The organism is Cytobacillus stercorigallinarum, from assembly GCF_014836495.1.
Classification (GTDB): Bacteria; Bacillota; Bacilli; order Bacillales; family Cytobacillaceae; genus Cytobacillus; species Cytobacillus stercorigallinarum.
The window spans coordinates 461,371-692,056 of the sequence record NZ_JACSQT010000001.1 but is presented as its reverse complement, the minus strand read 5'-3'; the positions used below and the strand labels follow the sequence as shown (position 1 = coordinate 692,056).

General features: G+C 36.7%; 244 protein-coding genes, 1 other RNA gene, 8 pseudogenes, 2 riboswitches and 1 other annotated feature (2 of these 256 running past the window's edge). Of the genes and pseudogenes, 40 read left to right on the top strand and 213 right to left on the bottom strand.

The annotated features are described in order from the left end of the window. The 5 genes in view from bshA to H9655_RS03510 are tightly spaced (at most 17 nt apart) and all read right to left on the bottom strand, a layout consistent with a single transcriptional unit that may run on beyond the window. Positions 1–713, bottom strand: the 5' portion of a protein-coding gene (bshA, locus tag H9655_RS03530) for an N-acetyl-alpha-D-glucosaminyl L-malate synthase BshA (protein WP_191810907.1). 427 nt of this gene lie to the left of the window's left edge; 713 of the gene's 1,140 nt are visible here — the first part of the coding sequence; its start codon is at positions 711–713; its stop codon lies off the left edge, out of view. A gap of 2 nt (positions 714–715) precedes the next feature. Continuing rightward, a complete protein-coding gene (gene bshB1, locus H9655_RS03525; RefSeq protein ID WP_191810905.1) occupies positions 716–1,426 on the bottom strand; it encodes a bacillithiol biosynthesis deacetylase BshB1 in 711 nt (236 codons plus the stop codon). A 2-nt stretch (positions 1,427–1,428) separates the two neighbouring features. Next, positions 1,429–1,833 (bottom strand): methylglyoxal synthase, encoded by a 405-nt coding sequence (gene mgsA, locus H9655_RS03520; RefSeq protein WP_191810903.1) that lies wholly within the window; start codon positions 1,831–1,833, stop codon positions 1,429–1,431. 17 nt (positions 1,834–1,850) lie between these two features. Beyond that, the gene (gene dapB, locus H9655_RS03515; protein ID WP_191810901.1) at positions 1,851–2,651 is read right to left on the bottom strand and encodes a 4-hydroxy-tetrahydrodipicolinate reductase; all 801 of its coding nucleotides are present in this window, start codon (positions 2,649–2,651) and stop codon (positions 1,851–1,853) included. Next, complete coding sequence (locus H9655_RS03510; protein WP_191810899.1) at positions 2,638–2,988, bottom strand: nucleotide pyrophosphohydrolase; 351 nt, start codon at positions 2,986–2,988, stop codon at positions 2,638–2,640. Before H9655_RS03510 ends, dapB begins: the two co-directional genes overlap by 14 nt. 242 nt (positions 2,989–3,230) lie before the next feature. On the opposite strand from H9655_RS03510, the gene H9655_RS03505 reads away from it, so the two are divergent. Beyond that, entirely contained in the window at positions 3,231–4,100 is an 870-nt protein-coding gene (locus H9655_RS03505; RefSeq protein WP_191810897.1) for a YitT family protein, read from the top strand. Between the two features lie 66 nt (positions 4,101–4,166). On the opposite strand, the gene H9655_RS03500 is transcribed toward H9655_RS03505, so the two are convergent. From H9655_RS03500 to H9655_RS03345, 32 genes are all read right to left on the bottom strand, one after another. Further along, positions 4,167–4,844: a zinc metallopeptidase gene (locus H9655_RS03500; RefSeq protein ID WP_191810895.1), complete on the bottom strand. Its 678-nt coding sequence runs from the start codon at positions 4,842–4,844 to the stop codon at positions 4,167–4,169. Between the two features lie 385 nt (positions 4,845–5,229). Then, the gene (locus H9655_RS03495) at positions 5,230–6,021 is read right to left on the bottom strand and encodes a sporulation protein YpjB (RefSeq protein WP_191810893.1); all 792 of its coding nucleotides are present in this window, start codon (positions 6,019–6,021) and stop codon (positions 5,230–5,232) included. Between the two features lie 178 nt (positions 6,022–6,199). Further along, positions 6,200–6,805 carry a DUF1405 domain-containing protein gene (locus H9655_RS03490; protein ID WP_191810890.1) on the bottom strand — a complete coding sequence of 202 codons (606 nt, stop codon included), beginning with the start codon at positions 6,803–6,805 and terminating at the stop codon, positions 6,200–6,202. A 76-nt stretch (positions 6,806–6,881) separates the two neighbouring features. Then, on the bottom strand, positions 6,882–7,649 hold the full coding sequence (locus H9655_RS03485) for a menaquinol-cytochrome c reductase cytochrome b/c subunit (protein WP_191810888.1): 768 nt from the start codon (positions 7,647–7,649) through the stop codon (positions 6,882–6,884). A 36-nt stretch (positions 7,650–7,685) separates the two neighbouring features. Further along, positions 7,686–8,360: a menaquinol-cytochrome c reductase cytochrome b subunit gene (qcrB, locus tag H9655_RS03480; protein WP_191810886.1), complete on the bottom strand. Its 675-nt coding sequence runs from the start codon at positions 8,358–8,360 to the stop codon at positions 7,686–7,688. A 13-nt stretch (positions 8,361–8,373) separates the two neighbouring features. Continuing rightward, positions 8,374–8,871: a ubiquinol-cytochrome c reductase iron-sulfur subunit gene (locus H9655_RS03475; protein WP_191810884.1), complete on the bottom strand. Its 498-nt coding sequence runs from the start codon at positions 8,869–8,871 to the stop codon at positions 8,374–8,376. Between the two features lie 149 nt (positions 8,872–9,020). Then, on the bottom strand, positions 9,021–9,485 hold the full coding sequence (locus tag H9655_RS03470) for a YpiF family protein (RefSeq protein WP_191811370.1): 465 nt from the start codon (positions 9,483–9,485) through the stop codon (positions 9,021–9,023). A 349-nt stretch (positions 9,486–9,834) separates the two neighbouring features. Beyond that, positions 9,835–10,377: a ReoY family proteolytic degradation factor gene (locus H9655_RS03465; RefSeq protein ID WP_191810882.1), complete on the bottom strand. Its 543-nt coding sequence runs from the start codon at positions 10,375–10,377 to the stop codon at positions 9,835–9,837. Between the two features lie 75 nt (positions 10,378–10,452). Next, a complete protein-coding gene (locus H9655_RS03460) occupies positions 10,453–11,715 on the bottom strand; it encodes a tetratricopeptide repeat protein (protein ID WP_191810880.1) in 1,263 nt (420 codons plus the stop codon). 21 nt (positions 11,716–11,736) lie between these two features. After that, positions 11,737–12,636, bottom strand: coding sequence for a hypothetical protein (locus H9655_RS03455; protein ID WP_191810878.1), 900 nt, complete (start codon positions 12,634–12,636; stop codon positions 11,737–11,739). A 148-nt stretch (positions 12,637–12,784) separates the two neighbouring features. Next, positions 12,785–14,077, bottom strand: a complete 1,293-nt coding sequence (gene aroA / locus H9655_RS03450) for a 3-phosphoshikimate 1-carboxyvinyltransferase (RefSeq protein WP_318245439.1) — start codon at positions 14,075–14,077, stop codon at positions 12,785–12,787. A gap of 26 nt (positions 14,078–14,103) precedes the next feature. Further along, positions 14,104–15,210 (bottom strand): prephenate dehydrogenase, encoded by a 1,107-nt coding sequence (locus H9655_RS03445; protein WP_191810876.1) that lies wholly within the window; start codon positions 15,208–15,210, stop codon positions 14,104–14,106. 150 nt (positions 15,211–15,360) lie between these two features. Continuing rightward, the gene (gene hisC, locus H9655_RS03440; protein ID WP_191810874.1) at positions 15,361–16,461 is read right to left on the bottom strand and encodes a histidinol-phosphate transaminase; all 1,101 of its coding nucleotides are present in this window, start codon (positions 16,459–16,461) and stop codon (positions 15,361–15,363) included. A gap of 20 nt (positions 16,462–16,481) precedes the next feature. Then, on the bottom strand, positions 16,482–16,859 hold the full coding sequence (gene aroH / locus H9655_RS03435) for a chorismate mutase (protein ID WP_191810872.1): 378 nt from the start codon (positions 16,857–16,859) through the stop codon (positions 16,482–16,484). After that, positions 16,856–17,944: a 3-dehydroquinate synthase gene (aroB, locus tag H9655_RS03430; RefSeq protein ID WP_191810870.1), complete on the bottom strand. Its 1,089-nt coding sequence runs from the start codon at positions 17,942–17,944 to the stop codon at positions 16,856–16,858. Before aroB ends, aroH begins: the two co-directional genes overlap by 4 nt. 1 nt (position 17,945) lies before the next feature. After that, positions 17,946–19,118: a chorismate synthase gene (gene aroC, locus H9655_RS03425; RefSeq protein WP_191810868.1), complete on the bottom strand. Its 1,173-nt coding sequence runs from the start codon at positions 19,116–19,118 to the stop codon at positions 17,946–17,948. 132 nt (positions 19,119–19,250) lie between these two features. Then, complete coding sequence (locus H9655_RS03420) at positions 19,251–20,051, bottom strand: CheR family methyltransferase (RefSeq protein WP_191810866.1); 801 nt, start codon at positions 20,049–20,051, stop codon at positions 19,251–19,253. 450 nt (positions 20,052–20,501) lie between these two features. Beyond that, positions 20,502–20,948, bottom strand: coding sequence for a nucleoside-diphosphate kinase (gene ndk, locus H9655_RS03415; protein ID WP_095372758.1), 447 nt, complete (start codon positions 20,946–20,948; stop codon positions 20,502–20,504). 111 nt (positions 20,949–21,059) lie between these two features. Further along, positions 21,060–22,022, bottom strand: coding sequence for a heptaprenyl diphosphate synthase component II (gene hepT, locus H9655_RS03410; protein ID WP_191810864.1), 963 nt, complete (start codon positions 22,020–22,022; stop codon positions 21,060–21,062). A gap of 77 nt (positions 22,023–22,099) precedes the next feature. Beyond that, a complete protein-coding gene (locus tag H9655_RS03405) occupies positions 22,100–22,801 on the bottom strand; it encodes a demethylmenaquinone methyltransferase (RefSeq protein ID WP_191810862.1) in 702 nt (233 codons plus the stop codon). Between the two features lie 4 nt (positions 22,802–22,805). Continuing rightward, a complete protein-coding gene (locus H9655_RS03400; RefSeq protein WP_191810860.1) occupies positions 22,806–23,642 on the bottom strand; it encodes a heptaprenyl diphosphate synthase component 1 in 837 nt (278 codons plus the stop codon). 307 nt (positions 23,643–23,949) lie between these two features. Further along, complete coding sequence (gene mtrB, locus H9655_RS03395; RefSeq protein WP_095372754.1) at positions 23,950–24,183, bottom strand: trp RNA-binding attenuation protein MtrB; 234 nt, start codon at positions 24,181–24,183, stop codon at positions 23,950–23,952. Between the two features lie 20 nt (positions 24,184–24,203). Then, positions 24,204–24,770, bottom strand: coding sequence for a GTP cyclohydrolase I FolE (folE, locus tag H9655_RS03390; protein ID WP_191810858.1), 567 nt, complete (start codon positions 24,768–24,770; stop codon positions 24,204–24,206). A gap of 450 nt (positions 24,771–25,220) precedes the next feature. Continuing rightward, on the bottom strand, positions 25,221–25,493 hold the full coding sequence (hbs, locus tag H9655_RS03385) for a non-specific DNA-binding protein Hbs (protein WP_066200607.1): 273 nt from the start codon (positions 25,491–25,493) through the stop codon (positions 25,221–25,223). Positions 25,494–26,129: 636 nt separating this feature from the next. Further along, positions 26,130–27,608, bottom strand: coding sequence for a stage IV sporulation protein A (spoIVA, locus tag H9655_RS03380; protein ID WP_095372751.1), 1,479 nt, complete (start codon positions 27,606–27,608; stop codon positions 26,130–26,132). Positions 27,609–27,831: 223 nt separating this feature from the next. Beyond that, entirely contained in the window at positions 27,832–28,542 is a 711-nt protein-coding gene (locus tag H9655_RS03375) for a hypothetical protein (protein ID WP_191810856.1), read from the bottom strand. 50 nt (positions 28,543–28,592) lie between these two features. Next, positions 28,593–28,796 (bottom strand): DUF2768 domain-containing protein, encoded by a 204-nt coding sequence (locus H9655_RS03370; RefSeq protein WP_095372749.1) that lies wholly within the window; start codon positions 28,794–28,796, stop codon positions 28,593–28,595. A gap of 309 nt (positions 28,797–29,105) precedes the next feature. Beyond that, positions 29,106–30,158, bottom strand: a complete 1,053-nt coding sequence (locus H9655_RS03365) for an NAD(P)H-dependent glycerol-3-phosphate dehydrogenase (protein WP_191810854.1) — start codon at positions 30,156–30,158, stop codon at positions 29,106–29,108. A gap of 223 nt (positions 30,159–30,381) precedes the next feature. Next, positions 30,382–31,692, bottom strand: a complete 1,311-nt coding sequence (gene der, locus H9655_RS03360; RefSeq protein ID WP_191810852.1) for a ribosome biogenesis GTPase Der — start codon at positions 31,690–31,692, stop codon at positions 30,382–30,384. Between the two features lie 154 nt (positions 31,693–31,846). Then, positions 31,847–32,032, bottom strand: coding sequence for a capping complex subunit for YIEGIA (locus H9655_RS03355; protein WP_191810850.1), 186 nt, complete (start codon positions 32,030–32,032; stop codon positions 31,847–31,849). Positions 32,033–32,048: 16 nt separating this feature from the next. Next, on the bottom strand, positions 32,049–32,927 hold the full coding sequence (locus tag H9655_RS03350; protein WP_191810847.1) for a YIEGIA family protein: 879 nt from the start codon (positions 32,925–32,927) through the stop codon (positions 32,049–32,051). Beyond that, positions 32,920–33,531, bottom strand: coding sequence for a YphA family membrane protein (locus H9655_RS03345; RefSeq protein WP_191810846.1), 612 nt, complete (start codon positions 33,529–33,531; stop codon positions 32,920–32,922). The genes H9655_RS03350 and H9655_RS03345 overlap by 8 nt, the downstream gene beginning before the upstream one ends. A gap of 106 nt (positions 33,532–33,637) precedes the next feature. Between H9655_RS03345 and H9655_RS03340 the strand changes: the two genes are divergently transcribed. Continuing rightward, a complete protein-coding gene (locus H9655_RS03340) occupies positions 33,638–33,778 on the top strand; it encodes a YpzI family protein (RefSeq protein WP_191810843.1) in 141 nt (46 codons plus the stop codon). A 209-nt stretch (positions 33,779–33,987) separates the two neighbouring features. Here the strand turns inward: H9655_RS03340 and fni are convergent, their stop codons facing one another. The 9 genes from fni to prsW form a co-directional block, all read right to left on the bottom strand. Further along, on the bottom strand, positions 33,988–35,052 hold the full coding sequence (gene fni, locus H9655_RS03335; RefSeq protein ID WP_191810841.1) for a type 2 isopentenyl-diphosphate Delta-isomerase: 1,065 nt from the start codon (positions 35,050–35,052) through the stop codon (positions 33,988–33,990). Between the two features lie 13 nt (positions 35,053–35,065). Next, positions 35,066–36,202: a 30S ribosomal protein S1 gene (rpsA, locus tag H9655_RS03330; RefSeq protein ID WP_191810839.1), complete on the bottom strand. Its 1,137-nt coding sequence runs from the start codon at positions 36,200–36,202 to the stop codon at positions 35,066–35,068. Between the two features lie 173 nt (positions 36,203–36,375). Beyond that, on the bottom strand, positions 36,376–36,957 hold the full coding sequence (locus tag H9655_RS03325) for a lysophospholipid acyltransferase family protein (RefSeq protein WP_191810837.1): 582 nt from the start codon (positions 36,955–36,957) through the stop codon (positions 36,376–36,378). A 4-nt stretch (positions 36,958–36,961) separates the two neighbouring features. Beyond that, positions 36,962–37,630 carry a (d)CMP kinase gene (cmk, locus tag H9655_RS03320; RefSeq protein WP_191810835.1) on the bottom strand — a complete coding sequence of 223 codons (669 nt, stop codon included), beginning with the start codon at positions 37,628–37,630 and terminating at the stop codon, positions 36,962–36,964. 255 nt (positions 37,631–37,885) lie between these two features. Further along, positions 37,886–38,071 carry a DUF5359 family protein gene (locus H9655_RS03315; protein WP_191810833.1) on the bottom strand — a complete coding sequence of 62 codons (186 nt, stop codon included), beginning with the start codon at positions 38,069–38,071 and terminating at the stop codon, positions 37,886–37,888. A 57-nt stretch (positions 38,072–38,128) separates the two neighbouring features. Next, complete coding sequence (locus H9655_RS03310) at positions 38,129–38,782, bottom strand: flagellar brake protein (protein WP_191810831.1); 654 nt, start codon at positions 38,780–38,782, stop codon at positions 38,129–38,131. Between the two features lie 184 nt (positions 38,783–38,966). Continuing rightward, positions 38,967–40,316: a germination protein YpeB gene (gene ypeB / locus H9655_RS03305; RefSeq protein ID WP_191810829.1), complete on the bottom strand. Its 1,350-nt coding sequence runs from the start codon at positions 40,314–40,316 to the stop codon at positions 38,967–38,969. A gap of 13 nt (positions 40,317–40,329) precedes the next feature. Next, positions 40,330–41,109: a spore cortex-lytic enzyme gene (sleB, locus tag H9655_RS03300; RefSeq protein WP_404826065.1), complete on the bottom strand. Its 780-nt coding sequence runs from the start codon at positions 41,107–41,109 to the stop codon at positions 40,330–40,332. 539 nt (positions 41,110–41,648) lie between these two features. Further along, positions 41,649–42,335, bottom strand: coding sequence for a glutamic-type intramembrane protease PrsW (prsW, locus tag H9655_RS03295; protein ID WP_191810825.1), 687 nt, complete (start codon positions 42,333–42,335; stop codon positions 41,649–41,651). Positions 42,336–42,437: 102 nt separating this feature from the next. Here prsW and H9655_RS03290 point away from each other — a divergent pair, with 102 nt between their 5' ends. Further along, on the top strand, positions 42,438–43,409 hold the full coding sequence (locus H9655_RS03290) for an asparaginase (RefSeq protein WP_191810823.1): 972 nt from the start codon (positions 42,438–42,440) through the stop codon (positions 43,407–43,409). Positions 43,410–43,686: 277 nt separating this feature from the next. Here the strand turns inward: H9655_RS03290 and H9655_RS03285 are convergent, their stop codons facing one another. The 9 genes from H9655_RS03285 to H9655_RS22805 form a co-directional block, all read right to left on the bottom strand. Continuing rightward, positions 43,687–44,652, bottom strand: a complete 966-nt coding sequence (locus H9655_RS03285) for a YpdA family putative bacillithiol disulfide reductase (protein WP_191810821.1) — start codon at positions 44,650–44,652, stop codon at positions 43,687–43,689. 120 nt (positions 44,653–44,772) lie between these two features. After that, positions 44,773–46,050: a Glu/Leu/Phe/Val family dehydrogenase gene (locus tag H9655_RS03280; RefSeq protein WP_191811365.1), complete on the bottom strand. Its 1,278-nt coding sequence runs from the start codon at positions 46,048–46,050 to the stop codon at positions 44,773–44,775. A 366-nt stretch (positions 46,051–46,416) separates the two neighbouring features. Next, positions 46,417–46,995, bottom strand: coding sequence for an adaptor protein MecA (locus H9655_RS03275; RefSeq protein ID WP_191810818.1), 579 nt, complete (start codon positions 46,993–46,995; stop codon positions 46,417–46,419). A 36-nt stretch (positions 46,996–47,031) separates the two neighbouring features. After that, on the bottom strand, positions 47,032–47,853 hold the full coding sequence (locus H9655_RS03270) for a metallophosphoesterase (protein ID WP_191810816.1): 822 nt from the start codon (positions 47,851–47,853) through the stop codon (positions 47,032–47,034). A 308-nt stretch (positions 47,854–48,161) separates the two neighbouring features. Next, positions 48,162–48,620: a YpbF family protein gene (locus tag H9655_RS03265; protein WP_191810815.1), complete on the bottom strand. Its 459-nt coding sequence runs from the start codon at positions 48,618–48,620 to the stop codon at positions 48,162–48,164. Positions 48,621–48,683: 63 nt separating this feature from the next. Then, complete coding sequence (locus H9655_RS03260; RefSeq protein ID WP_191810813.1) at positions 48,684–49,424, bottom strand: LysM peptidoglycan-binding domain-containing protein; 741 nt, start codon at positions 49,422–49,424, stop codon at positions 48,684–48,686. Beyond that, the gene (locus H9655_RS03255) at positions 49,421–50,011 is read right to left on the bottom strand and encodes a CPBP family intramembrane glutamic endopeptidase (protein ID WP_191810811.1); all 591 of its coding nucleotides are present in this window, start codon (positions 50,009–50,011) and stop codon (positions 49,421–49,423) included. The genes H9655_RS03260 and H9655_RS03255 overlap by 4 nt, the downstream gene beginning before the upstream one ends. Then, positions 50,001–51,503 carry a RecQ family ATP-dependent DNA helicase gene (locus tag H9655_RS03250; RefSeq protein WP_225230389.1) on the bottom strand — a complete coding sequence of 501 codons (1,503 nt, stop codon included), beginning with the start codon at positions 51,501–51,503 and terminating at the stop codon, positions 50,001–50,003. The genes H9655_RS03255 and H9655_RS03250 overlap by 11 nt, the downstream gene beginning before the upstream one ends. Beyond that, positions 51,503–52,555: a helix-turn-helix domain-containing protein gene (locus H9655_RS22805; protein ID WP_191810807.1), complete on the bottom strand. Its 1,053-nt coding sequence runs from the start codon at positions 52,553–52,555 to the stop codon at positions 51,503–51,505. The genes H9655_RS03250 and H9655_RS22805 overlap by 1 nt, the downstream gene beginning before the upstream one ends. 310 nt (positions 52,556–52,865) lie before the next feature. Between H9655_RS22805 and H9655_RS03240 the strand changes: the two genes are divergently transcribed. Next, on the top strand, positions 52,866–53,114 hold the full coding sequence (locus H9655_RS03240; RefSeq protein WP_191810805.1) for a ferredoxin: 249 nt from the start codon (positions 52,866–52,868) through the stop codon (positions 53,112–53,114). A 267-nt stretch (positions 53,115–53,381) separates the two neighbouring features. On the opposite strand, the gene H9655_RS03235 is transcribed toward H9655_RS03240, so the two are convergent. Further along, entirely contained in the window at positions 53,382–53,966 is a 585-nt protein-coding gene (locus tag H9655_RS03235) for an ECF transporter S component (RefSeq protein ID WP_191810803.1), read from the bottom strand. Positions 53,967–54,122: 156 nt separating this feature from the next. Further along, a riboswitch (FMN riboswitch) is annotated at positions 54,123–54,289 on the bottom strand. A 263-nt stretch (positions 54,290–54,552) separates the two neighbouring features. Here H9655_RS03235 and serA point away from each other — a divergent pair. Next, positions 54,553–56,127 (top strand): phosphoglycerate dehydrogenase, encoded by a 1,575-nt coding sequence (gene serA, locus H9655_RS03230; protein ID WP_191810801.1) that lies wholly within the window; start codon positions 54,553–54,555, stop codon positions 56,125–56,127. A gap of 130 nt (positions 56,128–56,257) precedes the next feature. On the opposite strand, the gene H9655_RS03225 is transcribed toward serA, so the two are convergent. The 18 genes from H9655_RS03225 to H9655_RS03140 form a co-directional block, all read right to left on the bottom strand. After that, a complete protein-coding gene (locus H9655_RS03225; RefSeq protein WP_191810799.1) occupies positions 56,258–57,070 on the bottom strand; it encodes a histidinol-phosphatase in 813 nt (270 codons plus the stop codon). A gap of 176 nt (positions 57,071–57,246) precedes the next feature. Next, on the bottom strand, positions 57,247–57,894 hold the full coding sequence (locus H9655_RS03220) for a peptidoglycan DD-metalloendopeptidase family protein (protein ID WP_191811363.1): 648 nt from the start codon (positions 57,892–57,894) through the stop codon (positions 57,247–57,249). Between the two features lie 267 nt (positions 57,895–58,161). Then, on the bottom strand, positions 58,162–59,475 hold the full coding sequence (locus H9655_RS03215) for a hypothetical protein (protein WP_191810797.1): 1,314 nt from the start codon (positions 59,473–59,475) through the stop codon (positions 58,162–58,164). Next, positions 59,450–60,001 (bottom strand): RNA polymerase sigma factor SigX, encoded by a 552-nt coding sequence (gene sigX, locus H9655_RS03210; protein ID WP_095372719.1) that lies wholly within the window; start codon positions 59,999–60,001, stop codon positions 59,450–59,452. The genes H9655_RS03215 and sigX overlap by 26 nt, the downstream gene beginning before the upstream one ends. A gap of 402 nt (positions 60,002–60,403) precedes the next feature. Continuing rightward, the gene (locus H9655_RS03205) at positions 60,404–62,179 is read right to left on the bottom strand and encodes an ATP-binding protein (RefSeq protein ID WP_191810794.1); all 1,776 of its coding nucleotides are present in this window, start codon (positions 62,177–62,179) and stop codon (positions 60,404–60,406) included. Continuing rightward, positions 62,176–62,892, bottom strand: a complete 717-nt coding sequence (locus tag H9655_RS03200; protein WP_191810792.1) for a response regulator transcription factor — start codon at positions 62,890–62,892, stop codon at positions 62,176–62,178. The genes H9655_RS03205 and H9655_RS03200 overlap by 4 nt, the downstream gene beginning before the upstream one ends. A 121-nt stretch (positions 62,893–63,013) precedes the next feature. Beyond that, the gene (gene ccsB / locus H9655_RS03195; RefSeq protein WP_191810790.1) at positions 63,014–64,201 is read right to left on the bottom strand and encodes a c-type cytochrome biogenesis protein CcsB; all 1,188 of its coding nucleotides are present in this window, start codon (positions 64,199–64,201) and stop codon (positions 63,014–63,016) included. 2 nt (positions 64,202–64,203) lie between these two features. Next, positions 64,204–65,847: a cytochrome c biogenesis protein ResB gene (resB, locus tag H9655_RS03190; RefSeq protein WP_191810788.1), complete on the bottom strand. Its 1,644-nt coding sequence runs from the start codon at positions 65,845–65,847 to the stop codon at positions 64,204–64,206. Positions 65,848–65,866: 19 nt separating this feature from the next. Then, on the bottom strand, positions 65,867–66,391 hold the full coding sequence (gene resA / locus H9655_RS03185; RefSeq protein ID WP_191810786.1) for a thiol-disulfide oxidoreductase ResA: 525 nt from the start codon (positions 66,389–66,391) through the stop codon (positions 65,867–65,869). Between the two features lie 134 nt (positions 66,392–66,525). Then, a complete protein-coding gene (rluB, locus tag H9655_RS03180) occupies positions 66,526–67,257 on the bottom strand; it encodes a 23S rRNA pseudouridine(2605) synthase RluB (protein WP_191810784.1) in 732 nt (243 codons plus the stop codon). An 855-nt stretch (positions 67,258–68,112) separates the two neighbouring features. Continuing rightward, the gene (locus H9655_RS03175; protein ID WP_191810782.1) at positions 68,113–68,643 is read right to left on the bottom strand and encodes a spore maturation protein; all 531 of its coding nucleotides are present in this window, start codon (positions 68,641–68,643) and stop codon (positions 68,113–68,115) included. 5 nt (positions 68,644–68,648) lie between these two features. Next, complete coding sequence (locus H9655_RS03170) at positions 68,649–69,236, bottom strand: nucleoside recognition domain-containing protein (RefSeq protein WP_191810780.1); 588 nt, start codon at positions 69,234–69,236, stop codon at positions 68,649–68,651. Next, a complete protein-coding gene (locus H9655_RS03165; protein ID WP_191810778.1) occupies positions 69,229–70,371 on the bottom strand; it encodes a D-alanyl-D-alanine carboxypeptidase family protein in 1,143 nt (380 codons plus the stop codon). The genes H9655_RS03170 and H9655_RS03165 overlap by 8 nt, the downstream gene beginning before the upstream one ends. Positions 70,372–70,673: 302 nt before the next feature. Then, complete coding sequence (locus tag H9655_RS03160; protein WP_191811361.1) at positions 70,674–71,555, bottom strand: superoxide dismutase; 882 nt, start codon at positions 71,553–71,555, stop codon at positions 70,674–70,676. Positions 71,556–71,723: 168 nt separating this feature from the next. Then, positions 71,724–72,212, bottom strand: a complete 489-nt coding sequence (locus H9655_RS03155) for a YpuI family protein (RefSeq protein WP_191810776.1) — start codon at positions 72,210–72,212, stop codon at positions 71,724–71,726. Between the two features lie 55 nt (positions 72,213–72,267). Beyond that, positions 72,268–72,624, bottom strand: coding sequence for a hypothetical protein (locus tag H9655_RS03150; RefSeq protein ID WP_191810774.1), 357 nt, complete (start codon positions 72,622–72,624; stop codon positions 72,268–72,270). 227 nt (positions 72,625–72,851) lie between these two features. Further along, the gene (gene scpB / locus H9655_RS03145) at positions 72,852–73,433 is read right to left on the bottom strand and encodes an SMC-Scp complex subunit ScpB (protein ID WP_191810772.1); all 582 of its coding nucleotides are present in this window, start codon (positions 73,431–73,433) and stop codon (positions 72,852–72,854) included. Then, complete coding sequence (locus H9655_RS03140; protein ID WP_191810770.1) at positions 73,434–74,186, bottom strand: segregation/condensation protein A; 753 nt, start codon at positions 74,184–74,186, stop codon at positions 73,434–73,436. 215 nt (positions 74,187–74,401) lie between these two features. Between H9655_RS03140 and H9655_RS03135 the strand changes: the two genes are divergently transcribed. Both H9655_RS03135 and H9655_RS03130 read left to right on the top strand, forming a co-directional pair. Next, positions 74,402–74,536 carry a YjcZ family sporulation protein gene (locus tag H9655_RS03135; RefSeq protein ID WP_191810768.1) on the top strand — a complete coding sequence of 45 codons (135 nt, stop codon included), beginning with the start codon at positions 74,402–74,404 and terminating at the stop codon, positions 74,534–74,536. A 109-nt stretch (positions 74,537–74,645) separates the two neighbouring features. Beyond that, positions 74,646–75,161: a DUF309 domain-containing protein gene (locus H9655_RS03130; RefSeq protein WP_191810766.1), complete on the top strand. Its 516-nt coding sequence runs from the start codon at positions 74,646–74,648 to the stop codon at positions 75,159–75,161. Between the two features lie 12 nt (positions 75,162–75,173). Here the strand turns inward: H9655_RS03130 and H9655_RS03125 are convergent, their stop codons facing one another. From H9655_RS03125 to spoIIM, 17 genes are all read right to left on the bottom strand, one after another. After that, positions 75,174–75,536, bottom strand: coding sequence for a GNAT family N-acetyltransferase (locus tag H9655_RS03125; RefSeq protein ID WP_191810764.1), 363 nt, complete (start codon positions 75,534–75,536; stop codon positions 75,174–75,176). Positions 75,537–75,897: 361 nt separating this feature from the next. After that, the gene (gene lysA, locus H9655_RS03120) at positions 75,898–77,217 is read right to left on the bottom strand and encodes a diaminopimelate decarboxylase (RefSeq protein WP_191810762.1); all 1,320 of its coding nucleotides are present in this window, start codon (positions 77,215–77,217) and stop codon (positions 75,898–75,900) included. A 183-nt stretch (positions 77,218–77,400) separates the two neighbouring features. Further along, positions 77,401–78,882, bottom strand: a complete 1,482-nt coding sequence (locus tag H9655_RS03115; protein ID WP_191810761.1) for a spore germination protein — start codon at positions 78,880–78,882, stop codon at positions 77,401–77,403. Next, complete coding sequence (locus H9655_RS03110) at positions 78,879–79,445, bottom strand: stage V sporulation protein AE (RefSeq protein WP_191810759.1); 567 nt, start codon at positions 79,443–79,445, stop codon at positions 78,879–78,881. The genes H9655_RS03115 and H9655_RS03110 overlap by 4 nt, the downstream gene beginning before the upstream one ends. Positions 79,446–79,472: 27 nt before the next feature. After that, the gene (locus tag H9655_RS03105) at positions 79,473–79,895 is read right to left on the bottom strand and encodes a stage V sporulation protein AB (RefSeq protein WP_191810757.1); all 423 of its coding nucleotides are present in this window, start codon (positions 79,893–79,895) and stop codon (positions 79,473–79,475) included. Then, positions 79,885–80,505 carry a stage V sporulation protein AA gene (locus tag H9655_RS03100; protein WP_191810755.1) on the bottom strand — a complete coding sequence of 207 codons (621 nt, stop codon included), beginning with the start codon at positions 80,503–80,505 and terminating at the stop codon, positions 79,885–79,887. Before H9655_RS03100 ends, H9655_RS03105 begins: the two co-directional genes overlap by 11 nt. Positions 80,506–80,665: 160 nt before the next feature. Beyond that, positions 80,666–81,421, bottom strand: a complete 756-nt coding sequence (gene sigF / locus H9655_RS03095; RefSeq protein ID WP_191810753.1) for an RNA polymerase sporulation sigma factor SigF — start codon at positions 81,419–81,421, stop codon at positions 80,666–80,668. A gap of 11 nt (positions 81,422–81,432) precedes the next feature. Continuing rightward, positions 81,433–81,873 carry an anti-sigma F factor gene (gene spoIIAB / locus H9655_RS03090; protein WP_191810751.1) on the bottom strand — a complete coding sequence of 147 codons (441 nt, stop codon included), beginning with the start codon at positions 81,871–81,873 and terminating at the stop codon, positions 81,433–81,435. Further along, the gene (gene spoIIAA, locus H9655_RS03085) at positions 81,874–82,224 is read right to left on the bottom strand and encodes an anti-sigma F factor antagonist (RefSeq protein ID WP_191810749.1); all 351 of its coding nucleotides are present in this window, start codon (positions 82,222–82,224) and stop codon (positions 81,874–81,876) included. A 178-nt stretch (positions 82,225–82,402) separates the two neighbouring features. Next, positions 82,403–83,581, bottom strand: a complete 1,179-nt coding sequence (locus H9655_RS03080; RefSeq protein WP_191810747.1) for a D-alanyl-D-alanine carboxypeptidase family protein — start codon at positions 83,579–83,581, stop codon at positions 82,403–82,405. Between the two features lie 251 nt (positions 83,582–83,832). Next, positions 83,833–85,137: a pyrimidine-nucleoside phosphorylase gene (locus tag H9655_RS03075; RefSeq protein ID WP_191810745.1), complete on the bottom strand. Its 1,305-nt coding sequence runs from the start codon at positions 85,135–85,137 to the stop codon at positions 83,833–83,835. Positions 85,138–85,159: 22 nt separating this feature from the next. Continuing rightward, on the bottom strand, positions 85,160–85,978 hold the full coding sequence (locus H9655_RS03070) for a purine-nucleoside phosphorylase (protein WP_191810743.1): 819 nt from the start codon (positions 85,976–85,978) through the stop codon (positions 85,160–85,162). Continuing rightward, positions 85,978–87,174, bottom strand: coding sequence for a phosphopentomutase (gene deoB, locus H9655_RS03065; protein WP_191810741.1), 1,197 nt, complete (start codon positions 87,172–87,174; stop codon positions 85,978–85,980). The genes H9655_RS03070 and deoB overlap by 1 nt, the downstream gene beginning before the upstream one ends. Before the next feature lie 258 nt (positions 87,175–87,432). Continuing rightward, positions 87,433–88,326 carry a site-specific tyrosine recombinase XerD gene (gene xerD, locus H9655_RS03060; RefSeq protein WP_191810739.1) on the bottom strand — a complete coding sequence of 298 codons (894 nt, stop codon included), beginning with the start codon at positions 88,324–88,326 and terminating at the stop codon, positions 87,433–87,435. Between the two features lie 7 nt (positions 88,327–88,333). Further along, entirely contained in the window at positions 88,334–88,561 is a 228-nt protein-coding gene (locus tag H9655_RS03055; RefSeq protein WP_191810736.1) for a YqzK family protein, read from the bottom strand. Between the two features lie 266 nt (positions 88,562–88,827). After that, the gene (gene fur / locus H9655_RS03050) at positions 88,828–89,292 is read right to left on the bottom strand and encodes a ferric iron uptake transcriptional regulator (RefSeq protein ID WP_191810734.1); all 465 of its coding nucleotides are present in this window, start codon (positions 89,290–89,292) and stop codon (positions 88,828–88,830) included. Between the two features lie 252 nt (positions 89,293–89,544). Further along, positions 89,545–90,186, bottom strand: coding sequence for a stage II sporulation protein M (gene spoIIM / locus H9655_RS03045; protein ID WP_191810732.1), 642 nt, complete (start codon positions 90,184–90,186; stop codon positions 89,545–89,547). 204 nt (positions 90,187–90,390) lie between these two features. Between spoIIM and H9655_RS03040 the strand changes: the two genes are divergently transcribed. Then, positions 90,391–90,960: a GNAT family N-acetyltransferase gene (locus tag H9655_RS03040; protein WP_191810730.1), complete on the top strand. Its 570-nt coding sequence runs from the start codon at positions 90,391–90,393 to the stop codon at positions 90,958–90,960. Between the two features lie 73 nt (positions 90,961–91,033). On the opposite strand, the gene H9655_RS03035 is transcribed toward H9655_RS03040, so the two are convergent. The 3 genes from H9655_RS03035 to H9655_RS03025 form a co-directional block, all read right to left on the bottom strand. Then, on the bottom strand, positions 91,034–91,942 hold the full coding sequence (locus H9655_RS03035; protein ID WP_191810728.1) for an EamA family transporter: 909 nt from the start codon (positions 91,940–91,942) through the stop codon (positions 91,034–91,036). 225 nt (positions 91,943–92,167) lie between these two features. Continuing rightward, positions 92,168–93,340 carry an endonuclease Q family protein gene (locus tag H9655_RS03030; protein WP_191810726.1) on the bottom strand — a complete coding sequence of 391 codons (1,173 nt, stop codon included), beginning with the start codon at positions 93,338–93,340 and terminating at the stop codon, positions 92,168–92,170. Beyond that, positions 93,337–93,891, bottom strand: coding sequence for an NUDIX hydrolase (locus tag H9655_RS03025; RefSeq protein WP_191810724.1), 555 nt, complete (start codon positions 93,889–93,891; stop codon positions 93,337–93,339). The genes H9655_RS03030 and H9655_RS03025 overlap by 4 nt, the downstream gene beginning before the upstream one ends. A gap of 76 nt (positions 93,892–93,967) precedes the next feature. Between H9655_RS03025 and mciZ the strand changes: the two genes are divergently transcribed. Next, positions 93,968–94,138, top strand: a complete 171-nt coding sequence (mciZ, locus tag H9655_RS03020; RefSeq protein WP_191810722.1) for a Z-ring formation inhibitor MciZ — start codon at positions 93,968–93,970, stop codon at positions 94,136–94,138. A 92-nt stretch (positions 94,139–94,230) separates the two neighbouring features. Beyond that, on the top strand, positions 94,231–95,142 hold the full coding sequence (locus H9655_RS03015) for an aldo/keto reductase (protein ID WP_191810720.1): 912 nt from the start codon (positions 94,231–94,233) through the stop codon (positions 95,140–95,142). A 67-nt stretch (positions 95,143–95,209) separates the two neighbouring features. On the opposite strand, the gene H9655_RS03010 is transcribed toward H9655_RS03015, so the two are convergent. Both H9655_RS03010 and H9655_RS03005 read right to left on the bottom strand, forming a co-directional pair. Further along, positions 95,210–95,461 carry a YqkE family protein gene (locus tag H9655_RS03010; protein WP_191810718.1) on the bottom strand — a complete coding sequence of 84 codons (252 nt, stop codon included), beginning with the start codon at positions 95,459–95,461 and terminating at the stop codon, positions 95,210–95,212. A gap of 74 nt (positions 95,462–95,535) precedes the next feature. After that, complete coding sequence (locus tag H9655_RS03005) at positions 95,536–96,726, bottom strand: acetyl-CoA C-acetyltransferase (protein ID WP_191810716.1); 1,191 nt, start codon at positions 96,724–96,726, stop codon at positions 95,536–95,538. Positions 96,727–96,860: 134 nt separating this feature from the next. Here H9655_RS03005 and H9655_RS03000 point away from each other — a divergent pair, with 134 nt between their 5' ends. Together H9655_RS03000 and H9655_RS02995 are read left to right on the top strand one after the other, a co-directional pair. Next, complete coding sequence (locus H9655_RS03000) at positions 96,861–97,754, top strand: hydroxymethylglutaryl-CoA lyase (RefSeq protein ID WP_191810714.1); 894 nt, start codon at positions 96,861–96,863, stop codon at positions 97,752–97,754. Positions 97,755–97,850: 96 nt separating this feature from the next. Further along, on the top strand, positions 97,851–98,798 hold the full coding sequence (locus H9655_RS02995; RefSeq protein ID WP_191810712.1) for an alpha/beta hydrolase: 948 nt from the start codon (positions 97,851–97,853) through the stop codon (positions 98,796–98,798). Positions 98,799–98,973: 175 nt separating this feature from the next. Here the strand turns inward: H9655_RS02995 and H9655_RS02990 are convergent, their stop codons facing one another. The 7 genes from H9655_RS02990 to H9655_RS02960 form a co-directional block, all read right to left on the bottom strand. Further along, positions 98,974–99,333: a GIY-YIG nuclease family protein gene (locus H9655_RS02990; protein ID WP_191810710.1), complete on the bottom strand. Its 360-nt coding sequence runs from the start codon at positions 99,331–99,333 to the stop codon at positions 98,974–98,976. Positions 99,334–99,346: 13 nt separating this feature from the next. After that, positions 99,347–100,090, bottom strand: a complete 744-nt coding sequence (locus H9655_RS02985) for a DUF2087 domain-containing protein (RefSeq protein ID WP_191810708.1) — start codon at positions 100,088–100,090, stop codon at positions 99,347–99,349. A gap of 86 nt (positions 100,091–100,176) precedes the next feature. Then, complete coding sequence (locus tag H9655_RS02980) at positions 100,177–100,503, bottom strand: iron-sulfur cluster biosynthesis family protein (RefSeq protein ID WP_191810706.1); 327 nt, start codon at positions 100,501–100,503, stop codon at positions 100,177–100,179. A gap of 124 nt (positions 100,504–100,627) precedes the next feature. After that, positions 100,628–100,963 carry a DUF1048 domain-containing protein gene (locus H9655_RS02975; RefSeq protein WP_191810704.1) on the bottom strand — a complete coding sequence of 112 codons (336 nt, stop codon included), beginning with the start codon at positions 100,961–100,963 and terminating at the stop codon, positions 100,628–100,630. Next, positions 100,960–101,289: a PadR family transcriptional regulator gene (locus H9655_RS02970; RefSeq protein ID WP_191810702.1), complete on the bottom strand. Its 330-nt coding sequence runs from the start codon at positions 101,287–101,289 to the stop codon at positions 100,960–100,962. Before H9655_RS02970 ends, H9655_RS02975 begins: the two co-directional genes overlap by 4 nt. Positions 101,290–101,502: 213 nt before the next feature. Beyond that, positions 101,503–102,747, bottom strand: a complete 1,245-nt coding sequence (locus H9655_RS02965; RefSeq protein WP_191810700.1) for an L-lactate MFS transporter — start codon at positions 102,745–102,747, stop codon at positions 101,503–101,505. A gap of 96 nt (positions 102,748–102,843) precedes the next feature. Further along, on the bottom strand, positions 102,844–103,581 hold the full coding sequence (locus tag H9655_RS02960; protein ID WP_191810698.1) for an SDR family NAD(P)-dependent oxidoreductase: 738 nt from the start codon (positions 103,579–103,581) through the stop codon (positions 102,844–102,846). Positions 103,582–103,733: 152 nt separating this feature from the next. Between H9655_RS02960 and H9655_RS02955 the strand changes: the two genes are divergently transcribed. Continuing rightward, positions 103,734–104,648 carry a LysR family transcriptional regulator gene (locus tag H9655_RS02955; protein ID WP_191810696.1) on the top strand — a complete coding sequence of 305 codons (915 nt, stop codon included), beginning with the start codon at positions 103,734–103,736 and terminating at the stop codon, positions 104,646–104,648. Between the two features lie 17 nt (positions 104,649–104,665). On the opposite strand, the gene H9655_RS02950 is transcribed toward H9655_RS02955, so the two are convergent. The 5 genes from H9655_RS02950 to H9655_RS02930 form a co-directional block, all read right to left on the bottom strand. Beyond that, complete coding sequence (locus tag H9655_RS02950; RefSeq protein WP_191810693.1) at positions 104,666–104,995, bottom strand: YolD-like family protein; 330 nt, start codon at positions 104,993–104,995, stop codon at positions 104,666–104,668. Positions 104,996–105,018: 23 nt separating this feature from the next. Continuing rightward, positions 105,019–106,278, bottom strand: coding sequence for a Y-family DNA polymerase (locus H9655_RS02945; protein WP_191810692.1), 1,260 nt, complete (start codon positions 106,276–106,278; stop codon positions 105,019–105,021). 483 nt (positions 106,279–106,761) lie between these two features. Next, the gene (locus H9655_RS02940; RefSeq protein WP_191810690.1) at positions 106,762–107,877 is read right to left on the bottom strand and encodes an NADH-dependent flavin oxidoreductase; all 1,116 of its coding nucleotides are present in this window, start codon (positions 107,875–107,877) and stop codon (positions 106,762–106,764) included. Between the two features lie 85 nt (positions 107,878–107,962). Further along, positions 107,963–108,757 carry an SDR family NAD(P)-dependent oxidoreductase gene (locus H9655_RS02935; RefSeq protein WP_191810688.1) on the bottom strand — a complete coding sequence of 265 codons (795 nt, stop codon included), beginning with the start codon at positions 108,755–108,757 and terminating at the stop codon, positions 107,963–107,965. A gap of 4 nt (positions 108,758–108,761) precedes the next feature. Continuing rightward, positions 108,762–109,730 carry an MBL fold metallo-hydrolase gene (locus tag H9655_RS02930; protein WP_191810686.1) on the bottom strand — a complete coding sequence of 323 codons (969 nt, stop codon included), beginning with the start codon at positions 109,728–109,730 and terminating at the stop codon, positions 108,762–108,764. Positions 109,731–110,235: 505 nt separating this feature from the next. On the opposite strand from H9655_RS02930, the gene proC reads away from it, so the two are divergent. Beyond that, on the top strand, positions 110,236–111,063 hold the full coding sequence (gene proC, locus H9655_RS02925) for a pyrroline-5-carboxylate reductase (RefSeq protein WP_191810684.1): 828 nt from the start codon (positions 110,236–110,238) through the stop codon (positions 111,061–111,063). Between the two features lie 94 nt (positions 111,064–111,157). Here the strand turns inward: proC and H9655_RS02920 are convergent, their stop codons facing one another. Together H9655_RS02920 and rnz are read right to left on the bottom strand one after the other, a co-directional pair. Continuing rightward, positions 111,158–112,510, bottom strand: coding sequence for a sodium-dependent transporter (locus H9655_RS02920; RefSeq protein ID WP_191811358.1), 1,353 nt, complete (start codon positions 112,508–112,510; stop codon positions 111,158–111,160). Positions 112,511–112,581: 71 nt separating this feature from the next. After that, positions 112,582–112,808 (bottom strand) — a binding site (T-box leader). Between the two features lie 163 nt (positions 112,809–112,971). After that, entirely contained in the window at positions 112,972–113,898 is a 927-nt protein-coding gene (gene rnz / locus H9655_RS02915; RefSeq protein WP_191810682.1) for a ribonuclease Z, read from the bottom strand. Between the two features lie 236 nt (positions 113,899–114,134). Between rnz and zwf the strand changes: the two genes are divergently transcribed. The 6 genes and pseudogenes from zwf to H9655_RS22800 form a co-directional block, all read left to right on the top strand. After that, positions 114,135–115,598 carry a glucose-6-phosphate dehydrogenase gene (zwf, locus tag H9655_RS02910; RefSeq protein ID WP_225230433.1) on the top strand — a complete coding sequence of 488 codons (1,464 nt, stop codon included), beginning with the start codon at positions 114,135–114,137 and terminating at the stop codon, positions 115,596–115,598. A gap of 516 nt (positions 115,599–116,114) precedes the next feature. Then, a pseudogene (locus H9655_RS02905) lies at positions 116,115–116,542 on the top strand (DUF2975 domain-containing protein). Between the two features lie 55 nt (positions 116,543–116,597). Next, positions 116,598–116,817: pseudogene (locus H9655_RS02900) on the top strand (helix-turn-helix domain-containing protein). A 484-nt stretch (positions 116,818–117,301) separates the two neighbouring features. Then, positions 117,302–118,522, top strand: a complete 1,221-nt coding sequence (locus tag H9655_RS02895) for a peptide ABC transporter permease (protein ID WP_191810678.1) — start codon at positions 117,302–117,304, stop codon at positions 118,520–118,522. Continuing rightward, positions 118,519–119,181: an ABC transporter ATP-binding protein gene (locus H9655_RS02890; protein WP_191810676.1), complete on the top strand. Its 663-nt coding sequence runs from the start codon at positions 118,519–118,521 to the stop codon at positions 119,179–119,181. Before H9655_RS02895 ends, H9655_RS02890 begins: the two co-directional genes overlap by 4 nt. Before the next feature lie 135 nt (positions 119,182–119,316). After that, positions 119,317–119,657, top strand: a pseudogene (locus H9655_RS22800) (ISL3 family transposase); the annotation flags it as partial. A 58-nt stretch (positions 119,658–119,715) separates the two neighbouring features. Here the strand turns inward: H9655_RS22800 and H9655_RS02880 are convergent. The 5 genes from H9655_RS02880 to mce form a co-directional block, all read right to left on the bottom strand. Further along, positions 119,716–120,990, bottom strand: coding sequence for a DNA polymerase IV (locus tag H9655_RS02880; RefSeq protein ID WP_191810671.1), 1,275 nt, complete (start codon positions 120,988–120,990; stop codon positions 119,716–119,718). Positions 120,991–121,035: 45 nt separating this feature from the next. Further along, positions 121,036–121,512, bottom strand: a complete 477-nt coding sequence (locus tag H9655_RS02875) for a chemotaxis protein CheW (RefSeq protein WP_191810669.1) — start codon at positions 121,510–121,512, stop codon at positions 121,036–121,038. Between the two features lie 397 nt (positions 121,513–121,909). Next, positions 121,910–123,028: a M20/M25/M40 family metallo-hydrolase gene (locus H9655_RS02870; RefSeq protein ID WP_191810667.1), complete on the bottom strand. Its 1,119-nt coding sequence runs from the start codon at positions 123,026–123,028 to the stop codon at positions 121,910–121,912. A gap of 133 nt (positions 123,029–123,161) precedes the next feature. Next, entirely contained in the window at positions 123,162–124,712 is a 1,551-nt protein-coding gene (locus H9655_RS02865) for an acyl-CoA carboxylase subunit beta (protein WP_191810666.1), read from the bottom strand. After that, the gene (mce, locus tag H9655_RS02860) at positions 124,712–125,125 is read right to left on the bottom strand and encodes a methylmalonyl-CoA epimerase (RefSeq protein ID WP_191810664.1); all 414 of its coding nucleotides are present in this window, start codon (positions 125,123–125,125) and stop codon (positions 124,712–124,714) included. The genes H9655_RS02865 and mce overlap by 1 nt, the downstream gene beginning before the upstream one ends. A gap of 187 nt (positions 125,126–125,312) precedes the next feature. Between mce and prli42 the strand changes: the two genes are divergently transcribed. Then, a complete protein-coding gene (prli42, locus tag H9655_RS02855) occupies positions 125,313–125,390 on the top strand; it encodes a stressosome-associated protein Prli42 (protein WP_218971988.1) in 78 nt (25 codons plus the stop codon). A gap of 88 nt (positions 125,391–125,478) precedes the next feature. On the opposite strand, the gene H9655_RS02850 is transcribed toward prli42, so the two are convergent. The 18 genes from H9655_RS02850 to H9655_RS02765 form a co-directional block, all read right to left on the bottom strand. Next, a complete protein-coding gene (locus H9655_RS02850; protein WP_191811356.1) occupies positions 125,479–125,976 on the bottom strand; it encodes a L,D-transpeptidase in 498 nt (165 codons plus the stop codon). Positions 125,977–126,009: 33 nt separating this feature from the next. Next, positions 126,010–127,005: an aromatic acid exporter family protein gene (locus tag H9655_RS02845; RefSeq protein ID WP_191810662.1), complete on the bottom strand. Its 996-nt coding sequence runs from the start codon at positions 127,003–127,005 to the stop codon at positions 126,010–126,012. A 339-nt stretch (positions 127,006–127,344) separates the two neighbouring features. Next, positions 127,345–128,205: a manganese catalase family protein gene (locus tag H9655_RS02840; RefSeq protein WP_191810660.1), complete on the bottom strand. Its 861-nt coding sequence runs from the start codon at positions 128,203–128,205 to the stop codon at positions 127,345–127,347. Positions 128,206–128,605: 400 nt separating this feature from the next. Then, positions 128,606–129,328 carry an amino acid ABC transporter ATP-binding protein gene (locus tag H9655_RS02835; RefSeq protein ID WP_191810658.1) on the bottom strand — a complete coding sequence of 241 codons (723 nt, stop codon included), beginning with the start codon at positions 129,326–129,328 and terminating at the stop codon, positions 128,606–128,608. Further along, positions 129,321–129,980: an amino acid ABC transporter permease gene (locus H9655_RS02830; protein ID WP_191810656.1), complete on the bottom strand. Its 660-nt coding sequence runs from the start codon at positions 129,978–129,980 to the stop codon at positions 129,321–129,323. The genes H9655_RS02835 and H9655_RS02830 overlap by 8 nt, the downstream gene beginning before the upstream one ends. A gap of 106 nt (positions 129,981–130,086) precedes the next feature. After that, positions 130,087–130,860, bottom strand: a complete 774-nt coding sequence (locus H9655_RS02825; protein ID WP_191810654.1) for a transporter substrate-binding domain-containing protein — start codon at positions 130,858–130,860, stop codon at positions 130,087–130,089. A gap of 306 nt (positions 130,861–131,166) precedes the next feature. After that, positions 131,167–131,604, bottom strand: coding sequence for a BrxA/BrxB family bacilliredoxin (locus tag H9655_RS02820; protein ID WP_191811354.1), 438 nt, complete (start codon positions 131,602–131,604; stop codon positions 131,167–131,169). 245 nt (positions 131,605–131,849) lie between these two features. Continuing rightward, positions 131,850–132,941 (bottom strand): methylmalonyl Co-A mutase-associated GTPase MeaB, encoded by a 1,092-nt coding sequence (meaB, locus tag H9655_RS02815; RefSeq protein ID WP_225230431.1) that lies wholly within the window; start codon positions 132,939–132,941, stop codon positions 131,850–131,852. Next, positions 132,928–135,105, bottom strand: a complete 2,178-nt coding sequence (gene scpA, locus H9655_RS02810) for a methylmalonyl-CoA mutase (protein WP_191810650.1) — start codon at positions 135,103–135,105, stop codon at positions 132,928–132,930. The genes meaB and scpA overlap by 14 nt, the downstream gene beginning before the upstream one ends. After that, positions 135,102–136,871, bottom strand: a complete 1,770-nt coding sequence (locus H9655_RS02805; RefSeq protein WP_225230385.1) for a methylmalonyl-CoA mutase subunit beta — start codon at positions 136,869–136,871, stop codon at positions 135,102–135,104. The genes scpA and H9655_RS02805 overlap by 4 nt, the downstream gene beginning before the upstream one ends. Positions 136,872–137,100: 229 nt before the next feature. Then, positions 137,101–138,417: a dihydrolipoamide acetyltransferase family protein gene (locus H9655_RS02800; RefSeq protein ID WP_191810646.1), complete on the bottom strand. Its 1,317-nt coding sequence runs from the start codon at positions 138,415–138,417 to the stop codon at positions 137,101–137,103. An 87-nt stretch (positions 138,418–138,504) separates the two neighbouring features. Next, on the bottom strand, positions 138,505–139,488 hold the full coding sequence (locus H9655_RS02795; RefSeq protein ID WP_191810644.1) for an alpha-ketoacid dehydrogenase subunit beta: 984 nt from the start codon (positions 139,486–139,488) through the stop codon (positions 138,505–138,507). A 17-nt stretch (positions 139,489–139,505) separates the two neighbouring features. After that, positions 139,506–140,504: a thiamine pyrophosphate-dependent dehydrogenase E1 component subunit alpha gene (locus tag H9655_RS02790; RefSeq protein WP_191810642.1), complete on the bottom strand. Its 999-nt coding sequence runs from the start codon at positions 140,502–140,504 to the stop codon at positions 139,506–139,508. Between the two features lie 122 nt (positions 140,505–140,626). Further along, entirely contained in the window at positions 140,627–142,045 is a 1,419-nt protein-coding gene (lpdA, locus tag H9655_RS02785) for a dihydrolipoyl dehydrogenase (RefSeq protein WP_191810640.1), read from the bottom strand. Between the two features lie 22 nt (positions 142,046–142,067). After that, the gene (gene buk, locus H9655_RS02780) at positions 142,068–143,156 is read right to left on the bottom strand and encodes a butyrate kinase (RefSeq protein ID WP_225230430.1); all 1,089 of its coding nucleotides are present in this window, start codon (positions 143,154–143,156) and stop codon (positions 142,068–142,070) included. A gap of 113 nt (positions 143,157–143,269) precedes the next feature. Continuing rightward, positions 143,270–144,367, bottom strand: a complete 1,098-nt coding sequence (bcd, locus tag H9655_RS02775; RefSeq protein WP_191810638.1) for a branched-chain amino acid dehydrogenase — start codon at positions 144,365–144,367, stop codon at positions 143,270–143,272. Between the two features lie 37 nt (positions 144,368–144,404). After that, on the bottom strand, positions 144,405–145,307 hold the full coding sequence (gene yqiS, locus H9655_RS02770) for a phosphate butyryltransferase (RefSeq protein WP_191810636.1): 903 nt from the start codon (positions 145,305–145,307) through the stop codon (positions 144,405–144,407). Positions 145,308–145,464: 157 nt separating this feature from the next. After that, complete coding sequence (locus H9655_RS02765; RefSeq protein WP_191810634.1) at positions 145,465–147,534, bottom strand: sigma 54-interacting transcriptional regulator; 2,070 nt, start codon at positions 147,532–147,534, stop codon at positions 145,465–145,467. A 214-nt stretch (positions 147,535–147,748) separates the two neighbouring features. Here H9655_RS02765 and H9655_RS02760 point away from each other — a divergent pair, with 214 nt between their 5' ends. After that, a complete protein-coding gene (locus tag H9655_RS02760) occupies positions 147,749–147,988 on the top strand; it encodes a DUF2627 domain-containing protein (RefSeq protein WP_191810632.1) in 240 nt (79 codons plus the stop codon). A 78-nt stretch (positions 147,989–148,066) separates the two neighbouring features. Here H9655_RS02760 and H9655_RS02755 read toward each other — a convergent pair. The 5 genes and pseudogenes from H9655_RS02755 to H9655_RS02735 all read right to left on the bottom strand — a co-directional run. Further along, positions 148,067–148,162 (bottom strand): annotated as a pseudogene (locus H9655_RS02755) (hypothetical protein); the annotation flags it as partial. A gap of 161 nt (positions 148,163–148,323) precedes the next feature. Beyond that, entirely contained in the window at positions 148,324–148,689 is a 366-nt protein-coding gene (locus H9655_RS02750) for a DUF3846 domain-containing protein (protein WP_191810630.1), read from the bottom strand. Between the two features lie 285 nt (positions 148,690–148,974). After that, positions 148,975–149,211, bottom strand: coding sequence for a helix-turn-helix domain-containing protein (locus H9655_RS02745; RefSeq protein ID WP_191810628.1), 237 nt, complete (start codon positions 149,209–149,211; stop codon positions 148,975–148,977). Between the two features lie 12 nt (positions 149,212–149,223). Continuing rightward, positions 149,224–149,382, bottom strand: a complete 159-nt coding sequence (locus H9655_RS02740; protein ID WP_191810626.1) for a hypothetical protein — start codon at positions 149,380–149,382, stop codon at positions 149,224–149,226. A 249-nt stretch (positions 149,383–149,631) separates the two neighbouring features. After that, the gene (locus H9655_RS02735) at positions 149,632–150,249 is read right to left on the bottom strand and encodes a hypothetical protein (RefSeq protein WP_191810623.1); all 618 of its coding nucleotides are present in this window, start codon (positions 150,247–150,249) and stop codon (positions 149,632–149,634) included. A 55-nt stretch (positions 150,250–150,304) separates the two neighbouring features. Between H9655_RS02735 and H9655_RS02730 the strand changes: the two genes are divergently transcribed. Then, a complete protein-coding gene (locus H9655_RS02730; RefSeq protein ID WP_225230383.1) occupies positions 150,305–150,484 on the top strand; it encodes a hypothetical protein in 180 nt (59 codons plus the stop codon). A 96-nt stretch (positions 150,485–150,580) separates the two neighbouring features. Here the strand turns inward: H9655_RS02730 and H9655_RS02725 are convergent, their stop codons facing one another. From H9655_RS02725 to H9655_RS02700, 7 genes are all read right to left on the bottom strand, one after another. Continuing rightward, positions 150,581–151,306 (bottom strand): hypothetical protein, encoded by a 726-nt coding sequence (locus H9655_RS02725; RefSeq protein WP_191810620.1) that lies wholly within the window; start codon positions 151,304–151,306, stop codon positions 150,581–150,583. A 69-nt stretch (positions 151,307–151,375) separates the two neighbouring features. Next, positions 151,376–152,023, bottom strand: a complete 648-nt coding sequence (locus H9655_RS02720; protein WP_191810618.1) for a hypothetical protein — start codon at positions 152,021–152,023, stop codon at positions 151,376–151,378. 14 nt (positions 152,024–152,037) lie between these two features. Next, positions 152,038–152,262, bottom strand: a complete 225-nt coding sequence (locus H9655_RS02715; protein WP_191810616.1) for a hypothetical protein — start codon at positions 152,260–152,262, stop codon at positions 152,038–152,040. Further along, positions 152,263–152,535 carry a hypothetical protein gene (locus tag H9655_RS02710; RefSeq protein WP_191810614.1) on the bottom strand — a complete coding sequence of 91 codons (273 nt, stop codon included), beginning with the start codon at positions 152,533–152,535 and terminating at the stop codon, positions 152,263–152,265. Between the two features lie 41 nt (positions 152,536–152,576). Further along, positions 152,577–153,041: a phBC6A51 family helix-turn-helix protein gene (locus H9655_RS02705; protein ID WP_191810612.1), complete on the bottom strand. Its 465-nt coding sequence runs from the start codon at positions 153,039–153,041 to the stop codon at positions 152,577–152,579. 15 nt (positions 153,042–153,056) lie between these two features. Continuing rightward, a complete protein-coding gene (locus tag H9655_RS22325) occupies positions 153,057–153,458 on the bottom strand; it encodes a hypothetical protein (RefSeq protein WP_225230382.1) in 402 nt (133 codons plus the stop codon). Beyond that, positions 153,433–153,675 carry a helix-turn-helix domain-containing protein gene (locus tag H9655_RS02700; protein ID WP_191810610.1) on the bottom strand — a complete coding sequence of 81 codons (243 nt, stop codon included), beginning with the start codon at positions 153,673–153,675 and terminating at the stop codon, positions 153,433–153,435. Before H9655_RS02700 ends, H9655_RS22325 begins: the two co-directional genes overlap by 26 nt. A 435-nt stretch (positions 153,676–154,110) precedes the next feature. On the opposite strand from H9655_RS02700, the gene H9655_RS02695 reads away from it, so the two are divergent. The 5 genes and pseudogenes from H9655_RS02695 to H9655_RS02680 all read left to right on the top strand — a co-directional run bounded on the left by H9655_RS02695 (position 154,111) and on the right by H9655_RS02680 (position 157,762). Further along, positions 154,111–154,311 carry a hypothetical protein gene (locus H9655_RS02695; RefSeq protein WP_191810608.1) on the top strand — a complete coding sequence of 67 codons (201 nt, stop codon included), beginning with the start codon at positions 154,111–154,113 and terminating at the stop codon, positions 154,309–154,311. 826 nt (positions 154,312–155,137) lie between these two features. Next, positions 155,138–155,326: pseudogene (locus tag H9655_RS22320) on the top strand (HNH endonuclease); the annotation flags it as partial. A 33-nt stretch (positions 155,327–155,359) separates the two neighbouring features. Further along, positions 155,360–155,566: pseudogene (locus tag H9655_RS22315) on the top strand (recombinase family protein); the annotation flags it as partial. Between the two features lie 715 nt (positions 155,567–156,281). Beyond that, positions 156,282–157,550 carry a hypothetical protein gene (locus H9655_RS02685; protein ID WP_191810604.1) on the top strand — a complete coding sequence of 423 codons (1,269 nt, stop codon included), beginning with the start codon at positions 156,282–156,284 and terminating at the stop codon, positions 157,548–157,550. 2 nt (positions 157,551–157,552) lie between these two features. After that, positions 157,553–157,762, top strand: a complete 210-nt coding sequence (locus tag H9655_RS02680; protein ID WP_191810602.1) for a hypothetical protein — start codon at positions 157,553–157,555, stop codon at positions 157,760–157,762. Positions 157,763–157,966: 204 nt separating this feature from the next. On the opposite strand, the gene H9655_RS02675 is transcribed toward H9655_RS02680, so the two are convergent. Next, on the bottom strand, positions 157,967–158,665 hold the full coding sequence (locus tag H9655_RS02675) for a DUF4145 domain-containing protein (RefSeq protein ID WP_191810600.1): 699 nt from the start codon (positions 158,663–158,665) through the stop codon (positions 157,967–157,969). Positions 158,666–158,804: 139 nt separating this feature from the next. On the opposite strand from H9655_RS02675, the gene H9655_RS02670 reads away from it, so the two are divergent. Continuing rightward, a complete protein-coding gene (locus H9655_RS02670) occupies positions 158,805–159,113 on the top strand; it encodes a hypothetical protein (protein WP_191810598.1) in 309 nt (102 codons plus the stop codon). Between the two features lie 50 nt (positions 159,114–159,163). Here the strand turns inward: H9655_RS02670 and H9655_RS02665 are convergent, their stop codons facing one another. The 23 genes from H9655_RS02665 to spoIIIAA form a co-directional block, all read right to left on the bottom strand. Further along, positions 159,164–160,204: a helix-turn-helix domain-containing protein gene (locus tag H9655_RS02665; RefSeq protein WP_191810596.1), complete on the bottom strand. Its 1,041-nt coding sequence runs from the start codon at positions 160,202–160,204 to the stop codon at positions 159,164–159,166. A gap of 305 nt (positions 160,205–160,509) precedes the next feature. Continuing rightward, the gene (locus tag H9655_RS02660; RefSeq protein WP_191811352.1) at positions 160,510–161,451 is read right to left on the bottom strand and encodes a tyrosine-type recombinase/integrase; all 942 of its coding nucleotides are present in this window, start codon (positions 161,449–161,451) and stop codon (positions 160,510–160,512) included. Between the two features lie 211 nt (positions 161,452–161,662). Further along, positions 161,663–162,457 carry a sporulation transcription factor Spo0A gene (spo0A, locus tag H9655_RS02655; RefSeq protein ID WP_191810594.1) on the bottom strand — a complete coding sequence of 265 codons (795 nt, stop codon included), beginning with the start codon at positions 162,455–162,457 and terminating at the stop codon, positions 161,663–161,665. A gap of 335 nt (positions 162,458–162,792) precedes the next feature. Continuing rightward, a complete protein-coding gene (gene spoIVB, locus H9655_RS02650) occupies positions 162,793–164,082 on the bottom strand; it encodes a SpoIVB peptidase (protein ID WP_191810593.1) in 1,290 nt (429 codons plus the stop codon). A gap of 113 nt (positions 164,083–164,195) precedes the next feature. Beyond that, positions 164,196–165,884 (bottom strand): DNA repair protein RecN, encoded by a 1,689-nt coding sequence (gene recN / locus H9655_RS02645; RefSeq protein WP_191810591.1) that lies wholly within the window; start codon positions 165,882–165,884, stop codon positions 164,196–164,198. 17 nt (positions 165,885–165,901) lie between these two features. After that, positions 165,902–166,351 carry a transcriptional regulator AhrC/ArgR gene (ahrC, locus tag H9655_RS02640; RefSeq protein ID WP_095372619.1) on the bottom strand — a complete coding sequence of 150 codons (450 nt, stop codon included), beginning with the start codon at positions 166,349–166,351 and terminating at the stop codon, positions 165,902–165,904. 246 nt (positions 166,352–166,597) lie between these two features. Further along, positions 166,598–167,431, bottom strand: a complete 834-nt coding sequence (locus H9655_RS02635; RefSeq protein WP_191810589.1) for a TlyA family RNA methyltransferase — start codon at positions 167,429–167,431, stop codon at positions 166,598–166,600. 7 nt (positions 167,432–167,438) lie between these two features. Then, on the bottom strand, positions 167,439–169,331 hold the full coding sequence (dxs, locus tag H9655_RS02630) for a 1-deoxy-D-xylulose-5-phosphate synthase (protein WP_191810587.1): 1,893 nt from the start codon (positions 169,329–169,331) through the stop codon (positions 167,439–167,441). A 118-nt stretch (positions 169,332–169,449) separates the two neighbouring features. Further along, positions 169,450–170,340: a polyprenyl synthetase family protein gene (locus H9655_RS02625; protein ID WP_191810585.1), complete on the bottom strand. Its 891-nt coding sequence runs from the start codon at positions 170,338–170,340 to the stop codon at positions 169,450–169,452. A gap of 5 nt (positions 170,341–170,345) precedes the next feature. Further along, positions 170,346–170,579: an exodeoxyribonuclease VII small subunit gene (locus tag H9655_RS02620; RefSeq protein WP_191810583.1), complete on the bottom strand. Its 234-nt coding sequence runs from the start codon at positions 170,577–170,579 to the stop codon at positions 170,346–170,348. Continuing rightward, positions 170,572–171,927 (bottom strand): exodeoxyribonuclease VII large subunit, encoded by a 1,356-nt coding sequence (xseA, locus tag H9655_RS02615; protein ID WP_191810581.1) that lies wholly within the window; start codon positions 171,925–171,927, stop codon positions 170,572–170,574. Before xseA ends, H9655_RS02620 begins: the two co-directional genes overlap by 8 nt. A gap of 90 nt (positions 171,928–172,017) precedes the next feature. Then, the gene (gene nusB / locus H9655_RS02610; RefSeq protein WP_191810579.1) at positions 172,018–172,416 is read right to left on the bottom strand and encodes a transcription antitermination factor NusB; all 399 of its coding nucleotides are present in this window, start codon (positions 172,414–172,416) and stop codon (positions 172,018–172,020) included. A 305-nt stretch (positions 172,417–172,721) separates the two neighbouring features. Then, complete coding sequence (locus tag H9655_RS02605) at positions 172,722–173,129, bottom strand: Asp23/Gls24 family envelope stress response protein (protein WP_191810577.1); 408 nt, start codon at positions 173,127–173,129, stop codon at positions 172,722–172,724. Between the two features lie 17 nt (positions 173,130–173,146). Beyond that, complete coding sequence (accC, locus tag H9655_RS02600; protein WP_191810575.1) at positions 173,147–174,502, bottom strand: acetyl-CoA carboxylase biotin carboxylase subunit; 1,356 nt, start codon at positions 174,500–174,502, stop codon at positions 173,147–173,149. Between the two features lie 15 nt (positions 174,503–174,517). Further along, positions 174,518–175,024, bottom strand: coding sequence for an acetyl-CoA carboxylase biotin carboxyl carrier protein (gene accB / locus H9655_RS02595; RefSeq protein ID WP_191810573.1), 507 nt, complete (start codon positions 175,022–175,024; stop codon positions 174,518–174,520). 387 nt (positions 175,025–175,411) lie between these two features. Continuing rightward, positions 175,412–175,933: a SpoIIIAH-like family protein gene (locus H9655_RS02590; RefSeq protein WP_191810571.1), complete on the bottom strand. Its 522-nt coding sequence runs from the start codon at positions 175,931–175,933 to the stop codon at positions 175,412–175,414. Positions 175,934–175,953: 20 nt separating this feature from the next. After that, complete coding sequence (spoIIIAG, locus tag H9655_RS02585) at positions 175,954–176,604, bottom strand: stage III sporulation protein AG (protein ID WP_191810570.1); 651 nt, start codon at positions 176,602–176,604, stop codon at positions 175,954–175,956. Further along, entirely contained in the window at positions 176,597–177,235 is a 639-nt protein-coding gene (gene spoIIIAF, locus H9655_RS02580) for a stage III sporulation protein AF (RefSeq protein WP_191810569.1), read from the bottom strand. Before spoIIIAF ends, spoIIIAG begins: the two co-directional genes overlap by 8 nt. Before the next feature lie 12 nt (positions 177,236–177,247). After that, positions 177,248–178,474, bottom strand: a complete 1,227-nt coding sequence (gene spoIIIAE, locus H9655_RS02575) for a stage III sporulation protein AE (RefSeq protein ID WP_191810568.1) — start codon at positions 178,472–178,474, stop codon at positions 177,248–177,250. Positions 178,475–178,574: 100 nt separating this feature from the next. Next, positions 178,575–178,964, bottom strand: a complete 390-nt coding sequence (gene spoIIIAD / locus H9655_RS02570; RefSeq protein WP_095372605.1) for a stage III sporulation protein AD — start codon at positions 178,962–178,964, stop codon at positions 178,575–178,577. 17 nt (positions 178,965–178,981) lie between these two features. Continuing rightward, on the bottom strand, positions 178,982–179,185 hold the full coding sequence (gene spoIIIAC / locus H9655_RS02565; RefSeq protein ID WP_095372604.1) for a stage III sporulation protein AC: 204 nt from the start codon (positions 179,183–179,185) through the stop codon (positions 178,982–178,984). Between the two features lie 37 nt (positions 179,186–179,222). Then, on the bottom strand, positions 179,223–179,738 hold the full coding sequence (gene spoIIIAB / locus H9655_RS02560; protein ID WP_191810567.1) for a stage III sporulation protein SpoIIIAB: 516 nt from the start codon (positions 179,736–179,738) through the stop codon (positions 179,223–179,225). Further along, complete coding sequence (gene spoIIIAA / locus H9655_RS02555; protein ID WP_191810566.1) at positions 179,735–180,658, bottom strand: stage III sporulation protein AA; 924 nt, start codon at positions 180,656–180,658, stop codon at positions 179,735–179,737. The genes spoIIIAB and spoIIIAA overlap by 4 nt, the downstream gene beginning before the upstream one ends. Positions 180,659–180,816: 158 nt before the next feature. Between spoIIIAA and H9655_RS02550 the strand changes: the two genes are divergently transcribed. Further along, positions 180,817–182,166 carry an alkaline phosphatase gene (locus H9655_RS02550; RefSeq protein ID WP_191810565.1) on the top strand — a complete coding sequence of 450 codons (1,350 nt, stop codon included), beginning with the start codon at positions 180,817–180,819 and terminating at the stop codon, positions 182,164–182,166. 449 nt (positions 182,167–182,615) lie between these two features. Here the strand turns inward: H9655_RS02550 and ssrS are convergent. From ssrS to H9655_RS02525, 5 genes are all read right to left on the bottom strand, one after another. After that, a non-coding RNA gene (ssrS, locus tag H9655_RS02545) (6S RNA) lies at positions 182,616–182,797 on the bottom strand. Between the two features lie 53 nt (positions 182,798–182,850). Continuing rightward, complete coding sequence (efp, locus tag H9655_RS02540; RefSeq protein ID WP_191810564.1) at positions 182,851–183,408, bottom strand: elongation factor P; 558 nt, start codon at positions 183,406–183,408, stop codon at positions 182,851–182,853. A gap of 28 nt (positions 183,409–183,436) precedes the next feature. Continuing rightward, complete coding sequence (locus H9655_RS02535; protein WP_191810563.1) at positions 183,437–184,498, bottom strand: M24 family metallopeptidase; 1,062 nt, start codon at positions 184,496–184,498, stop codon at positions 183,437–183,439. 18 nt (positions 184,499–184,516) lie between these two features. Continuing rightward, positions 184,517–184,942 (bottom strand): type II 3-dehydroquinate dehydratase, encoded by a 426-nt coding sequence (aroQ, locus tag H9655_RS02530; RefSeq protein ID WP_191810562.1) that lies wholly within the window; start codon positions 184,940–184,942, stop codon positions 184,517–184,519. A 106-nt stretch (positions 184,943–185,048) separates the two neighbouring features. Further along, positions 185,049–185,561, bottom strand: a complete 513-nt coding sequence (locus H9655_RS02525) for a YqhR family membrane protein (protein WP_191810561.1) — start codon at positions 185,559–185,561, stop codon at positions 185,049–185,051. Positions 185,562–185,871: 310 nt separating this feature from the next. On the opposite strand from H9655_RS02525, the gene H9655_RS02520 reads away from it, so the two are divergent. Then, on the top strand, positions 185,872–186,261 hold the full coding sequence (locus H9655_RS02520) for an SA1362 family protein (protein WP_318245437.1): 390 nt from the start codon (positions 185,872–185,874) through the stop codon (positions 186,259–186,261). 56 nt (positions 186,262–186,317) lie between these two features. Here H9655_RS02520 and H9655_RS02515 read toward each other — a convergent pair whose 3' ends face one another. The 4 genes and pseudogenes from H9655_RS02515 to H9655_RS02500 all read right to left on the bottom strand — a co-directional run bounded on the left by H9655_RS02515 (position 186,318) and on the right by H9655_RS02500 (position 191,940). After that, positions 186,318–187,205 carry a patatin-like phospholipase family protein gene (locus H9655_RS02515; protein ID WP_191810559.1) on the bottom strand — a complete coding sequence of 296 codons (888 nt, stop codon included), beginning with the start codon at positions 187,203–187,205 and terminating at the stop codon, positions 186,318–186,320. A 669-nt stretch (positions 187,206–187,874) separates the two neighbouring features. Continuing rightward, positions 187,875–189,617: pseudogene (locus H9655_RS02510) on the bottom strand (vitamin B12-dependent ribonucleotide reductase); the annotation flags it as partial. Between the two features lie 323 nt (positions 189,618–189,940). Further along, a pseudogene (locus H9655_RS02505) lies at positions 189,941–190,759 on the bottom strand (ribonucleotide reductase N-terminal alpha domain-containing protein); the annotation flags it as partial. A gap of 344 nt (positions 190,760–191,103) precedes the next feature. Next, entirely contained in the window at positions 191,104–191,940 is an 837-nt protein-coding gene (locus H9655_RS02500) for a lipoate--protein ligase family protein (RefSeq protein ID WP_191810557.1), read from the bottom strand. A gap of 313 nt (positions 191,941–192,253) precedes the next feature. Between H9655_RS02500 and H9655_RS02495 the strand changes: the two genes are divergently transcribed. Then, positions 192,254–192,637, top strand: a complete 384-nt coding sequence (locus H9655_RS02495) for a rhodanese-like domain-containing protein (RefSeq protein WP_191810556.1) — start codon at positions 192,254–192,256, stop codon at positions 192,635–192,637. 325 nt (positions 192,638–192,962) lie between these two features. On the opposite strand, the gene gcvPB is transcribed toward H9655_RS02495, so the two are convergent. The 3 genes from gcvPB to gcvT are packed head-to-tail and all read right to left on the bottom strand — an operon-like array spanning position 192,963 to position 196,890. Beyond that, positions 192,963–194,423: an aminomethyl-transferring glycine dehydrogenase subunit GcvPB gene (gcvPB, locus tag H9655_RS02490; protein ID WP_191810555.1), complete on the bottom strand. Its 1,461-nt coding sequence runs from the start codon at positions 194,421–194,423 to the stop codon at positions 192,963–192,965. Beyond that, positions 194,416–195,762 (bottom strand): aminomethyl-transferring glycine dehydrogenase subunit GcvPA, encoded by a 1,347-nt coding sequence (gene gcvPA / locus H9655_RS02485; RefSeq protein WP_191810553.1) that lies wholly within the window; start codon positions 195,760–195,762, stop codon positions 194,416–194,418. Before gcvPA ends, gcvPB begins: the two co-directional genes overlap by 8 nt. A gap of 21 nt (positions 195,763–195,783) precedes the next feature. Beyond that, positions 195,784–196,890, bottom strand: a complete 1,107-nt coding sequence (gcvT, locus tag H9655_RS02480; protein WP_191810551.1) for a glycine cleavage system aminomethyltransferase GcvT — start codon at positions 196,888–196,890, stop codon at positions 195,784–195,786. Between the two features lie 287 nt (positions 196,891–197,177). Continuing rightward, positions 197,178–197,273, bottom strand: a riboswitch (glycine riboswitch). A 265-nt stretch (positions 197,274–197,538) separates the two neighbouring features. Here gcvT and H9655_RS02475 point away from each other — a divergent pair. Further along, positions 197,539–199,218, top strand: coding sequence for a DEAD/DEAH box helicase (locus tag H9655_RS02475; protein WP_191810549.1), 1,680 nt, complete (start codon positions 197,539–197,541; stop codon positions 199,216–199,218). Further along, positions 199,205–200,002, top strand: coding sequence for a YqhG family protein (locus H9655_RS02470; RefSeq protein WP_191810547.1), 798 nt, complete (start codon positions 199,205–199,207; stop codon positions 200,000–200,002). Before H9655_RS02475 ends, H9655_RS02470 begins: the two co-directional genes overlap by 14 nt. Positions 200,003–200,140: 138 nt before the next feature. Here the strand turns inward: H9655_RS02470 and H9655_RS02465 are convergent, their stop codons facing one another. From H9655_RS02465 to comGA, 8 genes are read right to left on the bottom strand one after another with little or no spacing between them, the layout of a single operon-like run. After that, positions 200,141–200,341: a YqzE family protein gene (locus H9655_RS02465; protein ID WP_191810545.1), complete on the bottom strand. Its 201-nt coding sequence runs from the start codon at positions 200,339–200,341 to the stop codon at positions 200,141–200,143. 56 nt (positions 200,342–200,397) lie between these two features. Next, a complete protein-coding gene (gene comGG, locus H9655_RS02460; RefSeq protein ID WP_191810543.1) occupies positions 200,398–200,793 on the bottom strand; it encodes a competence type IV pilus minor pilin ComGG in 396 nt (131 codons plus the stop codon). Next, positions 200,774–201,232, bottom strand: coding sequence for a competence type IV pilus minor pilin ComGF (comGF, locus tag H9655_RS02455; RefSeq protein WP_191810541.1), 459 nt, complete (start codon positions 201,230–201,232; stop codon positions 200,774–200,776). The genes comGG and comGF overlap by 20 nt, the downstream gene beginning before the upstream one ends. Continuing rightward, positions 201,219–201,518 (bottom strand): hypothetical protein, encoded by a 300-nt coding sequence (locus H9655_RS02450; protein ID WP_191810539.1) that lies wholly within the window; start codon positions 201,516–201,518, stop codon positions 201,219–201,221. Before H9655_RS02450 ends, comGF begins: the two co-directional genes overlap by 14 nt. Next, positions 201,502–201,993, bottom strand: coding sequence for a competence type IV pilus minor pilin ComGD (comGD, locus tag H9655_RS02445; RefSeq protein WP_191810537.1), 492 nt, complete (start codon positions 201,991–201,993; stop codon positions 201,502–201,504). The genes H9655_RS02450 and comGD overlap by 17 nt, the downstream gene beginning before the upstream one ends. Beyond that, positions 201,930–202,247 carry a competence type IV pilus major pilin ComGC gene (gene comGC / locus H9655_RS02440; protein WP_191810535.1) on the bottom strand — a complete coding sequence of 106 codons (318 nt, stop codon included), beginning with the start codon at positions 202,245–202,247 and terminating at the stop codon, positions 201,930–201,932. Before comGC ends, comGD begins: the two co-directional genes overlap by 64 nt. Then, positions 202,247–203,278, bottom strand: a complete 1,032-nt coding sequence (gene comGB / locus H9655_RS02435; protein ID WP_191810533.1) for a competence type IV pilus assembly protein ComGB — start codon at positions 203,276–203,278, stop codon at positions 202,247–202,249. Before comGB ends, comGC begins: the two co-directional genes overlap by 1 nt. Next, a complete protein-coding gene (gene comGA, locus H9655_RS02430; protein WP_191810531.1) occupies positions 203,265–204,335 on the bottom strand; it encodes a competence type IV pilus ATPase ComGA in 1,071 nt (356 codons plus the stop codon). Before comGA ends, comGB begins: the two co-directional genes overlap by 14 nt. A gap of 149 nt (positions 204,336–204,484) precedes the next feature. Here comGA and H9655_RS02425 point away from each other — a divergent pair, with 149 nt between their 5' ends. Both H9655_RS02425 and H9655_RS02420 read left to right on the top strand, forming a co-directional pair. Then, positions 204,485–205,288: a helix-turn-helix transcriptional regulator gene (locus tag H9655_RS02425; protein WP_318245436.1), complete on the top strand. Its 804-nt coding sequence runs from the start codon at positions 204,485–204,487 to the stop codon at positions 205,286–205,288. Positions 205,289–205,372: 84 nt separating this feature from the next. Further along, the gene (locus tag H9655_RS02420) at positions 205,373–205,618 is read left to right on the top strand and encodes a DUF2626 domain-containing protein (protein WP_095372581.1); all 246 of its coding nucleotides are present in this window, start codon (positions 205,373–205,375) and stop codon (positions 205,616–205,618) included. Between the two features lie 61 nt (positions 205,619–205,679). On the opposite strand, the gene H9655_RS02415 is transcribed toward H9655_RS02420, so the two are convergent. Next, entirely contained in the window at positions 205,680–206,741 is a 1,062-nt protein-coding gene (locus H9655_RS02415) for an SAM-dependent methyltransferase (protein ID WP_191810527.1), read from the bottom strand. After that, positions 206,741–207,379 (bottom strand): MBL fold metallo-hydrolase, encoded by a 639-nt coding sequence (locus H9655_RS02410; protein WP_191810525.1) that lies wholly within the window; start codon positions 207,377–207,379, stop codon positions 206,741–206,743. Before H9655_RS02410 ends, H9655_RS02415 begins: the two co-directional genes overlap by 1 nt. A gap of 258 nt (positions 207,380–207,637) precedes the next feature. On the opposite strand from H9655_RS02410, the gene H9655_RS02405 reads away from it, so the two are divergent. Further along, positions 207,638–207,811: a DUF2759 domain-containing protein gene (locus H9655_RS02405; protein WP_095372578.1), complete on the top strand. Its 174-nt coding sequence runs from the start codon at positions 207,638–207,640 to the stop codon at positions 207,809–207,811. A 48-nt stretch (positions 207,812–207,859) separates the two neighbouring features. On the opposite strand, the gene H9655_RS02400 is transcribed toward H9655_RS02405, so the two are convergent. The 14 genes from H9655_RS02400 to H9655_RS02335 form a co-directional block, all read right to left on the bottom strand. After that, positions 207,860–208,183: an MTH1187 family thiamine-binding protein gene (locus H9655_RS02400; protein ID WP_191810523.1), complete on the bottom strand. Its 324-nt coding sequence runs from the start codon at positions 208,181–208,183 to the stop codon at positions 207,860–207,862. Between the two features lie 66 nt (positions 208,184–208,249). Beyond that, positions 208,250–209,368, bottom strand: coding sequence for a YqgU-like beta propeller domain-containing protein (locus H9655_RS02395; RefSeq protein WP_191810521.1), 1,119 nt, complete (start codon positions 209,366–209,368; stop codon positions 208,250–208,252). Between the two features lie 183 nt (positions 209,369–209,551). Continuing rightward, entirely contained in the window at positions 209,552–210,736 is a 1,185-nt protein-coding gene (locus tag H9655_RS02390) for a M14 family metallopeptidase (RefSeq protein WP_191810519.1), read from the bottom strand. A 78-nt stretch (positions 210,737–210,814) separates the two neighbouring features. After that, complete coding sequence (locus tag H9655_RS02385) at positions 210,815–211,756, bottom strand: ROK family glucokinase (RefSeq protein WP_191810517.1); 942 nt, start codon at positions 211,754–211,756, stop codon at positions 210,815–210,817. A 36-nt stretch (positions 211,757–211,792) separates the two neighbouring features. After that, positions 211,793–212,026: a YqgQ family protein gene (locus H9655_RS02380; protein WP_225230378.1), complete on the bottom strand. Its 234-nt coding sequence runs from the start codon at positions 212,024–212,026 to the stop codon at positions 211,793–211,795. A 92-nt stretch (positions 212,027–212,118) separates the two neighbouring features. Next, positions 212,119–213,579 (bottom strand): spore germination protein, encoded by a 1,461-nt coding sequence (locus H9655_RS02375; protein WP_191810512.1) that lies wholly within the window; start codon positions 213,577–213,579, stop codon positions 212,119–212,121. A gap of 174 nt (positions 213,580–213,753) precedes the next feature. Beyond that, complete coding sequence (locus tag H9655_RS02370) at positions 213,754–215,295, bottom strand: rhomboid family intramembrane serine protease (RefSeq protein ID WP_191810510.1); 1,542 nt, start codon at positions 215,293–215,295, stop codon at positions 213,754–213,756. Positions 215,296–215,389: 94 nt separating this feature from the next. Then, positions 215,390–215,581 carry a hypothetical protein gene (locus tag H9655_RS02365; protein ID WP_191810508.1) on the bottom strand — a complete coding sequence of 64 codons (192 nt, stop codon included), beginning with the start codon at positions 215,579–215,581 and terminating at the stop codon, positions 215,390–215,392. A 46-nt stretch (positions 215,582–215,627) separates the two neighbouring features. Further along, complete coding sequence (locus tag H9655_RS02360; RefSeq protein WP_191810506.1) at positions 215,628–216,410, bottom strand: DUF92 domain-containing protein; 783 nt, start codon at positions 216,408–216,410, stop codon at positions 215,628–215,630. 5 nt (positions 216,411–216,415) lie between these two features. Beyond that, entirely contained in the window at positions 216,416–216,967 is a 552-nt protein-coding gene (locus H9655_RS02355; RefSeq protein ID WP_191810504.1) for a 5-formyltetrahydrofolate cyclo-ligase, read from the bottom strand. A gap of 126 nt (positions 216,968–217,093) precedes the next feature. Then, positions 217,094–217,243, bottom strand: a complete 150-nt coding sequence (rpmG, locus tag H9655_RS02350; RefSeq protein ID WP_057771568.1) for a 50S ribosomal protein L33 — start codon at positions 217,241–217,243, stop codon at positions 217,094–217,096. Positions 217,244–217,307: 64 nt separating this feature from the next. Next, on the bottom strand, positions 217,308–217,952 hold the full coding sequence (locus H9655_RS02345) for a hypothetical protein (RefSeq protein ID WP_191810501.1): 645 nt from the start codon (positions 217,950–217,952) through the stop codon (positions 217,308–217,310). Positions 217,953–217,957: 5 nt separating this feature from the next. Continuing rightward, a complete protein-coding gene (locus H9655_RS02340; RefSeq protein WP_191810499.1) occupies positions 217,958–219,136 on the bottom strand; it encodes a glycosyltransferase family 4 protein in 1,179 nt (392 codons plus the stop codon). Then, the gene (locus tag H9655_RS02335) at positions 219,133–219,567 is read right to left on the bottom strand and encodes a hypothetical protein (protein ID WP_191810497.1); all 435 of its coding nucleotides are present in this window, start codon (positions 219,565–219,567) and stop codon (positions 219,133–219,135) included. Before H9655_RS02335 ends, H9655_RS02340 begins: the two co-directional genes overlap by 4 nt. Positions 219,568–219,833: 266 nt before the next feature. On the opposite strand from H9655_RS02335, the gene H9655_RS02330 reads away from it, so the two are divergent. Both H9655_RS02330 and H9655_RS02325 read left to right on the top strand, forming a co-directional pair. Next, entirely contained in the window at positions 219,834–220,220 is a 387-nt protein-coding gene (locus H9655_RS02330) for a hypothetical protein (RefSeq protein ID WP_318245435.1), read from the top strand. Beyond that, the gene (locus H9655_RS02325; protein WP_191810495.1) at positions 220,217–220,669 is read left to right on the top strand and encodes an endolytic transglycosylase MltG; all 453 of its coding nucleotides are present in this window, start codon (positions 220,217–220,219) and stop codon (positions 220,667–220,669) included. The genes H9655_RS02330 and H9655_RS02325 overlap by 4 nt, the downstream gene beginning before the upstream one ends. Before the next feature lie 207 nt (positions 220,670–220,876). Here the strand turns inward: H9655_RS02325 and H9655_RS02320 are convergent, their stop codons facing one another. After that, positions 220,877–221,467 (bottom strand): TetR/AcrR family transcriptional regulator, encoded by a 591-nt coding sequence (locus H9655_RS02320; RefSeq protein WP_191810493.1) that lies wholly within the window; start codon positions 221,465–221,467, stop codon positions 220,877–220,879. A 148-nt stretch (positions 221,468–221,615) separates the two neighbouring features. Between H9655_RS02320 and H9655_RS02315 the strand changes: the two genes are divergently transcribed. Next, complete coding sequence (locus tag H9655_RS02315; protein WP_191810491.1) at positions 221,616–222,386, top strand: SDR family NAD(P)-dependent oxidoreductase; 771 nt, start codon at positions 221,616–221,618, stop codon at positions 222,384–222,386. 85 nt (positions 222,387–222,471) lie between these two features. On the opposite strand, the gene phoU is transcribed toward H9655_RS02315, so the two are convergent. From phoU to H9655_RS02280, 7 genes are all read right to left on the bottom strand, one after another. After that, entirely contained in the window at positions 222,472–223,131 is a 660-nt protein-coding gene (gene phoU / locus H9655_RS02310; RefSeq protein ID WP_191810489.1) for a phosphate signaling complex protein PhoU, read from the bottom strand. A gap of 23 nt (positions 223,132–223,154) precedes the next feature. Continuing rightward, positions 223,155–223,979, bottom strand: coding sequence for a phosphate ABC transporter ATP-binding protein PstB (gene pstB / locus H9655_RS02305; protein WP_191810486.1), 825 nt, complete (start codon positions 223,977–223,979; stop codon positions 223,155–223,157). A gap of 16 nt (positions 223,980–223,995) precedes the next feature. Next, entirely contained in the window at positions 223,996–224,874 is an 879-nt protein-coding gene (gene pstA, locus H9655_RS02300; protein WP_191810484.1) for a phosphate ABC transporter permease PstA, read from the bottom strand. A 1-nt stretch (position 224,875) separates the two neighbouring features. Beyond that, a complete protein-coding gene (pstC, locus tag H9655_RS02295) occupies positions 224,876–225,826 on the bottom strand; it encodes a phosphate ABC transporter permease subunit PstC (RefSeq protein ID WP_191810483.1) in 951 nt (316 codons plus the stop codon). Between the two features lie 51 nt (positions 225,827–225,877). After that, positions 225,878–226,852, bottom strand: coding sequence for a PstS family phosphate ABC transporter substrate-binding protein (locus H9655_RS02290; RefSeq protein WP_191810480.1), 975 nt, complete (start codon positions 226,850–226,852; stop codon positions 225,878–225,880). A 397-nt stretch (positions 226,853–227,249) separates the two neighbouring features. Further along, the gene (locus tag H9655_RS02285; protein ID WP_191811348.1) at positions 227,250–229,349 is read right to left on the bottom strand and encodes a peptidoglycan D,D-transpeptidase FtsI family protein; all 2,100 of its coding nucleotides are present in this window, start codon (positions 229,347–229,349) and stop codon (positions 227,250–227,252) included. A gap of 160 nt (positions 229,350–229,509) precedes the next feature. Further along, positions 229,510–230,686 carry the 3' portion of an MFS transporter gene (locus tag H9655_RS02280; RefSeq protein ID WP_191810478.1) on the bottom strand. It continues 29 nt past the right edge of the window, so 1,177 of the gene's 1,206 nt are visible here — the last part of the coding sequence; its start codon lies beyond the right edge, outside the window — the gene reads right to left on this strand; it ends in the stop codon at positions 229,510–229,512.

Here is a 230,686-nt window from a genome sequence, read left to right as displayed (position 1 = left end):
TCCCCTACAAGTAGGAGCTTAGCTTTTATATGTTGTGCTATTTTAGCAAATGAATGAACAACATCATCTACCCTTTTCACACCACGAAAGTTAGACACATGAATAATCACTTTCTCATCATCAGCTATTTGAAATTCTTCTTTCAAATAATCTACATCTTTTTTTACATATTCACGCTCATCAATAAAATTGTATACAGGAACAATTTTTTTCTGCGGATTGATTAAATCGTAAGTTTGCGCAATCAATGCGTTTGAAACAGCCGTCACAACATCCGATTGTTCAATTCCAAATTTTATCGCTTCCGTTAATGATGAGTCATAACCAAGAACCGTAATATCTGTTCCATGTAAAGTTGTAACAATTTTGACATCACGACCGCTCATTTGCTTCCCTAAAATGGCACATATCGCATGTGGCACCGCATAATGTACATGAAGTAAGTCAAGATTTTCTCGTTTGATCACTTCTGCCATCTTGCTTGCTAACGCGATGTCATAAGGCGCATATTGAAAAACGGAGTATTGATTGACTTCTACTTGATGGTAAAAAATATTATGATATATCTTATTTAAACGAAAAGGAATGCTTGAAGAAATAAAGTGAATTTCATGTCCTCTTTCTGCCAGCATTTTTCCGAGTTCTGTGGCAATTACCCCTGATCCACCAACAGTCGGATAGCAAGTAATCCCTATTTTAAGTTTTTTATTCATTCTTACACTCCAAATAAATCGTTTTCGATCATCAATGGTTTTTTCACTTTAAAACCTTCTGCATATTTGACGCCAACTTGCTGTCCAAATAGGCGTTCTCTCGCTTCAACCATTTCCACATAACCATTTGTTAACGGAGTATCGACAGCTCCCTCCGTTTTCGTGAATTGACTTTGGTAAGCATTTAAACTGGCGATTTTTTTATCTATGGTTGCTGTTATATCTATCGTAAAATCAGGTTGGTGAAATCCATTAATCATATAATAGTAAAAGCTTTTCACTTTATGATGCGTTTGATACTCAGTTGTTTGATATTTACGAATACCTGCAGAGAAGACCGCTTCTTCGACAATTTTTGTTGCATTCGCATGATCCGGATGTCTATCCATTTCATATGGCGCAAATACAATAGTCGGCTGATACTTCCTTATCATTTCTACGACCTGTTTGATACGCTCACTTGTTAAAAATAAATGTCTATCACCTAAATGCAGTCCTTCTCTTACAGCCACATTTAATATTTGCGCTGCTGCCATGGCTTCTGTTTTCCTCAAAGCAGGATAACCATTAGAAGACAACTCGGCTTCTGTTAAATCACAAATCCCTACTTTATAACCTTTTTCCACATACTTCGCGATTGTTCCTGACATGCCGATTTCTACATCATCGGCATGCGCTCCGAAAGCAAGTATATCAAGCTTTGTTTCATTCATCTCTATTCACTCTCTTTTATCATTTCTCTCCAGGAAAAATCTCCTCTTTCAAGTCCTTTAATTAAAACTTCCGCGGTGCCCATATTTGTCGCTAATGGTACAGCGTAAACATCACATAATCGGATTAGCGCGGTAATATCTGGTTCATGTGGTTGTGCGGTGAGCGGATCTCTAAAAAACAAGACGAGATCCATTTTATTTTGCGCAATCATACTTCCAATTTGCTGATCACCACCAAGTGGTCCAGATTGAAAACGATGTACAGTTAGATCTGCTTCCTGCTGCAACCTTAAACCAGTCGTACCAGTTGCAAATAATTGATGCTGTGAAAGAATACCTTGATACGCTTTGGAAAAATTCACAATATCATTCTTCTTTTTATCATGAGCAATTAATGCAATGTTCATCGGCACCGCCTCCATACTTACTCCATAATATTTTCTAAACCGTAAACTAACGTATCAATTTTAACAACAGTGTCGACAGCTAATGCAACACCACTCATAAATGATTCGCGATTGTATGAATCATGGCGAATTTGCAGTGTTTGTCCACTAGAACCAAACATTACTTGTTGATGTGCAATTAAGCCAGGAAGTCTAACGGAGTGAATATGCATTCCATCAAAATCTGCCCCACGAGCACCAGCTAGCGTTTCCTTTTCATTAGGATGTCCTTGTTGCTTGCTCTCTCTTACATCACGAATCATCTCAGCTGTTTTAACAGCTGTGCCAGATGGTGCATCTAGTTTTTGATCATGATGCATTTCAATAATTTCTACATCATTAAAGTATTTAGCTGCCATTTGTGAAAATTTCATCATGAGCACAGCACCAACAGCAAAGTTTGGCGCAATAATCGCACCTAAACTGGAGTCATGACATAAATCCTCTAGTTCTTGTAAGTTCTCTTTGGTAAACCCAGTTGTACCAACAACTGGTCTCACGCCATAGGTAAGCGCTGTTTTTGTATGATGCATACCGACTTCTGGCGTGGTTAAGTCAATAAGAACATCACAAGCTTCATTTTTAAAACATTTTTCTATATCAGAATAAACAGGAACATCGATTCCCTCAAAGCCTTTAAAATCACTTAAAATGCCACCATCATTTTTATGATCTACAACTGCTACTAATTCATAATTTTCTTTGTTCTGAACTAACTTAACTGCCTCGCTCCCCATTCTACCTCTTGGACCTGCGATCACGATCTTAATTGTCTTCATTATTTCTTCCCCCTTCTTCCATACGTGTCCATCTATCTTTATCGCGCGTTTGAAACTTATGCATCACTTGGTCATGCGCTTTCGTTAAATCTATATTTAGAGAATTAGCAAGACAAATTAATACAAAAAGCATGTCTCCCATTTCTTCTTCAATTGCCTTTTCTTTTTCTGTACTCTTTTTTGGTTTTTCACCATATGTATGATTGACTTCTCTTGCCAGCTCCCCTAATTCCTCTGTCAATCGTGCCATCATAGCAAGTGGACTAAAATACCCCTCTTTAAATTGCCCAATATAGACATCTACTTCCCTCTGTAATTCTTCCATTGACTTACTCATTTACTTCTCACCTCATATACATACCTTTTTATCATTCTATTCACACTCTCCATGTTAGCTAAACATAGCCATTTTTACAATTCCTATCGTTTATTTCTTTATTTCAATCCGATAAAAATAGTATGCGTATGAGAGAATACGCTGCCTCGCACCTATCCAAAGTGTGATTGCTTATCCTCTATTGAATCTATATAATGAGATGGCAAGTAATATATTTCATCATGTTTCGGAGGGCACTGTGAATGTTTGGATTAAAAATGAAGAACATAATCCTTATTCTGTTTGGCGCTAGTATATTCTCTTTCGGTATTGTTCACTTTAATATGCAAAACAACTTAGCAGAAGGTGGTTTTACTGGTATCACGCTTTTATTGTATTTCTTATTTGATTGGAATCCATCTTACACGAATTTGATATTGAATATTCCTTTATTTTTCATCGGATGGAAACTACTAGGTAAAAAAGCATTTATCTATACGATTATTGGTACGGTAGGCGTTTCACTTTTCCTTGAAATATTCCAAAGATATCAAATACATATGCCATTAAAGAATGACCTTACTTTAGCTGCACTGTTCGCAGGTGTTTTTATCGGGGTTGGTCTCGGTATTATTTTTAGATATGGTGGAACAACGGGTGGCGTTGATATTATTGCACGACTCGTTAATAAGTATACCGGTACTTCCATGGGGAAAACGATGTTTGTGTTTGACTTTTGTGTGATTACAATATCACTGATTTTTTATCTCAAATATTATGAGGCAATGTATACTCTAGTTGCCGTATTTGTTGGCGCGAAAGTGATTGATTTTATTCAAGAAGGTGCTTATTCTGCAAGAGGTGCAATGATTATCTCTGAGAAAAATGAAGAAATTTCTGCGAAAATTCTCTATGAAATGGAGAGAGGAGTCACCGTTTTAAAAGGCCGGGGGTCATTTACTAAACTGGATCGTGAAGTATTATATTGCGTAGTAGCTAGAAATGAACTAACTAAATTGAAGAACCTTATTCATTCAGTTGATCCTAATGCATTTGTCACCGTATCACAAGTGCACGATGTCTTAGGTGAAGGATTTACATTGGATGAAAACAAAAAACCTTTAGAACGCTGAGATTACTTCTAAATGACAAAAAAGCAACTACCTTAATTGAGCAGTTGCTTTTACATTTAAAATAAATTAATCGTCGTTGTTCATACCAATAAAAGCGAGAACGAAACGTAGTAATTCCATAACAGCAATAACGGTTGCAGCTACATAAGTTAGAGCTGCTGCATTTAATACTTTTTTAGCGCCCGACTCTTCATCATTTCTTATAACACCAGTGCTAACCATGACATTGAGTGCTCTTGATGAGGCGTTAAACTCAACAGGTAATGTCACTACCTGGAATAATACAGCTGCAGCAAAGAAAACGATACCAAGTAACATCATGCTAGTAGAAGTAAACAACAAACCTGCTAAGATGAAAAAGAAAGATAGGTTAGAACCTATGTTAGCAACAGGAACAAGGGCGTGCCTAAAACGTAAGAAAGAATAACCTTCAGCATCTTGAATGGCATGACCCACTTCGTGTGTCGCCACAGATACGGAAGCAATGGAAGATCCATAATAATTATCCTCAGATAATCTCACGGTTTTATCTCTCGGATCATAATGGTCTGAAAGTTGTCCTTTTACTGGTTCGATAGAGACATTATAAAGCCCATTTTCATCTAAAACTTTTCTAGCCGCTTCCGCTCCAGTCATATTTGAAGAAGTAGATATTTGTAAATGTTTCTTATACGTCTTCTTCAAGTACATTTGAATAGCAATCGGGACAATCATAATAATGATAAAGTAAATCAAAAACGACATAGGTGAACCTCCTAATAAAGTATAAGCTTCTCATCTACATGTGCATCATGTAGACAAACACTGGAAGAAATATTCACATACTAAGCTAACAGCTTTCAGTTAGCCACTTAGTATGACAGAATGGCTTTGTAAATAGTGAAAACACGACTTTACATGGATGCTTGCTTCTAAAAAAACCTTGATAATTGGTACATTCTTGCTTACAAACAATTCAAAAAAAATGGGCAGCTTCGTCTCTAGATGCCTCAAGATGAAAGTCCATTTTCTTGCCATCTCATTCTCCCACTACCTTTTCCTTCTGTGATTTATCTAAGGAAAAGCTCATCATGTTTATGCTTTGATTATATTTTACCTTTTTTTAATAAGACAATTCAAGCGTTTAGCCTTAGCTCTCTGGATTTTTTTCTTTTTTCTTTCCACCCTTATATTTTTTAAAACCGACATACGAAAGGGTTAAAATAATAATACTCCCCGTTGAAATAATCACCCACCATAATGATGGATCAGCTTCATCATCTGTAATGGTATCAAAAATATCTTCTAGCTCACTATTCAATAATTCTAGCTCTCTTTTACCATCATCTTTCACCATTACATCTCGGCGATATTGATCAATATATTGAATGCGTGTATGCAATTGTTGAATAGTGGCTGGCTCTACTTCCAATTTTAATGAAGGGTATATCGTATCATAAAGAGAGAGAAAGGTATTGTACTGTGTATGAAAACTCTCGCTATCACCCGCTTCTATCGACTCTCTTACTTCCCCAAGCGTACTTAACATCGGTTCTTTCATTTCATGCCACATTGGTTCTTTCGCAGGGGATAGGACGTCCATTAATATCCGAAGTTTTGTTGCTTTTTGTACTTTCGTCTCATATGAGCTTTGTTCTTTATTTATTTCTTCAACTACTTCTTGGTGAACAGATGTGACAGTTCTCAAAGTTTCCCTCGTCATCGCAGTTGATGTGCTTGTAGCCAATACAAATTGGTCTGTGAAATAATTCAACATTCTACTCGCGTCTTCATATTTTTGCGCTTTAACTAAGTGTAGAACTTCATCTGATAAGAGATCCAATTGATTCATCATGCCATCTTCATTTTCTGTCTCTGCTACTATCATGTAAGGGAAAATGAGTGCAATAACTAAAATAATAGCCACAACTCTCCATTTCATACGTACCTGTCCTCCTTATCGGATTGCTAATAGCATTGTATGATGATGTGGACAAGGTTAGACCATCAATCAATAGATTTATCTATGAAACACTAGAAGCAATAGTGGCAATAATGAGGAAATAAAGCTAGAAGGCTTCTGTAATGAAGTTCTAACTTTATTTTTTATTAATAAAAGGTTATCGATGAATGGAAGGCATTTTCAGTTGATATTTTCCTTTCCGCATACATAGTAGATAGGTCAAGCCTAAAGAAAAAATGCTAAGCCAAAAAGTAAAATAACCGATTTGCGGAATATATTCATTAAGTACAGAATATCTCGGTAACATAAAGAAAACGTAATCAATCACATCATTATGCAAAGTCCAGATAGCTGCTATCATTAGATGCCAAGCTTTTATGCGATAGAAAGGGGCATAGAGCACACCTTGTACAGCCATAGCACCATGAGAAATAATAAGCATGAGTGCCGTTATCTCCACTTCACCAGTCACTTGAAACACAAGTAAATTCATCACAACTGCCCAGATACCGTATTTCACAAGTGTAACAATCGCAAGCGCTTCAAAAATAGGCCAATTTCTACCTAATAAAAAAGCAATAAGAACAAAAACGAAAAACAAACTAGCAGTTGGACTATCAGGAACAAATGGGAGGAATATTGCCGGTGTATCAACTAATTGCCACATATACCAATCGTAACCATATACAGTCCCGGCAATATTGATGATTAATAGAAGAATTAGAAAGCTCCGATTTCCCAATATCGTATAAATTTGTTTCATAGACTACCTCACTTACTACTTTTTATGGACGATACGAAAAGAAGCTGACAACTGCTGGTCAGCTTCTTTTTCACTTTTATTCAGATTCTATGCTGTCGATAAATTCGACCACTTTATCAAGTTCTTCATCACTGCCTGTGAATATACCTCCTGGCATAGCTCCACGACCGTTATGAATAACGTCTTTAATCTCTTCAGGTGATAATTCAACATCAATTAAAGCAGGTGCACCTGCACCACCTTGCAATTCATTACCGTGGCAAGTTAAACAAGTATTCGCTTCCATCAGCTTATACCCCTCTGCCTCGGTATCAACTTCAGCATCTGCAACGATTTTCCCTTGTTCTGCAGCAGCCTCCCAGTCATGGTGAGCAACTGACTCCCATGTTAGGAAGGTAACCCCCGCCAATGCAAGTATCATAAAACCTGTGGCAAAAGGACGTTTTGAAGGTCTACGTTCAGGACCGCGATCGATAAATGGTGCCAATGCTAGTGCACCAAATACTAATCCTGGAATAATAAATGCACCAATAACATTATATGGTCCTGATGCATATGTGTATTTAAGCAATTGATATAAGAATAAGAAATACCAGTCTGGTAGCGGAATATAAGCTGTATCACTCGGATCCGCGATCTTTTCAAGCGGTGGTTCGTGCGCAATTGTTAAACATAAGAAACCTACTAGGAAAACGGCTCCTACCATCCATTCTTTCAGTAAGAAGTTTGGCCAGAAAGCTTCTGTTTTGCCTGGATATTCCGAATAATCTTTCGGAATGAAAGTCTTACGTTCAGCAGATATACGGGAATCACCTACGAATTTCATTCCTTTTCCGCGATGCATGTAATAATTCCCCTCCTTTTAATAGAAGATTTCATTTTACAATGGACCAGAAATACCTTGTTTACGAATCATAATAAAGTGAGCAGCCATTAAGCCAAATAATACTGCTGGTAGGAAGAAAACGTGAATGGCGAAGAATCGTGTTATCGTTTGAGCTCCGACAATAGATGCGTCCCCAGCAATAAGTGTTTTTAACATTTCACCAATAAATGGAGTTGATTCGACAATTTGAATGGTAACTTTTGTTGCAAATAAAGCTTTCATATCCCATGGTAATAGGTAGCCCGTTAATCCAAGTGCTAACATAACAAAGAATATTCCTACTCCAACGAGCCAGTTTAATTCACGTGGTTTTTTGTAAGCACCTTGGAAGAATACGCGTAAAGTATGTAAAAACATCATAACAATAACTAAGCTAGCTCCCCAGTGATGCATCCCACGAACAATTTGTCCGAATGCTACATGGTTTTGTAAATAATATACAGACTCCCAAGCATTTTTGATATCTGGAACATAGTACATTGTTAAGAACATTCCAGACAAAATTTGAATAACAGTTACAAAGAACGTTAGACCTCCGAAGCAGTAAACAAACGCCGAAAAGTGATGCGCAGGGTTTACATGCTCAGGTACTTCGTGGTCAGCAATATCTCGCCAAATTGGCGTAATATCCAAACGTTCATCAACCCAATCATAAATTTTATTGAACAATGATTACGCCTCCTTATCGCGGTTCTGCCTTACCTAAGTGTAAGAACCCATCTACTTCTTTTGTTGGAAAAACATCAAGTGCTGCAATTGGTGGTGTACCTGGAACGTTTGTACCATCTTTTGTATAAAGACCTCCGTGACAAGGACAATAGAAATGATTTTCATTTGCCTTATCTCCATTCCAGTTTACTGTACAACCTAAATGTTTACATACAGGTGATAATGCGACAACTTTATCATTCTCATCTTTGTAAACCCATGCAGTACCAGTTTCTTCCGAAGAATACCAGCCATCTTGTTGTTCAAACGAATAGTCAACCCTAGTAGGCTCTGTTGTTAAATCAGAAATCTTCTGATTTGTTGCAATAAAATCACTATCACCTTTCTGTTGTAGGACCGGATCTACTCCAAACCGCACCATAGGTAACAACATTCCTGCTGCCATGAATCCGCCTACACCTGTGAGTGTGTAATTAAGGAATTGACGTCTTGTCACACGATTTTTGCTCATACTTTTCCCCCCTCTATTATGAAGTTAAGTCCAACGGACAAAGTTCAACACAATATAAAACTAGGACATACCAATGATATATCAATCTTTATGGAAGGTCAATATAATCCTTCACTGAATCATCACAACTATGAGATTTATGTGACTCTTCAATCATTATTCTGCCATTTCTTCACAAATACATTCAGTAATTGTTTTACCTGATCTTCTAAAATTGAAAGCTTGTACTGATCATCCATGTTATCAAGCGGAATTGAAGGCATCCAAATTAACCCTCCATCTAACTGTTCTTCTACAGTTTTCCAATCACTATCAGAAGTTATGTAAAAAATATGTTTAAAATTTTGAGAAATTAATTCTTTTTCCCATTCTATTAAATCTGCAAGCCGTTTTTCCTCAGAAATTGTCTTTAAATAGCTCATTCCCGGTAACATAAGAATTCTGCCTTTAAATTGTTTTTCTAGTTGCCCAGATAAGAGGTTAATAAATTCGGTCATTGCCACGGTTTGCTGGATATCATCTGCAAAAGATACGGGATAAAGAGGAAGTATGACTGTATCAATATAATCTCTTTCTTTCAAAAACAATTGTATATCCTGTGTATGCCACTTCATCCTAATCACTCCAATTACTCCTTATTATTCCTTATTTATCATACCACGGAAATGACCTTCTATCAAAAGGCAACAGTGACTATTTTTTGAACATTTCAGAATTCATTAAATATATACCTAATAGCTATATTTAGTAGCACCCTCTGTAGCTTCATTAGTCTAAATTAAAACCTCCCCATAGCAATTAAACTCAAAAAAATTGGAACTAAAACCTTATAGTAAGACTTTCCTCATCCCCACCCTGTCTCAACAGGTTATAAAGATGAAAAAAAGATATGACCCTATAAAAATAGGGAGCATATCTTTTTTGTTCGTTCGTTCTTTCTTTCTATAGTTATAAAGAAAAAGCCTATGTTTGAAGTTTATTCAACTTCGCTGTTAATTGAATAAATCTTTCTTTATCTTGTTTATCTAATGCCTCATCAATTTCTTTTAGTAATTTTTCCTTTTGAAAGCGCGCTAAGCTCTCTGTTAAAAACCTTTCAGCTATCATACGGTCTTTTTCACTTATTCTTAATGTCTTTGGCATAAAAGGATTTTCTTCTAACACTGCTGCATATTGATGAGCTTTATTGGCAGCGTGGAAGTTCAACTGAATAAATATATCTTCTTCTCTATTTAAGCGGATATCATGAAATGACTTTTCTGCATCAGTTGTCATTACATTCTCTTTGTAAAACCGAAAAGGCGCTTCATCTACACAATGTGTAGACATGATTAATCCTCTCGGACAATACTGAGCCTGTTCCACAAAATGAACCTTCTCCATTAATTGATCATGACTCATTAAGTAGTTAAGAATCCAAACACACTCTCTTCTTTTTAACTGATAATGATTAAGAAACCAACGAATAAAGTCTTTCTTTTCATTGACAGATACAGGGGCCGTCATTTTGATTCCCTCCTCTGCTGCAGCTTTTAATTTTTTTCATTTAGCTTCAGGTAGACTTTCTGATGATGCAAACCTCTACGACTCATCTGAAAGCCGCTGCAGGATATCCTGATATTCTTCGTTGTGAGGTTCCAAACGAGTAAGCTTACTAAAAAGTTCGGCAGCCTCCTTTCTTTTTCCTTCTTCAATTAAAAAATATCCATAGTCTGCCAAGAAATCCGGCTGCTGTTTAAAATAAGTATATGCTTCATTGTATTTGTTTAATGCCTGTGAATATTCTTCTATTTCTTGATAACTTTTAGCTGCATCCCATAATAGTTGTGGATCAGTAACATCAGCGCTTTGCATTAATTCTGCAATTTCTATTACATCATGAAAACGCTCGTTATTCATAAAAACTTTATTAATCACAACAGCAGCATCAATATATTCTGGATCAATTGCTAAAGCTTCTCTAAGCAGGTCAACTGCTAGTTGTTCATCTGGAATCTTTAAGGCTAGCTTACCACCATAAAAATAAAGCTCTTTATTATATTCATCTTGTTTAATTCCCAGTTTTACTGTTGCCAAGGCTTCTTGCACCTGTTCTTCCCGTTCATACGCCTTTGCGAGATGCAAATACAGCGAGTGAAATTCTGGATCTATTTCCTTGAGCTCATTGAATTTCTCAATGGCTACTTGATTATAACCAGCTTGTAAAGCGGTGAATGCATAGCTAAATAGCGTATGTATTTCCAACTTTTCTTCAAGCGCTTTTTCATAATAAGGTAACGCTTCCTCAAAAGCACCCCCTGCACTTAAACTTTCAGCCTTTCTTTGGTTAACGTTAACACCGCCAATAAGCTCTTTCTTTGTCAGTACTTTTTCATATAATTTAACTGCTTCTAAAAACTTCCCTTGTTCTGCACTCAATTCACCTAAGGCAAAATCAATAATTGGCTCTTCCGGAAGTATCGCTTTCGCCTCTAATAACTTCCTTTCACTGACCTCGTATAAACCTTCCATCTGATATAAATCTGCCAACAATAATAATGCTTGTGGATAACTAGCATCTTGTTGATTTACTTGCTCTAATACAAGCACGGCTTCTTCTTCATTTCCTAGATCAATGAAGATTTCTGCTTTCATTACAAGCAGTTCGCCTTCCTCAGGGTATGCATCTAATAGCCTCTCGATTAATTGGTGTGCCTCTTGTAGAAACCCATATTGCATCAGTTCTTCCGCTAAAACAAACCTTTCTTCATGTGTACCGTGAGAAAGAATTTCTGTATATTTTTCTAATGCCTCATCATGTAACCCATTTTCTAACAAGGCAATAATCTTCTTTACTTTATCCATATCAATTTCCTTTCAATACAATTATGATAACTGGTAGTATGATGGTGTCTTAATCATGATCCTCTTACCATATCCTTCAAGCGGATGATGCCAATCACCTGCCCGTAAGACTCTCCCACGTAAACATGAGATGACCAGCCTCTCTCTATGATAATGATATACATCTAATTCTTCAATATATGTGATTTCCCTGCCTCGTTCGTAAAAATTATAATTCGCTTCTGACCCAGGTTGTAATTGGGTTTTAAATGGGTATAAACCGATTGTTGCTTGCGTTTGCTCATTGATTAACTCTCCATTATTTAATGGATAAGCCACATATGGCAGGCGATGCTTTTTCATATAATACACCCACTTTTGTTGCAATAAACGGTCGTCTTTCTCATTCTCAACATCCTTAAAAATAGGGATTAAGGTACTAAAGTAAGGAAAGAACGCTTCTTTCACCCAACCCCACGGCATTTCGTCTAGATCATTGAGTCCCGTTATTTCCACAAAAACAGCAGACACTTTTTCTTTTTTTAATAATCTTATCATGTCTGGCTGCAGTGAAGCCAACGGCATTTGTACTCCTATCAAATAATCAATTGGAGAAATTTTCAACTTCTCATCTAATAGTTGGATAGCTGAATGCAATTGATGTTTATAGCTTATTTCCACCTTCGTCATAAACACTAGACATCCCTTTAAAATCAGCTCAGAAAGAAAGAAGTTAGGCATATCGTACGGTATTGTCTCGACATACTTTACTAGTGGAGGAGAAATCACATACGGCTCTCCGTCTAATTTCATATACTTATATTGCCTATAGGGTGCTTCTCTAACGGAAAGGATTTTCTCTTTATCGATAACATAGGAGGTAGGAACATAGGCGCCTCTGCTTTTATTCTGCCTATAAGCATTTTCAATTATATATACCATTTATCATCATCCTTCTCTCATCTTTATAAACAAGCTATGATGAAAACAATAATATATGTTCGTTTTTAACCATTTCGCACAAAAAGAAAAGCTTATGGTACATACCCTATGTCATCATTGGGATGTACCACAAGCCAATAGATATGATTTACTTTAATAAATGATCAATATGATCAAAGAAGCTTGGATAAGAAACAGCGATAGCATCTGGCTGATAGAGTTCTATAGCACCGTCCGAAATTAATGAAGCAATGGATAACATCATACCAATACGATGATCACCATAGCTTTGCACCGATCCTCCTGAAAGAGAAGTTTGACCTTCAATAATCATCCCATCATCAGTCGCTTCAATATTTGCACCTAGTTTTTTCAACTCATTTACAACGGTGTCAATACGATTCGTTTCTTTCACTTTTAATTCTTGCGCATCTTTAATAATTGTTTTCCCAGTAGCTTGAGTCGAAAGTAGGGCAATGATTGGTATTTCATCAATTAATCTCGGTATCATTTCTCCGCCAATTGTGACACCTTTAAGTTCAGATGTTTCAATCATAATATCACCCGCAGGCTCCTCTTGACCGTTTCTCTCATAAGGCTGAATCGTCATTTTGGCACCCATTTCTTGAAGTACATCAATGATACCTGTTCTTGTTGGATTTAGACCAACATTTTTGAGGGCGATTTTACTATTAGGTACGATAGCTCCTGCCGCTAGGAAAAAGGCCGCTGAGGAAATATCTCCTGGTACGATCAGATTCGTTGCTTTAAATGATTGACCACCTTCAACCGAAATCGTTCCATTATCATTTGTCACCTTACCACCGAAAGCATGGATCATTCTTTCTGTATGATCTCTCGTTTTTTCAGGTTCAATGATTTTTGTTGTTCCTTTTGCTTGTAATCCAGCAAGTATGATGGCAGATTTCACTTGAGCACTGGCTACTGGTAAAGTATAGGTGATTGATTCAAGCTCACCACCTGTAACTGATAAGGGAGTAAACTCACCTGATTGACGCCCTTCTATTTTAGCGCCCATTTCCTTTAATGGTCCAACCACTCTTGTCATAGGACGTTTACCAATTGACGAATCACCGATTAAAACACTATGAAAAGGCCGCCCAGAAAGAATACCCATAATGAGACGAATGGTTGTTCCAGAATTACCTACATCAAGCACTTCTTCTGGTTCTTTTAGGGCGTCCATCCCTTTACCATGAATAATGACTGTTTGATCTTCACGCTCAATTTTAACGCCAAGTTTTTTAAAACAAGCAATTGTACTAAGGCAATCTTCACCAGCTAAGAAATTCTTAACGACTGTTTTACCTTCTGCTATTGAACCAAACATAATCGACCGATGAGAAATCGATTTATCTCCAGGGATATGAATCTCACCTGATAATCCATTATGTATAAAATCCAAACTCTTTACACTCACTCTTAATCACCCTTTTCTTAACATTGTTACATGCCAATTGTATATTCAAAAGATGTTTCTCTACCTATGCAGACGATTGCACGATCACGATCCTCTTCCGTTTGAAAGCTAATCACAAGCACGCCAGTTATTTCTTCTCTCGTTTCTCTAATACTAATATTTGTAATGCTAATCTCTTCTTTTGCTAAGTAGCCAGTAATTTCCGAAATGACCCCTGGATAATCAGGAACATCGACAAATAGGTCATAAAAGGCCGGAATGGCTCCTTTTTGTTTTTGTGGCATTTCATCACGAAAGGTTTTGGCAGATTGGAAATATTGAAAGATCTCTTCATTATCCGCACTCGTAAGCATTTCATGAACATAGTTCATTTCTTTTTTCCAGTCTTCTAATAAAGCTAATAACACCTCATTATTCTGCAGGAGAATATCACGCCACATCGCCGGGCTACTAGAAGCAATTCTTGTAATATCCCGAAAACCACCTGCAGCAAGGCGGGGAATTAGTTTTTGTGTTTGACTACTCTCTTCGGCTTGACGAACGAGAGAAGCAGCAATAATATGTGGGAAATGACTAATCACACCTGTTAAGTAATCGTGCTCATGTGGTGTCACTGTAATAAACTTAGCCTTGGTACTAATCAGCCACTTTTTTAAACAACTGATTTCCGCTTCCGTAATATGTGGTTCAGGCGTTAAAAGATAGAAGGCATTCTCAAATAAAAGTCGTCTGGCTGCAGATACACCACTCTTATGTGAACCGGCCATCGGATGACCACCAATGAATGTAAAACCTTTTTGTTTTAAATGATTGGCAGATAATATGATTTCTTTTTTCGTACTCCCCGCATCTGTTATTATTACATTTCTTTTAAGATCCATATGTGCGAGCTCTTCTAAGATTCTTTTTGTCTCATTTACTGGTGTAGCAATAATAATCAGATCAGCCTTCTCAGCACCTTCACGTATAGTTAATACTGCCTCATCAATGACACCCAACATCTTACCGAGTTTTAACTGTTCTTTATTTACATCATAACCACTACATTTGGCTTCAAGATGAGTATGCTTAATTGAAAGTGCAATAGAACCACCGATTAATCCTAGACCAATAACAAATACTTGTCCATTCATGTTTTAACACACCTCTTGTTAGAAAACTCATTGATTGACGAATGTATGAGGGTAAATTGATAAATTAGAAAACACCATTACCCTACAAATACTTTTTCATGTAAAACAATTTCAGAGACGAAAGCCGCCTCTGAAATAAAAGATTCCTCATTAAGATACTGTTTTGATTTCCGAAAGAAATTGAGCCATTGCTTGTATAACACCGTCATTTTGTTCCTTCGATCCAACTGTTACACGCACAGCTGTTGGAAAACCTAATGCTTGACCTGATCTAACAATATAGCCCTTTTCTAACAGTGATTGAAAAACACGATTTCCGTCTACAGCAAAGTCAATTAAAATAAAATTCCCTTGGGATGGATAGTAATCTAACCCGTTTTCCTCACAAAATTGATAAAATTGTGCTAATCCACTTCGATTCTCTTGTCTGCATTTTTCAATGAACACATCATCAGATAACGCCTGTATAGCCACTTCTTGACCAAAGCGGTTGGCATTGAATGGTTCCCTGACTGGATCTAAAGCGCGAATGAGTGGTGCTTGAGCAATCCCGTAACCAATACGTAGGCTAGCAAGGCCATAAATTTTAGAAAAAGTACGAAGAGCGATGACATGTGGAAAAGCCTCAACAATTTTAATAGAATCATGATAATCTTCTGCTGTTGTATATTCACAATACGCTTCATCTAGTACAACTAATACATCTTCTGGAACTTTGCTAATAAACGACACTAGTTCATCATTGGGAATATAGGTGCCAGTTGGGTTGTTCGGACTACACACCCAAACGATTGCTGTTTGCTCATCAATTTGCGCTAACATATTCTCAAGATCATGCTGCCCTTCTTTTAGCGGTACCTCACGTACCTCCGCTCCTTCAATGATTGCATTATGTTTATATTGAGGAAAGGTTGGTGTAGCCATAACCGTATTTGTTTCAGGACTTAATAATGCACGAGAAAGCATCATAATTGTCTCATCCGAGCCATTTCCAAAGATTAATTGATCCTGATTCACTCCAAGATGGCCAGCTAGGGCTTCACGCAAATTTGTAGCATAGCCGTCCGGATATAAAGCAAAAAATGCAGAAGGTTGCTGAATTGCCTCTGACGCTTTTGGTGAACAACCGAAGGGATTTTCATTAGAAGCAAGTTTTGTTATTTCACTTAGTCCATATTGTTTTTTTACTTCATCTATAGATTTTCCAGGTTGGTAAGGGGTCAAATTTAATATTTGCTGCTTCCACTTCATTTTCCTCATACTCCTCTTCTTTATCTATTTAATTCTTCTTGTTGTAAATCCGGTCGTAATGATACTGCATTTCCTAAATAAATGTGGGAAATTTTTTCTTGAGCAATTTCCGTGTTCACATGCATCATTACCCGAATACATTTTGTTAAGCCTTTTGGAACAGGAATTTCTCTCATGCACATAACAGGCACATATGTCCATCCCTCAATTGCCCGTAGCGCCTTTGCTGGAAAGGCTTCTGTGATATCATCTGTTACTGAAATAAAAACGCTAACGACTGAATGTGCATCTATCTGGTTCTCCTTAATCATTTCCCGTAGCAACTGCTCGGTAGCTGCCACTATTTCGTTTTCTTCATTCTTTTCAACAGTAACCGCACCTCTCACCCCACGAATCACCTTTCTCCCCCCTTATGAAAGCTTGCCAATTCTTGTAGTATGATTTCATCGGAAATATCCTCTAAAACTGGGTTGCCGATGCTTGTTAACAACACAAACTTTACTTGACCTGCGACACTCTTTTTATCTTGTTTCATTCTTTTTAACAACTTTTCATGACTTATATGAGCAGGAATCGTTGTTGTGTAGCCTAAAACCTGTAACCATTGTGTAAAATCATCTACATTAAATGAAAGATTTAATTTTTTCTGACTTAATTTAAGAGCAAAAATCATTCCAACTGCGACCGATTCACCATGCGTCCAGCCACCGTAGCCCATTTCAGCCTCAATCGCATGACCTAATGTATGACCAAAATTTAAATATGCGCGCACACCTTTTTCTGTCTCATCCGCTGCGACGAACTCTCCTTTTATTTCTATGCCTCTTGTTAAAAAGGATGAAAGTAAAGTAGGAGAAAGTTCATCTAGCGTATGGAGTTCATTGCGCATCTGTGCATAAAACACTTCATCATGAATGAGTCCATGTTTAATTACTTCAGCGAACCCTGAACGTTTTTCCTGTAAGGATAATGATTGTAAAAATTCTAAATCGTAGAAAACGGCTTCCGGCTGATGAAAGGCACCAATCATATTCTTTCCTAAAGGATGATTAATGGCTACTTTACCACCTACCGCACTATCGTGGGCAAGAATGGTTGTGGGTATTTGTATAAAAGGGATACCTCTCATAAACGTAGAAGCAACAAACCCTGCCAAGTCACCAATGGCGCCTCCACCTATAGCAATAATAAGTGATTTCCTATCGAGCTTTTTCTCAAGTAAAAAACCAGTAATATCATAATAGACATCGAAAGTCTTTGCACTTTCTCCACTAGGTGCAATGTAAACGGAGAAGGGCAGCTCATTAAAAGCTGCCTTTAAGTCGTTCCAATAAATATCCGCTACCTTTTCATCAATAATGATACCAATATTGGTGACTTCCTTCATATTTTCTTGAATGAATGCATGTACACCGTGAATAGCGCCGCTACCAATAACGACAGGATAAGAGTGATCTTGAGTTGAAATTTGCAGCTGCATCATCTTAAAACTCCTTTGCATACCGTTTTTGATCGTCAATGATATCCTTTAACGTTTCAAAGCGATCTGCATAGAATTGTTCAACAATCGCACTCGCTAACTCCCAAGCAATTACATGCTCTGCCACTACTGCCGCCGCTGGTACTGCACAACTATCTGAACGTTCAATACTAGCATTAAAAGGTTCTTTCGTATCAATATCTACACTTTCTAACGGCTTATATAGAGTTGGTATAGGTTTCATTACACCTTTAACAACAATCGGCATACCAGTTGTCATGCCGCCTTCAAAACCACCGAGATTATTGGTTTTACGGTAATAACCTTTCTCCTCACTCCAAGCAATCTCATCATGTACTTGACTACCAGGCTTTCTAGCGGCTTCAAAGCCAATACCAAATTCGACACCTTTAAATGCGTTTATACTCAACATGGCGTATGCAAGTTTAGCATCTAGTTTACGATCATAATGAACATAACTACCTACCCCCGCTGGCATACCTTCTACAACTACTTCAACAACACCACCAATAGAATCACCATTCTTCTTGGCATTGTCAATCGCCGCCATCATCTCTTCTGCTGCGACATTGTCTAAACAACGAACTGGAGATTCTTCAGTTATTGTTTTTAATTCTTCCATTGAAGAATAAGTTTTCACATTTGAGACAATGCCACCAATTTCCACCACATGTCCTACAACTTCAATGCCTAAAGATGATAATAACTTTTTCGCTACTGCACCTGCTGCTACTCGTACTGTTGTTTCTCGAGCTGATGAGCGTTCTAATACATTTCTCATATCTCTATGACCGTATTTCACAGCACCATTTAAATCCGCATGACCAGGTCTCGGTCTGGTTATTTTTCTTTTTACTTCTTCTAATTCCTCCGGTTCGATTGGAGCTTGCCCCATAATTTTAGTCCAATGCTTCCAATCATCGTTCTCAACAACAAGGCCAACCGGTGATCCTAATGTGTATCCATGTCTAACGCCGGATGTAATCTGGACTGTATCTTTTTCAATTTGCATTCTACGGCCACGACCATATCCTTTTTGCCTTCTTGCAAGTGACTCATTAATATCTGTTTCTAATAATGGCAAACCTGCAGGCAAGCCTTCAATAATTGTTGTTAATTGGGGTCCATGTGATTCCCCAGAAGTTAAATATCTCATTTCCCTTTCCCCCTTCAACGCTTTAAAGGATTATGTATCAATATAACATATGAACATCTATAAACATAGTATAAATTTAAAAATAATCTTTTATTTCTATAAAAAGTTATGGAACTAGGTAGGACGAAAAGGCTAATTATTTATTACCGACAGCCCGCTTGTCTTTTTATAAAAGAAAGATTGCTGATTTTTCAAGTCATATAGAGAGGGGTTAAATATTTGTTCTGTACTTCCGACAAATAAGTATCCACCATTTTTAAGAGCTTTACTAAATTTGCTATAAATCATCGCTTTTGCTTCTTCGGTAAAATAAATAAGGACATTACGACAAATAATTAAGTCATAATCTTTTAAAAAAGAATCGGCAAGTAAGTTTTGCTTTTGGAAGACCACGGTTTGTTTAATCTCATCTGATAGAATAAATTGTTTTCCTTCTTGAATAAAATACTTCTTTTTCATTTCATCAGGAATCTCCTGTAGAGATCGCTCATGGTAAATACCTGTTTTTGCTCTGAGTAGTGCAGATTCATCAATATCAGTAGCAAAAATTCGAATTTTTGAAAGAGGTAAGTATTTAGATAAGATCATGGCTAATGTGTATGGCTCCTCGCCTGTTGAACAGGCCGCACTCCATAGCTTCAATGGCTCTTTCTTCTGTAACAATAGAGGTAGTATTTCTTTTTCTAACACTTCCCACCTCTTTCGATTTCGATAAAACTCAGAGACATTTATCGTCATTCGATCTAAAAACTCAGCCAACAGTTTTTTGTCTTTAACCATCGCAAGATACAACTGGTTAAAAGATGTATATCCCTTTTTATCATAAAAAGCTTGAAGTCGTCTTTTCATTTGCGTTTCTTTATATTGAGCCAAATCAATGCCCGTATATTGTTTAACCTTTTCAATAAATTGCTCATATTCATGTTCGTACATGAGGTGTACACCTCCCTTATAAAGCTACATTTTCTATCTAGTATAAAACAAAAGTGCAAATAATGTTGAAATTTTTTTGAATTGCCGTAAATAATTCAATCGGCTTTTATAAAAAGAGTAAAAAGAGCAAGGGAAGGTTTATCGTTACTCTACTCTTTCATAGGACAGCTTCATGAATTACTCATAAACGACTTTGCTCAAGTATCTTTCTCTTTGTCACACTCAATGGATGTACCAATCACTTTTGCTCTGCTATCTTCCTCTTCTTCACGCTCGTTGGATGGGCAAAACCGATTTGCTTGGCCAGTTTTCTCCTTTTCACTACTTACAAGTCAGTAGTTTAAACAAGAAGGAACCACGTCTGTTCTTGCCCAACTGTGTGGGTACACGACAATTTTTTTATGCAAAAAAAACGCCTGGCAATTGCCAGACGTTTTTAGCGTGAATAGATTAGTTAGACCAATCGTTGATTAACTTTTTGTATTCAACAATTTGCTCTTCTTTAAAGAAGAGACCGATTTCACGTTCTGCACTTTCTTTTGAGTCTGAACCATGAATAACATTCTTACCAACAGTTACTGCGAAATCACCACGGATAGATCCAGGTACAGCATCTTTAGGGTTCGTTGCACCCATCATTTGACGAGCTGTAGCAATCACATTTTCACCTTCCCAAACCATAGCAAAAACGGGTCCAGAAGTAATAAAGTCTACTAATTCACCAAAGAAAGGACGCTCTTTATGCTCTCCATAATGCTCTTCTGCTAGCTCAGTAGGAATACTCATTAACTTCGCACCTTTTAGTTGGAAGCCTTTCTTTTCAAAACGAGAAACAATTTCTCCAATTAAATTACGTTGTACACCATCGGGTTTAACCATTAAAAAAGTTTGTTCCATTTTCAAACACTCCTCTTGCTCTATGTATTATTAATCATCCATAATCCATCAAAAATATTATCATTGTTTTGACAATTAAGCAACTCTCAAATGATAAAATGACAGTTACGGTTAAAACTTTCTTTTACCAATTGTTTTAGCAATATCTCTCAGTAAATTTTTTGCGCGGTTTTGTGGAAGCTCAGCAATCAATTCTAGTGCTTTTTGAAGATATAAATCACTTAATGTCAAGCTTCGATCAATAGCATCGGAGTTTTTTATCAAATCTAATGCGCGCTCAATTTCTGCTTCTGTTGAATGGTCAGTTATTGTTACTAAGTAGTCTTTTATAGCAGGTGTTTCCATAGCAAGCAAAACAGGTAAAGTTATATTACCTTGCTTCAAATCACCACCAGCAGGTTTCCCTAGCTCTTTTTCTGTCCCCACAAAATCTAGCACGTCGTCAATAATTTGATAACTCATTCCAATATAATAACCTATATGATATAACTTTTTATGTAACCCGTCCTCTACATCTGCTGCGATTGCTCCTAATTGACAGCTCGCTGCAATGAGTATAGCTGTTTTTCTTCTTATTCGACGCAAGTACTTTCGCAGATTTTGATTAAATTGAAATTTGTCCTCAATCTGTTCAATTTCACCTAAACATAATTCCACAAGCGTGTGAGCTAAAATTTGGTGCGCAATCGGCTTATTAATGTTAGAGAGAACATCAAGGGCTCTCGCAAAAATATAATCGCCGGTATACATAGCAATCCGGTTATCCCACTTAGATTTAATTGTCGGCTGTCCGCGACGCAAATCTGCATCGTCAATTACATCATCATGAACAAGTGACGCCATATGGATGAGTTCTAATGAAACCGCTACATTTTTTATGTTATTAATATCATAATTGCCAAATTTACCACCAAGTAAAACAAATACTGGTCGCAATCTTTTTCCACCAGCCTGTAATAATGAAAGGGATGCCTCATGAAGCAAAGGCGATTCAGCCTGTATAGTGTCCTCTAATTCTTTTTCAATAATATTGATGTCAGCATTCAAAAAAGAATAGATCATCTTTAATTTCATATCGATACTCACCCAGCTTTAAATCCTTCATGCACATTCATACTTGTCAATGATGAATTACATTTCAGAACAAATTATTATTTATGTCCAATATGGACCGCTGCAACGCCACCAGTATATGGCTTATACTCCACGTCACCAAAACCTGCTTTCTTAAACATTCCTGCTAATTCTTTAATGCCAGGAAAATCTTTTGCAGACTCTTGTAACCATGAATATTCCTCATAGCTTTTTGCAAAAATTTTACCGAATACCGGCATAATAAAACGGAAATAAAAACGGTAACCTTGTTTAAAGCCAATCATTGTCGGCTGAGAAGTTTCTAAGCAAACAGCTATACCACCAGGCTTTACTACACGGTACATTTCCTTTAAGACTTGCATATAATCAGGAACATTCCGTAAGCCGAATCCAATTGTTACATAGTCAAAGCTATTATCAGGGTATGGTAATTCCATCGCATTTCCATGGACTAATTCTATGTTCTTGATTGGGTGATTGCTCACCTTCTCTTCACCAATCTTAAGCATATTTTTGCTAAAATCTAAACCAATGACTTCCCCTTTTTCACCCACAGCTTCTGATAGTGCAATCGTCCAATCGCCGGTTCCACAACAAATATCGAGCGCTTTTGCTCCAGGCTTTACATCCATTCGTTTCATCGTATCTTTCCGCCAGCGCAGGTGCTGTTGAAAACTTATGACCGAGTTCATCTTGTCGTAATTACCATATATTTTTTCAAATACTTTATGCACACGTTCTTCTTTCGATTGTACCATGTATTTAACCTTCCTCTACAAATGACTGAACAGCTTCTTGTTGATGGCTTTTCATCCATTTTAGTTTTTCTCTAAATAGCTCTGTATGTTCGCATTTATCAATGGATTTCTCAATTTCTTTAAAGGATAAGGAGACGTATTTATCACAAATATTTATAAGACGTTGTTTATTGTTAGGCAAATTGAATGGTACATTTTGCTCTGTCTCAAATAATTTAGATAAGGCGTCAAATAAAATGGATGGTTTACTAGCTAAAAATCGCTTTTTCTCGAGTAATACTCTATTTATAAAAACAAGATTTGCTGCTAATTCACCAAGCTCACTTCTATTGTAAAAGTGAGTGATACGATCAAATAAAGAGGACTCCGTCTTTTTTAAAGACTCCATTAACGATTCTACAGTGTCTCTATCATGGCTATAAACAGAAACTTTATGTTCATTTACTTCCATAATTCCTTCAGCTAAAGTTCGTATCATAAAAATATCATCTATTTCAGCTAAAATTTGGTAGTATAATCCACTATAATATGTTCCTGCTAAAATGGTGAGCTGCCTTCCCTTTAGACGCTCTAATGGCAGAGGATCATTTTGAACGCTTTCATGTGTATCAAGGGCGATTTGCACAAGCATGGTCGTTATGATATATTTATCTGCTTTAAATTTCGGTATTTGCAGGTTATCGACAATAAACATGATTAAAAGAAGCTTGTCTTCGTCAATATATGGCTGTCGTATGATTTTCGACATATAAGGTTGACGAGTTTTTTTCTGCAGAACTTCCTTTAAATTCATTAATCGTGTATTCATATCTTGTAGTTTGGCGTTCTTGTTTGCATTCATTATATATTCCCCCGATACGGGCAATCCTTATGATCGACATATGAACCAATCATTTACTAAAGATTATTTATAGTAGCACTTCCCTTTTACATTGCCCAAAAAGTGACTTAATTGTTCTCCCTTAGACATAAAAAAAGCCTCTCACTTTTATAAAATCATTGCTTCCATTCCTTTTTTAAAGCTTATTTAACTTGAATGGTAGAGCACTTGACATCAATGATAAGCCAGTGACAATTATATCATAAAACAAAGTGACTTGTTAGGGGAATATAAAGGAAAGGCATATAAATTCATCGCAATCATATGTTCAAGCTTTCTTTTCACTTTCTACTTCTCCATATGCCGTAACGATGGACGCATGTCCCCGTATTTTAATAGCAGAAGTATGCTCAGTAAATTGAGCAATCATGACTTCACCCTCATCTAATTTCTCAGAATGATGAAACCTCGTGTCTGAGCCTCTTGTTAAACCAATCACATTCACGCCATCTTCTTTCGCTTTAATGACGACATATTCATTACCAGGATTTGTTCTCTCCATTTTGAGTCACCTCTATCCTATTACCCTTTTATAAATGACAACACTTCTGCTCTTGTATTTCCATCTTCCGCAAAAACACCTCTCACTGCAGAAGTGACTGTTTTACTACCAGGTTTTTTTACACCCCGCATCGTCATACACATATGTTCTGCCTCTACGACTACCATCACGCCATGAGGATTTAATTTATGTAAAATAGCATCTGCTACTGTAGCTGTAATGCGCTCTTGAAGTTGCGGTCTTCTTGCAACAGTTTCTACAGCCCTTGCTAACTTGCTTAACCCTGTCACTTTACCATTTCTAGGAATATAGGCAACATGCGCCTTCCCAAAGAAAGGGACAAGATGATGTTCACACATTGAAAAGAATGGAATATCTTTTACAAGGACAAGTTCTTCATGATCCTCACCAAAAACGGTTTCAAAATATTCTTCAGGGTCTTGGTGTATGCCCGAAAATACCTCTTCATACATTTTGGCTACTCTTTTTGGTGTATCCAGTAACCCCTCTCGATTCGGATTTTCTCCAATAGCGTCTAATATAAGCCTTACAGCTTCTTCAATTTGAGCGCGATTAACTTCTGACATTCAGCTACCTCCTATTACGGAACTATAAACTATTATCTTATATGCTAGCATAATTATTTCTTACCAGACAAAAAGTTATAGAAAAAATAAAGGATAAACTTTCTTCCTTTTAGGATACTATTATATAAATGAACACAAGTACCGTCAAACTCCTATTTAGTTTTTTTTAAGAATAAGTGATACGTTATGTACATATGGCAGGAAAGAACAATAATTTTTTATAACCCACACATTAAACTATTCATTCACTCATGATATGGATTGTACATTGTTTTTTGTAGAGAAAATTAACGAGGTTAGATTATCCATATAGGTTATCATTCAATTACTGGGGGCTCGTGCTATGATCCTCTGATTAATTGACTATTTGTTGCCAATTAATCTTAAAGTTATAAGAAAAACCGCGAAAAGATTCGCGGTTCTTCCTTAAGCAATTAATTATGTAATTAATTACTTTACTGCATCTTTAAGCGCTTTTCCTGGTTTGAAAGCAGGAACTTTGCTTGCAGCGATTTCGATTTCTTCGCCAGTTTGTGGGTTGCGGCCTTTACGTGCTGCACGTTCACGAACTTCAAAGTTACCAAAACCAATTAGTTGTACTTTATCACCATTTTTAAGTGCATCAAGCACTGTATCGAAAACAGCATCAACTGCTTTAGTAGCATCTTTCTTAGAAAGCTCGCTAGCTTCTGCAACTGCATTAATTAGTTCAGTTTTGTTCATTACTTTCACCTCCTCCCAAAAAATATCGTAAACCCAGTAAAATAAAGATTCCTTACATTCATTTGTAAACAAAATTACTGAATTCTATACGTTGTAACGCATTTTTGTTAAAGCAGAAACTTATCATATCTCAAAAAAAGAAGAATTTCAACTTTTTTGCTGCAAAAAGCCTTATTTCATAAGGGTTCTTACCGTTACAACGTTAATTCTGCTTAAAAGATTATCATAATCAAATGAGCATATCAAGGATATTTCATGATTTGATGGCAATCTTTTCTTATTTGAAACAAATTTGTAATAAGGAGAGATAAAACCCGCCAAATCCAGGCTTAAAGCTTGACAAATTTATAGTGATAAAAAATGTAAGCTCTTTCATTTTTGTATAATTGTGCTTTCTATAAAGGATAAAAACAAAGCAACCACACTGTATTTTTATGCATTTTTATGTAAGTGAAAGGCTGAATGATCTTTTTTTAGGTGACTTAAAATTAAACTTCTACTCTAAAGTTCGCTCTTCTTTCATTGATAGATAATACTTTATTTATCCACAAAAGTATACGAATCCGTTTCATACTGTTTTTCAACATAAAAAAAGACAACTTTTCATCCGAATAGAATGAAAGTCGCCTTTTGTTTCTACAATATAATGGCAATGAGTCCCCCAGAGCCTTCGTTTATAATTCTTTCTAAAGTCTCTTTGAGTTTATATCTAGCATTCTCAGGCATCAATGATAATTTTGCTTGGATTCCTTCTCTAACAATCGAACTAAGCGATCGACCAAAGATATCTGAATTCCAGATTGAAAGCGGATCATCTTCAAAGTCTTGCATTAAGTAACGAACTAGCTCTTCACTTTGTTTCTCTGTTCCGATAATCGGAGAAAACTCAGATTCGACATCAACTTTGATCATATGAATAGATGGGGCAACAGCTTTCAAGCGAACACCAAACCTTGAACCATGCCTTGTAATTTCAGGCTCATCTAAACTCATATCAGACAGTGATGGAGCTGCGATACCATATCCTGTCTGTTTCACCATTCTAAGCGCATCTGAGATTTGATCATATTCCGATTTTGCATGGGCAAATTCTTGCATCAGTTCAAGAAGATGATCTTTGCCACGTATTTCAACACCGACAATTTCTTTTAATACTTCATCATATAAGTCATCTGGGGCATATAAATCAATTTCAGCGATCCCTTGACCCATTTCTATCCCGGCTAAGCCCGCACGATCAATAAATTCGAAATCACTAAATTGATGTACAACACGATCAACATCTCGTAACCTCTTAATATCTTTTACAGTCTCTTTCACGGCTTCTTGATAACTCTCACGTAACCAATGATCTTCGTGAAGAACCATTACCCAACTTGGTAAGTTTACATTTACCTCTAAAACAGGGAATTCGTACAATGCTTCTCGCATCACGCTATATACATCAGATTCCCTCATTCCTTCTACACTCATAGCAAGTACAGGGATATCATATTTCTCTGATAGCTTCAGACGAAGGTCCTCAGTTGCCGGATGGTGTGGTTGCACACTATTGATGACCATAATAAATGGTTTTCCTACTTCTTTAAGCTCTTCAATGACTCTTTCCTCAGCTTCAATGTAGTTTGCACGAGGAATTTCTCCGATTGTACCATCTGTCGTAATGACGACACCTATTGTAGAGTGTTCTTGAATGACTTTTCTTGTACCGATTTCGGCTGCTTCGTGAAATGGAATGGGCTCCTCATACCAAGGAGTATTGATCATCCTTGGACCATTTTCATCCTCATATCCTTTTGCTCCTGGGACTGTATAGCCAACACAATCGACAAGACGGATATTAACCTCCAACCCTTCATCCACATGGACATTAGCAGCTTGATTCGGCACAAACTTTGGTTCTGTCGTCATGATTGTTTTTCCTGCTGCACTTTGAGGGAGCTCATCCTGGGTTCGTGCTCGATCAGCCTCGTTGTCCATATTTGGGAGGACTGCTAGCTCCATGAATTTCTTAATAAATGTCGATTTACCAGTACGGACTGCACCTACTACTCCAAAATAGATATCACCGCCTGTTCGTTCGGCAATATCTTTAAAAATATCTACCTTTTCCAAGTGATCCCCTCCTGAATCATGAGTTAGTGGGATAATATTATCCAATAATTTATATTTGTACACTATATATCTATGATGTTGTCCGATATGAATATGCCAACTTTTTTAAAAAAAATCCCCTTTCTCACTTTTTCTTTATGCAATCAATAGTTGCTCTTCATTATCGTATGAAAAGAGAAAAAACCCTCCCTCTACAATATATTTTGTAGAGAGAGGGTTATGACTAATTCACTAAAAATATTGGTTCATTCTTTTTTTCATCTATCGTATACGGTAATGAATAAGATGGCACGAAAGGTGAATCTTCAACTAAATGGTAGCGAATATCACTGTTCTGAGCTTTAATATCCCCTGCTTCCATCAGTTGCATTAAGTCGGTACGATAATCAACGAATACTTCTCCATCGCCTGTCACCACATACGATAGTTCGTTACCACTAAACGGACTAACAGCTTTCGGTTCATCATTATAACCGATTTTAGTAAAATCTAATGAGTATACATTTTCACCGATATTTTCCTTATAAGGTGGGTATCCTTCCATGCGAATGCGGAGAGTAATATCTCTTATTTCATCAGCAATTCGTAAATCTGACAATTTCACTTTCGGATCATCTTCAACATCTATCAGTACATATTGAAAAACGCCTCCGGATTCAAATGCATTGCTAGGATACTCAGCGATGTACTTTGGTACAAGTTTCTTAAAATCAATTGGATATTTTTGAAAAACCGGTGTGCCTTCTTCCGTCGTTTTTATAGGTAGTAGACCACCTGTTTCCTCTTGATATTGTTTGATGGCTGTTTGTACGCGATTAATTTCATCTTCGTAAGGAATTTGATTTTTTGCTCTTTCTTCTTCTGGATACATACATCCAGATAAAAGAAGGGTTATGAGTATAAATAAGCTACATAAATAGCTCTTTTTTTTCATATACATCAACCTTTAATTATGTATTTTCGGGGGTAGCCCCTTGCGATGTTCTATTCTGAAACTGGACCGCTAAATACGACTAGAAAAATAATGAGACCACTTACTACCATAAAACTATAGGCAAATAGAGCCGTTACCCCTTTTAACACCCCATTTTTCAACTTAAAACGACTTAAATAGATAAGTAAAATAGCAATAAACATAAAGCCCATTGAAGCGAGGGCAATCCACATTTTCATTAAACCTGGTGACATCTCATTCACTCCTTTTTCCGAATTGTATTATACCATACAGTTCGTTCGCTTTGACAGCATTATCAGATAATTTTATGTATTGCAGTAAAAGGAAAGCGATTATTTGACTGATTGAACATTCTCATTCTTATGAATAAATTATGTAAAAAAATAACCGAGGAATAAGAAGGGGCTCTCTTATCCTCGGCAAATGACTAAAATACCCTATTCACCCTGTTCATTTTACCAGTTTGCTTCAAGGCATTGTATGCAAAGGATAAGCCGCCCGTCTCCTCATATGCCTATATTTTTTAAAACAGCATCAAATTATTAGTTATCTTGATTGTGAGCCATAAAAATATCTGCAATATCTTCCATTTCATTTGTTTTTGTACGCGCCATTAGACGGTCAACTCCGTCTTTAGCATCGATATCATTAAATAAAATGTCATATAGAACAGATGTTATGGGCATTTGCACATCATATTTCTCTGCTAATTGATAGGCTGCCCTTGTTGTTCGAACGCCTTCAACGACCATACCCATATTTTCTAATACTTCATCTAAGTTTTTGCCTTTGCCTAGAAGGTTCCCTGCTCGCCAGTTTCTAGAATGAGTACTTGTACAAGTCACGATTAAATCACCTATGCCCGCTAGACCTGAGAAAGTTAACGGTCTTGCGCCCATTTTTACACCTAGTCTTGTGATTTCTGCTAATCCTCTAGTTACTAGCGCTGCTTTCGCATTATCACCATAACCAAGTCCATCTGAAATACCCGCTGCTAAGGCAATAATGTTTTTTAATGCTCCACCAATTTCAACACCAACAATATCCGGGTTTGTGTATACTCTAAAGTTTTGATTAATAAATAAATCTTGGACTTTTTCAGCTGCCTTCATATTTTTAGAGGAGACCGCTACAGTTGTCGGGTGGCGCAAACTAACTTCTTCAGCATGACTAGGTCCTGATAATACAACCACATCTTTTAAAAGATCTGTAGGTGTCACTTCTTCAATCATTTCAGAAATTCTTTTTGAAGTATCTGGTTCAATCCCTTTACTCACATGTACGATTGTCAATGGTTCTTTTCTTACTTCAGCAACATTCTGTAAAACTTCCCTAATTGCTTTCGTAGGTACAGCTAGAATGATTGTTTCAATACCTTCTAATGCTTGAACAAGCTCTGTATAACCTACAATATTTTTTGGTAAAGTAATCGCAGGTAAATACGCCTCATTTGTATGCTTTTCATTAATTTCTTTAATTTGTTTTTCCTTGTGACCCCATAAACGCACTTCATGGTCATTATCTGCTAGCACCATCGCAAGGGCTGTACCCCAACTTCCGGCACCAAGAACAGCTATTTTTTCTTTTTGACTCATCTTGCATTCACCTCATTTCAATTCATTTCGCATATTTTAAAAAAAGGAATGGAAACACCTATCTGAAAAAAGCGTTAGTCGAGCGGAAGAATAGTCGTTTTTTTACCTTTACTAAAGATCCGTTGGGCTCTTCATAATTATGTAAGAGACAGCTATTTTGAAATGATGAGTCATCAAATCATACAGCTGCCCGCTTTTACTATGCTAATAGTGAATAATTAATTTATTTGCGTTCTCTTGCAATAATTTTAATTGGTGTCCCTTCAAATCCAAAAGCATCTCTAATTCTGTTTTCAAGAAATCTTTCATAAGAGAAATGTAGAAGCTCTGGATCATTAACAAATACAACGAAGGTCGGCGGTTTAATTGCTACTTGGGTAGCATAATATATTCGCAGTCTTCTTCCTTTATCTGTTGGTGTTGGGTTCATTGCCACTGCATCCATTATAACATCATTTAAAACATTTGTTTCCACGCGCATCATATGATTTTCACTAGCAATGTTCACCATTGGAATCAATGTATGAATCCTTTTCTTCGTCAATGCTGAAAGAAAAACAATCGGTGCGTAATCAAGGAATTGGAAATGATCCCTAATATTTTGTTCGAACTTCTTCATTGTTTTCTCATCTTTTTCAACCGCATCCCATTTATTCACAACAATAATGACAGCCCTACCAGCTTGATGTGCATAACCTGCAATACGTTTATCTTGTTCAATGATACCTTCTTCACCATCGAGAACAATGAGAACCACATCAGAACGTTCAATGGCTCTTAAAGCACGTAACACACTATATTTCTCAGTGGTTTCGTACACTTTGCCTTTTTTACGCATACCTGCTGTATCTATAATGACATACTCATCACCATTATACTTAAGCTGTGAGTCAATCGCATCTCTTGTCGTTCCTGCTACATTAGAAACAATGACGCGATCTTCTCCTAGAATAGCATTTACTAAAGATGATTTCCCTACGTTTGGACGGCCTATAAGCGAGAACTTAATGACATCATCATCGTATTGATTTTCGTCATGATTAGGGAAGTTCTTCGCTGCCTCATCTAACAAATCACCTAATCCTAGGCCATGCGATCCTGAAATCGGAAACGGTTCGCCAAAGCCAAGGGAATAAAAGTCATAAATCATTTGTCTCATTTCTGGATTATCAATTTTATTGACTCCAAGAACAACAGGCTTTTTCGCTTTATACAAAATTTTCGCTACTTCTTCATCCGCAGATGTTACACCTTCACGACCGTTTACTAAGAAAACGATCACATCAGCCTCGTCGATAGCGATTTCAGCTTGTTGACGAATTTGTTCTAAAAAGGGCTCGTCCCCAATATCTATGCCACCTGTATCAATAATATTAAAATCATGAGTTAACCATTCTGCAGAACTATAAATACGATCTCTTGTAACGCCAGGAATATCTTCAACGATTGAAATTCGTTCACCAACAATTCTGTTAAAAATAGTGGATTTTCCTACATTTGGACGTCCGACAATTGCCAGTACTGGTTTTGTCACGAACATCACCCCTCAATTTCATTAAAATACTTGCTTATATTCATTAATGTAAGCAAATTTGATTTAAAAGAAACCCTTCAAATAATGAAGGGTTCAACTATAATATATTACCAAACAGCCACCTTCCTTACAAGAAGAAGCTACATATTCATTATTAATGGCGGACAATCACATACATTTCTTCAGTCAGCAAATGAGCAATCCCATCTAAAATGGCTTCTAAATTTGTAGCGATCACTTCCATTTCTTTTTTATCCTCACAATGAAACACCGCTGCACCACTAGGGACTTTCTTTGGATTTGTTGTGATAACTGCAAGTACAAATTTATTGACTTCCATCATTTATCCCTCCCTATTATTTCGGCACATGCATTTCTTTTGGCATTTTTATTGCATTTTCCAAAGTTGGTACTTGACCTATAACTTTAATTGCTTTTTCAACCGTTTTTTCCTGTGGTAGGATGAATACCCCTACTCGCCCATCATCTAAATCCCTTTTTGCTAGTGGCACAAGTGCTGGAGCACCTGAATCTGTCACTACCCCTAGAGCTGTAGAAACATCATGTAATATCGCTTGCCTTTGTCCTAAGTTTGCAATTGTTGTATTGACATTAAAATTTTTCGGGATCAGAATAAACCCCATTCCATACTTTAAAACTTCTTCTTGTCTTTCCGGAAGTCCAATGTTCATAATATAAATGTTGTCAACATATAATCCGGCACCGTCGAAATGGGGTTTCACAGGTTTAATTTCAACGATATCTGATAACTTACCACCACTCATCATTGCTTTTGATAATACGACGGAAATAGCAGCAGCGATTAGTGCGACCCACAGATTAAATAAGAGGTAAAATAATGTGGTAATTAGCGATGTAAACATGACCAAATAATTCCTACTTTCAAAAGCAATGGCTATTCCTTCTATATAGGTCCTACCTCGTGGAACCATTTCATAACTATCCAATTCAGTTAAAGTATTTCTTTCCATATTTCTAACCTCACGGAACTGTGAAGCAGCAACGGTTAAGAAGGTGATCGCAGTAAAATCCTCCTCCATGATTGACGGGATGGCAACACTTCCTAATCCAGCAGCAATAAAACCTAAGGCAATATGAATAATCTTCCCATGTAAATAGGTTGGATACTGTCGATAATCTGTTCTTAACATATATATTCTTGTTAATGTGCCTGTCAATACACCTAAAACAACTGGATAGATATATTCATTCATGATAATTTTGCTTCTCCTTTACTAATGGGTTTAAGTTTCTTTCGAGATAAGCAGCCAAATATTCAATCATATTCCACCCAGAAACAACGACAAATGCCATACTTAGGACATCAAGAAAGCGAAAAGATCCAATTTGGAAAGGAAATCCATACTTTTGAATAATAAGCGCAAATATTACCTCTCCGTTCAATGCAGCAAACATTAATATACAAATACGGCTTAACGCACGCTTATGAAGAAATATGACTAAGCATGCTAGAATAACAGCTAAAATCCAGTCACGGTTAAAAACAAACCAGATTGGATCAAACATCTCAAAGCATAGAAAAGCACAGTAAGCAAATGAGACAATGAGCATACATGTAACCAAATAGAGAGGATGACCACATTTCGTTTTAATATAAAGACAACTAGTGACAATATAGAGAAGGAAGAAGCTGACCCCAATTTCTGTCGTTCCTATTGAAAAATGATAAGGCGTAATGATAATAAGCAATAATAGTGCGACTGACGCTAAATAACGATAGGTATTTGCCTTACTGACGAAAAATGTGACAATAATCCAGAGTGACCAAGCAATCCAATAAAAGAAAAGACCTTCCATATACATACACCTCCTACTATCCCCATTATGGGTAGAAACTATGTAGTTTAATCTATTTGAATAAAAAATCTCTGGTTTCTTATCTTAATAATTAGGAGGTGTTTATATGGGAAAAGATCGTCAGGAAAAAAAACTAAAAAAGAGCAAGCGAGTCGAATCAGATCGTGACCAAAGTATTCAGTACGATGGGGCAACAACAATGCAAAGTCCAGAAAACGCTCGTCAATTAAATAATCCCAATGAATAACTCAAAAGAACGGCAAACCGCTTAGTAACGGTATTACTCTTTAATGCAACTTTTATTAAAATATTTCCCCTAATTACGTGTTAGCGCGATTTTTGTTTTAGACAACAAAGTCGCGCACATCTCTTTAATATGACTTTTATTAAAAGGATCCATTTAAACCTAAAAAAGAGACTACTCTTGTGAGCAGCCTCTTATTTTAATCTGAATTCTTATATTGAATGAATCGTTCTTGTACTGTATTTATGTGTATCAATTTGTCGCTGTTGCAACCACTCAAGCACTTCTCCCTTAAAAATAAGGGGGGCATGTTGTAATTCATCAAGATTGCAGGCACCGATAGCTGTCATAATCATCTTTAACTCTTCATGAATGGATGTCACTTCTTCTATTACTGCTTCGTAACCAGAATCCACTAATATCTTCAAGAAATACCCTGCCATTCCCACACCGTTAGCGCCAAGAGCAATCGATTTTGCAATATCCATACTCGTCTGAATTCCCCCAGATGCTAGTATCGTAATGTCACTACCATGTGAATGAGCTTCGACAATAGATGTAGCAGTCGGAATCCCCCATCCATCAAAGAACGACAGTCCCCTCTCTCTTCGTTCGTTCTCAATTTTAGAAAAATTAGTGCCACCATATCCACCAACATCTATGATATTAACGCCCACACCTTCAAGCTTTGCTACTGCTTCACGACTCATACCGAACCCTACTTCTTTGACGATAATTGGCACATCTACGTGGTTTACAATCTTTTCGATACGTTTGAGGGCATGCGAAAAATCACGATCTCCCTCTGGCATCGTTAACTCTTGAACGACATTTAAATGAATTTGTAAAGCGTCAGCCTGAATCATCTCTACCGCATCTTTTGCTTGATTGATTGTGGCTTCGCTACCCAAATTTGCAAATATAAGCCCTTCTGGATTTTCTTCTCGAACAACTTCATATGAAGTACGTTCTTCCTTATCTTTTAACGCTGCCATCTGTGAGCCTACAGCCATCCCTACGCCTGTTTCTTTTGCCACCCGCGCGAGCTGACTATTAATTTCAAGTGTCTTTGCACCGCCGCCGCCGGTCATTGCATTGATAAAAATAGGCGAACTAGTTTTTAGTTCGCCTATTTTCGTTCCCAAATGAACCTTTGAGAGAGATGTGTTAGGTAAGCTTTGATGTACAAAAGAAACACAATCAAATCCAGCGTTACTCGTTTGACCAGTTGTTAGTGCATATTGAATATGATCCCATTTTCTCTTTGCTCTCGTCACTATACTACCACCATTATTTATTTAATTTCTTTAACTGTTCACCAATCATTTCGCCTAATTGGAATCCTTTAGACTCTTCAGGCAGTTCATAATCAGTTGGTTCTTCTTCTTTTTCTACAAGATCTTTAATGCTTAAAGAAAGTCTTTCATCTCCCTCATTCACATCAAGAACTTTCACTTGCACTGCTTGGCCTTCTTTTAATACTTCATGCGGTGTAGCGATATGTTTATGGGCAATTTGAGAAATATGAACAAGCCCTTCTACTCCAGGGAATACTTCTACAAAAGCACCATAAGATACAAGTCTTTTCACAGTGCCTTCTAATACACTTCCTTTAGGTGCTTTTTCAGCAATACCATCCCAAGGACCAGGCAGAGTATCTTTAATAGATAGTGAAATTCGTTCATTATCCTTATCCACACTAAGGACTTTTACTTTCACAGATTGACCTTCCGCAACAACATCTGAAGGCTTCGCAACATGTTCATAAGAAAGCTGTGAAATATGGACTAAACCATCAACACCGCCGATATCAACGAAAGCACCGAAATCTGTAATTCGTTGTACAGTTCCATCAATCACGCTTCCAGCTTCAAGCGATTCAAGTAATTCTTTCTTTTGCTTTCCTTGTTCCTCTTCAACAACTGCACGATGAGAAAGAATTAAACGGTTTTTCTCTTTATCTAACTCAACAATTTTAAAAGCTAATGTTTGCCCTTTATAGTCTGAGAAATCTTCAACGAAATGTGCTTCAACTAAAGAAGCTGGTACAAATCCGCGGACCCCAAGGTCAACGACTAATCCACCTTTAACAACATCTTTAATTTCAGCATCAAAAACTTCACCGTCATTGAATTTTTGTTCTAGTTGTTCCCAAGACTTTTCAGCATCTACTTTGCGCTTTGATAGTACGAGCGCTTCTTCTTCTACTTTTAACACTTCTAATTGTAGCTCATCACCTTCTGCAACAGCATCACTAGCTGTTTCTACATGAAGACTTGATAATTCACTAATTGGAATAATACCATCTAATTTGCTATTTTCGATATCGACAATCACTTGCTTCTCTTCTACTTTTGTCACTTTACCATTGACTTTATCGCCAACTTCAAAATTTGCTACTTCAATTTCATTCATTTCTTCTGACATATGTATTCCTCCTTAATCCAATGGCTAATTTCATTTTCCACTTATAAAATGCAATCTTACTAAGTGTAAATTGCACTAAATAAACTAGAGTTGTAAAACCACTTTGATCCTGAAATATAAAATGCCTTTTTATAAACTTCTTACAAATAGCACCTTTTGTCAAGTAAGAAGGTTTAGCGATTCTGTTCGATTAATTTTTTTATTTCATTCATAATGATATCCGTTGTTTCTTCTGCATTGACTTTTTTTGCTCGGATTTCATCCATTGGAATAGGCTTTCCGTAAACGACTTTTAATTTCCTAAAAGGCTTATACGGGCCAATGATGGCACAAGGTACGACAGCAGCATCTGAACGAAGAGCAAAGAACCCTGCACCGGCAAGACCTTTACCAACTTCTCCAGTTTTACTCCTCGTCCCTTCTGGAAATAAACCTAAAACATTTCCTTCCTTAAGAACCTTCAAGCCTTTTCTCAATGCTTCACGATCACTCATTCCTCTTTTTACAGAAAAAGCATTCAGATGTGGTAATAACTTCCCTAAAACCGGTGCGTTAAACAACTCTTCTTTTGCCATAAAGTGAATGTCTCGTGGTGCTGTAATCCCTACAATTGGCGGATCCAGGTTATCAATATGATTGCAACATAAAAGGACGCCACCTTCTGCCGGGACATTCTCCCTACCCTTAACATCCATGCGATAAACGGGCTTTAGCAAGCCTTTGACTATAGAGCGTGCAAATGTATATACACTCATATGATTAAATCCTTTCCTCAACCAACTTCATAATGCTATCAACAACTTCGTGAATGTTTAGTGATGTTGTATCCAATTCCACTGCATCCTCAGCTTTTTTGAGCGGTGCAACTTCCCTTTCCGAATCTAACTTATCTCTATTAGCAATTTCCTCTTTTAAAAGAGCTAAATCAGAAGGAAAACCCTTTTCTAAGTTTTCAGCGTGGCGGCGAGCTGCTCGCTCATCCACTGATGCTAAAAGAAATACTTTTACTTCTGCATCAGGTAAAACATGTGTACCAATATCACGACCATCCATCACTACACCACCTTCTTGACCGAAGCGTTGTTGACGAACAACCATTTCTTCCCTTACCAGCTTATGCTTTGAAACCGTTGACACTGAATTAGTTACTTCAGCTGTTCTAATTTCAGTAGAAACATCTAACCCATCTAAAAGAATACGTTGGCCAGATTCTCCAGGATTTAAAACAATCTCTGTCTCTTTTAACAAATGAATTAATGACTCTTCATCATTTATATCTATTTCTGACTGCAACGCTTTAAATGTTAATGCGCGATACATCGCCCCTGTATCTATATAAATATAATGAAGCTTTTCAGCTATGATTTTGGCAACTGTACTTTTCCCCGCTGCTGCAGGTCCATCGATGGCAATTGATATTTTATTCATAAACCCTCCTGAAATACCTATACAAATATATTCTTTACGTTTTATATTCTATCATAAATTTACTTAATTAGTTGTAATGATTATGTGTCTTTAATAATACCCTCCTCTAAGAAAGAGTCTATTTATTGATTAAATTAATCCGGTAGTTTTAAAAAATAAGAGAAATACTAAAAAAAGGATGTTCTTAAAAAGAACCATCCAAAAGGTTTGTCGTTCAAGCTATTGTTTCTGTTGGTCTACTTTAATAAAATCAAGTTAAGGTCTATTTATATTAACTACCTCCTCATCATGATATTCTATATGATGATTCACGCCTTCATATCTTGTCACTTCATTAAAATGCGGAAATAGGTGTAAATAATGAAAAATGGTTTGAAATAATAGTAACAATCCAAGATGAAAAATGACTAATAGGATGAGTGTACGTTCAAATATTTTCACCCTTCCACCTCCTACTAATCATTATGGAGACACAAAAAAGATTTTATGCTGTTCTACTTAAGATTGTTTACTTTTTTTCATATGAAATAACTGTTGTTCGATGCAAAATCTCATCATTGCTTGTCTATCTTCTGCATTTAGTTGCGGAAATTTAAAAGAGATAACGAGTCGCCCATCAGCTAATGGCTCTTTCCTTACATATTCTGAAGCTAAAACAAAGGAACGCTTATTACCTTCAATCACAAGAGAAAAACGCAATAAATAAGGGGATCGTTTATACAAATTTTTAAAATCATTAACAACTACAGCTATTCCTCCTGCACTTATATTTCTACTTATCCCTAGAATGGAGTGAGATGTCCCTTCATCTATTGGTTGGATTTCAACAGATTCATTGACGTCTACTCTAACATACTCCCGCATCTGTTCCTTCTCATGAGTAAATTCTTTTGCATAAGCAATTTTCAATAATGGTGTTGACTGCTTCATTCGGCCAACCACTCTTCCAGAGAAGAAAAACATTTTCCCATTTGCATTGTAAGCAACACACTTAATTCTTCTTCCATCTTCTAAGTACATTTTCCGATTCGTTTGTAAACAAACAGGATAATGTATATGTATTACATCCTCTTCTATTTCAGCAATTCTAGATATGTACTTGCCTTCACCTGATAAATAATATTCTATATACAATTGATCACCTGGCGACAATGAATTCCCTCCTAACCTTTTCTACTTTTCCTTATTTTATCACTTAACCGTTACAAAAGAACTATTTTTTAATTAATATTAGATGCGAATCATAACAACTTGGTATAACCACATTGTCATGACTTTGTTTAGCCAAAAGGTATCCATAAAACAAAAAGAACCCTTGCTAGGGTCCTTTTCTGCCTTATACTACATCTTCATAAATCGGTTCTGCATTTTGCAACTTTTCTACTTTTTCTTCTCTTCCATTTTCACTATTAATATAGATGCGGTATGTATCCTCACCTAATGTCCCAGTAAATTCATAACAAAGTACTTCTTCATTACTATCATTCAAAATAATCGCTAAACGGTCATCCATAATTTTAAGTTGACTATTGATTTTTGTTCGTGCTTCCTCTTTTGATAACTTTGCTTGAGGAATATCTCGCTTATGATGTGATTTCAAATAATCCTCTGCTGAAAACCCTAAAATTTGCCCATTATCTAATGCTACTTTCATCTTAATTGAATCTGGGTAAATTCTTACATCGTCCTGTTTAGAAACAAATGTAAACACGCCCATTTGATCATATTGCACACTTTCAAAAAGATCCAGATCTTCAAACTCATTGTCCTTTAAAAATTTCACTGCTGATTGATGGGCATCTTCCAGACTGATTTTTTGTTGTTTTACTTCTCTTGCTGTGATAAGCCAAATAGGATAACCGCCCTTTTTAGTAATATCTAAATTGGTTTCTACGCTTTGTTTAGGAGACTTTAGAGATACACTAAAAAATCCATAATCCGATCCTTCACCATTTTCTGCAACGGTTGCTTTCACATCATCAGGGGATTGCGCATATTTCTTCGCTTCAGATACAGCTTCTTTTTTAGATATTTCTTTTCCTTCTAAGTATTGATAGTTCTCATCTTTCTTTTGCATATTTACAAATGCAGGACCTAAATCCGTCTCATCGTATCCCTCGACAGTTTTTTCAACTGTTTGAAAGCCGTCAATAATTGTATTATCTGCTGCTTCATTATTTGTAGCAAGCGCTGTTTCGACATCCATCCAGCGTAAGTCATTTTTGACGACCATATGCTGTACATTCCGTAATTCCGACTGAATATCTGCTGCTTGTTTGTATAAACCTTGTAATGACTGATATTCTTCATCTGTCAATGGGTCTTTATCCAAATCTCTAATCGCTGCCTGATAACTAAACTCACCAATTTGAGCTAAAAATTCTTCCGTTTTATTAAATGGTAAAAGTGATAGTGGCAGTTGACCTACATCTGAATGTGCTTGAGAGGTAATTCTCCACACATCCGCAAGTGCAGGAGACAGTGAACTTCTAGAATTCATTGCCAATGTGGACCCAATTTTATCGTGTAATACATCGATTTCATAAGTGAGTTCATGAAATGCACGTTGATAATTGTTTTCTGCGTTAATTAATATCGCATTTTTCTCACGATGTTCTTGATAACCCCAGACAGCAGTTCCAATCACACCAACTGAAAGAACAGTTATGAGTATTCCTTTTAACACGTGACTTCACTCCTTATTTACAGAATATATGTTGTCCAATTTTCTTAATTTGTGGTCTTGTCCAAATCCAAGGACTTGTTGCGGTATCGGGATTAAAGTAATAGAGGGCATCTCCACTTGGATCCCAGCCATTTATTGCATCTATCACTGCTTCTCTCGCTGTTTCATTAGGCGTCAACCAAATTTGCCCATCTGCAACAGCCGTAAATGCTCTTGGTTCAAAGATTACGCCATAAACCGTATCTGGAAAAGACGCACTTTCTACTCTATTCAAAATTACAGCCGCTACCGCTACTTGACCTATATAAGGCTCGCCACGCGCCTCACCGTACACAGCATTTGCCATTATTTGAATGTCGTTTTCCGAGAACCCGCTAGGAACATTTGCCGAAGTTGCACCACCACCGGAATTTCCACTTGATGCATTTCCATCATTTTGATTTGACCCACCATTATTAGCAGGTGCTTGTTGATTTAAATCCGTACCGCCATAATGTGTAAATGAATTCCCTTGATTAATTTGATTTTGTACATATTGCTTATCATAATTAGACGCACTTACCAACTTGTTCTTTGTACTAGAACCAGCAAGCCCATCTATATCCAAGCCAAATTCATATTGAAAATTGCGTAATGCCCAATATGTCCCCCAACCGAAGACACCATCGATTTTACCATTATAGAATCCTAAATATTGCAATCTTGCTTGTAGCTCAATGACATCATCACCAATCGCTCCTTGTCTAATCACTTGATTCGAAAAAGCATTTGCCGACTTATCCAATTCAGCCATTGGAATAGCCGTCGCTATAAGCAGTAGTATTAGCATCACTTTAGTAAACATCAATAGTTGTTTCATCGTACTAACCTCCAAAAATACATCTTTTCATCTGTTAAACATTCTAGGTAACCTACTATGGCGTTTTGCAGGCAAATAATGATGGCAGGAACAGTTCATCCTCGATCTCATCTTTTTTCACCGTCACTAATCATCGAGGAAGCTAACAATACATCTATTTTTTGTTCCAATTGGCTTTTTATTCAAATTCCATGAGAAAATCATTTGGATAAATATAGCATTTACAGATTGACCATTAATAAAAGGCTAGGAACATCTTTTTAAATGAACGAAGACGTTGAGATTTAACGATTGATAAAATTTTATATCTATGTTAGATCTTCTAATGAAAGAAGGAATTCATTTACCTTTAGCTTTAGCTTTTATTCGAAAGCCTAGGCTGACAAAAAGAAAAAAGGTGGATTTGAGTATACTCAAATCCACCTTTTTCTTTATCTGAAGCTCATTCTCTCATAGCCTCTTTTTAAACAAGTTTAACCATAATTTGTTCTTGTATCTTCTAACGATTGATTATATTTAGCACTTAAAATTCTCGCTTGTTTGGCTTTTTTTAACCCCATCCACCAAAGAAAGATCATAAATGGAACAATAAAGAGCAACCAATTTTCTAATGTTAATAAAATGTAATCATATGTTCCATGCAAAAGGAAAGGGGTTGCCAAAGATAAGCATAGCCATTTCCCCTTAGATGTTTTCGAAAACTTTCCTTTACCTAAATAATAGCCCATAATTACGCCAAAAAGGGCATGACTAGAAACCGGGAATAGCGCACGACCTAGCGCATGCTCAATTCCAAGTGTCAATAAATAAAAAATATTCTCCAATGTAGCAAACCCAAGTGATACTGCTGCGCCATAGACAATACCGTCATATGGTTCATCAAAGTGCACATGGGGATAAATAATTATAAGTAGGATAAACCATTTAAAAAATTCCTCGAGCATACTAGAGGAAAGAAAAGCAGAAACAAAATGAGAAGTAAACACTTGTTCTTCTTCAAATACATATTGGATAAACATTATGGGAAACACAAGAAGTGCCCCAAATAAAAAGGTTCTAAAAACCATCGAAAAGGGCTCAGTCTCATATTGATCTTTTAAATAAAAGTAACTTAATAATGCCAAGCCAGGAGCAATGGCAGCAGATATTAATCCTAGCATAGGCTGTTCCTCTTTTCAAAGCTTTTCTTTAATCGTATCATGTATAGGTAAGATTGAAAATGGATTTACCAAAATAATTACATATTAATTGGAGGGAGCAAGTTGGATAAAAAGAAAATACTCCTAATTCATACAGGTGGGACCATTTCAATGAGTGAGGATGTTGAAACAGGGGCTGTTTTAACAAATGAAGAAAACCCGTTAACAAGACAAACAAAAGAGTTAAATGAGCTTGCGCACTTGATTGTCGAGGAGCCATTTCAATTACCTTCTCCACATATTACGCAAAAGGAAATGCTTATATTAAGAAACTTGATTCATTCTTATAAGGATAAAGTATCTGGTGTTGTCATAACGCATGGAACCGACACACTGGAAGAAACCGCCTATTTTCTTGACTTAACAGTAAAGGGCTCTTTGCCGATTGTCGTTACAGGGGCTATGCGTTCTAGTAATGAAATTGGCTCAGATGGATTATATAACCTGATTTCCTCCATTCGTGTAGCCATTTGTGATGAGGCGGATGGAAAGGGCGTTTTAGTCGTACTGAATGATGAAATTCACACAGCTGAAAATGTCACAAAGACACATACGAGCAACGTCTCGACCTTTCAAAGTCCTCAATATGGACCCATAGGTATAGTCACTAAAAGAGGTGTACTTTTTCATCATCTCCCTGTTCAACATGCACATTTTGAAATCGAACAAGCAGATAAACAAGTAATGCTCATTAAAGCTCATGCCGGTATGGACTCTACTCTATTAGGAGCCATTGCACAAACTACATGTGATGGATTGGTGATTGAAGCACTAGGACAAGGAAACCTTCCGCCCGCAATGCTTCCTGGTATAAAAGGTTTACTCGCTAGAAAGATTCCTATTATTATCGTATCAAGATGCTTTAATGGCATCGCCCAAGACGTTTATGGTTATCCTGGAGGGGGCAAAGAATTAAAAGAACTTGGCCTCATTTTTTCTAATGGATTAAACGGGCAAAAAGCCCGTATTAAACTTTTAATTGCTTTGGAAAGTAGGATGCCTTTCGAAGAACTGGAAAAAATGTTTCAACTATAAAAGCTGATTTAGGGTATTTTAATGAGTTAAAAACCAAACTGTTACAATATTTCATCTACACATAATCTCATACCAATGACAATGGCGAGAATTTTAATGATAGTAACCAACGAAATATTAGCACAGAGATAATCACCCTTTACAAAAGTCAAATTAATATTCACAAAATAAATCCATACAATTTGAAAACCCGAACAAAAGCAAAGCACTATTGAAAAGTGTTTTGCCAAAAAGTTCGGGTTTACTTACGCGCATATTCTCATCTGAGCTTGTTTGCTTATTGCTCTTTCTCTTTTATCGCTTTGGCAATCATTTCGCCATGATACCTACCATTTTCGATAAATATTTCATTTGCATTATTACCTGCTGCAATCACGCCAGCAATATATATTCCTTCTACATTTGTCTCCATTGTTTCAGGATGATGTTCAGGCTTTCCGGATTCTTCGTCTTTTTTAATGCCTATTGATTGTAAAAAAGTATGGTCTGGATGATAACCAGTCATGGCAAAGACAAAATCATTCGCGATTTCATTTATTTGCCCATCTTTCTCATAGACAACAGAATTTGCTCTAATTTCCTGAACATTTGCATTAAATTCCATTTGAATATTCTCATGACGAACAAGTGAATCAAACTGTGGTAAAATCCACGGCTTCACGCTTTTTGAATATTCCTCTCCCCGATAGAGAACTGTCACATTTGCACCAGCCTTCTCTAATTCAATGGCCGCATCAACACTGGAGTTTTTCCCACCAATGACCACAACATCTTTATCAAAAAACGGATGAGCTTCCTTAAAGTAATGAAAGACCTTATCTAACTCCTCACCCGGAATCCCCATATAGTTTGGTTGATCATAATACCCCGTGGCTATAATGACATAAGATGATTGATATTCCGCTTTATCTGTTTGCACCGAGAAGACATTTTCTTTCTTTGTGATGCTTTCAACCTTTTCATAAGCATTTACATTGATTGCTTTCCGTTTAACCACTTCTCTATAATAGGTAAGTGCTTGATTTCTATTGGGTTTATGTTCAACCGTTACAAACGGTATATTACCAATTTCTAATTTTTGACTAGAACTAAAGAACGTTTGATGAGTCGGGTAGCGATAAATGGCATTAACAATGTTGCCCTTCTCAATGACTAAAACATCTTTCCCTAACTCCTGTAAACAAATGGCTGCGGCTAATCCACATGGTCCACCACCAACCACAATTGCATCTTTTTTTTCCATGATGATTCACCTCTTGGACTGACCCGTATGATATTTAATATATGTAGAAATGAAAAAAATCTCCTAATGTATATAATAGGAGATTTTTTCCCTTCTTTCAAATGTAATAAATTATGAAAATTAAATCCAACCTCTAAATCTTGACGCTTCAGCCATTTTACGTACACCAACCATATACGCAGCTAAGCGCATATCTACTCTACGAGTTTGAGCGGTTTCATAAATATTATTGAATGATTTCACAAGAATTTTTTCTAATTTTTCTTCTACTTCTTCTTCAGACCAATAATAGCCTTGGTTATTCTGCACCCATTCAAAATAGGAAACTGTTACACCACCGGAGGATGCAAGTACATCAGGTACAAGAAGAATATCTCTATCCGTTAATATTTGCGTCGCTTCTAATGTTGTTGGACCATTCGCAGCCTCTACTACAATACTTGCTTTAATATTATGTGCGTTTTCCTCAGTAATTTGGTTTTCAATTGCTGCAGGAACCAATACGTCACAATCGAGCTCAAGTAGCTCTTTATTTGAAATCGTTTCATTAAATAACTTTGTTACCGTTCCAAAACTATCACGGCGATCAAGTAAGTAATCAATATCTAAACCATTAGGGTCATGAAGCGCACCGTATGCATCAGAAATACCCACGACTTTTGCGCCTTCATCATGCATAAACTTCGCTAAGAAGCTACCAGCATTACCAAAACCTTGTACAACCACGCGAGCACCTTTTAAATTAATACCCTTTTTCTTGACTGCTTCATGGATACAAATCGTAACCCCTTTTGCTGTTGCTGATTCCCTACCATGAGAACCACCAAGTACAAGTGGCTTACCAGTAATAAATCCTGGGGAATTAAATTCATCCATTCTGCTATATTCATCCATCATCCAGGCCATAATCTGTGAATTTGTAAAGACGTCTGGAGCTGGAATATCTTTTGTAGGACCAACAATTTGGCTAATCGCTCTTACATACCCTCTACTTAATCTTTCAAGCTCACGGAAGGACATATCCCTTGGATCACAAACGATACCACCCTTACCTCCGCCATATGGTAGATCGACTATTCCGCATTTTAAGCTCATCCATATAGATAGTGCCTTCACTTCTTTTTCTGTTACATTAGGGTGAAAACGAATTCCCCCTTTTGTAGGACCGACTGAATCATTATGCTGAGCACGGTAACCCGTAAAAATCTTCACCGTCCCATCATCCATCCTAACAGGAATTTTCACTGTTAATAAACGCATTGGCTCTTTCAACAGTTCAAAAACCTCTTCTGGATATCCAAGTTTTTCCAAAGCTTTGTGGATTACGATTTGAGTTGACTTCAAAACGTCCATTTTATCTTCTTGATTCGTATGATCAGTACCTTTATCGGCCACTATTTGAAACCTCCTAGAAAAATTCACATTCTTTAGTTGTCCGCTTTCAAGACATAGTATACACCTTTGCTCTATTTATGCAAGAAGAAAAAACAATTTTTTCTTATTTTTATGTAAACGCTACCAAAGTGATAATATTGCCTATTTTCCTTATTTTCAAAAATATTTACATCTATTTTATTTTGCCTTTTTTAGCTGATTTCATTCATAAAATACTTATATGTATTTTATCAAGATCAATTGAATTAATCTTATCAATAGACAGCATATTACATCCTATTCCCAAAGTTTTAAAACTATAAACACAAGGGAGACAGAATATTCAAGCAAATAGAATCATCACATCCTATTTGCTTGAAGGCAATAGCATTATTTAAAGTAAAATTTAATTTTTTCTAAAGCATGGTCTTTAATTAATTCTTTTCCGTATTCTTTAATGATATATAAACTAACAAAAGAAACCGTACCATATTCAGCTAGAATGGAAATAAGTTTTTCTTCCGCTTGTTTTCTATTGCATTCAATCATTAAATAATAAAGGTCGTTATAGACATATAATGAATTAACTACTTCTTCTTCCCATATTTTACGGTGACTTAATGAAATAATATTCTCAAAATCAGGAAATTCATATAAGATATAATTTTGTTTGTCTACATCTACTTGAAAATCAATGATCCCATCCTTAAGCCATTCTTCTTCCGCTTCTTCTTGTATCGTCACAATCATAACCATTCCTTGTATTTGCATTGAAAAAATCTCGATACTGATGGTGCCATATATATCAAGGTCAAATTCTTCACTTGCTTCCTCAAGCATATCTTGAAAAAGCTGATGCCATTTTAAAGAGTCCTTCCAAATATCTTCCTTTGACAAGCCTCTTTCAAACAAATCATCTAAAGTAAGCAAAATTTTAATTTTATTATCATTCAAACGCTCCAATTGCATTTTTTCCTGCCCCCTGCCCAGAACCGACTCTTGAGATTAGTGTATGGTATATACTTTAGTTGGTGAGTCGTCCTTAACATTTCCTTCTAAACTTGGATATAAAGAAAGAATATGAGTTTGTGCAGGTGCGCCAAGCCTTAAAGGCAAGGCTGTTGTCCCATAACCATTACTGACAAAATACGGTATATCATTTTTATATTTCATTCCGCCTTTTTCATAGGGTCCCCTGTTAAAAATACGAATTTGTCCCCCATGGGTATGTCCAGAAATCATAAATGAAATTTGGTGTTCTGGTAATAAATAGTCCACAATACCAGGATCATGGCTTATGAGAATACGACAGCCATTCCCAGCATCCTCAATGGCCAGATCAATCCGATCTCTTTCCCTACTAAAATCATCTGTTCCGAGTAACACGATACGTTCACCATCTGAACCTTCAAAACTGACTGCTGAATTATCAAGGATTTTCACTCCGAGATCTAATAGCAATGCATCTAGCTCATGAAAATCCACCTCATAATCATTATTCCCCCATACAAAGTAAGTCGGAGCAATAGATACAAGCTTTTCTATATTCCGTTTCGTCCTCGCCAAAGGTACTCCCTTCTCTGTTAAATCTCCCCCAATGCAAACGATGTCTACCTTTTTATCTTTAACAACTTGAATCAACTTTTCGGATAGCTCTCTACGATGGATATCAGAAATAAAAAAAATATTTAATCCTGCAAGACTTTCTGGTACACCTTGTATTGCCACCTTTCTCACTTCAAGTGTATCTTTATGTGCCTCCTTATACATATAAACGACGACTCCAACGAAAATAAACAGGAAAACACCCGCTAATAGAATATACATGACTCCACCTCTTCTTATATGTACGAATATATAAGTTAGTCAAAAAAACTAAAAAAAGGATGCTCTAAAAACGAACAACCTAAATATGACTTATCTCGTTTCTACAAACTTAATACTTCTTGTGAGCTTGACCAATTGCCGTTGTGATGGCGGGTTCTCGACTGTGTACCTTTGTAACAAGTTCTTCGATTCCTACAATGCAATCAAAAATGGGGTGCGTTTTAGTCATCTATTTCCCCTTAAGTTCTCTGTTTCTTAAGTGTTACCAAATAACAAGTATGCTATTGCTCCCTATGCTTCGATGATGATTATTTGTTCTCATGAAACAAATTAATATCATAATTTTTCTTCATCATATTAAATACATGATGCCGATTTTTCCACTCATCCTCTTTTTTCCACAAGTCTTTACTCTTATCGATGATCTCGCATCTAAGTGCATGATATTCTTTTTCAGCTTTATCGCGCTTCTTTTGTAATACGACCATATATCCATAAAGCCCAATCAAAGTTACCATGCTATATAAATTGAATGGTTGATTAATATAAACAGAAAAAACAGAAGCAAAAGAATAGGAATAAGGTAAATAAAATTGATAATACACAAAGATGACATAAGCAAATGTTAGAAATACAACTAGCCACATAATAACCAAATGCCACTCTTTCAATAGATCATATTTCGCTTTTCTCTCAACTACTTTTTGAAGCATTTGTCTCGTTGCTTGATCTGTTCGTTCATCCAGTTGCTTAATTGCCGGTTCCATCGAACTCCCCCCAGTCATAGCTATGCTTGCCCACAGTATATGATTGGAGGAGTGGATTCATGACTAGTCGAGTGGAATCTTTAATACTTGGCCAACGTATATTTCTTCAGATGGTAAATTATTAGCAGCCTTAATTTTAGCAATCCCATCTGGGGACTTATAATAGTTCATGGCGATTCTATACATTGTTTCTTGTGATTGAACCGTATGCTGCACAACTTTTGTTGTTTGTTTTTTTTCTTCCTCTTCTTTCGCCTTTTGTTCCGCTAATGCCTTCTCTTTTTGTTCAGCTTCTTCCCGTGCTTTTTTTTCTGCCTTTTCCTTTTCTTTTTGCGCTGCTTCTTCTTTCGCTTTCTTTTCGGCTTCTTCTTGTTTTTTACGTTCTTCCTCTTCTTGTTTCTTCCTTTCTGCTTCTTCTTGTTCTTTCAATTTTGCTTCTTCAGCTTCGTTCTCCTTTTCTTGATCTTCTTTATCATCAGGGACGGCTGCAACCTCTTGTGATGAACCGTTATTTTTGTTATTTGATATTCCGACAGTTTCAAAATCCTCTTTTTCAGCTGATGTTGAAGACTGTTCAGCTAGCATAGGAACAAGATAATAAACAGACAAAGCCACTATTGGAACCATAATAAAAAATGCAGCAAGTAAACGAATCAGTGGGTAGTCTAATTTTTTTTCAAATGTTTGTTTTTCTTCTCTTGTACTGCTGATTTCCGCCATCACCAACTCATCATTTAAGTTGGCTTTTTGTAATCTTTGGCGATCTCTCTTTGCCTTCTCCCGATACGATGCCTCTTTATTCATCTATCTTCCCTTCCTGCTCTTTGACTTTTATAGATATATAACCCCAATAAACAATCAATAATAAAGTGCATGATAATTGTCGCTAACAAATTACCTGTCATTTCATATATCCAACCAATGAAGAAACTCAATAAAACGACATTTATAAATAAGAACCATTGAAATAAATAACGATAATGAACAAGAGCAAATATCACACTAGTCATTATCAATCCAAAATGAGTTTGCAGCACACCTCTAAATAACACTTCCTCACTAAAGGCAATTATTAATGTAATCACTACGATTTGGACTGGTGATAGTGAGCTGAATATCCTTTTATTTACCCCGCCATCATTATAATAGGAGGGAGGGAGCGTTCTCATCCCAATTATATCAAGAATTACAATGATTAATCCTGATAATAGACCAATCATAATAGATGGTCCATCCCATTGAAATAGCGCAAAAAAAGAGTGCCAAGACTGAAAAAGAAATAGACCAATAACTAGTGCAATAAATAGCAATAATACTTGTGTTAAATATAAATGAAATCTTAATTCTTTATCGGATAATAAACGGATGGTTTCTTCATACTTACTCTTCATTTTTCGAAGTCTCACTCAATAAAATTTCTTGCAAAATCTCTTCCCAATTTTCATATTCAGGCATTGTTTCACGCTTTTCAGCTTGCAAATTAGGATAGTTGCTACCATTACAATGATCGCAGCATTCTACTATATTTATTGTCGGTTGTTCACCAAAATATTGTAAGATTTTTTCTCGTCTACATGTGGACATATGAATATATTGATAAACAGTATGAATGGCTTCAAATTTAAGCTGCAATTGTTTATTCATCATCTCCTTTAGTTCATCTAAGGAAGTCGCCTCCTTATGATGAAGGATAGCATTACGATGAAAATCCTTTAATAATCGCATAGATGTTTCACTAAGATTAGCAATTGCTATAATTTCCTCTTCATATTTTTCCAACTCCCACCACCTTAGGGAGTCTTCTAAAAAGAATTGGCGTAATTTTTCCATTTGGCTATCGTTAATTAGTTCGGTTTCTACCAACTGCCTTGGTAGCTGCTCATCAAAAGGTGCATATAACAATAAAGCAAGACTAGTTTGGCCATCTCTCCCAGCTCTACCAATTTCCTGTAAATACGATTCCATATTCATCGGCATATGAAAATGGATAACATAACGAATATTTTCTTTATTAATTCCCATACCAAATGCACTTGTTGCACATATCACATCTAGTTGGTTATGGATATATTGTTGCTGAATAAGTATTCTTTCTTCATGATTCAATCCACCATGATAAATGCTCACTCTTTTTATACCATTCTCTTTTAATGATTGGGCACAAATTTCAGCCGTTTTTTTACTAGAAAAATAAATAATACCTGGACCGTGTAATGCGCTAACCCTCTTAATTAACACATCTATTTTCTCTTGATAACTTCCGACTTTCTCAACATGTAAAGAGATATTTGGTCGGTCAACTGAATAAAGAATATCAATACTGTTTTGCATATTTAAAGATTGCTTAATATCTTGTTTCACCCTATCAGTTGCTGTAGCCGTTAACGCCAATATAGGCGGATTCCCTAAGTCTTCCATTACAGTGCCGATCGCTAAATAGTCCGGTCGAAAATCATGGCCCCATTGAGAAATACAATGCGCTTCATCGATAACAAGTAATGTAATATTAATCTCACTTAACCTCTCCATGAATAATTTTGATTGTAGCATTTCAGGTGAAGTAAAAATAAACTTATACTGGTGCAAGTTTTTAAGTGCAGACATTTTTTTTTGGTAATTTAAAAAAGAATTAAATGCAATTGCCCGTTTTTCCCCTATCAATAGTAATTGGTCTACTTGATCCTGCATTAAGGAGAGAAGTGGAGAAATAATTAAAGTTGCACCTGGAAGCATATATGTAGGAAGTTGATAACATAATGACTTCCCAGAACCAGTTGGAAGCATGGCTAACGTATGCTTACCAGCCAAAACCGCTTTTATTGTTTCTTCTTGTCCATCTCTAAAAGACGTATAACCAAATTTTTCTCTCAGTAAATGTTTCATCATACGCTCACCGCACTTTTATGTTTAGCTAGTACAAGCCGTATCTGAAAATAGCTTGCTTCGGGAACGGATTGACGGATATATTTTAACTGTTTTATTCCATTTGTTGAAGTTTTCATAATGTTTCTTTGCACTTCTGGTGGGACATATATATCTATATCAAATGACGAATCAATGATGGCCAATTCCACAATATGGTCTTCAATTGTTCCTTGTTTTAATTGTCTTATTTTAATAATATCCTCAATATCGTATCCTTGATTTAAATAAATAGCTGTTTTTCTTGTTGATTGTGTTAGGTGTATCCACTCATTTTTCTCTTCTGTCTCTAATAGTTGCTCGAGTAAAGGATAAGAAGTCTTTCCTTTTACTTCAGTTAAAATCATGTGAATCACATTTGTAAAATGTAAATGATAGGTTAACACTGACATTTGTAACTGTTCAGCTGCCTGATGTGCCGTTAAACCAATTCGCTTACTTCCTGTTAACCTTAGTATAAGAATTAGAGGGTCTATTTTTTTATTCGTAAAAAGATGTTGTAACTCCTTAAACAATTGTGTTGCCAACTCATAGCGATTGAATCTATTTCTTTGAATAAAGTTTTTTATCCAATCAAGATGAGGTTTATTATTTTGGATTGGGAGATACCTCCCGTTATATGCGACTAGGTTAGAAATCACTTGAACCATAAGAGAAAGACGCTCCCAAAATAATTTGTCCATTCGATTATATGACCAGCCATTGAGATATATAGGGAGGATTGGTTCCGCATGCACTTGGATATATATATCCCCTTTTTCCGTTATTCGATAAGTCCCCTCATTGAGACAAGTAACATAATTCTTCTCAATAAGAAAATCTAATATTTGGTTAAATTCCTCTCTTGTCAAATGGGGTAATACATGAAAGTATTGCTTCAAGTGAAATAAATGAGCATCTTGTATTGTTTGAGATGACTTTTTGCCATTAAGCAAATGTAAAATGGCATAAGCCGTTCTCTGATTCTCAATTGATTTTAGACAAAATAAGACCAATTTCTGAATAACACTCACATTTCTCTCCCCTTTATTATGACTAATTAGTTTTTAGAATAGCATTTTCGTGATGAATTTGCAGATTTTTTCGACATTATTTAAATTTTTTTTGTTGAATTTTATTGTATCATGAAACCGTTATATACGTGATAATATCAGTCAATTTTTCCTCATGAACAACTTGAAAAGTCCCACCATAGACTATTCTAGATGGTAGATTTTTATTGAAATGTTTACAAGACAGATTTACAATAGAACATGTGGTAAGTGTTTCGGCAGATATTTTCGTGCTTTAACATGAAAAAGATTTTAAATAGGAGGTTATTCCATGGCGAAGTATACAATTGTTGACAAAGAAACATGTATTGCTTGTGGCGCATGTGGTGCGGCAGCTCCAGACATTTATGATTATGATGATGAGGGCATCGCATTTGTAACATTAGATGATAATGAAGGAATTGTAGAAATTCCCGATGTTCTTATAGAAGATATGATGGATGCATTTGAAGGCTGTCCAACAGACTCAATCAAAGTCGCAGACGATTCCTTTGATGGTGATCCGTTAAAATACGAATAGAACAAAACAAGAAAACGGACAAATCCTATTATTCACGGGTTTGTTCGTTTTTTAATGCGAATAAAGATCCTTCTTCCAAAATGAAACCAATGGGCTTTTCTCTTCTTTAGCTAAAAGATTAAATAATAGTGATCGAAAGTTGCCCATGAGTCTATTTGTGCTTTTCGAATGGTGAAACAATGGATAAGTAGCCATTCTACTTAAGCGGCATATGTTTATATATTAAAAGGCATCCAACTTTTCAAAGTTAGATGCCTCCTTTATAAATTAAGCAATCGTATTTAATGATCTTTGTTTATTAATCCAATTACCCATCTTAACAAATACAAGCATAAATACCGATGCCATTAAAATTCCTTTAATAAAGTTAAAAGGTAGAATAAACATGACTGCAGTTGAACGCATTTCTGGTCCTGACATTGCGGGCATATTTAAAAACATTGTATAGGCTGGTAAAAAGACGAAATAATTTAGCAAACTCATGGATACAGCCATTACACTTGTGCCAATTATTAACCCTATGGTCATGCCTTTTTTGGATTTCATCTTTGTATAAACATAATAGGTCGGCAAAATAAATAATAATCCTGCGACAAAGTTAGCAATATGACCAACAGGTACGCCAGTAGCGCTTCCAGTCATAAAATAATCCAACACATTTTTAAACAATTCGACCAGTATTCCCGCAATCGGACCAAATATTAATGCAGCCACTAAAGCAGGAATATCACTAAAGTCAATCATCAAAAAGTTCGGAAACGGTGGTAATGGAAAGTTTAACAACATAAGAATATACGCAATACTACTTAACATACCAATTGCAACAAAAGCTTTGACATTTAACTTCTTCAATTTTTCCTCTCTCCTTTTAGGCTATCTCTCCTATAGAAGAAAGTTCAGCAAATAAGCGTCTTTGCAAAATAAAACCCTCAAGTAAACTTGAGGGAGAATTGAACAAAGACATTCTTAATAAACGTTCGTGTAGTACACTTTGAACGTTAGCAGAACCTCCATCTTCTCCCATCCAGACTTTACTGTCGGCTTTGGATTCTCACCAAATCCTGCCCAATACAAACGCTTCATGCTAATTGCACTCCACTTTTAGGCTCGCGGGCTTAAAGTATTCAATACTTATCACCGCCGGTCGGGAATTTCACCCTGCCCCGAAGATAGACCATATTTATTTGACAACTTCATTATACTGAAAAACAATTCATTTGTGAAGCCTAAAATCGTACATATCTTGAATTAAAAACATTCCCTCCATTATGGACATCTGTCCTCAATAGATAAAAATTTTCTTCCCTCGAAGATCGTTTTATTTTATTACATTAAAGCGTTTCCATTTTAAACACAAACAATAAATCCAATTGACAGAATAATATTCGTCTTGTAAAATAATCAGATAATTAAGTAACCAACTTAGGAGGGTTCATACATGTATCAAATATTAGTGGCTGATGCCATTAGTGAAGAAGGCTTATACCCTTTACTTAACGACACAAATGCCGAAATTATTCAAAAGAAAACCGACGATCCAGAAGTTGATTTATCAACTATTAAGGCTTTGTTAGTACGTAGTGCTACAAAAGTAACGGATGAATTAATGGCGGAGATGCCTAACTTAAAGATCATTGCAAGAGCAGGTGTGGGTGTAGATAATATTGATGTCCCAGCAGCAACTAAAAGAGGTATTATCGTCATTAATGCACCAGACGGAAACACAATTTCTACGGCAGAGCATACTTTTGCTATGATGGCCTCCCTTATGAGAAATATCCCTCAAGCGCATAGCTCAGTTAAGAATTTGGAATGGAAAAGAAATCAGTATGTAGGTACTGAACTATTCGGTAAAAACCTTGGGATTGTTGGTATGGGAAGAATCGGGAGTGAAATTGCCAAGCGAGCAAAAGTATTTGGTATGAGTGTGTTAGTATTTGATCCCTTTTTAACGAAAGAACGTGCAGCAAAACTTGGTGTAGAATCTACTACATTAGATGAAATACTGCAAAGATCGGATATCATTACGGTTCATACTCCACTTACACCAGAAACAAAAGGGATTATTAATGAAGAGGCATTGAAAAAAACAAAAAAAGGCGTTCGCTTACTCAATTGTGCACGTGGTGGTATCATTGACGAGCAAGATTTAGCTAAATACGTGGCTAATGGACATGTTGGGGGAGTTGCACTAGACGTATTTGAAACCGAACCTCCTGGTGAACATCCACTTTTAAAATATGATAATGTAATTGTAACTCCACATTTAGGTGCATCAACAAAAGAAGCACAATTAAATGTAGCAACACAAGTTGCTCAAGAAGTACGGACATACTTTGAAGGAAATCCAGTATCTAATTCAATTAACTTACCAGCGATTTCCAAAGACATCTATGAAAAAATACAACCGTTTTACCAAATTTCTAAACAAATCGGAAATATTTTAACTCAATGTGTTAAAGAAGGGGTACATGAACTCTCTATTACTTACTCGGGTTCAGTGACAGAATTAGAGACTGCATATTTAACAAAAGCAATGCTATCTGGCTTCTTCAAAGGGAGAATAGATGTTAACGTGAATGAAGTAAACGCATTACTCACTGCAAAAGAGCGTGGTATCACTGTTGGTGAAAAGATTTCTACAGAAGCATTTGGCTATGACAACTGTATCTCAGTCACAGCAAAAGGCGAAGAAAATGCATTTACAGTTAGAGGTACCTTTATTGATCATTATGGACCTAGAATTGTCTATTTGAACGGCTTTAATATTGACTTCTTACCAGAGGGCAATCTTCTTTATATTCAACATATGGACAGACCTGGTGTTATTGGCCACGTAGGTCAAGTACTTGGAGATCACCATATTAATATTGCAACAATGCAAGTGGGTCGTAAACAAGCAGGTGGCGAAGCAATTATGGTTCTAGCTTTTGACAAACCATTAAGTGAAAATGAGCTTTCCTTATTGAATAACTTAGATGAGATTGTTTCTATTAATCCTATTATCTTATAATTCCTTCATGTAAGAGTGGTCTTTATTCGACCACTCTTCTTTATTTTTAGATAACCAAAATCAATAAAAAATGAACAGATTCAATTAGAACCTGTTCATTTTTTATTTGATAACTATTTATCATTATACCCTAGCCTAACGGATATTCTTTACGTTCACCTTTTGAAAAAGTCATGATGGATGAATAACCAATTTCTTTTGCTAATGCAAGCGATTGATTAAAGTCTGCACCAACATGCTCGGGAAAATGAGCATCAGATGATAGAACGATTGGTATATTCTTCTCATAACATTTTCGTAATAATCTTGGATCTGGATAAAGCTCACCTACAGGTTTTCTTAAACCAGCACTGCTTATTTCCACACATGTTTTTGATTGTGCTAAAGCATCAGTTGCTCTTTCGTATTGTTCTAAGAGAAACGCTTCATCTTGTGGAACATATTTAAAAATCTTCACTAAGTCAATATGGCCAACAATATCAAATAGATTAGATTGAGCCAAAGTGACTATCTGATCATAATATTTACGATATACATCGTATAGGTCGCGTCGTTCCCATTCCTTTTTGTATTCAGCTAAATCGATGCCAAAGTCACCTACCCAATGGACAGAGCCAATCACATAATCAAAATCATAAGATTGAATGAATTTCTCCATTTCCTTATGCTTTCCAGGTGTATAATCCATTTCAATAGACATCTTGACATCTATTCCTTTATCCCATGCTTGATGAAATAATGACACATAATCCTTCATATCATAATATCGTCTTTCATTCACCCATTTATTTTGCAGAATATCTGCCGTTTGATAAAAGTGATAAGCATGTTCAGAAATACCGAATGAACCAATATTTTTACTATTAGCAGCGTTTGTAAATTGTTCTAAATAGTCTAATGTAAGTGTACCGTTCTCTAAATGATTATGATAATCCGTTAACATTTTGCCTGCCTCCTCAATTGTATGTAACAATTATACGCCTTAAAAGAGGCATGGACAATGAGATTTAGACATTTTTTTGAATAATCAAACCTTAATTCATTTTGATTGAAAAATAAAAACCATGTTAATTTTTATCATATTAAATGTACCTTTGCTTAGATGCATTCCTTTTTAGTTTAAGGCATCTTTAATATTTGGTAAGGATATATGTTTTCCGTTCGCAAACCATTCTTATTAATCAATTCTGTTACCGACACATTATATCTTTCACTAATCGACCATAACGTATCTCCTGATTTCACTTCATATGTATCCATATTAGTCCCATTCATTTTTCCTGAAACAACCAGGGTATCCTCATCATGATTCAATACTAAAAAAGGATCAAGCGCATTCTCCTTTGAAAAGGTCCACTCGTTTGCGTGAACTTCAAAATGCAAATGAACACCAGAGGAATCACCAGTATTCCCCATTTCTCCTACTGTATCACCTGCTGAAATCACATCACCTTCAAATACTAAACGCTTTTTCAAATGAGCATAAATGGTTTCTGTATCGTTATCATGCTGTATAAACACAACATTACCATATGTATCAGAGAAATATGATCTCGTAACTACCCCACTATCAACTGAATGAATGGGTGTACCTATCTCAGCAGCAATATCAATCCCTTTATGATGTCCTCCCCTAGTTCCATATGTATCTGTGATGACCCCTTCTACTGGCCATACCCAATTCTTTGTTTTTTCTGGCCAAGAGTCTGCCCAAGCTTTATTTTCACCACTGAACAATAAACAAAGAATACATAGACTTCCGAACATAAATAAACGGCTTACTTTATACTTCAAAACTTGTGCCTCCTAAAGCGATTATATACTATAGACAAATTAATTATTTCTATGATAAACGACAAATCCTACCAAAAAACACATCCATTACTATGTACGAGTTTTTAAAAAATATGTATACAAAAAATAAATTTTACTTTTTTATTTGGCACTTTTATCAATATAATCTTTGTTAAAGACACAAAAAAAGTTGGTAATAATAGACTTTACTAGTCATAATTACCAACTTTTTGTTCTTTATTATGGCAAATCCCTTTTATTAGGTGCTACTGGCACTTGAATTTCTTTTTCTAAATCAAACCGACCAATTTGATCAATTTCGGTATTTTCCAACTTAACCTCATTATATTCAAATTCCTTGGCCGTTAATAGAATTGCTTCAATCGTATATAAAGTTTCCTCATCATTCTTAATATCAGCATCATCTTCAAAAGTGATTAATAATTGTTCATCGGACACGACTTCCGTTTCAAAGTCAATGTCATCAGGTATAGAAGCTTTCAAGTTATATGTTTCAATACCTGTTTTCATCGCTGCAAACGCATCTGTCACCGAGTTTATTTTTTTTCTAAACGGAACAAGGAAAGGCGTTGTCCACTCTTCATTAGGATAGTAAAAATAGTAGGCAGATTTATTAGGCGTATCTACTTGATTTATTTCTTCTGTAAAGCCTTCATTTCCCATCTCTACCCCTTGTTCACCATCTGTTAATAAATCGATCTTTTTTATATTAAAATCAGCCATCATATCCGTTAATATTTCTTTAATTGTTTCTGATTGACTGCTTGTAGTAATATTTGTTGCAGCATGAAAATCAACTGTAAGCACTTGATTTGAAGAATCATAATGAAAGTCCGCATCAAATGGGTTTAGCTCCCCTAATCCCCATTCCGCTTCTTTTAATTCTGACATATAATTAATGAATAATTCCATTTTAGACAGTTCTGCTTCTTTATTTACCATCACACTAATGGGGATAAAATTTTGAACATTATGATCTGGTATAGAATATGTTAAAACTTCCTCTTGACCTTTAATATCTTCCGCATAGACTGCAGTTGGTTCAATCACTGGTTGTTCATTACCATCATCGGCATCTCCTGCCTGTTCATTTTGAGCATAAATATCCCCTGTCTGGTCGATATCTCCTTTTGGCGTTCCTTCTTCATTCTCTACCTTATCTTCCGTATTTCCTTGCGTAGGATTACTTTCATCATTTGTAATCTCATCATTTGTAATCTCATCATTTGTGATTCCATCGTTTGCATCCTTTGGTTGAGTGGCATTCGATGCGACTTGGTTCTCTTGCTCGCTATTATCTACATCACTTCCGGCTGAATCTTGAAAGTTAATCATGGTCGGAACGAGAATACATAATAATAAAACTGCAACTGCTGAAGCTACAGAGGGGGTTAGCCACCTTTTTCTTTTCTTCTGCTCTTTATATATCATCATTTGTTGATACATATCTTGCTTACTTATGTGGTTGGTGATTTTAGGAAGTTGTTTCAATAGTTCTTCGATGTGATCATCTTTCCAATCTTGTTTTTTCACTATTTAACCCCTCCTTTTCCCACATGTCAGACATGTTTTTCTTCAGAGCCTTTAATGCTCTATGTTGCGTAGTTTTCACTTTACTTTCCGTCCAACCTAACGTTGCTGCCGTCTCAGCAATGGATAATTCTTGAATATATCTCATTATAATAACCGTTCGTTGATCGACTGAACACTTCTCCATGCACCGATAAATCATTTGGATTTCCTGGCTTTGCATAACAACTTCTTCTGGCATAGGGTGTTCATCTTTAATCTGTTGCTTTGACCAATCAAACTTTTCAATTATTTTTTGTTTCCAGCCTTTTTGTTTTCTAAATGAATCAATTGCCACATTCCTTGCAATAGAGAATAACCACGTTTTTTCACTACTCTTGCCTTCGAATTTATCATATGATTTCAAAACTCTTATATATACTTCTTGCATAAGATCTTCTGCCAGCTCTCGATCTCTCACCATATAAAATAGGAATTGAAATACATCCTGATGGTATTTTGTATATAATTCATCGAAAACGGAGTCCAATAACTTCCCCTCCCCGTTCATAAATAATAGTCGTTATTAGAATTAAAAAAGTTACACTCTAACTATAGTATTAATGAAATTAAAATGGAAGGATTTCTTTAGGAAATCTCTACTTGCTCATTTCGCTTCCTGTTACCTTTTAGTATCAAGCTGTTTTCGGACACAAGTTGGTTACATTCTGTCTGAATCATCGGAAAATACAATGTTATTCATATGTCGTTTTGACAGTAGCTATCTTTTCCTTAGTGTTAAATTTGGCCATAGAAAAACTGCACCTCCAGTTGTTAGATTATGTCTAACTACTGGGGTGCAGTTCAAGAATGTTCGTTTACGAATTACTATATTTTTTTATGTGTGGAATGTTCCTTATGAATCAAGAGAATTCGTCAAGAACAGTGCTAATCATTCATGACTTTTCGGAAGAAAGATGGAAAATGTCGTACCATGTCCAATTTTACTCTGAACAGTGATTTGACCCTTATGTGTATCGACAATATTCTTGGCAATTGCAAGGCCCAGTCCTGTTCCAGATCTTCCTCTTGTTCGTGCTTTATCTGCTTTATAAAACCTTTCAAATACAAATGGTAAATCTTCTTCTGGAATTCCAGACCCAGAATCAACAACCTCTATCATTAGCCCTTTTTCGTTACTATGTTGAACGACCGTGACTTGTCCACCTTCAGGAGTATGTCTAATCGCATTATCTATCAAATTGGTCAACACTTGCTCCATACGATCAGGATCAAAGCTTGCCCACACCCCTTTATCTTCCAATGACTCAGACAATGTAATTTTCTTTTCAGCCGCCAGTCTTTGAAACTTTCGGGTGACTTTTAGGATAAAGGCTTTTACTTCTACAGCTTCACGAATAAGCTGAATATGGCCTGCTTCCATTCTTGCGATATCTAATAGTTCATTCACAAGTCTACTCATTCTTAACGATTCATCATAAATAACTTTAGCCATTTCTTTCTTCTCATCCTCAGTACCAGCGATGTCATCGACAATGGCTTCACTATATCCTTGCATTAAAGCAATGGGTGTACGTAGTTCATGAGAAACGTTGGCAATAAAATCTTTGCGTAATTTATCAAGTTGGCGTTCCTCTGTCATATCACGGATCACTGCAACTGCACCGCGAATATAGGTTTCATTATATAAAGGGCTAATAATCATTACCCAAGTTCGCCCTTGAATCGTCACTTCACCTATACTTTCACTTTCTGTATTTACAGCTGTTTGGAACAACTCCATTACATAAGCAGGTACACTATTCGTGAGTCCATCTTCACGTTCATAGGACCAATTCCGCAAAAAACGATCCGCAGGTGGATTGGTTATGACAATCTCACCATCTTTACTAAAGGTGAATACACCGTCTGCCATACTGCTTAAAATGCTAGAGAGTTGTTCTTTCTCTTGACTTAGGGCATCAATATTATATTTCAACTGCCGACCCATTCGATTAAAGGTAATCGCTAAATCACCTATTTCATCTTTAGAAAGATAAGGTACTTTCGTATCGAAATTCCCTCGTGATGCTGCTGTTACAGCTTCTTTCATTTTTCTAAGCGGGGCAGTAATCCTCGTTGACAAGAAGAAAGCAAAAATAGTTGTTAAAATAATCGCTACTCCTGCAGCTAACAAAGTAAACTTAGTCGTTGACTCTGTTGTTTCTTGCATAACCTCTAAAGATTGATATATAAATACTGCACCATCATTTTCATTTGAAGGCGGAAGTGGTACCCCACTAATCAGTATATCAGGATTATCTATATTACCTTCTGCACCATTCGTTAAATAAGATGACACCTTAGTCACTGATTCATTTTTTGTAAAAACAGCTTTTAAATCTGGGTCTCCATGTAAATAGGAAAGTGGCAACTCAAATGTTTGACTTTCATTAGGAGAATAGTACACTTGATCATCAGCAATAATGATTACTTTTGTCACTTCATCTACTAACTCCCAAGCAATTTCTAGCCCTATTTCACGATCATGTTTCTCCAAGATCATTGCTATTTTATTAGCAGTCGCCTTCAATCCCTTTTCTGTTTGGTCAATATGATAATTCTCAAAGAATTGCAGCAACATAATCGTTAAAATAAATAAGACAAACGAGACCAGTATAAGAAAGGTTGCCCATAGTTTTCCTACAACACTATGCCATAACCTCATTCATTTACAACCTCAAACTTATAACCCACTCCCCAAACAGTAACAATCATTCTAGCAGCTTGCTCTGATACTTTGTTTAATTTTTCCCTCAATCTTTTTACATGTGTGTCTACTGTACGCAAGTCACCAAAGAACTCATAATGCCATACTTCTTTTAATAACTGTTCACGATCAAACACTTTATCTGGGGCTTTAGCTAGAAAATAAAGCAACTCATATTCTTTAGGCGTTAAGCTTACTTCTTTACCATCCGCTAATACACGGTGAGCATCATTATCTATGGTTAAATAAGGAAAAACAATGATATCTTTGGCCGTTGTTTCTGGTGGTACGTAAGAAGATTTAGACGATCTTCTTAGCAATGCCTTTACTCTTAATACCACTTCCCTAGGACTGAATGGCTTGACGATATAATCATCTGTACCTACTTCAAATCCTTGGACGCGATTTACTTCCTCTCCTTTTGCCGTTAACATAATGATTGGGGTAGTTTTAATTTCTCTTATTTCTTTACAAACTTCTATCCCATCTTTCCCCGGCATCATTAGATCTAAAAGAATGACATCATATTCATTTGTTAAAGCTTTTTCTAAGGCCTCATCACCATCTTCTGCTTCTTCAATAACATAGTCTTCTCTCTCTAAATACATTTTTAATAATCGGCGAATTCTCTCTTCATCGTCTACAACTAACACTTTTACTTCATTATCCATTTATAGCACTCCTTTAGAATGAAGATTATTTTCATAGAAAAAAGCCTTCACTTCACTACATGTGAAGTGAAGGCATAAATCTAGCACTACCTTAATGCTCATTTCTATTTTAGCAAAATTTTCACGATCCTGCATAGGAATGCAACCCGGCAATAACTAGGTTAACCACAATTAAGTTAAACATGATAATAATAAATCCAATTACACCGAGCCAAGCAGATTTTTTACCATGCCAACCTTTTGATAATCTGAGGTGAAGGTATGCTGCATAGAATAACCAAGTAATTAATGCCCACACTTCTTTAGGGTCCCAGCCCCAAAATCGCGACCAAGCAATCTGGGCCCATATCATGGCAAAAATTAACGCTCCTAATGTAAACACTGGAAAGCCAATAAGAACAGATCGATAACCAACTTCATCGACTAAATCTAAATTTACTCTCTTTGTTAGCGGCTGTAAGGCTAACGTTATCCGTTTTCTAGCAATTAACCTAAATAGTAGATAAATAATCGTCCCTGTAAACAATGACCATAAAACAGTATTTAACTTTTGGGCATTAATGATCCCAGGAGTCTCCACCAAAGGACTAAATTTATCTGGTGTTAAATGTTCACCTTCATGTGGTCCAACGAGAGCAGGCAAGTGATATTCTAACGTTTCTTCTACATTATTATTATCAATCCAATGAAACTCTGACTTGTAGCCTGTTGCCCCAAATACGGAAGAAATGATAATGAAGCCGAGTGTACAAACAACCCCAAAAAGAACAACTTCTAACCATATTGCCTCTTTTGTTTTTTTCGTATGATCCACTGCTTTAATTAAATAGATTAAGCCAGCAACAAAGCTAATCGCTAAAATCGCTTGTCCTAACGCCGCTGTTGTTACATGGATATGTAGCCAATTACTTTGAAGAGAAGGAACCAGTGGTGTGATGTCCCTTGGAAACATGGCAGCATAACCAATAAGGAGAAGTGCCACTGGTAAAGTAAATAACCCAAGGGCAGGAAGCTTATAAACAAAATAAATGACAATAAACGCTCCAACTAAACACATGCCAAAGAATGTTGTAAACTCAAATAAATTACTTACAGGTGCATGTCCCGCTGCTACCCATCTTGTAATAAAATAGCCTAATTGACATATAAATCCAGCAATCGCAAACGCAACACCTATTTTCGCCCACTTATTTGGTCCATGATCTTTTTCTCTTGCTTTCTTGTCCTTAATCGAACCGGCAAAAAAAGCCGTGCCTACTAAATAGAGCAAAAAGGCGATAAATAATAAATTTCCACTTAATGCAACCATTATTACTCCTCCTTACCCTTCTTATTTGTTGTTTCATCTGATTGGTCAATCGGTTCTTGAATACCACTACCATCAAATACATGGGTTATCTCTCGTTTAAGTCCGTGCCAGTTTTTATTCGTATGGCCCGCAACTAAAACTTGGTCTCCTAATCTTCTAATCCATATTCTGCGATGATTCCAGTACGCACCTTGCACGACACCAATCATGAAGATGAGACCACCTATAGCAAGAATAGGGAGTGTTAAATCTTTTCTTACGGTTAAAGCACTAACATTTTGCGTGTCTACTCCTTTGAAGGCCATCTTTAAGTCATTATCACCATATGGTTCAATCGTTTGTTGAATAGCAACGAAACTAACTTCTCCATCTGGATGTTCAGGTGAGAACATTTTAAAGATAAACGCAGGGTTGTTCGGCACGCGTGATTTTGTCACTGGCTCCGAATTTTCATCAAATTCAAAATCAGGGAAATAGCTCATTAGCTCAACACTGTATCCATTTTCAAATGTGTATTCATCTTGTGGGTTATGTAAGTCAATCGTCATTTGACCAAATTCTTCATTCGTCTCTTTATTCGTTAAAGCAAACGACATTTCGCTTAGCTCACCTAGCTTATAGCTTTGTTGATAAAGAGCAAACTGTTCAAACTTTAAAGGTTCATTCACCCTTAATTCGTAGTCTTCTACCTTTTCTAGCTCTGGGTCTTGTCCTGCAATTGTTTCTCCAGATTCTTTGTAAAGGCTCACATTTGTTTGAAAGTTCTTCGCAACTGTACCATTGTTTTCGATCGCTGTTGTAAACGCTTCACTTTCTTTATCTTTTTCATAAGTTTCTAAAATAAATTCATGATTTTCCAGATAATATTCACCTTTTGTTTCTGGAATAACAACTGTTTCACCTTCACGAATCCATAGCAATTCGTCCACATACATTCCCGGCACAAACCGCAACATGCCACCGATTAAAAAAATGATCAACCCAATATGGTTTATATAAGGGCCCCATCTTGAAAATCGGTTTTTCTCGGCAAGTATACTTCCATTCTCTTCTCTTATGTTGTAGCGTTTTTCCTTTAGTTTCTCCTTGATTTTCTCAAATGAATCCTCTTCAATAGAAGCTAAGGTTGTGGCACTATATAATCTTTGCCGTCTTAAAAACCCTTCATGCCGATCAACTCTTTGTTTTTTTAAGGCGCGGTAAAGAGGTACGACACGATCGAGACTACATATAACAAGAGATACGCCAATTGAAGCAATTAGCAATAAATACCACCATGAGCTATAAAGGTTATGAAACCCTAGCGTATAATACACTTCCCCAGCAAACCCGTATTGATCTTCATAATAAACGGATGCATTTTCTGTAGGAGGTATGTACATTTCTTGTGGAAAAATGGTACCAATCGCTGAAGCGGCTAATGTAATAATGATTAAAGTTACCCCTACTTTAACAGAAGAAAAAAAGTTCCATATTTTATCGATGATTGTTTTGTTGTACGTTTGTGACCTTCTCGCACTGCCCTCATAACGCATATCAACAAGCTTTTTACTTTTCTCTTCTTCAACTAACACACGACCGCATGATTCACATAGGACTGTGCCATGAGGATTCACATGGCCACATTCACACTTTACTTGTTTCATCATAAAAACTCCCCAATAATTACGGTTTGATTTGCGTCATAAAATCTTTTACCATTGGTTCTGTCAAAGTCCCCGTATGATATTTCACGACTTCCCCTTCAGGATTAATGAGAAAAGTCGCTGGCAAAGGACCGATGCCATATGCTGCCTTTACATCTTCATTTTTATCAATGACTACCGGAAAAGTCATGCCATGTCTTTCAATAAACTTGTTCACCGCTAAATTCGATTCACTAATGTTTACAGCGATTGTTTGTACCCCTTGATTTTTAAATTGCTCGTATTGATTGTTGATAAATGGCATTTCTTTTTCGCAAGGCTTACACCAAGTACCCCAAAAGTTCAAAAAAACGCCTTGGCCTTTATAGTCTGATAGTTGATGCTCTTTTCCATCCATATCGACCAATACAAAATCAGGAGCTTCTTTACCTATTTGTACTTTATGCACATTTTCCTTATTAAAGTTTGCATATAGCGTGTAAGCAACGGCTGCAAATAGAATCACTAATATCGCTGTCCTCATAACGAGCCGTCGTTTTTTCATGAAAAATTCCTCCCAAAGTTAAGACACAAATTTTTAGCATTATTTTAACAATTTGGTATTTATTATATCACTAGTATGAAAACAGTCCTTGTAAACGGTGTGAAGGAAATGTGACAACTCTATGACTTTTTCATTTATTTACCTGTACTCTTTTTAGCTAATGCCCTAAATTGCTTTACTTCATGTGCAGTAAGTTCTCTTGCATCACCTGCTGACAGCCCGTTTAATTGAAGGAATCCATATCTTTCTCGTTTAAGCTTTTGCACTTGATGACCGACAGCCTCAAACATTCTTCTCACTTGACGGTTTCTGCCTTCGTGAATCGTTAATTCGATAATCGCTGTTTGTTTTTGCTTATCACTGCTAAGCACTTTTACACGTGCAGGAGCCGTTTTTCCATCTTCTAAGCGGACACCTCTTTGTAAATGATTTAAAGTTTCTCTAGAAGGAATGCCCTTTACTTTCGCTACATATACTTTTTCAATTTCATTTCTTGGGTGCATAAGCAAGTTCGCGAATTCACCATCATTCGTCAATAATAATAATCCTGATGTATCATAATCTAATCGACCCACTGGATAAATTCTTTGTTTCACATGTTCAAAGTAATCGGTTACCACTTTTCTACCTTTGTCATCCGCAACACTTGATAATACACCTCTTGGTTTATATAGAAGGAAATATACCGGCTCTTCACCCTCAACCGGGATACCATCAACTTCGACTTTATCAGAAGGTGTCACTTTCACCCCTAATTCCTTTACAATCTTACCATTAACCTTTACACGGCCATCTACAATTAGTTGCTCCGCTTTTCTCCTAGATGCAACCCCTGCATGGGCTATGACTTTCTGTAATCTTTCCATTATCAGTCACCTCAAAATCTCTATTACTGTACTTATGAATTATGCCATAAGTTCAAGTTTTTTCAAAGGGCGCATTTTTTAACCAAATGGATCATGTTTAAACGAAGCATACAATAGTCATTCCCTTCTTTTTAAATTTGAACAGTTAGCAGGCAATGCTAACATAAAAGAAGCATAGTAGTAAGATTTCTAGAAAACAAAGGTTCTATCATTGGTAGACGTCCGAACTGGAGCACTCTCAACAAATTGTCTGGAAGTTATATTGATAAGGAAGGAAAATAAAAGGTAAAGGTAAAGGTAAAACAGATGATAGCAAGATAACCAACGCCACTCCCTGCTCTTTAGCGAATTGTCGTAAGAAATCTGCGCATCTGGTGTCATGCATACACTTGTGGGCCGTCATATAAGTGAGTTACGCAAATTCTGGTTGCTCGTTCATCTAGTAGATTTCTCTGAAATTCGCTGCGCAAAGCTGGCCTGATTGTACATATGCGAAGATAATTGAATAACCGTCATGTGCACAGATTTCCCTTAATCCTTTCTAGTAAAGAAGTTGAGCCAAACATACTTCCTCTTATCTTTTAAACCTACTTAGAATGTGACTTCTTAAGGCAAAACAAAAAGCCAAACAAAATCATAAAGAATTTTGTTCGGCTACCTATAAGGCAAGTATTTTTCTTTAAAGGGTATAGCCAACCAAATGACACAAAACCCACTTTAATATATTTTTTGGGAATAAAATCCTGGTTTTAGGTACGCTAAGGGTTGTAACTAAAATTGATTTACAAGTAAATTCCACTGAACAACAGTTATGTAGCGTTTTAAAATTTTCACAGGTGGTACCCCGGAACTATTTTAGGCAAACATGATTAACACAATAAGGATGGCAGCAATAAAACCGGCTAAGTCTGCTAATAAACCTACTTTTAATGCATCACCCATTTTTTTAATACCAACTGCGCCAAAGTAAACGGTCAATACATAGAAAGTTGTATCTGTACTACCTTGTATAACAGAGGCCATTCGACCAATTAATGAATCCGGGCCATGTTCAGCAATTAAGTCCGTTGTCATTCCTAATGCGGCATTACCAGAAATCGGACGAATAATAGCTAGTGGGATGACATCTGCCGGAATACCAATGGCAACAAATACCGGTCGAATAAAATCAAGGAAAAATTCCAAAGCGCCTGAAGCTCTAAATATAGCAATCGCCACCATCATCCCTACTAAAAATGGAATAATGGAGATGGCAATTTTAATGCCATCCTTCCCACCTTCAACAAAGCTCTCATAAGTGGGCACTCTTTTAAATGTTGCATAAACTAATATAAAGCCTATAAGAACGGGGATAAACCAAAGAGAAATCAAAGATACTATTTCCATTTATCTCATCCTTTTCGTGATCTCCTATAATAAAAGTATCTATCAATCAAAATTGCAGAAATGGTCGAACAGATTGTCGCTATAAGGGTCGGACCAACAATATCAGTTGGACTAGCTGACCCGTAATTCATACGGATGGCGATAATCGTTGTTGGAATTAACGTAATACTAGATGTATTAATGGCAAGAAAAGTAATCATCGAACGACTTGCTTCTGTACTTTCTCCATTTAAAGCTTTTAGTTGTTCCATTGCTTTAATCCCTAGGGGTGTAGCAGCATTGCCTAACCCGAACAAATTAGCCATCATATTTGATAATATATAGCCCATTGCCGGATGATCTTTCGGCACTTCCGGAAAAAGTCTTGAAATAAATGGTTTAAATAGTTTAGCCAGCTTGTCTAGAAGGCCTGCATGTTCAGCTATTTTCATCATTCCTAGCCAAAAGACTAATATGCTGATTAAACCAATACATAATGTGACCGCTTCTTTTGCCCCTTTAAATATCGCTTCATTCACATCACTAATGGTTCCATTAATCATGGCAAAAACGATACCAATAATCGCTAACCCTGCCCAAATAACATTAATCATGTGGTTGCACTCCTAAAATACTTATAAATAAATTTTTAAAGTAATCTAGGAAGCTACCCTTTTCTGTTTTCGCTCCTTGCTGATTATAATAAATAGGCATCGTTTTAATTGACTCATCATTTAAGTAGATGACGGCTTTTCCGACAACTACTGGTACCTCTTCTCCACTTTTCCAACTTTCCTTTGGTTCAACAAAATTATATTTTACGCGAAACGCCTCTTTTTCCTTTTCGGTTACCGGATAGGAAAACGATGAACGGAGTGAAACCTTGTTCTTATAAAAGGAATAGTCAACACCTTTAATCTTTCCTTCACTCACTACCTCAACTTGATCATATTGATCAAATGCACCTTCATACATGGCAATATGATCATTCCAATCATCTGGTCCATTTAACGTAACTGCAATGAGATCAAGATTATTCTTCGTCGCAGTCGTTACTAGCGTCCTTTTTGCTCTTTTTGTATAACCTGTCTTTCCACCTGTTGTATATTTATAAAGCTGTGTCAATAAACGGTTTTTATTGTTCCAACTATAATCCCTGTTTTCAGAGCGATAAGACTTCGTCCCTGCTATTTCTTGATATGTTTCATTTCTCATTGCATAACGAGTGAGTAATGCCATATCATACGCAGTTGAATAATGATTTTCATGGTCATCTAAACCATGTGGATTTTCAAAATGGGTATTAGTCATGCCAATCTCTTCTGCTTTTTGGTTCATTAAATAGACAAATCCATCCAAACTTCCACCTACATACTCTGCAATTGCGACCGCCGCATCATTACCCGAGCGAAGCATCAAACCATAAACTAAATCTTCTAATTTGATTTCTTCTCCAGGTTTTAAATAAATTGAAGACCCCTCTGCTTTCAAAATCGTATCGGTTACTTTTACTTTTTCTTCAAGCTTATTTGACTCAATCGCTAAAATCGCTGTCATAATTTTCGTTATACTAGCAATCCGATTTTGATCATTGGCTGCCTTATCATAAATGATTCTACCTGATTCCTGTTCGATTAATACTGCATTTCTCGCACTAACAGAGGGTTTCGCCTCTACTAGTTGTGGACTTAAACTAAGCAATAAGGTGAACATTATGAGAAAAGTGATTAGTTTTTTCCATTTCTTCATCGCACAAACCCCGTCTCATTTTATGGTTTGTACAATTCTATGCAGGACAAGTTTTGTTATGACAGATTCATGGCGATCGGTTCATAAATTAGGTAGTCTGAATTTTATCAACCGTTCATCGAAAGGAGTTGAACTATACATTCAAATTGGGGTAAGGATACGGGTATTGTAAACTGTTGGATCACTTGGACTTTGTTGACTGACTATAATTGAGATCCCGCAAGAGTTGAGAGCTCAACTACTCTTGCGGGGGTGTTTAAAAAACATGAGTAACTGCCTAGTTTTCTTCTGCTATCTACTTATTAAAAAGGTTGCCATTTTATTTCATGTGCTGTTTGAAGCCTTCTTGAAACATTGTCCCAGTTTACAATATTCCACCAATTGTCAATATAAGCGCCTTTATCATTTTTATATTGTAAATAATAGGCATGCTCCCAAACATCTAAAACTAGTAACGGGATCGTGTCCCATTGTGTTAAGTTTTGATGTTTTTCAGATTGTAATATTTCTAAATGTCTAGCTCTTGGAGACCAAACAAGAATTGCCCAGCCTGAGCCTTCTACTTGCTTTGCCGCTTCTGTAAAATGTTTTTTAAAAGCTTCAAAGCTACCAAAGTATTTCACTATTTCCTTTTTCAATTCCCCCGTTGGTTCTCCACCACCTTGCGGACTCATGTTCTGCCAAAAGATCGTATGCAAATAATGGCCTGAACCGTTAAAAGCCAATTCCCTTGACCAATGTTTAACTAGAGCGAAATCGCCCAAATCTCTCGCCTTTTTTAATTCTTTTTCTGCTTTATTCAGTCCATCTACATAACTTTGGTGATGCTTATCATGATGTAATCTCATGATTTCTTCTGAGATATACGGTTCTAAAGCATTATATCCATAAGGTAAAGGTGGAAGCTCATGTTTCCCCGCTGGAACACTCACTTCATTGACATAAATTTGCCCAAGAGATAATCGATGATTGAAATACCGTTCCATCTCACCATGAAGTTCTTCCACTTTTTCGTGAATCCCTTCTATTTCTTTGTCCCCCATATTATGGTCAATTGTCTCCATAATGGCTGTCATATGATCAAGTTTGTCCCATAGCTCATTGCTCTCTTCAATATTTTCACTCTCCAAAAAAGCCCTCATCTCTTCATTCCATTGAAATACACTTTTTAAGTACTCATTCATGCGATGATTCAAGCCAAATCCCTCCTCTTCATTACATCATATGTATAGGAAAGATAAATAATATCGTTTTTTAGTCATTCTACATCCTGCTTATCATTTGAACGCTATAGACACAAAAAAGCACGGACCAATTTGTCCGTGCCTTGCTCAATCTAGAGCATTTCTTATTTATTTTGATTGCATCATTTTTGTACGATAGTCTGTTTCGTAGTATTCTAGTTCTTCTCTTATCTTTTGGAAATCACTTTCTAATCCTCTAAATAAGTTCTCAAGGCGAACGGGTACTTCGTGATGAAAACGAATTGAATTCTTTCCTGTATAGGCTGAACGACTATTCTCATACCATGCATCATTTTTAGGTGAAAAAAACTCTTCAATACAATGATGGTAAAGTTTATACAATGTTTGCTCAGCTGCTCCCCGCTGAAATTGATCACTCATGAGTATGATGCGACATGCTTCATAACCTTCCTCGCAAAACACTAGAAGCTTTCTCAAATTGGATAAAATACTTTTATAATATCGCTCATCACCCTGTCCTTCCTCTTTAAGTACCAACAAGGTTGTTTCATTTAAGAAGTTCTCAAAAGTGCTTACCGTATTACTAAGGAATTGTTGCACATCTTCCATTTGTGATTCAACTATAGAATTTCCCATCATTTTCCTCCCGTTTATGCTACTCTTTTCATCAGACAATTTTTATATCAGCTCTTCATTTATTCTGCATCATTGTTTCTATTATGTTAGGTATTTGCTTAAAATCAAACCCTGCAAATAAGCTTATAAAAGCGGTCTCATCACTTATAAATAACCGTTTTCTCAACTTCAATTCCGGGTGATTGAGAAGAGAAGCCAGCGCAGCAATATCTTTAAAAGTTTTATCACCTACTGACTGTTCATATGATGTCAATTGATCAAGCTTTTCTTCAAAGTACTGCAAATAAGTTAATGTGAATTTTCTTTCCTCTCCATCTTCCTCATAAATGACTTCACTTTTATTAAAAAAATCTTCGAAGGAATTAGGAAGAGTTTTTTCAAGCGACCATCCTTTCGATTGCAGAATGAACAATCAGAACCCTCCTTCAGATTTAATCTACTTCTTGATGAGTATCTTCGTGATTGATAATAATGAAGTTTGCTGATAACATGATTGTTATTAAGGGAAATACTTTTCTTTTGTACCATCTGACATTATGTATATATGCCTTTGATGTTTAATTATGCTTAGCAAGTAAATCAACCTTAATGTTTTTATATTAACATAAATGAGCTGTTGATTGTTCAGAATTATTTCACTTATACATTATTTAATGTATCAAAGAACAAATCAGCTTCTGTTTGCTCAAATTCTTCGTCTCCTTGATCAGGTAGCTTGGGTAGCTCTTTTAAACTTTTTAATCCAAATGTATCTAAAAATCCCTTTGTTGTGCCATACAAATACGCCCGACCATTACCTTCAGCTCTTCCTACTTCTTTGATTAATGCTTTTGCCACAAGTGTTTGTAATGGTCTTTCTGTCTTCACTCCACGAATTTCCTCGATTTCAATTCTTGTAATGGGTTGCTTGTAAGCAATAATCGCTAATGTCTCTAAAGAAGCTTGCGATAAAGAATGGGAAGAAGGCGCCTCCACTAGTTTCTTTAAATAGTCCGCTAATTCCTTTTTAGTTGTTAATTGATACGACCCACCAATTTCAATGATTTGTAATCCCCGTCCTTGGTTAGTTGCTAACTCAGTCATTAATTGATTTATTCTTTCACTTGCTTCTTGATCACTCACTTCAAATACCGAAGCGATGGACTTCAAAGTAAGTCCTTCATCTCCTGCTGCAAATAAAAGCCCTTCTAAAATGGCTTTCCAATTTTCTTTCTTACTCACTTACTTTCCCTCCGCTACTTCTACATACAATTCTGCAAAGTTATTATCTTGTGTAACAAGCACAGCCTGTCTTTTCATTAGCTCTAGAACAGCTAGAAAAGTGACGACAACTTCTTCTCTAGAATGTGCAGTAAATAAATCATTGAAATTCTTACGACCATTACTTTTCCTAAGTGTACGTATAACTTCGTCTATTCTCCTTTCAATTGGAATTTCCTGTCTGGCTACTTTCGTTGCAAGTGGTTCTTTCCATTTTTTCCTTCTTAATAACTTTTGCAGAGCCCCTAACATATCGTAAAGCGATACGTCGACTTGGGTCTTTTCCATTTTCATTTCTTTTGCCATGTCAGAAAGATCGCTCGGTGCTTTTGTGTATAATAAGCTTCTCTCTTGTTCAAGTTCCTTTAAGTCCTCGGCTGCTTCTTTAAAACGGCGATACTCTATTAATCTTTCAACAAGTTCATCTCGTGGATCTTCTTCCATTTCCATATCGATATCTTCGTCATAATTGTCTTCTTCGTGCTTTGGGAGTAGCATTTGACTCTTAATAGCGAGTAACGTGGCAGCCATAACCAAATACTCACTTGCTATATCCAACTCTAATTCTTGCATGGTATGTATATAGATTAAATACTGTTCAGTAATTTCTGCTACTGGAATATCATATATATCAATCTCGAGCCGATTAATTAAATGCAATAATAAATCGAGCGGCCCTTCGAAGGCGTTAATTTTCACATTATAATGCTCCATCTGTTCCACCAAAATTTCTATAAAATTATTTCTTCACTCTATACAGTATAGATGATTCAACGTAGCGAATCCAACATAATTCTTTTCGCCAACAACGGACTCCTTTACCAAGTGTAGAAACTTACTTTTTATTTTATCCTAAGCCCAAACATGAGACAAACTACTCACATACAATGAGAAGGTAATGACAATTAGGTACTATTGGAGGTATAAATATGTCCAGAGAAAATTGTGGTGACAATCATCATAGGGAAGATGAGTGCTATGGTGGCGGCTTCGGTGCAGGCTTTGCTTTAATCGTTGTTCTCTTCATCCTACTTATTATCGTAGGCGCTTCTTGGTTATTTTAATGAAAATGAACATTGCCTGGCATGGTATTTGCCAGGCATTTCTTTTTTCCATCACTATTATATGATACCATGAAATTAATCGATTTTAAGGTTAAAAGGAGGAGTGACTTTGCATTCCCAAGCTTTTATTGACTATTTAGCCCATTATCACGGAGATCGTGATTATTTTGAATGCCACGAAATTTTAGAAGAATATTGGAAAGAAGTAGACAATCGCAACAAGCAATCTATCTGGGTTGGCTTGATTCAAATCGCTGTTGCTAATTATCATCATCGTAGAGGGAACTTTCATGGTGCAAAAAAAACATTGCAAAAAGCAGTATCTATTCTCTCGTCCTATCAAAGAGAAGTAATACAACTTGGTATTGACTATCAGCAACTGTTAAATGATATACACAAAATGCAAGAAGAAATTGATAAGGGCCGTCCTTATAAAAGCTATTACTTTCCTATAACCGATGCTTTCTTATTAGATGAGGTCAAAAAGACATGTATTTCTAAAGGTTTCGAATGGGGACAGGAAAGTAATCTTGAAAACGAAGACATCGTCCATCGACATATGAAAAGAGATCGGTCGAATGTCATCGCAGAAAGAGAGAAGGCCCTCCAAAGACATCATCGTTAAAAGGCAGCGATATTATTCGCTGCCCTTATTTATCTCTTCACATTTCTGTAAAAAGGCTTCTGTTAAATCATCCGCTGTTAGTTCTTTTTGTGGATAAGTGTCATTTAATGCTTTAATCATCGACTTACCGACCCCTTGCTGACGATGAGAAGGATTGACTGATATATGACGAACTTCGATATTTTGATCTGCTATGCGTACACCAACGAGCCCAATAATATCTTCGTCTTCTTTCCACAAAAACAATTGCAGATTTTCTTCACTTTCATACTCTTTAATCGTCTGTAATAACTGCTTTAATACTTTTTCTTTTGGCATAAAAGATAAAAGTCCCATAGCAATCTTTTCAAAAGACTTTTTATAGCGTATTAACATGATAACCCCTCATTATTAGTAAAACCGTTTATTTGCTATTATTTCCATATCTTAACTAACTTAAACTATTTTATCATATGTATCTATTGATTGAAATGGAACTTGTTATGATTGCGGGGCAATAAATATCCAATAAATAAGCCCCCATATAAAAGCTATACCTAAAATAAAGACAAATAACATAATATTACTTTTTTTATCCATACTTTCTTCAGTAGCTCCCTTTTTATATACATTCATCCTTCATTGTACATGAAAGGTTTCTACATTCCAATATGTTAAATGAAGGAGTTCGCCAAATAAGTAGAATCATAGGTGAGTCCCTATTATGACCCACCTATGATTTCTTGGTTCATGTTAATTACTGATTAACCTTGTTTTTTAAAGGTAAATCTAGACGTGCCATATCTTCAAATGATTCTCTTTTAATGACTAATCGATCTTCTCCATCTTCCACAAACACAACAGGCGGACGTGGTATACGATTATAATTATTTGCCATTGAATAACCATATGCACCTGTACAAAAAACAGCCAGCAAATCGTTGTTTCCAGCCTTCGGAAGTGGTAAATCCCAAATAAGCATGTCTCCAGATTCGCAACATTTACCTGCGATAGAGACTTTTTCCTCTACATCATCTAAGACACGATTAGCTAGTACAGCTTCGTATTGTGCCTGATAGAGAGCGGGACGGATATTATCACTCATCCCTCCATCAATGGCCAAGTATTTTCTTACAGTCGGAACATCTTTTGATGAGCCAATTTGATAGATGGTTGTACCAGCATCACCGACGAGTGATCTTCCAGGTTCAATCCATATTTCAGGTAAAGTCATCCCGTGATGGTTCGTTTGTTTTTTTACTTCCTTGATAATTTCCTTTACATATGTTTCTGGGGCGAGTGGTTCATCTTCCTCTGTATACCTAATTCCAAAGCCTCCACCTAAATTAAGAACTTTGGATTCATAATTATATTTTTGGCTCCATGTTTTCAATTTGGCAAAGATTTTTTGTGTGGCAAGGATAAAGCCAGTTGGTTCGAAGATTTGTGAACCAATATGACAATGGAACCCAAGTAAATGGATGTGTTGGGAATCGAGGGCGATTTTTAATGCTTCCTCTGCCTGTCCATTTTGTAAGTCAAAGCCAAATTTAGAATCTTCCTGCCCCGTTAAAATATAATCATGTGTATGTGCTTCTATACCTGGAGTAATCCGTAGTAACACATCGACGCGCTTATTCATTGATAAGGCCACTTCTTCTAATAAGTTCATTTCATGGAAATTATCTATGACGATACAACCAATATTATAGGAAAGTGCCATTTCTATTTCTTCACGGCTTTTATTATTCCCATGGAAATGAATGCGGTCGACCGGAAAGTCTGCTCTAATGGCAGTGTATAGTTCTCCTCCAGAAACCACATCTAAAGACAGTCCTTCTTCTTCCACCAACTGAATCATCGCTACAGAAGAGAAAGCCTTACTCGCATAGGCTACTTGTGCCTTCATATTATTTTCCTCAAACATTTTCTTAAACCCACGTGCTCGTCTTCTTATTAACTCTACATCATAAATATAAACAGGTGTGCCATACTTTCTAGCCAAATTTACTGTATCAACACCGCCAATTTCTAAGTGCCCTTTGTCATTTACCTTTGATGTACCGTGAAAAAACATGCCTTCCCCTCTTTCGTCTATTACTTCTCTACACAATAGAATTGATGCTTATTTTAATCGGACTAAAATGAAGAAATAGACAGAATCCTTAAGAAACTGTCTATTCTGTTATCCTTTAACCCTTTATTCAGTTGAACATACTTTACCATAATTCCCATATGCCTGCAATCGCCATTTACCCAATTATTTTGGCGGCTGCTTAAAACGATTGCGAGAATGGGTAATACTTGGTCGAATTTTTGACCCTGGTACTGCTCTTCTAAAAATAATATGAACAATAGCGCCAGGACAAAATGGAATGAATGGCCATAAATATGGTGTTCTAAATGAACGCATAGATACGAGAAAAAGAATAAATAGTGTAATTCCCACTACTAAACCAGGTGTATGAAAAATCGCAACTAATATTAATAAGAACATACGAATAAGTTTATTTGCCACACTTAATTCATAGCTCGGAGTGGCGAAAGTACCAATTGCGGCAACAGAAACATAGAGAATAACTTCTGGTACAAACAACCCAACGGTAATCGCAATTTCTCCTATTAGTATTGCAGCTATTAGTCCCATGGCCGTAGATAATGGGGTCGGTGTATGGATAGCAGCCAACCTTAAAAACTCTATCCCTAAATCTGCTAATAATAATTGAATAAGAACAGGTATATTCGTCTGTTCATTTGGCCCGATATAATCAATAGCATCCGGGAGCAACGATGGTTCTAAAACAAATAAAAACCACAATGGTAAGAAAAATAAGGAAGCTGCAAGCCCAATAAATCTCATAAATCTAACAAAAGTACCGACAGCCGGAGCTTGCCTATATTCCTCTACGTGCTGCAAATGATGAAATAAAGTCGTTGGGGCGATGATAACACTCGGCGACGTATCTACAAAAACAACGACATGACCTTCCATCAAATGAGTGGCGGCAACATCCGCTCTTTCAGTGTACCTTACAAGTGGAAATGGATTATAACTTTGATGGAGGATGAATTCTTCTACCGTTTTATCAGCCATTGGTAGCCCGTCGATATCGATTTCATTAATTTCCTTCCTTAACACATCGACTAGGTTGGGATCAGCTAACCCTTCAATATAGCCCAGGGAAATATCCGTTTTTGACCTTACACCTACATGAAGCATTTCAAACCTTAAACGTTCATCTCGAATTCTTCTTCTTGTTAGGGCCGTGTTGACGATTATATTCTCTACGTAACCATCACGAGAACCTCTAATTACCTTCTCCGTATCAGGCTCTTGTGGTGTTCGTCCTGGATAACTTCTGACGTCTATTACTAAAGCGGTACCTTCACCTTCCATCACGACAACAATAAGCCCTGATAATACTTGGTCAACAAGCTCATCAATTGTCTTAATGCGGTCAACTGCTTGATGAACGATACGGTTCTCTACAATCTCAAAGAGATGGGTCGATAATTTTTCTTTATCATTAATCCCTACAAGCTCTTCAACAATTTCTATAATGAATTGTGTCTCAGTTAAACCATTAATAAAGTATAAATGGACATCCTTTTTTAATACTTTAAGCTTTCTCACTCCAAGGTCAAAGCTCGTTCCAAGACCTACATGGTCCTGCATGTATGCTTCAATTTCCTTGACAGATGTCGGCAATGGTTTCTTTCTTATTTTTTCTTTTTCGCTCATAACATACCGCTCCTTTCCAATATAAGTTTGACAGCTTGTTTCGTAATGGGTGAACCGGCTTCTATTGAATCAACTCTTGCCATTTTACCGATATCACCAATCCCGACGATAAATGGAATATTTAATGTCTCAAGGCAATAAACGGTATCCCCTACTATTCTTCCTTCATCCATATCTGCTATGCCAGATTTATCGACACCATATTCTGTTAATTCACCAAATCGATCAATGCTTACATCCACCTTTGTCCATTCCTCATGGTGAGTCCTTGACGCCACGGCAATTGCACCGATTACTTCAATATCAGGATGATTGGCAACGAAAGTCATCGCTTTCTCCCCTGGGCCTTCTCCGATATACCCACTATCATCAAACATGATATAGACAGGATCTGAATGTGCTTTTTTAATCAAATGCACCATTTCTTCACCTGTCAATATAGTTGGATTTCCTTTAGAAGCAGAGATACAGCTACCACCAATATCATGAGCAATGAGCTCTATCGTTCGCTTTGCAAACTCATCTCCATCTGTAATTAATATGACTTTTCTCCGTTCTTTCATCGCCATGTCCCTTTCTAAGTTAGAAACCTACAGATTGACATAATATATCCATTGAAATAAAGATCCTATAATTTTCCCAAAAACAAAAGCCATTAATAAATAGACAATTTTCCCTTCTACACCAATGCGTTTAGCTAATATAGGGAAGACATTCAGCACTTCCGTAAGCGCAGCTGCAAGCATTCCAACAAAAATTCCACATAATAGGCCAATCGGAATTAGTATTAGAGAGGTAGCTTGTAGTACTGGCTCCCACATGGAAGCTGCAGCTCCAGCAATCACACCACACACCGCTGCCCATTCATAAGCATGAATCATCTTCATTGTTTTTGTTAGTTGCGTAAGTCTTGGAATAATTCCTAGGACAGATAAGAAAGCAACGACTCCACCACCTACAGCAATCCCACTCGCTAAGCCTATAAAGATGGCAAAGATAATTTTACCGCTCATCAATATTCTTCATACTCTCTTTGTTTTCTTTAAGGGCAACATAATTATCCAAATCCATTTGATAATTAAACATCTCTACCTCGAGAGGACTAGGCTCTTCATTTATACGCTTTTTAAATACATGATTGAAGAAGAGAATCATTCCTAAGCCCAATCCAATTGAATATGGGATTTGAAAGATCAATGGCCGACTATCGACTTCACCTGTAATCAATGTATAAATCTTTAGTTGAACTTCTTGCATACTAACATCTTCATGGAAATTCATGATGGTAAGAGCGGCACCAAAGAATAATAATAACCATATAAGGATAAACAATGGCAGTGAGACTTTCCTTCTTTTCACGGAAACTTCAACAATAACCTGTGTCGGCCCAACCGTTTGGATTTCCAAATCGGGAAAAGATTGTGTAATCTGCTTAATTACCTGCATAACATCAATAATGATGATATTCTTATCTTCTTCCGACACGCGGTATAACAAGAGTTTAGCTAATTTATCGTAAACTTCCTCATCTGCAATAAGCTGTGCAACATCCGATAAAACGATAGGTTCGTGCGGTTTAACCTGCAATCGATGTCGCAAGCGTAGATAAACGATTCGTTCCATCCTTTCACTTCCCACACAAAGATTTCCTTGCATATAGTATGAGTAAAGGTATTTCACTTCATGAAATCCAATAATTTCCTCACACAGATAATGCTCTCTCCTATAAATAAACGTCGGCTTCTCCACTTAAATAAAAGAAGCAAATGAAAAAGCATATAGACTACAAGTCCATATGCTCTTTCATTTGCTTCAATATTTTCTTCTCTAGCCTCGAGACTTGTACTTGTGAAATACCAAGCCTGACAGCTACTTCTGATTGTGTTTGATCTTTGTAATAGCGTAAATAAACAATCAGTCTCTCTCTTTCATCTAATTCATTAATCGCTTCTTTTAAAGCAATCTTATCGAACCATTTCCCCTCGTCCCCATCATCGATTTGGTCGAGTAAAGTAATAGGGTCACCGTCATTTTCATATACGGTTTCATGAATAGACGAGGGAAGTCGACTCGCATCTTGGGCCATGATAATATCCTCTGTTGGGATATTAAGGTATTCTGAAATCTCTGATACGGTCGGCACCCTACCTAATGATTTCGATAACTCATCTTTTGCTTTCCGAATTTTATTCCCGAGTTCTTTAAGTGAACGACTGACTTTAACTGTTCCATCATCTCTTATAAAACGTTGGATCTCACCAATAATCATGGGAACAGCGTAAGTAGAAAATTTCACATCATAACTCAAATCAAATTTATCTACCGATTTCAATAATCCAATACAGCCTATTTGAAATAAGTCATCTGGTTCGTATCCTCGATTGAGGAAGCGCTGGACAACTGACCATACTAAACGCATATTTTTTTGGACAATCAGGTCTCTAGACGCTTGATCACCATTTTGACTTTTACCAATGAGCTCTTTTACTTCATGATCTTTTAAATATTGCGTCTTTCCTGTTTTAACCTCCACATCCATAGCAAGACTCCTTAATTACATAGCATTTTACTATTTGATAAATGCTTCTTTAAACGGACCTCTGTGCCTTCACCTGGGTGTGATACAATACTTATTTCGTCCATAAAATTTTCCATAATCGTAAAACCCATGCCAGATCTTTCTAGCTCTGGCTTTGTTGTATAAAGAGGCTGTCTTGCCTCTTCTATATCCATAATACCGAGACCTTCATCTTTAATCGACAGTTCTACTATTCCTTCTTCAATGGTTACCGAAATGTGTACAATGCCATCTGGGCTCATATCATAGCCATGAATAATAGCGTTCGTTACCGCTTCTGAGACCACCGTCTTAATTTCTGTCAATTCATCCATTGTTGGATCAAGCTGAGCAATAAAAGCTGCCACTGTCACTCGAGCAAACGATTCATTTTGACTGAGAGCAGTAAACTGCATCTGCATAGCATTTTTCATTTACGCCACCCCCAATCGTTGCAGGGCAAACGCTTCAGTAGGTTCTAAGCGAATAATTTTAAATAAACCAGACATATCAAAAAGTCTCTGGACAGATGGAGAAATCGCACAAACAACCATTTCGCCATTTTTTTGTTTTACTTGTTTATATCTGCCGAGAATTACTCCAAGTCCAGAACTATCCATGAAAGTTAATTGTTCCAGATTAAGAATAATATGATGAATATCGTGTTCCTCAATCATTTTTGTTGCTTTTGTTCTTAATTCATCCGCAGAGTGATGATCAAGCTCCCCGCTTAAACGAATACATAATACGTTGTTTTTTATTTCTAAATTAATTGCTAGACTCACTAACCATAGCCTCCTTTGTAATCAGTTGTCTCTATGGATTAGACAGGATTGACACAATTAGAATATCAATTCTGTCTTTAGTGAGTCCAATTCTATACTATTTACTGTTTTTCCTTCATGAAGACAAAACTAGTGTTTATTCGCTAAAACAGGACTTGTCTTCACTCGGTTCGACATATTACTCTGATACTTTCGTAAACATACCCATTGAACGCTTAAATAAAGTCCATATGTTGGCTTTTTTACTATCTTGGCTTGCGACTAAAGGACTTTCAACCATTGTTTTTCCTTCTTTTTCAAAAATAATCTTGCCGACTTCATCACCTTTTTTAACAGGAGCTTTTATATTTTCATCGAGTACAACCGTTTGTTTCACGTTTTTAATATCTTCACCTTTTTTAGCTAATATTGAAATCGGTTCGCTTGTTAATGCTTCTACTTGTTTCTTTTCCCCTTTTGACACTTTCACTTTTGCCACTGCTTGATTTCTTTTATACATGGCATGAGTTTCATATTTATTAAAAGCATAGTCTAGCATTTTTGTCACTTCTGCATTTCTCTCTTTTGAACTAGGTGCCCCAAAAACAACCGCAATAACGCGCATTCCATTTTTCTCTGCTGTCGCCGTTAGACAATACTTTGCTTCTTGAGTAAATCCAGTCTTAAGACCATCTACACCTGGATAGAAGCGGACTAATTTATTTGTATTTACTAACCAGAACTTTTTATCAGTGTCTTCACGCAAATAGGCCTCGTAAGTACCGGTAAAATTTGTAATATCTTCATACTTCAGTAATTCCTTTGCCATCATCGCCATATCATGAGCCGTACTAAAATGATCAGTTACCGGGAGGCCAGTAGGATTCTTGAATACAGTGTCCTTTAAACCTAGCTCTTTTGCTTTTGCATTCATCATTTTGACAAACTCATCTACCGTACCGGCTAAACGTTCTGCTACAGCAACAGAAGCGTCATTTCCAGAACCTATAGCAATTCCTTGTAACATTTCTTTTGTAGTCATTTCCTCTCCAGGCTCAAGGAAAATTTGTGAACCACCCATTGAAGCAGCATATTCACTTGTCCTAATCTTTTCATCCCATTTAAGTTTGCCTTCATCGATTGCTTCCATAATTAAAAGCATTGTCATAACCTTCGTCATACTTGCTGGTGGTAATTGAACATCACTATTTTTTTCATACAGAACTTTACCTGTATCTCGCTCAATTAAAATAGCTGACTTTACATTTTTCACGACTTCTTCTTCCGTCATTTGTTCGCTTTCACGCGCAAATACTTGTGGCGCTATGGTAGAAACCATGAGAATACATATAAAAAATACACTTACTATTCGCTTCATCGCACAAACCCTCCATTCTTTATAGTTTCCATGATTACCATTTGTTGATAATTTATACCAATAAAAATACCAGAAAATACATTTTATGAATGAAAAAAATCAGGAAGATGAGAGGTGTGGAATGAGATATTTTATACTTTGATGTGGGAAGTAATCGAAGGAAATATGTAAAGAAGGAGCATCTTTTTAGTTAAGTTATATTAAAAAAAGCTTAAAGGTTTTATTTCCTTTAAGCTTTTTCCAGTATATCTTTATTCAGTGATGACTTGATGTATCAATGTTGGTGCCGTTACTTCTTCTGACACTATTTTGATATTGTTAATAAGGATATTTTTTACTTCTTCAACATCTTCCATATTGCTATGAATTGTTAATAGCGCTTCTCCTTTTTGAACAGAATCGCCAACTTTTTTATGAAGAAGGAGGCCTGCAGCGAGATCAATAATAGATTCTTTTGTTGCTCTACCCGCACCAAGCATCATTGCAGCAGTACCCAGTTTTTCTGCAGCAATTTCTGAAATATATCCACTTTGCGCAGCTTCCACCTTTATTTGATATTTTGCCTGTGGAAGAAGAGATGGATCATCAACGACTGCTACTTTTCCCCCTTGAGATTGGATAAAGGTTTTAAAAGTCTCTAACGCTTTACCACTACTGATTGCTTCTTGTAGTAGCGCGCGCGCACTTTCTAACGTATCGGCCTTTTTCGCTAATACAACCATTTGACTTCCAAGCGTTAAACATAAATCAGTCAAATCTTCCGGCCCTTCTCCTTTTAACGTATCTATCGCTTCTTTTACCTCTAAGGAATTACCAATTGCAAGGCCAAGTGGTTGACTCATATCTGAGATGACAGCCATTGTCTGTCTGCCAACATGATTACCGATTTTCACCATTGTTTTTGCTAAAGCAATTGATTCTTCAATTGTTTTCATAAATGCACCTGAACCCGTTTTCACATCCAAAACAATTGCGTCTGCACCCGCAGCAATTTTCTTACTCATGATACTTGATGCGATTAAAGGGATACTATTTACGGAAGCGGTCACATCTCTTAACGCATAGAGCTTCTTATCAGCTGGCGTTAAGTTTCCACTTTGACCTATGACAGCTAGTTTATTACGATTAACTAAATTCATAAATTCATCATTGTCAATCTCCACATGAAATCCATCGATGGCTTCTAATTTATCAATGGTTCCACCTGTATGCCCTAGTCCTCTTCCGCTCATCTTTGCAACCGGCACACCTACAGCAGCTACTAAGGGCCCTAATACGAGCGTAGTTGTATCACCTACACCCCCGGTTGAATGTTTATCCACTTTGATTCCATCAATGTTTGCAAGATTAATTTCATCGCCTGACTTAACCATTGCTGTTGTTAAATCGGCTGTTTCTCTTTCATCCATTCCTTGAAAATAAATCGCCATTGCAAGTGCACTTGCTTGATAATCAGGAATTGTTTCATTTGTATAGCCTTGAATAAAATAGTTAATTTCTTCTGTCGTTAAAGACTGTCCGTCCCTTTTTTTCTCAATGATGTCTACCATTCTCATCTTAATAGTTCCCCCATTAAATTTAAATTTTTGTCACGATTCCTTTGACGAAGCTTAAAAATTGTTGTTTTACTTTCTCCGTTGTTTCTATCACTTCTTCATGATTTAATGGTTGGTCTAATATACCAGCAGCCATATTAGAAATACAAGAGATACCAAGTACATTCATACCAGCATGATTCGCAACAATAACTTCCGGAACAGTTGACATACCAACTGCATCACCACCGCAAATTCTAAGCATCTTTACTTCTGCAGGTGTTTCATAAACTGGTCCTGTATTGGCTACGTATACTCCACTTTGTATGTCTAATTGTTGTTGTTCTGCAACCTCTTTAGCGACTTGTATCATTTCTTTATTGTATGCTGATGACAGATCTTGAAAGCGCACACCAAAATGGTCATCATTAGGACCTATAAGAGGATTTACCCCCATATTGTTAATATGGTCTGTGATGATCATTAAATCACCTGGTGAGAAAGTTTCATTCACGCCTCCAGCAGCATTTGTCACAATTAGTTTCTGTACACCCAACTCCTTCATTACACGGACCGGAAACGTAACTTGCTGCATAGTATAGCCTTCGTAATAATGAAATCTTCCTTGCATAGCAACAACCGCTACTCCGTTTAATTGACCAATAACCAGTTGACCTGCATGCCCAGCTACTGTTGATTGCGGAAAACCCGGTATATCTTTATAAGGAATTTTTATCGCATTTGTTATATCGTCAGCAAGTACCCCAAGTCCAGAACCTAATATAAGGCCGACTGTTGGTGTTTGATCTATTCTAGATTGAATTAATTCTTTAGCTGCTATTACCTCATGTAAATTAGTCATTATTTCCCTACTCCCTTGACATTTTTAAGAAAGCTCTCTCCAATCAATGGCATCTTCACTTGAAAATTCTCTGCAATAGTCGCGCCGATGTTAGCAAATGTCTTGCCTTGAGGCAGTTCTTCTCCATGAGATAAGCGCTTAGAATAAACAAGTAATGGCACATATTCTCTCGTATGGTCTGTACCATGATGTATTGGGTCATTTCCATGATCCGCTGTAATAATAAGAAGGTCATTTTCATCTAACTGTTCGAAAAGTTCAGGTAAACGAGCATCGTATTCTTCTAACGCTTGACCGTACCCTAGTGGATCTCTTCTATGACCATAAAGAGCATCGAAGTCTACTAAATTCAAGAAACTAATGCCTGTAAAGTCTTGTTTTGCTGTTGCAACTATCTTGTCCATGCCATCCATATTTGATGTGGTTCTAATTGCTTCTGTTACGCCTTCTCCATCATAAATATCATTAATTTTTCCGATGGCAATGACATCTAGATTAGCATCTTTTAACTCATTCATTACTGTTCTGCCAAATGGCTTTAATGCATAATCATGTCTATTCGCTGTTCTTGTAAACGCGCCAGGTTTACCCACAAATGGTCTAGCAATGACTCTACCTACCATGTATTTTTCATTTAAAGTCAACTCTCGAGCAATTTCACAAATACGATACTGTTCTTCGATTGGTATAATCTCTTCATGAGCGGCGATTTGTAACACAGAATCAGCTGATGTATATACAATAAGAGAACCTGTCTCCATATGCTCTTCCCCTAATTCGTCTAAAATCACCGTCCCGCTCGCAGGTTTATTACCAATCACTTTTCGACCTGTCTTTTCTTCTAATACATGAATTAACTCATCTGGAAATCCATTAGGAAATACTTGAAAGGGTTTATCAATATGAAGACCCATTATTTCCCAATGACCTGTCATCGTATCCTTCCCTACAGAAGCTTCTTGAAGCTTTGTAAAAGAAGCCTCGGGTTGCGCGACTTTTGCAATCCCTTTTATTTCGTTGATATTACTTAATCCGAGACGTGCCATATGCGGCATATGTAAACCGTTCATTTTCTCGGCAATATGACCTAACGTATGTGCACCTTCATCACCGAAATTTTTCGCATCAGGTGCTTCTCCTATTCCAACAGAGTCCATTACAATAAGGAAAATACGTTTGTATGTAAATGTGTTCACATTCAACACTCCTTTCTAACTATTTCTTAACTAAAGAAAATCACTACTTATCATACCCTAAAAAGGCATTCATCAACAGCGAAGGATAGTGTAAAATGTCTAAAACCTAACAAAAGAGAACTGTCATTGAAAGGCCTCTATCCTTAAGAAAGATCTCTTTCGTCAGAAGTCTGACATCTATATTTATATTGTACTGAAAATAAAAAAAGAAAAACAGTCTTTTGTATCACTTTTCACTGTTTTCCTATATATTTCCTGTTATGCTCTTGGGTGGAATTGTTTATATACATCTTTTAATCTCGTTTTTGACACATGTGTATATATTTGTGTCGTTGAAATATCTGCATGACCAAGCATTTCTTGTACCGCTCTTAAATCTGCTCCATTTTCAAGTAAATGGGTGGCAAATGAATGCCTTAAAGTATGAGGTGTTAACTCTTTTTGAATACCAGCTGCTTGTGCTGTTTTTTTTAAGTTTTTCCAAAACCCCTGCCGTGATAACCCTTTACCATGGTGATTTAAAAACAAGTACTCTGTCGGGTGTTTTGGTGATAACAACTGTTGTCTGCCCTTATCTAAATAATCTTGAACAGCCGCTTGTGCTGTTTTTCCTAATGGGATGATTCTTTCTTTATTCCCTTTTCCAATACATCTTAAAAAACCCATCGTGAGATGAACATCATTTATTGTCAAATGGATTAATTCACTGACACGGATTCCTGTTGCATAGAGCACTTCTAACATGGCTTTATCCCTTAAATAAAAGCGGCTACCATCATTCGGGAGGTCTAGCAATCTTTCAACTTCCTTCATATTTAATACTTTCGGCAAAGATTTTTCCGCTTGTGGTGTTTCAATATGAATAGATGGGTCATGGTCTACTATTTTTTCACGAAGTGCAAATTGGTGAAATGAGCGTATAGACGCAATATGTCTTGCAATTGTTTTAGTGGACTTGCCATCATCCTTAAGCTGAGCTAGAAACTGAACAATATGAACGCGTTCAATTTCATTCATCGATTGTTTCAACATCTTCTTCTCAATAAATAAAATATAACTTCTTAAGTCTCTTTCATATGCCATGATCGTATTTTTGGCTAGGCCTTTTTCAATCATTAAATAGTGGATAAAATCCTGCAGATGATCATTCATCAAATCATTACTCCCCATTTAAATAAAACAGAATCAACCGATCCAACCAAGAAGAGTCCGATGCATTCGCACTTGCTGCTACCTTCACAGCCGCCCCACTCGGTTCATCATAACGATGATAATCCTGATACTCTTCATTTAACCACATAATACCATAATAAAAAAGAATTGTGCTTCCTGTAAAAAGAACGAAAACCTTAATGGTTTGATAGACTAGTTTAATCCACGCACTCATCATTTCTCCCCCAAATAAAACGTCTTATTAGAGGGTATGCCATTTTGGACAAGATTTATACCTGTTTCCAATGAGGAATCAATTAAGTTCATTCAATCATTCCAACTTCTAGGTCGGTGTAGACTCAAAAAGTGGTGGACCTTATCTTTATGTAGTATATAAATTAATTCAATCATATTTGTTGCTAAGTTGCAAAACCAGCTTGAGGCACAGGTTAGAGAAAAATAAGAAAACCCTTTCCAATTAAATTAGAAAAGGTTCGTGTCTTAAGCTCCTGGCTCTTCATCATTTTTTTTATCTTGACATCGATAGCAGATGCCGTGAAAAGTAAGACGGTGGTCTTTTATTTTGAAATGCCAACGCTTCTCAACAACTTCTTCCACATCTTCTAGTAAATCTTCTTGAATTTCATCTACTGCACCGCATTCTATGCATACAAGATGATGATGGAAGTGAGCAGCACCCTCTTGACGTAAGTCATATCGGGAAACGCCATCACCAAAATTAATTTTATCAACAATTTTTAATTCAGTTAGTAATTCAAGTGTTCGATAAACAGTTGCTAAACCGATTTCTGGCGACTTTTCTTTAACAAGGAGGTATACATCTTCCGCACTCAAATGGTCCTCTTCATGTTCTAACAAAACGCGAACCGTGGCTTCACGTTGTGGTGTTAGCTTATAACTGGATGAATGCAACTGTTTTTTGATTCTGTCAATTCTGCTTTCCATACCGAAAGTCCCTCCCTCACCACTAACATTCTCATTATAACAGATAGATGTATAGAATCAAACTAAAATCATTATAAAGAGGACTTTATAATGATTCTTATATTAGAATTGTTATAATAGCTAAAACAACATAAAAGTACAGAACCTAAACGTAGGCTCTGTACATAATGATCTATTCAAGTCAGTCATTATTACTAAATTCATATGATAAAAGAATTATAGCATTCAAACCTTATATAAGCAATCGGTGATTTAGAGGAATGAATCAATGACTGACTTCATTAACACCGGTGAAACAAAGGCCTCAATAGCTGATGCACCGGCTAATATAATTATGGCAATAAGGAAAGAAACTAAGTATTTACCTAGCAAGGGCATAAATGCATTATTTACTTTCTTCATAAACAGCCGACGGATCATCTTCATTGAAAATGAAATCGCAAAAGTAGATGTAATAATAAAAATTGGAATGATAATCATATTTTGTGGCAAAATCGACACAAAAGATAGTAAAAACCCATGCCACTTTAATTGACTTACTAAAAAACCGACAGTAAAGCCAACGACCATCCCTTTCACAAATAGTAAAACTAAAATAAGCGGTAATCCAATAATAGATATCCCCAATAGCCATATAACACCTATATATTTTCCATTATGGAGTAAGCTTTGTTCAAATATGTGAGCAGGTGTCGCCATTTCTTCATTTGAAACATGACCAAAAAACTGTGTCAAATATTGAAATAAATCCTCTTTTTGCGTCAAACTTAAACTGTTTACGACAACCGCTCCAAATATGACACCCATTAGAAACAATATAATAACAAACAAATAGATTGAGGAATGCTCACGGAAATGATTTGCTACGACGTTCTGGTACATTTTTTTTATCATTGCTCTTCCTCCTGAAAAATGATTTCACTTACTAGAATGTATGCTAGACTTTGTGAGTTCATGACAGGAAGATACGAAATACTTTAAGTAATCTATTAAAATTTTTATTGTAAAAAAGATGTTATTTATTTAAACTTTAAGAAAGTTTTGTCCACTTGGTGTCAAAGGATAGTTGCGCTAGTAAATTAAAAAGGAGAAGAAAGAATGAACCCCCTCTTAGTAGATTTTCCAGAGAAAATAGAAACGGCCCGTTTGTATTTTAGACCCTGTTTGCCTGGTGATGGCAAGATCGTGCATGAAGCCATTGCAGTGTCACGAGATTCACTAAAAAAATGGTTGCCCTTTGCTGTAAAAGAAGAGACTGTTGAAGAAGTAGAAGCGGGAATACGCGCATCTTTTGCGGAATTTATTAACCGCAGTGATTTCCGTCTCCATATCTTTCTGAAGGAGAATCATCTTTTTGTTGGCTCAATCGGCCTTCACCGGATAAATTGGGATATTAAAAAATTCGAAATTGGCTATTGGTGTGATAGCCGCCAAATGAAGAATGGCTATATATCAGAAGCAGTAGAGGCGTTGACAGCTTTCTGTTTTGAGCATTTCAAAGCAAATAGAGTAGAAATCCGCTGTGATGAAAAAAATATAGCTAGTCGGCGAATACCCGAACGTCTCGGTTTCCCATTAGAGGGAATATTACGCAACGATAGCTTAGCAACAGATAACATATCTCTAAGAAGTACATGTGTGTATGCAAAAGTAAAAGTTGTTGACTAATTGAAACCTCAACATAAAAAGGTAAGGACCTTGTCAAAAATCTTAGACAAGGTCCTCACATTCTCCCTATTAATTAACTCGCTTTTGCCGATTGAATTTGGTCGTGGTCCTTTTTTACTTTATGGCCCACATTACCATAAATAATCCCTACAATGATAATACAAACCCCTATCCACTGAAGCGGGACAAGATCTTCCTGTAAAACCAAAACTGACATTAGTAAAGCAACTGGTAATTCTGACGATGTCAAAATTGTACCTAACCCAGCTCCCACATGAGGCATTCCAATTGCAAATAACAATGGTGGTAACGTAACACCAAAAAGTCCTAGAATCAATCCGTACGGCATAATTGCTGTCACAGTTGCTGTATCGGCTAAGAAAACTGGCGGGAAGATAATCATAGTAATGAGTAATCCACCAAAGGCAAAGATTGCACTTCTTTGGATCGGCGGTACTTCTTTCCCGACCGTACTACTAATATAGGCGAAGATGGAGAAAGATAATGCTGCAAGCATCCCCCATCCTGCACCAACTAGAGAAAAGTCATTAAAGCCTTGTGATAAAATTCCTGTTGCCAAGAAAGAGCCCACAAGTAACAGCAAAATCGCACGTAACTTTTTCATTCCTGGCTTTTTTCTATCAATAATAAACTCGATAGCCGTGCCAATCCAAACAAACTGAAATAAGAAAATGATGGCTAACGACGCATTTAAAGACTGTAAGGATTGATAATAAAAAATACCCGTTAAACCAGTTGGCACGCCACATAATACGAGAAAGCCAAAACGCTTGAAGCTTATCTTCTGTTTTTTTGTAAACAAGAATATAAGCCAAATCAATAACGTCCCAGCTAAAAATTGACTTCCAGAAACTTCAGCAGGTTCGAACCCCTCACCGTAGGCCAGCTTGACAAATGTTGATAACACACCAAAGCAAGCACCTCCGATAAGGACTGCTAAAGGATACATTGATTGTTTCATCAGTATTTCCTCCTAAATCTACCGGTTGTAAATATCGTTTAAAAAACATAAGAGCAGTTTTTAAAAAATACAAAAAGCCACACATCGATGCTACTTGCATCAATGTGTGGCGAAAAAAGAGTGTCTACTCTTAAAAAGTCCACAAATCCGTACCGGTTTTGGCATTCAATTATTAATACCAATGTATCTTATCTCTAACATGGGTAGTCTGTCAAGTCTAGTATTTTAATCAAGGCGAACTCTACCATATCTTCCTCCGCCACCTACATCAAATTGTACGCTACCTAATCTCGCCTGCTCAATCAGATTCGCTGCTTGCTCAGGTATGACTTGTTGCAATGAACCAAGAGGGACATCATGGATGATAACCATTTCTGTGCCATAATGAAGAAGTAGCTTTTCTAATGTCTTCACCCCAATCCCGGGAATAAACTCTAAAGGAATTTGATGGATATATGGTGGTCGCTTTCTCCCTTGAGCCGTTGAAGTTACATTTGCTAACTCTTGAATACGATTTTTTACGCCTTTAATAATTTTCTTACTACCGCAGTTACTGCATTGTACAGCCCGTAGTGGTTGGGCCTCACCACATTTTGCACAGACCGTCTCATGATACTTACCAAGAAGCGGATCTAATCCATAATTAGCTTCAACTGTTCTTCCATCCGTTTGTTGCAAAGCCATCGTTAACTCCTTAAAACTTAATTCTTGGAGTGAGATCCTTTGGTATTCTCTTGCAATTTTCGCTAATGAATGCGCATCAGAATTTGTTATAAATGGATAGTCATGTAACTCTGCTATACGGTCTGCCATTTCTGTATTGGCACTCAAACCCAATTCAATTGCATCAATCCATTGGGGGTCAAATACTTCCGAAAGTGAATGCTTTACCCCTTTTCCATATAAGCTTTTAAAAGGGGTAAACACATGGGCAGGAATAAACAAACCATCTAATTCTTTTACCTTTTGTTGAAGCAACCGCCCTTCTATATAAACCCGCTGTGAACTCAGTTGGATATTCTTCATTCGAAATGACAACCAGTTAGAAAAAGCTTTCATGTGGCTAAGTGTTGGGAAAAACGACAGTACATGGATGGGACCGTGGCAATATTGATCATATATCTCGAGTTCTGAACCAAGAATAATCATCATATCACCAAATAATAATCCGCCATCTTCATGCTCTTGTAACACACCCTCGTGAAGTAAACCCTCTATTTCAGTTATCACTTCTGGAGAGTGACAATCGATAATCCCAATGATGTCTAACCCTTTTTGACTTTTTGCATGATGAATAATGTTTGTAAAAGTTAAGGTTTTTGAACCTGTGATTTTAACCGGCTTACCAGTAGCGGTTCTCCCAATATGAATATGCAAATCTGCATAATAAGATTTCATTTTTGCTGCAACGCTTCTTTTAGTTGCATATATTGAACCGCATAAGCGGTTTTCGCATCATAGATTTTTTGCTCTCCTATTAATTGGACCGCTTCTTGAACGGAGACTTCTTTCAGATTAACAAATTCGTCTTCATCAAGAGAGGCCGAATTTTCTATCACATGTAAACCTTTTGCCATATACAAATGAACAATTTCATCAGCAAAACCTGGAGAGGTATAAAAAGAAATAAGCCACTCTATTTCATCACACCCATACCCTGTTTCTTCTTCTAATTCTCTTTTCGCACATTGTAAGGGGTCTTCGTTTCCTTCTAATTTACCTGCTGGGATTTCAATAATCGTCTTCTCAAGCGCTTTACGGTATTGTTCAACCATAACCATGTTTCCTTCATCCGTTAGTGCTAATATTGCCACTGCACCTGGGTGCTTGACTACTTCTCTTTTCGATATTTGTCCGTTCGGTAGTTCAACCTCTTCTACTTGGAGTCGAATAACCCTACCGTCAAAGATTTTTTCCGTTTTTAACGTTTTTTCTTCTAGGCGACTCATTTTCTCTCGTCACTCCTGTTCTATCCGATTATTCTGCTCATACATTTTAACATACTTATGTTTAGGAGAGCTCATGATGAAAATATACGTACATGAAAAAGGTGTTACCTTTGTTGGTAAGGCATGGGAAATTAAAGAAAAACTAAAAGTTTATCAAAAGTCATTTTCTTATGTTAGAGAATGGATAGATGAAACAACAAATGGTGATTATGACAAGAAGCCTAAGAATAGCGAACAGCACTCATAAATTCTCCATGCCATAAATCAAATGATTTGTTTAACCTCTCTCAGTATCGGTAAAATAGATAAAAAATACTCAGAGAAGAGCGGAGGTTCATAATGCAAAAAGTACAGTTAGGTAAATCACCCTTAATGGTTACTCCTCTTGGTCTTGGTTGTATGTCACTTGGAACAAATAAAAAAAAGGCCCAAGCGATTATTGAAACAGCACTAGAAGAAGGGATTAATTATTTTGATACAGCCGACTTATACGACTTTGGTTTAAACGAACAGCTAGTTGGAGAAGCGTTAAAACGCGTACGAGAGGATGTCGTTATTGCCACAAAAGTAGGTAATCGATGGACTGAAGGAAAGGAAGGCTGGCACTGGGATCCGTCAAAAGATTATATAAAAGAAGCCGTAAAACAAAGCTTAAAACGATTAAGTGTAGAATATATTGACTTATATCAATTGCATGGCGGGACGCTAGATGATGATATACTTGAAACAATTGATGCGTTTGAAGAGCTTAAACAAGAAGGTTTTATTAAGGCATATGGTATCTCCTCGATCCGTCCTAATGTTATTCGTGAATATGTTAAGCATGCCTCTATTGATACAGTAATGATGCAATACAGCTTACTCGATCGTCGTCCAGAGGAAGAAGTTTTACCACTATTAGCTGAAAATAATATCAGTGTCGTTACGAGAGGCCCACTAGCTAAAGGATTATTAAGTGAAAACTGGATGGATAAACTATCGGAACAAGGGTATTTAGATTATAGTGAAGCAGAATTGCGTGCCCTCCTCACTGAGCTTAATGCAAGGTTTACTGAAACACGCCATCTACAAGAAGCAGCCATCCAATATAACTTGGCACATATTGGGGTTTCTTCTATCATTGCCGGTGCCTCTTCGATGGAACAGGTAAAAGAAAATGTTGCAGCCGTCCGTGCAGAGCCATTATCTAAGGAAGAATTAACTTTCATGGAGCAACTAGCTAAACTGAATAAGTACGAGACACATCGTTAAGCCATACTTAAATCAAAAATGAGAAAAGATGACGTACCTTTGGATGCGTCATCTTTCTCGTAATCTATCATTTAAATTCTTTCCAATTTAAGTTACTTTCACCTAAAAGCTCTTCAAAGCTTTTATTTTTCTCACGTAATTTACGCTCTTCGGCTTTTCTACGTGATTCTTCCTCAAGCTTGATTTCTTCCGCTTTTTTTAGCTCATTTTTCTTCCCTTGCAGTCCTTTGACAAGCTCAGGGTTTAGCATATCTCCTAAAGTAAGCGGCTTATCTTCATTTATTTTCTTTGATTGTGCTCGCTGTTTTTTCTGCTTCATGACTGGTGTCCTACCCCCTCATTCTTTCAAATAGAATGTATGGTTATTATAGCATAGAACCCTCTCACCTTAAATTATTCTGCAAGCTCTATCACAGTTGCTACACCTTGGCCGCCACCAATACACAATGTTGCTAATCCTTTCTTTGCTTGGCGTTTTTGCATTTCATGAATGAGAGTAACTAAAATTCGTGCGCCACTTGCACCGATTGGATGACCTAGTGCAATTGCCCCACCGTTTACATTTAAGATGTCTTTCTTAAAGTTCAATTCACGATCAACCGCTAAAGATTGAGCCGCAAACGCTTCATTTGCTTCAATTAACTCCAATTCTTCCATTGAAATATTTGCTTTCGTTAATGCTTTCTTGACCGCTTCTACTGGACCAATTCCCATAATACTTGGGTCTACTCCAGCATTCGCATTTCCTTTAATGGTAACAAGCGGCTTAATTCCTAACTCTTCCGCTTTTTGCTTACTCATTACAACCACTGCCGCAGCGCCATCATTGATACCAGATGCATTGCCTGCTGTCACACTTCCTTCTTTTCTAAATGCTGGGCGTAGTTTACCTAATTTTTCTGCTGTTGTCCCTTTCTTCGGATGTTCATCTTGATCAAAGATGATTGGCTCTCCTTTACGCTGCGGAATTTCTACCGGAACGATTTCATCTTTAAAGCGACCAGCTTCGATGGCTTGCGTTGCTTTCTCTTGACTCTCAGCCGCAAATAGATCTTGTTCCTCTCTAGAAATCTCATATTTATCGCATAAGTTTTCAGCCGTTACACCCATATGATACTGATTAAATGCACATGTTAAACCGTCATCAATAAGGGAGTCATATAAAGTAGTATTACCCATTTTAAAGCCATCACGTGCACCTTTTAGAATATAAGGTGCTTGGCTCATATTCTCCATACCACCAGCAACAATAATGTCTGCGTCTCCAGCAACAATTGCTTGCGTTGCTAAATGAACCGCTTTCAATCCGGAGCCACACACTTTATTAATAGTCATCGAAGAAACGCTCTCGGGTACACCTGCTTTTATAGCTGCTTGTCTTGCTGGGTTTTGGCCTAATCCTGCTTGCAGCACATTCCCCATAATGATTTCGTCAACCGCTGATGCTTCTACCCCTGCTTTTTTTAATGCTTCCTTAATAACCACTGCTCCTAGATCTATCGCTGATACTCCTTTTAAACTCCCATTAAATGTTCCTAGCGCTGTTCTTGTAGCGCTTACAATCACAACTTCTGCTCGTTCCATACTGTTCTTTCCCCTCCATGGTTTCATTGTTATGAATCTACCTTTCTATTATGCCATACTTTAGTTAATTCTTGCATTTCTGAATATTAAACCACTACAATAAAGTAAACGCTTTCTATAAAAGGAGGAATATCATGTTCACATTGCCGAAGGAAGTAACGATTATTGAAGTGGGCCCGAGAGATGGACTACAAAATGAAAAAAACTTTGTGCCAACAGATATCAAGAAACAATTTATTCAAAAATTAAAAAGTGCTGGTGTAAAAGAAATGGAACTTACCTCATTTGTTTCGCCAAAATGGGTACCGCAAATGAGTGATGCAGCTGAAATTGTTGCCGATACACTTACATCACATACGCGAGATATTGTCCTTGCTCCCAATCGAAAAGGGATTGATCGTGTTTATGCCACTGATTGCCAGGCCGTTGCTACTTTTGTAGGAGTTAGCCAAACGTTCAACAAAAAGAATATTAATAAAACGACCGATGAAAGTGTCGCTGAAATTGTGCCAATAATCAAAGAATTAAAAACAAAAGGATATTTTGTACGCGCTTGTATTTCCACAGCATTTTATTGTCCTTACGAGGGAAAAGTAGATGTAAATGATACAGTAAAATTATGCCAAGCCTTTGTCAATGCAGGAGCAGATGAGTTAAGTGTGGCGGATACCATTGGAATGGCCGCTCCGCATGAATCATTTGATGTATTTAAAAAATTAAAAGATGCTTTTCCTACAACACTCATAACCGCTCATTTCCATGATACACGAAAATTAGCTCTTCCTAACATTCTTGCCGCCCTTCAAGCTGGTGTCGACCGCTTTGATACGTCTGCTGGCGGACTCGGTGGCTGCCCTTTCGCTCCCGGTGCTGCTGGAAATGCGGCTACGGAGGATGTTGTATATATGCTAGAGAGAATGGGGATCTCAACCAATATAGACTTGCAAAAGCTAGTTGAGGCGATTCATCTCGTCAAGCCACATATGACAAGGACAATTGAAAGTAGTTATTTTCAACTAAATGCCTAAACTATGCGTCCATCTTATGACACGAACCGGTGTTTTAAGATGGATATTTCTTTTGTCCAAATGGTAAAATAAAGGAAAACACCATGGAGGGAGAAAATGAAAAGAATCCTTCGCTATAGTTTATTACTGCTAACTGTTATTCTCTCTATTGGCACCTATTTCACAAATAAATTAATGTACATTCGTAAAAAAGATAACGCGGTTATTGTTGAAAGAGAAAGCACTGCTGGCAGATTAGATATCTCAGCCTATGATCAATTAGAAAAAGAAGAACATTTTATCCATTCTCCTTTAGGTTATTCTCTTAAAGTTGTCGTTGTCGCACCTTACCCTAGCAATAGATACGTCATCATTTCTCATGGGGTGACAGAGAATAAAACGAACTCTATAAAATATATGAACTTGTTTTTATCTCGCGGTTTCAATGTTGTTATTTATGATCACCGAAGACATGGTGAATCTGGTGGGAAGACAACGAGCTATGGCTATTATGAGAAATATGATCTTAAAGCAGTGGTAGATTGGCTCAAAAGACAGAATGGTCCCGATGTACTCTTAGGTATTCATGGTGAATCAATGGGGGCAGCGACAATGCTCTTATATGCTGGGAGCCTTGCTGATGGTGCTGATTTTTATATTGCTGATTGTCCTTTTTCTGATTTATCTGGTCAACTTACTCATCATTTACGTACGACCTTTAAATTACCACCTAAAGTGATCTTGCCAATTAGTAACGTGTTTCTTAGATTGCGTGATAAATATTCCATTCATGATGTGTCACCACTCGCGGTCGTATCTTATATTAGTAAGCCTGTTCTCTTTATCCATAGTAAAGATGATACATTCATTCCACCTGTTATGACGGAAATGCTTTATGAACAAAAAAATGGACCGAAAAAACTTTTCATTGCTAAAAATGGCGCACACGCTCAATCATATAATGAAAACAAAGAAGCCTATGAAGCAGCCATCGACTCTTTCTTTACGGAAAATGGGATCCCCTTTCAAGTGGAAGATTCACCTGCCCATAAATTTGAGCGATAGTCTGCCATAAGCTGATTTTTAACCACAAATTTCCACTCTCTATGTTTGACTAGACTGCAGCTTTTATTTTTACTTGTATGCCCATTTCTCTTGATAACGGACAAAGCTCTATATGGTTGCCCTCACACGAACCGCATAGAAAATCACATTTGCTTAGCATAGCTTTTCTAACCTATTATTCCTCGGGTTTATGGTGATAGCCTTTGTCATCATAAGCCTCTTCTTTAAGAATCCATTCTTTTCTCTTTTTTTGCAGTTCGAACTTCATATCATTGATCTCACTTTTATCTTTCTTCCAGAGTACTTCATAACTAAACGCTTCTTCACCGTATCTTTGCCAATCTTCTTGTAATTCTTTGTTCATATGACGAGCATCATTTAAGCTCATTTTAGAAGTAAGCCAGCGATTTTTTACATTTGGTACAGCATCGATAAATTTTTTCCCATTGCTTTCGTTTTTTATTCTGATCACACCATAATAGGTTTTCATTTCTTTATATTGTTGTTTTAATTCTTTCTTACGATCGGGTTTCAATAGTATCCCCTCCTTAATCATTTACCCAATAGGCTTTGCCATCTGGTGTTCGGTTCATATATCCATAATCGATTAAATAGCGTCTTACAGTGACATGATCATTGTATATGCCTACTAATATTTCTTTGATTTCTTCTTCGGTGTATGTGCGCCCAGTAACAAATTCCTTGATGATGCGACTTAAGATTGCAATTTTCTTTTTCTCTTTTTTCGGTAATCGTTTTAGCTTGAGTGGATGGAGGCTCTCGAAATTTTCTTTTATGATTTGCTCTCGTTCTTCTATTGTCATAAAGTAGCGTTCATCGACCATTGTTGCACCGTTATGAATAGGGATGATTTCTTCCTGAAGATGACCTAGAAATGCATTTTCATATTGTGCTAAATATAGTTTTGCTTGCTTTGCCTTTTCACGAAATGAAAACTTTTGATGGCGAATCGTTGAGTGAGATACATTCATCTCTTCTGCAATTTGGGCATCTTTTTTACCCGATTGAAAAGCGGTTAACAACTGCTTTTGTTTATCTGTAAGCGTATTATATTTACTTTCATCTGAAAGCAGCTGCCGGAAATTCCCTCCATGCTCTTCTGTTATATGCCACTCTACAGCTTGTTTTCCTAAAAACATTTCTTCAGCAAATTGATACACCCGCCCCGCTTCAAAAGACTGTTGGCAATAATTACATACGAAAACTGCCTCTTGCGATAGATATTGATATCCTTGCTTTAGTTCAGTGACAGTTAATGATTGAATATCCATATTACCCTCCTTATATATAAACATATTTTAAATTTGTTTACTAAATTAGTCAACAAAAAAAGAGAAGATTGCTGTTCTTCTCTTTCTCATTTCGTATAATCCATAAAAGCCATACGCGGATTCAAGTATTCATGATTATTTTTTAATTGAAAGCATCTCGCCTGCTCACGGTAATCAATCGTTACCTCTTCTGATAAAAAGACCTCTTTAGACGGCTCAATATAAATAGACATAAAATCTGTTTGTACTTCGCGGTCATCTGGCTCTAGTTCTTTCACAAGCCACAAAGCACTTACACCGCTTACAACACAACCACATCCTTCAGTATCGTATTTCAATTTTAAATAGCCATCTTTATTCTTTAACTTTTCTGTTAGTTTAATTGCTGCTCTTGGTGTAATTGTTATCTTCAACTTTAACGCCCTTTCTTTCTATGTTAACCATGATTATAACAAGATAAATGATTGACTAAAAGCTGCAGTTCATTATATACCACCCAACATCCTACCCCCAAAGCCATTCATCTACTTGGTCATATTATTTATTTAATCTTTCTATATCCAATCGAAGCTTTTCTTGGCTTTTAATAAACCAAAGTTCCTCTGGATATTGCGCCATAATGGCATTTGCAAATTCAACAGGATCATTCCCCATAATATCCTGTAATGGAAGTTGTTCAATCGAACTTTCTTTAAATAATTGAAGCGAATTTTCTAACACTTCCATAAAATTTTCTCCTTTGGCAAAATTCCACATATACTGTTCTAACGCATGAAGGGCGTCCTTGTAATTTTGTGGCAACTGCTCTTTTTCAGCTTTATAATCGTTATATCGCTTTTTACTACCAATTAATTTTTCAAATAGGTTTTTCATTTGCTATCATTCTCCTTTAATTCATTTAACTTTCTAGCGAGAAAAAACCATTTCTCCCAAAACTTATCGAGCTCACACTTTCCGAAGTCATTTAACCTATAAAATTTCCTTGGTGGACCGAGCTCCGATTTTCTTTTTTCAACATGTAGCAACCCCTTTTTTTCAAGTCTAAGCAATACCGTGTAAACAGTGCCTTCTGCAATATCTTCAAATCCTATGTTTTGTAAATATTGGGTAATCTCATAGCCATAGGTCTCCCCCTGCCCTATTTTTTGTAGCACAATCCCTTCTAGTACACCTTTCAATAATTCAGTTAGCCCTTTCACTCGCTAAACCCCTCTTTCATTCTTAACTATATAGTAATACTAAGTAGTGTATCTAAACGTATTCAGATTTAGCTCTATTGGTTTCAATCTATTTAGTATCACTAAGTACCACTATATAATATTACTAAGTAGATTAATTGTCAATGTTTATTCCACAAATAAAAACCACCTGAACTTTTTTTAAAACGTTCAGGTGGTTACCACTTACCCTTTCTAAAGGATTTCTTGTTGGTTCTTTTTATTTAAAAATAATACTAAACCGACGAGCCCAATACCGATAGCGGTTAAGATTGCTGCAGCTACATATGCGGTTGTGAAACTTCCAGTCGTTTCCTTAAAGTAGGAAGCGATTCTTGGACCTACGAAAGCTCCCCCAGAATAACCAAGGAAAACGATGGCATAGTTCATTCCGAAATTCTTTGGACCAAATGACTGACTAGTTAAAGGCGGAAACACAACAAGTAAACCACCAAACGCAAAACCGAGAATAATGATACAAATGGTGAAGTACACAAGTGATGTCGCCATCGTTAATAGTAATAATGCTGCAATCGTCATCACTAAATTAATTATTAGAGCAGTATATGAACCGAATTTATCATAAATGACTCCAAACGCTAAACGTCCAACAAAGTTCGATAATGTGCTAATACTGACAATGACTGCACCAACTGTCGCTGTTAATCCAACTTGGTCTTGAGCAATTACAGAAGCAGAAGATACCATCATTGTTCCTGCCGTACTCGCTGCCACTAAAGTTAAAAATAAAAGATAAAACAGTGGAGTAGCAAGCATTTGCTTCCAATTTAGATTGAGGATTGTCGCCTTTTTCGTTTGACTTTGTTCTTCTTCCAATGGTGATGTCCACCCTTTAGGACGGAAGTTAGCTGGTGCAGTGTACATTAACCACCCCACAGCCCAAACACCGATAAAAAAGACGATCCCCAGTATACGGAATGATACGAGCACACCAAAATGTTCAATGATAATCGCTGCAATCGGAGACAATATAAATGGACCAATCGCTGCACTTGATAATAGTAACCCTGAAATCTTTCCGCCCTTATCAGGGAACCAGCGCATAGCTGTGACTAATGCCGAATTATACATCATCCCTGCTCCACTACCAGCAATTAGGCTGAAGGCTACATATAGCATAGGAATGGTTGTCACTGAAGCAGTTAAAAACCAGCCTAATCCAAAGAGTAATCCTCCAATATACATCAGCCACTTGACCCCATAACGGTCAGTAATCATGCCGGCAAATATGGCAACAATGGCAAATATTAAAGTGTACAATGAGTAAGCTAAGTTATAGTCCGCACTTGACCAACCATGTAAATTTGTCATCGGTTCCGAAAAAACGCTAAAAATCGCAATCGAGGCGACGAGAAAAATTATAATCCATGCACTAGTGAAAATAAACCAGCGATTTGGTGCTTTCTTTGATGTTGACATGTTTATCCCCCTTTTTCAAACAATCGCTTCATTTTTACCTTTAAAGACAGATAGCCATTAAGCTTTTACTGCTTAATGACTATCTTTTTAAATCTTTTATACGATTGTGTAGCCGCCATCAATTGGTACAACTGCACCGTTCATAAATTTCGATTCATCTGATGCTAAAAATACGGCTAGATCAGCTACTTCATAGTCATTACCGAAACGGTCTAACGGTATTTTATTTGTTGGACGTGTTTTTAACATGTCTGCTGTTAATGGTGTACGGATTGTTCCTGGTGCAATCGCATTAATTTTGATCCCCTTTGATCCATAGACCGCAGCAATATGTTTCGTATAACCGACTACCGCATGTTTTGATGCCGTGTAAGCGGCTCCACCCATTTGCGCAACAAGACCTGCAATGGAAGCAATATTGACAATTGTTCCTTCACCGCGCTCTATCATATTTGGTAATACAAGGTTTGTAGTCTTATAAATGGCTTTCATGTTAATATCAAAAATTAAATCCCATTGTTGCTCTGTTGTTTCTAAACTGTTCGTGTATTTATCAAAAATACCAGCATTATTGATGACAATATCAATCTGACCGTAGTTATCCATAGCTGCTTTTACCATATTTTCTAAATCAGCTTGTTCTGTTACATTGACTTTTACCGCTAAAGCTTCCCCATTGTTTTCCTTTATTTCGGCTACTACTGCTTCAGCACCTTCCATATTTAAGTCGGCAACAATTACTTTCGCCCCTTCACTAGCAAAACGTAGGGCTTCAGCTTTACCCATACCAGATGCTGCCCCTGTAATAATAGCTACTTTATTTTGTAATCTCATCACTGTCTCCCCTTTGAAAGTAAATTAAATTAGGATAAGTAAGTGCGTATCCCTTTGTCCTACGTTTACTATTGTAAATTAGGCTTTTAATAACGTATAATACATATTTATCTATGTTTTATAACTTTGAAGTTATGAAAGAGGTGTATAGTTTGGAGCTTTTACAGTTACGCTATTTCCAAAAAGTAGCTCATTTAGAAAGCATCACGAAAGCAGCGAATGAATTACATGTATCTCAACCCGCATTGAGTAAAATGATTGCAAGGCTTGAACATGATTTGGGAGCATCTCTTTTCGATCGCCAAGGACGAACCATTCGCTTAAATGATTTTGGTCGCTCATACTTAAATAGAATCAATCGTGTATTTTTTGAATTGGAGGAAGGTGAACGTGAAATAGAAGAAATGGTAACGACACAACAACGTATCACTTCTGTTTCCATTGCCTTGCCACATATCTTACCCTTCTTTATTGGAGAGTTCATGAAAGAGCATCCAAATGTTCATATTAAACAGTACACTGGCTCAGCCGCAGCTATGAAAAAGCAATTAGAGGATGGAGAGATTGATTTTTGTATTTCTATGAGGCCCATCGAAGGAAGAGAAATTGAGTGGATGACCTTACTTGATGAGGAAATCTTTTTATCTGTTCCACCTGATCACAAGCTCGCCCACCGATCTTCTGTTCATTTAAATGAAGTATGTAACGAGGTATTTATTAATCGTCCGATGGGTTATGATTTTAGAGATTTAACGAACCAGTTTTGCTCTGAAGCAGGCTTCATTCCCCATACTCCGATTGAATTAGAAGAAGCAGGGGCTATTTTACGATTGATTGAGCTCGGTTTAGGGATTTCTTTTACCCCACAGTTATCATTATTACAAGAGAATTTACCGAAAACCGTGCAAATCCCGATTACTGCTCCCCGTTGTCGACGTCATATTGGACTCGCCTGGCATAAAGGACGTTATTTCTCTCAGGCTGCGACTGATCTCCATCAATTTTCGGTGCGGTTTTTTAAACATATCGCTCTTACTTATTTTGACGATCAGAGTGTTGGCGATTGATATGGAGGAGAGTTAACTTAACTTTCTTCTATATGAATGATTTCTGGTAGGAAAATGATCTCAATACTGTCATCTTCCTTTACTACTCGAAGCGATTGTTTGAATGTATCTACATAATGAATGCGCCCGGAAATGGCTACTTGTTCTCCTCGACGGAACAAGGTAAATGTTAACAAAGTATGAAACGCCATGGCCTCGCTAATCATCTCATCGAACTGTTCATATTGTTGTTCATCTAACTGAGGCTTAGTTTGTTTATGGTGGCTTTCATCATACTCTCTTAAAAGCTTGACATGTTCCGGTAGCATCATTGATACCCATTTCTTATTCCCACGATCACGAAGCATCATTTATTCCTTCTTTCTCATTACTATTTTTTATGGCCACCGACAAGTGTGGCTCTATGTCTCGCTGTACCTGCGTCGGTATAAGAAACCGCTCGCAATAAGGAAGCAGATCCGAAGCGGGCACGAATGCGATCGACGGTATAGCCGAGCTTGCGCTTGTTAAAGCCATTTTGATCAAATAAACTAAGCTGATACTCGTGATCATCAGTTATTTGACCAAGAGAAATAGTAATCTTACGAACCGTTTTACCGTTATAATGTTCATCTAATAAAGCTAAACAAATATGATAAATAGTCATGGTTACATTTGTTGGCTCCTCCATTGTCCGAGAACGATAAAATCCACCACCAAACTCATCCTTGCTATAGCCAAGCCCAAAATGAACGGTTCTCCCTGCCTTACGATGTGTGCGTGCCCTTCTTGCAACCTCCTCACACATTTCTAAAACAACATGCTTGATTTCTTCTTTATCGGTATAATCTCGAAGCAAGATTTGACTTTTCCCAAAGCTAATTTGACCTTGTAAAATCGGAGCACCGATTTCTGACAAATCTATTCCCCATGCGTGATAATAAAGCTGATTGCCCATAATACCAAACTTTTTTTCTAGTGTAGTTAGATTAAAATGGGCAAGCTGGCCAACCGTAAAAATCCCCATGCTGTTCAAATTTTTTTCCATTCTGTTGCCTATACCCCACATTTGACTTAATGGGGAAATCGGCCAAAGTTTTTCCTCTACCTGCTCATAAGTCCACTCAGCAATGCCGGCCTTCTTTGCTTCTAAATCAAGACAAAGCTTTGCCATTAACATATTGGGACCAATCCCGACAGATGAAGGTAGCTGAAATTCCCTTTCGATATCATCTTTTATCTTTTGGGCAATCGTATAGGCGTCGCCCCATATATGTTCTGTTCCGTCAATACAAATAAAACTTTCATCCACACTATAAGTATGAACGGCTTCTTTCGGTACATAGCGATGAAATACACGAGTAATTTCCATGGAGACACGTAAATACGTAGCCATCTTTGGTTCTTCAATAATAATGCGCGGGTCATTGGGGACTTCAAATAGCCGCGACCCTGTTTTTATGCCAAATTCTTTCTTCATTCTCGGTGAAGCAGCAAGAATGACACTGCCTTTACGATCATGATTTCCCGCTACTACAAGATAACATTCCATTGGATCTAATCCGCGCATAACAGCTGAACAACTGGCATAGAAGCTCTTCATATCTATACATAAAATTTGTTGTTTTGGCATGACACTATAATCAACCATCAGATTGCCTCTTCTCACCATAAAATAAGAACTTATGTTCTGTTTATTTATACCCATAATATTAACCGAATATACGTTCTCTTTCAATGGAAATTTTACGACGAATTTCTTATATTCGACTAACTAGACAAAACCTGGGATTGAATAAGAATAGCTCTATCATTAGCTGAGATGGACTAAAAGTGAAACAAACTCTTGTAAAGTAGAAGGCTGCTCCCTTTCATTATCCCATGCATAAATATTCGACATATTATGATATTTTACCTAAATCAATAATCAAAAAAGTTCCCAGTTTTCCCCTCTGTTATTTGACGTGCCTATTATTTAACGGAAATGTTTAATGGATAGTCGAAAAAACCTCTTTTGCCGCTATCTTTGGCAATTTCACTATTCTTGCACGAGCAAATCGCTTTTATAACCAAAATAAGACATAAAAAAACATGAACAAAGAAATTGCTCATGTTTCATGTTTTCTAATGATTCCTAGCGATTAAATGGGACCCAACCTTCTCTAGAGAGGATAGCTTCCCATAATCCGTTCGGAATGTCATATTTATCTCTTTCTTTTAAATTCAGGGCATATTCTATTTCCTCAAGACGATCTTCTTGAATATATGCAGCCCATCTTGGTGAAATTAACAATTCTCTACCTAAAGCAATAAGTGGGATATTTCGTTCTCTAACGGCTAATGCTTCATCAGGTGAATTCACTTGTCCAACGGCCATTAAAGGAACGCGACCATTAATCACTTCATTCACCAGTTCAATTCTTGTGCGCTCTGTATCCGCCCCGCGGTGAGGAGTAGATAGTGCATGCATAAGAGAGATGTGCAAATAATCGAAAGGAAGATTTGATAAGGCATCCACTAGTTGAAAAGTTTCCGTCATTGTTAAACCAGGTGTCGATGGCTCTTCAGGTGAAAAGCGATAACCAAAAATAAATGGTCTCTTCGCATGCTTATCAATCGCCCTTTGGCAAGCTTCCGCAACAGCCAATGGAAACTTCATCCGATTTTCTACAGATCCACCCCATTCATCATCACGTTTATTCGTATACGGGGAATAAAACTGCTGTATTAAATACCCGTTTGCACCATGAATTTCTACTCCATCAAAACCTGCTTCAATCGCTCTTCTTGTAGCTTCTCCAAAGGCTTCGATGATTTCTTCAATTTCCCCTGCCGATAGGGCACGAGCCTTTTGATTGTCATGATCTATATCTGAAGCAGATACGACATCACCATCTGGAACAAGTTCAGTAGGACATGAAATGCCGCCGTGATGAATTTGTATCACCGCTTTTGCCCCTTGTTGTTGAATCGTCTCCGCTAGTCTTTTTAAACCCGGAATAAACTGGTCATCGTAAATACCTGGTTGACCAGGAAAAGCTTTACCATTTGGCGTCACATTGGCGCAAGCAGTAATAACTGTACCTAAATCCTTTGCACGTGCCTGGATAAAGACTAATTCTTCTTCCGAAATGGAGCCATCTTCATTAGAAGAATAATGTGTCATCGGTGCTAGTGCAAGTCGGTTTTTAACTGTTACGCCGTTAGGAAATGTATAGGATTCAAATAACGGTTCATATTTTGCTTTCATATCTATCACCTTTTTTCTATAAATATCTTCACGATTTCACCATATAGATAAAAATAGCCCAATGCAAATCATTCAACTTGAAACATTATTTTTTATTAAACGCACCACGTCCAGCCCATTCGAATAATCGGGGAGCAATGGCAAAAACTTTACTTCCTAAATTCATCCACCTAGGGAGATTTACCTCTCTCGTTGGCGTTAACATCACATCCACAACTTTTCGCGCAACATACTCCGGCTTTAACATATACCGCTGAACATTTTTCACATATGTGCCTTCTTTATCGGCTATATCAAAAAAATTCGTCTCAATCGGGCCTGGATTCACTGTTGTAATATACACACCTTGAGGAGCAACTTCCATCCGTAAGCTATTAGAATAGCCTAACACCGCATGTTTCGTTGCCGAATAGGTACTTGATTTCGGCGTAGCAATTTTCCCAGCTTGTGAAGCAATATTAATAATATGACCGCCTTTGGTCGCTAACATTGACGGCAAAACTTGCTGTGTACAAGCAATCAAACCTAGCACATTCACATCGAACATGCTTTTTACTTCTTTCATATTTGCATCATGCGCATAAGTGAAAATGCCGTATCCCGCATTATTCACAAGTACATCGATTACTTTAAATCGTTCGAGAATGAATGGAAAAACTTCCTCTACCTTTACAAGATCAGAGACATCTAAAGAAAAAATATGAATATCAACAGAAAAGCGTTGCTCAAGCTCTTCTTTCATTGCAGCTAATTTTTCTGTCCTTCTAGCCACTAAAGCAAGATTGGCTCCTCTTTCCGCACAAAGCCTTGCCATCTTTTCGCCTATCCCACCTGATGCACCTGTAATAATAATGTTCTTCCCTTGTAAATCCTTTACCATTTTATCACCTCATTTGGCTACTATAGAAAGACACGCCATTCTTCTTATACTCACTTACTTCCCCAATTGCAAGCAAATAGTCGAGCTGACCGATTGTTTCAGATACCGTAAGAGGTAATTGCATTTTGTAAGCTTTCGGAAATAGGCGTTTGCATATATCAAAAACCGTCATTGATTCTTCCATGAGCCATTTCTTAACCTTCATCGCACGTTCATGCTGTGCTTTTTTTCGTTGAGGAATGATTTCATTTACATTTGTGAAGACTTCTCCATGACCTGGCAATACAAGCGCAAGCGGATAGCGGCTTAATTTATCAAGAGATTCATTATATTGTAATAATGATTTTGGGCGCTCAGATTGGCCTGGTAAAGGGGGCTCCATTAACGGATTCGGAGAAATATGAGCCAACAGATGGTCGCCACCAATATAAACCCCATCACTTTCTCGCAATAAACCAATATGACTTTGTGCATGACCCGGAGTTTCAATGACACGCCATCCTTTTAACCCTGGAGGTTCGTCTCCTTCACAAATTTCTTGAGCTAATGAGCGATCACAAAAATAGGCAAGCTCACCATGCAGTCTTGTCATTACTTTATCGTAATACTGAATCAAGCCAAACTCGGTGAGAACCTGTTGGTAAAAATCATTATTTTGCTGTAGGAATTCCTCTGTCCGATTGAGCCATCGCTCATTTAAAGGATGACCAATAATTTGCATATCCGCCGGAAAATAATCAAGCAGACCAACATGATCTGGATGATGATGAGTAAGAATCACTTGCTCAATATCTGACAGTGTTAAGCCTAATTCATTCAGTTCTGACTGCAACGCTTCCCAAGCTTCCTCTGTTTTAGGTCCAGCATCTATAAGGGTTAGCTTCTCTCCTTTGATGACATAAAGGTTAACATCACCTACAGGAAAAGGAGTAGGAATCACGAGTCGACCAATATCATTAATCCATTGTGCCATTTTCATACCCTCCAACAATCATTATATTTAAATAAAATATGTGTAGAACAATCAAATCTTTAAACATATATATATTTAATCTTAGCTTTATTTCACAACAATGTCATTATTTTCACATAACTTTTAACAAATTATCTCTAAAAACTTATGAGAATGTTATTGACAATTTCCCTTGTTATCCCTCATAATCACAATAAATTAATGATTTAACGCGATGAATAAGAATAGTAGATGCACATAAGGCGAAAAGAGAGTGAAGCTCAATTAGGCTGAAAAGCTTCACCGTCCACTAGTCCATCGAACCTACCTTATGAGTGTTAGCAAAACTAACCGTAGCCGGCGTTAACGGATTCGAGATTGTCTGTTCAACTCAGCGAACATGACAAATGAAGGTGGTACCACGGAAGCATGTCCTTTCGTCCTTTACAGGATGAAGGGGCTTTTTTTATTGACCTTGACGGAGTTTGCAAGTAGAACCTTATCAACATTATCAAGGAGGAAAAAAATGAAAATCGCATTTATTGGCGCAGGTTCGATGGCTGAAGCTCTAATATCTGGCATCATTACGCAAAAGTTGGTAAGCGGAAATAATATATGGGTAACAAATAAATGCAATCAAGAGAAACTCTATGAACTACAACACTCTTATGGTGTCAACATATCTTATGACATAAAAGACATCCTCTCACATGTAAATATCGTCTGCTTAGCTATGAAGCCAAAAGATGTCGGAGAAGCGATTCAAAGCATTCAAGCTTATTTACGACAAGATATGTTAATCGTCTCCGTCTTAGCAGGGGTATCTATTACTTCTATTGAAGAAATGGTAGGAACGAACCTAGCTATTGTTCGTGCCATGCCTAATACTTCAGCAACAATTGGTAAATCTGCCAGTGCATTAGCCATGAATAGTAATGTAAACAATTTACAATCACAAGCGGTTAAAGGGATGTTTGAAACAGTTGGTTTAGCGACCATCGTAAAAGAAGAAGACTTAGATGCTGTTACAGGATTATCTGGAAGTGGTCCAGCCTATATTTATTATCTAGTTGAAGCGATGGAAAAAAGCGCAGTGGAAATGGGACTCGAAAAAGAGGTAGCGAAAAAGTTTATTATACAAACTTTAATGGGTGCTGCAGAAATGCTTGAAAGATCGCCAAAAGAATCTGCACAATTACGAAAAGAGGTCACTAGCCCTGGAGGAACAACAGAGGCAGGATTAAAGGTACTTGAAGCACACGCGGTACAAGAAGCCTTTGTAGAATGCATTAAAGCAGCGACGGAACAGTCTAGGAAACTTGGTGAGATTTTTGCTAATAATATGAAAGTTTAAATGTAAACTCATTCATGTAAAACTATGTATAGAGACTAAGAACATATGAGTGATAGTAAATCATTCCAAAAACATGTCCTAGTCTCTAATCATTTTACTTAAACAGATTAAACAAACCTGAAGAATCTAAAAAGACGATCACAATCACAATCGGAACCACATATCTCATCAAAAAGAACCAAACGTTAAATAGACCCGTAAGCGATGTCGAATTCATCACAATCTCGCTTTTTAATAAATCTTTTTTCATTCGATAGGAGACGAATATAGCAATGAGCAGCGCACCGAGAGGTAGAAGAATATTGCTCACTAAAAAGTCGACACTATCAAAAATAGATTTCCCAAATATCGTTATATCGGATAAAACACTATAAGACAGATTAGAAGGAATACCAACAATAAATATCGCTAATCCGAATAACCAAGCCACTTTTGTCCTATTTTTTGTCGCACCTTTCGTGACAGAAGCAACGGCAATTTCCAACATTGAAAAAGCAGAAGTTAATGTAGCAAATAAGAACAAGGCCAAGAATAATAATAAAAATATTTTCCCGAAAATAATTTGATCAAATACAGCTGGTAGTACGATAAATAATAGTCCAGGGCCAGCAGTTGGCTCATAACCTAATGAAAAGACGGCAGGAAAAATCGCCAGGCCGGCTAGAATGGAAATAAACAAATTCATTGCCACAACAGAAAGTGCTGGTTGTACCAAACTTTCTTTCTTTGATAAGTACGAACTATATGTCACCATCACGGAAATCCCCACACTCAAAGAGAAGAACGATTGACCCATGGCATATAGTAAGCTTTCAGAATTCAATAAAGAGAAATCCGGTTTCAAGAAAAATTCAATTCCTGCTGACGCACCATCTAATGTAACCGAACGAATAATAATGATCACAAACAATATAAATAGTGCAGGCATCATGATTTTATTTACTTTTTCAATTCCCTGCTGTACACCCTTGGCAACAACGGCAACGGTTATAATTAAAAACAGAGCCTGCGCACCTAAAGAAAGATAAGGGTTAGATACCGTCTCATTGAACAAGTTCTCATATCCAGACATCCCTACACTTGTATCACTAGCGACACCATAATATAAATATTGAATTACCCAACCACCGATAACACTATAAAAAGAAAGCAGTAGGAATGAGGTGAATACACCTAAGTAGCCGACCCAATGCCATTTTGATTGAGGGGCAATCGTTCGATACGCAGAAATTGCTTCTTTTCCCGTGCTACGCCCGATGACAAACTCAGCAAGTAATAACGGCAAACCAATAAATAATGAGAACAGAATAAATAACAAAATAAAAGCGCCGCCACCACTTTCACCTGCTGTATAGGGGAGTTTCCATATCGCTCCTAAGCCAATCGCTGAACCTGCCGAAGCAAGAATAAACCCGAGCTTAGAAGACCATTGTTCGTTTTGCATGATTTTTCCTCCTTTAAGTCTTTTATCTATATTCTCTTCTAACGATACTTAAAACAAAAAAGCCGCAAAGCTCATAAAGGGACGTGTGACTCACGCGGTACCACCCTTTTTGAAAGCTTGCGACTTTCCACTCGAATTCATAACGGTATTGATGACCGTCCTTACTGTCTTCGGCCGAACATGACAGTAAAGAAAAAGCTCCAAGAATGAAATTCATCTTATTTATAGTTCAGCTCACACCAACCGCTGACTCTCTTTACTAGGGAAATAAGGTTTACTAGTTTCTCTTCATTGCTTTATAAATATAATTTTAAAAGTATAAATGTGATTATAGTACGATTCCTTGCTATAAGTCAATAACCATTTTTTAAAATTTTAAGATAACAATGAAACAGCCATTTCTTCCTACTATGTTTTAATAGGTTCCACTGTCGCGTTTGCTTAAAAACGATAAGCAACGCCATTTACTGCTGCCGACGGATATCTATTTCTTTAAAATCTTCAGCCATTACCGTTGCAGAGAAATCTGCCCTTGCCTGCTCTTCTAGTTGTGCCCACTCACTACGTTCATAGCGTGAACTGATATGTGTGAGACATAATTGTTCTACGCCTGCTTGCTGGGCTACAGCAGCTGCTTGCGCAATCGTTGAATGGTAATAATCATGTGCGAGCTGTTCCTCACCATTCGCAAAGGTTGCCTCATGAACAAGTAAATTTGCATTGCGTGCTAATTCAATTGCCGCCGAACAAAAACGCGTGTCACCTAAAATTGTCACGATTCTCCCCGTTTGTGGTGGTCCAAGATAATCTTTAGGATTAATTGTGCGACCATCCTCAAGAATAACTGTCTCACCCTCTTTAATTCTTTTAAAGATAGGACCTGGCTTTACACCATCTTCAATCAATTGATCAGCCATTAAAGTGCCCGGCAGATCTTTCTCTACGACACGATAACCGAAAGATGGGATACCATGGTCCAGTTTCTTTGCTGTCACAATGAATTGATCATCACTACAAACAATCCCCTCGTCTATTTCAATAATCTCAAGAGGGTATTGCAAGTAAGTTTGACTAACCGAAAGAGACACTTCGATATATGCTTTTATTCCCTTGGGACCATATACTGTTAGCTTTTCCTTGCCGCCTTGATGCGAACGACTAGCTAAAAATCCTGGCAAACCATATATATGATCGCCATGAAGATGAGTAATAAAAACCTTTTCTATTCTTCTTGGCTTAATTGTTGTATGTAAAATTTGATGTTGTGTGGCTTCACCACAATCGAACAACCATATTGCTCTTCTTTCATCTAAAAGCTTTAAAGCGATACTCGTAACATTTCTCGCTTTCGCAGGGACACCCGCACCCGTTCCTAAGAAAAAAACTTTCACTGCCTTTTCTTCCTTTCTCCTTATTCATTATTATCATCATACAGAAAAACAACTTAAAGCTAAAGAGCTACAGTTATTTCCTTTTAAAAAAGGTTGCTGTTTTTCACTTTAAGCGATAAAATTTTATATTTGAGTGGGTATATATTTCATCGTTGAGATGAACCTAAAAAATAGAACTTTTTTACATAGAAAGGAATATCGTTGTGAATAATTCTGAAAATCCAACTGCTTTGATTATGATATTCGGTGCAACAGGTGACTTAGCGAGGCGCAAACTATTTCCGTCACTTTACCGATTGTTTAAAAGAGGAAAACTATCTAAACGCTATTGTATCATTGGCGTTGCTAGACGAGAACTAACGAACGACGCTTTTCAAGAAAGTGTGCGACAATCGATTGAAGAAGCTGAAGGACACCATGATGACCTTCAGGAGTTTATTACACACTTTTATTATCATTCCCATGATGTCACAGATTCCAGTTCTTACTTAGCCCTAAAAACATTAGCCAATGAGTTAGATACACATTATCAACTAGAAGGTAATCGCATTTTCTACTTAGCGATGGCCCCAGAATTTTTTGGGACAATTGCCGATCATTTAAAGGCAGATGGGCTAACAGATGTTGATGGTTTTAAACGGTTAGTGATTGAAAAACCATTTGGTCATGATCTCCCTTCTGCAATAGAGTTGAACAATCGTCTTCGCCAAGCGTTTGCTGAGGAAGAAGTTTACCGAATTGATCATTATTTAGGAAAAGAAATGGTCCAAAATATAGAGGTTATTCGCTTTGCCAACGCTATATTTGAACCACTATGGAATAATCGCTACATATCTAATATCCAAGTGACATCAAGTGAGGTATTAGGTGTCGAAGAACGTGGGAGATATTATGAAAAAAGCGGTGCCCTTAGAGATATGGTGCAAAACCATATGCTGCAAATGGTTGCCTTACTTGCTATGGAACCGCCAATTAAACTGACAGACGAGGAAATTCGTTCTGAGAAAGTAAAAGTGTTCCGTGCTTTGAAAACACTTGAAGGAGAGGCTGTAAAGGAGAATTTTGTTCGTGGCCAATATGGACCAAGCAAAAAAGATAATGAGCCAATTAACGGTTATCGTCAAGAACCGATGGTCAAAGCTGACTCCAATACCGAGACTTTCGTTGCCGGAAAACTGATAATTGACAATTTCCGTTGGGCTGGCGTTCCTATTTACATCCGTACAGGAAAAAAGATGGCAACGAAGTCGACAAAAATAGTCGTTCAATTCAAAGATATTCCAATGAATTTATACTATCAGCATGAAAAGACGTTAAACCCTAATTTACTCGTCATTCATATCCAACCAGAAGAAGGAATTAGTCTTTACTTAAACGCACAAAAATCTGGTGACACAATGAATGCTACACCAGTAAAGCTCAACTTCTCCAATAATAGTGTCGATCATATGAACACACCTGAAGCTTATGAGCGCCTCCTGTATGACTGTATGCGCGGAGACGCAACAAACTTTGCTCATTGGGATGAAGTCGCTTTATCTTGGAGCTTTGTCGATAAGATATCACAAGTCTGGGAAAACCAACAAGCAGAGCAATTTCCAAACTACGAAGCAGGAACAATGGGTCCAAAAGCGGCTGACGAGTTATTAGAGAAAGATGGCTTCCACTGGTGGCCGGTAGAAAGCGGCGATTATCGTTAAAAATAGCGTGCATAATATAAGCATGGCGTAAGGGGAAAAAACCTTATGCTGTGCTTTTATTTTTAAATTTAAAAAACACCACAATAAAATAGTGGGTCTTAGAAATGTATAGTAGGATCGCTTTTTTTATAGTTTAAAAAATAATGGGTACTTAAATCGGGGCATTTGGTGGAATGTTGAGTGATGCGTTGTAAGGAATTAAAATATTCTAACGAACAAGAATGTGGCAAATAAATTTCCCAATGCCTTGTAAAAGTGTCACGGCACATTGGAAAAAAGAAAACTTATTGTTATGACTGTATTAGGTATTCGAATGATTGTATGGAGGAATTTTAAAAACATCCACTATATTTAATGAAGTATCTCTGTCTAAAAAGAGATACTTTTTTATTTCGCCAAAAACAGAAAGTATATTGCGAAACAACAGCAATACATTAATTAATAATAATAATTTATTGTAATACGATAAATTTCATATTAAGATAATAATAACGATAAATAAGTGAAGTGCTTTTTATGGAAAGAGGAACAACACTCTTTTTAACGATAGTTGTTTTTCTTATTGGAATTACGGTACTTGCTTTGTGTATATTTTTGTTGCCTTGGTTAGCAATTTATGCCGCAGAAATGTATCCTGAGTTTGCTTATTTGTAATATCCCATTTTAAACGGGCTATATATAACAGTCTTCATTGCTTTGTATCAGACTTTAAAACTTTTAAATTACATTGATAATAATAAGGATTTCTCGGAATTATCTGTAAAGGCTTTAAAATATATAAAATACTGTGCAGTTACGATCAGTATCTTATATGTTATAGGGATTATCTTTCTTGTGTCACAAAATGCTTCCCAACCGAGAATAGCAATTATGGGATTAACAATTATTTTTACTTCTTTACTTCTGTTATTATTGCAGTTTTCACTGCGGTTCTTCAAAAATGATTAAAAAATGTAGATATAAAATCGGAAAATGATTTACCGGTCTGAGGTGAAAGCATTGGCAATTATAATCAATATTGATGTGATATTAGCGAAAAGAAAAATGAGTGTAACAGAACTATCCGAAAGAGTCGGAATCACTATGGCAACATTTCTATTTTGAAAAATGGAATAGCAACAGCAATTCGATTATCACTTTAGAAGCTATTTGTAAGGCGTTAGACTGTCAACCCGGCGATATTCTAGAATACCGAAGTGATATTGACTATCAAAAATGAACAATGTGATTATTAAATTAAATGATTTAATTACATAGGAGTAGTTTATGAAATATTCTTTATTTAGATTTATCGACGTTATTGAGGCGTTTGCTATCTATCTAATCTGTTTTTCTACAAATTTAATATTTATTTATGTACAAACTTTGGATTTAGGAGATTCTTATATTTTAGAGTCTTTTTTAGAAAGTATTATAGAGTATCAACTTGTAATAAATATTTTTCTTACATTTATTATGATAGTATTTCACTATCAATTTTTAAATCGTAAGAAAACAGAAATATCCTGCCGAATACTCGTAGGAGATACAATGGTAAATGTTGTGATTCGATATATCTTGAATAGTCTAACTATATTAGTGTTTAGTTTTTTACTGTCACTCTTATTAAACTTCTATTTAGAGTTGAATGTAACCAGTAATCTCTACTTAGTTTTTATTTTTATTATATATATATTAATTAGTGCAGGTAAGGTGGAAAAAGAATGAGAATTTTACGTTTTTTTATACTTAGAATATTTTTAAAAAGACCGATACTTGTTTTGGGTATGATAACATTACTTTTTTTAGCCAATTATCTTTCTTTTACAACTGTTCGTTCAGTTATATCAACTTTTCAAGGCTATGGAGAAATGGAAAATCTAAATCAAGAGGGAACTATTATTGCTAATCTAGACCCAGATAGTGAAGCTGATTTCAATGAAATTAATATAGTAGATACACAAAAAGTATATGAATACTTAAACAACAATTACACTTATGCTTTGCGAGTCGATGGTTTTGTTACTTCATTACCTAATGAACATAAGATGGAAGTTCCTTTCAATTATATCGATGAAGAGGCTTATAAGATAAATCAATTGAAATTATCTCAAGGAGATCACTTAAACTTCAATTATAAATTTAATAAAGATGATATACCTATTTTAGTAGGTGCAGGTTTGGCCACAACATATCCTGTAGGGTCAAATATTGAGATTACAGATCCTGTGACCCAACAACTAGTTAATTTAAAAGTTCAAGGAGTCTTGAAGAAGAATACTCAAAGTTCTAATTTTTATGCTCCCAACTCAAAGAATTATCATAACTTTTCAATTTTTCTACCTATTAATGAAGAATTTATTCAAAATGCGGGTCTTGACCTTCACGTTAATGGTTTAATGGACCTTGTGCTTCTTGATTCGACAAAAGAAGAAGCAATGAATTTAAGAGAAAATATCAAGGAAAATTTAGGTTTAGAGTTTAACTTTTTTAATCAACAAGAAAACTTTGATTTCTTTGAAGATTATTATTTAAATTCATTAATAATCATCTGTACTATCACCCTTATTTTAACTATAATCATTGTTGGTCTAGCTATATGGAATAATTTGGTGAGTGTTCGATTAATGATAAGAGATTTTACAATCAATTTATTAGTTGGATTAAGTTATTCAAAACTAAAAGCAATTTTCTATAGCTATTTTGGAATATTGTTCTCTATTATTCTAGTCATATTATCTGTGATAACCACTTATAATAGATACGGCTCTTGGTTAAGAAACGATTCAACTTTTGCTACTTACGGAATATTTGGCTTAATAAGCATGGATTGGATGGCTTTACTTATTGTTCTTTTTATAGATGTTATTATTGCATTTGCGATTGTTGAACTTACAATAAAAAAAATTAAAAGTATTCCGATATCCGTAGGGGTGTTACAATGAATAGTATAATTAAGCTAGAAATCCAGAAAAAAACATTTAAGAAGAAAGGTTTTTCTATTCTACATGACTTTGATTTGGAAGTAAAACCTGGGGAAAGACTTTCTATTATAGGAGAGTCTGGAGTTGGAAAAACTTCTTTGCTTAATATCCTTGGCCTACTTGATACAGACTATCAAGGGAATTATAGGCTTTTTGATTCACCTGTGAAGGATATATCACGAAATAAACTAGCTGAGTGGCGTAATCAAAAAATTGGGTTTGTTCTCCAAGAGTCCTCGCTTATTAATTCTTTAACCATAGAGGATAATATTAAATTGCCGCTTATGTATGGTAACGTTGAAAAAGACCTAACTGTCCAAGATCACTATAAACGAATTATTAATAAAATTGGGATTGAGCCCATTTTGAAAAAAAAACCACTTGAGTGTTCGGGTGGCCAACGATCTAGAGCTGTTTTTGCTAGGGCTGTAATTATGAATCCCAAAATAATTTTATCAGATGAACCAACTGCGTCTTTAGACTTAGAAAATAAAGAAAAAATTATCAATCTACTTTTTGATATGAATAAAGAATTTAATACTACTGTTATTACAGTGACTCATGATTTAGATGTAGCCAATCGTCATGAACGAATAATTACTCTCAAAAACAATGAATAAAATGGGATTCTATATAATAATCATGTCATTCATACTTGGCATGTTCTTCGTCAATCTTGGTGTTTCTCGTAGGAAACGGAATTTTTTTTATATAATTTTTTCATAGTTCATGTCACAATGGATATATGGAAGCTTTACAAAGATGCAGTAAATATAATCTTACCACCACAGGCTAAAGTAGTTGTAGATAAGTTTCATGTATTCAATTACTTTTAAAAAACTCACTAACGCTTATACAAAGTCCATAAATAGCATTATGGGTAACGGCTATTCATTTGAAGCGTTACGAGCCAAGATATTGTTTAATGAGAACCTTCATAAAAGAAACGTAAGCCAAGATTTAATTCAAGTGCTTTAACAAGGCTATGTTATACGATACTTTCAATTGGGATGAAATAACAGACCACGTCATAACAGGCAACTATGGTGTTGACTTTTCCACACTTATTAATAAATTGGAAAAGGGTGACTTATAAGCCCTTTTCCACCATAAAATCCGAATACCCAAAATAGTTGTGGTGTACATGTTTTCGCTCATTCTTTCTCTTTTTTTAATTGCTGTAAAAAATCTTTATTAAAGCTTGTTGACGTACCGATATTGGCTTTTTTCTTTTGTATAGCCTCAAGAGACGCTGCCTGATCAACAATCGATGGGCCGTACTTTTTTCTCAAACTTTCAATGGTTTGGTAAAGAGGCTCTTTTTTGGCATCTTCTTCATAATGAAATAAATCTAATTGTTTCACAGCTTGTCCTTTTTCGACAAGGTCCGTACCAGTTACCCCAAGCAACCTCACAGCATCACCACTCCAATGCTTCATAAAGAGACGCTGTGCCTGATCATAGATTTCTTCCACTGACTGAATCGCAAAACCGATTTTTTTGCTCCTCGTAATCGTATGGCGATTTTTATAACGGATCATCACACTAATACCAGTAGCATAAACTTTTTTTCGTTTTAGCCTCGTAGACACTTTAAAAGCAAGGTGATTCAACACTTCAAAAAGTTCTTTCTGCTTACTCATATCCCGCGGGAGTGTCGTTGAGTTACCAATACTTTTAAATTCCTCTGCAGCCGCTGGGTCAACTGGACGTGCATCTATGCCATTTGCTCGATCTTTTAAACGCTCACCATTCACGCCTAATGAAGATTTTATCATGAACGCGTCTGCATTGGCTAAATCACCAATCGTATAAATACGCATACTCTCAAGCTTCTCACTTGTCTTCTGACCCACACCATGCATTTCTTTTACAGGAAGAGGCCACAATTTACTAGGGACATCCCGTTTTCTTAAAATTGTAATACCAAGAGGCTTCTTCATATCAGAGGCCATTTTGGCTAAAAATTTATTTGGTGCAATGCCAATACTACATGGTAAATCTAACTGCTCTTTTATACGGTTTTGAATAATTGAAGCCACTTCAATAGGTGTGCCAAACCGTTCGCTAGCAGTAATATCCATATATCCTTCATCAATAGAGACAGGTTCTACAAGATCTGAATAATGATTCAGCACTTCAAACATACCAATAGACGCTGCTCGATACCTTTCAAAATTAGGGCGTAAAATAATTAAATGCGGACATAACCTTTTCGCTTCCCACAATGGCATCGTTGTTTTTACCCCAAATCTTCTTGCTTCATAGCTACAAGTAACAATAATCCCTCTACGCTCCTCAGGATTTCCAGCAATAGCAATAGGCTTCCCCTTTAATGTCTGATCATAGGCCATTTCGACAGATGCATAAAAACTATTCATATCAACATGTAAAATCACTCGGCCTGCTTTAGGATACATTGATTTCACTAAAAGCACATCCTTTAGGTTTGTCCCTCCATTATAGCAAATAGATTATAAAGCCGCCTCTGCTTCCTTAGAGTCTGTTATATATTCAGCAATGGAAACAGTCCCATCCAATGAGGTCAAGAAGCAATGACTATCAATAATTGTAATTAATCTATTCTTTAAATTGGCAATCCCTTTTAAGTAGTCGAGACGAATATGTAAAAGAAGTCCTGGCTTTTCAATACGCTCTTCTGCTATATCAATAATCTCTTTCGTTTCCGCAACAAGTAAACCGTATTCAAATTCTTCCCCTTGAATGATGATGATTCTTTTATCTTCACTTTCTTCAATAGCTTGATTATAAAATATCATTTCGATATCAAGAACCGGGACAAGCTGTCCTCGAGAACGTATCATACCTTTCACATAATGTGGAAGTTGCGGCACAGATGTAAAACCTTCTGCTCGTTCTATAGCAATGACTTTATCAATAGTAATCGCATACTCTTCCTGCCTACATCGAAACACAATATATTTATCCAAAAGATTCACTCCTTCTTTTGTTCATAGTAAAAATATATCATATATTTTGTAAAAAAGAAGAGTGGGGAATAAGGACTATTTACCTACTTGAGAATTATCTCTTTGATAAGATACTGGAGGTTCCCTTACACTATCGGGCGAAAATCATTTAGTCAATCTCACGAAGTCCATTTTTGGTTGTTTAAGAATGTACAAATAGGTACTACGGTGATATATAACCGCAATTTCAGCTGCTTTTCTAGTGATTTTTTTGCGCGAAACTGCTCATTCATGTTCACAAAACCACTCTATGAATGATTTTTAAACCACAAAAGAAAGCCGCAGCGCATAAATTAAAATGTGCGCTGCGGCTTTCAAGTTATTCTTACTGAGTGGAGCTCTGCGCTATCACATGGATTTAAGCAGCTACTTCCTCAATAATTGCTATAACCATTTCTGCTAGTTTATTGAGCTCTTCGATAGACATTCTTTCGTTCGTTGTGTGAATTTCTTCATATCCAACAGCCAAGTTTACTGTAGGAATATCAAATCCAGCAATAATGTTGGCATCACTACCGCCACCGCTATGCAACAATTCCGGTGTACGCCCTATTTTTTCCGCTGCCTTTTTAGCAACTTCGACAACATGGTCACCGTCTGCAAATTTGAATCCTGGGTACATCACTTCAATATTAACTTCTGCTCTGCCACCCATTTCTTCTGCTGCACTTTCAAATGCTGCTTTCATTTTCTCGACTTGCGCTTCCATTTTTTCAGCAATGAGAGAGCGAGCTTCGGCTAGAACGTCGACATGATCACATACGATATTTGTTTGTTTTCCGCCTTCAAAGCGACCAATATTGGCTGTTGTTTCTTCATCAATTCTACCTAAAGGCATTTTAGAAATTGCTTTTGATGCCATCGTAATTGCAGAAATACCTTTTTCTGGCGCCACACCAGCATGTGCTGTTTTGCCAATCATTGTTGCTCTCACCTTCGCTTGTGTAGGAGCAGCAACAATAATATTACCTACTTTTCCATCGCTATCAAGAGCGTAGCCAAATTTTGCTTGAATAAGAGAAGAATCCAATGCCTTTGCACCAACTAGTCCAGATTCTTCACCGACTGTAATAATAAATTGGATTGTACCGTGAGAAATATTTTGCTCTTTTAGCACCTTGACGATTTCAAGCATTACCGCTAATCCCGTCTTATCATCGGCACCTAAAATTGTAGTGCCATCTGTTACGACATAACCATCCTGAATTGAGGGTTTGACACCGTTCCCAGGTACAACCGTATCCATATGAGAAGTGAAATAAATAGGGTCAACACCTTCTTTATTCCCTTGAAGTGTACAAATTAAATTGCCCGCTCCATGTCCTGTCACTGCAGTCGTATCATCTTCAAATACTTCTACACCGATATCACGGAATTTCTTTTTTAATACTTTAGCAATCTGTGCTTCATCCTTTGTTTCAGAATCAATTTGCACAAGTTCTAAAAACTCATTTAACAGTCTTTCTTCATTAATCATCCGTCAATAACCTCCAAATTTCACGAGCCTTATTATACTTTTAATAGTTCTCTTCAACACTATTAAGTATACTCCTAACGAAACTTATCAGCAAATAAACAATGTTTTATCATAAAATTTGTCTACTATCGTTCTATAAAGGCATATTTCCATGCTTTTTAAACGGACGTGTTTCCTTTTTATTTTTTAACATATCTAATGCCTGGATGATTTTAATTCTTGTTTCTCTTGGATCGATGACATCATCGACCATACCACGACTGGCTGCGACATATGGGTTGGCAAATTTTTCACGATACTCTTCTATTTTTTGCGCTCTTGTTTGCTCAGGATGTTCACTCGTGGCAATTTCCTTAGCAAAAATAATATTGGCTGCCCCTTGAGGACCCATTACAGCCACTTCAGCGTTTGGCCAAGCAAAAACCAAATCTGCTCCAATAGATTTACTATTCAGCGCTACATAAGCCCCTCCAAACGCTTTTCGGAGTATGACGGTTAACTTAGGTACCGTTGCTTCTGAATAGGCATAAAGAATTTTTGCGCCATGACGAATAATTCCCCCATGTTCTTGCTTAATCCCAGGAAAGAAGCCGGTTACGTCCTCAAATGTAACTAATGGGATATTGAATGAGTCACAGAAACGAATAAAGCGGGCTGCTTTGTCAGATGAATCAATATCTAACCCGCCAGCCATTACTTTAGGTTGATTACATACAAGTCCAATAGACTCGCCCTTTATCCTCGCTAAGCCAACTACAATATTTTTGGCAAAATCCGGCTGCACTTCTAAGAATGAATCAGCATCCACCACTTGATCGATTACTTTACGAACATCATAAGGTCTAATTGCATCAAATGGAATGATATCCGTCAAATCCGGTCGATAATCATTTGTTGATTCATCTTCTTTTCTTGGTGGGCGCTCTTCATTGTTTTGCGGGAGATAACTTAATAAATCCCGAACTTGCGCAATTACCTCTTCTTCTGTCTTTCCTTTAAAGTGGGCATTGCCACTAATCGTATTATGTACGTTTGCTCCACCTAAATCTTCTGCAGTGATTTTTTCTCCAGTAACGGTCTCAATTACTTTTGGCCCTGTAATGAACATTTGGCTCGTTTTCTCGACCATAAAAACAAAGTCGGTAATAGCTGGCGAATAGACGGCTCCTCCTGCACATGGACCTAAAATAACCGATATTTGTGGGATAACACCAGAATAAATTGAATTTCTATAAAAAATCTGTCCATAGCCATCTAAAGATACGACACCCTCTTGAATACGGGCACCACCAGAATCATTTAAGCCAATAAACGGGGCTCCGTTCTCTGCAGCTAAGTCCATAACATTCACAATTTTTTTTGCATGCATTTCCCCTAGTGCCCCACCAAAAACGGTAAAGTCCTGTGAGAAAAGAAAGATTGGACGCCCGTTTACTTTTCCATAACCAGTAATAACCCCATCACCAGGACCTTTTTGCTTATCTAAGCCAAAATCATTGCTACGATGTTCAATGAACGGGTTTAATTCCACAAATGTACCAGCATCGACTAATAAAGCAATTCTTTCTCTTGCTGTTAGTTTTCCTTTTTCATGCTGTTTTTCAATTCTTTCGTCCCCGCCACCAAGCTCTACTTCTCTTCTACGATCATAAAGTTCATTGATTTTTTCATAGATGTCTGCCATTAGCTTGTCATTCCCTTCTTTTCACATAATTCATATAAAACACTGCCAGTTGATTTAGGATGCATGAAGGCTACACTCGCTCCTCCTGCACCCATTTTTGGTTTATCTTGAATCATTTGAATGCCTTTTGCTTTCATTTCTTCGATTCTCTCTTGAATAGAATGGACGCCTAATGCCACATGATGAAGACCTTCTCCTCTTTTGGCAATAAACTTCGCTACAGCGCTTTCATCTGTTTGTGGCTCTAATAACTCAAGTTTCGACTCCCCAATTTGTATAAAAGCTACTTTAATGCCTTCACTCTTCACTTCTTCTATTCCTAACAAAGGTAATTGCAATGTTTCCGTATAAAAAGGTAATGATTGCGCTAATGATCGAACAGCGATACCAATATGATCAATTTTTTTGACCAACGAAATCCCCCCTATGTTATGTTTGTAAATATCATTATTTTCTAACTATATATAATTATAATAATTTTCCACGAATATGTCGAATATACAAGAAAAATAACTCTCTGTTGTTCAAATGAGAAAATCCTAGTAAAATAAAGAAGAATACCACTCAAAGAGAGGGTGAAAGAAATTGCCGAAAAAAACAATGAAAATCATAGTCTATTTAATGATTTTCGTTATGCTCGCATCGACACTTTTAATGGGGCTAACGATGTTCTTCTAATATAAATTAAGAAAAGCATGAAACAGTTGTAACTTAACAAAAAAAGGACGGCTCAGCACTCGGAAATTCCGAATGTTGAGCCGTCCTTTTATAACACGTCATATTTTTTTGCTAATTGCTCAGTTGATTTATCAGTTGAAACAATTAAAATTTTCGTTCCAATAGGAATTCTATCAAATAAAGCCTCAACATGATCATTCTTTAGGCGAATACAGCCATTAGAAACATAGTGACCAATCGACTCCGGGTCATTAGTGCCATGAATGCCATAAATCCTACCATCTGTCTCTTTCGCATCAAAGCCAATCCAGCGTGTACCTAACGGGTTATTTTTCTTCCCGCCTGGAATATCTTTTTTTCGATAATAAGGATTTTCCGCTTTTACTACAACTGTAAACATGCCCTCTGGCGTTAAGCTATCCGTCTTTCCAGTAGCAACATGAACAACCTGTTGAATCTCTCTATTATCGATGAAAGTTAGCTCATTTGTGCGCTTATTTACAATCACAAAAGGATCCCCCGGTAATGGGTTTGGTCCAATGGGCCAAAGGGGAGAAAACATTAATATTAGAAAAAGATGACTCATTACTTTTAGCAATAGAATCACATCCTTTTTCTCTTATTGTTCTCCCGTGACCGTATTTTGATACAAGCTCTTACTTCCTTTTAATCCCGCAAATTGACTTTTAATGAAGAGGTATTCTTCCATTTCTTTGATAAAATAAAGCAAATCTGCACGCGCTTCAAATTCTTCTCTTGTCTGTGGCAATGACATTTCAGCGAATTGGGCCCGCATTTGGTGTAACTTATCGATAAAGAGACTGGCCGTATTTCCTGGATGGATGTGTTCGGATAAATCCTCAATAAAATCAGCTATCATCTCTGCCTGCTCAACATTTTCGTCAATTGCCGTCACTACTGGCAACACATGCTCAATGATCTCAAATTGTTTCTCTCTCATTTTGAAATAACTATAATAGAGACTCTCGTTTCTTAATACATGGTTCTCCACTTCTCTGAATGCTAACGCTTTTGCTTCTTCAATTAATTGATACGTCTCGGTGATTTCCTTACCATCCCAAGTACTTTCATTTGTTCGTAAATAAATGACAATTTCATCAAAAATCAGTTTGAAATTTTGCTCAATTTCCACCTGGTATTCCTTTAATTTTACGTCAAGGCTAGGCATGTATAAATTGGCTAATAACGCGATTCCGACCCCAATAATAATAATACCTATCTCATTTAAAATCAGTCCCAGTGTCACTTGTTCAGCTGAATAAATATGTAGAATAATAACGGAACTTGTTACAATTCCATCGCTAGCTTTGAACATCACCGCTAATGGAATAAACACAAGTAAGACGATTCCAATGACTAATGGATGATAGGCGAGTATTTCAAAGAGTAGAGACGCAACAAATATGGCAATGAAACACGCGAATACCCGATCCCATGAAGCACGCAAGGAATCTTTTTTTGTCACCTTCACACATAAAATCGTTAAAATACCGGCAGAGACATAGTTTTCCAAACCAAGCATTTGTGCAATCATAATAGCAAGTGTTGCTCCGACTGCCGTTTTCACTGTCCTATAGCCTATTCTGAATTTCATCTTATTACTCCTCGTATGTTCATCATGCTAGAGCATCAAGTACGTAGCGTTCTTGCTTATCTACTTTAGTGATTTTTTGCTTTTATTTCTTCTCTAATCTCCAAAGCCCCGCAAAACAATTGATTATAACACACTAACCAAAAATACGAAAGAATATCGCACCATCTAACATGATATGTCTTATTATTATACAATAATCACATTCTAATAATAAAAAAATAAGAAATAAAAAGGAAAAAGGCCTTTATCGGCAAAAATATGACAATAAAGACGCTTTACTATTACTTGGGAATCTTTCTCAAAGAGACTTCTTGTTTAAAACCTCTAAGAACAAAGAGCTTAATATAAACTAGGTGGTATTTGATCATCTCTCCCCCTTATTACTGATGGTGGAGTATTAAATATATAATCTGGTGCAGGTTTTAATTTCGGTTTTTTTGCAAGAGGGACAGGGTTTTCCACATAGTTGAATGTACCTAGCTTATCCATACTCGGTCCATGTGCCCATCTTCCTTCTGCACTTTCATTCCCTTCTGAAAAATTAAATAAAGTATAAGAGACTTCTTGTTTTTCAAGTTCTCTCGGAAAGGTACTTGGTACAACGACATTTTCTTTTTCTTCCAATTCTTTAATAGCTGCAAGCCATTGATTTTGATGCATAGTATCCCGTGCAAGAAGCCAAGAGAGCATATCTTTCACACCTTTATCATTTGTCGCAGCATATAAACGCGCAACTTGTAACCTTCCTTGTGATTCCGCATTTAAATTCGCTCTAAAATCAGCAAGTAAATTACCACTAGCAATAATATAATCTGCTGTCCATTTTTTTCCGTTACTATCAGCTGGCATTGCACCTAATCCCGAGACAATGGCATGCTGAGGATTCATTCCCCCTAGAATAGCCCCAATAATAGGATCTTTAGCAGCTGTTTCTAAGTCTCCTACTGGTGCTCCATCTAATAAGCGAGCAACCATTGTGGCTAACATCTCTATATGTGCTAACTCCTCAGCCCCAGTATCCATTAATAAATCTTTATATTTCCCATTGCCTCGAACGTTCCAACCTTGAAAGAGATATTGTAGTGCAACAGATATTTCTCCAAACTGCCCTCCAATTACTTCTTGCAGTTGTCGAGCGAAGATTGGATCAGGTCTTTCTGGTTTTGCATGGTATTGTAATTCCTTTATATGATAAAACATAGACATTACTCCTAATATTTTATTTATAACACTGTAGTATATTTATCAAAAATGATTAGGTGTCTGTATATATTATTACTTCAAAGTTTGATTTGCATAAATGCTGAGGAACGCTTCTTAAACTGCGCTATCAGCAAACCATTGCTTAGAACTTTTCAATGATTCCTATATAGCACGAATGGATTTTTTACGTATCAATCAATAAATTATCATGTTTAAGAAGAAGCTATAGGTTTTAATAAGGCAAACTTCGAATTGAAAAATCATATTCCAATCGTTCAACTTGGTTGCGTTGAAAGTGCTTGTATTGCACTAAATTTACTAGAAGTAGTTGAAGTTAAATGAAAATAGGCTGTCGAGATTAAATAATCTCGACAGCCCTAGACAGTTCTTTTCCATTTTATAGCACTTTTTGTAAGAAATCTTGTGCACGCGAAGACTTAGGATGGGAAAAAAATTCGTTAGGCGGGGCATCTTCTACAAGCACGCCACCGTCTAGAAATAACACTCGATCCGCCACCTCACGCGCAAACCCCATTTCATGTGTAACAATAGCCATTGTCATACCTGAATGAGCGAGCGTTTTCATTACATCTAACACTTCTTTTACCATTTCAGGATCCAGTGCTGAGGTTGGCTCATCAAACAGCATAATTTCTGGATTCATCGCAAGCGCGCGGGCAATCGCTACCCGCTGCTTTTGACCACCTGATAATTTGCTAGGATACTCCTGTGCTTTTACAGCTAATCCGACTTTTTCTAGTAAATCCATAGCGGTATTTTCCGCTTCTGATTTTGTTGTTTTCTTCACCTTTAACGGCGCATAGGTTAAATTCTCCAATACAGTCATATGCGGAAATAAGTGGAAATGTTGAAACACCATCCCTACATTCTGTCGAACTTTTAATATATCTGTTTGCCGATCAGTAATATCCGCACCTTTAATCCATATCTTCCCGTCTGTCGGCTCTTCCAATTTATTAATACAACGTAAAAAAGTTGATTTACCAGATCCAGATGGACCAATAATAGCAACAACTTCACCATTATTAATCTGCGTTGAAATACCTTTAAGCACTTCATTCTTCCCAAAGGATTTATGCAATTTTTCCACTTTAATCATTGGATCTCAACCGCCCTTCAACTAATTTACCTAAGAATGTAAGGATCGTTACTAGAATATAGTAAATGATTCCGGCAAGAAGAAGTGGTTCCATAAATTGATACTGGTTCGCTCCTACTTGGTACGCCCGTCGCATCACATCCATTACCCCAATTGTCGTTACGAGGGCGGACTCTTTCGTTAATGTAATGAATTCATTCATTAGCGCTGGTAAAATGTTCTTCATTGCTTGGGGAAGAATAATATTTACCATTGTCGGACGATACGGAACGCCTAAAGCCATTGCTGCTTCTTGCTGTCCTTTATCAATTGCTTGTATGCCCGCACGAATAATCTCAGAAATATAAGCGGCCGAGTTCAATGCAAATCCGATAATGGCAGCCGTTACACCCTCTATTTGGAACCCAAGTACTTGTGGTGAGCCAAAATAAATAATCATCAATTGTAGAATTAATGGCGTACCTCTAAAAACGGAAGTATAAGCATTGGCTAGCCAGTTTAATAGCTTAATTTTACTAATCTTACATAAAGAAAGGATAATTCCTAATAAAAACCCTAAAATACCCGCTAAACAAACAATCTGTAATGTGACACCGAGCCCTTGTAAAATGAAAGGTAGAGAAGGGAGGACAGAGGTAAAATCTAAATTCATATATATTGCCATTCCTCTCAGTCATTAATATTTTGAATTCATTTGCTTCACCCATTGAAGGGAAAAACGCCCAGAAGGTGTTTCCCCTCTGAACGTTGATTTAGGTTTATTGTTCAGAGAACCACTTTGTGATAATGTCCTCAATTTCCCCGTTATCAATCATTTCTTGTAAGGCTTTATTAAATTCTTCTGTTAACTCACTACCTTTTGGTAAAGCAATTGCATAACCACCGTCAGCATCCTCAATCGTGACACCAGCTAAATCTTTCTCTTTTTCAAGGAACCCTTGTGCAACTGTATCTTCAATAATAGCTGCTTCAAAGCGACCTGCTTTAATCTCTTGAATGATTTCAGGAATACGATTTCGACTTTCAACCTTCATATCTATTTCTTTAGCTAAATCATTTGCTTTTGTCTCTTGAATAGAACCTAATTGTACACCGACAGTTTTTCCTTCTAAATCTTCAGCTGATTCAATACCGCTACCTTCTTTGGAGATAATCATATGTTTAGAAGTATAATAGATTTCAGTGAAGTCAACATTCTTTTTTCTATCATCCGTCGCAGACATTGCTGATGCAACAAAATCAACTTGTTCAGAGTTAAGTGCTTGAATCAGTCCACCAAAATCCATATCTTTAATTTCTAAATTGTACCCTAGCTTTTCAGTTACTGCTTTTGCGATATCAGCATCAATCCCAATAATCTCTTCTCCTTGTGCTGTATCAATATATTCAAATGGTGGATAATCAGCAGACGTACCCATTACTAATGTTTTTTTATCGTTATCACTAGCCGCTTCTTCACCTGATCCACATGCAGCTAAAAATCCTGCAATTAATACTAATAACGCACTTAAAAGTATCCATTGTTTTTTCACAATCTTTCCTCCTAAAATTATATAGTATGAAAATAAATTTCGTTTCTAATCAATTAATATTTATTCATCTATATGTATTTTAACACATTTGTATGAATATGCAATGATATATTTGCATAATTATATTTTCGCAATATTTATTTGATTTTTCTAACTATTTTACAGTATAAAGGAAGGAATTGTATATGAAAAGGAAAATTTACTAGTTTTTATTTCTCTCTAAAAAAATAAAGGAAAAATCCCCTGTGAAATGCAAAAAAAATAACCGTACGAAACGGCTATTCTTTCAATGATAGAATGATTATTTTATACTTCTTCACAATGTTCTTCGAATGATGCTTGAAGCTTTTGAACAACTGCCATTGGATCGTGTCCCTCAATATCATGGCGTTCAACCATTGTAATAATTTCTCCATCTTTTAACAAAGCAAAAGAAGGTGAAGATGGTGGGAAACCTGTGAAATAAGAACGTGCCTCAGCAGTCGCTTCTTTATCTTGACCAGCAAATACTGTTACTAAATGATCTGGACGCTTATCATAATGAATAGAATGTGCTGCGGCCGGACGAGCAATTCCTCCTGCACACCCACAAACAGAGTTAACCATTACGAGCGTTGTTCCTTTTTTATTTAAGGCTTCTTTCACATCTTCTGCTGTTCTTAACTCTGTATATCCTGCATGAACGATTTCTTTACGAGCTTGTTGCACAACATCATTCATAAACAAATTAAAATCCATACTCATCATTTCATTCCCCCTAAAGAATAATTAGGATCTATTGTCCTTCATACGTTTTATTCATTTACGTATAATTATATCATACCAAGGTCGTGAGTTTTTTTACAGTATAGAAACTTTTATCTTTTAGTTTTAAATGAAAAACTTTGGGGTAATATACACTATATAACCCTCCCCCTGGGTGTTCCTGCTAGTAAAGCAGGCTTATATATACTAGAACTGCCCCTATCACGGTGAAGGGGCAGCTTTTTTTATTCTTTTGTATAGCGCCTAAAAAGTTCCTCGACAACCGATGTAACGGTTCGGTTACCTGCAATCACATCATTTTCTATCTTAGGCAACATTTCTTTCACGATAGGTGAACCAAAAAAACGATAATGAAGTTGATCTGTGATCATGGAATAAAGCCATTCTTTCGCTTGTTCCCTCCTTCTTTGTTCGAAGACACCTGATGCTTGTGTATTTACGATAAATTGTTGAATCACTTGCCACACTTCTTTTATACCTTCTTCATACAGAGAGGAACATACATAAGCCTTAGATGGCCATCCTTTCGTTGCAGGTTGAAGGAAATGAAGAATCTTTTCATATTCAGCTCTCGTTTTTTGGGCTGCATATTTATTTTCTCCATCTGCTTTATTAACGATAACCGTGTCTGCCAACTCCATAATGCCCTTTTTCATTCCTTGCAGTTCGTCACCAGCTCCTGTTAAAACAAGGAGCATGAAGAAGTCAACCATATCGCGTACAATCACTTCGCTTTGGCCAACGCCGACCGTTTCAACTATGATGACATCAAAACCAGCGGCTTCACATAAAATCATCGTTTCTCTTGTTTTACGATGGACACCACCTAGCTTTCCTGATGTGGGCGATGGACGAATAAATGCATGCGGATTTCTAGCAAGTTGCTCCATTCTTGTTTTATCTCCAAGAATACTGCCACCACTTAATTTTGAACTAGGGTCAACAGCCAATACAGCTACTTTTGCACCTATCTCATCACATAGAAATGAACCAAAAGATTCAATAAAAGTACTTTTTCCTGCACCAGGTACCCCAGTTATGCCAATACGTATAGATTGATTTGCGTGTGGCAAAACTCTGTGTAACAACTCTTGAGCTGCTTGAAAATGATCCTCGGCATTACTTTCAATTAATGTAATCGCACGGGCAAGCGCACTTCTTTCACCCGCTAACAAGCCTCTTTCCAAATCATCAATTGGAGGTGGTGTTTCTTTTTTCTTTCTAAATGACCTTCCTCTTGTTAGAGAGGATTCATCCCGCGTAGAATCTGTAAAAACTTGTTCAGAAGGCCCTCCACGCTTCTTATATATGTCCATGTTCATTCGCCACTTCCTCATACCCTAGACGATGATAGATTTCTCTTATTACTTTTTGTGCAGCCACTGGAATGACTGTTCCTGGACCAAAAATAGCAGATGCGCCATTGGAGAGCAAATATTCATAATCTTGAGGTGGAATTACACCACCTACTACGACTAAAATATCTTCACGCCCTAGCTTTTTTAACTCAGCTACTAATTGTGGTAACAATGTTTTATGACCGGCAGCAAGAGAACTAAACCCAACCACATGCACATCATTTTCCACTGCCTGTATCGCTGTTTCTTCTGGCGTTTGAAATAATGGCCCGATGTCCACATCAAATCCCAAATCTGCAAAGGCTGTAGAAATGACTTTCGCTCCTCTGTCATGTCCATCTTGTCCCATTTTTGCTATTAAAATACGAGGTCTTCTCCCCTCATTTTCTAAAAACTCATCAGCCAGTGCCTTTACTTCATTCATTTCCTCTTCATTAGAAAAATGGGAACTATATACCCCACTAATAGAGCGGATCATCGCTTTATGTCGTTTGGCAACTAATTCAATGCTATCAGAAATTTCTCCTAATGATGCCCGCACCCTTGCAGCCTGAACGGCTAAGGCTAAGAGATTTCCTTCACCTGTCTCAGCTGCTCTCGTAATAGCTGCAAGTGCTTCTTGTACCTTATCTTCATCTCTTGTCGCTCTTAAATGCTCTAGACGTTCTATTTGCTTTAACCGAACTGCGGTATTATCAATATTTAGAATATCTAGCGGTTCCTCCTGCTCAAGACGGTATTTATTCACACCAATGATTGTTTCTTTATTCGAATCTATCTGTGCCTGCCTTCTTGCAGCCGCTTCCTCAATCCTCATTTTTGGTAACCCTGTCTCAATCGCTTTAGCCATTCCACCAAGTTCTTCAATTTCCTCAATATGTGACCAAGCTTTCTCTACCAACTCATTTGTTAGACTTTCTACATAATAGGAACCGCCCCAAGGATCGATTACATTGGTTATTCCTGTTTCCTCTTGCAAAAACAACTGTGTATTCCGTGCGATTCTTGCTGAGAAATCGGTTGGTAAGGCAATCGCTTCATCCAGTGCATTTGTATGTAGTGATTGGGTATGTCCCATCGCCGCTGCATGCGCTTCTATCAAAGTTCTTGTCACATTATTGTATGGATCTTGTTCTGTTAAGCTCCAGCCGGAAGTTTGCGAGTGTGTTCTTAACGCCATGGATTTCGGGTTTTTAGGTGCAAAGGTTTTCATCATCTTCGCCCAAATAAGCCTAGCCGCTCTCATCTTTGCCACTTCCATAAAGTAGTTCATCCCAATGGCCCAAAAAAAGGATAATCTAGGGGCGAAGGAATCAATATCAATCCCTGCTTTCATCCCTGTGCGCACATATTCAAGTCCATCCGCGAGCGTGTATGCTAATTCTATATCTGCAGGCGCGCCTGCTTCTTGCATATGATAACCCGATATACTGATACTATTAAATTTAGGCATATAATGAGAAGTATATTCAAATATGTCTGCAATGATTTTCATTGACATTTCTGGTGGATAAATATAAGTATTTCTCACCATATACTCTTTGAGGATATCGTTTTGAATCGTCCCCGCAAGCTTTTCCTGGCTCACGCCCTGTTCTTCAGCCGTGACGATATAAAACGCCATGATCGGTAAAACTGCTCCATTCATTGTCATGGAGACTGACATTTGGTCTAAAGGAATGCCATCGAATAATACTTTCATATCTAAAATACTATCAATAGCTACGCCTGCTTTTCCGACATCGCCAACCACTCGCGGATGGTCAGAATCATAGCCACGATGTGTGGCAAGATCAAAAGCTACTGAAAGCCCTTTTTGCCCCATCGCTAAATTACGACGATAGAATGCATTGCTTTCCTCCGCTGTTGAAAACCCAGCATATTGTCTAACAGTCCAAGGTCGATTGACATACATCGTTGGATAGGGTCCGCGTGTGTAAGGTGCCATTCCTGGCATATCATCTAGGTGTTCCATCGACGTTAGATCATTATGCGAATAAACCGATTTAATATTTATACTTTCATTTGTTTCAAACACATCACCATGTATGTTTATATCATGTTGTTGTGCTTGGTTACTTTCATTAAATAATTTCACTTTCGTAAAATCAGGTTTGGTCATTTCACTTCGCCCTCCCAATCTTCCACAATGGTGCTTAGAATATGGTAGCAATCACTTTTCATATGGAAAAACTCGGTGACTCCCGCTTCTTTCCAACGCTTCTGTTCCTCAACTGTAGGTTGACCAGCCAAATATAGTTTAAATTCTCTTTGTTTCTCTGCCATTATTATCTTCGCAGCAGTTAAGAGACTGTCATCATATTGATCGTTTGCTCCACAAATCACGTAATGAGAGAAAGGATTATTTTCTATTTGTTCCTTTAAGTTCTCTGTATGGATAATTGGAATAATATGGGATCTAATCCCACCTGGAGCTAAAAAACCGGTTACAAAATCCATGCGCGCCTTATGCTTTTTTAAATCTCCAAGACATAATAAACCCACCTGAGTATCCACGCCATTCGCCTTCATTGTTTCTACTTGATAGCGCAATTTTTCATATGGAATGGATAAACGGTTGCCTAGCGTCACTGCATTCTTCAACGGTAATTCATCTAAATTTGCATATTTGTTCGTGCCAATTATACTTTGTTTACGCGTGAAAATGTCTGAAAGCCGCTTTTTTTGCACATGCGTAATTTGTTCTTGGATCCAGGCTGTTTCGATGGCAACTTCCATACCACCTTGATCTTCTATTGCTAAAAATAAATCCCAAGCTCTTTCAGCAATTTGATTCGTCATTGATTCAATATAATAAGACCCTCCTGCTGGATCAACTACTTTATTCAAATGCGCTTCTTCTCTTAAAATCAACTGTGTATTTCGAGCAATTCGATTCGCTGTAAGAGAGGAATCTTCACTAGGCTCATCAAATGGTGAAACGTGTAAATAATTGATCCCACCTAATATAGCCGCAAAAGCCTCATTCCCTGCCCGTAAAAGATTGACATAAGGGTCGTACAATGTTTTCGTATATGGGGAAGTTTGAGCAGAAATCGTCATGTTCATATTCTCCTCATTTAGCCCGTATGCTTCTAAAACTTTATACCATAGGATTTTTGCCGCTCTTAGTTTACTGATTTCCGTAAAGAAATGGGCGCCAATGGCAAAGTGAAACACGACCTTATCCACTATTTCTTCTATAGAGAAGTCTTCGCTGAGCAAGCGCTCAATATGAGAAACAGCAGAAGCAATAGCAATTGCTAATTCTTGAACCGCATTTGCACCCAATTCATGATAAATGGTCGTTTGAATTAAAATGGTTTTTAGCTGAGGCGAAGACTTCTTCGCCTGTACAATTGCTTCTAACCAATCATGATCGTAACCTTTACTAGCTTTCATTAAACTGGCTAATGGATCTTTCCCAATAAACCCTTTCCAATTTTGCTGACCAATCGTCTTGTATAAATCTAGTAAAGAATTTTCCGTCATCAAACATAATGGATATTCTTCTAAACCTTCAACAATCTCTTCGACTTCTGAAAGCTTGTAGAGATCCGGGTTCAATGAAACTGCTGATTGCCCTTTATTTAATTCCTCTAATAATTGTCTTTTCACTTCTTTTGCCGATGTAGAAGAAAGCCGTTGCGATATGTACCATTCTTCTTCAAGATAACCTGAAGAGCTATACCCTCGACGGAAATCTGAACTTCCTGGAAGTGTATGTTGAATGGGTGAAGGTAGATCTTCTCGTGAATAAAGCGGTTTCAGTTTAATCCCTTCATAAGTAACTGTTGATAAACGATCGATGGACCCACCTTTTAATGATTCCTTTGCTTTCTCCTGCCAATCGTTTAAAGTCGGCTTTGCAAATGTCTCATTTCTCATTTTATTTAAGTTCATAAAATATCTGTCTAAAAAAGACAGGACCTCCCCTCATCATAGCGATCAAAACATTAATAAAATTCTAATAAATCATATTTTTATTGTATTATAGATAGGAAAAAGCTGCAATCTTTTGTAGAAATCCATCATTTTTATCTTGGGGTGAGTTTTATGAGGTTATTTTCATAAAAAAATGAGAGGCAGCTCGCCTCTCATTTTTTACGATTACTTCTTAGTATACAGAAGTGTTTTCTTTAGAAGTATTTTCAAGAATTTCTCTTACACGTTGCATGAATTGACCACATACTAATCCGTCTAGAACACGGTGGTCAAGAGACATACAAAGGTTAACCATGTCACGAACAGCAATCATACCGTTATCCATTACAACCGGACGTTTAACGATTGATTCCACTTGAAGAATAGCTGCTTGTGGGTGGTTGATGATACCCATTGATTGAACAGAACCGAATGAACCAGTATTATTTACAGTGAAAGTACCACCAGACATATCAGCACCTGTTAATTTACCTGCACGTACTTTACCAGCTAGCTCACCAATTTCACGCGCAATGCCTTTGATTGTTTTTTCATCAGCATTTTTAATTACAGGCGTGTAAAGAGCATCTTGTGTTGCTACGGCAATATTTAAGTTAATATCTTTTTTACGTACAATTTTATCGCCAGCCCACATAGAATTGATTTGTGGATATTCTTTAAGTGCTTGAGCTACTGCTTTTACGAAGAAAGCGAAGAAAGTAAGGTTAAAGCCTTCTTTTTTCTTGAACTCACCTTTAATTGAGTTACGATACTCAACAAGATTTGTTACGTCTACTTCCATCATTGTCCAACCATGAGGTGCCTCATGTTTGCTCTTAAGCATATTAGCTGCAATTGCTTTACGTACACCTGTCACAGGAATTTCTTCATCTCCTGGTACAACTGGTACATTTGTGCCTGCTGCTTTAGCTGGCTTAGAAGGTGCCGCTTTTGGTGCTTCTTGTTTAGGCGCTTCTGCTTTTGCTGGTGCTTCTGCTTTCGGTGCATTATCAGCAGTTGGGATATTACCAGACTCAATAATTTTATTTAAGTCTTTACGTGTAATTCTTCCGCCAGCTCCTGTACCAGCCACTTGGCTAAGATCAATTCCGTGCTCTTGAGATAGCTTAAGCACTGCTGGAGAATAACGTCCAGCTTTTGGCGCATCCGCTGCAGGTGTAGAAGCTTGCGATTTAGCTTCTTCTTTCGGCGCTTCCTCTTTTGCAGGAGCAGATGATCCTTCTGTAGCTTGCGCATCACTGCTTCCGCCTTCAGTTTCAATCGTTAAAATGACTTCGCCTACTTCATACGTGCCATCTTCTTCAGCAATTAATTCTTTGATTACTCCATCAAAAGACGAAGGAACCTCAGCATTTACTTTATCAGTCATTACTTCTGCAAGTGGATCGTATTTATTTACTTTATCACCAACAGATACTAACCATTTACTAATTGTACCTTCTGTTACACTTTCACCTAATTGAGGCATTTTGATTTGTTCGATAGCCATTATTAAAGTGACCTCCTTATTACTTATCACATCTATTTAGAATGCGGCAAAAAGAGTCGGATTTCCGCTCTCATTGCCACTTTTTGATTAATATTCAGCTAATTCTCTCATTGCTTTTTCTACTTTATCCGGGTTAACCATGAAGAATTTCTCCATTGTTGGTGCATATGGCATTGCTGGTACATCTGGACCTGCAAGACGCATAATCGGTGCATCTAAGTCAAATAGGCAGTTCTCAGCAATAATAGAACCTACTTCACCCATAATGCTTCCTTCTTTAGTATCTTCTGTAAGAAGAAGGACTTTACCCGTTTTAGAAGCTGCTTCAATAATTGCTTCTTTATCTAATGGATAAACCGTACGTAAGTCTAAAATGTGAGCAGAGATACCATCTTTCGCTAGTTTTTCTGCTGCTTGAAGTGCAAAGTGTACGCATAAACCGTAAGTGATGATTGTAATATCTTCACCTTCACGTTTCACATCAGCTTTACCAATTGGTAGTACATAATCATCTTCAGGTACTTCACCTTTAATTAAACGGTAAGCACGTTTATGCTCAAAGAACATAACAGGATCGTCATCACGAATCGCTGCTTTTAAAAGTCCTTTTGCATCATATGGAGTAGAAGGCATCACAATTTTTAAACCTGGTTGGTTTGCAAATACAGCTTCTACTGATTGAGAGTGATAAAGGGCACCGTGAACGCCGCCGCCATATGGTGCACGAATAACCATTGGTGCACTCCAGTCGTTATTAGAACGGTAACGAACTTTTGCCGCTTCTGAAATAATTTGGTTGACAGCAGGCATGATGAAATCAGCAAATTGCATTTCTGCAATTGGACGCATACCGTACATTGCTGCTCCAACACCAACACCAGCGATTGCAGATTCTGCAAGTGGTGTATCTAGCACACGGTCTTCACCAAATTTTTCATATAAGCCGTTTGTCGCTTTAAAAACGCCACCTTTACGACCAACGTCTTCTCCTAGTACAAATACTTTTGGGTCTCTTTCCATTTCTTCGCGCATCGCTAAAGTGATCGCGTCAATATAAGACATTACTGCCATGTGTTATTCCCCCCTACTTATTCTGCGTACACATATTTCAATGCATCTTCTGCATCGGCATATGGTGCATTTTCAGCATAATCAGTTGCTTCATTCACGATTTTCATAATGCGATCGTTCATTTCTTTTTCTTTTTCATCATCAAAGATGCCAATTTCTTTTAAGTATGCTGCAAAAGTAATAATCGAATCTTTTTCTTTTGCTGCAGCTACTTCTTCACGATCACGGTAGCTACGGTCATCATCATCAGAAGAGTGTGGAGTTAAGCGATAAGAAACCGTTTCAACTAATGTAGGGCCTTCACCTTTACGTCCACGATCTGCTGCTTCTTTAACTGCTTGGTACACTGCTAATGGATCGTTACCATCTACAGTTACACCAGGCATACCGTAACCGATTGCACGATCTGATACTTTTTCACATGCCAATTGTTTTTCAATTGGTACAGAGATCGCATACTTATTATTTTCACACATGAAAATAACTGGTAATTTATGAACACCTGCAAAGTTTGCTCCTTCGTGGAAGTCTCCTTGGTTAGAAGAACCTTCTCCGAAAGTAACGAAAGTACAAAGATCTTTATTTTCCATTTTTCCAGCAAGTGCAATACCTACTGCGTGAGGAACTTGAGTTGTAACTGGAGAAGAACCTGTTACGATACGGTTTTTCTTTTGTCCAAAGTGACCTGGCATTTGACGGCCACCTGAGTTAGGATCTTCCGCTTTAGCGAATGCTGATAACATTAATTCTTTCGCAGTCATACCGAATGCAAGAACAACGCCCATGTCACGATAATATGGAAGGGCATAATCTTTCTCTCTGTCTAATGCAAAAGATGCACCTACTTGCGCAGCCTCTTGTCCTTGACATGAAATAACGAAAGGAATTTTACCTGCACGGTTTAAAAGCCACATACGCTCGTCAATACGGCGTGCTAAAAGCATGGTTTCATACATTTCTAATACTTGCTCATCACTTAAACCTAAAGCTTTATGACGATTTTTAGTTTTACCCATTTCAAAACCTCCTAAATATATATAGAAGAACGTGGAACGCTCTTATATTCTCCACTTTATAAAGTAGGCTTCTAGATATTTTAAAAACAAATCTAGAAGTCCACTTTTATTACCCGAAACGCTTATCCGTGAATCGCTTTTCCGTCTACTGCTAATGCAGCTTCTCCGATTGCTTCAGATAAAGTTGGGTGAGGGTGAATCGTATGTGCTACTTCCCATGGTGTAGCATCTAATACTTTTGCAAGACCTGCTTCTGTAATCATATCTGTCACATGTGGTCCAATCATGTGAACACCTAAAATGTCATCTGTTTCTTCATCAGCAACAATTTTCACGAATCCATCAGACTCACCAAATACAAGTGCTTTACCAATAGCACGGAACATGAATTTACCGACTTTTACTTTATAGCCTTGTTCCTTTGCTTGGTCTTCTGTGATACCTACACTTGCAGCTTCTGGTGAAGAATAGATACATTTAGAGACAAGATCATAATCCATTGGCTCTGGATTTTGGTCTGCAATATGCTCAACTGCATGAATTCCTTCGTGTGAAGCAACATGTGCAAGTTGAAGGCCACCAATTACATCACCAATTGCATAAATATGTGATTCTTTTGTTTGGTAATGTTCGTTTACAACGATGCTACCTTTTTCTACTTGGATATCTGTGTTCTCAAGGCCAATACCTTCAGTGTTCGCTTGGCGCCCAACAGAAACTAGCAGTTTTTCTGCTGAGAATTCTTGTGTTTCGCCTTTTACTTCAGCAGAAACCGTTACTCCGCCATCTTGTTTCAATGTTTCAGGAAGTACTTTCGCTTTTGTAACGATATTCACACCACGTTTTTTAAGTAGGCGTTGCATTTCCTTACTTACATCCTTATCTTCGGTAGGGATAATACGGTCAGCAAATTCTAAAACAGTTACTTCAGCACCGAAATCTGCAAGCATAGACGCCCACTCAATACCGATTACTCCGCCACCTACGATAATAATTGATTTAGGGATTTCTTCCATAGATAATGCTTCATCAGAAGTCATCACATTACCGCCAACTTCTAGACCTGGTAATGTTCTTGGGCGAGATCCTGTTGCCACAATTACATTTTTAGGGACAAGCATTTCATTCTCATCACCATTGTTCATTTCAACAGAAATCGTTCCTGCTGTAGGTGAGAAGATAGATGGTCCTAGTATACGTCCGAAACCATCGTAAACATCAATTTTCCCTTGTTTCATTAAATGTTGAACACCTTTGTGCAATTGATCAACAATTTTACCTTTTCTTTCTTGTACTTTTGCAAAGTTTACTGATACATCACCAGTAGAAATACCGAACTCATCACTATTTTTTGCAGTCGCATACACTTCTGCACTTCTTAGTAATGCTTTACTTGGGATACAACCTTTATGAAGGCAAGTCCCGCCAAGATTTCCTTTTTCTACTAACGCTGTTTTAAGACCAAGCTGAGAAGCACGAATAGCAGCTACATAACCACCTGTACCTCCGCCAAGAATGACTAAATCATATTCTTGTGCCATTAATAAACCCTCCTATTACTACTTACTTAACCGTTGTTGTATTTAATTCATCAATCGAGTAATTCTTAGCTTCTTCTTCGCCACGAAGAACACGTAGTGCACCTTCTGCAAGTGCTTGAAGCTCATCTTCACCAGGTTCAATGATGACATCTGCAATCCAGTTAACATAGCTTGAAATATCATTTACAAATGCTTTCCCATAAGCTAGTCCACCTGTTAAAATGATCGCGTCTACTTTACCTTTTAGTACCGCACTTGCTGTACCAATTTCTTTAGCAATTTGGTAACCCATTGCATCGTAAACAAGCTTCGCTTTCTCATCGCCAGCTTCAATCATTTTTTCAACTTTCACAGCATCGTTTGTCCCAAGGTAGCCAACAAGACCGCCTTCACCAACTAGCATACTCATGATTTCTTCACGGTAATATTCACCAGAGAAACACATATCAATAAGGTCACCAGCTGGAACTGTTCCTGCACGCTCTGGACTGAATGGTCCTTCACCGTGAAGTGCATTATTCACATCAATGACACGACCTTTTTCATGTGCACCAACAGAAACACCGCCACCCATATGCGTAACAATTAAGTTTAGGTCTTCGTATTTTTTACCTAATTTTTTTGATACTCTTCTTGCTACTGCTTTTTGATTTAATGCATGGAATATGCTTGTTTTATCAATTTGTGGGAAACCAGTAACGCGGGCGATCGGAGCTAATTCATCAACGACAACCGGATCGACAATAAAGGAAGGTATATTTAGACCTGAAGCAATTTCGTAAGCCAAAATCCCACCTAAATTGGATGCGTGCTGACCAGCATAACCAACTTTTAAGTCCTCAATCATTTCTTTGTTAACCGCATAAGTACCACCAGGAATTGGACGAAGAAGTCCTCCACGACCGACAACTGCGCTTAGTTTTGAAATGTTAATTCCTTCAGCATCTAATGTTTCTAAAATAGCGTTTTTACGGAACTCATATTGATCGAAAATTGTTTTAAACTTTTTAATCTCGTCTGTATCATGTCTTAATGTTTTTTCAAACACTGAGCTATCATTATCGAAAACACCGATCTTCGTAGAAGTAGATCCTGGGTTGATGACGAGCATTCTCTTGATTTGATCTTGCACAACTGACCCTCCATTATTTATCCTATTTTGACATTACATAAGGAAGTAGCTCGCGCCGACTTGGGCGCTCGCCACTTCAATATGAACCATTATTACTTGCGGCGGCTTAAGATGTGATGACCATTTTGAAGGAATGTGCTACGAGATTGTTTCATTGTCGCAATTCTTTCTTCTGCCATACGGTCAGCAGCTTTATAAGTTGGAATATTTTCTTCTTTAGAAATTTGCATAATACGGTCAATTGTATCGTATAGACCTTCAACTTTTTTCATAGCACGTTCAGCATTGTAACCATAAAGTTCGTCAGCAACGTTAATTACACCACCAGCATTGATTACATAGTCAGGAGCGTATACAATACCCATTTCGTGGATTTGATCACCGTGACGTTCTTCTTTTAATTGGTTGTTAGCAGAACCTGCGATAACTTTTGCTTTAAGTTGTGGAATTGTATCATCGTTTACAGTTGCACCTAATGCACATGGAGCATAGATATCACATTCAACACCATAAATGTCATTAATTCCTACTGCTTCTGCACCGAAATCATCAACTGCACGTTGAACAGCTTCTTCGTTAATATCCGTTACGATTAATTTTGCTCCTTCTTCATGAAGGTGTTTACATAAGTGATAAGCAACGTTACCTACACCTTGAACAGCAATTGTTTTACCTTCAAGAGAATCAGTTCCGAATGCTGCTTTTGCTGCTGCTTTCATACCTACGTATACACCGTAAGCAGTTACAGGAGACGGGTTACCAGAAGAACCGAATGCTGGAGAAATACCAGTTACATAATCAGTTTCTTCATGGATAAGGTCCATATCAGCCACAGTTGTACCTACATCCTCTGCAGTGATATAACGTCCGTTAAGTCCTTGAATATAACGTCCGAAAGCACGGAATAATGCTTCATTTTTATCTTTTTTAGGATCGCCGATGATAACTGTTTTACCACCACCAAGGTTAAGTCCAGCTGCAGCATTTTTATAAGTCATACCTTTTGCAAGACGAAGTGCATCTTCAATTGCCGCTTCTTCTGACTCATAAGTCCACATACGTGTTCCACCTAGTGCAGGCCCTAAAGTTGTATCATGAATAGCGATGATTGCTTTTAATCCTGATTCTTTATCTTGGCAAATAACGACTTGTTCGTAATCATATTTCTCTAGATATTTAAAAATTTCCATGGTTGTAAATCCTCCTTGTTTTTAAAAAGAAAATATATTATTTAGCAGAGCAAATAGCTAAAGCAAGTGAATATAACTTACTTTCTGCTGAGTCTGCTCTGGAAGTTAATACGATTGGTGCTTTTGCACCTGCAATCACTGCACCAACTTTTGCTTGAGCAAAGTAGATCAATGATTTGTATAAAGCATTTCCAACTTCGATAGTAGGGACAAGTAAGATATCTGCTCGTCCAGCAACATCACTTGTAATACCTTTATGCTCGGCAGCTTCAATAGAAACTGCATTATCAAGTGCTAAAGGTCCATCAACGATGCAGTCTTTAATTTGACCACGCTGATTCATTTGCGTTAATGCCGCCGCATCTAATGTTGCTTGCATATTTGGGTTTACTACCTCAACCGCAGCAATTGGTGCAACTTTAGGCATTTCTACCCCAATACTCTTAGCGATACCTACTGCATTAGCTGTTATTTGCGCTTTTTGACTCAAATCAGGCGCAATATTCATCGCAGCATCAGTAACAATTGTAAATTTGTCAAAGTTAGGAACTTCAAACACAGCAACATGTGAAAGAACGCTACCAGTTCTTAAGCCATATTCTTTGTTAAGTACGGCTTTTAGAATAACTGCTGTAGGAACATTTCCTTTCATCAGTACGCTTGCTTTTTTTTCTTTGACAGATTTAACCGCCATTTCAGCAGCTAAAGCAGCTGTTTCAGCATGCATAATTGTTAGATGGTCGCTACTAGCGATATCCGCATGGTTGGCATTCAGTATTTGCGTAATCTTTTCAGAGTTACCGAATAACAGAAAGCTTGCCATGTTTTTCTTTAGTGCACCAGCTACAGCTTCTAACACTTCTTCGTCTTCTGCTGCAGCAACTGCAACTACATTGCCTTCATATTGGGTTGCTTTCTCTATAAGCGAATCCAATTTCATCTGTCTCAACCCCTTTACTTCAAAGTGCGTGCAAGTAAAAAATTTTTTTTGCTGCACTCATCTTTTTATTATGCAATTACCGTGCCAAAATTAAAATGCGATGAAAACGCTTTATTAGGAATAAATACACCGTGAAATTTATTGCAAACCATGCAAATCATTGCATGCTTTTATTTTCAATTTGATATTTTTCTAATTTATAGTATAAATTTCTTACCGATAACCCTAAATCCTTGGCAGCTTGTGTCTTATTTCCACCTGCTTGTTTCATTGCTTTCGTAATAATTTCTTTTTCAAAACCTTCTAGCTGCTTTGCTAATGGCTCTCCTTGCTGAATAGATACATGCATTTCAGAATCAGCGAGAACAGGGATATCACTATTCGTTAATGTAGATACATGTTCACTGTCAATATGTGTTTGATAACCCATAAATATAATCGCTCTTCCAATAATATTATCTAATTCACGGACATTACCTGGCCAATCATATGCCATTAAAACCTTCATTGCTTCTTCTGTCACACCTTCTACATTACGGCCATATTCAATATTAATTTTTTCAATTAAGCGATCCACTAATAAAGGGATATCTTCTTTTCTTTTTCTTAAAGACGGAATATGAATTGGCATTCGATTCAAACGGTAGTATAAATCCTCTCTAAATCCGCCGTTCGCAATGGCTTTTTCCAAATTAACATTTGTCGCAGCAATAATTCGGACGTTAATCTGAAGAGGCTTCGTACCACCTACTCGGGTAATCTCTCCTTCTTGTAACACCCTTAATAGTTTAGCCTGTGTGCTGGCAGTTAACTCGCCAATTTCATCCAAAAAGATACTTCCTTTATCCGCTTCTTCAAACAAGCCCCTTTTCCCGCCTCTTTTCGCACCAGAAAAAGCACCTTCCTCATAACCAAATAATTCACTTTCCAATAGTGATTCCGATAAGGCAGCACAGTTTACACGAACAAATTTATTATATTTACGGTCACTTGCATTATGAATGGCATGTGCAAATAATTCTTTACCGGTACCAGACTCGCCCCTAAGCAGTACGGTTGCTGGTGTTTTCGCTCCTAGCTTAGCCTGTTCAATAGCAATTGCCATTTCATCCGACTGACCAATAATATCCTCAAAAGTATACTTAGCTTCTAAATTTCTAATAATTTGTCTCGCTCGGTTTAATTCTCGACTCATACTTTGTAAGTCTGAAACGTCATGCAAAACCCCGACGCTTCCTTTTAGAATGCCATCTACAATTACGGGCGCTACATTGACAATGACCTCTTTTCTCTTTGGGCCAACCCGCATTGGCACACCTCTAATGGCTCTGCGTGTTTTTAGTACCTTCATGTGAACACTTTCACCTTCTGAAATATCAGCGGTTGCAGGTTTACCGATCACTTCTTCTTCTGCTAATCCAGTGATTTTTGAATAAGCCGGGTTAATAATTAGGCCTTTCCCATCTTCATCTACAACAGAAATCGCTTCATCGCTTGAATGAATAATCGCTTGAAGCATTGTTTTTAAGTTTTTCAAATCAGTAATTTCTTCTGCTAGATTAACTAATTCCGTAATGTCTTTAAAAATAGATACCGCACCGATTAATTGACCGTTGTCACCGATAACAGGAATTCTCGTTGTAATAATTTTCAACCCACTACCTAAAACAAACTCTTGATTTGTTTCCACTCTTCTTGAATGCAATACTCTCGGCAGTAAGCTTCCATTAATCACTTCCCCAATTTTTTTACCTAGCACTTGTTTTTTATTTAATCCTGTCATTGTTTCAGCACTTTTATTAAAGAGAATAATTTCTTCATCTGGATTGATGACTATCATGCCATTATCAGTCGTATTAAAAATGAGGTTGAATTTATATGTTTGATTAGAAAGAGCGGATATGAGCTCTTCCTTTTGCTGCAAAAGCTTGGCCATTAAATAAGCAACACTACCAGGGATAAAAATAATTTTTTCTTTTATGGAAGATCTAATTTCTTTACTTACTTCTTCATCTCCTGTTACTTCAATAATAATATCAGCAGATTGTTTAACAATTTGACGCCAATCATAACCTATTTGCACACCATCTTCACTCGCAAGTTTAAGTCCATTTGCATGAGGATTAATGTCAACAACCGCTGTTACTTTTAACATTTCTGTTTCTTTTAATAATCGATAGATAGAGGAGCCGCCTTGACCTGCCCCGATGATAATTACCTTTTGCATACCTTCACCCTACCCTGAATATTCTTTCAAACAAACTATGCAATTTCTTTCATTTATAATGTAACCTTATTTGCACTTGTTGACAAATATCTTATCCTGTTAGTGTAAATATTTATTCACATATGACTTTCAAAGGAAATCTTCCTTTAATAAACGTTTTGTATCATATATAATGAGTTTATTGAATATTTTAGCAGCGGAAGAAAGGAATAATATGATTAGACTAATTGCTTTAATGATACTTGTACTTCCCGGTGTTTTAGCGGTATATGGAATTAAATTAATGAGGGATATGGTATTTGGCATTTTACAAAGCCCTTTTCCTTCTTTACAATTGCAATTTGTGTGTGGATTATTATTTGTAATATTAGGTATTGCCTTTATTGCTGGATTTATTTTACATCGTGATCGCAAACGAAATAAAGTGCAAGATCGTTTTAAAAAAGAATCATAAAAAGCGTCAGCATTTTTCATTATGCTGACGCTTTTTTTGTTTATTCGAGCGAACGATCTGTTCACAAGCCTAGCTTTTTCAAGAAGCCTTATGTTCTAATCTTAACTTGTCTGCCACCATTGCAATAAATTCTGAGTTAGTTGGTTTGGCCTTTGTCATGCTGACTGTATATCCACTGATATATCAAGAGTTTGAACAGTTCGTTTGTTTATTAACTTCATTTATTTATGGGTATGTAAAATCTGTATTAATTGGTTAAATTTCGCTTACACTTTTTATTATAATATCAGCCTGTACATACGTCAATCAGAACTGTGTCTTTACTGAAACATTATTTAGCCCAGTCTCATAAGTTTATTATCAATAAACAAATCACAGATAAGTTCAACTTGCTGGTCGGTTAATCCCGTAATATTACCCTGTTCATCCTGGCAAGCAAAGATGGCATTACCGGCCACCACGGATTCCGGTATATTATTCTCATTCAGAATTATAAAGTTCCCCTTACTGCCGTCAACCAGGCCTTTTCCATTTATGTAAATATAGATACCATGAGAAAGTTCAATGACATCCACTGAACCACCCAAAATATTATGGAAACTTTCAAGTGAATTTTCTAACGTCACAGCTTTTAAATCTTCTCCTACCATTGCCGTAACTACCTCTATCCTTATAGTCTTTTCAGTAATATTTGTGTTCATTTATAATTTCCCCTTTAATTTACATTGTTAATAGCTGAATCCATGCAGATATACCTGTAACAAGCATGATTATAATACATAATGAAGAAAATCCGTATATAAACATTGCTTCAACAAAGCCAATTCTTTCTACTCCGAAAAAATACAGGTTTAACTTTCGATATGATTTTGGTATTATATTCAGTGACAAGGTTTTATTAATCCTTTCGGAGTTCCCTTTGTATGCCAGTACAGGGGAACTTTTTGTTATTTTGAATATTAATATTCATTTTGTTTTTTTTACAACTATACTAGAACTATATATTTGTTAGTTCGTGTACTATCTCTAACAACCTTTACTAAACCAGCTTCCTCCAATGCGTTCAGGTTGCTTATGACTGTTTTCCTTGTCAACGAACTGTAGTAACTTATTTCATTGAAAGAAACCCCTTCTGAAGCTTGCAGTGCTTTCAGAATAACCAGTATTAATTTCTGCGAACTGGTCACCCCTTCACGTTCCAAAACCTTTAGTATTTCATCCATTATTTCACCACCTTAAAATAAGCCAATGAAAAACTGCACCACCCATATAATTCCTGCCACAACCGCAGCCAAAACACCGATAATAAGAAGTGCTAAAAACCCTTCAAACACTAAAGCAAACATGGCAATAAAGAAAATTATAACTAATGCAGTAAAGAATATCTCAAGCAATAGCTTCCCCCTCCCTAGTACATGGTGTGAAAGTATAATTCTTCCCTGTCTTATTTCATGTCCATTCGACAGTACCCATTGATGGGCATATGAAAGAATTCTTGTGTTCAGTTTGTTACATTAACTAGTATAATAATTACACTAATAAAAGTCAATATGTTGAATTAAAAAAGTTAGTTACGATGCATTTTATTGATATAAATGGTTCTACTTAACCTCGTGTATTTTCTAAACTTTCTTTTGGAACATTTAAAAGTTCAACAACACTGCATCTTGAATAAAGTGACAAGTTGTACCTGTGTAATTTATCTTTTTTTCCATTTCCGTAATCTGAAGCTTTTCTTCAATTTCTTTGATATGACGATTCTTGAAATTATTCAGTTTTGTATTTGCTTCTAACACTGCCATAAAGTCACCTGAAGCAACAGCTTTGCCTACTTCAGCCTGAAGCCTATCTTCTTCATTGAGATCAACAGTCTTTACTTCCGTAGTAACCTTTTCTTCTATATTTAACAGCTGTGTTCTGACTTCCTTTGCGACTTCAGAATCTCTAAGTAACATACCTACACGTAAAATTGCACGTCTTGGGTAGTAGTTACTTACCCCATATGCAATTGTTGTCCCATCATCTAGTTTGTAGTGTCCCTTATGTGATTTAGTCCTTAACTTATTGTTAACCACTAAATCTTTCCCCTTAATAGAAACCATTCCGTCAGAAATGATTTCATCCTTATGCCGAGATAAAATCATTGATATGACATGCTTACCCACCTCATAAAAGTCTGCTACTTGCTGTGTTGTAGCCAATTCTGTATTCGGTAAAAGTAACAAACCTTTCACACGGTCTAACACTTCCACACGTTCCATGTACTGTTCTCTTACACCTGGAATAGTTTTCTATGGTATAATTCAAGTAAAATTAATGGGGAATGTGATTCCAGTGAATGAAGAAAGATGTGTTGAATTACTAAATGAAATTAGCAACCGTTTCGATTCAATGTTTGCTGAAATTAAAAATGATGTGCAGGATATTAAGGAAAGTGTAGATAGGATTGAAGCTAACTACGGGGTAGTATCAGAACTTTTAAAACTGAAACGCTGAGAATCAACCTACAACGCACTTAACTTTTATACTGTGTATCAGTATCAAGTAAATGCAATTCATAGACAAAAAAAAAGAAACCCTGTCAGATGGCATTTAACCTACCTGAACAGGGTTATTGTGTGTCTTATTATTATTAGCTAAAGCATCGTTAATCGTTTCATACGGAATGGCAAAACCTTCTAACATTACACCTGCGGTCATGTCTGCGAATTTACTTGTCATCACAGGCTTATATTGATAGCCAGCTTCATTAAAATGGTGTTGAACTGTGGATTCTGTTTTTAGAATTCCATCACACATATTACCGATATTGCCAACTTCCTGAAGATATGCAGTTTTGAGTTCCTGTATCCGTGCATATTTCACTGTTACTTCCCTTGCGACTTCTGACAAATACTCGTCCTTCAAGGCTTCTATCTCTGCGATTATCTTCAGAATATCTTCTTTTTTATAGCTTTCTACATTCGATATTTCATCTGATACCGCATTCAACGCTTCTTCAAACGGTTTTACTTTCTCACGTTCTGAATGCACATCAGCTTCAGGTATCATCTTTAATTTGTATTGCCTTGTAATTTCAGATAAATCCGAGTACGCATTCTCATATTCCCAAAGTGCTGTATTATATTTACCCTGTAGATCAGCCAGGCTTTTATCATAGCCAGCAGTAATCTGCGATAGTTCTTGCTGTAATAACTCCACTCTTTTAATAGTCTTTGGTTTGTTATCAGTCTTGTTACTCTCACCAGGTACTTCTCTTTTACCTTCCTTATCTTTCTTGAACAGTCGTTTCAGCGTTTCTTTTACTTTCCGCAACATATGTATATCCCCTTTCAAATAAAAAAATAGGTGGAACTGTGTAGACAGACCACCTTTGATTATCGTTATTTATTTAATTGCTTCTGCTAACTCCCTATCTACTGTACCTTTTACATATGCATTCTCTATTTCTTCTTTTGTGACCGTGCAACCTGGTCTGTACGGTGCATATGCTTCAAGGAAGTTATCAGGGTTTACATAGGATGTATAGCTATACGACTTCATGCCAAGTTCAACTTCTAATTCACTTACCCAAACCCCCTGATATTCAACAGGGAAAATTTCTTTTGCTTCTGCATGTATTGCCTTTAGGTAATCGTATTTCATTGCCAGCATCTTCTTCTTTTTCTCTGCGACAAATATAGCCTTCTCTCTATTATATTCAGCAGATAGTCCTTTTGCTTGACTGTAAACCTTCTTCAGTTCATCTTTCATCAATCCATCAATATCAGCAATTTTCTTCTGTGCCACGTGCAAGACAGCTTTCTTATCGTCAATTGCTTTACGTTCTGCCTGGTACGCTTCGAGTGACACAAGATTTAAAACATACGATTTATACAGTTCATGGATATTATCTTCTCCTTCTGCAATTTCTTGTGTAAGTGTTTCTACTTCTTGCTGGGCATTCTCTTTTGCTTTCTCATATGTCTCATGAATTTCCTTAATCTCAGTGTGCAAGTCTTTCAATTGCTGAACTGCTGTTTTTGTTTTAGCCATTTATCTCTTCCCCTTTATCGTTCATCTTTAACAAATTGACCGTCATTATTTATTACATAAGAAGCTTCACCATCAAAGAAAGCAACTAACTTTTTTTCCTTATGACTTCTTTCAGCTTTTTCTAAGAACAGAAGCCGTTCTTCTAAAAACTTTTTCTCTTCAATGATATTATCAACCAGTTTCTTTTTCATTTCATCCAACTTTTGCGGGTCATATATGATTGGTTCAGTATTAGCCATTTATCTCTTCCCCACCCCATCTAATTTTTTGTTTAACGCTGCGAGTTGCTGTGTGAGTTCAGCAAGCTGTTGCTGTTCAGGTGATAACACCGGTGCAGGCATATTTGCTAATTCTTCAGCTTCCTGTTGCTTCCTAGTTTCAGCTTCTAATTGTCTTGCTTCTTCGTAATATGAGGAAATGTCTTTTAGTGGTTGCTTACTATGTTCAATACGCTGTAATATCTTTTTTCCTTCTTCTGTGATTTCCTGTTGGGCTAATGTTACTTGTGTCATCTAAATATCTCTCCCTTTTCATTTCGCTTTGTATGTCAGTACTAACCTTTTAATCTTTGTAATAGTGCGTTACGTTTGTCTTCTACTGTCTTATCTTGGGCTTTCTCATGTTCTGATACAATACCTAACTCCTCCATGTTACGTTGGCGGTCTGCTTCAACTACGTGTTCAAAGAGTTTAGTGTATAACTCAATCTCACGCACGCCACCTTTTTCACTTAACGCCATGGACTTAACCTTTTGTTTAATTTTTTCATGGGTTTCCCATTCGCTATCCGTAACCAGGCTTCGCCTTAACGTAGCAAGATAACTCTCGAATACAGGTCTCTTTTTCCAGTCGTACCAAGTTTCTGTACTTTTATTGTGCTTCCTGCAGAAGTCGGCAATCTTAATCCCAGTAGTATACCTTTCAGTTACGAAAGCCTGGGCAAGCTTAACTTGTTCATCCGTCAACCCTGTAGGGACTGGGACATTCTTCATACCTTGCTTCAATTCTTCATTTGTCACGTATACTCACACTCCTTATTGGTTCACGTGAATTTTTGTTTGGTTTATTACCGCTTTAGGATTAACGTGTTGCCACCTGGACACTTTTCTTTGTGCATTTTGCTGATACAAGTTAGACTTCAATATGTCCTCCAGCAACACTATACAACGCTTTACGTTCACTGTTTTACTTCGTAAGGTCATCTCAATTTCTTCTAAATCAGCAATCAATTTGTATTTGTTCATCTTACAGTAAGCTTTGTATGTACCGACATGAATTTGTTCAGTGCCGTAATTCACATAGTAAACGAATTGCTGGTTGCGGATTTCTGTAATAGTCTCAGCTAGGATGACTAGTAAGATTGGCTTATATTGTCTGTGATTATCACCTTGCAGAACCTTATAAAGATAATTAAGGTTGTCCCGTATCTGTTCCACTGTACTCATTCCTTTCTTTTAAAAAATTGATATCTTTTTCTGTAATCCCAGCTGAACGTAGAACTGATTTAATTTTTTGTCTAAGTGCTGGTTGCATTTGAACAGAACCGGCTTCAATTTTGCTAATGACCGAGTAATGTATAGAAACTTTCTCAGCCAGTTCCTTTTGCGATAGACCAGCCAGTTGTCTTATCTGTTTTAATAACTCCGGATTCATATGTGTACCTCCATTTCGCTTAGGTATATAAAATGCAAATTTCTTGCTTAATAATTAAATAGAAAAAAGCCAGTCGATAATTAACCCGACCAGCCATAGAAACTTTATACTTTTGCCTTTAGTAGAAAATCAGAAAGGAAGCGAACTAGGTTCATCTGTGTGTATCTTTTCAACAGCCTGTTACCGTTCCTATATAGTAGGTACAGAAACCAGGCACATTGTACGACACACATTAGAAAATAATTTGAATTTCAGTTAATTTCCTTCACTCAGACCAGGAAAATAATAGTCCCCAAAAATATTTTAAAATTTTTTATGCTGGAATTACGCTATATCTTCTTGTAGAATCCAGGTATACCCCTTTCAAAACCTACTTATGAGGTAATCGCAGGGTTCTGAAAACAGTTATGAAATAATCAGAAGGAGATTCTGAACGTGGAAAAAACACTTGAACTAATTCTAGAAAAGCTAGGTAAAATGGAAGCTGACATTAACGGAATCAAAACTGAACTAGGTGAAGCAAAGGCTGACATTGCAGGAATCAAAAATCAAATGGATGTAAGCTTCATGGAAGTGAATGAGAAATTGGACAGAATAGAAAAGAACCAGGAGATCAACAGAAAGTTACTGGACTAAAAAATATTATATGTAATCTTAACACGCAAACCCCTAGAACCTTATACCCCCATCCCCCGGTGTACCCCCTTCACAGAAATTTCTATGTAAATTATTTTGAAGATTAATATTCAATTAAACTTACAAATATATTTCTGATAAACTTCATGAATCATTCAAGTAAATTAAATAAATTAATTCTGTTTCAGGAACACGAAATTATTTTAATCAATCTGATATGGGAACACGAAATTATTCAACGTAACAATCAGGGTTTGTTATTTACATTCTACTGTAAAGGTTCGTGTTCCTTAATGGAATCAGAACAAATATATAACTGAATTAATTGCTGAATAATAAGTGTACAAGATGTACCTGTATAAGCTTCATATATGCTTATAGTTCGCTGGTAGATACCTATGGCACCTTTCCTATTAGCTACAGATATCTATCCACCAATGCCCTGGAGAATAGCCCGGAGATCGCCCGGTTAAATACAGTCAATAAATGATATGCCCCCGGCTTAAAAATAAGATGTACCCCCTTTTTTAAATTACTGACACCACCCCTTCTTTAATCATTTTATGTATTGTATATTCATTTCTAGTTAACATAATAACAGCTATAGGAAGTTAATGAACTGTATAAACATTGATTTAAAGCCTTTTCACAATGTACTGAATTCATACGTTTATGCAGGATTTTATACAAACGTTGATATACCAATACTTTCAGCATCCTTCATTAGTTCAATAAAGTTTGTGAAACGGTTGCTTAATGAATAAACGGACAACTGATTTTATCGTGTCTGAACTGAACATCCTTCTTGTTCCAGGTGTAAAAAAGGATGTTTATTTTGGACATAAGAACGGAATTTCAAACTGTAAGAAAACAATTTCTGAACCAACTTGAAAAGAAAGAATGTTTTAATTGTGGTACTACTTCAGAAGCTTTTCACGTACATCATATAGTACCTTTAGCAATTGGTGGCACTAACAGATTAACTAACCTTTCTTTACTGTGTGAAGCCTGTCACGGGCTTGTACATGGTGCTGATTTTACCAACCGTAAAAAATTGCAAGCTGAAGGCATTGCTGTTGCTAAAGCTAAGGGTAAGCATTTAGGACGTCCAGTACTAGAACTTCCTAAGGAATGGGACAAACTATATAAAGAATGGAAAGCTGGAAAAATTACAGCAGTTGCATTTATGGATACCATTGGAATGAAAAAGGCAACATTTTATAAAAAGGTAAAGGAATACGAGTTGGCACTTTAACAGGTGTCAGCTTTTTTTGTGTCCTGGAAGTAACCATAACAATAAACTGTAAAGGGAAATACTTGACACCTATTTCGTTTCCCACAGGCACGGCTTGTTTCATGGGTAAAACACCACTGTTCTCCACCAGTTAATACGCATAATTGTTCACACTTTAGACACATTCATCCCCTGAACATACAGATTCATGCAGTTGTATTACACGTTTAACGTATTCATCCTGGTGTACCTGTTCAGACTGTTACACCTGTTTAATAATCTTTAACACCATTTACCACACAGCCCTTACTGCTTGTTAAAGTTTCTTAATACTGGATGTACTGAAGATACAGTATTAACAGTATTACCGTTATACAAAAAACATTCTTGGTTCGTTCGCTTCTCTCACTCCCAAGCTATTAATAAAAATACCACTGAAATAACCTACTCTGATAATAGCACGTTTTATATATCTTCCTTTAAGGGATGAACGCTGTAACCCTTGATATGACTGGGTTTATAAAGAAAATAAGCACTTTTAATGTGCTGGTTAACCTTTATCCTTGTTCAGAACCTTTCAGAATCAAGTTAAGTTTTTATTTACTAATAGGGAAAGTGTTTTTCTTTCCTTGCGAAGCAACCTATTCTTTTATTCTTTTGTGTCTGTTACTTCTCTTTCTGTTGTTTAAGGTGTGTAAAGAACTTTTTAACAATGTAGGAAAGAAGGAAGATATAGATGCAGAAGCTAGTTCAGGAAACACATTACATAAAGGATACAAAGGATAAACCAACGCAGCCACCTATTAATGTTATAGATTCAATTATGGGAAGTGGTAAAACTTCATGGGCAATTCAACATATGCAGGAAGCTAACCCCGAAGAAAAATTCATTTATATAACACCGTTTCTATCAGAAGTCCAGCGTGTTAAAACTTCAGTTACGAATAGAAAGTTTGTAGAACCTACCAACAAAGGAAAAGGGAAACTGGACAATCTGAAGAACCTGATACTAAACGAAAATGATGTTGTTTCTACCCACGCACTTTTTCAGAACGCTGATGAAGAAATAATTGAACTTCTTAGAGTCAGTAACTACACCTTGATACTAGATGAAGTCATGAATGTTGTAGAAGAATTTCAGCTGAATCAAGACGATTTTAAACTATTGATTAATAGTAATATGGTTTTTGTTGAAGAAGCTACCGGTGTTATTCGCTGGAATGAAAATAGTGAGTACCAACAAACAAAGTACAATGAGATTAAAACATTATCCAAAACTGAAAACCTGATTTATTTTGAAAACACCATTCTTTTTTGGTCGTTCCCTGTTTCGGTATTCCATGCCTTCAAGGAAGTTTATATTTTAACTTATCTCTTCCAAGCACAAGAACAGAAATATTATTATGATATGTACAATATGACCTATGACTATAAGGCAGTACAGAAAGTAAATGACAAATATCTGCTGGTAGATCATGAAAGCAAAGAACCTTATGATAAATCCCTTTTGAAGTCGCTGATTAACATCTATGAAGGGAAATTAAATGATATTGGTTCAGAACCATTTACTTTGTCCTGGTCATGGTATGAAAAAGATAAGAATACGTCTTTAGTTGCAAAGATGAAAAAGAACCTTTATTCATACTTCAGAAACAATGTTAAAACACCTACACCAGTTAATATGTGGACATGCTACAAAGACCACAGAAAGCACCTGAAGGGTAAAGGATATACAAAAGGATTTGTATCCCATAATGCACGTGCTACAAACGATTTCAAAGATAAGGAATCCCTTGCGTATGTCATCAATCGCTTTATACACCCATACAAATACAAGTTTTTTAAATCCCGTGGTGTTGAAGTAAATGAAGAAATGTATGCATTATCAGAACTAATACAGTGGATATGGAGAAGCCGTATCAGGGAAGGTAAACCCATTAATTTGTATATCCCTTCCAAACGAATGCGGACATTATTAATAGATTATTTGGAAGGTGGACTGTAACTATGGGTATAAATATGACACAGCCTGGCACTTTTAAAAGCAAGTTTCATAAACAGGCTTCAGTATTGTCTGAAGGGTTTACTCATAGAGACGCAACACCGCCAAGTATGCCTGCTTATTTGAATAACTTTAGAAAAATAGGCATTTACAACCTGGTTGACCTGGAAAAGGAAAAGGTAAAGTACTACCAGCCTGAAGGAACCACTGATTAATTTCAGTGGTTCTTTTACGTTTATATCTTACTTTCCTACCTGCACCTGCACAAAAGAGTAAGGAAGCTTACCTCATGACAGGCTTCCCCACTTTCTTTTCTGTTTTAGTTAGTAATACTGAACGGCACGTTCCCCTTCTACTTTTCCAATTCGTTACGACTGTTGGATAGTTGGCGGGGATTTTTTTACTTACCAATCTATTCTTTACTTTCTATTATCCATTTCAGCTATGTATTTGGCAGTCTCCATCTCCGAACTAATCCAATAAACGCTTAAATTTATAAGTTTTTTTAAATCTTCAATATCCCTATCTTCCCATACTCTGTGGTAATGTGTTTCGTCATTTCCTAACCAAGTCGCACGTTCTGCAACTTGCTTAATATTATCTGAAAGGTAATTGTTAATGCACTTACTTAAAAAGGTTTTCTTAATAGTATCTTCATCTTCCTTCTTATGAGTAATCAAGTAGTCTTTTATTAAAAACTCTAAAGATTTTCTATATCCCATCCCAGCAACATGGTTTAAATTTAGTGATTCAGCACCATTAGCTTGATTATATATTTTGACAAATAAAGGCGATAGTTGACTGATCTCATCATTAAATTCAATTTGTTTTGGATATTTGGGATAAGAGTTCACTAAAGTATAAATACCAAAAACTGCAGTAAGTTTACTTAAAAATAAATTTCCGCAGACCTTCTTATTACATTTAAAAATAGCTTCAATAGTTGACTGATTTACCTTATACGCATTAATAAACTTAGGTTCTTGAACCGTATTACACCTTGGACAACTTTCGGGAAAATTATCAAGGACTACTTCATATTCTTCTTCGTCATCATTAATATCTAATCTTTCATAAGTTATTGTTCGCATATTATTTAACCACTCCTTTTTACCCATTAATTCGACACCATCTGCGAAAACCCTTCAAAATGGTATATTTTTCTTAATATTAGTTGGTCTGATAGATACATTTACGGTGTTAATGGGTTGTAAATACAAAATAAAACAATAATGCTAAAAAAGGTGGAAAAGAAAAATGAAAACATTACTCAACTTAAACAACGAAGCACACTTGAAATTGCTACAGGACACTGCATTTAAAGCTATTGACGGTATTAGTATACAGGAAGTACTTAACCTTCAGAAATCATTCAAAGATGACCCGTATATGTACTTCAACCAAGTTAAACTGAAATACCTTCTACCACTCGGAATGCTAGGGTTATCCTTTAAGATTAACCAGGAAGTAGAACACGCTTTATTTCAATATATCAGCTATGTACTGCACGAACTGGAACTAGATCGCCATATGGATTCACCTGAAGCCATCCTTAATTTTTCATAACTAACCCACGGGGAACTGCGTAAAGTAGTTCTCTTTTTTTATATACCAGGTTATTCATTCAGCCAGTCGTAGAACGGAAGTGTTCGAGTACGTTCTTTAGGTTCTCTTACCTTCGGTTTCTGCTTCTTAACTTCACACACACGTCTAATGTCCTGATAGATACGGGTAAATAAGGCTGGTATACTCTCACGTACCACACCACCAGCTATTAGGAATTTATTTATTTTAATAACAGCCTGCAAGGTCTGTATGTAGCTTTTAGGGGTACAGTTACTGCCTATACGCAAGCCAAGGATGGAAGCATTCTGTTTTAACTGCTGGTGATACTGGCCGTACTTCAGTTCATTGTACAGCTTAAACTGTAGGTCATTTGTGTAATAGGTATTAATCTGTTCTAGTTCTTTTTGGTGGTCAGTAGTTTCTGCCAGTTCGTTTTCTATGGCATTCTGTATGTATATTTTATTTTCTTGTTTATTTATATTCAGGCTAATAAGGTTAAAACTTGGATTTGTACCTTCAACCCCTTGTATTCCAACGGTTTCAGCGTTTTCAAGACCTGCAATATGACCTGCAACCTGTTCTGCAATTGGTTCTGCATTTTGGTCTATCGAAGAAACCGCAGCGGGAACATTTTCACCACTTTTACCATTCTCAACTGCTTCTATTTCTGACAAATCGTCAATAAAGAAAACTTCATGCATTATCTGCTTAAAATTTGCATGTGATTTTAACACAAACACATATTTATTCTGTCCGTCTGCAAGCCCAGCTACTAGAACCAGCCCACTTTCTTTTAAATGACGCACAGCAGTATAAACTGTCCTCACAGAACAGCCTACTTTATTAGCCAGGGTTTTACTTTCAATTTTACAGATACCATTCCCACTTAATAAATACATGATGCTGTCCAATACTTCAGTACGCTTAGTGTTTCGTGGAAACAGTTTATAAAAACTTTCCCCTGCTTCAGTGATGGCTTTTTCTAGCTGATCTAACAGTGATTTCTTTACTTTTGTTGAAAGACGCTGTCCTTCCATGTATTTCTGTATATCATAATTATATGCAGTGATTATTGCACTAGCTGATTTCATGCCAAGTTTCCCCTTATCTAACCGGAAACCACACATTTACATTCTCTAAAAAAGGGTATAACAAAGACACCCTTGCAATCGTCAATTTTTTTTAGTAAAATTGATTTTGAAAGTAATTGTACGGTTTACCGTATTTTTTAATTAAATGAAGGTGCATGTACGGTTTACAGTATCTTTTTCTTTAATTGAAGGTAATTGTGCAGTTTACGGTATATTTTGATTTTGAATGTTTGATTTATTGGGATGCGTGCTGTGAACACACATCCTTTTTCTTTTGCCTTTTAACGGCTATCCCGGTAATTCCCCTATATCTTCAGACTGTTCAACGGTGAATGCTTCTGATATTTCTGTCCGATCTCTTTATCAGTAAAATCGAGATAAGCTTTCTGTGTCACTTCCACGCTAGAATGTCCAAGGATTCGAGATAAACTAACCCAATCACCGCCATTAAGCAGATAATACTTTGCAAAGTTATTCCTTAGCTGGTGGGGATGAATAGATACGTCTACTTTTTTACCTGCTTCCCTTAGGGTTTTTTCAAAATTTCTTACTTCCAGTTCAGTTCCACGTGTAGTCGGAAATACAAATTCACTACTTGAAAATCTGTCATGATACTGTAGCCAACGTTTTAAATCAGTGGACATTCTGTATGAAAAGTACACGTACCTTTGTTGTCGGTTCTTTGGATTTTCAATTAATATAGCCTTGTTTTTAAAGTCGAGATTTTCAGGTTTGAGTGACAGGCATTCGCTGATACGCATGCCTGTATCCAGTAACAAGCGTGTAATAAGCCAATTTCGATACCCGTGGAAGGTTGTTATATCAAACTGACGTAACACTTTTACAATATCTTCACTGCTTAACAATGCCTTTTGCTTTCGAACGGGTTTAATATTTTCGATATTTTCAACTGGATTTACTTTAATTTCTCGTTCAATGTTATACAGGTAGTTAAAAAACACTTTGATATTTCTCAAGTAATTTGCCACTGTAGTATCGCTGACAGGCTTGTTAAAATCAGTTCTACTATCAGGGTGGTTTACCATTGCTGAAGCACTATCAGTCACTACAGTGTATTTACCGCGTTCTCGCAGGTACTTTATGTAATGCCTGATATGGGCTGATTTAATTTTTTCCACTTCATTGATCTCAAATTTTTCCGTCATATAAAGTGCAAACAGCCTTAAAGTTTGTTCGTAACTGCGTAAGGTCTTCTGTGACAGGTTTTTACTGGTGCAATACAGCATAAAATTATCAACTTGCAGTTCTAAATCTGATAACAACAAAAAAAGACACCATCCTTTACTGGTAAATTTACATACCAATAAAAAATGATGTCTTTCGGTAAACAAACGAATTATTCTTAGGTCAGAAAAGAAGTTTATCGGCCAATACACACTTGAGATACTTTAGTGAAAAAGTACATAAAACCCAGTGCTACCAGTCCGCCTAGCTTTTTCAAGAAGCCTTATGTTCTAATCTTAACTTGTCTGCCACCATTGCAATAAATTCTGAGTTCGTTGGTTTGGCCTTTGTCATGCTGACGGTATAGCCAAATAAAGATGAGATGGAGTCAATATTCCCTCTGCTCCAAGCCACTTCAATTGCATGACGAATTGCCCTTTCCACCCTGCTAGCCGTTGTATTATACTTCTTGGCAATGTCAGGATACAATACTTTCGTAATCGAACCAAGTAACTCAATATCATTATATACCATAGAAATGGCCTCTCGTAAATATAAGTAACCTTTTATATGAGCAGGCACACCAATTTCATGTATGATACTTGTAATACTGGCATCAAGATTTTTAGGTTTTGCCTCTGCTTGCGAACGGTAATTGGTTGAAGAAGGTGATTTACGTATCATTGGACTTGATTTACCGCTCACTTGGCGAATATGACTAGCCAGATTATCCATGTCAAATGGTTTCAATATAAAATAAGATGCACCAAGATCAACAGCTTTCTTTGTCACGTCTTCTTGACCAAAAGCGGTTAACATAATAACACTAGGAAGAGTTTTCAAGTTAAGTTCTCTCATTTTTTCGAGAACTGCCAGTCCATCAAGATGCGGCATTATGATGTCTAATACAAGCACATCTGTTTCAATTTCATCAAGAATATTTAAACAGTCTTGTCCATTATGCGCCACTCCGACTATTTCCATATCCTCTTGAGATGAAATATACTCTTCAAGCAAAGCTACTAGCTCTCGATTGTCATCAACCACACACACTTTGATTTTTTTCACTAATTTTTTCCTCCTCAACCCATAGTTGAATCTATTTTCTATTTTTTTGTCTCTATTTGCTAAGTGACAATTTCGACAAAGGGGATAAAAATCCTTTACTAAATTTTATTTTTCTTTAAAAAACTAATAAAATCTTAAGTTTTCTTTGTTTTTCTCTATTATTCGACTATAATCGATGTCCTTCTTTTTCATTGTCGAAAAATCTTTGTTTCTTCGTTTATTTTAACATATATTTGTCATGCTTTTCTTCTAGAATCGAAATACATGATTAAAATCCAACATACCAATAACTATTTATGTAAAAACAAAAAAAGCGGGCAAAACCGCTTTTTTGTTTAAGATGCTCGCTCTTCTTGATTTTCGTAAATATTAATTCCCGCCTCATTTAACATCCATTCAATATGCACGCCATACCCACTCGTCGGGTCATTAACAAAAACATGTGTCACCGCTCCTATAACCTTGCCATTTTGAATAATTGGGCTACCACTCATTCCTTGGACAATGCCCCCTGTCTTTTCAAGCAATTCATCATCAGTAACCTTGATGACCATTCCTTTTGTAGCAGGGAATTTTTGTGGAATCGTACTAACAATTTCGATATCAAACAGTTGAACTTTGTCATTTTCAACGACCGTTAGAATTTGTGCTGGCCCTTCCTTCACTTGATGCGAAAGAGCAATTGGCATCGGTTTGTCCATTAGATCATTATTCAATCCACGATTAAGCTTGCCAAAAATTCCAAATGGGCTATTTCGATCAATGTTGCCAATGACTTCTTTTTCATCTTTAAAGCGGGCTAATTTTTCTCCCGGATTCCCATTACTCCCCTTTTCAATGGAAGTGACAGTAGACCGTAATATTTGACCATCATCGACGATTATAGGCCTTTTTGTATCCATATCTGAAATAACATGACCAAGGGCACCATATTTTTTTGACTGGGGATGATAAAAAGTCATCGTGCCTATTCCAGCAGCTGAATCACGTATATATAATCCAAGCTTAAAGTTTGGTTCATTTTTATCTTTCAATGGTAGTAATTCTGTCTCAAATTTCCCTTCATCGCGCGTAACTGATACTTTAAGGGGTTTGCCACTATCTCCGGCTGCTTGAACGAAAGGAGCAACATCAGACATTTTTTCAATTTTCTTACCGTTTATTTTTGTAATAATATCACCTATTTTAATACCTGCCAAATCTCCTGGTGACATCTTTCCATTTATTGTATTTATTTGGTGATGTCCGACCACCAAAACGCCAACTGTATTCAATTTTACACCTATTGATTGCCCACCCGGTATAACTTTAAAGTCCTTTAAAACTTCCACATCTACTTTTTTTATCGGGAAACCAGCCAAATCAAGAAACATTTCGTTCTTGCCCGGTTCATTAGCAGAGAGTGTAATGACTTCTTTATCTTGAACAACCGCCAATTGTTCATCGGGTGTTTTTACTGTTGCATTTACAGTTTCCGCCATATTATACCGTGCTTGATCACCCTCAAATACGGTAAGGTTTATAGGAATGTGAATATACTCTTGAAAAGGTTTAGAAAATCCTATACATATGATTGAAACAAGGAGAATTCCACCAATTATTTTTCTTAATATATCTCTTGTCATTTCAACACTCTCCTCGCTTCTTGTTTCATGGCTACATATATAATTTTGCCTGCTTCAAGAGCAATTATAACTGGCAACTTAATAAAAAAAGCTACCCTCCATTGGATAGCTTTTCATGGTATTTTTACATTTTTGGCAAGACTCAATAGTTCCTTCGCATGCTCCCTTGTCAGTTCAGTCATTTCCACACCAGAGATCATACGACCAATTTCTTTAATCTTTTCCTCTTCATTCAATGGCTTTACAGTTGTTTTTGTACGGCCAGCTTTGAGTGTTTTAGAAATAAATAAATGCGTATCTGCCATTGCAGCCACTTGTGGCAAATGAGAAATGCAAAGAACTTGCGAATCAATTGCTACTTGATGAATTTTTTCGGCAATAGCTTGTGCGACTCTTCCACTTACCCCTGTATCAACTTCATCAAAGATAATCGATGTTACCCCTTGATGTTTAGAAAAGATACTCTTTAAGGCAAGCATAATTCGGGAAAGTTCCCCACCTGAAGCAATTTTTGATAATGGTTTTAACGGTTCTCCCGGATTAGTGGATAAGTAAAATTCGACTGTATCAATACCTTTTTTATGAAAGCTTTCTTTATCCGTAAAAAAATGGACCTCAAATACAGTCTTTTCCATATAAAGTGCTTTTAATTCATGATGAATCATTTTTGTTAATCGTTCTGCTGCATTTCTTCTTAATTTGCTCAATTCCTGTCCTTCGACAAGTAAGTCAGCTTCTAATTCTTTAACCTGCTTTTGCAAATGTTCAATATGTGTTTCCTTGTTGGTTAATGTTTCTATTTCTTCTTCAATCTTTGCTACATACTCTAATATTTCCTCTATAGATGGGCCATATTTTCGTTTGAGCATATTGATTTCATTTAATCGCTCTTCAATTTCATTCAATCGAACAGGATCAAATTCCATAAAATCTAATTTATTCCTTAAAATAGCTACTGTGTCCTCTAGTTGATAAAAACTGTTAGCAACTGCTTCTTGCAACTCAACTAACTCCTCATCCACTTCCGCAGATTGTTGAAGGTGATTCATAGCTAAACTAATCCAATCCAGCCCTTTTTGTTCTCCTTGCAAGGCATTATAGCTAATTTTTACGCCTTCATACATCTTCTCAAAGTTAAGTAAGCGGTTTCTCTCTTCTTGAAGGGCGTCATCTTCATGCAATTTTAAATTAGCGTTTGTTATTTCTTCATATTGAAATTGAATAAGATCCAGTCGATGAGCCATTTGCTGTTCATTTTCTGTTAATGTCTTGATTCTTTTCATTGTTTGCTCGTATTCTCTATAGACATCTTCGTATTCTTGTCTGCTTTTAGCGATTTGGGGGCCACCAAATTGATCTAATAATGGAAGATGCAAATTTTCATTCATTAACTCTTGGTGTTCATGTTGACCGTGTATGTCAATTAAGGTACTGCCTATTTCTCGGAGAATCGAAATAGTTACAAGTTTCCCATTTATACGACAGACACTTTTACCTGATTTGGATATATCTCTCCTTAGAATCAACATGCCCTCATCAATTTCAATACCAAATTCTTGCGCCCGTTTGTAACATGGGTGTTGTTCGTCATCTAATAGGAATAAACCTTCTATCTCGGCTTTCTCTTCCCCGTGTCTTACATATTCTGAAGAACCCCTGCCACCAACGAGCAGATGAACGGCGTCAATAATAATTGATTTCCCTGCCCCTGTTTCTCCTGAAAGAACAGTCAGCCCTTTATTAAAGGCAATGGTGATTGATTCAATAATAGCAAAATTTCTAATTGATATTTCATTTAACACTGACACTTCACCCCAGCTTATAGCATTTCTAAAAACCTTTTGGAGATCACTTCAGCTTCTTCAGGTGTACGACATATAATTAAGCAAGTATCGTCTCCACAAATTGTTCCTAATATTTCATCCCAATCTAGGTTATCCATCAATACCCCTATCGCCATTGCATTTCCGGGTAATACTTTCATTACTAGTAAATGACCGGCAGAATCTAGACGAACAAATGCATCCATTAAATTACGCTTTAGTTTTTGTAAAGGGTTAAATCGTTGATCAGCTGGTAAACTGTACTTATATCTTCCATCCAAAAGTGGAACTTTCACTAAATGCAGTTCTTTAATATCTCGTGAAACTGTTGCTTGCGTTACGTTAAATCCAGCATTTCTTAATTCTTCTACTAGTTCATCTTGGGTTTCAATATCATTGTTCGTTATTAAATCCCTAATCTTAATATGTCGTTGTCCTTTATTCATTCTACTCACCTCTATGAATACAAAGCGTTGCCTAAAACAAGCAACACGATTCTCATTATCTTTTAATTCATATGTTAGCTGATTTTCTCTATATTGTACAATTTATTCTGCATAATTTGTGTTTTTTTGGCAAAAAAGATTGTTCGTAAAGAGAATTTCAGGCAAATACCTTTTATGTCCTATGATGTTTGACACAAAAGAACAGGCCGGAAAATGCTCCCCTAGCCTGCTCTTTTCAGTCTGTTTTTATTCTGTCTGTTTAGCTTTTAACTGTTTGTGGGCTTCTTTTACTACTGATTGGATATCAATAGAATGCGTGGCATGCATTTCCTCTTGTTCATGTTGCCATTGCAAATGAGCGAGGAATTCAATATTACCATCTCCGCCTGTAATTGGAGAATATGATAAGCCTTTAATTTGGTATCCTTCTGTTTGAGCGAAGGTTAGAATTTTGGCAATTACTTGTTCATGTACTGATGAATCACGGACAATTCCCTTCTTTCCAACCTGTTCTCTTCCTGCTTCAAATTGAGGCTTGATTAATGCAATCACGTCACTACCTGGTACTAGTAATGTTCGCAAAACAGGAAGAATTAGTTGTAAGGAGATAAATGAGACATCAATGGAAGCTAAATTTGGCATTTCCCCGACTAAATCAGCAGGTGTAACATAGCGAAAATTAGTCCGCTCCATTACAACCACGCGTTCATCCTGTCTTAGCTTCCAGGCTAACTGATTATATCCAACATCTAGGGCATAAGACATTTTTGCACCATTTTGCAATGCACAATCTGTAAAGCCCCCAGTGGACGCCCCAATATCTAATAAAATTTTATCTTCAACTATTAAATCAAATACTTCTAATGCTTTTTCGAGCTTTAAGCCACCTCTACTGACATAAGGCATAGCTTTCCCTTTGATTTGTAATGGAATATCACTTTTTACCTTCTCTCCGGGTTTATCTAGCCTTATTTCATTACTATAGACGATGCCTGCCATTACCGCTCTTTTCGCTTTCTCTCTTGTTTCTGCCAAGCCCCGTTCTACAAGAAGAACGTCCACCCGTTCCTTTTTACTCATTTTCTCTTCATGCCCTTTTTTGTTTTTTTTCAGCTAATCTGCTCATGCGTTTTACAATTTCTTCAGATGTTAAATCAATCTCTTCTAATAATTTATCCACACTACCATGTTCAATAAAATGATCTGGGATACCCATTCTATCCACTTTCGCATGATGGTATTGATAATCATGAGCAAATTCTAACACGGCACTACCAAATCCGCCTTGTAAAACCGCTTCTTCAACTGTCAAAATAGGCATGTTCATACTTAAAATATCATGTAACATTGTCTCATCTAATGGTTTAATAAAGCGGGCATTGACAACTTTTACTGAATAGCCTTTCGCTTCAAGAAGAGATGCCGCTTCCATAGCCATTGGAATGGTTGTACCAAATGTTAAAATAGCTGCGTCTTTACCTTCTTTTAACACTTCCCATGAGCCAATTGGAAGTGCCTCCATCTTTTCATCGATTTCAACACCAAGTCCATTCCCTCTTGGAAACCTCATTGCGATTGGACCATCATTGTATTGAATAGCAGTATATGTCATATGACGGCCTTCATTTTCATCTTTAGGCATCATCAGTACCATATTTGGTAAATGCCTTAAAAAGGCAATATCGAAAACACCTTGGTGCGTTTCTCCATCAGCACCTACTAAGCCAGCACGATCGATCCCAATAAAAACATTTAAGTTTTGTCTAGCAATATCGTGGACCATTTGATCATAAGCTCTTTGTAAAAATGTCGAATAAATAGCTAAAAATGGCTTCATTCCCTGAGTAGCAAGCCCTGCTGCTACTGTAGCCGCATGTTGCTCCGCTATACCAACATCAAACATCCTATCTGGGAATTCACTTGCAAAGCCTTCTAACTTAGAACCGACAGGCATTGCAGGCGTAATAGCAACAATTCGCTCATCTTCTCTTGCCAATTCTCTAACTGTTTCACTCACTAACTTACTCCATGCAGGTGCGGTATTAACAGGTTTCAGAAAGTCTCCTGTTTCCGTTTTATAAGGGCCAGTTCCATGCCAAGTACCAACTGTATCACGTTCTGCAGGCTCATAGCCCTTTCCTTTTTTCGTAATCACATGTAAGAGAACAGGGCCTTCTGTTTTTTTGGCATAATTAATGTTCTCAAATAATTCTTCATAATTATGACCATCAATTGGGCCAAGATAAGTAAAACCGAGTTCCTCAAAAAACACGCCAGAAACAAGTAAATACTTCAAGCTATCTTTTAACCTTTCAGCTGTTGAAGCAATTTTACCACCGACAGCTGGAATCTTTTTCAGAAAAGCTTCCAATTCATCTTTTGCCCATTGGTATTTTCCCGCAGTTCTTAGACGACCTAAGACATTATGAAGTGCGCCAACATTAGGGGCAATTGACATTTCATTATCATTCAGAACGACAATCATGTTTTTCTGCTCGTGACCAATATGGTTGAGCGCTTCTAATGCCATTCCACCAGTCAGGGCACCGTCCCCTATTACTGGTATCACATGGCTATTTTCTTTTTTGATATCTCTTGCAATGACCATACCCATTGCACCTGATAAAGAGGTGGAGCTATGGCCGGTTTCCCATACATCATGAGGACTTTCGATCATTTTAGGAAACCCGCATAATCCTTTATACTTTCTTAGCGTATCGAATTGGCTAGCTCTACCAGTAAGGATTTTATGAACGTATGATTGATGTCCCACATCCCATAAAATTTTATCTGTTGGGCTATCAAATGATTTATGCAGAGCAATAGTCAATTCGACAACACCTAGATTAGGCCCAATATGACCACCAGTAACTGACAATTTTTCAATCAAAAAATGTCTAATGTCCGAGGCCAGATCCTCTAATTCCTCATTAGAGAGCTTTTTTAAAAAGCTTGGGTCTTTAATTGATAACAGATCCATAAGGCGGATCACTCACTTTCATTACTTATTCATAAATTAAGTCTATTTCTTCTCATTTCCTTTTCATGATTAGTACTAGATTACAGCAAAAATAAAAATAAGCCAAATGTTATCTCTTTTAATGGTTTCTTTCAGCTATCATATCTGTAATTTTTTCCAAGTAGTAAGTATTCAAACCTGTTTTTGCTAATTTTTCTTTAGCTAGCTGGGTGTGTTCATCAAGCGCTGCTTTTGCACCTGCCATTGTAAGTATGCTTGGGTAAGTACTTTTCGCATTGGCTTCATCACTACCTACCGGCTTGCCAATTAACTCCTCAGAGCCTTCTAAATCCAGAATGTCATCTCTTATTTGAAAAGCTAAACCTAAATGAGTGGAAAACTCGATTAACAGCTGCTTCTCCTCATCTGTAGCACCAGATAAAATCGCACCAGCGATGACACCAAAACGCAGCAACTTTCCGGTTTTATGTACATGAATGTATTCTAGTTCAGGAAGCGTAAGTGTCTTCTGTTCACCTAACATATCAGCCACTTGGCCACCAACCATACCTTCTGCACCTGCTGATTTTGCAAACTCTTTTATTAAAGCTATCTTCGCTTCAGGATTAGCAAATGCTTCATCCGTTTCCGCAATTAATTGAAAGCTATAAGTTAAAAGGGCATCCCCTGCTAATATTGCATTAGCTTCCCCAAACACTTTATGGTTTGTTGGCTTTCCTCTTCTTAAATCATCATCGTCCATACTAGGGAGGTCATCGTGAATAAGGGAGTATGTGTGCACCATTTCAAGTGCGCATGCACTGTTAAGCCCTTTTAGCGTTTCTTGTCCATAAGCTGCTAAAGTAGCAAAAAGCAATAAAGGTCTGATGCGTTTGCCTCCAGCCGACAAAGAATATTGCATAGCTTCTTTTAGCACAGCTGGAGATTCTAAACTCTCAACAAGAGAGGCCATTTTCTCCTCCAGTAGTGTTTTATGATGTTGTGAAAAAGCTTGTAGTGACTCACTCATTCTCCCTACTCCTCCTCCTGAATAACAAACGGCTGTTTTTTTCCATCATCAGTAATTATTTCTGTTAATTGTTCTTCTACATTTTTTAGTTTATCGTGACAAAGCTTGGAAAGTTCCATCCCATTTTTATAAATAGAAATGGCCTCTTCTAGAGGGACATCCCCTTCCTCTAACTTTTCAACAATCTGCTCAAGTTGTTCCATTGCTTCTTCGAAAGTAGGTGTTTTCTCTTTAGCCATTACCTTTCACCTCGATTATATTCTTTACTTTAGCTAAAATCGTTCCATCTTTTACCTTTACTTTTACTTCATCATTTTGTTTGACTTGGTGAATTGATTTGATGAGTTCTTCCTTTTCTGAATACAATAAACTATACCCGCGGTCCATAATCTTTAACGGACTTAACGTCTCTAACTTAGATAGAAGATGTGAGAATTCCCTTTGCTTTCGTTCATTCACAACATTCATGGAACGGGATAACCGTTTATTGATTTCGATATATTGCTTTCTGCTTTCTATGGCTAATGAGTGTGGTGGTGTTCTAAGCAAGCGTTTTCGCTGCTGATCGACTAGTTCCTGCTTATGTTTTAATAAGCGGATCGTACTTTTAATTAATTGTTCTTTCGTGCGATCAACTTGTTCTAGTTTCTGCTCATACAGTTTTTGAGGATAACGAAAAGCATAAGATTTCTCTACTCTATGAAGACGTTCAAATTGCCTTGTTAACTTCTCCCTCGTGGCTCGAATCATCCGTGCTTGTTGGTTATGGATTCGTTCACTTAGGTCATCTATATGAGGAACTGAAAGCTCAGCAGCACCTGTAGGGGTGGGTGCCCGTAAATCTGCGACAAAGTCTGCGATGGTAAAATCCGTCTCATGACCAACCGCCGATATAATTGGGATAGAAGAGGCAAATATCCCTCTAACCACTTCTTCTTCATTAAATGCCCATAACTCTTCAATTGAACCTCCACCTCTACCAACAATTAACACATCAACCTCTTTCCTTTCATTCGCTCGATTGATTTGTTGAGTGATGGAAGGTGCGGCACCTTTTCCTTGTACAAGTGCAGGGTAAATATAAATAGGGACAGAAGGATATCGGCGTTTCAATGTTGTAATCATATCCCTGATTGCTGCACCAGTTGGTGAAGTAATCAGCCCAATCGCTTTCGGGTACTTTGGAATCCGTTGCTTATATTTCTCAGAGAACAATCCTTCCTTTTCAAGCTTCTGTTTTAACTGTTCATAGGCTAGATAAAGGTCACCAATCCCATCAGGTGTCATTTCTTTCACATATATTTGATATTGTCCACTCGCTTCATATAATGACAAATCACCGGTAACCAGAACATTCATCCCATTCTCAGGGACAAACTTCATCGTCTGATTGTACCTTGAAAACATTACTGCAAGAATTCTTGATTTTTCATCTTTTAATGTGAAGTACATATGACCACTTGAATGGCGCTTAAAATTTGATATTTCACCTTTTACCATTACTTGTTGTAAATGGGGATCTCTATCAAATTTCCGCTTTATATATTTGGTTAATGCGTAAACTGTTAAATATCTCTTTTCTTCCATTCTTATCTCCTTCTTTATTACAACGAATTAATTGTAATAGGAAAGTTTAAGCAGAGGATTCAAATGATGAAATCGCTATAATATATACTCTTAATTCGTACGATGATTATCTTTGATTTTTGATAATACGCTATTGATAAACTTTGGAGATTGGTCGTCTCCATACATTTTTGCGATTTCAATGGCTTCATTAATCACAACATTAACCGGTATATCTTCCTCGCTAAAAGCAAATTCAAAAGTGCTAAGACGTAGTAAATTACGATCAACCGTTGCCAAACGATCCAGTTTCCAGTTCTCAAGATTGTTAGATATTAATTCATCAATCGCTGCTTTATGATGAAGAACACCTCTTACGAGATGGTTTAAATAAGAATCTTCTGGTTGTTCATCTAACACATGATGAATGGCCTCATTCATTTCCGCTCCACTTAAATCGATTTGAAATAGCGCTTGCAATGCTTTTTCCCTTGCTGTTCTTCTTTTCATTTCTTATTTCTCCTTTATCATTCAAATCTATTATATAAATCTCCTCTTGGATTTCTTTATCGACACATAAAAAAACACATAAGAAGATAATAGCATAACTGACTATGATTCGCACAGTGGTGTCAATAATTTTCCTCTATTTTTCCTTACAGTCTGATGAACTTTAGAAAATGCTCCCATTGTCATTGATAGGAATAGGCTTTTAAAAAATAGTTGAAACAAATCTTGAAGCCACGGAGCAGATTAATCAACATAAAAAAAGACGACTAAAGACATCGATGTCTCTAGTCGCTTTTTTTGTCTTTTTATATTTCTTGTTCGTATTCATCTTCTTGTTTTTGGTTTTCAAACAGAATACCAACTACATGAATATTAATTTCTTTCGTTTCAAGCGCTGTCATATTGAATAGAGCTTGACGAATATTATCTTGAATACTTTGTGCAACGGTTGGAATAGATACGCCAAATTTCATTAAGCAGTAGACATCCACTTTTATGCCTTCTTCAGCTAATTCGACTTTTACACCTTTTCCATGGTTTTTCTTGCCTAATTTCTCAACGACACCTGATGCGAAGTTTCCACGCATTTGTGCCACACCTTCCACTTCAGATGCCGCAATCCCTGCAATTACTTCAATGACTTCAGGTGCAATTTCCACCTTACCTAACCCTGTTTCCTCTTGGTTCATTTCTAGAATATTTTGATCGCTCATTTTGAAACCTCCAATTATTATTCAGATTTCATAACGTCATTCAATTCCAGGAATTTCGTGTTAAACTCCCCTGCAACAAAATTCTCATTCTCAAGAAGTCTTAAGTGGAACGGGATCGTAGTGTGAACACCTTCAATAACGAATTCACTCAATGCGCGTTTCATTCTAGCAATTGTTTCCTCCCTCGTGTCACCATAAGTAATCACTTTGGCAATCATTGAATCGTAATACGGAGGAATCGTATATCCAGGATATGCAGCAGAATCAACACGAACACCTAAACCACCTGGTGGAAGGTACATCGTAATTTTCCCTGCAGAAGGCATAAAGTTTTTCGCTGGGTTCTCTGCATTAATTCGGCATTCCATCGCCCATCCACTATAAGTAACATCCTGTTGGTTCATACCTAAACGTTCACCAGAAGCAACTTTAATTTGCTCCTTAATCAAGTCAACGCCTGTCACCATTTCTGTCACTGGATGTTCCACTTGAATACGTGTATTCATTTCCATGAAATAAAACTTGCGGTTATGATAATCATAAATAAATTCAATTGTACCTGCACCAGTATAATTTACAGCTTCTGCAGCTTTTACTGCAGCTTTCCCCATTTCTTCACGTGTTTCACCATCTAGAGCTGGAGAAGGCGTTTCTTCGAGTAGTTTTTGCAATCTTCTCTGAATGGAACAATCTCTCTCTCCAAGGTGAATCGTATTTCCATAATTATCTGCTAGTACTTGAATTTCTACATGTCTAAAATCTTCGATGTATTTTTCTATATATACACCTGCATTACCAAAAGCAGTTAATGCTTCCTGCTGTGTAATGTTAATGCCTTTTGTTAACTCTTCTTCATTACGTGCGACGCGAATTCCTTTACCGCCACCGCCAGCAGTTGCTTTTATAATAACAGGATAGTCTATTTTTTGCACCAATTCAAGCGCTTCACTAATGTCTTCAATTATTCCATTTGAACCAGGTACGATTGGAACACCAGCTTCCTTCATCGTTTCACGAGCAATATCTTTCGTACCCATCTTGGCAATTGCTTCTGGAGTTGGACCAATAAATGTAATATGACACTCGCGACATAATTCTGCAAAGTCACTGTTTTCAGCTAGAAAACCGTAACCTGGATGGATGGCATCGCAATCGGTTAACTTTGCCACACTTATAATACTAGTGAAATTTAGGTAACTATCCTTCGAAGAAACTGGACCGATACAATAAGCTTCATCAGCAAGCTGAACATGTAAAGCTTCTTTATCACCTTCTGAATAAACAGCCACACTTTCAATACCCATTTCGCGACATGCACGAATAATACGTACAGCGATTTCTCCTCTATTAGCGATTAATACTTTTTTAATCATCGACAAAAGCCCCCCTTACTCAGGCTTCACTAAAAATAATGGTTGCCCGTATTCAACTAATTGACCATCTTTAACTAAAATCTCCACAATTTCTCCATCTACTTCTGCTTCGATTTCATTGAATAATTTCATTGCTTCAACAATACACAGAATGGAATCTTTGGTGATTTTAGAACCAACTTTTACATATGCATCTGCATCTGGTGAGGATGACTGATAAAAAGTCCCAACCATAGGAGAAACTACTTGATGCAGATTTGAAGTATCTTTATCTTCATTCTTTTCATTTACTTGTTCTACTTTTTGAACTTCCGTTTGGACTGCTGCTATTTTCTGAGGTTGTTCAGGAGGCGTTACTACAGCCTGTGCCTGTGGCTGAACTACTGGTACTGCTGCAGGTTGAATAGCAGTGATATTTTTCTTCATTTCTACTTTTGTACCTTCATGTTCATAAACAAATTCTTCAATAGTAGACTGATCAACTAATTTAATCAATTCACGAATTTCTTGGACTTTTAGCATTCTTACACCCCTGTTCTTCATTTACGCTTCAACTTTAATTGATGAATTACTAGTTATGTAAAACAATTATGACTAGCTACTATAATCATACGCTATGACCTAATGAAAGTTCAACACTAACTTTAATAGTAAATATTATCCAAATAATAAGTATTCCTCTAAAACACTACATATATTACTTTCTTTCCTTCTGAAATACTTAGGAATACGAAAGAAAATATAAGTTTCTATCTCTTACTAACCTCGGATTATTTAACTATGTAAAATATCTCATAAGTCATGGGCGTACAAGAATATGCTATTATCGAATTATTATAACTATTTTATCATTTCCCTATAAATAAATGCAAAAAAACTGAGCGATTGTATGAATCGCTCAGTTTTAGACTATTTACTTACTTGAAATTCTACTGCTACCATAGCTTGTGTACCTAATTCATTCATTACTTCTCTAATAATCTTGTTTGCTTCAGTTTTTGATTGCTCTTCAGCCTTTACAACCACTTTCACATTGGCACCATCAGCTTTTACAAGAACATCTTCGTAGTTCATTGATTTTATCAAATTCTCTAACATTTCTTCCTTTGCAGCTAATTCATTAAGTGAATCAAGTTGATCCTTCGCTTCACTTCTTTCCTCTGCAGGTAATTCTGTCGAAGCTGCCACTTCTGTTAATCTTTCTTTTTCCATACTTCTTTCGTTCATTTGATCAAGTCTCTCTTGAGCAAATTCTTCATCAGATGCTACATCTGAAACAACTGCACCACCTGTTTCTGTATTTTCATTTTCTTCTTGGTCATTTCCCGCAAGATTCATTTGTCCGTCTGGAGAAGTTAAGTAATAAATGGAAAGAACAACGACTAAACTCAACATAGTTAATAACCAAACTGTTTGCTTTTTTAATAACATCGATAAATCCCCCTTAATCCTTATTTTTTCTTCGGTAAAACAGAAACTTTATGTGCAGGTACATCTAGTACACGTGAGACAGCTTCCACAATCCATGTTTTCACTTGAATATTATCAGCACCTTTTGCTACTATGAGAACGCCTCTTATATCAGGCTTTTTTGTTTCTATGACAATTGGGACTTCTTTCTCTCCTTCACGGATGATGACAACCTGTTCTTCTTTCGATTGATCTTCCACCACCCTTTTGCCACCTTCTCTATCCGTCTCATCTGTCACTTGTCCTTGATTCGTTGTATTTTTTTCTAATATTTTTTTCTCTGTGGAATCAACATTTACGACAACAGAGACATCATCGACTCCAACTATTGTGTCAAGCGCTTCTTTAATCTGTGCTTCATATGCCTTTTCATAATCAGCAATCGAATTGGCAGACTGTGGTTTAGATTGCCCAAAGACTTCTTGCTCTTTCTCAGCTTGCTCATTCTCGGAGTTAAAGACAGAGACTTCATCAGACGGCTCATTATTAAAAAATATATTACTGATTAGCATAATCGCTGCACCAAATAGGAGAACAATCATCAAGTATTGAACTTTACCAGGTTTTTTTTCTCCATCTTTTTCTTTTGTTAGCCACTCTTTCAGCAATGTAATTGGCCCTTTTTTACCCATCGTTTTTCGCCATCCCCCCTTCTTCTAAAAATACTTCCATCACTTTTTCATCGATTTCCCAATTAGTAGACAGAAGAGAAGTAATATCACCTGGGACAGTAGTTGTTGCTTCTGATTCAATCGGTTTTCCTGTGTCTACTTCTACATTTTGGACAACTTCAATCGCTTCTTGTTCCCCTTCTTCTACTGGTTGTACTTGCACATAGACTTTTTGAAGGTTTTCAGGGAACTCAAGCTCGGACCTATCGTCTTCAATCATTTCTATCTTTGTAATTTCTAAACCGTACTTTTCTACCAACTCCTCATTCGCCGATGCTTTCATGGCTTTTTCTACGTTTTCTAAAGCATATGCACGAGAGGAGGCTTGTATTTCTTTTTTTTGCATTTCTATTGAATTTTCTATTTCTTCTTTTGAAGAAGTAGACTCAATGGATGGTAGCGACATAATTGTTTGTTCAAAATCACTAGAAACAAATTTAAAAATAGGCGTTAAAATAATCGCTATTAATAATAAGCCCGTAACCATTTTTGTGTATTTCTGTAGCTTTGAACTCGGAAGAATCATATCAATAACAGTTGCTAGCAAAATAAATATGATAATTGTTGTGATCCATTCTTTTAAAAATTCCATTAGCAACCCTCCCTATCTCACCATCATCGTGAGATTTCCAGCTACGATCACGACAGTAATACTAAGAAAAAACATAAGAGACACAATGGCTAATGCTGCAAATACATACATCACACTTTTACTGATTATGTCTAAACATTTAATAATCGGCCCTCCGCCTAATGGTTGAAGAACAGCTGCTGCAAATTTATATATAAACGCAATCATTAAGATTTTGATTGCAGGAAAAGCAACTATAATCATCAAAATGGCGACACCCGCAATACCGACAGTATTTTTCAATAATACAGATGCCGTCACTACCGTATCCGTGGCGTCTGTGAACATTCGACCGATTACAGGGATAAAATTACTTGTTACATACTTTGCCGTTTTTAGTGTGACACCGTCTGTAATGGCTGTCGAAACCCCTTGGATTGATATCACAGCCAAAAACACAGTAAGGAAAATACCTAGTAAGCCCACACTCCAATTTCTCAAGAGATTACCCAATTGCGTGACCTTATATTGATCTGACAAAGTACTGACGATATGGAGTAACGTGGCTAAAAAAAGCAAAGGAAACACAACATATTGAATTAACACACCACTCGTATTCATTAAGAAGAGAATAACTGGATGAAAGAAGGCTGCTGAAATGAGTCCACCCGACGAGGCAATTAATGCTAGCAGCAAAGGAATGAGCGCTAAAATGAATGAAGTCATCTTATGGACAGTATCACTTGCATACTCCATCGCGATATGGAAACTATTCAGCGCTAAAATAACCAATACCATCAAAACGATCGCATAAGCGACTTTACTTACGGTTCCTGATTCGAAAGCATTTTGCAATGATTGCAGAAACATGCTAAATACTACTAGTAAAATTAAGGTTCCTAACAGTTTTCCATTGACAACAAATTCATGAAAAACGAATTTAAGTATGCCTAATGCCCATTGATCAAATGAAAACTCTTTTTCACCTTTTATGAAATCATAGATGCTACCCTTTTGACTTTCCGGTAAAAACCCACCATATTCATTGGTGATATCTTCCCAGAATCCTTTTAATTCATCCAAGTGGAGCGTATCTATTTGCGATTCTACAATATCTTCCGGATTAAAAACTTCTTGAGCCTCTTCGGTTCGGTTCTCATCTGCCTTATCTGTCTCTTCATCAGAGGCATGTACAATGTGGCTTGTCATGAAAATAAACAACATACTAAACAGCAATGTTTTCAATATATAGTGCTTCATCTTTACACCTCTTTATTTAGGGAAGGTGCTACTCTCTTATGATGTTGTCATTTTCTATTCACACCGCATGGGTGGCTCCTTATTTTTCTCTTTACACTTATTAACTTGGGATCATCTGAATAATTGTTTCAATCAGTACCGTTAATATCGGGATAGCCATTGCTAAAATAAAAATTTTCCCTGCCATCTCAATCTTTGCCGCAATCGCACCTTGACCAGCATCTTTCGTAATTTGCGAGGCAAATTCTGCAATATAGGCAATACCCACTATTTTCAATATGGTCTCTAGGTACACCATATTAATATTGGCATTAACAGCAATGCGCTCGATCATATGAATAATCATATAAATCTGATCGACAAGATATAGAAAAATCGTACAACCAACAAAAACCACTAAAAGAAAAGCAAAGTTAGGTTTTTGTTCTTTAATAATCAGTGCCAAGAATGTAGCTATTAAAGCAATTCCTACTATTTTAAGAATATCAATGGCATACCTCTCCCTTCTTATTGAAATAAGAATACTGATTTGATTTTTTGAAAGAGGTTATCTACCACTGATGCAACGAGAAATAAAATATAAATAAATCCAAACAAAGTGACCCATTGGGCATATTCTTTCTTTCCAACTTGGTCAAGAATTGTGTGTAAAAAAGCGACGACAATCCCAACACCGGCAATTTTAAAAATAATCTCGACATCTAATCCCATTATTTTCTCCTCCTACACTCAAACATGAGAAATTTCTCTACATTAATAAAATAATTAGCAGAAGTCCTGATAAAAACCCAAGGCTTTTCGCCATTCTTTCGTATTTTGCCTGTTTCTCATGCGCATCTACTTCTTCACGTTCAAGATGGGCTAATGTCAGCAAAATTTGCTTTTGTTGGGAGATGCGATCATGTCGCCCTAATGTCTCTCCAAATTGTTTCATGATTTCAAATTCACTGTTTTTCAAAGCGGTTTTTTTCCAAATGTGATTCAAGCTATTCTCCCAGGCTCTCATCACTGTCGTTTCAGTTTCTGTTAGCCGAGCAGCAAAATCAGCAAAGAATAACGAAATTGGATGACTTAACTGAGAAGCGAGCCGTCGTGATGCTTCATGTAATGGTGTGTGGCCATACATAATTTCCGCTTCCAATGATTGCAAGGCACTCTTTAGCTGTCTTAGTTGACGCGGTCTTTCACTTAATCGTTTCGATATCTCAAACCCTACGAGAGTAGTAGCCACGATGATGAGTATTGCTCCCAATATTTTAATCATGGTCCAAATACCTCTTGCCTTCCATGTATCCGGATACCCTTACCGTCTTTGACAGCTTGTATATTTCCCGGTCCAGCGCGCCTATTCAGTTCAACAAAACGTTCAAATATATTTAATTGAAGTAAAGGTGCCATTAACGGACGCTTTTTTATATCTTCATACGAAAATCCGTGAGTAGTAGTAATTAACTTTATACCGGCATTAACTGCTTCTAGTACCGCTTCTACATCTGCCTTGCTTCCCAATTCATCGACAACAAGGACATCTGGGCTCATCGAGCGAATCATCATCATCATACCTTCAGCTTTTGGGCAAGCATCTAAAACATCCACACGCGGCCCAAACCTCATTTGTGGTATACCATGAATACTACCAGCTATTTCAGACCTTTCATCGACAATGCCTACTTTTTTAGCAGTTGTGTATTTATTTTCACTAGAGACCATTCTCGCTAAATCCCTAAGCAAAGTGGTCTTTCCAGTTTGTGGAGGACCAATAATAACTGTATGCATCCAACCATTCTGATAAATATGGTGAGCAACAGTTTCTGCAATCCCGATTTTTTCTTTGGCAATACGAATGTTAAAAGAAGCGACATCTCTAATCACTTTTACTTGTCCACCTTCTAAAATAACTTTACCTGCCAGTCCAACACGGTGTCCGCCCTCTATCGTGATATAGCCTCTGCGCAACTCTTCCTCTAAAGTATAGATAGAGAAGTGACCCATCTTATCTAATAAATGAATCGCATCCTCTTCCGTTGCTTGATAAGGTAACAATACATAGTTACCATGTGTAACAACTTCAATCGGACGATGAGTCCTAATTCTTATCTCCTCTATTTCTGCTAACTGACGAGTTGGTAATTGCCGTAACTGTTGTGAGATTGAACTTGGTAAAAATGCTAGAATTGTTTCCACCTCGAAAGTCCTCCTTTTCCTTTGTCTCCATAGGACTTGCTCTTTTCTATTCTCAATGTATGCAAGATGAATCTAACGTATGACCATATAGCAAATAATTAATATTAAAAGAGAGACAATAATTTACAAGACAATCTATTAAAGAGGATGTGAATGGTGTGAAAAAATTAAAATTCTTATCTACACTGTGTTTTTCTTTATTTCTACTAATAAATACTTCGTCTGTTACGGCAGAGGGCAACAAGCCTACTAACATGATCTATATGATTGGAGATGGAATGGGGGTGGGCCAACTAGAGATAGCGCGTGAATTAGAGAAAGGCAAAGAGGGTCAATTGTTTCTGACTTCACTCCCCTTTAGTGCGCTTGTTCAAACCTATTCTGCGAATCGGGTCGTAACTGATTCTGCTGCAGCTGGTACCGCCCTCGCAACAGGGAACAAAACAAATAATGAAATGATCGGAGTCACACCTGATGGCAAGGAGGTCAAAAGCATCCTCGATTTATTTAAGGAGCAAGAGAAAAAGACTGGTATCATCTCAACCAATGCCATCACAGATGCCACACCTGCCGCTTTCACAGCAAGTGTTCTTAATCGCTGGGCAGACCAGACAGATATTGCACAGCAACAACTCACACTTTCTCCTGATGTCATGTTAGGCGGTGGAGACGTTTTTTATGGTCCAGCATTGTTAGAAAAAGCAAAGGAGTTAGGTTATACGATTGTTCGAAATAGACATGATTTATTAAGCAATCAGGAGGGTGATAAATTGCTAGGCCTTTTTGCTCCGTATCATCTATCATTTAAAATAGACCGCAAATATACAGATGGCAACGAACCCAGCTTAAGCGAAATGACAAAAACAGCACTACAAAGGCTTGATAATGCAAATGGTTTCTTTTTAATGGTTGAAGGCGCAAGAATTGACCACGCAGCCCATTCAGCTGATATAGCAAGTGTTTGGAGAGAAACAGTAGAATTTGATGAGGCTGTGAAAACGGCTGTCGAATGGGCGCAAAACCGTTCAGATACTTTGATTGTTGTTGTTGCTGACCATGAAACAATGGGCATTTCTGCGACCGAACCGCTAAAGAGAAAAATGATAAAAAAAATGCAAGCTTCACCAGAATATGTACTTTCACAAACAAAAAAGGGCGAGGACGGGAATTTCATTACCTCTCACTTAGTAGACAATTTATTTAAATATACAGGGATTGTTTTAACAGCGGAAGAAGGCGAACAGCTCAATGTGAGATTAATGAACGCTCGGGGGAAAGTATACAAAAAAAATAAAGCCGCCTGGGAACTCGGTAGCTTTATCTCAGAAAGATATAATACAGGGATCGTTAATCAGTATATCCGTGGCATGAGCAGTGCGGGTGGACATACTGCCAATCCAGTTCCATTATTTGCATATGGTGCAGGTGCCGAACATTTTCATGGTATGTTGGATAATACGGATATTCCGAAGAAAATGGCAGAATTAATGGATTATCATTGGAATTAATGATGGAAAGTAAATCGAGGTTGGGAAATAAGTATGCTAGCTAATGATTCAACCGAATGATTAGTATTTTTATCATCTAATCATTCGGCTCTTGTGTAATTTGAACCCTTATATGAAAAGAATAGTGAAATGGAGCGGAAGACACTCAACTCCTGCGGGAAGTAGAGGGAAAGCTGAGACCAGGCAATGCCTTAGGAGGCTCAACCCCTCTCCGCGGTTAGCGAGTGACTGTAGCGCAATGAATCGGACCTTTTTTCCAAATGATGTTTTAAGATCAATTTGTTATTGTTCTTTTTGAGGTTAGCTCATTTAGTTATGTCCCAGCCTCTTTGTCTTGGTGAAAAACCTGTTTTGTTTTTTGTATAAAAAACGTGAGTTTAAACATTCGTACATCATAACAACGTAAAAAAGACATCTGAGAATCATCTCAAATGTCTTTAATAGTAAATCAAGTAGCCGCTGTTGCCGCCGATTTATATGGAGTTTCATACCTGCTCCACCAGGTGGGTGCTTGCAATAATTTTCCTAACGTCCTAAACAATGTAGGCATGTTATTTCAATTATGATCTTAAGCTCCCTAAATTAACGTAAAGGTTGAAACTTCATATACAAACGAACAACGCAGCAAGTTGATTATTATATTACTATAAGATCAAGAAAATAACAAGTCATCACACTTGATAATTAAGCACGAGATACATAAGAAGCATCTGTTGTGTTAACAATCAGCTTATCGCCTTGGTTCACAAAGAATGGTACTTGCACACTTAAGCCTGTTTCTAAAATAGCTGGTTTTGTACCACCAGATGCCGTATCACCCTTGATGCCAGGTTCTGTTTCAGTTACTTCAAGTACGACCGTATTTGGCAATTCAACACCTAATGTTTCACTTTGATATAAAATAATGGAAACTTCCATATTTTCTTTTAAGAACTTTAATTCATATTCAATTGCATCAGCACTTAATTCAATTTGATCATAAGATTCTGTATCCATAAAGACGTGTTGATCGCCATTAGCATATAAATATTGCATTTTACGATTATCAATTTGTGCTTTAGCTACTTTTTCACCCGCACGGAATGTTTTTTCTTGAATAGCTCCTGTACGGAGATTACGTAGTTTTGAACGAACGAATGCCGCACCTTTACCTGGTTTCACATGTTGGAAATCCATTACGCGCCAAATCCCATTATCTACTTCAATGGTTAAACCTGTTTTAAAATCATTTACTGAAATCATGCAAAAAGTTCCTCCTACTATTCACTCATTAAAGAATAACTAATTCTTTTGTTGATGTATTAAGGTTTTCATTACCCTCTTTAGTTACAATCGTATCATCTTCAATTCTAACGCCACCGATGCCTGGTAAATATATACCCGGTTCACAAGTAACAACCATTCCTGGTTCTAATACGATGTCAGATTTAAAAGAGAGCGCTGGTCCTTCATGGACTTCTAAGCCAATACCGTGACCGGTAGAATGACCAAAATATTCACCATAGCCTTTTTCTGAAATATAGTCTCTTGTTAAAGCGTCAGCTTGCTTTCCAGTAATTCCAGCTTTAATCCCTTTCATACCGCGTAACTGTGCCTCTAAAACAATATCATATACTTCTTTCATCTTATCGCTTGGTTGACCGACAGCAACGGTTCTTGTTATATCAGAAACGTATCCATTATATAACGCACCAAAGTCAATTGTAACAAGCTCGCCTTTTTCGATGACTTTATCACTCGCTACACCATGAGGTAGAGCCCCACGAACACCTGAAGCAACAATCATATCAAACGAAGATGAAGTCGCTCCTTCTTTTCTCATAAAAAACTCTAATTCATTTGCCACTTCTATTTCTGTTTTACCAGGTTGAATGAAGTTAAGAATATGAGAAAAAGCGCTATCCGCTATTTTCGCGGCTCCCTTTAATATCTTAATCTCTGATTCATCCTTTATCAAGCGTAACTTTTCAATTTCGCCTGATACAGGAATTAATTCAGCATCAATTGCTTCATTAAAAGTTTGGTATGAAGCATATGTAACATAATCTTTTTCAAATCCTAATCTCTTAATACCTAATTGCTTTACGATCGATGCCACTTCTTCAGGGATCGTTCCTTTATGTTGAACAACTGTATATCCAGTACATTGCTTGCTAGCTTGCTCTGTATAACGAAAATCAGTAATGAACAACGCATCGTTTTTGCTAATTAAAACCGCTCCGGCAGACCCTGTAAAATAAGAAACATAACGTCTGTTATAAGCACTCGTAATCAGCATAGCATCAATACCTAATTGATCAAAACTACTTCTTATTCTATCTATCTTTGTCATCTCTTCTTCTCTCCCTTATTAATCTGTTAGTGCAACTAAAGCAAGCTCATAGCCTTTCATTCCTAAACCAACGATTTGCCCCTTTGTTACTGCTGCCATGACAGAATGATGTCTGAATGATTCTCTTTTATGCACATTGGAAATATGTACTTCAATAACAGGGACATCAATGGCTGCAATGGCATCACGAATAGCAATACTATAGTGAGTAAAAGCTCCTGGATTAAATATAATGCCTTCATATTTCCTATTCGCCATATGGATTTGATCAATGATTACGCCTTCGTGATTAGATTGCACACAAGTAAGCGCAACATGTCTTTGTTCAGCTAATTGTTTTAGATTATTTTCAAGCGACTCTAATGTGTCCGAGCCATAAATCCCTGGTTCACGTTGGCCTAAAAGATTTAAATTCGGTCCATTGATGAGCAATATTTTTTTCATGGCGCCACTCCTACGAATACTGAAATATTCAATATGGCTATTTTATCACAAAATAGAGAACACTCACTATAATAAAGCAAATAAATGCAATCAATCCTCTAACAATTTATGCTTTTCCCATTTCTTGTTCTTCTTTCATCTTTTTTTGTTCTTCATTTTCATATGAAATGGAATAACCGACAAATACACCGTACAATACATATAAGCAGACAGATGTAATAATCGTATTTATTTTCAAATCTCCTACAGGCGCAATATTAGGAAACATCGGATTTAGTACAAAAAAAACAAGGGCAAACAAAACAATTCCATAAAGGGCACCAAACCACATTTTCTTCAACCTTCTCATTGTCCAATAATAAATATAAGCAGCTACAATTGAGACAGCTCCAATTAAAATAATCGAAATCACTGTGCCAAGCCACCCATCCTTCCAATCACCTATTGTCCATGGTTCTAAAATAACTCTTGGTCCTACTTCAGTTAAATTAAGAACATATGCGATGTAACCAATTGTACTCCAAAAAACACCTCCGACAAATCCAGTGATAACAGTTAAAGATGTCATTGATAATGGTTGTTCCCGTTCGTTTTGTTCCAATTCATGTTTATCACTCATATGATTCACCTCCGTGCTTATTATGTCCAAAGCAGGGAGAAACCATTGCATCTTTCATAAAATTGTTAAATTCCGTATTTTTTTCTTGTTTTTTATTTATTTGTAGAGGGTTTCACAGTGAAAATAGAGAAATTTATATATAAAATCTTATTGATTGTACAAGATAGTCTAAGATAATATTTTTCTTATATAAGTTCTGCTTGAAATCTCAAATATTGGGTAAGATAACTTTAAAAGGGTGCTATAAATTGATTTTTTGCTCTTTCGAAGTTTAAAAGCTTACAAATATGCTCATCATGCTCATAGGGAGGTGGCTTTCTTGAAGAATCGGAAATCCTTATATATTTTTGGCGCACTTATTTTTCTTGCAATAATTGGGCTTGGTTCTCAATTAATTAAAGACCCAGCCGGATTATTTCGAGGTATAGCCATTATGGCGCTTGTTGGGGTCGTTATCTATTTTGTCGTCCAGAAACTTAGCGGGTCATCAAGTCCCAATAAGAGTGAGCGAAAAGCATTTGCGCAAGCCGCTAAAAAATCAAAAAAACGTTTTAAAAATAAAGAGAATCAAACTTCGTCAAGCCGAAGAGGTAAGCCAGGCACTTTAACTTCTATAAAAAAATCAAAAAGAAATACCTCTGTACATCTAACAGTCATTGAAGGAAAAAAAGGCAAAAAGAAAAATCGGGCTTCTTTATAAGAGGTCCGATTTTTTATGTCTGATCGCAGGCAATAGACAGATTTTAGGTTTTGTTTTCAATAAGTCCATGTGGCAAGAAATTCTTTCGCTCTTTCCCTCCCAACTTTCAGTAAATCTTTCTTCCCTTCCTCAGTTAACTCAAACTCTGTCGCTAAAACGCCTTCTGTAGGAACAAAAATAACATTCTGTTCATGACTTCTCGAAATATAACGAGAATCATGAGCATCCTTCATTGTTTCAAATAATGCTTCAAACATTTGAATGGCATTCTTTATTCTTCGTGGAGGCTGTTCACTATTATTATTACTCAATTTTACCCCGAGAACCGGTCTCGTTTTCTTCACATTATCTTTATCGAACAACCACATAGGGAAGTTACTTAAGACGCCACCGTCCACAATTAGATTATTACGCTTGCCACGGCCACCAATTTTCACAGGTTCAAAAAAGTAAGGCATACTACAGCTCATCCTCACTGCCTTGGCTACAGAAAAACGATTTGGGTCTATTTGGTACTTCGGTAAGTCGTCTGGTAGTACAAGTAATCTCCCATTTGATAAGTCTGAAGCAATAATGCGGAGAGAGAGCGGAGACACGTCAGCAAATGTTCGAATCCCCCTTGCTGCTAAACGGGCTTCTATCCATTTTTCTAATTCATTTCCCTTATATAATCCTAAACTCCAAAATAAAAAAAGCCATTTTGCTACAGCGATAGGAATAAGGGACTTTCTATTATCTAGAAACAGTTTTAAATCCAAATCGTCCATCATTCTTTCTATCTCTTCACTTGAGTAGCCAGCGATAATTAATGCAGATATAATTGAACCGGCACTTGTTCCAGCGACACGTTTGAATTGGAAACCTTGTTTTTCAATTTCCGCAAGAGCACCAATTAGAGCAAACCCTTTTATGCCCCCTCCTGAAAAAACACCATCGATTTCCATGTATACAACCACCCCATTCTAATTTGCATACATCCTTTTGCAAAAAGAAAAAAGCATTATAATACATTTGTAATCACTTGAGCTTGGCAATAGTCCGATTTTTACGAAAATCACGAAACCGACGTTTGGTAATAAAAGGGCTCAGAAGATACCCATTGTTTAAAGATTTAAATAAAACGGACTTTCGCTTAGAGGACAATATTATGAAGCAAATGTTGATGAGAAAACAACTGAAGACATTGAATGTTAAGTCTCTAGGTTGAGGGGAGGGGAGTTTTCGAGCATATAATTAGATTTATGGTGGTGCTAGCATTCTTTTTTATCTCACGTTTGATGATCAGTGGAAGGCTTTTACTCATGAAGGCTGAGGAAACTTCCTTGCTCTGCTATCTTTGTTCTTTTCACTTTCGATGCACGAGCAAATTCCTTTTGCTCTGCTATCTTCTCGAATTCTTGCGAAGTTGTACGCGCAAACCTGTTGCTAGAGACTAATTTTTCATTTTCAACTAAACAAACCATCTTGTGTTGTATGTACTTGATTCACCCCGTCAAGCTACTTTTCTTGATTTTACAGACAGAAAAAAAGCATGAACAAATTCACTAAGTAATTTGTTCATGCTTTTATTTAGATTAGTGAGCTAAACTACACTTTCATTCCATGCTTGCAGCTTATAACCCACATTTTAATTGAGCATTACAATTGGTGCATGTATTACAGCCGCCAATTTCTTCTACTTTCCCTTGTCGGCATACAGGGCAAGTATTACCCACTTCGGATCCAATAGTGACATCAGTTGAACGTAAATCATTGATTGTATCAACAAGTACAACATGCTGTTTATTGGATGATTTCTGTTCTAAAGTTTCTTCCTCAAAAGAATTTTCTTCAGCTTTTAAAGTTAATACTTGAGAGTCTCTTGAGCCATCCACGTATACAGTTCCGCCTTTTGCTCCGCCTTTGTATAGACGCTCATACACTTTTTGCACTTGTTCTACACTATAACCTTTAGGCGCATTCACTGTTTTACTTATAGAGCTATCAATCCAACGTTGAATCACACATTGCACGTCAGCATGTGCTTCAGGCGCTAAATCCATTGCAGCAATAAACCAGTTTGGTAAGTTTTCAGGGTCCGCCTCTGGGTGACGATCTAAATATTCTTGCACAATATCAGCTTTTACTTCAATGAATTTACCAAGTCTACCACTTCTAAAATAAGAGAATGAGAAATATGGTTCTAATCCTGTAGAAACACCAACCATTGTCCCTGTTGAACCGGTTGGAGCAACTGTTAATAAATGAGAATTACGAATACCCGTTTCTAGAATAGCCTGCTTGATATCAGCCGGCATTTTTTCCATATATCCTGTTTCGATAAAGGCTTTTCTTAAGCGGTTCGTTTCCTCCATTGTTTCTCCGTTTAAGAATGGGAAGCTGCCTTTTTCTTTAGCGATTTCTACCGATGCACGATAAGCCGTTGTTGCAATCGTTTCAAACACTTGGTCAATTAACACATTACCTTCTTTAGAGCCATACTCTGTTTCACAATAAATTAATAAATCATGCAGTCCCATTACACCTAAGCCAACTCGACGTTCACCTAAAGCTTGTTTTTTATTATCTTCAAGGAAATAAGGTGTAGCATCGATAACGTTATCTTGCATACGTACGCCAATCTCGACAGTTCTCGCCAACTTGGCAAAATCAACTGTTTTATTTTCCTTGTCAGCCATTTCAGCTAAGTTCACTGCTGCTAGATTACAAACACTATAAGGAGCTAATGGCTGTTCGCCACAAGGGTTTGTTGCTACTACCTTTTGGCCATAGCTTTTCGCATTGGTCATATCATTCGCGTTATCAATGAAGAAGATACCAGGTTCAGCTGAATAAGTTGCACAAATATTAATTAAGTTCCAAAGCTCTTTTGCTTTAATTTTACGATATACACGAACACCGTGACCTAACTTTTCCCATTCACGCACATCGCCAACTTCATGCCATTGTTGGTTGTAGTTGTCCATCTGCTCACGATCATAACTCTCTACATCCGGGAAACGAAGTTCATATTCGCCATCATTTTCAACTGCTTCCATAAACTCCTTCGTTAAACAAACGGAAATATTCGCTCCAGTAAGGAATTCAGAATTATGGACAGCATATGTTCCACCTATTAATAATTTTTCTTCTGCATCTTTAATGATTTTCTCATTAAATCCACCTAAACCAGGAATGGTTTTATAATTAATTATTCCTTGATACATGGCAATCTCTTGCTCTGTAAATGGAGTGAATTTTAGTTTTTCCTTAGCATAACGTTTAATTGTCTCATCTTCCGTATTTTCAAGTAAGAAACGAAGGATTCTTGGATTTTGCATTTTAGAAATAATAAATTCAATAATATCAGGATGCCACGTTAACTACCGTCCCTTTCAGGATATTTACACTGCTCTTAGCAGTCGGACTAGACTATATCATCACCCTTATGTAAAGGGGGCCGGGCGCTATTTGAGAGTTTATTGTTGGGGCTCACTCTCTAGTCGTTGAACCTTCACCACTACCTATGCCCAGTGGTGCTTGGCTGCGGATTGTCCCATGCAAAACATTTTTTATAGCGTTCACGCTCACCGTTGCCAGTCACGTTGTCGCAGTTTTGCCTTTAACAGGATATCCCCGCAATTCACCCGATTTTCTAGTCATTCATTGGTTTGAATGACGCGGACTACAGCATCAATTAATCCGCCAACATTATCATCTGTGCACCTCTTCTTGAACCACCTTGTTCAACGAGATGTGTTAACTTCGCAATATCATCTAACCAAGAAACAGAACCGGAAGATTTCCCATTCACTCCTTTTGCTAGTGTATTACGCGGTCTTAATGTCGAACCATTCGTTCCAACACCGCCACCTCTAGACATGATTTCCATGACTTGTTTACGATGCTCAGAGATCCCTTCACGAGAATCTTGTACAAACGGCATTACATAGCAATTAAAGTATGTAACCTCAGTATCTGCACCGGCACCATACAAGACACGACCAGCTGGGATAAAGTTCAAATCAGCTAATTCCTGATAAAACTTTTCAAACCATTCTTTCTGTTTTTCTTCAGTCCTTTCGACCGAGGCCAATCCTGTTGCATTGCGCTTAGCAATTTGCTCGTAATACACTTCTAACGGCTTCTCTATAACGTCTAAGGAACGTTCAATGATTCCCGTTTCTACCTCTTCTTGTTTATCGAGTACGCCGCGATAATCTTGTTCAACTTGAACAACTGCTTTTTTATTTTCCCAATCAATCTCTACAATGTAGCCTAAGCCTCGCGCAGGAAACTTTGGATCTTCCTTAATCGTTAGAACAACAAAGTCACCTTCTGATAACGTTACTTTTTCTGTATCTTTAAATGTATATCTATCAAGCATAACTAGGCGGGAAACACCTTTGTGGGTTAATTTCATCTCTGGAGTAATAGGATGCACTTGTGGAAATAAGCGGATGTCCTCATTTAACCTCTCAACATTTAACTTTAATTCTTGTCCAACAGCAACAGACATTACGACAACTCCTTCAATCATTAAAAATTTATTTCTCTTTATGTTTACATCATATATGCTTTTAATATTGTTTTTAGAGAATACCCTTACGTTATCACAAATAAACCTCAATAATCAACATATAGTACCTACTTTATAAAATCTGACACTATATATTGTGTTATTTTTATTTTGTCAAATATAAGAAAGAGGATAAGCACTCGAAAACGTGAGCAATTATTTATTTAAGTGAATAAAATAAATGATTTTCACCAATTTTACGGCTTGCACTTTAAGTCGTTTCTCTCAAACCTAGTAGACAAAACAATTCGACTCTACTCTGTTAAAAGAGCGAGTCGAATTTATTATCGTTTAAATGTCCATTCATCATTTTCATATCTTTCTTTTGCCAGCTTTTCAACATAAGCCATTTCTTCTGCATTAAGCTCATAAGGCTCTAGAATGATATCAAGTCCTTCTTCAAACCCCTTTTTAAAAGCCACTACTGCATCTCCATAAGTAATTGTTCGATCGGTAAGTTCATTAATTGCTACCGCTTTACTACTAAATGCTCGTTGCATTCTTTCTCTCACGCGATCGCTTGAATAGTTAAACAGACTAAATAATTTATCCTCATCTAAATCAAGTAAGATGGAACCATGTTGTAGAATCACACCTTTTTGCCTTGTTTGGGCGCTACCTGCTACTTTACGACCTTCTACAACTAATTCATACCAACTTGGTGCATCAAAACAAACGGATGAACGAGGATTCTTTAGCATTTCTTTTTCTTCCTTTGAACGAGGTACAGCAAAGTATGCTTCTAATCCTAGTTGTTGAAAACCTCGTAATACCCCTTCTGAAATCACACGATAAGCCTCAGTAACTGTTTTCGGCATTTGTGGATGTTCTTCAGGAACAATTACACTATAAGTCAGCTCATGTTCATGAAGAACACCACGACCACCTGTAGGTCTACGAACAAAACCTAAGCCATTTTCCTTTACAGCTTCAAGGTTAATTTCCTTATCAACTTTTTGAAAATATCCGATAGATAGTGTGGCTGGGTTCCACCCATAGAAACGAATCACTGGTGGTATTTTCCCTTCGCTATTCCAATCTAATAAAGCTTCATCTAAAGCCATATTAAATGATGGAGAACCCATACCTGAATGGATAAATCGCCATACTTCCTTCCCCATAATAACCCTCTTTTACTTCTATTTTTAGTAAACGTTTAAGCGTATTTTAGTCTATCAAAATTCGACCAGAAAAAAAAGTCATACATTCTTCTTTCCATATTGTTGTAAAAAACAATTCGTTCTTGCAACCGATAAAGCGATCAAAATTTGAGCGCTTATATGGAAAGATTATTTTGCCTTTGCTAAATGGGCAAAAAAGTGTGCTTCATTAAGTTTTCATTACAATTTTCTCGTACTTGTCCTTTACTAAACCTATGAAAAACTTATATAATATATCTTGGCGTAAGCAATGTTTGAAAGGAGCAAATATGATTTGTCTACTCTATATTTTTTATTAATTATAATCGGTGCTATTATTGTCTACACAGTAATCACAAGGTTGTATCAAAAGAGAATTGTAAAAACATTATCAGAACAAGAATTCAGAGAAGGATATCGTAAAGCACAATTGATTGATGTGCGCGAACCAAATGAATATGAAGGTGGACATATTTTAGGTGCTAGAAATATTCCCCTATCTCAGTTAAAAACAAGACTTGTTGAACTTCGTCAAGATAAGCCTGTCTATTTATACTGCCAGAGTGGAATGAGAAGCGGTAGAGCCGCTCAACTATTGTATCGAAAAGGATACAAAGATCTCTCTCATTTACAAGGCGGCTTCAAAAAATGGGGCGGGAAAATTAAATCTAAAAAATAGATCTCTCAAACCGCCCGACTTAAAACGGGTGGTTTTTTCCCATTTTGTCATTTGTAAAAACCCTCTTCCCTCTGAAAAAATCCCATATAACAAACCACGTTAGACCATTTATAAAATGCAAAAAAGTCCCCCATATACCTACTAATAAACTGACCATTTTTCCTTTTTATGAGAAGAATAAGCTCAGTCCTTTCCTTTCAATCTACTATCTATTACCTCCTGTTACGATAAATGTCCCGATAAAAAAACGCGAACAAATACACATAAATGAATTTGTTCACGTTTTATATAGACCTAGTACCTATTTGTATGAGTGATTTATATATCAGTCTTTTTGATAACGTAATACTGGTTTTCTTGCTGCTAGAGTCTCGTCTAGACGACCAATTACTGTTGTGTGAGGCGCTTCTTGTACGACCTCAGGGTTTTCCTCAGCTTCCTTGGCAATCTGGAGCATCGCATCAATAAAGCTGTCGAGTGTTTCTTTAGATTCAGTCTCTGTTGGTTCAATCATCATACACTCTTCAACATTTAACGGGAAGTAAATAGTCGGTGGATGATAACCGAAATCAAGCAAACGCTTCGCGATATCAAGTGTGCGTACACCTAATTTTTTCTGGCGTCTTCCACTTAGTACAAACTCATGTTTACAGTGTTTATCATATGGTAGATCGAACGCTGGCGCTAGCTTGCGCATCATATAATTGGCATTAAGTACTGCATTTTCAGTAACAGCTTTCAAACCATCTGGCCCCATCGAACGAATATACGTATAGGCACGGACATTGATGCCGAAGTTACCGTAATAAGGCTTTACTCTTCCAATTGAATGTGGACGGTCATAATTAAATGTGTAACCTTCGTCTGTTTTCACTAAGATTGGTTTAGGTAAATAAGGAATTAAGTCTTCTTTTACCCCAACAGGACCTGATCCGGGTCCTCCTCCACCATGGGGACCAGTAAATGTTTTATGCAAATTTAAATGAACAACGTCAAATCCCATATCACCTGGTCTTGCTTTAGATAAAACAGCATTTAAGTTTGCTCCATCATAATACAGTTTCCCGCCTGCTCCATGGACGATTTCTGCCATTTCAAGAATATTTTCTTCAAACAAGCCTAACGTATTAGGATTTGTTAGCATAAGCGCAGCTGTATCATCGCCTACCACTCTTTTTAAATCTTCTAAATCGACCAAGCCTTGATCATTAGACTTAACTGTTAAGGTTTCGAAGCCCGCCACAGTTGCTGAGGCAGGGTTTGTACCATGCGCTGAATCTGGAACAATGACTTTTGTACGGTTAAAATCACCATTTGCTTCATGATAGGCACGAATCATCATCAACCCAGTCCACTCCCCATGGGCTCCTGCTGCCGGTTGTAGAGTGACTTCGTCCATTCCTGTAATCTCAATTAAATGCTCTTGTAAATCATATAACAACTCCATCGCACCTTGAACAGAGCTTTCGTCTTGTAATGGGTGTAAATGAGCAAAGCCGTTAAAGCGTGCTACATTCTCATTTACTTTAGGATTATATTTCATCGTACAAGACCCAAGCGGATAAAAACCAGAATCTACTCCGTGGTTACGCTTAGATAAAGCCGTATAATGACGCATAATATCAAGTTCAGATACTTCAGGTAGATCCGCGTCCTCTTGACGAATATATTCGGCTGGGAGCAAATCAGATAATTCTACTTCTGGAATATCCATCTCTGGAAGGCTATAGCCGATTCTCCCTGGTTTACTTAGCTCAAAAATGAGCGCCTGGTTTTCGTTATGCACGGTAATCCCCCATTTCTGCCACAAATGTATCAATTTCTTCTTTTGTTCTTAATTCAGTTACAGCAATAAGCATATGATGAGCTAATTCATTATAATCTCTTCCTAAATCATAACCACCAATAATATTCTTTTTAAGTAATGCTTGATTTACCTCACGAACCGGGCGATTACATTTAATAATAAACTCGTTAAATGAACTACCCTCAAAAGTAATATCAAATCCTGCTTTTTTAAATTGTTCTTTTGCATAATGCGCCTTTTGGATATTATCTATCGCCATTTGCTTGACACCTTTTCTACCTAGAGCTGTCATAGCAACAGATGCAGCTAGCGCATTTAAAGCTTGGTTTGAACATATATTAGACGTAGCTTTATCCCTACGGATATGTTGTTCTCTTGCTTGAAGTGTAAGTACGAATCCGCGTTGTCCGTTTTCATCAACCGTTTGCCCTACTAAACGTCCAGGTACTTTTCTCATAAGTTTCTTTGTCACCGCAAAGTAACCACAGTGAGGGCCGCCAAACGCAGTAGGAATACCAAAGACTTGCGCATCGCCAGCAACGATATCTGCACCAAATTTTCCAGGAGGTGTTAACACACCTAAGGATAGGGGATTACTTGAAACAACAAATAAGGATTTATGCGCATGAATCACTTCTTCTAATTCAGCAAGTGGCTCCACTCTTCCAAAAAAGTTAGGATATTGCACGACTACTGCGGCAATGTCATCACCAATCATATCTTTTAGTGCGCTCATATCTGTTAATCCATCTTTGTTTGGGATCTCAACTACATCAATATATTGGCCTTTTGCATAAGTTTGAACTACAGCTTTTGATTCAGGGTGTACCGTACTTGAAATCAATACTTTTTTACGTTTTGTATGTCCCGTTGCTAACATAGCAGCTTCCGCAAGTGCCGTCCCACCATCATACATAGATGAATTCGCTACATCCATTCCTGTTAATTCAGATATCATTGTCTGGAATTCAAAAATCGCTTGTAACTCACCTTGGGAAATTTCCGGTTGATATGGTGTATAAGCAGTATAGAACTCTGAACGAGATAACACATGATCAACAATCACTGGCATATAATGATCGTAAACACCTGCACCTAAGAATGAAGTATTTGTTTTTAAATCTGCATTTTTTTGTGATAGGAGCATCAATTCCTTCATTAAAGCAGGTTCCGTTTTAGCTGGTTTAATATTATATTCCCCTTGAAAACGTACGCTTTCAGGAATATCACTAAATAAATCATCAATTGTATTGACTCCGATTGCTTCAAGCATTTCTTTTTGATCAGAATCAGTCATCGGTAAATAACGGTGTTTCATCGCTTCTCTCCCCCTGATTAGTTAGTTCTTTTTCTCTTTTTTATAAAACGGTGTTGCCACTACTTTGGCACGTACACGCTTATTACGAATTTCAACTTCCACTTCAGAATCTCGCGCTGTGTATGAACTGTCCAGAAGGGCTAAGCCGATATTTTTCTTTAAAGTAGGAGATTGTGTACCCGTAGTAACTTCACCAATCAGTTGGTCACCAGCATAAACTGCATAACTATGGCGAGGAATCCCACGATCAATCATTTCAATCCCAACAATTTTTCTGCTTAATCCATTTTCCTTTTGTAAGGTTAATGCCGCTTTTCCAATAAAATCTTCTTCCTTGTTCACTTTTACGGCAAAGCCAATACCTGCTTCAAGTGGAGAAATTTCAGAAGACAACTCTTGACCATATAAAGCTAAATTTGCTTCGAAGCGAAGGGTATCTCGGGCACCTAATCCACATGGAAGAACTCCTTCTTCTTTTCCTGCTTCTAAAATCGACTGCCATAAAAGGACTGCATCCTCGTTTTTACAATAAATTTCAAAACCATCTTCACCGGTGTAGCCAGTTCTCGAAACTAATGCACTTTTACCATTTATATTTACTGATTGCTGAAATTTGAAAAAGCCAATTTCACTTAAATCAATATCCGTAATTTTCTGTAAGACAATCTCAGCCACAGGGCCTTGCAAAGCCAATTGTGACATTTCCTCAGAAAGGTTTTTAAGTTTCACATTTCCTTCTAAATGGCTTTGTAACCATTGATAATCTTTTTCTATATTTGCTGCGTTTACGACTAAAAGGTATTCGTCTTCATTCATTTTATAAATAAGCAAATCATCTACAGTTCCACCATTTTCATAACACATGGCTGTATATTGTGCGCCAAACGGTTTTAGTTTCGCAACGTCATTTGTCATCATTTTCTGAAGATAACGTAAACTATCTGGACCCTTAACCTCAATTTCTCCCATATGTGATACATCAAACAGACCCGCTTTTGTACGTACCGCTTCATGCTCTTCTTTAATACTAGAAAATTGTACAGGAAGGTCCCATCCACCAAAATCAATCGTTTTTCCACCATACTGTTGATAAATGTCATGTAGTGGTGTCTTTTTCAACTGTGACATTCACTCATCCTCCTTTATATTTCTGAATTTTTTCTAAGATGAATATTTGCAAACTGGCCATAGAAATACTTGGCTTGTCGCCAAATGTTACGGCAAAAGCTCAATGCTCTTCGCTTAACTCCTTTAAAGAAGCTAAGTGTTCTAAAGCACACAAAAAAGGACAGAGAATCTCCTCAAAACCTATCATTTGAGCAGATTCTCTGTCCTTTCACCTGAGAGTTTACGGCGATATTACGGCCTTTCCCCTTTGGTGGCTCGCTTAATACCTTGAGCTCTCTCCAGAGTTGCGTCAAGCAAGTGTTCTTTTGCCTGAGAGATTCACAATACGGTGATTGTTTGCTCCTTCGGCGCTGCAGCGCTGCAGTCTCTCCCCTTGCCATCATTCGCGTTTATAATTTTTTCCATTTTTGCACATACTATAATTAACTGCTTTAGAGAGTCGAAGCTTACAAAGACGTATTGTACGTATTTGCAGAATTAACGTTGAAAATTCACAACTTTCAAAGCTACTTACATCCTACCATCGTATCATTATTTGGGCAATATTTTTATTTAAAATTCTCATGTTTTTTCAACAAGACTTAAGCCTAATACGAACGTTAATAACAAAAAAATTAATAATGTTCGTATAAAAAGGAGAGAGAACAAATGACTTTACAAATAAATTTTGATGCAACATGGCAAGATGAATTTCAAAACCGCATTGATAATGATGGACCATGGGGGAACTGGGATTTATTCAAGCTTACTATTGAGGTTGAAAATCAAACGGTCATCCCAGCGTTTGATGGACTGCAAGTAGACAAACATTTATCAAACCTCACCCCTCTACCACATCAACTAGAGGTCGCCGAACAAGTAGTGGAAAATATGAATGGTAAAGCGATTCTAGCTGATGAAGTCGGTTTAGGGAAAACGATAGAGGCAGGGTTAATATTAAAAGAATACATGATCAGAGGGCTTGTTAAGAAAGCTCTCATCCTTGTACCCGCTTCATTAGTGTCTCAATGGGCAATCGAATTAAACAGTAAGTTCTTCATCCCGGCTGTCGCTCAAAAAAAGAGCTATGTGTGGGAGCAATGTGATGTCGTCGTATCATCAATCGACACAGCGAAGAGAGAACCGCATAGAAGTTTAGTCTTCGAACAAAATTATGATTTGATTATTATTGATGAAGCACATAAATTAAAAAATAACAAAACGAAAAACTATGAATTTGTACAGTCTTTAAAAAAGAAATTTTGCTTACTACTTACAGCAACACCTATACAAAATCGAATTAGTGAAATCTTCAATCTTGTTTCTTTGTTAAAACCAGGTCACTTAGGCACAGAAACAGCCTTTTATGAAAAATACAAAAAAAATGCACGTTCTCTAGATGATGATGAAGGCTTAAAGGAACTAGTAAATAAAGTAATGATTCGTAACCGTAGACAAGATACTGGTATTGAATGGACAAAAAGGCATGTCGAAACCGTTCCCATCCATTTTTCAAAAGAGGAAAGAGCCTTATATGATGCAATTTCTTCTATACACAGAGAAGGTAATTGGATGACTGATAGCCAATTCTCACTGATGACTTTACAACGTGAAGCATGCAGCAGTCGTGAAGCGGTATTTTACACTTTAAGAAATATGTTAAAGAAACAAGAACAACCTTCCGTTGCCTTTCAGCAAAAAATTGAAGAGTTAATTGGGTTAGTCGAAAATATTCAACAAAATGCAAAAGCGCAAAAAGCATTAGAGATCATTCAACAAATCAATGATAAAGTCATTATTTTTACAGAGTATCGCGCCACCCAGCTATTTCTACAATGGTTTTTAAAACAGCATAACATTACGTCTGTTCCTTTTCGTGGTGGATTCAAACGAGGGAAGAAGGATTGGATGCGCGAGTTATTCCAAAACCACGCGCAGGTGTTAATTGCCACAGAAGCAGGCGGTGAGGGTATCAACCTACAATTCTGTAGTCATATCATTAACTTTGATCTTCCTTGGAATCCGATGAGACTAGAACAACGAATTGGTAGAATTCATCGTCTCGGTCAAAAAAACGATGTCCATATTTATAACTTCGCTACTAAAGATACAGTCGAAGAACATGTACTAAAACTATTGTATGAAAAAATCCACCTCTTCGAAAAGGTGATTGGCGAGTTGGATGATATTTTAACAAAGCTACAATTTGGCAATATTAATGATCACCTAGTTGATATTTTCGGACACTCGGCTTCAGAAGGAGAAATGCGCATAAAAATGGATAATTTAACATCTATGATTGAATTTGCTGAGTCCGTAAAGGAGGAAGATCAACATGCAGCAACATGAAATCCACCATTTTCTATTAAGATACTTTCATGCCAATCAGTGTAAAATCCTTGAAAATAAACCAGGCTATTTAGTCATTCAGTTGACAGTAGAACTAGACAAAGAATTAATGAATCGCCCCTTTTATTGGCACTATTTAGAGAAAACAGGCGGTGTTGCAAAACCTATGGAGCTTACCCTTATAACCAACCCATCCCTAGCACCAGATGATATAAAGGGTGAGGTCATTCACTTTGGATCACCTCGTTTGCATCAAATTTTTCAATCGACGAAAAACTTGGCTGGTTATATCCGTTTGTATGAAAATTACGAGGCCCCACCAGGAACGCAAACCGCCCTGCGTCCTTGGCTAGGGCTAAATCTACGGATATCGTACCAATGTGATCGTAAGAAAGATTTGTTCAAGTCAATCGGCCTGCACTTAATTAACGGGCAAATGGTTGAACAATTCCATGATAAGCTCCTTCATTTATCACTTACTCCTAAAATACCCGACTTTAGCTTTACATTGTCACCATTTATCAAACCAAATAGCGGTGTGATGCGCGTGGCGAATTTTTTGCAGTCGGAAATTGAAAAAGAAGATCACACATGGGCAGATGAAGCAAGAATAAGGTGGCAAAAGGACCTGCAATTATTAGAAAGGTTTTATGAAGATGCAGATGAAAAAGGAGAAAGCTTCGAAAACGAAATGGCTGCATTACAAGAGCAGTATGAACCACAAGTTCATATCTCAATTGTTAATGGTGGGTTATTTTATTTAACTGATGAGGCGATTAGTTAATAATCGACCGTGGTGTATAAGTAGGGGCGGTTTCTTTGGTCAATTATACAGACCTTTAAAAGGCCCTTTTATTTACTTTCCAAACAAAGAAAGATGAAGAAATCCATCTAAATAGGTGGTATTTCTTCATCTTTTTGCTCAGTTCGATTCATGATTGCTTCTTTTCGTTCTTTTCAAACCATAAAACAAAAGGTAAGGTACAATTCCAAACCAACGGAATAGAAGGGGTGCTTTTTCTTGCTTTCTTTCTACCCTTTGTTTCTTCCTTTCAGATTTCGGTTGTTCCATATATTGGACAAATGTCTGAGTAATAAATTTGACATAATCATTAGAATTCATTGGGCATCCCTGCCTTTTTAGCTACTAGTCTTTCCAATTCCTATGCCATTTATTCATTATTTCTTTTCGATTTCTATCCATTTAATCACATCTCTTTCAATCAATGAATAATACGCCATCGCTTTTACGTTCGCCACACCGTTTATTTCTACTTCCAGATTGATTTTGATGAGACTTTCTTCTTGGTCTTCTATCTCATAAAAAACTGTTCCATGATTGAATGAATACTCTCCTTCTATTGGTAGCTCACCATTCAAATGAAATTGTTCATCTAAATAAATCATCGATTGCTTAAAATAGTACTCCTGTTGTAAAAGGATACCACTTAATTTCATCATTCTTTTTTCTCTTAATAAAAAATCTGCTTGAATGGTAATTACCAAAGAAAGCAAAACAATGAGTAATAATACAAAAGGATAAAAGAGGCCCTTCTCATTCATTATCCCCGTCACCGCTAGTGCTCCTTATCTTCATTTGATAAAAAGAAGACCGATACTCTTCCTGGAAAATATTTCTATAAACAATCATCATGTTATCTTCTGTCACCTCAAATTGAACGGATTGAAGCTTTTGTAACACAACTTCATGTCCTGTCCCATTCACACGCCTTCTTAACTTATCACCATATTTCTCATAGCTAATAAATTGATTGTCTATTAATAACATAAGCTCTCCTCGATTATCTAAGGATACCTCCTCAGCAATGCGTACTTCTTTTTTTAATTGCTGAATAAATACGAGCCATTCAATCTTTTGCTTTCTTTCATCAATATTCTCGTTAACGGAAATAACTTTAAACATAAGTGGGATAAAGCTCACAATGATTAAAAAGCAAGCGAGAGATAGGAGTGCTTCAATTAGCGTAAAGCCGTTCCTTTTAATACTTTTCACAGATCATCACTTCTCGCTGATAGAAATAAGAGATACAAATATTATTAGCATCACTATTAAAAAGGCGAAATGACATTTCGTCTTTTCTCACCGTTCTAGGTAGCGCCCTATCATTGTCCATCATTTCCTCATATAGAATTTGAGTGGCTTCATATCTCAAGTTTTCAATATGTGCGTCAGTATAGAGATGTATCATGACAGGAATAAAAAGAGTGGCGATCAAAAGCATAGCCGATAAGGTGAAGAATAAGTCAATGAGCATAAAACCATTAGTATGCTTCCACATAAAACCTCCCTCTCCCTATTTGAAAAACAAATTTGTACTGATTAGCCGAGCTTTTGATTTGCAAGTAACCAAAACGGTTAATTTTCCCACTATTTAAGAATTTAAAATGTAGTGGCATTGTACCGCTAGTAATGAAATACTGCTCACTATATTTCTGACGAAAAAAAATATTTTGCCCATTAGAAAAGATATACTCATGCTCATCGGTTAAAAGATAAACACTAACGGTTGTTTGATTTACAATCGCATATTGCTGAGCATATAGAAGATCACCTTCAAACATGGCAAAGAAAGCTAGATCATCATACTCTTCAAATTGGTGCTCTAAGTTTATAGCAGTAATAAAAAGAATGACACTAAAAACAGACCAAACAATTAAGGATTCAATCAAAGTAAATCCTGACTGTGAATTTATTCGTCTTTCTGTGCCGTCACAATGCCGTTTATTAATACTAATGCTTCTCCGGTCGGACATGTTGTTTCACCTTCATTTAAATACTTTTCCGTCACAAGTACATCCAATGACTCAGGAAGCTTATTATTGGCTAATTCATACGATTGGACTTGACTCTGAACCATTTTTGTAAAAGCACTACAGCCTTTTTCGTTTATTGCCGATTGGTTTTTTGTTATGTTTGGAATCGTAATAATTAGGAGTACAGAAATGACTAACAAGACAATCATCATCTCAATCATGGTAAACCCTTTTTCATTATTTATGTTTTTCATCATACACCCTCCATTAATTGAAACATTGGTAACATTACTGCTAAATATAATGAAATGATTAAACAACCAACAATAAGATAAATAGCGGGTTGAATGACTTTCATTAACTGATCTATCTTTTCTTCTAACAGCTCCAAGCAATAGCGGCTAAAGAATTGTAGTTCTTCTTCTAGTTTTCCATTTTGCTGCCCATGACGAATAACTGTTCTTAAATCTAATTCTAAAAAGGGAAACACCTGAATCAATTCATCTAATTGTTCACCATTTTCAAGCTTACGACGCAAATATTGACCAACTTCCTTCATTAATGGTTGTTTTTCACTTTTAGCAAATAAGTTCAAGGAAGTTGTGATAGACATCCCACCTGCAAGTAGATAATGCAATTGAATGGCAAAGTAATGGGTATTAAAAAGGGTGACTAGTTTGCCAACAATCGGTAGGCGAACAACAAGCGATACTTGTCTGATCATTGAAAATCGTCGAAAAATAAAGTAGTAGTACAAAGAACTTAGTAGTAACAAAGTGAACATCACAATGAAGAATAGAGGAGCAGCAGACCCAATCCATTGAAGAAGTACCATAAAGGCATTTTCCTTTACATTCATCGACTGGAAAAGCGAGGTAAAGCGAGGTAGAATGATTTTTTCAACGAGAGAAAATAGGAGAATGGTGACAATGATTAAGAAACATGGATACATTAATGCCTTTTTTATCTTTCTCATATCCTCTCCCCTCTTTTGCATCATATCACTTCCATCAATAAAAGCTTGTTGTAACCCTCCATGTTGCTCAGCAAAAAAGACATACCCAACTAGATGTGAATTAAAGTTCATCGACCCTAGGGCAGAGTGCAGATGGAAACCTTCTTTTAACTGATAAATAACCTCTTGTAATTGCAGCTTTTTCTCTAAGGGTAATTGTAAACTCGCCGAAGCCATCGCTTCTGAGAGCGAATAACCCCTGGACAGTAATTCTCCTACTTTCTTAAGGAAGTCGCATTGCTCCTTTAATGTCCATTTAACCTTTTTCATCTAAAATCCACCGATTAAACTCACTTTCTTTTACATACCCTAATGCTACCCCTTTTTTCAAAGCTGACTTGAGCGAAAAATATGGTTCATAATTGCTATCGCTACCTTTCGCCGCCTTCAATGCTCGATTCAATTCCCTCCCACTTAATAATTCAAACACGCCAGCTCTTTTTAACCTGCCACAGCTATAACAGAAATCGGTGCATTCTCCTTCACAAAATGGGCAGGTTAATTCGACAAGCCTCTGTGCTGTTATGGCTACTAACGTTTGTTCAATTTGCTTCCACGCTACACCAAACTCCACTAAACGATGAATGGCTCCAATAGCATTTCTCGTATGCATAGTCGTTAATACTAAATGCCCAGTTAAAGCTGCTCTCACAGCTATTTTCGCTGTTTGTGCGTCGCGTATTTCCCCAACCATAATAATGTCCGGGTCATGCCTAAGGATCGCTTTTAAACCAGTGGCATATGTTACGCCTGCCTTTTCATTTACTTCGACTTGCAGTAAGGAGTCAGTCTTTTTCTCAATCGGATCCTCTAACGTGATAATACTTCGATTTAATAGGGTAGAATTGTCATTTAGCAAACTATATAAGGTTGAGGTTTTTCCACTACCAGTCGGGCCAGTTAATATGATCATCCCGTGTGCATGTTTAAGCATAGCAAGGATTTTACGGGACATCGTTGGAAATAGTGAAACATGATGATGAGAAATATGGGTCGATTGAGGCAGTATACGGATGACAAGACTTTCATTGTACTGAGAGGGTAATGTGGAGAAACGTAAGCCAATCTCATATCCTTCAATATCTGTAGAATAGGCGCCATTTTGGGGTTTTCGTTTTTCACCAATATCCATTGAGGCAATAAACTTGAAATGAGAAATTAAGCGGTCAGATTCATAATGAGGGATATAATGCTTCGGGACAAGGCGCTTGCCATAGCGGTAATAAATGATTGTGTTTTTCTTTCTGGGGACAAAGTGAATATCTGTTACTTCTGTTTTCACAGCTTCCCTTAAAATTAAGGTAGCCATGCGTTGCATTGAGACCAAGTAATTAGTCACCACCTTTTTTAAGATATTTTATTATTCGCCAAAAAAAAACATTTTCCTGCATGATTTTAGTCCTTTTCTTTAACTTTTTTTTGAACATTAAAGAGATTCCTTCTACCCTCTCCTCTTTCATCACACTTTACTATATAATGGTATTAATAAATAGAAAATATCCACAACTGACTGACAGTTCAATCGCTACTTTAAAAACCTATTCATTTCATTGCAAAAAGAATAATGACAATCATTTAGAGGTGAGAATAATGAATGAAACTTTAAAAATTACGAATACATTATCCGATCCAACGAGATACTATATTTATCAGTATGTTCTAAAAAAACATTTCCCTGTCACTGTAAAAGAAATTGCTAAAGAGTTTTCTATTCATCCGAATGTTGCGAGATTGCATTTATCAAAACTCGCAGAGATTAACATGCTTGAAGCGAAAATAGAAAAAACTGGTCAAGGTGGCCGACCGAGCAAGCGCTATCACCTAACTGATAGCGAGATTGGATTACATTTTCCTTATCGTAATTATCAAATGTTATCAGATATTCTTCTAGAAACAATGATTACACTTGGGCCAGAAGGAAAAAAGGCATTATATGTGACAGGAAAAAAATATGGCGAGAAATTGATGGAAACCGCATTACACCGGCAAATGGTTACAAAAGAGGACTCATTTGAAAGAAAATTAGCTCTCGTCATTGAAGCAGCAGAAGTCGCTGGTCTTCAGCCAGAATTTAAATTTGATGGCAAAAAGATCATGTTTGAAATGTTTAATTGTCCCTTTAAAGAAACCGCAAAGAAAAATCAAGGTGAAGTGTGTCAAATGCATTTTGAATTTTTAAGAGGCATGTTTGAAACGGTTTTCTTAGATATAGAATTAAGGGAATTGGGTAATATGTTAAATGGATGTGTTTCCTGTTCTTATGAAGCTGTCGCAAAATAAAAAACATACTGTTTACTTTTAACCAAGTATTACCTTATAATTATTGAGTAATGGACATATGTGTGTGTTAAAGGAGGGATACATATGGATCGCATGTATAGAGTGATGGGATTCTGGACTGCTATTTTTGCAATTATGTTTTATGTAGGTGATATGTATACACCAGCACTACTATTCCTTGGCCAAACTGGTTTCTTTGTGCTACTAGGCTACTTAAAGCTTACAGAGCGTATGTACATTTATATTTTTGGCGCATACTTAACTGTTGCCTTTATCGGATTCACATATTGGACTGTCTTTATGATGGTACCAGGTATGGGATCACACTAAAGCACACATAACAAACATAATAAAAAGAGGATGACATGTCATCCTCTTTTTATTATGTTTGTTATAGATTCTTTTTCTGGAGAACGAGCTGAAACGATTGACTGATTCCACTATCCATTAATAAAGTTCGAATATCACGATTTTTCTGAGCCTCATTTGAAAATAGATCTCCACTATGATTGGATAATTCATCTAAAATGCCAGATGCGATTAAAAACTCATCTTGCCGCCATTTCTGCATAAAAGTCAACCCATACTTCTCACCAAAACGTATCCATGAATCCCAGTGAACATCATGGGTGATATCCATTTCACCAGCGTGTGCAAGGATATTGGGAATAAGCTGATGTTTCCTATATCCCCTCAGGCTGCCATCTTTTCTCGTCGGCTTTAACCAATCATCGTCTGTGTAACCATAATCAGCTGTCAATACAAGTCCTTTTTCTAACACTTCGCTGATCGATGCGCTTATGCCATCCATAAATAATGGAATTTCGATTCTTTGCCCATTGTATAAGGAAATCGACATTTGCTCGATGTATGAAATGATTTCCTGATTTTCTAGAGGAATAAAGACTTCATTGAGCACATTATGATTGGAAGTAATCATTATTTCAAATAAACGATCATCTTTTTTTTCTATTAGATGAACAGGTTGCGCATCAAGTAGTTCATTAGAAAAAACAAGCCCTGAAAACGTATGACATTCATCTAATGATTGAAGAAAATGAAGTTCTACACTGTGATATTTACATAGTTTTTCCTTTTGCAACCTTCTATGATAGGGGCTTTCATCGATCAATAAATAAACAAGTGGCTCATCTGTCATCTCTTCCCATTGATTAATAAAGACTTGAGCGAATGAACCATCACCTGCACCAATTTCTAACACGGCTGCCGGCAGTTGGTTCACTCTCACCTGCTCTATAAACCATTTAGCGATTATTGTTGCATACATAGGTGACATTGTGGCTGATGTATAAAAGTCCCCAGCTACACCAATCTTTTTATCACCCTTCATATAATATCCAAAATCAGGATGATAGAGGGCTAACTGAATATAATCGGCGTAAGTAAGCCGTTCCATCCTATTTTCTTCGATATAACGGATGATTGGATTCATTATGAAAAACCATTCAAGAAAGGGTTAGTGTCCATTTCATTGACAATAGTAGTCGCTGGCCCATGTCCGGGCAAGACGAGGGTATTTTCAGGTAAAGTTAGTAATTTATCATGTATGCTTTGCAAAAGGGTCTCATGATGACCACCAGGTAGATCCGTTCGTCCAATACTACCCTGAAAAAGGGCATCCCCACCAAAAAGCAAGGCAATGTCTGCGAAATAAAAGGAAACACTACCAGGGGAATGACCCGGTGTCTCTAATACTTTGAAGGAAAAACCTGAGATATCTAGCTCTTGCTCTTTTACAAATAACTCATCGGCAGGTTGTAAACGAAGCGCTGGGCCCATTTGAAATCTTGCTGAACCATTTAAGGCTGGGTCTGTTAGCCAATCCTTTTCTTTTTCATGTATGTAAACAGGTATTCGGTACTTTTCTTTTACTTCATCTACTGCACCAATATGATCAAAATGGGCATGTGTTAAAAGTATCGCCTTCGGATGCAATTTTTCATCAGCTATTATTTTTGTGAGTTTTGTTGCCTCTCCACCTGGATCAATAATTAAGCAGTCCTTGTTTTCTTTTATAAGAAGATAACAATTCGTTTGTAATGGACCTAATGGTAACTGAGCGTATTTCAAAGCAATTCCTCCTTCGTTATTTTCCTTTATTGTACACAACTCTAAACTCTACGAGAAGTAAACATGATTAATCCGGCTTGATGTATTTTCCTTAAAATGTTATTATCTGAAAAGTTCGTAGAATAGACCTCGACAAATTTTGAAAAAAAGTATAAAATATGATGTGAATGTAAAAATAAGTATTACATACGGTTCCAAACCTTTGCAAGGAATGAGCATAAACTCATTTGTTGATTGAATGAAAAGGGGGCTATAATCATGGGACTAGTCATTATTACTGGTTTAACAGCTATTTTAGCAATTTTCGGTCTAATCAGTGCACTACGAAACAAAAATCTTCTAGGGATTGTATTCGCTTTCGGAACAGCTGCCGTTTTCGGATGGTTTGCTGTGATGACATTAATTCATAGCGGATTCCCGGCTGTCCATTAAAAGGGCATGTAAATAAAAAGTCTGCCTCTTTGAGGGCAGACTTTTTATTTATCGTTCATCCTCTTGCAACAATGATTCTACCCGTTTAACTTTATCCGCCATCTGACGTTTTACATCTCTACGGTCATCAATACGAATATTTGTTGCCACCCGCGCTAGTCCTTTTTCAAACGGAACTTCATGCATAGCTTGGATAACCTCGAATAACACTGGTAATTCTCCTTCAATAAGGGTATTCATCGGTGTCAATTGGTAATCAATGGCCCCAGCATCTTTATATTCTTTTAAGACCTTTTGAATATCTGCTACATAAGCTGATACACTTGGACTCTCCGTTCCTATTGGAATAATTGTTACGTCTACTATTGCCATGTTGTCATCTCCTTTAAGTATCAATATTAGTATGCACAAAATAAAGTGCGAAGAAAATGAATCTGCTCAAGATTCTATAAGTGAAATGACTTCTTTTTCATCTAATAGAATGACTTTATCTAAATAATGTCCATATAAACAGGCATTGGCTTTATTAGAACAGGCAAGAGGTTCATTGTCCATATCATCTAGTAAGACAGTCTGTTCTCCAGTTTTCATATCCGTAGCAATGAAATCAAAGTTACCTTGATACGTATCTGCATCTGTACTATACTCAGGTTTAAAATACAAAAACTCTTTATCCAGCATGGCATATTGTGGGACCATCCAACCGGAAAAGCTTGTTAAATGAGGAACCGAAAAAGATAACACCGATTCAAATTCGTTATTCATAAATGTGTATCTTGCCTCTTCATCATGATTTTCATTTACACCAATGGTCATCATTAAATCATTAAATGTATCAACAAAATACACATTTTCTTTCTTCACTTCCGCCGTTCCTGTCTTTTTTTGTTCTTTTAATTGTGTCACGATAGAAGGACCATTCGTACTCCAGTCCAAATAAACAAATGAATCAGCACCCACCCAATGGACAAACGGCTCAGCTATAGATATTTGTTCCATATTTTGTGTTTCAGCTGATACCATATAAGAAGTGTAAGACCAGTCCTCAGCAAAACTAGAAACCAATAACATTGTTGGATCATATTGATTCCAGGAAACAGCTAGTTCGGTGCCATCTATTAACTCCTGCAATAGGTAATCACCTTCATGATCCACTATAGCAATACGCCATTTTTGATTACTTTGCTCAGACTGGACAAATATATATTGTTGATCTGGGCTAATATAGACATTATTAATTGGTGCTTCACCTTCAAAAAACAACTCTTGTTCTCCGGTATACATATTATATTTAAAGATTTTGTTCAATGTTTCATCTTTGTGATTGAGGAATAATAGGTGCTTGGCATCTAACCAGCCAAAGAAGAAAATTTGATCAGATTCTGAAACAGCAAGAGGTATAATTGCTTGTTTTGAAGTTCGGTTCTCCGTCATATTCGTTTCTTTTACAGGTGGCGTATCACCTGTTTCATTCACTTGACAGCCAGCTATAATCATTGTGGAAAAAAATAAAAGCAATATGAACATATAATCTTGTTGTTCCGCTTTGTGCTTCATAAACTTGGCTTGCCCCCCATCGCAATCTAGTGCACTTTTATCTGAATAGACGCGAGAAAAAGCCGTTTCCGGCTTTTTCTTCGCTCTCTACGAAATTCTTCCTAATTAATTCCCAAAAACATTGTAATCAATAGTAAATTTTATACTGATTATGGAGGAAATACAAGCAACAACTATTTTTTATTAAAGATAAAGTGAAGCTAAAAAGACACCAAGCATTTCTTCATACATGTCTTCATACTGTGATAACGGCAGAGGGTTCACTCCTTTTCCCAGTTCCATCGTAAATCCTGGCCGTCGATACTCTTGGATAAACCAATCTCTAAATCCAGCGAAACTATCTACATACTGAACCGAACGATAACCGCTCACTCGTTCAAATTCGTCTGCAATCACTTTTGAATCAGGGGGTTCTAGTCCTTCAAATCCCCAGTAAAATTCTTCACCTTGCGTGTGGAAGGCTAATAATAAGCTAAAGTTATTATTCTCTACAAGATTCGCCATTGCTGTCGCTTCAGGCTCGGATAATGGTTCGTATCCAGGAAAGTCTCGAGATGAAGGTACATCTGGCTTTCTTTCCTTTTCATATTCCCAATTTGCAGGATATTGTTTATTCAAATCTACTCCTCTAATATTCGCCTTCCATAGGGAAAAATCATCTTTTTGTTCATTAATTGCTAGTATTTCTTCTTTATAGGCTTCTGGCGGTCCCCCTAAAACGAGGTCTACTCCATCTGGATTGACCATTGGTACAATGGATAACTCAACACGACTATAAAAAGGTAAAGTCTCCATTCCCCTTAAAGGTTTCGCATTAGTCATAGATAACAAGTAGGCATTTATTAAAGACATGAGCACAGGTGTCGTAATCCATTCATTGGCATGAAATGATGCATTATAATGGACTTGCTTTTCACCCGTACCAATTCTTATCTCATATAATGGTTTGCCTGCCACCGAATAACCAATCTCATTTATTTTTATAAATGGATAAACTTCTTTTAATTGTTTGAGATCGTCTTGTAAAGTTTTAAAACTATAACTTTTTTTCCTATCCATTAAAGGCATAATCACTCTTTTTGGTACTAGAACTGTTTGATTTACTTGTAGATTTTGAGGCTGCAACTGCTGATTCAATAATAGCAATGCATCGACAGGGAGATTATTCTTTGATGCTATTCGCCATAGTGAATCACCTTTTTGAAGTTTAATAGTAGATGTATGAAAGCCAGGAATTTGAATGCTTTGGCCAATCTGTAATGAGGAAGGGTCCACTTGTGGATTACTATCAATGACTAAATTGATTGGAACCATAAACAGCTGACTGTAATACCATAAAGAATCACCTGACCTAACTTTAATCTTCACCTTTTATCCTCCTCTCCATCAGTTCATACATATGATGGTTGAAAAGAAAAGATGACTTCACTCACTATTACAGAAATCTTACCTTATAATTAATTGCTTTGCACTCCATGCGGCACCCACTACTCCTGCATCATTCCCTAAAGTAGCTAGTTTCAATAAAGTAGACCCTCGCGTCTCAGGAAATAAGTTTTCGTTATAATAGAATTGTAATGGGTCCAGTAATAATTTCCCAGCTTGAGAAACGCCACCACCGATGATAATCACCTCAGGGTTTAGTATTGCTGCTACATTCGCTAAGGCAATGCCTAATGGCTTCATTGTTCTTTGAATCACTTCTTTAGCAACTACGTCATTCTTACCTGCAAAGTAAAATATATTTCGAACTGATAAATGGTCAACTAATAATGTGTTTTTGTTTGAATGAATGATTTCCTTGGCCACACGTACTATTCCAGTAGCTGAGGCAATTGTTTCTAGACAACCCCATTTCCCACAATTACACCGCTCACCATAAGGAGAAACAGCATTGATATGACCTATTTCACCAGCAGAACCCCCATTCCCACGCGTTAACTGACCATTACTAATAATGCCACCACCGATACCCGTACCAATTGTTACCAGCACAATATCTTTGTAGCCGGTGGCACTACCTACCCAGCGTTCTCCTAACACTGCACAGTTGGCATCATTTTCTAAATTCACTGGAAGCGCCATGTAATCGGATAGTTCTTTTTGTAAGGGATAGTGAGGTGGCAAATTTATATTTGTTGCTGAAAGCAAAACTCCATTTTTTGTATCTACCGGTCCTGGTGCACCGACTCCAACAGATAAAATCTGCGCTTTTTTTATTTGCGCCCTCTTTCTATGGTTTTCAATTGACGTTGTGATTTGCTCTGCTAAACTGTTCTCTGTATAATCCTGCTTCGTCTTTTCTTGCCATTTCAAGTGAATGTCGCCATCCTCGTTAACAAATGCAAATTTAATTGTTGTTCCACCTATATCCACACCAACAAACACAACAACACCTCCTAGAGAAGTAATGAGCGCAATTATTTATTCTCTTCTTTTCTTTTTCTCTTTTTCTCTCTCAGCCCTTAAGACTAATAAAGCATCTCGATATGTATCTACTTCAATTATTTTTGCTTTATATAATTCACTCACTTCAAGCTCCATCATTTCAATATCCAATAAACGTTCACCCATATAAATAATGGCACCATAAGCTTTTAACAACTGTTGTACATCATAAAAACTTTTCACATTCATTCCCTCGATTCTTTCTTTCATAAAGCAAAGTATAAACGAAAAAAAACTCTTCCTCAATCATTAAAACAGATGAGAGAAAGAGTAATTCTTACGATTAAAAGAAAAGTCATCATTTATCGATCAGGATCTTTTGGATGCAACATTCTCGGACGTCTATTTTTCAAAGGCATTGGTGAACGTAAAAGGACATCTCTAAAGGCTCTTAAATTAAAGGGAATAAACGGCCATAAATAAGGGACTCCGAACGACTTCATTTTAGATAACCAAAGGACAAATAGCGTAATACCGATGAAAAAACCATACATATCAAATACGCTTGTCAGTAATAATAAAACAATACGGACAATTCGATTAGCTAATCCTAATTCATAACTTGGCGTAGCAAACGTACCAATTGCTACAATGGCAAAATAAAGAACAACTTCACTTGTAAATAGGCCAACTGAAACGGCCAAATCACCAATCATGAGTGCTGCTACTAAGCCAAGCGCAGTAGCAAGACTCGAGGGGGTATGAATGGAGGCCATTCGGAGCATATCAATACCTACTTCAATTATTAAGATTTGCAAAATCAAAGGGATTTTCCCTGCCTCTTCTGGTCCTATAAACGAGAGGGCATCTGGTAATAAACTTGGGTTCGCAGCAAATAAGAACCAAATTGGTAAAAGAAAAAGTGAAGCCCATACAGAAATAAAGCGAACGAATTTTAAATAAGCACCAATAATCGGTTTGTTTCGATATTCCTCAGCATGCTGCAAGTGATGCCAGAAAGTAGTCGGTGTGATAATTACACTCGGTGAACCATCCACTATGATACATACATGACCTTCAAATAAATGCGAGGCTGCTGTGTCCGGTCTTTCTGTATATCTTACCATTGGAAAGGGATTCCAATGCTGACCAGAAACATATTCTTCAATTGTCTTCTCAGCCATCGGTAAGCCATCTGTGTCAATTTTAGATACACTATCCTTGATTTTACTCACCAACTTAGGGTCTGCAATATCTTCAATATAGGTAATGACAATATCGGTTTTTGACCGTCTTCCGACTTGCAAATACTCCATTCTTAATGTCCGATCTCTTACCCGTCTTCTCGTTAATGCTGTATTAAAAACTAATGTTTCAACATAACCATCCCTGGCACCTCTTACAACCCTTTCAATATCAGGCTCTTCTGGTCCACGCGCCGGATAAGACCTTGTATCAATTAATATCGCTTCATCTGCCCCATCAATGACCAATGCCGTTTGACCAGCTAATACGGCATCGACAATTGCATCAAGATCACTTTCTGTAGCAATTTCAATATAAGGGATATATCTCTTCATTAGCTTCGGAACGGTATCTTCTTCTAATTCTTCTCTTCCAAGCTGTGCAAGAAATTCCATTAAACGATTCATAATATCATCTTTAGCGAAGCCATCAACTAAATAGATCGCCATGTCAATCCCTGTATATTCAACATCTATTTGTAACACATCAAAGTTCTTTCCGATTGCTAATGCTTCTTTTAAATAGGATGTATTATCAATCAATTCCTTAGATACTTTATGATGTTTCTTAGTTTCCATGAGTTCACCTCATTCAAATATATTCCTAACAAACATCATAGACATACTAAAAAGGAATCATACCCGCTTAAGAGGTTGATTCCTTCTTACTTTATGTTAAACAAACAAGTTTTTTAAGTTTCTAAGGAAAGATGTAGAATTTCCTAGGAAATATTCCCTTCCTGTCGAAATCTTTTATTTGCTTTCATTTAGATTGTCTTGTAGCTTGCGATAATCTTCTGAGTCGTGTAATTCTACCGCTTGATCCAGATATTTTTTCGCTTCATCCATTTGTCCTTCTCTTAAATATAATAAGGAAAGATTATAGTAAGCTTCATGGAATTGTTCGTTTTCTTCTATAGCCAGATGCAAATGACGCTTCGCTTCCTCTATCTCTCCTAATTGAATTTCCGCATAGGACAATAAAAAATAAGTTTGTGCAGTTGCACCTTCTTTATCAAACGGAGTAAGTTCTTGAATCATCATTGAGTAATTTTCTTTTTCTAAATGATTTTGTGCTTCTATCAAAGCCATCTCTTCTTGTGTTTGATCATTAGGGTTGTGATAGCCATAATAGAGACCCCCACTGATGAGTAGAGCCGTGAAACAAGCAATCAATAGTTGAACAACCCTTTTTCTCTTCTTAGGTAAAAGAACGATTCCCGTTGCTAAAAACCCGCCGATTAAACCACCAATATGACCAGCGTTATCAATTCCTGGTATCATAAAGCCTAAAGCTAGGTTAAACACAAGAACAATGATAATGTTCATACCCATTGTACGGAAAAATAATTTGGGTTTCATTATTCCAAAGAAAAGCAACGCGCCAAAACAGCCAAATATCGCTCCACTTGCTCCAGCAGATACGTTGGGACTCGTAATAAAACTTAGCAATGATCCCATAAAACCAGATAACAAGTAAATAAATATAAACCTTGTATTGCCCATTATTCGCTCAACAGCAGAGCCTAAGTAAAAAAGAGCGAGCGTATTCATCAATAAATGCAGGAAACCAATATGTAAAATGATAGGGGTAAAAAATCTCCACCATTCACCTGCTAAAATAAGCGGATTATATTTTGCACCACTCTCAATCAATACCGAGGTATTTGTACTTCCACCTTTCCATTCCAGCCAAAAGAATGCTAAAACTTGTAGTGCGATAAACAAATATGTAAAAATGGGCTTACCTTGACTAAAAACCTCTTTTTCTTCTTTCGCTTTATTTGCGGCGAACCTTAAAGTTTGGTTTTTTAAGTTTTCGATTACTTGTTCATCAATTTCATCGTCAGATGTTGCTTCTAAGGAGAAAAGAGGTTTCTCAAAGTATGGATGAAGTTGTTTCACTACCTCGTCCAACCTATCCACTGTCATAATGACAGATTCAACAGTTGTCTTCTCCATTTTAGAATGCTTAAAGGGCTTGTTAAGCTTATCCTCATAATCATCAACTGGTACAAATGGTGAAATATATACATTGAGCACAGTCATTTCTTTATGCCTTACTTGTTTTCGAATACGCTCACCATTAAACGCAACTGCTTCTATATCTCTTTGTAACCAGTTACTCCAATCTAAATTCTTCCTTAGCAAACGGATCACTTTCGTCTGTTTATTTTCTAACTTCTCAATCCAGAGTTCATCTTGTTTTTCAGAAAGCTGAATGAAGCGATATTCTTCTTGATGTAGTAAATGATAGGCCAATGACCAAAATAAATAAGCTTCTTTACTATTCACTTTTTCCCCCCTTCCTTACAATTATATATCTTATTATAGTGTATGTTTCTTTTTAACAAAATAAAAAGCCCTTATATAAACAGGGCTAACATCGTCATATACGTTCTTCATTATATTGTGGTTGAGGAAAAACTAGCTTCATTGCTTTCTCTCTTAAAAAAGGGCATTTTAACACGGCAGCAATGATAAAATTTTGCCTCGCTAAAAAGCCAACTAGGCGATAACGGTACTGATAAATAAAAACACCTGACAATACAAACAGTATTAAAGTCATTATTTTTCCCATTTCATTCCCTCCTGTCTATCACTATTATGCGAATCATTCTCTGCAATTATCCACCTGCTACAGTCACAAAGAACAAAATACCTAATAAACTCGCAAGACCACAAGATGAAAGGTTAACAAGATCATTATTAACTACTGTGCGACCGCCTAAATAGACCGTTTGACAATGACAATGCCATTTCGATTCGACTACCATATCACAAGCTGGACAACGATAGGTTACCTGAATAAAAGCACCCAATAACGTATCCAAGATATTTCCGAGGAAACCAAAGACAAATATCATAAGCATAGTGGAAAAAGATAATGAATAGGACAACATAGCAATCATAGCAATAGAGAAGGCACCCATTATGGCAGCAAAGGTTCCGAGGAAACTCATTGCTCCTGAAGTACCTGGCTCTACCTGCTTCAGATTCTTAATAGACAAAGGTTTTCTTTTACTTAAAGCACCTATCTCTGAGGCCCAAGTGTCAGAATTTGCACTCGCAATGGTTATCGTAAAAGCAATGAAAAAAATAGGAGAAGGAAAAATAATAAAAAGTACACTAAATAAAGCAGGTAATCCACCATTCGCAAACACTTGCTGCCAATCTCTTGTAGAACCTTTTTCATGACGTGCTTCGATTTGTTGCTTCTGCTTTTTCTTGTATTTTGACAATAAGCTTGAACTAATGAAAAAGAAGCCAAGGAGCAGTAGTCCCTTCCATCCAAAACCTATGCTAATCAATACACCAACAACAATTGCTGCTAAGGCGCCTGACATTGTAAGAAGTTGAAGAAGATAGCCTAAAAAAGCGGCAATGAGTACAAGAAAAATAAATATCAATTCTTTCACTCCGTAACTGTAATAATCTTTTGAACAGGTAAATCATGGGGGTCTAATGGCATTTTATTAACCACTTGCTCGGGAAAAGCTAATGAAAGGGTAACACCGTTATAATCTACTAAATAACGATCATAATACCCGCCACCAAAACCAATTCGATCACCCTTTAATGTATAAGCAACGCCTGGAACAATTAATAAGTCAATTTCAGAAGGCTGAACACTCTTTGTTTTGTCTTTTACTGGTTCTTGTAATCCAGAATAAACGACTTCTAGGTTGTCATAACTTGAAAAAATCCTAAAATCCATTTCCTTCGTTTTTGGTAAGCATTTTGGAATAGCCACTTGTTTTCCTTCCGACCAGGCCTGATTAATAATTGGAAAAGTATCGACTTCTGGGAAGCGTGATATTGTAAGAGCAACTACTTTAGATTGTTGCCAATGAGATGTGAGGAATAATTGCGATGCTAATTTTTCTGATAGTGATGTATATTGTTCATTAGTCATTGCTGTTAATTGTTGCATAATCTTCTTTCTCAGTTGTTTTTTATCCACCATTTTACTCTCCTCTACCATCAAATATAAAAAACACTTATTTAAACTCTCTAATCTTACCCAGCATCATCCCTGTGATGAAACCATAAAAAAGGAGACAAAAAAAAGCAGCAGGAATCTACCTACTGCTTATTTTGTCTCACGGTGTGTTGTAGAACGCTTTTCTCTTGGGCAGTATTTTTTTAGCTCAAGACGATCTGGATTGTTTCTTTTATTTTTTTTAGAAATATAGTTACGATCTCCGCATTCTGTGCAAGCTAACGTAATATTTACACGCATGTCATTTCCCTCCAAACTACTAAGCACTAGTTCGTTTCATACGACTTTTATATAATATCACTTTTTAGTTTGAAATGCTAGTATGTTTTTTTAAAAGTGTTTGATTTACTTGTAATAGCTGTTTTTGACAGTCATCGGTAATTGACCATGCTGTCCCTTCCATAGCGGATTTTCCTGTTATTTTAGCGGTATCCCCACATAAACTAACTACTTTTCCTTTTCCTATTGGATTGTATGATAATGTTTGTTTTCCGCCTTTGCCATATGACCATATTTTGTTATTATCCACTAGGGCTCGTTGCATCACTGTGTTTTCCTTCATTTTCACACCGTTCAATTGACCATTCACTAAGAATAATTGGCGATCAATCATATGATATATCAACTGTTCAATCGGAGAAATAAAGGAAAAATGTTGGTCATACTCTCTTGGATTACTATGCGCTATAAGTACTTTTATCTCTTTACTCGTGGATAGTTCATTGTAAATGTTGAAATTTAACAGAGAAATATGATGATCTATTCTCACCGTTTTTGTACGTATCGATAAACCCTCTACTTGATGTTCTCTTTCTTCTGCCATATCATTCATTTCGATCCAATAAACACTGTTACCTACGGCGATACCTAACGTTTGATGCAATAAATTTTCCTGAATTGACTGATTCCAATACTCAGTTGTATAAGGCATTTGCTCGATTATTTTCACATTAATCACCTTTTCTTTTGGAATTTATTCACTAGTCCGTTATTTCTATACACCTTTAACGTTTGTTTCGCTACCGTACCCCAGCTAAACTCTGTCTTGATTCTTTTTTGAGCTGCGCTTACGATTTGGTTTCTAAAGTTAGGTTTTGATAGTAGACAATCTATTTTTTTTTCAAGATTGACAACATCCACAGGATCGAAGAAAAGCCCTGACTCATTTTCAATGATAATTTCTATTAATCCCCCAGTTTTAGCTAAAAGTACTGGTAGACCAGCTGCCATCGCTTCTAAAGCCACCATTCCAAATGGTTCGTACAAACTAGGGAAAATAGCTAAGCTAGCATATTCCATCCAGATGTCACGCTCATCATCGTTAACAAAACCAATAAATTGAATCCATTCATCGATTTGTTTAGCATGCACTTTTTGTCTGTAATAAGATAATAACGGGCCTTGTCCAGCGATAATGATTTTTAAGTTTGTATTTTTTTTCTTTAACCTTTCAGCAAGGACAATAAGAATATCGAAACCTTTCTCTTCTACCATCCTCCCCATTGAAAAAAGGTATGGTCTATCTTGAGTAAAATGAGAATGCAGGTTCTTATCTTTTTTCATTGGCTCACTTACACCATTTGGAATGATGGAAAGGGTCGAAGATGGCTGTTCGTATTTATATAGCAATTCATTTTTCATAAAATGACTACAAACTACGAGATGATCGGCAGATGCCATTAATAATTTTTCTTGTCTATCGATAAAACTTTGTCTCTCTGTATAAATTCCATTATGTCTACCTGCCTCAGTTGAATGAATAGTAGCGATAAGCGGTATATCCATTGCCTTCTTTAAAATGATACTACAAGCTGCAACAATCCAATCATGGGCGTGAATCAAATCTATTCCATTCTCCTTAATCACTTCTCTTGCCTTCTCTTCCATCGCTAAATTCACCGAAGCTACCCAATGAAGAAATGAATCAGTTCGCATAAGTGGTGCCACACGATGAATGACTACATTATTTTGTACTTCAAAGGCTTCGTCAATTGTCTGCCTTTTCACTGTTAGCACATGAACGGACACCTTTTCTTGTGCGAGTGATTTCGCTAATTCACTTACATGGCGACCAAGGCCACCAACAATATACGGTGGATATTCCCAAGTTAACAGTAAAATACTCTCAGTCATTGCTTCACTTCATAATAACTATACCCACACACTTGATGGGTCCAGTCAGCATTTATTTCTGATGATAATTGGACAGTTCCCGCTCCACTACCTATTTCAGTAGTATGTAAAGGAAGATAATTGTCATCCATTAACTTCAAACAAAGGGTGATGCGGTAAGAGTGATATTTTGTTTTAATGGCGTTTCTAATGATTCTCATCGATTGGTATGGTGGAATAAAAAACTCATATAGATCGGAATGATTTTTACAGTATGATTGAAGCTGAATAACTTGTAAGCAACTTCTTATATCTTTGTTGTAGTAGAGCGAGAGAAGATCATACTTTTCTTGCCTAATCTTCCAACTAATATAAATATCTTTGTTGATAATTTCTGTTTTTAAAGGTAATTCTCCTGACGAATGTATCATGTGATTCTGACTGATTTCCATTTGCTAACCGTTCCCCTTGTCAGATTATTCTATATATTAATGGTAGCATTGAATGGCCAAGCCCACAATAAACAGATTTTGTCGCTTTATGCTATCTATCGCTATACTTGCCCTCTTGATAAGCATTTTTTCTTCACCGACTTATTTCACCATTTATTCGACAGATATCATGATGATTTACTCGACAAATTCCATAGGGGATTCTTCAAAGTTAGCACGGCTTGTCGATATATATGGTAGAATAACTTTGATAATAAAGCTTTGAGGTGAGAATCATTATCTATCTATTTGCCGTTTTATTCGTTATCGCTATCCTGCTATTTATTTTATCCTTTTTTCTTAAAGATCCTTACCGTTCCTTAAAAGACGAGATTGACCAATTATCAATCCAACATATAAAAGAAATATATCAAATAAAGAAAAAATTAAAACTGTTAGAAGAAGAATTATTGATAGACGAAATCAAACTTCCAAAAGCCTCTGAGTTATCTAGACCTCTGAAGAAGGAAGTTCATGATATTATTAAAAATCAAGTTCTTTTACTTCATAAGCAGGGACTTTCAACAGCGCAAATCGCTAAGCAATCTTCTTTATTGGAAGATGAAGTATTAGCCATTATCACAGCTAGTCAACTTAAAGGTGAAAAAGTATGAATAAATATCTTTTAAGAGCCTTTTCAACTGGTGTATTTTGTACAACCCTTATTCTTCTTATTGGTTATATGCTAATGAATGACGAGAACAAGGACAAGCAAATGATTGATAAGACAAAGGCTCAAACTTATGTAAAAGAACAAGGTTATCATGTTTTGACGGATGATGAGATTGATAAACTCGTTGAAGAAAAATTAGAACTTAATAAACAACAGGAAGAATTACCTAAAGAAGATACTACCATTACAACAGAAATAAAAATCGAGAGTGGCATGCTTCCGCAAGAGATTGCGAAGCAACTTGAAGAGGCGGGCATCATTGAATATAGTGAGGACTTTACTAGCTTTTTAAAAGAATTCAATTATAGTCAAAAGCTACGTGTTGGTACATATAAAGTAAATAATCAACAGTCGTATAAAGAGCTTGCTGATTTATTTAGCAAATCATAGAAAGCGAAACCCTATCTCAATAAATCTTACTAGGCTGCAATTACACTCATAAAATAGAGTTAATTACAGCCTTCTATTATTAAATTACAGAAAAATATAGTTACCACTTCGTTCAATACACCCGTCCAATTTAGAAATTGACACTTAACTTCCCCGCTTGATCTATTAAATAAAAAAGGTTCCTTATCACAAAAAATCCCTACTACTTTATTTCAATTTTCTAGTAAATGAAACAGAATTTACCTTTACATGCAATAAAGATGTTAGTTGTTCAGATAAATAAATGGGCGATTCTTCAAACTCTGTATCAATCCAATGCTTAATAAAACCCAAAATAGTATACGCCTGGTAATTTGTATATAATTTATGATCTATCACAAAATTATCATCTCCTCCAAAGTCTATTTGAATATTATTAACATATTGCTTAAGTGCTTTTATAAATTTATTTTCAAACGTATAAGAAACATCACTTTGTAATAGAGACTTATAATAATGTCTATATTTAAATATATGGTTAAATAATTCTTTTGTAGAAGGTAAAATACTTTGGTCAATTTCATAATCTCGTTGATTCAAAGTACTATTTTCCATCTTGGAGATTAAGTCCCCAATTGCTTCGTCCATCACTTCTTTTAGAACTTCTTCTTTTCTATAGTAATGGTAATAATATGTGCTTCGATTAATATTTGCAGTAGTTGTTAAGTCAGTTATTGTAATTTTATGAAAGGGTTTTAGTAGTAATAATGTAACCAGAGCATCTTTAATCCTTTGTTCAGTGATTAGATTTTTACTCATTAACTTATCCACCTCTCCTTATAACCCCAACAAATATAAACCTTTTTGTTGGTTGTTAAAGAAAACAAAAATAATTATAGTGGTATTGTAATCGATTACAACAATGTTTAAAAGCTAAATTCTATAATTATCTAAAGGGGACTTTTATATGGGTAGATTAACTGGAAAAGTGGCTATTATCACTGGTGCAGCTAGCGGAATGGGTTTGGCAGGTGCACAAATTTTCGCAAAAGAAGGCGCTCAAATTGTAGCAACTGATATAGTTGAAGACGCTTTACAAGTGAAAGTTGAGGAAATTATTAATAATGGTGGAGAAGCCATTGCATTAAAATTAGATGTTTCAAGCCAAGAATCATGGTTAAATGTCGTTCAAACGACAATAGAGAAATACGGTAAGATTGATATTTTAGTCAATAATGCAGGAATTCATATGGCTAAAGGAATTTTAGAAGCAGAATTAGATGACTGGAATAAAGTGATGGCCATTAATACAACGGGTGTATGGCTTGGAATGAAATCCGTTATACCTTATATGCAACAGAATGGCAAAGGGTCAATTATTAATACATCTTCCATTGCAGCAATTGTGGGTGGAGTCGCTGATGCACAAGGGGCAGCGTACAGTGCATCCAAAGGCGCAGTTAGAGCACTTACTAAACATGGTGCTCAGTGGTTTGGAAAAGATAATATCCGAGTGAATTCCGTACATCCTGGTGCAATCTTTACAGGTATGGTTGAGAAAGCTGGAATTAAAACACAAGAAGAAATGGGAGAGAACTATAAAGGTTTAACTCCATTACCTCCTTATGCTGGAGAATCATTGGATATTGCAAATGCATACTTATACCTTGCATCAGACGAATCTAAATTTGTTAATGGAATAGAATTGGTAGTCGACGGCGGTTGGATCAGTAACTAATTTTAAATCAAATAAATAAGATTCACATGATGTTCTTATAAATAAAAGAACGAACCTCTATGATGAAAGAGGTTCGTTACTTTTATCAATCATTCAAATCAAATTGCTTACCTTTCACTAAATAGAAGATATGCTCAGAAATGTTAGTGACATGATCTGCTGCACGTTCTAAATATCTACAAACAAAAGATAATTGAGTAATTTGCGGAATTCGCTCGGATTGCTCACCACTTATTCTTAGTAAATCAACAATCGTTTGCCCATACAAATCATCCACTTCATCATCCATGTCAGCAACAGCTTTTGCTTTTTTAAGATCTTCTTCATTGAAAGCAGATAATGAATCGTTTAACATCGTTAAGCAAATCGCATGCATTTGTTTAATATGAACAATTGGCTTCACATGGTCTTCTTTCCCAATTCTAATAGTGGATTTAGCAATATTGACAGCAAAATCAGCAATTCTCTCAATATCCGTTGCTATCTTTATTGCGACAATAATTCTTCGCAAGTCAATAGCTACTGGCTGTTGTTTTGCAATCAATAAAATGGCATAATCATTAATTTCTTCGTACAATATGTTTGCCTTTGTGTCATTTTCCATAATCTCTAAAGCTAATTCTATATCATGATTCTCAAGTGCCTGAATCGATAAAGAAAGTGCATTTTCAGCAAAATGACCTAAGTCTAATAATTTCCCTCTTAATACTGCTAATTCTTCATCAAACTTCTCTCGTACTGGCAATATAATCAGTCTCCTTTACTTAATTAACCGAACCTACCGGTAATATAATCTTCCGTTCTCTTATCAGTTGGATTAGAAAAGATTTTATCTGTTTCTGCAAATTCTACTACTTCACCATTTAAGAAAAAGGCCGTTCGGTCAGATATTCTAGCTGCTTGTTGCATATTATGTGTCACTATGATGATACTATATTCTTTTTTTAATATTTGTACAAGCTCTTCTACCTTTAGTGTAGAAATCGGGTCTAATGCAGAAGTAGGTTCATCCATTAGTATAACATCCGGTTCGATCGCCAGACATCTTGCAATACATAGTCTTTGTTGTTGACCACCTGATAATCCGTAAGCGTTATCCTGCAATCTATCTTTTACTTCATCCCAAAGTGCTGCTCCTTTTAAACTCTTTTCAACAATTTGATTCAGCACTTTCTTATCTCTTATACCATGAATTCTCGGACCATAAACAACATTTTCATAGATCGATTTAGGAAAGGGATTCGGTTTTTGGAACACCATGCCCACTTTTGTTCTTAATTCCTCTACTCCGTAACGTTTATCAAAAATATTACGTCCACGATATTGAATTTCTCCCGATGTTTTTACTGATGGCACCATTTCAATCATACGGTTCAACGCTTTAATATATGTCGATTTTCCACATCCTGATGGTCCGATTATCGCTGTTACTTCATTTTCATAAATATCTAAATTGATTTGTTTTAATGCATGATTACTTCCATACCATAGATTTAATTCTTTTGTTTGATAAACTTTATTTTTGGCATGAAGATTTTTGTCGTTGAAAATTGAATCGGCAGCTTCTTTTTTGGGTGCAACCAATGTACTCATATTCTCCACTCCTCGTTTAAAACCTTTTTTGAAATTTATTTCTGATTAACACAGCAATAGAATTCATCACAATTAACATGATTAGTAAGACAATAATGCCCCCCGCTGCAACGGCATGAAACTCTTCTTGCGGTCTACTCGTCCAGTTATAGATTTGCATTGGTAAGACAGTAAACATATCGAATACAGATTGAGGTAAAAACGCTAAGAAAAGTGGTAAACCAAGCACTACTAATGGTGCCGTTTCCCCGATTGCACGAGAGAGAGCTAAAATGGTTCCTGTTAATATGCCAGGTAATGCAGCAGGCATAACCACCCTTACAATTGTTTGCCATTTATTAGCTCCCATTCCAAATGATGCTTCTCTTAGCTCCATCGGTACACTTCGAATCGCCTCTTGAGATGCGACGATTATGATTGGTAATACTAGTAAACTCATCGTTAAGCCTGCGGCCAATACACTTGTCCCTAAAGTTAATGCTCTCACAAAAACCGTTAATCCTAATAATCCAAAAACAATCGACGGAACACCAGCTAAGTTAGAGATATTAATCTGTATCAGTGAGGTAAACTTATTTTTACTCGCATACTCCTCTAAGTAAATGGCTGTTCCTACACCAAGTATAAGCGTTACAGGGGCAACAACGCCCATTAACCAAATCGTCCCTATTAAAGCTGTTTTAATACCCGCTTGTTCTGGATTACGTGAAGGTAAGGATTGCAAAAACTGCCAGTCTAAATATCCAATTCCTTGAGTGATTATGCGATACAATAATATCGCAAGAACCACTAATGCCAATGCAGTCGCAAACATGAACAAACCTTTAAAAACGGAATTCTTCCATTTTCGTGGTGACATTTTCTTTAGTACTTGATCATGATTAATTAATTTCATACTAGTATTCCTCCCTAAAGCGCTTGGAGATGAATTGGGCGAGCATATTCATGAACAAGGTGAAAATAAACAATGTAAATCCAACTGCGTAGATACTATAATAGATGGTCGTACCATATCCAGCATCTCCCTGACTGACTTGGACAATATAAGCCGTCATTGTTTGAATACTACTTGTCACATCAAAGCTTAAATTAGGCGTAGAGCCTCCTGCGACAGCAACAATCATTGTTTCACCAATCGCTCTTGAAATGGCTAATACAATAGAAGCGACTATACCTGAAACAGCGGCAGGGATAACAATTTTAATGGCCACTTCAAGTTTGGTTGCCCCTAATGCATAAGCCCCTTCTTTCATCACTTTAGGTACAGACGACATGGCATCTTCTGATAATGAGGCAATCATTGGTGTAATCATAATTCCGATAACGATCCCTGGGCTAAGCGCATTGAATATTTGCAGGGATGGGATCATTTCTCTAAGCACCGGTGTCACAAAAGTGAGAGCAAAAAACCCATAAACGATAGTAGGTATGCCTGCTAATACTTCTAAAATAGGTTTAATAACTCTCCTTGTTCGATCACTCGCATACTCACTCAAGAAAATAGCTACAGCGAGACCAATCGGGACTGCCACAACTGCAGCTATAAGAGCAACTTTTAACGTTCCTGATATTAGCGGTAGAATCCCATATGAGCCCTGTGTTTCAGAAAATGGGTACCACTTTTGTGCGGTAAAAAACTCTTTGATACTAACGTGACTGAAAAAAGTCGTTGTTTCCACAAATAATGTCACAACGATCCCAATCGTCGTTAATACTGACACAATCGCCGTTAATAATAAGATAACTGGAACAATCTTTTCTGACTTTATTTTATTTTGACTTTTAGATTTTTTTTGTTGTATAAGTTCTTGCACAGAAATCGCTTTTTCTTCTTGATGTAAATTCATAGTTGATCCCCCCTTCATTACTATGATGATTTCTATTCATCATTCAAATACTTATTTTAACCCTTCGATAGTTGATAACCCTGCTTCGTATTCCTCGTCTTTTAATTTCACATAACCGACATCTTCTGAAAGTGCTCCTGCATTTTCTAATGTGAATTTAACGAATTCATATGTTTCTTCATTTTTTAAGGATTCGTTTTTCACGTAGATATAAAGTGGACGAGATAATGGTGCATACTCACCTGATTCAACCGTGTCATGAGTCGGCTCAACCGGGCCATTTCCGCCATCAATTGGGACAACTTTTAGCTTATCTTGATTCTCAACATAATAAGCAAATCCAAAGAACCCAATCGCATTTTCATCCCCAGCTACACCTTGAACAAGGATGTTATCATCTTCTGACAGTGTTGCTTGTTCGACAATCGGCTCATCTTCCAGAATGATTTCATTAAAGTAATCATATGTTCCGGAATCTGTTCCTGGAGAATAAAATTTGATTTCTTCATCCGGCCATTCTGGTCGTATATCTGACCATTTTTTTGTTTCACCCGAATCGATCCATAATTCTTTCAATTCTTCGATAGTAAGTGAATCGACCCAATCATTCTCTTTATTCACAACGACTGATAATCCATCGTTGGCTAGCTTTAATTCTGAATACTCAATTCCTGCTTCTTCCACCTGGGTTTTCTCTTCATCTTTAATTTCTCTTGACGCGTTACTGATGTCCGTTGTACCTGCTATAAACTGTTTAAATCCCCCACCTGTTCCAGAAGAAGCGACCGATACTTGTACGCCTGGCTGATTCATACCGAATTCTTCAACAACAGCTTCCATAATAGGATAAACTGTAGAAGAGCCATCAATTTTGATTTCCCCTTGTAACTGTTGATTCTCTTCACTAGCTGTTTGCTCTCCATTACTAGAACTGTTCGCACCGCCATTTGCTCCACATGCCGTTGTAAAAGCAAGAACAGAACCAATCATTAATGTTGATGCCACATACTTGAATCGTTTCTTCATTAGAATATTCCCCCTAGAAATCAGTTGTTTTGTCCTACAAACCCATCATAAGACCTAAACGTTAATAGGAAATAAATATCGTGTAAATATTCTGTAAACCAATATGAAGAAATGTAAAGTGACATTTAGCAATAATCATCTATCATTTTTATTTCAAACGATTGAGTGAACATTACCTGCAATGCTTTAAAGGCAAGGATAATAGACAGGGGAATTTTTGAGGGACTCTTTGGTAAAAGAACGAAAATATAGAGGTAGTTGTATAGTTATCGCTGAGCCTTCTTTACCATTTTTGTAAAAACCAAAACAAAAGAATAAAAATAACTCGGATTCACACTTTAAAACAGTGTGAATCCGAGTTTGATTGTAATGCTTGTATTTTTCAAAACAAACAGGCTTATTCTTCCTCATCTTTGTTAACATCAATTACTTCTTGTTTCGTTAAGTCTTCTGGTTTCTTACTTTCTTCTTTCGCACGTTCTTCTTTTAATTTAAAGTATTCGTCCATGACGCGTTCCGCAATAATCATGTTTGCTTTATGGCCACTTCCACCTTCATAGGCCCAAGGGACCATGACAGCAATTGCCACTTCTGGGTTATCAGAAGGCGCATAACCAACATAGCTGATATTCATTACTTCAGGTGGTTCATCATAATTACTACGTAGTGGTCCATCATAGAAAGCCTCTGCTGTTCCTGTTTTACCTGCAGGGTTATAATCTTTATCACCAAAGAAGGATAGTGCTGTACCTTGTTGTTCTTGTGCAACTTGACGGAACCCTTCTTTTACACGTTCAATCCAAGATGCATCCATATCAAGTTTATTTAAAACTTTCGGCGATATTTCTTCTACAATAGGGCCTAACTCTTCATTTTCTAATAAAGGTTCTCTAATTTCTTTTACTACATGAGGCTCCATTCTATTCCCGCCGTTAGCAATCGTGGACACATACTGGACAAGCTGCATATTAGAGTACGTATCATACTGTCCAATCACTAAGTCCAACATAAATCCAGGGAGTTGACTCATTCCTTTAAATCCTGTTTGTTCATTTGGTAAATCAATCCCTGTTCTAACGCCTAAACCAAACTGAGCAAACGATTCTCTAATTGTATCAAATCCCTTAGGGTCTAATGGCAATGATTTATTATAGCGATATGTGCCGCCACCAATTCGAATGGCTGTTTCAAACATATACACATTGGATGAAACCCTTAATGCGTACAAATCACTAATAGGCCCGAACGTTTTCCAAGATTTTTTCACAGGTGTACCAGCAATTTTTAATGGCTGGTCATTAATAACTGTTCCAGGCTGAATTACGCCTTCCTTATAGCCCGTAAGAATCGTAGCCCCTTTGACTACAGAACCGGCATTATAAGTGGTCGTTATATTCCCTAATGCATCATCCGTCATTCTTGTTTTGCCTGTTTCTTCATCTTTCACGAGCCTTCTTCCAGCCATTGTTAAAATTTCTCCGCTATATGGATCCATTAAAACGACATAGGCTCTATCTAAAAGACCCGTTCCTCCCGTTTGTTTAGCCGCACGCAACTCTTCTTCAATGATCTTTTCTGTGGCTAATTGTAAATCCATATCGACACTTAAAACTAAGTCTTTCCCCCGTTGCCCTTCTGAAATTGTCACCGTTTCTAGAATCGTACCACCTTTATCAGTGACATTTTTCACTTTGGCTTTTTGACCATGGAGGACTTCTTCGTATTGATATTCAAGATAACTTTTACCTACGCGGTCATTCCTTGAATAATCTCTCGCTAAATAATAATCAAGCATTTCTTTCGGAATACCTTCTTCAGAAGATGAAACAGAACCAAGGACAGATTTCAACGTATTATCAAAAGCATAGTAACGGTCCCAATCAGTCGTTGTATCAACCCCTGGAAGATAATCTAAATTTTCACTTACTAGGGCAAACTCCTTTGCAGTTACTCCCTCGTTTTTAACAACTTGTGGAGTAAAGGCATATCCACTAGAGAATTCCCGATAGATAGCAAGGACTTCCAAATCCTCTTCCGTTAGTTCATTCAATTCTTCTTCCGTAATACGATCTAAAGTTAGTTGGTACACATCTTTATCGTAATCGGCTTCTTCGTTCTCACGAATACTATCCTTTTCTTTATCTGTTACCTTTTTTTCGGCTCGATCAGGATTAATCATAATCCAATAATCTTTTTCATCTCGTTCAGTGACTTTTTCTGTATCTTTTTCAATTAGTTCCGCTAATTTCTCAGCAGTATCAAGCATTTCCTCTTGACTAGCTCCATTATTCGTATATGTAATGGCATTCTGCGGGATATTATCGACAATAATCTTTCCTGTGCTATCAAACATCTTTCCCCTAGGAACTGGGTTATTTACAGTGATTTCTTCTGTTCTTTCAATTTCTCGTTTATAGTCATCACCGTAGACAATTTGAACAAATCCTAATCTAAAAATAAGTACAGAGAACAACACAAAGACAATTAAGAAAAGCATGTTCAACCGAAAGGACACACGATTCTTCTTCTTCTTCTTATTCAATTGCTAAAACCACACTTCCCTCTTGATTACATATACTTATTTTAAAAGAAAATCAAAAATAATTCTATTCATAACTATAAGGAAATGATAGTTATTTTGAATATTTTCTTACACATCATTCAATATTCTTAATAAAGAAATAGATCATACTATGCCCAATCCCTAAAATGATTAGTAATATCGGCAAAATCACATGATCATCAAAGGAGATTACACCCACTATAAAGAACAACAAAGATAATATTCTCCCGATGTTCAAAAATAATTCCCTGACAACAATATATTCAATTCTCATTTCTGCTGCCTTCCACGCAGTGCCTATTACATCATAAGTCATTGAAGAATAAGGAACGAATAATAAAGGATAGGCGACTGCAATCAATGCAGCATAGAACAAAAGATTAACGTAGGTGATTTGAAATACTAACAGGAAAATAGACAGAAATAAAAGAATACCTCCAACTAATACCGCTCTTTTTCTATGCTCTTTCTTAATCCACCTTGAAGCGATATAATAACAAACTAATGCGATACCTGAATTTATTAACCCGAATGTACCAAGTGCTAATTCGCTACCAGTAGCTATAAACACAAAGACAGAAACGACAAACGCATATGTACCTTCACGAAACCCTTGGAAAAAATGGGCATTTGTAATCCTCTTCCAATTTTTATTATATTTTCGTTCCTCTATAATTCGTTTAAAAAAATACTTTCCACTTGCTGGACGCCTTTTAATTGAAAAACTTAAAAATACGGCAACGGCAAATAATGCCAACGAAACGCCAAATATGACCGAATAACCAGTAAAAGCCTTCATTTTCGAAATGATTAATCCGGCAGAAATAGGACCTATCATACCACCAAATGATGTAAGTAACCCGAGAAAACCATTAAAAAAGTCTCGATTTTCTGGATCCGTTATCTCAAATGTTAATACATTAAAGGCAAGCCAATAAAAACCAGAACCTATCCCTAATAAAGCACCTAATAAAAGGAGATAAGACGACGCTTTATCCCCTGCAAGAAGCACAGAAATATAAAAAAAGGCAAGAAATATAACCCCTAACCTTAGCACAATCACACGATCTACTTTTTTCGCCCATTTGCCCGCAATGATAAATGTAATAGGTTGCAGAACAACATTAGCGAGGTTATATAAGCCTAAATCCAAATATTCACCAGATTGCTTCCACAAAAAAATATTCACAAAAGTATTGGATAAGGCAATACTTAAGGAATATAATCCTCCGATTAGCAACAACAAAACAAGGTCTCTTGTCGGCTCAATA

Bases quoted from the DNA above. Each gene is read 5' to 3' on its own strand.
- spoIVB (WP_191810593.1), bottom strand. From the start codon at position 164,082: ATGACAAGAGATATATTAAGAAAAATAATTGGTGGAATTCTCCTTGTT.
- H9655_RS03500 (WP_191810895.1), bottom strand. From the start codon at position 4,844: ATGTCGTTTTTGATTTACTTTATCATTATTATGATTGTCCCGATTGCT.
- spoIIIAG (WP_191810570.1), bottom strand. From the start codon at position 176,604: ATGGGTAAAAAAGGGCCAATTACATTGCTGAAAGAGTGGCTAACAAAA.
- H9655_RS03485 (WP_191810888.1), bottom strand. From the start codon at position 7,649: ATGCATCGCGGAAAAGGAATGAAATTCGTAGGTGATTCCCGTATATCT.
- rpsA (WP_191810839.1), bottom strand. From the start codon at position 36,202: ATGTCAGAAGAAATGAATGAAATTGAAGTAGCAAATTTTGAAGTTGGC.
- H9655_RS02800 (WP_191810646.1), bottom strand. From the start codon at position 138,417: ATGGCTATCGAACAAATCAAAATGCCTCAATTAGGTGAAAGTGTAACA.
- lysA (WP_191810762.1), bottom strand. From the start codon at position 77,217: ATGTTTTTTCACGGTACATCAAAGGTAAATGACAAAGGGCACTTAGAA.
- H9655_RS02400 (WP_191810523.1), bottom strand. From the start codon at position 208,183: ATGGCAATAGTAGACGTAACAATTATTCCAATAGGAACGGAGAGTCCA.
- H9655_RS02730 (WP_225230383.1), top strand. From the start codon at position 150,305: ATGGGGAATGTGATTCCAGTGAATGAAGAAAGATGTGTTGAATTACTA.
- H9655_RS03105 (WP_191810757.1), bottom strand. From the start codon at position 79,895: ATGAGCGGTAAAATTATCTTTGCCATCTTTATAGGCTTAGCGAGTGGG.
- aroB (WP_191810870.1), bottom strand. From the start codon at position 17,944: ATGATGCAGCTGCAAATTTCAACTCAAGATCACTCTTATCCTGTCGTT.
- lpdA (WP_191810640.1), bottom strand. From the start codon at position 142,045: ATGGCACAAGAATATGATTTAGTCATTCTTGGCGGAGGTACAGGTGGT.
- prsW (WP_191810825.1), bottom strand. From the start codon at position 42,335: ATGCTAGGATTAATATCTGCTGCCATTGCTCCTGGCTTGGCATTATTA.
- H9655_RS02285 (WP_191811348.1), bottom strand. From the start codon at position 229,349: ATGCTTTTCTTAATTGTCTTTGTGTTGTTCTCTGTACTTATTTTTAGA.
- gcvPA (WP_191810553.1), bottom strand. From the start codon at position 195,762: ATGAAACACCGTTATTTACCGATGACTGATTCTGATCAAAAAGAAATG.
- H9655_RS02535 (WP_191810563.1), bottom strand. From the start codon at position 184,498: ATGACAAAGATAGATAGAATAAGAAGTAGTTTTGATCAATTAGGTATT.
- H9655_RS02805 (WP_225230385.1), bottom strand. From the start codon at position 136,871: ATGAGAAATGAGACATTTGCAAAGCCGACTTTAAACGATTGGCAGGAG.
- H9655_RS03285 (WP_191810821.1), bottom strand. From the start codon at position 44,652: ATGGAAAAAAAAGATGCAATTGTGGTTGGTGGTGGACCATGTGGATTA.
- H9655_RS03340 (WP_191810843.1), top strand. From the start codon at position 33,638: ATGGGAAAAGATCGTCAGGAAAAAAAACTAAAAAAGAGCAAGCGAGTC.
- bshB1 (WP_191810905.1), bottom strand. From the start codon at position 1,426: ATGAATGAAACAAAGCTTGATATACTTGCTTTCGGAGCGCATGCCGAT.
- H9655_RS02715 (WP_191810616.1), bottom strand. From the start codon at position 152,262: ATGGCTAATACTGAACCAATCATATATGACCCGCAAAAGTTGGATGAA.
- H9655_RS02355 (WP_191810504.1), bottom strand. From the start codon at position 216,967: ATGGTGGATAAAAAACAACTGAGAAAGAAGATTATGCAACAATTAACA.
- yqiS (WP_191810636.1), bottom strand. From the start codon at position 145,307: ATGAAATTGGATTCGCTTATAGAGAAAGCAACCCAATATGAAGGCAAT.
- H9655_RS03405 (WP_191810862.1), bottom strand. From the start codon at position 22,801: ATGGTACAATCGAAAGAAGAACGTGTGCATAAAGTATTTGAAAAAATA.
- H9655_RS02465 (WP_191810545.1), bottom strand. From the start codon at position 200,341: ATGAATTCTAATGATTATGTCAAATTTATTACTCAGACATTTGTCCAA.
- spoIIIAF (WP_191810569.1), bottom strand. From the start codon at position 177,235: ATGGAATTTTTAAAAGAATGGATCACAACAATTATCATATTTATTTTG.
- accB (WP_191810573.1), bottom strand. From the start codon at position 175,024: ATGCTAAAAGTCCAAGAAATTCGTGAATTGATTAAATTAGTTGATCAG.
- H9655_RS03140 (WP_191810770.1), bottom strand. From the start codon at position 74,186: ATGGAGCATTATAATGTGAAAATTAACGCCTTCGAAGGGCCGCTCGAT.
- mgsA (WP_191810903.1), bottom strand. From the start codon at position 1,833: ATGAACATTGCATTAATTGCTCATGATAAAAAGAAGAATGATATTGTG.
- ahrC (WP_095372619.1), bottom strand. From the start codon at position 166,351: ATGAATAAAGGACAACGACATATTAAGATTAGGGATTTAATAACGAAC.
- H9655_RS03010 (WP_191810718.1), bottom strand. From the start codon at position 95,461: ATGAAGCAGAAAAAACAGCGAGCACAATCAAAGAAAATAAATGAAGAT.
- H9655_RS03025 (WP_191810724.1), bottom strand. From the start codon at position 93,891: ATGAGTCGCCTAGAAGAAAAAACGTTAAAAACGGAAAAAATCTTTGAC.
- H9655_RS02590 (WP_191810571.1), bottom strand. From the start codon at position 175,933: ATGTTATTAAAAAAGCAAACAGTTTGGTTATTAACTATGTTGAGTTTA.
- H9655_RS03015 (WP_191810720.1), top strand. From the start codon at position 94,231: ATGCAAAAAGTACAGTTAGGTAAATCACCCTTAATGGTTACTCCTCTT.
- H9655_RS03255 (WP_191810811.1), bottom strand. From the start codon at position 50,011: ATGAAGAGTAAGTATGAAGAAACCATCCGTTTATTATCCGATAAAGAA.
- H9655_RS03110 (WP_191810759.1), bottom strand. From the start codon at position 79,445: ATGAAAGAACGGAGAAAAGTCATATTAATTACAGATGGAGATGAGTTT.
- H9655_RS02850 (WP_191811356.1), bottom strand. From the start codon at position 125,976: ATGAGTCATCTTTTTCTAATATTAATGTTTTCTCCCCTTTGGCCCATT.
- H9655_RS03370 (WP_095372749.1), bottom strand. From the start codon at position 28,796: ATGTCACCAGGTTTAATGAAAATGTGGATTGCCCTCGCTTCAATGGGC.
- H9655_RS03375 (WP_191810856.1), bottom strand. From the start codon at position 28,542: ATGAAAAAAAAGAGCTATTTATGTAGCTTATTTATACTCATAACCCTT.
- H9655_RS03325 (WP_191810837.1), bottom strand. From the start codon at position 36,957: ATGAGTGTATATACATTTGCACGCTCTATAGTCAAAGGCTTGCTAAAG.
- H9655_RS03490 (WP_191810890.1), bottom strand. From the start codon at position 6,805: ATGAAACAAATTTATACGATATTGGGAAATCGGAGCTTTCTAATTCTT.
- hbs (WP_066200607.1), bottom strand. From the start codon at position 25,493: ATGAACAAAACTGAACTAATTAATGCAGTTGCAGAAGCTAGCGAGCTT.
- H9655_RS03510 (WP_191810899.1), bottom strand. From the start codon at position 2,988: ATGAGTAAGTCAATGGAAGAATTACAGAGGGAAGTAGATGTCTATATT.
- H9655_RS02450 (WP_191810539.1), bottom strand. From the start codon at position 201,518: ATGTGGAAGCATACTAATGGTTTTATGCTCATTGACTTATTCTTCACC.
- H9655_RS03115 (WP_191810761.1), bottom strand. From the start codon at position 78,882: ATGAGCGAAAAAGAAAAAATAAGAAAGAAACCATTGCCGACATCTGTC.
- H9655_RS02735 (WP_191810623.1), bottom strand. From the start codon at position 150,249: ATGGAACGTGTGGAAGTGTTAGACCGTGTGAAAGGTTTGTTACTTTTA.
- H9655_RS03035 (WP_191810728.1), bottom strand. From the start codon at position 91,942: ATGAAACAATCAATGTATCCTTTAGCAGTCCTTATCGGAGGTGCTTGC.
- H9655_RS02325 (WP_191810495.1), top strand. From the start codon at position 220,217: ATGAATAAATATCTTTTAAGAGCCTTTTCAACTGGTGTATTTTGTACA.
- gcvT (WP_191810551.1), bottom strand. From the start codon at position 196,890: ATGTCACAGTTGAAAAAGACACCACTACATGACATTTATCAACAGTAT.
- mtrB (WP_095372754.1), bottom strand. From the start codon at position 24,183: ATGGAGAGAACAAATCCTGGTAATGAATATGTCGTCATTAAAGCGAAA.
- H9655_RS03345 (WP_191810846.1), bottom strand. From the start codon at position 33,531: ATGGAAGGTCTTTTCTTTTATTGGATTGCTTGGTCACTCTGGATTATT.
- cmk (WP_191810835.1), bottom strand. From the start codon at position 37,630: ATGAATAAAATATCAATTGCCATCGATGGACCTGCAGCAGCGGGGAAA.
- H9655_RS02660 (WP_191811352.1), bottom strand. From the start codon at position 161,451: ATGCTGTATTGCACCAGTAAAAACCTGTCACAGAAGACCTTACGCAGT.
- H9655_RS03080 (WP_191810747.1), bottom strand. From the start codon at position 83,581: ATGAAGCGAATAGTAAGTGTATTTTTTATATGTATTCTCATGGTTTCT.
- H9655_RS03155 (WP_191810776.1), bottom strand. From the start codon at position 72,212: ATGGGAAATTCTATAGTTGAATCACAAATGGAAGATGTGCAACAATTC.
- meaB (WP_225230431.1), bottom strand. From the start codon at position 132,941: ATGGACATATATAAGAAGCGTGGAGGGCCTTCTGAACAAGTTTTTACA.
- H9655_RS02960 (WP_191810698.1), bottom strand. From the start codon at position 103,581: ATGAGATTACAAAATAAAGTAGCTATTATTACAGGGGCAGCATCTGGT.
- H9655_RS02395 (WP_191810521.1), bottom strand. From the start codon at position 209,368: ATGAAGCACAAAGCGGAACAACAAGATTATATGTTCATATTGCTTTTA.
- H9655_RS02700 (WP_191810610.1), bottom strand. From the start codon at position 153,675: ATGAATCCGGAGTTATTAAAACAGATAAGACAACTGGCTGGTCTATCG.
- H9655_RS03175 (WP_191810782.1), bottom strand. From the start codon at position 68,643: ATGGAAATAGTATCTTTGATTTCTCTTTGGTTTATCCCCGTTCTTATA.
- H9655_RS02720 (WP_191810618.1), bottom strand. From the start codon at position 152,023: ATGGCTAAAACAAAAACAGCAGTTCAGCAATTGAAAGACTTGCACACT.
- H9655_RS03275 (WP_191810818.1), bottom strand. From the start codon at position 46,995: ATGCAATTGGAGCGTTTGAATGATAATAAAATTAAAATTTTGCTTACT.
- H9655_RS02865 (WP_191810666.1), bottom strand. From the start codon at position 124,712: ATGGCAGACATCTATGAAAAAATCAATGAACTTTATGATCGTAGAAGA.
- H9655_RS03350 (WP_191810847.1), bottom strand. From the start codon at position 32,927: ATGAATGAATATATCTATCCAGTTGTTTTAGGTGTATTGACAGGCACA.
- rluB (WP_191810784.1), bottom strand. From the start codon at position 67,257: ATGGAAAGATTACAGAAAGTCATAGCCCATGCAGGGGTTGCATCTAGG.
- zwf (WP_225230433.1), top strand. From the start codon at position 114,135: ATGATATTCGGTGCAACAGGTGACTTAGCGAGGCGCAAACTATTTCCG.
- H9655_RS02710 (WP_191810614.1), bottom strand. From the start codon at position 152,535: ATGACACAAGTAACATTAGCCCAACAGGAAATCACAGAAGAAGGAAAA.
- H9655_RS02725 (WP_191810620.1), bottom strand. From the start codon at position 151,306: ATGTTGCGGAAAGTAAAAGAAACGCTGAAACGACTGTTCAAGAAAGAT.
- H9655_RS02290 (WP_191810480.1), bottom strand. From the start codon at position 226,852: ATGAAGAAACGATTCAAGTATGTGGCATCAACATTAATGATTGGTTCT.
- H9655_RS02765 (WP_191810634.1), bottom strand. From the start codon at position 147,534: ATGCAAAAGGTAATTATCATCGGGGCAGGTCAAGGCGGCTCCTCTATC.
- spoIIIAE (WP_191810568.1), bottom strand. From the start codon at position 178,474: ATGAAGCACTATATATTGAAAACATTGCTGTTTAGTATGTTGTTTATT.
- pstC (WP_191810483.1), bottom strand. From the start codon at position 225,826: ATGAATTTACATCAAGAAGAAAAAGCGATTTCTGTGCAAGAACTTATA.
- H9655_RS03135 (WP_191810768.1), top strand. From the start codon at position 74,402: ATGTCCAGAGAAAATTGTGGTGACAATCATCATAGGGAAGATGAGTGC.
- H9655_RS02685 (WP_191810604.1), top strand. From the start codon at position 156,282: ATGCAGAAGCTAGTTCAGGAAACACATTACATAAAGGATACAAAGGAT.
- H9655_RS03475 (WP_191810884.1), bottom strand. From the start codon at position 8,871: ATGAGCAAAAATCGTGTGACAAGACGTCAATTCCTTAATTACACACTC.
- H9655_RS03030 (WP_191810726.1), bottom strand. From the start codon at position 93,340: ATGAAATCTTATTATGCAGATTTGCATATTCATATTGGGAGAACCGCT.
- H9655_RS02975 (WP_191810704.1), bottom strand. From the start codon at position 100,963: ATGAAAAACCTATTTGAAAAATTAATTGGTAGTAAAAAGCGATATAAC.
- H9655_RS03420 (WP_191810866.1), bottom strand. From the start codon at position 20,051: ATGTACGAACATGAATATGAGCAATTTATTGAAAAGGTTAAACAATAT.
- H9655_RS02790 (WP_191810642.1), bottom strand. From the start codon at position 140,504: ATGGGTAAAACTAAAAATCGTCATAAAGCTTTAGGTTTAAGTGATGAG.
- pstA (WP_191810484.1), bottom strand. From the start codon at position 224,874: ATGAAATTAATTAATCATGATCAAGTACTAAAGAAAATGTCACCACGA.
- H9655_RS02375 (WP_191810512.1), bottom strand. From the start codon at position 213,579: ATGGAAACTAAGAAACATCATAAAGTATCTAAGGAATTGATTGATAAT.
- H9655_RS02985 (WP_191810708.1), bottom strand. From the start codon at position 100,090: ATGGATATTCAATCATTAACTGTCACTGAACTAAAGCAAGGATATCAA.
- H9655_RS02835 (WP_191810658.1), bottom strand. From the start codon at position 129,328: ATGATTAAAGTGGAAAAATTGCATAAATCCTTTGGGAAGAATGAAGTG.
- resA (WP_191810786.1), bottom strand. From the start codon at position 66,391: ATGAAAAAACGACGGCTCGTTATGAGGACAGCGATATTAGTGATTCTA.
- scpA (WP_191810650.1), bottom strand. From the start codon at position 135,105: ATGACCAAACCTGATTTTACGAAAGTGAAATTATTTAATGAAAGTAAC.
- H9655_RS02795 (WP_191810644.1), bottom strand. From the start codon at position 139,488: ATGGCAGTAATGTCTTATATTGACGCGATCACTTTAGCGATGCGCGAA.
- aroQ (WP_191810562.1), bottom strand. From the start codon at position 184,942: ATGAAAAAAATATTGCTCATCAATGGACCGAATTTAAATCTTTTAGGC.
- H9655_RS02820 (WP_191811354.1), bottom strand. From the start codon at position 131,604: ATGAGTATGGATTTTAATTTGTTTATGAATGATGTTGTGCAACAAGCT.
- prli42 (WP_218971988.1), top strand. From the start codon at position 125,313: ATGAAAATCATAGTCTATTTAATGATTTTCGTTATGCTCGCATCGACA.
- H9655_RS02635 (WP_191810589.1), bottom strand. From the start codon at position 167,431: ATGAGTAAAAAGGAACGGGTGGACGTTCTTCTTGTAGAACGGGGCTTG.
- H9655_RS02625 (WP_191810585.1), bottom strand. From the start codon at position 170,340: ATGAGTGAGTCACTACAAGCTTTTTCACAACATCATAAAACACTACTG.
- H9655_RS03220 (WP_191811363.1), bottom strand. From the start codon at position 57,894: ATGTTCGGAAGTCTATGTATTCTTTGTTTATTGTTCAGTGGTGAAAAT.
- xerD (WP_191810739.1), bottom strand. From the start codon at position 88,326: ATGAATGATCATCTGCAGGATTTTATCCACTATTTAATGATTGAAAAA.
- xseA (WP_191810581.1), bottom strand. From the start codon at position 171,927: ATGGAAGAAAAGAGATATTTAACAGTTTACGCATTAACCAAATATATA.
- bcd (WP_191810638.1), bottom strand. From the start codon at position 144,367: ATGGAAATTTTTAAATATCTAGAGAAATATGATTACGAACAAGTCGTT.
- rpmG (WP_057771568.1), bottom strand. From the start codon at position 217,243: ATGCGTGTAAATATTACGTTAGCTTGCACAGAATGCGGAGATCGTAAC.
- spoIIAB (WP_191810751.1), bottom strand. From the start codon at position 81,873: ATGAAAAATGCTATGCAGATGCAGTTTACTGCTCTCAGTCAAAATGAA.
- spoIIIAB (WP_191810567.1), bottom strand. From the start codon at position 179,738: ATGATTAAAATATTGGGAGCAATACTCATCATCGTGGCTACTACTCTC.
- H9655_RS03455 (WP_191810878.1), bottom strand. From the start codon at position 12,636: ATGGTATATATAATTGAAAATGCTTATAGGCAGAATAAAAGCAGAGGC.
- H9655_RS02895 (WP_191810678.1), top strand. From the start codon at position 117,302: ATGAGAATTTTACGTTTTTTTATACTTAGAATATTTTTAAAAAGACCG.
- H9655_RS02380 (WP_225230378.1), bottom strand. From the start codon at position 212,026: ATGAAAGAAAGAATCGAGGGAATGAATGTGAAAAGTTTTTATGATGTA.
- hisC (WP_191810874.1), bottom strand. From the start codon at position 16,461: ATGAAGTGGAAGCAGCAAATATTAAATTTGACCCCTTACCAACCTGGA.
- H9655_RS02470 (WP_191810547.1), top strand. From the start codon at position 199,205: ATGCAGCAACATGAAATCCACCATTTTCTATTAAGATACTTTCATGCC.
- H9655_RS02315 (WP_191810491.1), top strand. From the start codon at position 221,616: ATGGGTAGATTAACTGGAAAAGTGGCTATTATCACTGGTGCAGCTAGC.
- aroC (WP_191810868.1), bottom strand. From the start codon at position 19,118: ATGAGATATTTAACTTCTGGGGAATCACATGGACCCCAATTAACAACA.
- H9655_RS03165 (WP_191810778.1), bottom strand. From the start codon at position 70,371: ATGAAGAAATGGAAAAAACTAATCACTTTTCTCATAATGTTCACCTTA.
- H9655_RS03000 (WP_191810714.1), top strand. From the start codon at position 96,861: ATGTTCACATTGCCGAAGGAAGTAACGATTATTGAAGTGGGCCCGAGA.
- H9655_RS03100 (WP_191810755.1), bottom strand. From the start codon at position 80,505: ATGGAACGAATCGTTTATCTACGCTTGCGACATCGATTGCAGGTTAAA.
- ndk (WP_095372758.1), bottom strand. From the start codon at position 20,948: ATGGAACAAACTTTTTTAATGGTTAAACCCGATGGTGTACAACGTAAT.
- H9655_RS03205 (WP_191810794.1), bottom strand. From the start codon at position 62,179: ATGAGGTTATGGCATAGTGTTGTAGGAAAACTATGGGCAACCTTTCTT.
- H9655_RS02840 (WP_191810660.1), bottom strand. From the start codon at position 128,205: ATGTTTTATCATATAAAGGAATTACAATACCATGCAAAACCAGAAAGA.
- H9655_RS03400 (WP_191810860.1), bottom strand. From the start codon at position 23,642: ATGAATGCAAACAAGAACGCCAAACTACAAGATATGAATACACGATTA.
- H9655_RS02420 (WP_095372581.1), top strand. From the start codon at position 205,373: ATGGATCGCATGTATAGAGTGATGGGATTCTGGACTGCTATTTTTGCA.
- H9655_RS02320 (WP_191810493.1), bottom strand. From the start codon at position 221,467: ATGAGTAAAAATCTAATCACTGAACAAAGGATTAAAGATGCTCTGGTT.
- H9655_RS02945 (WP_191810692.1), bottom strand. From the start codon at position 106,278: ATGGTTGATTATAGTGTCATGCCAAAACAACAAATTTTATGTATAGAT.
- accC (WP_191810575.1), bottom strand. From the start codon at position 174,502: ATGATTAAAAAAGTATTAATCGCTAATAGAGGAGAAATCGCTGTACGT.
- H9655_RS02405 (WP_095372578.1), top strand. From the start codon at position 207,638: ATGGGACTAGTCATTATTACTGGTTTAACAGCTATTTTAGCAATTTTC.
- dapB (WP_191810901.1), bottom strand. From the start codon at position 2,651: ATGAAGACAATTAAGATCGTGATCGCAGGTCCAAGAGGTAGAATGGGG.
- H9655_RS03250 (WP_225230389.1), bottom strand. From the start codon at position 51,503: ATGAAACATTTACTGAGAGAAAAATTTGGTTATACGTCTTTTAGAGAT.
- H9655_RS03470 (WP_191811370.1), bottom strand. From the start codon at position 9,485: ATGAAGTGGCATACACAGGATATACAATTGTTTTTGAAAGAAAGAGAT.
- H9655_RS02500 (WP_191810557.1), bottom strand. From the start codon at position 191,940: ATGGGGAAGGAAGTATGGCGATTTATCCATTCAGGTATGGGTTCTCCA.
- H9655_RS02745 (WP_191810628.1), bottom strand. From the start codon at position 149,211: ATGGATGAAATACTAAAGGTTTTGGAACGTGAAGGGGTGACCAGTTCG.
- H9655_RS03125 (WP_191810764.1), bottom strand. From the start codon at position 75,536: ATGTTAATACGCTATAAAAAGTCTTTTGAAAAGATTGCTATGGGACTT.
- H9655_RS02760 (WP_191810632.1), top strand. From the start codon at position 147,749: ATGATTAGACTAATTGCTTTAATGATACTTGTACTTCCCGGTGTTTTA.
- sleB (WP_404826065.1), bottom strand. From the start codon at position 41,109: ATGGCTGAATTGGATAAGTCGGCAAATGCTTTTTCGAATCAAGTGATT.
- H9655_RS03460 (WP_191810880.1), bottom strand. From the start codon at position 11,715: ATGGATAAAGTAAAGAAGATTATTGCCTTGTTAGAAAATGGGTTACAT.
- H9655_RS03270 (WP_191810816.1), bottom strand. From the start codon at position 47,853: ATGTATATTCTATTAGCGGGTGTTTTCCTGTTTATTTTCGTTGGAGTC.
- H9655_RS02340 (WP_191810499.1), bottom strand. From the start codon at position 219,136: ATGACTGAGAGTATTTTACTGTTAACTTGGGAATATCCACCGTATATT.
- H9655_RS03240 (WP_191810805.1), top strand. From the start codon at position 52,866: ATGGCGAAGTATACAATTGTTGACAAAGAAACATGTATTGCTTGTGGC.
- H9655_RS02870 (WP_191810667.1), bottom strand. From the start codon at position 123,028: ATGATTAATGAAGAAAGACTGTTAAATGAGTTTTTAGAACTTGTGCAA.
- H9655_RS02475 (WP_191810549.1), top strand. From the start codon at position 197,539: ATGACTTTACAAATAAATTTTGATGCAACATGGCAAGATGAATTTCAA.
- H9655_RS02890 (WP_191810676.1), top strand. From the start codon at position 118,519: ATGAATAGTATAATTAAGCTAGAAATCCAGAAAAAAACATTTAAGAAG.
- H9655_RS03160 (WP_191811361.1), bottom strand. From the start codon at position 71,555: ATGAATGAGTACTTAAAAAGTGTATTTCAATGGAATGAAGAGATGAGG.
- H9655_RS02845 (WP_191810662.1), bottom strand. From the start codon at position 127,005: ATGAAATTCAGAATAGGCTATAGGACAGTGAAAACGGCAGTCGGAGCA.
- fur (WP_191810734.1), bottom strand. From the start codon at position 89,292: ATGGAAAGCAGAATTGACAGAATCAAAAAACAGTTGCATTCATCCAGT.
- H9655_RS02515 (WP_191810559.1), bottom strand. From the start codon at position 187,205: ATGGAAATCGATGGTGTTTTTTCAGGAGGGGGCATAAAAGGGTTTGCT.
- H9655_RS03200 (WP_191810792.1), bottom strand. From the start codon at position 62,892: ATGGATAATGAAGTAAAAGTGTTAGTTGTAGACGATGAAGAGAGAATT.
- H9655_RS02425 (WP_318245436.1), top strand. From the start codon at position 204,485: ATGGTATTAATAAATAGAAAATATCCACAACTGACTGACAGTTCAATC.
- proC (WP_191810684.1), top strand. From the start codon at position 110,236: ATGAAAATCGCATTTATTGGCGCAGGTTCGATGGCTGAAGCTCTAATA.
- H9655_RS02965 (WP_191810700.1), bottom strand. From the start codon at position 102,747: ATGTCAACATCAAAGAAAGCACCAAATCGCTGGTTTATTTTCACTAGT.
- serA (WP_191810801.1), top strand. From the start codon at position 54,553: ATGTATCAAATATTAGTGGCTGATGCCATTAGTGAAGAAGGCTTATAC.
- H9655_RS03445 (WP_191810876.1), bottom strand. From the start codon at position 15,210: ATGAATGGACAAGTATTTGTTATTGGTCTAGGATTAATCGGTGGTTCT.
- H9655_RS02940 (WP_191810690.1), bottom strand. From the start codon at position 107,877: ATGAAAGCAAAATATGAACCGTTATTTGAATCCTATACATTTCCTAAC.
- sigF (WP_191810753.1), bottom strand. From the start codon at position 81,421: ATGGATGTGGAGGTTAAAACAGGAAAGACGCAATATTTAAAAGATCAT.
- H9655_RS02995 (WP_191810712.1), top strand. From the start codon at position 97,851: ATGAAAAGAATCCTTCGCTATAGTTTATTACTGCTAACTGTTATTCTC.
- H9655_RS03070 (WP_191810743.1), bottom strand. From the start codon at position 85,978: ATGACTAATTTACATGAGGTAATAGCAGCTAAAGAATTAATTCAATCT.
- buk (WP_225230430.1), bottom strand. From the start codon at position 143,156: ATGCTCGTCATCAACCCAGGATCTACTTCTACGAAGATCGGTGTTTTC.
- spoIIIAC (WP_095372604.1), bottom strand. From the start codon at position 179,185: ATGGGATTAGATGTCGAGATTATTTTTAAAATTGCCGGTGTTGGGATT.
- resB (WP_191810788.1), bottom strand. From the start codon at position 65,847: ATGAAACAAGTAAAGTGTGAATGTGGCCATGTGAATCCTCATGGCACA.
- H9655_RS02675 (WP_191810600.1), bottom strand. From the start codon at position 158,665: ATGGGTAAAAAGGAGTGGTTAAATAATATGCGAACAATAACTTATGAA.
- comGD (WP_191810537.1), bottom strand. From the start codon at position 201,993: ATGTCCGACCGGAGAAGCATTAGTATTAATAAACGGCATTGTGACGGC.
- H9655_RS02680 (WP_191810602.1), top strand. From the start codon at position 157,553: ATGGGTATAAATATGACACAGCCTGGCACTTTTAAAAGCAAGTTTCAT.
- H9655_RS03365 (WP_191810854.1), bottom strand. From the start codon at position 30,158: ATGAGTCAAAAAGAAAAAATAGCTGTTCTTGGTGCCGGAAGTTGGGGT.
- H9655_RS02335 (WP_191810497.1), bottom strand. From the start codon at position 219,567: ATGGAAATCAGTCAGAATCACATGATACATTCGTCAGGAGAATTACCT.
- H9655_RS02665 (WP_191810596.1), bottom strand. From the start codon at position 160,204: ATGAAATCAGCTAGTGCAATAATCACTGCATATAATTATGATATACAG.
- H9655_RS03055 (WP_191810736.1), bottom strand. From the start codon at position 88,561: ATGAGTGCGTGGATTAAACTAGTCTATCAAACCATTAAGGTTTTCGTT.
- H9655_RS02525 (WP_191810561.1), bottom strand. From the start codon at position 185,561: ATGAGTGATAAACATGAATTGGAACAAAACGAACGGGAACAACCATTA.
- H9655_RS03040 (WP_191810730.1), top strand. From the start codon at position 90,391: ATGAACCCCCTCTTAGTAGATTTTCCAGAGAAAATAGAAACGGCCCGT.
- H9655_RS02950 (WP_191810693.1), bottom strand. From the start codon at position 104,995: ATGCTTCGTGATCGTGGGAATAAGAAATGGGTATCAATGATGCTACCG.
- folE (WP_191810858.1), bottom strand. From the start codon at position 24,770: ATGTCAGAAGTTAATCGCGCTCAAATTGAAGAAGCTGTAAGGCTTATA.
- H9655_RS02620 (WP_191810583.1), bottom strand. From the start codon at position 170,579: ATGGCTAAAGAGAAAACACCTACTTTCGAAGAAGCAATGGAACAACTT.
- H9655_RS03075 (WP_191810745.1), bottom strand. From the start codon at position 85,137: ATGAGAATGGTAGACATCATTGAGAAAAAAAGGGACGGACAGTCTTTA.
- mciZ (WP_191810722.1), top strand. From the start codon at position 93,968: ATGAAAATATACGTACATGAAAAAGGTGTTACCTTTGTTGGTAAGGCA.
- H9655_RS02935 (WP_191810688.1), bottom strand. From the start codon at position 108,757: ATGGTAAAGGATTTACAAGGGAAGAACATTATTATTACAGGTGCATCA.
- H9655_RS03495 (WP_191810893.1), bottom strand. From the start codon at position 6,021: ATGAAATGGAGAGTTGTGGCTATTATTTTAGTTATTGCACTCATTTTC.
- H9655_RS03505 (WP_191810897.1), top strand. From the start codon at position 3,231: ATGTTTGGATTAAAAATGAAGAACATAATCCTTATTCTGTTTGGCGCT.
- comGB (WP_191810533.1), bottom strand. From the start codon at position 203,278: ATGAAAAAGGTTAAATGGACATTAAAGGAGCAATGCGACTTCCTTAAG.
- spoIIM (WP_191810732.1), bottom strand. From the start codon at position 90,186: ATGATAAAAAAAATGTACCAGAACGTCGTAGCAAATCATTTCCGTGAG.
- H9655_RS03005 (WP_191810716.1), bottom strand. From the start codon at position 96,726: ATGGAACGAGCAGAAGTTGTGATTGTAAGCGCTACAAGAACAGCGCTA.
- hepT (WP_191810864.1), bottom strand. From the start codon at position 22,022: ATGAAATTAAAGATGATCTATTCTTTTTTGAATGCTGACATCAATATT.
- H9655_RS02930 (WP_191810686.1), bottom strand. From the start codon at position 109,730: ATGGCACAATGGATTAATGATATTGGTCGACTCGTGATTCCTACTCCT.
- dxs (WP_191810587.1), bottom strand. From the start codon at position 169,331: ATGGATCTGTTATCAATTAAAGACCCAAGCTTTTTAAAAAAGCTCTCT.
- H9655_RS02415 (WP_191810527.1), bottom strand. From the start codon at position 206,741: ATGAATCCAATCATCCGTTATATCGAAGAAAATAGGATGGAACGGCTT.
- H9655_RS03465 (WP_191810882.1), bottom strand. From the start codon at position 10,377: ATGACGGCCCCTGTATCTGTCAATGAAAAGAAAGACTTTATTCGTTGG.
- H9655_RS02365 (WP_191810508.1), bottom strand. From the start codon at position 215,581: ATGGGAAAAATAATGACTTTAATACTGTTTGTATTGTCAGGTGTTTTT.
- efp (WP_191810564.1), bottom strand. From the start codon at position 183,408: ATGATTTCAGTAAATGATTTTAAAACAGGTTTAACCATTGAAGTAGAT.
- H9655_RS02750 (WP_191810630.1), bottom strand. From the start codon at position 148,689: ATGAACACAAATATTACTGAAAAGACTATAAGGATAGAGGTAGTTACG.
- H9655_RS03355 (WP_191810850.1), bottom strand. From the start codon at position 32,032: ATGGAAGTCAATAAATTTGTACTTGCAGTTATCACAACAAATCCAAAG.
- H9655_RS03170 (WP_191810780.1), bottom strand. From the start codon at position 69,236: ATGATTAATGTTATTTGGGCAGGGTTAGCGATTATTGGTATCGTTTTT.
- H9655_RS02670 (WP_191810598.1), top strand. From the start codon at position 158,805: ATGAAAACATTACTCAACTTAAACAACGAAGCACACTTGAAATTGCTA.
- H9655_RS02605 (WP_191810577.1), bottom strand. From the start codon at position 173,129: ATGAGCGATCAAAATATTCTAGAAATGAACCAAGAGGAAACAGGGTTA.
- H9655_RS03265 (WP_191810815.1), bottom strand. From the start codon at position 48,620: ATGGAACCGGCAATTAAGCAACTGGATGAACGAACAGATCAAGCAACG.
- H9655_RS03225 (WP_191810799.1), bottom strand. From the start codon at position 57,070: ATGTTAACGGATTATCATAATCATTTAGAGAACGGTACACTTACATTA.
- H9655_RS02830 (WP_191810656.1), bottom strand. From the start codon at position 129,980: ATGAATTTAGATTTTACCTCTGTCCTCCCTTCTCTACCTTTCATTTTA.
- H9655_RS03260 (WP_191810813.1), bottom strand. From the start codon at position 49,424: ATGAATAAAGAGGCATCGTATCGGGAGAAGGCAAAGAGAGATCGCCAA.
- nusB (WP_191810579.1), bottom strand. From the start codon at position 172,416: ATGAAAAGAAGAACAGCAAGGGAAAAAGCATTGCAAGCGCTATTTCAA.
- comGC (WP_191810535.1), bottom strand. From the start codon at position 202,247: ATGAAAAACATAAATAATGAAAAAGGGTTTACCATGATTGAGATGATG.
- pstB (WP_191810486.1), bottom strand. From the start codon at position 223,979: ATGAGTACATTGGTTGCACCCAAAAAAGAAGCTGCCGATTCAATTTTC.
- ccsB (WP_191810790.1), bottom strand. From the start codon at position 64,201: ATGGTTGCATTAAGTGGAAATTTATTATTTATCGCCTTTTTGCTCTAT.